The sequence below is a fragment of the Paenibacillus sp. FSL H7-0737 genome, assembly GCF_000758545.1.
In the GTDB taxonomy this organism is placed as follows: Bacteria; Bacillota; Bacilli; order Paenibacillales; family Paenibacillaceae; genus Paenibacillus_AQ.
On the sequence record NZ_CP009279.1, the window covers coordinates 5,248,106 to 5,478,791 of the forward strand.

General features: G+C 44.7%; 187 protein-coding genes, 11 tRNA genes, 3 rRNA genes and 3 other annotated features (1 of these 204 only partly in view). Of the genes, 28 read left to right on the top strand and 173 right to left on the bottom strand.

From position 1 onward, the window contains the following. The 5 genes from H70737_RS22960 to gpr all read right to left on the bottom strand — a co-directional run. Positions 1-509, bottom strand: partial view of a cache domain-containing sensor histidine kinase gene (locus H70737_RS22960; protein ID WP_231573338.1) — the beginning only. The gene continues 1,297 nt to the left of window position 1, outside the view; the window shows 509 of its 1,806 coding nt (coding positions 1-509); its start codon is at positions 507-509; the stop codon falls past the left edge of the window. A gap of 108 nt (positions 510-617) precedes the next feature. After that, complete coding sequence (lepA, locus tag H70737_RS22965) at positions 618-2,432, bottom strand: translation elongation factor 4 (protein WP_036677511.1); 1,815 nt, start codon at positions 2,430-2,432, stop codon at positions 618-620. A 134-nt stretch (positions 2,433-2,566) separates the two neighbouring features. Next, the gene (locus tag H70737_RS22970) at positions 2,567-3,052 is read right to left on the bottom strand and encodes a hypothetical protein (RefSeq protein ID WP_042191019.1); all 486 of its coding nucleotides are present in this window, start codon (positions 3,050-3,052) and stop codon (positions 2,567-2,569) included. 64 nt (positions 3,053-3,116) lie between these two features. After that, positions 3,117-4,490, bottom strand: coding sequence for a stage II sporulation protein P (locus H70737_RS22975; protein WP_042191022.1), 1,374 nt, complete (start codon positions 4,488-4,490; stop codon positions 3,117-3,119). 156 nt (positions 4,491-4,646) lie between these two features. Further along, positions 4,647-5,648: a GPR endopeptidase gene (gene gpr, locus H70737_RS22980; protein ID WP_042191024.1), complete on the bottom strand. Its 1,002-nt coding sequence runs from the start codon at positions 5,646-5,648 to the stop codon at positions 4,647-4,649. Between the two features lie 310 nt (positions 5,649-5,958). Between gpr and rpsT the strand changes: the two genes are divergently transcribed. Next, positions 5,959-6,231, top strand: a complete 273-nt coding sequence (rpsT, locus tag H70737_RS22985; RefSeq protein ID WP_042130412.1) for a 30S ribosomal protein S20 — start codon at positions 5,959-5,961, stop codon at positions 6,229-6,231. A 249-nt stretch (positions 6,232-6,480) separates the two neighbouring features. Here rpsT and holA read toward each other — a convergent pair whose 3' ends face one another. The 5 genes from holA to H70737_RS23010 all read right to left on the bottom strand — a co-directional run bounded on the left by holA (position 6,481) and on the right by H70737_RS23010 (position 11,072). Further along, a complete protein-coding gene (gene holA / locus H70737_RS22990) occupies positions 6,481-7,500 on the bottom strand; it encodes a DNA polymerase III subunit delta (protein ID WP_042191027.1) in 1,020 nt (339 codons plus the stop codon). A 278-nt stretch (positions 7,501-7,778) separates the two neighbouring features. Further along, complete coding sequence (locus H70737_RS22995; RefSeq protein WP_042191029.1) at positions 7,779-9,029, bottom strand: anti-sigma factor family protein; 1,251 nt, start codon at positions 9,027-9,029, stop codon at positions 7,779-7,781. Next, the gene (locus H70737_RS23000) at positions 9,026-9,574 is read right to left on the bottom strand and encodes an RNA polymerase sigma factor (protein WP_036677530.1); all 549 of its coding nucleotides are present in this window, start codon (positions 9,572-9,574) and stop codon (positions 9,026-9,028) included. The genes H70737_RS22995 and H70737_RS23000 overlap by 4 nt, the downstream gene beginning before the upstream one ends. A gap of 384 nt (positions 9,575-9,958) precedes the next feature. Then, complete coding sequence (locus H70737_RS23005) at positions 9,959-10,195, bottom strand: hypothetical protein (RefSeq protein ID WP_042191032.1); 237 nt, start codon at positions 10,193-10,195, stop codon at positions 9,959-9,961. Positions 10,196-10,430: 235 nt separating this feature from the next. After that, complete coding sequence (locus H70737_RS23010) at positions 10,431-11,072, bottom strand: bifunctional 2-keto-4-hydroxyglutarate aldolase/2-keto-3-deoxy-6-phosphogluconate aldolase (protein ID WP_042130419.1); 642 nt, start codon at positions 11,070-11,072, stop codon at positions 10,431-10,433. Positions 11,073-11,417: 345 nt separating this feature from the next. Here H70737_RS23010 and H70737_RS23015 point away from each other — a divergent pair, with 345 nt between their 5' ends. Continuing rightward, the gene (locus H70737_RS23015; RefSeq protein WP_042191033.1) at positions 11,418-12,371 is read left to right on the top strand and encodes a sugar kinase; all 954 of its coding nucleotides are present in this window, start codon (positions 11,418-11,420) and stop codon (positions 12,369-12,371) included. Positions 12,372-12,772: 401 nt separating this feature from the next. Here the strand turns inward: H70737_RS23015 and H70737_RS23020 are convergent, their stop codons facing one another. From H70737_RS23020 to H70737_RS29945, 6 genes are all read right to left on the bottom strand, one after another. After that, the gene (locus H70737_RS23020; RefSeq protein WP_042191036.1) at positions 12,773-13,789 is read right to left on the bottom strand and encodes a LacI family DNA-binding transcriptional regulator; all 1,017 of its coding nucleotides are present in this window, start codon (positions 13,787-13,789) and stop codon (positions 12,773-12,775) included. 73 nt (positions 13,790-13,862) lie between these two features. Beyond that, positions 13,863-14,981, bottom strand: coding sequence for a hypothetical protein (locus tag H70737_RS23025; RefSeq protein ID WP_042191037.1), 1,119 nt, complete (start codon positions 14,979-14,981; stop codon positions 13,863-13,865). Then, complete coding sequence (locus tag H70737_RS23030) at positions 14,978-15,517, bottom strand: RNA polymerase sigma factor (RefSeq protein ID WP_042191039.1); 540 nt, start codon at positions 15,515-15,517, stop codon at positions 14,978-14,980. The genes H70737_RS23025 and H70737_RS23030 overlap by 4 nt, the downstream gene beginning before the upstream one ends. A gap of 265 nt (positions 15,518-15,782) precedes the next feature. Continuing rightward, positions 15,783-18,461: a ComEC/Rec2 family competence protein gene (locus H70737_RS23035; protein ID WP_052404391.1), complete on the bottom strand. Its 2,679-nt coding sequence runs from the start codon at positions 18,459-18,461 to the stop codon at positions 15,783-15,785. Between the two features lie 118 nt (positions 18,462-18,579). Further along, a complete protein-coding gene (locus tag H70737_RS23040; protein WP_042191041.1) occupies positions 18,580-19,098 on the bottom strand; it encodes a deoxycytidylate deaminase in 519 nt (172 codons plus the stop codon). Positions 19,099-19,213: 115 nt separating this feature from the next. Next, positions 19,214-19,852 (bottom strand): ComEA family DNA-binding protein, encoded by a 639-nt coding sequence (locus tag H70737_RS29945; protein WP_052404392.1) that lies wholly within the window; start codon positions 19,850-19,852, stop codon positions 19,214-19,216. 186 nt (positions 19,853-20,038) lie between these two features. On the opposite strand from H70737_RS29945, the gene comER reads away from it, so the two are divergent. After that, positions 20,039-20,890: a late competence protein ComER gene (comER, locus tag H70737_RS23050; protein ID WP_042191043.1), complete on the top strand. Its 852-nt coding sequence runs from the start codon at positions 20,039-20,041 to the stop codon at positions 20,888-20,890. A gap of 59 nt (positions 20,891-20,949) precedes the next feature. Here comER and leuS read toward each other — a convergent pair whose 3' ends face one another. The 6 genes from leuS to H70737_RS23080 form a co-directional block, all read right to left on the bottom strand. After that, entirely contained in the window at positions 20,950-23,400 is a 2,451-nt protein-coding gene (gene leuS, locus H70737_RS23055) for a leucine--tRNA ligase (protein WP_042191046.1), read from the bottom strand. A gap of 517 nt (positions 23,401-23,917) precedes the next feature. After that, positions 23,918-24,985, bottom strand: a complete 1,068-nt coding sequence (locus tag H70737_RS23060) for an AI-2E family transporter (protein ID WP_042191048.1) — start codon at positions 24,983-24,985, stop codon at positions 23,918-23,920. Between the two features lie 233 nt (positions 24,986-25,218). Beyond that, complete coding sequence (locus tag H70737_RS23065; protein WP_036677557.1) at positions 25,219-25,428, bottom strand: hypothetical protein; 210 nt, start codon at positions 25,426-25,428, stop codon at positions 25,219-25,221. Between the two features lie 14 nt (positions 25,429-25,442). Continuing rightward, the gene (locus tag H70737_RS23070; RefSeq protein WP_042191050.1) at positions 25,443-25,964 is read right to left on the bottom strand and encodes a PRC-barrel domain-containing protein; all 522 of its coding nucleotides are present in this window, start codon (positions 25,962-25,964) and stop codon (positions 25,443-25,445) included. Between the two features lie 99 nt (positions 25,965-26,063). Next, positions 26,064-27,209: a cysteine desulfurase family protein gene (locus tag H70737_RS23075; RefSeq protein WP_042191052.1), complete on the bottom strand. Its 1,146-nt coding sequence runs from the start codon at positions 27,207-27,209 to the stop codon at positions 26,064-26,066. Between the two features lie 237 nt (positions 27,210-27,446). Then, on the bottom strand, positions 27,447-27,896 hold the full coding sequence (locus H70737_RS23080) for a 2-thiouracil desulfurase family protein (RefSeq protein ID WP_042194386.1): 450 nt from the start codon (positions 27,894-27,896) through the stop codon (positions 27,447-27,449). A gap of 125 nt (positions 27,897-28,021) precedes the next feature. On the opposite strand from H70737_RS23080, the gene H70737_RS23085 reads away from it, so the two are divergent. Next, positions 28,022-28,696 carry an SOS response-associated peptidase gene (locus H70737_RS23085; RefSeq protein WP_042191054.1) on the top strand — a complete coding sequence of 225 codons (675 nt, stop codon included), beginning with the start codon at positions 28,022-28,024 and terminating at the stop codon, positions 28,694-28,696. 74 nt (positions 28,697-28,770) lie between these two features. On the opposite strand, the gene H70737_RS23090 is transcribed toward H70737_RS23085, so the two are convergent. From H70737_RS23090 to H70737_RS23100, 3 genes are all read right to left on the bottom strand, one after another. Next, positions 28,771-29,868 carry a glycosyltransferase family 4 protein gene (locus tag H70737_RS23090; protein ID WP_042191056.1) on the bottom strand — a complete coding sequence of 366 codons (1,098 nt, stop codon included), beginning with the start codon at positions 29,866-29,868 and terminating at the stop codon, positions 28,771-28,773. Positions 29,869-29,893: 25 nt separating this feature from the next. Then, positions 29,894-31,102 (bottom strand): glycosyltransferase family 2 protein, encoded by a 1,209-nt coding sequence (locus tag H70737_RS23095; RefSeq protein ID WP_042191058.1) that lies wholly within the window; start codon positions 31,100-31,102, stop codon positions 29,894-29,896. A gap of 157 nt (positions 31,103-31,259) precedes the next feature. Continuing rightward, positions 31,260-31,634 carry a hypothetical protein gene (locus H70737_RS23100; protein ID WP_042191060.1) on the bottom strand — a complete coding sequence of 125 codons (375 nt, stop codon included), beginning with the start codon at positions 31,632-31,634 and terminating at the stop codon, positions 31,260-31,262. A gap of 199 nt (positions 31,635-31,833) precedes the next feature. On the opposite strand from H70737_RS23100, the gene H70737_RS23105 reads away from it, so the two are divergent. Both H70737_RS23105 and H70737_RS23110 read left to right on the top strand, forming a co-directional pair. After that, positions 31,834-32,199 (top strand): hypothetical protein, encoded by a 366-nt coding sequence (locus H70737_RS23105; protein ID WP_042191062.1) that lies wholly within the window; start codon positions 31,834-31,836, stop codon positions 32,197-32,199. 33 nt (positions 32,200-32,232) lie between these two features. Next, positions 32,233-33,450 (top strand): sialidase family protein, encoded by a 1,218-nt coding sequence (locus H70737_RS23110; protein WP_042191064.1) that lies wholly within the window; start codon positions 32,233-32,235, stop codon positions 33,448-33,450. Positions 33,451-33,672: 222 nt separating this feature from the next. Here the strand turns inward: H70737_RS23110 and cymR are convergent, their stop codons facing one another. Next, a complete protein-coding gene (gene cymR, locus H70737_RS23115) occupies positions 33,673-34,092 on the bottom strand; it encodes a cysteine metabolism transcriptional regulator CymR (protein ID WP_042191066.1) in 420 nt (139 codons plus the stop codon). A 292-nt stretch (positions 34,093-34,384) separates the two neighbouring features. On the opposite strand from cymR, the gene mnmA reads away from it, so the two are divergent. Continuing rightward, positions 34,385-35,506 (top strand): tRNA 2-thiouridine(34) synthase MnmA, encoded by a 1,122-nt coding sequence (gene mnmA, locus H70737_RS23120; RefSeq protein WP_042194388.1) that lies wholly within the window; start codon positions 34,385-34,387, stop codon positions 35,504-35,506. 228 nt (positions 35,507-35,734) lie between these two features. Here the strand turns inward: mnmA and H70737_RS23125 are convergent, their stop codons facing one another. From H70737_RS23125 to H70737_RS23200, 18 genes are all read right to left on the bottom strand, one after another. Next, positions 35,735-37,582: an oligopeptide ABC transporter substrate-binding protein gene (locus H70737_RS23125; protein WP_042191068.1), complete on the bottom strand. Its 1,848-nt coding sequence runs from the start codon at positions 37,580-37,582 to the stop codon at positions 35,735-35,737. Positions 37,583-37,601: 19 nt separating this feature from the next. After that, positions 37,602-38,507 carry an ABC transporter permease gene (locus tag H70737_RS23130; RefSeq protein ID WP_042191070.1) on the bottom strand — a complete coding sequence of 302 codons (906 nt, stop codon included), beginning with the start codon at positions 38,505-38,507 and terminating at the stop codon, positions 37,602-37,604. A gap of 27 nt (positions 38,508-38,534) precedes the next feature. Beyond that, on the bottom strand, positions 38,535-39,497 hold the full coding sequence (gene opp4B, locus H70737_RS23135; RefSeq protein WP_042191072.1) for an oligopeptide ABC transporter permease: 963 nt from the start codon (positions 39,495-39,497) through the stop codon (positions 38,535-38,537). A gap of 4 nt (positions 39,498-39,501) precedes the next feature. Next, positions 39,502-40,437, bottom strand: coding sequence for an ABC transporter ATP-binding protein (locus H70737_RS23140; protein WP_042191074.1), 936 nt, complete (start codon positions 40,435-40,437; stop codon positions 39,502-39,504). Beyond that, positions 40,424-41,440, bottom strand: coding sequence for an ABC transporter ATP-binding protein (locus H70737_RS23145; RefSeq protein WP_042191077.1), 1,017 nt, complete (start codon positions 41,438-41,440; stop codon positions 40,424-40,426). The genes H70737_RS23140 and H70737_RS23145 overlap by 14 nt, the downstream gene beginning before the upstream one ends. A gap of 373 nt (positions 41,441-41,813) precedes the next feature. Then, the gene (locus H70737_RS23150) at positions 41,814-43,118 is read right to left on the bottom strand and encodes a replication-associated recombination protein A (RefSeq protein ID WP_042191079.1); all 1,305 of its coding nucleotides are present in this window, start codon (positions 43,116-43,118) and stop codon (positions 41,814-41,816) included. A 245-nt stretch (positions 43,119-43,363) separates the two neighbouring features. Beyond that, positions 43,364-43,645, bottom strand: coding sequence for a CD3324 family protein (locus H70737_RS23155; protein ID WP_042191081.1), 282 nt, complete (start codon positions 43,643-43,645; stop codon positions 43,364-43,366). Between the two features lie 395 nt (positions 43,646-44,040). Continuing rightward, entirely contained in the window at positions 44,041-46,224 is a 2,184-nt protein-coding gene (locus tag H70737_RS23160) for a HelD family protein (protein ID WP_042191083.1), read from the bottom strand. Positions 46,225-46,354: 130 nt separating this feature from the next. Further along, positions 46,355-47,653 (bottom strand): NCS2 family permease, encoded by a 1,299-nt coding sequence (locus H70737_RS23165; RefSeq protein ID WP_042191085.1) that lies wholly within the window; start codon positions 47,651-47,653, stop codon positions 46,355-46,357. Between the two features lie 238 nt (positions 47,654-47,891). After that, complete coding sequence (locus tag H70737_RS23170; protein ID WP_042191088.1) at positions 47,892-48,647, bottom strand: tRNA threonylcarbamoyladenosine dehydratase; 756 nt, start codon at positions 48,645-48,647, stop codon at positions 47,892-47,894. Positions 48,648-48,713: 66 nt separating this feature from the next. Further along, positions 48,714-50,492: an aspartate--tRNA ligase gene (aspS, locus tag H70737_RS23175; protein WP_042191089.1), complete on the bottom strand. Its 1,779-nt coding sequence runs from the start codon at positions 50,490-50,492 to the stop codon at positions 48,714-48,716. 81 nt (positions 50,493-50,573) lie between these two features. Further along, positions 50,574-51,827: a histidine--tRNA ligase gene (gene hisS / locus H70737_RS23180; RefSeq protein ID WP_042191091.1), complete on the bottom strand. Its 1,254-nt coding sequence runs from the start codon at positions 51,825-51,827 to the stop codon at positions 50,574-50,576. 197 nt (positions 51,828-52,024) lie between these two features. Continuing rightward, positions 52,025-52,150: a hypothetical protein gene (locus H70737_RS31515; RefSeq protein WP_256716317.1), complete on the bottom strand. Its 126-nt coding sequence runs from the start codon at positions 52,148-52,150 to the stop codon at positions 52,025-52,027. 365 nt (positions 52,151-52,515) lie between these two features. After that, positions 52,516-52,965, bottom strand: coding sequence for a hypothetical protein (locus H70737_RS23185; protein WP_042191093.1), 450 nt, complete (start codon positions 52,963-52,965; stop codon positions 52,516-52,518). A 44-nt stretch (positions 52,966-53,009) separates the two neighbouring features. Next, entirely contained in the window at positions 53,010-53,519 is a 510-nt protein-coding gene (locus H70737_RS23190; protein WP_042191095.1) for a type 1 glutamine amidotransferase domain-containing protein, read from the bottom strand. A gap of 148 nt (positions 53,520-53,667) precedes the next feature. Then, a complete protein-coding gene (locus tag H70737_RS30870; protein WP_156113176.1) occupies positions 53,668-53,823 on the bottom strand; it encodes a hypothetical protein in 156 nt (51 codons plus the stop codon). Between the two features lie 161 nt (positions 53,824-53,984). Further along, on the bottom strand, positions 53,985-54,428 hold the full coding sequence (dtd, locus tag H70737_RS23195) for a D-aminoacyl-tRNA deacylase (protein ID WP_042191098.1): 444 nt from the start codon (positions 54,426-54,428) through the stop codon (positions 53,985-53,987). A 21-nt stretch (positions 54,429-54,449) separates the two neighbouring features. Continuing rightward, the gene (locus H70737_RS23200) at positions 54,450-56,630 is read right to left on the bottom strand and encodes a RelA/SpoT family protein (RefSeq protein ID WP_042194390.1); all 2,181 of its coding nucleotides are present in this window, start codon (positions 56,628-56,630) and stop codon (positions 54,450-54,452) included. Positions 56,631-56,936: 306 nt separating this feature from the next. Between H70737_RS23200 and uraA the strand changes: the two genes are divergently transcribed. Beyond that, entirely contained in the window at positions 56,937-58,250 is a 1,314-nt protein-coding gene (gene uraA, locus H70737_RS23205; RefSeq protein WP_042191101.1) for a uracil permease, read from the top strand. A 207-nt stretch (positions 58,251-58,457) separates the two neighbouring features. Here the strand turns inward: uraA and H70737_RS23210 are convergent, their stop codons facing one another. From H70737_RS23210 to H70737_RS23235, 6 genes are all read right to left on the bottom strand, one after another. Further along, entirely contained in the window at positions 58,458-58,976 is a 519-nt protein-coding gene (locus tag H70737_RS23210) for an adenine phosphoribosyltransferase (RefSeq protein WP_042191103.1), read from the bottom strand. A gap of 98 nt (positions 58,977-59,074) precedes the next feature. Then, positions 59,075-61,477, bottom strand: coding sequence for a single-stranded-DNA-specific exonuclease RecJ (recJ, locus tag H70737_RS23215; protein ID WP_042191106.1), 2,403 nt, complete (start codon positions 61,475-61,477; stop codon positions 59,075-59,077). Positions 61,478-61,506: 29 nt separating this feature from the next. Further along, entirely contained in the window at positions 61,507-62,457 is a 951-nt protein-coding gene (locus H70737_RS23220) for a cation diffusion facilitator family transporter (protein ID WP_042191108.1), read from the bottom strand. Positions 62,458-62,622: 165 nt separating this feature from the next. Beyond that, positions 62,623-63,522: a protein translocase subunit SecF gene (gene secF / locus H70737_RS23225; protein ID WP_042191110.1), complete on the bottom strand. Its 900-nt coding sequence runs from the start codon at positions 63,520-63,522 to the stop codon at positions 62,623-62,625. Further along, the gene (gene secD / locus H70737_RS23230; protein WP_042191112.1) at positions 63,512-64,762 is read right to left on the bottom strand and encodes a protein translocase subunit SecD; all 1,251 of its coding nucleotides are present in this window, start codon (positions 64,760-64,762) and stop codon (positions 63,512-63,514) included. Before secD ends, secF begins: the two co-directional genes overlap by 11 nt. A gap of 227 nt (positions 64,763-64,989) precedes the next feature. Further along, positions 64,990-65,241: a post-transcriptional regulator gene (locus H70737_RS23235; protein WP_042191115.1), complete on the bottom strand. Its 252-nt coding sequence runs from the start codon at positions 65,239-65,241 to the stop codon at positions 64,990-64,992. A gap of 196 nt (positions 65,242-65,437) precedes the next feature. On the opposite strand from H70737_RS23235, the gene spoVB reads away from it, so the two are divergent. Beyond that, positions 65,438-67,033 (top strand): stage V sporulation protein B, encoded by a 1,596-nt coding sequence (gene spoVB, locus H70737_RS23240; protein ID WP_042191117.1) that lies wholly within the window; start codon positions 65,438-65,440, stop codon positions 67,031-67,033. Positions 67,034-67,038: 5 nt separating this feature from the next. Here the strand turns inward: spoVB and H70737_RS23245 are convergent, their stop codons facing one another. Beyond that, positions 67,039-67,803 (bottom strand): YetF domain-containing protein, encoded by a 765-nt coding sequence (locus tag H70737_RS23245; RefSeq protein WP_042191118.1) that lies wholly within the window; start codon positions 67,801-67,803, stop codon positions 67,039-67,041. A 225-nt stretch (positions 67,804-68,028) separates the two neighbouring features. Here H70737_RS23245 and H70737_RS23250 point away from each other — a divergent pair, with 225 nt between their 5' ends. Together H70737_RS23250 and H70737_RS23255 are read left to right on the top strand one after the other, a co-directional pair. After that, entirely contained in the window at positions 68,029-68,421 is a 393-nt protein-coding gene (locus H70737_RS23250) for a TIGR04086 family membrane protein (protein WP_042191121.1), read from the top strand. 95 nt (positions 68,422-68,516) lie between these two features. Next, positions 68,517-69,356, top strand: coding sequence for a phosphatase PAP2 family protein (locus H70737_RS23255; RefSeq protein WP_231573339.1), 840 nt, complete (start codon positions 68,517-68,519; stop codon positions 69,354-69,356). 94 nt (positions 69,357-69,450) lie between these two features. Here H70737_RS23255 and yajC read toward each other — a convergent pair whose 3' ends face one another. The 11 genes from yajC to H70737_RS23310 all read right to left on the bottom strand — a co-directional run bounded on the left by yajC (position 69,451) and on the right by H70737_RS23310 (position 81,679). After that, complete coding sequence (yajC, locus tag H70737_RS23260; protein WP_042191123.1) at positions 69,451-69,759, bottom strand: preprotein translocase subunit YajC; 309 nt, start codon at positions 69,757-69,759, stop codon at positions 69,451-69,453. A gap of 49 nt (positions 69,760-69,808) precedes the next feature. Continuing rightward, positions 69,809-70,945: a tRNA guanosine(34) transglycosylase Tgt gene (gene tgt, locus H70737_RS23265; protein WP_042130504.1), complete on the bottom strand. Its 1,137-nt coding sequence runs from the start codon at positions 70,943-70,945 to the stop codon at positions 69,809-69,811. A gap of 21 nt (positions 70,946-70,966) precedes the next feature. After that, positions 70,967-71,995 (bottom strand): tRNA preQ1(34) S-adenosylmethionine ribosyltransferase-isomerase QueA, encoded by a 1,029-nt coding sequence (gene queA, locus H70737_RS23270; RefSeq protein WP_042191125.1) that lies wholly within the window; start codon positions 71,993-71,995, stop codon positions 70,967-70,969. Positions 71,996-72,004: 9 nt separating this feature from the next. Further along, the gene (locus H70737_RS23275; protein ID WP_081951184.1) at positions 72,005-74,107 is read right to left on the bottom strand and encodes a SpoIID/LytB domain-containing protein; all 2,103 of its coding nucleotides are present in this window, start codon (positions 74,105-74,107) and stop codon (positions 72,005-72,007) included. Positions 74,108-74,139: 32 nt separating this feature from the next. Next, positions 74,140-75,147, bottom strand: a complete 1,008-nt coding sequence (gene ruvB / locus H70737_RS23280; RefSeq protein WP_042191128.1) for a Holliday junction branch migration DNA helicase RuvB — start codon at positions 75,145-75,147, stop codon at positions 74,140-74,142. 36 nt (positions 75,148-75,183) lie between these two features. Beyond that, positions 75,184-75,801 (bottom strand): Holliday junction branch migration protein RuvA, encoded by a 618-nt coding sequence (ruvA, locus tag H70737_RS23285; protein ID WP_042191130.1) that lies wholly within the window; start codon positions 75,799-75,801, stop codon positions 75,184-75,186. Next, positions 75,798-76,301, bottom strand: a complete 504-nt coding sequence (gene ruvC, locus H70737_RS23290) for a crossover junction endodeoxyribonuclease RuvC (protein ID WP_036677679.1) — start codon at positions 76,299-76,301, stop codon at positions 75,798-75,800. Before ruvC ends, ruvA begins: the two co-directional genes overlap by 4 nt. Before the next feature lie 254 nt (positions 76,302-76,555). Beyond that, complete coding sequence (locus H70737_RS23295) at positions 76,556-77,275, bottom strand: BofC C-terminal domain-containing protein (protein ID WP_197071247.1); 720 nt, start codon at positions 77,273-77,275, stop codon at positions 76,556-76,558. Positions 77,276-77,391: 116 nt separating this feature from the next. Continuing rightward, positions 77,392-79,518 (bottom strand): CocE/NonD family hydrolase, encoded by a 2,127-nt coding sequence (locus H70737_RS23300; protein WP_042191132.1) that lies wholly within the window; start codon positions 79,516-79,518, stop codon positions 77,392-77,394. An 11-nt stretch (positions 79,519-79,529) separates the two neighbouring features. Beyond that, on the bottom strand, positions 79,530-80,693 hold the full coding sequence (locus H70737_RS23305; RefSeq protein ID WP_081951185.1) for a dipeptidase: 1,164 nt from the start codon (positions 80,691-80,693) through the stop codon (positions 79,530-79,532). An 11-nt stretch (positions 80,694-80,704) separates the two neighbouring features. Further along, positions 80,705-81,679, bottom strand: a complete 975-nt coding sequence (locus tag H70737_RS23310; protein WP_042191134.1) for an ornithine cyclodeaminase family protein — start codon at positions 81,677-81,679, stop codon at positions 80,705-80,707. Positions 81,680-81,863: 184 nt separating this feature from the next. Between H70737_RS23310 and H70737_RS23315 the strand changes: the two genes are divergently transcribed. The 3 genes from H70737_RS23315 to H70737_RS23325 all read left to right on the top strand — a co-directional run bounded on the left by H70737_RS23315 (position 81,864) and on the right by H70737_RS23325 (position 85,392). Beyond that, positions 81,864-82,799: an aldo/keto reductase gene (locus tag H70737_RS23315; RefSeq protein ID WP_042191136.1), complete on the top strand. Its 936-nt coding sequence runs from the start codon at positions 81,864-81,866 to the stop codon at positions 82,797-82,799. Between the two features lie 264 nt (positions 82,800-83,063). After that, a complete protein-coding gene (gene fabV, locus H70737_RS23320; RefSeq protein ID WP_042191138.1) occupies positions 83,064-84,254 on the top strand; it encodes an enoyl-ACP reductase FabV in 1,191 nt (396 codons plus the stop codon). Between the two features lie 217 nt (positions 84,255-84,471). Further along, positions 84,472-85,392, top strand: a complete 921-nt coding sequence (locus H70737_RS23325; protein WP_042191140.1) for an aldo/keto reductase — start codon at positions 84,472-84,474, stop codon at positions 85,390-85,392. A gap of 118 nt (positions 85,393-85,510) precedes the next feature. Here H70737_RS23325 and H70737_RS23330 read toward each other — a convergent pair. The 40 genes from H70737_RS23330 to H70737_RS23525 all read right to left on the bottom strand — a co-directional run bounded on the left by H70737_RS23330 (position 85,511) and on the right by H70737_RS23525 (position 118,093). Continuing rightward, positions 85,511-85,583: transfer RNA gene (locus tag H70737_RS23330), tRNA-Lys, on the bottom strand. A gap of 80 nt (positions 85,584-85,663) precedes the next feature. Next, positions 85,664-85,742: transfer RNA gene (locus H70737_RS23335), tRNA-Leu, on the bottom strand. Between the two features lie 19 nt (positions 85,743-85,761). After that, positions 85,762-85,838 (bottom strand) — tRNA-Arg (locus H70737_RS23340). A 10-nt stretch (positions 85,839-85,848) separates the two neighbouring features. Beyond that, positions 85,849-85,923: transfer RNA gene (locus tag H70737_RS23345), tRNA-Gly, on the bottom strand. 36 nt (positions 85,924-85,959) lie between these two features. Further along, a tRNA-Lys gene (locus H70737_RS23350) sits at positions 85,960-86,032 on the bottom strand. Between the two features lie 15 nt (positions 86,033-86,047). Further along, positions 86,048-86,125: transfer RNA gene (locus H70737_RS23355), tRNA-Asp, on the bottom strand. A gap of 26 nt (positions 86,126-86,151) precedes the next feature. Beyond that, positions 86,152-86,228, bottom strand: a tRNA-Met gene (locus H70737_RS23360). Between the two features lie 43 nt (positions 86,229-86,271). After that, positions 86,272-86,347, bottom strand: a tRNA-Val gene (locus tag H70737_RS23365). 88 nt (positions 86,348-86,435) lie between these two features. Next, positions 86,436-86,510 (bottom strand) — tRNA-Glu (locus tag H70737_RS23370). Positions 86,511-86,592: 82 nt separating this feature from the next. Then, the gene (locus tag H70737_RS23375) at positions 86,593-87,132 is read right to left on the bottom strand and encodes an AAA family ATPase (protein ID WP_042191143.1); all 540 of its coding nucleotides are present in this window, start codon (positions 87,130-87,132) and stop codon (positions 86,593-86,595) included. 133 nt (positions 87,133-87,265) lie between these two features. Beyond that, positions 87,266-87,382: ribosomal RNA gene (gene rrf / locus H70737_RS23380) — 5S ribosomal RNA — on the bottom strand. A 146-nt stretch (positions 87,383-87,528) separates the two neighbouring features. Continuing rightward, positions 87,529-90,457 (bottom strand): 23S ribosomal RNA (locus tag H70737_RS23385). A 234-nt stretch (positions 90,458-90,691) separates the two neighbouring features. Then, a 16S ribosomal RNA gene (locus H70737_RS23390) occupies positions 90,692-92,249 on the bottom strand. The 16S, 23S and 5S rRNA genes sit together here, the layout of an rRNA operon. A 446-nt stretch (positions 92,250-92,695) precedes the next feature. Next, positions 92,696-94,621, bottom strand: coding sequence for a LysM peptidoglycan-binding domain-containing protein (locus H70737_RS29950; protein WP_052404395.1), 1,926 nt, complete (start codon positions 94,619-94,621; stop codon positions 92,696-92,698). A 324-nt stretch (positions 94,622-94,945) separates the two neighbouring features. After that, positions 94,946-95,827, bottom strand: a complete 882-nt coding sequence (ilvE, locus tag H70737_RS23400; protein WP_042191145.1) for a branched-chain-amino-acid transaminase — start codon at positions 95,825-95,827, stop codon at positions 94,946-94,948. A gap of 4 nt (positions 95,828-95,831) precedes the next feature. Then, positions 95,832-96,719: a prephenate dehydratase gene (pheA, locus tag H70737_RS23405; protein WP_042191147.1), complete on the bottom strand. Its 888-nt coding sequence runs from the start codon at positions 96,717-96,719 to the stop codon at positions 95,832-95,834. Next, complete coding sequence (gene thrB / locus H70737_RS23410; protein WP_042191148.1) at positions 96,716-97,696, bottom strand: homoserine kinase; 981 nt, start codon at positions 97,694-97,696, stop codon at positions 96,716-96,718. The genes pheA and thrB overlap by 4 nt, the downstream gene beginning before the upstream one ends. A 59-nt stretch (positions 97,697-97,755) precedes the next feature. Beyond that, the gene (locus H70737_RS23415; RefSeq protein WP_042191151.1) at positions 97,756-99,042 is read right to left on the bottom strand and encodes a homoserine dehydrogenase; all 1,287 of its coding nucleotides are present in this window, start codon (positions 99,040-99,042) and stop codon (positions 97,756-97,758) included. A 36-nt stretch (positions 99,043-99,078) separates the two neighbouring features. Continuing rightward, a complete protein-coding gene (locus tag H70737_RS23420) occupies positions 99,079-99,516 on the bottom strand; it encodes an ACT domain-containing protein (protein WP_042130552.1) in 438 nt (145 codons plus the stop codon). A 158-nt stretch (positions 99,517-99,674) separates the two neighbouring features. Beyond that, positions 99,675-101,036 carry a zinc ribbon domain-containing protein gene (locus H70737_RS23425; protein WP_042191153.1) on the bottom strand — a complete coding sequence of 454 codons (1,362 nt, stop codon included), beginning with the start codon at positions 101,034-101,036 and terminating at the stop codon, positions 99,675-99,677. Between the two features lie 54 nt (positions 101,037-101,090). Then, positions 101,091-101,861, bottom strand: a complete 771-nt coding sequence (locus H70737_RS23430) for a helix-turn-helix domain-containing protein (RefSeq protein ID WP_042191156.1) — start codon at positions 101,859-101,861, stop codon at positions 101,091-101,093. A 14-nt stretch (positions 101,862-101,875) separates the two neighbouring features. Beyond that, on the bottom strand, positions 101,876-102,622 hold the full coding sequence (locus H70737_RS23435) for a hypothetical protein (RefSeq protein WP_042191158.1): 747 nt from the start codon (positions 102,620-102,622) through the stop codon (positions 101,876-101,878). 11 nt (positions 102,623-102,633) lie between these two features. Further along, the gene (locus H70737_RS23440; protein ID WP_042191160.1) at positions 102,634-103,953 is read right to left on the bottom strand and encodes an SPFH domain-containing protein; all 1,320 of its coding nucleotides are present in this window, start codon (positions 103,951-103,953) and stop codon (positions 102,634-102,636) included. 312 nt (positions 103,954-104,265) lie between these two features. Beyond that, positions 104,266-105,576: a GTPase ObgE gene (gene obgE / locus H70737_RS23445; protein ID WP_042191162.1), complete on the bottom strand. Its 1,311-nt coding sequence runs from the start codon at positions 105,574-105,576 to the stop codon at positions 104,266-104,268. Positions 105,577-105,591: 15 nt separating this feature from the next. After that, positions 105,592-106,332 (bottom strand): Spo0B domain-containing protein, encoded by a 741-nt coding sequence (locus H70737_RS30465; protein ID WP_042191164.1) that lies wholly within the window; start codon positions 106,330-106,332, stop codon positions 105,592-105,594. A gap of 282 nt (positions 106,333-106,614) precedes the next feature. Beyond that, positions 106,615-106,926, bottom strand: a complete 312-nt coding sequence (rpmA, locus tag H70737_RS23455) for a 50S ribosomal protein L27 (RefSeq protein WP_042130564.1) — start codon at positions 106,924-106,926, stop codon at positions 106,615-106,617. Positions 106,927-106,943: 17 nt separating this feature from the next. Next, positions 106,944-107,279, bottom strand: coding sequence for a ribosomal-processing cysteine protease Prp (locus tag H70737_RS23460; protein WP_042191166.1), 336 nt, complete (start codon positions 107,277-107,279; stop codon positions 106,944-106,946). Positions 107,280-107,291: 12 nt separating this feature from the next. After that, positions 107,292-107,603 carry a 50S ribosomal protein L21 gene (gene rplU / locus H70737_RS23465; protein ID WP_042130566.1) on the bottom strand — a complete coding sequence of 104 codons (312 nt, stop codon included), beginning with the start codon at positions 107,601-107,603 and terminating at the stop codon, positions 107,292-107,294. Positions 107,604-107,617: 14 nt separating this feature from the next. Further along, positions 107,618-107,703 (bottom strand) — a sequence feature (ribosomal protein L21 leader region). A gap of 62 nt (positions 107,704-107,765) precedes the next feature. Then, positions 107,766-109,007 carry an Rne/Rng family ribonuclease gene (locus H70737_RS23470; RefSeq protein ID WP_042194404.1) on the bottom strand — a complete coding sequence of 414 codons (1,242 nt, stop codon included), beginning with the start codon at positions 109,005-109,007 and terminating at the stop codon, positions 107,766-107,768. 58 nt (positions 109,008-109,065) lie between these two features. Further along, entirely contained in the window at positions 109,066-109,908 is an 843-nt protein-coding gene (locus H70737_RS23475) for a M50 family metallopeptidase (protein ID WP_042191168.1), read from the bottom strand. Next, positions 109,901-110,764: a M23 family metallopeptidase gene (locus tag H70737_RS23480; protein WP_042191169.1), complete on the bottom strand. Its 864-nt coding sequence runs from the start codon at positions 110,762-110,764 to the stop codon at positions 109,901-109,903. The genes H70737_RS23475 and H70737_RS23480 overlap by 8 nt, the downstream gene beginning before the upstream one ends. Before the next feature lie 177 nt (positions 110,765-110,941). Then, a complete protein-coding gene (gene minD / locus H70737_RS23485) occupies positions 110,942-111,736 on the bottom strand; it encodes a septum site-determining protein MinD (protein ID WP_042130573.1) in 795 nt (264 codons plus the stop codon). A gap of 5 nt (positions 111,737-111,741) precedes the next feature. Then, a complete protein-coding gene (minC, locus tag H70737_RS23490) occupies positions 111,742-112,401 on the bottom strand; it encodes a septum site-determining protein MinC (protein WP_042191171.1) in 660 nt (219 codons plus the stop codon). Between the two features lie 80 nt (positions 112,402-112,481). Next, positions 112,482-113,012: a rod shape-determining protein MreD gene (gene mreD / locus H70737_RS23495; RefSeq protein ID WP_081383060.1), complete on the bottom strand. Its 531-nt coding sequence runs from the start codon at positions 113,010-113,012 to the stop codon at positions 112,482-112,484. Then, the gene (mreC, locus tag H70737_RS23500; RefSeq protein ID WP_042191173.1) at positions 113,012-113,890 is read right to left on the bottom strand and encodes a rod shape-determining protein MreC; all 879 of its coding nucleotides are present in this window, start codon (positions 113,888-113,890) and stop codon (positions 113,012-113,014) included. The genes mreD and mreC overlap by 1 nt, the downstream gene beginning before the upstream one ends. 62 nt (positions 113,891-113,952) lie before the next feature. After that, the gene (locus H70737_RS23505; protein ID WP_042191174.1) at positions 113,953-114,987 is read right to left on the bottom strand and encodes a rod shape-determining protein; all 1,035 of its coding nucleotides are present in this window, start codon (positions 114,985-114,987) and stop codon (positions 113,953-113,955) included. Positions 114,988-115,026: 39 nt separating this feature from the next. Continuing rightward, entirely contained in the window at positions 115,027-115,716 is a 690-nt protein-coding gene (radC, locus tag H70737_RS23510) for a RadC family protein (protein ID WP_042191176.1), read from the bottom strand. A gap of 24 nt (positions 115,717-115,740) precedes the next feature. Then, positions 115,741-116,337 (bottom strand): Maf family protein, encoded by a 597-nt coding sequence (locus H70737_RS23515; RefSeq protein WP_042191178.1) that lies wholly within the window; start codon positions 116,335-116,337, stop codon positions 115,741-115,743. Between the two features lie 34 nt (positions 116,338-116,371). After that, positions 116,372-116,617, bottom strand: coding sequence for a DUF4321 domain-containing protein (locus tag H70737_RS23520; RefSeq protein WP_042191180.1), 246 nt, complete (start codon positions 116,615-116,617; stop codon positions 116,372-116,374). Between the two features lie 240 nt (positions 116,618-116,857). Next, the gene (locus H70737_RS23525; RefSeq protein WP_052404396.1) at positions 116,858-118,093 is read right to left on the bottom strand and encodes an SPOR domain-containing protein; all 1,236 of its coding nucleotides are present in this window, start codon (positions 118,091-118,093) and stop codon (positions 116,858-116,860) included. Between the two features lie 216 nt (positions 118,094-118,309). Between H70737_RS23525 and H70737_RS23530 the strand changes: the two genes are divergently transcribed. After that, positions 118,310-119,296, top strand: coding sequence for a diaminopimelate dehydrogenase (locus H70737_RS23530; RefSeq protein WP_042191182.1), 987 nt, complete (start codon positions 118,310-118,312; stop codon positions 119,294-119,296). A gap of 94 nt (positions 119,297-119,390) precedes the next feature. Here H70737_RS23530 and H70737_RS23535 read toward each other — a convergent pair whose 3' ends face one another. From H70737_RS23535 to hemC, 12 genes are all read right to left on the bottom strand, one after another. Then, positions 119,391-120,575, bottom strand: a complete 1,185-nt coding sequence (locus H70737_RS23535) for a glycosyltransferase (RefSeq protein ID WP_042191185.1) — start codon at positions 120,573-120,575, stop codon at positions 119,391-119,393. Between the two features lie 336 nt (positions 120,576-120,911). After that, positions 120,912-122,069: a GGDEF domain-containing protein gene (locus H70737_RS23540; protein WP_042191187.1), complete on the bottom strand. Its 1,158-nt coding sequence runs from the start codon at positions 122,067-122,069 to the stop codon at positions 120,912-120,914. Positions 122,070-122,105: 36 nt separating this feature from the next. Beyond that, positions 122,106-123,272 carry a GGDEF domain-containing protein gene (locus tag H70737_RS23545; protein WP_042191189.1) on the bottom strand — a complete coding sequence of 389 codons (1,167 nt, stop codon included), beginning with the start codon at positions 123,270-123,272 and terminating at the stop codon, positions 122,106-122,108. Positions 123,273-123,553: 281 nt separating this feature from the next. Beyond that, positions 123,554-124,933, bottom strand: coding sequence for a UDP-N-acetylmuramate--L-alanine ligase (murC, locus tag H70737_RS23550; protein WP_042191191.1), 1,380 nt, complete (start codon positions 124,931-124,933; stop codon positions 123,554-123,556). A 6-nt stretch (positions 124,934-124,939) separates the two neighbouring features. Continuing rightward, a complete protein-coding gene (locus H70737_RS23555) occupies positions 124,940-126,316 on the bottom strand; it encodes a bifunctional folylpolyglutamate synthase/dihydrofolate synthase (protein WP_042191194.1) in 1,377 nt (458 codons plus the stop codon). A 5-nt stretch (positions 126,317-126,321) separates the two neighbouring features. Then, the gene (locus tag H70737_RS23560) at positions 126,322-128,958 is read right to left on the bottom strand and encodes a valine--tRNA ligase (RefSeq protein WP_042194411.1); all 2,637 of its coding nucleotides are present in this window, start codon (positions 128,956-128,958) and stop codon (positions 126,322-126,324) included. A 155-nt stretch (positions 128,959-129,113) separates the two neighbouring features. After that, positions 129,114-129,397, bottom strand: a binding site (T-box leader). 341 nt (positions 129,398-129,738) lie between these two features. Beyond that, positions 129,739-131,109 carry a LysM peptidoglycan-binding domain-containing protein gene (locus H70737_RS23565; protein ID WP_042191196.1) on the bottom strand — a complete coding sequence of 457 codons (1,371 nt, stop codon included), beginning with the start codon at positions 131,107-131,109 and terminating at the stop codon, positions 129,739-129,741. A 362-nt stretch (positions 131,110-131,471) separates the two neighbouring features. After that, complete coding sequence (locus tag H70737_RS23570) at positions 131,472-132,407, bottom strand: RluA family pseudouridine synthase (RefSeq protein ID WP_231573340.1); 936 nt, start codon at positions 132,405-132,407, stop codon at positions 131,472-131,474. Continuing rightward, positions 132,404-133,705 carry a glutamate-1-semialdehyde 2,1-aminomutase gene (gene hemL, locus H70737_RS23575; protein ID WP_042191199.1) on the bottom strand — a complete coding sequence of 434 codons (1,302 nt, stop codon included), beginning with the start codon at positions 133,703-133,705 and terminating at the stop codon, positions 132,404-132,406. Before hemL ends, H70737_RS23570 begins: the two co-directional genes overlap by 4 nt. Before the next feature lie 78 nt (positions 133,706-133,783). Next, positions 133,784-134,782, bottom strand: coding sequence for a porphobilinogen synthase (hemB, locus tag H70737_RS23580; protein ID WP_042191201.1), 999 nt, complete (start codon positions 134,780-134,782; stop codon positions 133,784-133,786). 222 nt (positions 134,783-135,004) lie between these two features. Next, entirely contained in the window at positions 135,005-136,552 is a 1,548-nt protein-coding gene (cobA, locus tag H70737_RS23585; RefSeq protein ID WP_042191203.1) for a uroporphyrinogen-III C-methyltransferase, read from the bottom strand. A 5-nt stretch (positions 136,553-136,557) separates the two neighbouring features. Next, a complete protein-coding gene (gene hemC, locus H70737_RS23590) occupies positions 136,558-137,511 on the bottom strand; it encodes a hydroxymethylbilane synthase (RefSeq protein ID WP_042191205.1) in 954 nt (317 codons plus the stop codon). 165 nt (positions 137,512-137,676) lie between these two features. On the opposite strand from hemC, the gene H70737_RS30875 reads away from it, so the two are divergent. After that, positions 137,677-138,102 carry a hypothetical protein gene (locus H70737_RS30875; protein ID WP_156113177.1) on the top strand — a complete coding sequence of 142 codons (426 nt, stop codon included), beginning with the start codon at positions 137,677-137,679 and terminating at the stop codon, positions 138,100-138,102. Between the two features lie 66 nt (positions 138,103-138,168). Here the strand turns inward: H70737_RS30875 and H70737_RS23595 are convergent, their stop codons facing one another. From H70737_RS23595 to H70737_RS23760, 35 genes are all read right to left on the bottom strand, one after another. After that, a complete protein-coding gene (locus tag H70737_RS23595) occupies positions 138,169-138,816 on the bottom strand; it encodes a precorrin-2 dehydrogenase/sirohydrochlorin ferrochelatase family protein (RefSeq protein ID WP_042191207.1) in 648 nt (215 codons plus the stop codon). Positions 138,817-138,821: 5 nt separating this feature from the next. After that, positions 138,822-139,649, bottom strand: a complete 828-nt coding sequence (ccsA, locus tag H70737_RS23600) for a cytochrome c biogenesis protein CcsA (RefSeq protein WP_042191208.1) — start codon at positions 139,647-139,649, stop codon at positions 138,822-138,824. Between the two features lie 5 nt (positions 139,650-139,654). After that, the gene (hemA, locus tag H70737_RS23605) at positions 139,655-141,052 is read right to left on the bottom strand and encodes a glutamyl-tRNA reductase (protein WP_042191211.1); all 1,398 of its coding nucleotides are present in this window, start codon (positions 141,050-141,052) and stop codon (positions 139,655-139,657) included. A 435-nt stretch (positions 141,053-141,487) separates the two neighbouring features. Continuing rightward, positions 141,488-142,132: a YdcF family protein gene (locus H70737_RS23610; protein ID WP_042191213.1), complete on the bottom strand. Its 645-nt coding sequence runs from the start codon at positions 142,130-142,132 to the stop codon at positions 141,488-141,490. Positions 142,133-142,255: 123 nt separating this feature from the next. Further along, a complete protein-coding gene (gene wecB / locus H70737_RS23615) occupies positions 142,256-143,383 on the bottom strand; it encodes a non-hydrolyzing UDP-N-acetylglucosamine 2-epimerase (protein ID WP_042191216.1) in 1,128 nt (375 codons plus the stop codon). A gap of 1 nt (position 143,384) precedes the next feature. Continuing rightward, a complete protein-coding gene (locus H70737_RS23620) occupies positions 143,385-144,494 on the bottom strand; it encodes a capsular polysaccharide biosynthesis protein CapF (protein ID WP_042191218.1) in 1,110 nt (369 codons plus the stop codon). Then, positions 144,491-145,513, bottom strand: a complete 1,023-nt coding sequence (locus H70737_RS23625) for a polysaccharide biosynthesis protein (RefSeq protein ID WP_042191220.1) — start codon at positions 145,511-145,513, stop codon at positions 144,491-144,493. Before H70737_RS23625 ends, H70737_RS23620 begins: the two co-directional genes overlap by 4 nt. Then, positions 145,506-146,885 carry a lipopolysaccharide biosynthesis protein gene (locus H70737_RS23630; protein WP_042191223.1) on the bottom strand — a complete coding sequence of 460 codons (1,380 nt, stop codon included), beginning with the start codon at positions 146,883-146,885 and terminating at the stop codon, positions 145,506-145,508. The genes H70737_RS23625 and H70737_RS23630 overlap by 8 nt, the downstream gene beginning before the upstream one ends. Continuing rightward, the gene (locus H70737_RS23635; RefSeq protein ID WP_042191225.1) at positions 146,878-148,038 is read right to left on the bottom strand and encodes a glycosyltransferase family protein; all 1,161 of its coding nucleotides are present in this window, start codon (positions 148,036-148,038) and stop codon (positions 146,878-146,880) included. The genes H70737_RS23630 and H70737_RS23635 overlap by 8 nt, the downstream gene beginning before the upstream one ends. Further along, positions 148,016-149,281, bottom strand: a complete 1,266-nt coding sequence (locus H70737_RS23640; protein ID WP_042191227.1) for a hypothetical protein — start codon at positions 149,279-149,281, stop codon at positions 148,016-148,018. Before H70737_RS23640 ends, H70737_RS23635 begins: the two co-directional genes overlap by 23 nt. After that, positions 149,259-150,473, bottom strand: a complete 1,215-nt coding sequence (locus H70737_RS23645; protein WP_042191229.1) for a glycosyltransferase — start codon at positions 150,471-150,473, stop codon at positions 149,259-149,261. The genes H70737_RS23640 and H70737_RS23645 overlap by 23 nt, the downstream gene beginning before the upstream one ends. Next, positions 150,474-151,769 (bottom strand): glycosyltransferase family protein, encoded by a 1,296-nt coding sequence (locus H70737_RS23650; protein WP_042191231.1) that lies wholly within the window; start codon positions 151,767-151,769, stop codon positions 150,474-150,476. It abuts the gene before it with no gap. Next, complete coding sequence (locus H70737_RS23655) at positions 151,759-152,556, bottom strand: glycosyltransferase family A protein (RefSeq protein ID WP_042191233.1); 798 nt, start codon at positions 152,554-152,556, stop codon at positions 151,759-151,761. The genes H70737_RS23650 and H70737_RS23655 overlap by 11 nt, the downstream gene beginning before the upstream one ends. A gap of 33 nt (positions 152,557-152,589) precedes the next feature. Further along, complete coding sequence (locus H70737_RS23660; protein ID WP_052404397.1) at positions 152,590-153,867, bottom strand: phenylacetate--CoA ligase family protein; 1,278 nt, start codon at positions 153,865-153,867, stop codon at positions 152,590-152,592. A 61-nt stretch (positions 153,868-153,928) separates the two neighbouring features. Further along, positions 153,929-155,236: a UDP-glucose dehydrogenase family protein gene (locus tag H70737_RS23665; protein WP_042191234.1), complete on the bottom strand. Its 1,308-nt coding sequence runs from the start codon at positions 155,234-155,236 to the stop codon at positions 153,929-153,931. Positions 155,237-155,255: 19 nt separating this feature from the next. Continuing rightward, the gene (locus tag H70737_RS23670) at positions 155,256-156,032 is read right to left on the bottom strand and encodes a glycosyltransferase family 2 protein (protein ID WP_042191236.1); all 777 of its coding nucleotides are present in this window, start codon (positions 156,030-156,032) and stop codon (positions 155,256-155,258) included. After that, positions 156,032-156,892, bottom strand: coding sequence for an NAD-dependent epimerase/dehydratase family protein (locus tag H70737_RS23675; protein WP_042191238.1), 861 nt, complete (start codon positions 156,890-156,892; stop codon positions 156,032-156,034). The genes H70737_RS23670 and H70737_RS23675 overlap by 1 nt, the downstream gene beginning before the upstream one ends. 36 nt (positions 156,893-156,928) lie before the next feature. Then, positions 156,929-157,522: a sugar transferase gene (locus H70737_RS23680; protein WP_042191241.1), complete on the bottom strand. Its 594-nt coding sequence runs from the start codon at positions 157,520-157,522 to the stop codon at positions 156,929-156,931. 88 nt (positions 157,523-157,610) lie between these two features. Further along, positions 157,611-158,636, bottom strand: a complete 1,026-nt coding sequence (locus tag H70737_RS23685) for a stalk domain-containing protein (protein WP_042191243.1) — start codon at positions 158,634-158,636, stop codon at positions 157,611-157,613. A gap of 2 nt (positions 158,637-158,638) precedes the next feature. Further along, complete coding sequence (locus H70737_RS23690) at positions 158,639-159,322, bottom strand: SPOR domain-containing protein (RefSeq protein ID WP_042191244.1); 684 nt, start codon at positions 159,320-159,322, stop codon at positions 158,639-158,641. A gap of 25 nt (positions 159,323-159,347) precedes the next feature. Further along, a complete protein-coding gene (locus H70737_RS23695; protein WP_042191246.1) occupies positions 159,348-161,180 on the bottom strand; it encodes a polysaccharide biosynthesis protein in 1,833 nt (610 codons plus the stop codon). A gap of 41 nt (positions 161,181-161,221) precedes the next feature. Next, positions 161,222-161,908: a CpsD/CapB family tyrosine-protein kinase gene (locus H70737_RS23700; protein WP_042191248.1), complete on the bottom strand. Its 687-nt coding sequence runs from the start codon at positions 161,906-161,908 to the stop codon at positions 161,222-161,224. After that, positions 161,889-162,668 (bottom strand): YveK family protein, encoded by a 780-nt coding sequence (locus H70737_RS23705; RefSeq protein ID WP_042191250.1) that lies wholly within the window; start codon positions 162,666-162,668, stop codon positions 161,889-161,891. Before H70737_RS23705 ends, H70737_RS23700 begins: the two co-directional genes overlap by 20 nt. Positions 162,669-162,793: 125 nt before the next feature. Then, on the bottom strand, positions 162,794-164,797 hold the full coding sequence (locus H70737_RS23710) for an S-layer homology domain-containing protein (protein WP_042191252.1): 2,004 nt from the start codon (positions 164,795-164,797) through the stop codon (positions 162,794-162,796). Between the two features lie 136 nt (positions 164,798-164,933). After that, positions 164,934-165,716, bottom strand: coding sequence for a tyrosine-protein phosphatase (locus H70737_RS23715; RefSeq protein ID WP_042191253.1), 783 nt, complete (start codon positions 165,714-165,716; stop codon positions 164,934-164,936). Positions 165,717-165,820: 104 nt separating this feature from the next. Further along, positions 165,821-166,477 carry a ribosome biogenesis GTP-binding protein YihA/YsxC gene (gene yihA, locus H70737_RS23720; RefSeq protein WP_042191256.1) on the bottom strand — a complete coding sequence of 219 codons (657 nt, stop codon included), beginning with the start codon at positions 166,475-166,477 and terminating at the stop codon, positions 165,821-165,823. A 12-nt stretch (positions 166,478-166,489) separates the two neighbouring features. Next, on the bottom strand, positions 166,490-168,853 hold the full coding sequence (gene lon, locus H70737_RS23725; RefSeq protein ID WP_042191259.1) for an endopeptidase La: 2,364 nt from the start codon (positions 168,851-168,853) through the stop codon (positions 166,490-166,492). Positions 168,854-169,146: 293 nt separating this feature from the next. After that, the gene (gene lonB, locus H70737_RS23730) at positions 169,147-170,856 is read right to left on the bottom strand and encodes an ATP-dependent protease LonB (RefSeq protein ID WP_042191261.1); all 1,710 of its coding nucleotides are present in this window, start codon (positions 170,854-170,856) and stop codon (positions 169,147-169,149) included. A gap of 575 nt (positions 170,857-171,431) precedes the next feature. After that, complete coding sequence (locus H70737_RS31520) at positions 171,432-171,557, bottom strand: hypothetical protein (RefSeq protein WP_269321776.1); 126 nt, start codon at positions 171,555-171,557, stop codon at positions 171,432-171,434. Positions 171,558-171,652: 95 nt separating this feature from the next. Beyond that, positions 171,653-172,324 carry a type IV toxin-antitoxin system AbiEi family antitoxin domain-containing protein gene (locus tag H70737_RS23735; protein ID WP_042191264.1) on the bottom strand — a complete coding sequence of 224 codons (672 nt, stop codon included), beginning with the start codon at positions 172,322-172,324 and terminating at the stop codon, positions 171,653-171,655. 132 nt (positions 172,325-172,456) lie between these two features. Then, the gene (gene ispG / locus H70737_RS23740; protein ID WP_036685055.1) at positions 172,457-173,584 is read right to left on the bottom strand and encodes a flavodoxin-dependent (E)-4-hydroxy-3-methylbut-2-enyl-diphosphate synthase; all 1,128 of its coding nucleotides are present in this window, start codon (positions 173,582-173,584) and stop codon (positions 172,457-172,459) included. A 109-nt stretch (positions 173,585-173,693) separates the two neighbouring features. Further along, positions 173,694-174,950, bottom strand: coding sequence for an ATP-dependent protease ATP-binding subunit ClpX (clpX, locus tag H70737_RS23745; protein ID WP_042130648.1), 1,257 nt, complete (start codon positions 174,948-174,950; stop codon positions 173,694-173,696). A gap of 12 nt (positions 174,951-174,962) precedes the next feature. Next, positions 174,963-175,553 carry an ATP-dependent Clp endopeptidase proteolytic subunit ClpP gene (gene clpP, locus H70737_RS23750; RefSeq protein WP_036685049.1) on the bottom strand — a complete coding sequence of 197 codons (591 nt, stop codon included), beginning with the start codon at positions 175,551-175,553 and terminating at the stop codon, positions 174,963-174,965. 284 nt (positions 175,554-175,837) lie between these two features. Continuing rightward, positions 175,838-177,169 carry a trigger factor gene (gene tig, locus H70737_RS23755; RefSeq protein WP_042191266.1) on the bottom strand — a complete coding sequence of 444 codons (1,332 nt, stop codon included), beginning with the start codon at positions 177,167-177,169 and terminating at the stop codon, positions 175,838-175,840. A 98-nt stretch (positions 177,170-177,267) separates the two neighbouring features. Beyond that, a complete protein-coding gene (locus H70737_RS23760) occupies positions 177,268-178,113 on the bottom strand; it encodes a hypothetical protein (protein WP_042191268.1) in 846 nt (281 codons plus the stop codon). A gap of 280 nt (positions 178,114-178,393) precedes the next feature. On the opposite strand from H70737_RS23760, the gene H70737_RS23765 reads away from it, so the two are divergent. Further along, positions 178,394-178,467: transfer RNA gene (locus H70737_RS23765), tRNA-Arg, on the top strand. A gap of 869 nt (positions 178,468-179,336) precedes the next feature. Here H70737_RS23765 and pstA read toward each other — a convergent pair. The 6 genes from pstA to uxuA all read right to left on the bottom strand — a co-directional run bounded on the left by pstA (position 179,337) and on the right by uxuA (position 186,541). Further along, the gene (gene pstA / locus H70737_RS23770; RefSeq protein WP_042191270.1) at positions 179,337-180,218 is read right to left on the bottom strand and encodes a phosphate ABC transporter permease PstA; all 882 of its coding nucleotides are present in this window, start codon (positions 180,216-180,218) and stop codon (positions 179,337-179,339) included. Beyond that, a complete protein-coding gene (gene pstC, locus H70737_RS23775) occupies positions 180,215-181,162 on the bottom strand; it encodes a phosphate ABC transporter permease subunit PstC (protein ID WP_042191272.1) in 948 nt (315 codons plus the stop codon). Before pstC ends, pstA begins: the two co-directional genes overlap by 4 nt. Positions 181,163-181,244: 82 nt before the next feature. Then, entirely contained in the window at positions 181,245-182,105 is an 861-nt protein-coding gene (locus tag H70737_RS23780; RefSeq protein WP_042191274.1) for a phosphate ABC transporter substrate-binding protein, read from the bottom strand. A gap of 55 nt (positions 182,106-182,160) precedes the next feature. Then, positions 182,161-183,597, bottom strand: a complete 1,437-nt coding sequence (locus H70737_RS23785; protein WP_042191276.1) for a stalk domain-containing protein — start codon at positions 183,595-183,597, stop codon at positions 182,161-182,163. A 244-nt stretch (positions 183,598-183,841) separates the two neighbouring features. Next, positions 183,842-185,464: a mannitol dehydrogenase family protein gene (locus H70737_RS23790; RefSeq protein WP_042191278.1), complete on the bottom strand. Its 1,623-nt coding sequence runs from the start codon at positions 185,462-185,464 to the stop codon at positions 183,842-183,844. After that, a complete protein-coding gene (uxuA, locus tag H70737_RS23795) occupies positions 185,465-186,541 on the bottom strand; it encodes a mannonate dehydratase (RefSeq protein WP_042191280.1) in 1,077 nt (358 codons plus the stop codon). It lies immediately after the preceding gene. Between the two features lie 222 nt (positions 186,542-186,763). On the opposite strand from uxuA, the gene H70737_RS23800 reads away from it, so the two are divergent. Continuing rightward, positions 186,764-187,417, top strand: a complete 654-nt coding sequence (locus H70737_RS23800; RefSeq protein ID WP_042191283.1) for a GntR family transcriptional regulator — start codon at positions 186,764-186,766, stop codon at positions 187,415-187,417. A 331-nt stretch (positions 187,418-187,748) separates the two neighbouring features. On the opposite strand, the gene H70737_RS23805 is transcribed toward H70737_RS23800, so the two are convergent. From H70737_RS23805 to H70737_RS23815, 3 genes are all read right to left on the bottom strand, one after another. Further along, positions 187,749-188,804: an NAD(P)-dependent alcohol dehydrogenase gene (locus tag H70737_RS23805; protein ID WP_042191285.1), complete on the bottom strand. Its 1,056-nt coding sequence runs from the start codon at positions 188,802-188,804 to the stop codon at positions 187,749-187,751. Between the two features lie 43 nt (positions 188,805-188,847). Further along, positions 188,848-192,288, bottom strand: a complete 3,441-nt coding sequence (locus H70737_RS23810; protein ID WP_042191287.1) for a glycoside hydrolase family 2 TIM barrel-domain containing protein — start codon at positions 192,286-192,288, stop codon at positions 188,848-188,850. A gap of 96 nt (positions 192,289-192,384) precedes the next feature. Beyond that, positions 192,385-194,475: an alpha-glucuronidase family glycosyl hydrolase gene (locus H70737_RS23815; RefSeq protein ID WP_042191289.1), complete on the bottom strand. Its 2,091-nt coding sequence runs from the start codon at positions 194,473-194,475 to the stop codon at positions 192,385-192,387. 125 nt (positions 194,476-194,600) lie between these two features. On the opposite strand from H70737_RS23815, the gene H70737_RS23820 reads away from it, so the two are divergent. The 5 genes from H70737_RS23820 (at position 194,601) to H70737_RS23840 (ending at position 201,706) form a co-directional block, all read left to right on the top strand. Continuing rightward, on the top strand, positions 194,601-195,485 hold the full coding sequence (locus tag H70737_RS23820; protein ID WP_042191291.1) for a helix-turn-helix domain-containing protein: 885 nt from the start codon (positions 194,601-194,603) through the stop codon (positions 195,483-195,485). A 262-nt stretch (positions 195,486-195,747) separates the two neighbouring features. Continuing rightward, positions 195,748-196,479, top strand: a complete 732-nt coding sequence (locus tag H70737_RS23825) for an ABC transporter ATP-binding protein (protein ID WP_042191293.1) — start codon at positions 195,748-195,750, stop codon at positions 196,477-196,479. Further along, positions 196,476-197,531 (top strand): ABC transporter permease, encoded by a 1,056-nt coding sequence (locus H70737_RS23830; RefSeq protein WP_042191295.1) that lies wholly within the window; start codon positions 196,476-196,478, stop codon positions 197,529-197,531. The genes H70737_RS23825 and H70737_RS23830 overlap by 4 nt, the downstream gene beginning before the upstream one ends. 58 nt (positions 197,532-197,589) lie before the next feature. Continuing rightward, on the top strand, positions 197,590-198,279 hold the full coding sequence (locus tag H70737_RS23835; RefSeq protein WP_081951189.1) for a TetR/AcrR family transcriptional regulator: 690 nt from the start codon (positions 197,590-197,592) through the stop codon (positions 198,277-198,279). Between the two features lie 82 nt (positions 198,280-198,361). Further along, on the top strand, positions 198,362-201,706 hold the full coding sequence (locus tag H70737_RS23840; protein ID WP_042191297.1) for a DEAD/DEAH box helicase: 3,345 nt from the start codon (positions 198,362-198,364) through the stop codon (positions 201,704-201,706). A gap of 80 nt (positions 201,707-201,786) precedes the next feature. On the opposite strand, the gene H70737_RS23845 is transcribed toward H70737_RS23840, so the two are convergent. The 3 genes from H70737_RS23845 to H70737_RS23855 form a co-directional block, all read right to left on the bottom strand. Further along, the gene (locus H70737_RS23845; RefSeq protein ID WP_042191299.1) at positions 201,787-203,316 is read right to left on the bottom strand and encodes an exosporium glycoprotein BclB-related protein; all 1,530 of its coding nucleotides are present in this window, start codon (positions 203,314-203,316) and stop codon (positions 201,787-201,789) included. Between the two features lie 381 nt (positions 203,317-203,697). After that, the gene (locus tag H70737_RS23850) at positions 203,698-206,343 is read right to left on the bottom strand and encodes a beta strand repeat-containing protein (RefSeq protein ID WP_231573341.1); all 2,646 of its coding nucleotides are present in this window, start codon (positions 206,341-206,343) and stop codon (positions 203,698-203,700) included. Positions 206,344-206,357: 14 nt separating this feature from the next. Then, entirely contained in the window at positions 206,358-206,717 is a 360-nt protein-coding gene (locus H70737_RS23855) for a hypothetical protein (protein ID WP_042191301.1), read from the bottom strand. A gap of 284 nt (positions 206,718-207,001) precedes the next feature. Beyond that, positions 207,002-207,218, top strand: a binding site (T-box leader). A gap of 40 nt (positions 207,219-207,258) precedes the next feature. Between H70737_RS23855 and H70737_RS23860 the strand changes: the two genes are divergently transcribed. After that, positions 207,259-209,124: an arginine--tRNA ligase gene (locus H70737_RS23860; protein ID WP_042191303.1), complete on the top strand. Its 1,866-nt coding sequence runs from the start codon at positions 207,259-207,261 to the stop codon at positions 209,122-209,124. A 54-nt stretch (positions 209,125-209,178) separates the two neighbouring features. Here H70737_RS23860 and H70737_RS23865 read toward each other — a convergent pair whose 3' ends face one another. The 4 genes from H70737_RS23865 to H70737_RS23880 are packed head-to-tail and all read right to left on the bottom strand — an operon-like array spanning position 209,179 to position 216,608. Beyond that, on the bottom strand, positions 209,179-212,523 hold the full coding sequence (locus tag H70737_RS23865; protein ID WP_042191305.1) for a GH36-type glycosyl hydrolase domain-containing protein: 3,345 nt from the start codon (positions 212,521-212,523) through the stop codon (positions 209,179-209,181). A gap of 47 nt (positions 212,524-212,570) precedes the next feature. Further along, positions 212,571-214,739, bottom strand: coding sequence for a glycoside hydrolase family 3 N-terminal domain-containing protein (locus tag H70737_RS23870; protein WP_042191307.1), 2,169 nt, complete (start codon positions 214,737-214,739; stop codon positions 212,571-212,573). 44 nt (positions 214,740-214,783) lie between these two features. Continuing rightward, the gene (locus H70737_RS23875) at positions 214,784-215,533 is read right to left on the bottom strand and encodes an alpha/beta hydrolase (protein WP_042191309.1); all 750 of its coding nucleotides are present in this window, start codon (positions 215,531-215,533) and stop codon (positions 214,784-214,786) included. Positions 215,534-215,588: 55 nt separating this feature from the next. Then, on the bottom strand, positions 215,589-216,608 hold the full coding sequence (locus H70737_RS23880) for a LacI family DNA-binding transcriptional regulator (protein ID WP_042191311.1): 1,020 nt from the start codon (positions 216,606-216,608) through the stop codon (positions 215,589-215,591). 402 nt (positions 216,609-217,010) lie between these two features. On the opposite strand from H70737_RS23880, the gene H70737_RS23885 reads away from it, so the two are divergent. Then, complete coding sequence (locus H70737_RS23885; RefSeq protein ID WP_042191313.1) at positions 217,011-217,919, top strand: serine hydrolase domain-containing protein; 909 nt, start codon at positions 217,011-217,013, stop codon at positions 217,917-217,919. 801 nt (positions 217,920-218,720) lie between these two features. Here the strand turns inward: H70737_RS23885 and H70737_RS23890 are convergent. Together H70737_RS23890 and H70737_RS23895 are read right to left on the bottom strand one after the other, a co-directional pair. After that, positions 218,721-218,794: transfer RNA gene (locus H70737_RS23890), tRNA-Arg, on the bottom strand. A gap of 170 nt (positions 218,795-218,964) precedes the next feature. After that, complete coding sequence (locus tag H70737_RS23895) at positions 218,965-219,321, bottom strand: hypothetical protein (RefSeq protein WP_042191315.1); 357 nt, start codon at positions 219,319-219,321, stop codon at positions 218,965-218,967. 145 nt (positions 219,322-219,466) lie between these two features. On the opposite strand from H70737_RS23895, the gene asnB reads away from it, so the two are divergent. Further along, positions 219,467-221,311: an asparagine synthase (glutamine-hydrolyzing) gene (asnB, locus tag H70737_RS23900; protein ID WP_042191317.1), complete on the top strand. Its 1,845-nt coding sequence runs from the start codon at positions 219,467-219,469 to the stop codon at positions 221,309-221,311. A gap of 63 nt (positions 221,312-221,374) precedes the next feature. Here asnB and H70737_RS23905 read toward each other — a convergent pair whose 3' ends face one another. The 4 genes from H70737_RS23905 to H70737_RS23920 all read right to left on the bottom strand — a co-directional run bounded on the left by H70737_RS23905 (position 221,375) and on the right by H70737_RS23920 (position 224,289). Next, positions 221,375-222,211 (bottom strand): aldo/keto reductase, encoded by an 837-nt coding sequence (locus H70737_RS23905; protein ID WP_042191319.1) that lies wholly within the window; start codon positions 222,209-222,211, stop codon positions 221,375-221,377. Between the two features lie 157 nt (positions 222,212-222,368). After that, a complete protein-coding gene (locus tag H70737_RS23910) occupies positions 222,369-222,824 on the bottom strand; it encodes a cupin domain-containing protein (protein ID WP_042191321.1) in 456 nt (151 codons plus the stop codon). A 101-nt stretch (positions 222,825-222,925) separates the two neighbouring features. Then, on the bottom strand, positions 222,926-223,861 hold the full coding sequence (locus H70737_RS23915; RefSeq protein ID WP_042191323.1) for an SPFH domain-containing protein: 936 nt from the start codon (positions 223,859-223,861) through the stop codon (positions 222,926-222,928). Further along, positions 223,861-224,289: an NfeD family protein gene (locus tag H70737_RS23920; protein ID WP_042191325.1), complete on the bottom strand. Its 429-nt coding sequence runs from the start codon at positions 224,287-224,289 to the stop codon at positions 223,861-223,863. The genes H70737_RS23915 and H70737_RS23920 overlap by 1 nt, the downstream gene beginning before the upstream one ends. Before the next feature lie 600 nt (positions 224,290-224,889). Between H70737_RS23920 and H70737_RS23925 the strand changes: the two genes are divergently transcribed. Further along, positions 224,890-226,788 (top strand): glycosyl hydrolase family 18 protein, encoded by a 1,899-nt coding sequence (locus tag H70737_RS23925; protein ID WP_052404398.1) that lies wholly within the window; start codon positions 224,890-224,892, stop codon positions 226,786-226,788. 77 nt (positions 226,789-226,865) lie between these two features. Next, complete coding sequence (locus H70737_RS23930) at positions 226,866-229,094, top strand: glycosyl hydrolase family 18 protein (protein ID WP_052404399.1); 2,229 nt, start codon at positions 226,866-226,868, stop codon at positions 229,092-229,094. A 120-nt stretch (positions 229,095-229,214) separates the two neighbouring features. On the opposite strand, the gene H70737_RS23935 is transcribed toward H70737_RS23930, so the two are convergent. Both H70737_RS23935 and rph read right to left on the bottom strand, forming a co-directional pair. Continuing rightward, complete coding sequence (locus tag H70737_RS23935) at positions 229,215-229,856, bottom strand: XTP/dITP diphosphatase (RefSeq protein WP_042191326.1); 642 nt, start codon at positions 229,854-229,856, stop codon at positions 229,215-229,217. 1 nt (position 229,857) lies between these two features. Then, positions 229,858-230,616, bottom strand: a complete 759-nt coding sequence (rph, locus tag H70737_RS23940; protein WP_042130710.1) for a ribonuclease PH — start codon at positions 230,614-230,616, stop codon at positions 229,858-229,860. Between the last annotated feature and the right edge of the window lie 70 nt (positions 230,617-230,686).

Genomic DNA, 230,686 nt, shown 5'->3' on the forward strand with positions numbered 1-230,686 from the left:
TTGTCATTCGGATTCCATATATATCGATTCGCTCCTTCTCGCTTCAATGCTTGAACCCAATCCTCCGATTGGATTTCGTCGTAGCTCAAAGTTTCCCTCGGCATAAAGGAAGTGTATGCGTTTCCATGAAGGTCGATTAAAGTATAATACACCGTCGCTCCACTCATGAAGAATGTATTTTCAATCGCTCCAAACTTGTTTTCAACGAGCTTTTTTCTCGTGATTTCATCCGATTGCTCGGGATTCTTCATTATCGATAAAATCGTTGTATCTTGTTCAAGTAATGACCCTGTTTTCATAACGAGACTCATGAGATCAACAAAACCATTCTTAATCCCAATAAGCTGCTCTATGTTCTTCGTTTCCGCATTATCCTGAAGCATTTGTTCTGTCTCTTTGAAGTTATACAGAACGAGCATGGCAATGGGTGTTAGTACCAACAGTAAGAAAGCTAACAAAATCCGATTCTTAAAGGTACTTGGCGTAAGTTTCAAATATAATCGTTTCAAAAGAGGACTCCCCTTACAGTGTATGTGCTTACAATCCTTCCACCCTATTGTAAACTTCTCCTGCGCAAAAAAATAGAGCCGGGATATTCTCCCGGCTCTACCTAATTTCTACTCGTCGATCTTCAGTACTGCCATGAATGCTTCTTGTGGTACCTCTACGCTACCTACTTGCTTCATGCGTTTCTTACCTTCTTTTTGTTTCTCTAGCAGCTTCCGCTTACGCGAAATATCACCGCCGTAACATTTTGCAAGTACGTTTTTGCGCATCGCCTTAACGGTTTCACGCGCAACCACCTTCGTACCCACAGAGGCTTGAATCGGCACTTCAAACATTTGACGAGGGATAATCCCACGTAGTTTCTCACAAATGATACGACCGCGGTTGTATGCACGATCACGGTGAACGATAAAGGACAAGGCATCGACCTGCTCATTGTTAAGCAAGATATCCATCTTGACCAGATTCGAACGACGGTATCCGCAAATTTCATAGTCGTAGGATGCGTAACCTTTTGTACCTGATTTCAACTGATCAAAGAAATCATAAACGATCTCTGACAGCGGAATCTCGTACGTAATCGTTACACGATTAGTATCTAGATATTCCATATTTACGAACTCGCCGCGTTTGTTCTGGCACAGCTCCATTACAGTACCTACGAAGTCGTTAGGCACAATGATCGCTGCTTTAACATATGGCTCTTCAATGTAGTCAATCGTTCCGATTTCCGGATAATGTGACGGGTTGTCGATTTGAATCATTTCGCCATTGGTCAGCATAATTCGATAAATAACACTCGGTGCTGTTGTAATTAGCGGCAAATTGAACTCGCGCTCAATCCGCTCTTGAATGATCTCCATATGCAAGAGTCCAAGGAATCCGCAACGGAAACCAAATCCAAGCGCGCTCGAGCTTTCCGGTTCAAAGCTTAGTGAAGCATCATTAAGCTGGAGCTTCTCCAATGCCTCACGAAGATCGTTATAATCGGAGGTCTCAATCGGATACAAACCGCAATATACCATCGGGTTGATCTTACGGTAACCTGGAAGCGGCTCAGCAGTAGGATTCTTTGCGTCAGTGACAGTATCACCGACACGGGTATCTCCAACATGCTTGATCCCAGCTACGATAAATCCAACATCCCCGATGTTCAATTCATCGACAATGGTCATACGCGGCATAAATGCGCCAACTTCAATGACCTCGAAAGTCTTCTCAGTTGCCATCATCTTAATCTTCGATCCCGCACGGATTTTACCGTCCATTACGCGCACATAGACGATAACGCCTTTGTAAGGATCGTAATGAGAGTCAAAAATCAACGCTTTAAGCGGCTCTTCTGAATTACCGGATGGCGCAGGAACCTGCTTCACCACCTGCTCCAGAATTTCCTTGATCCCAATACCGGCTTTGGCAGATGCCATAACCGCTTCACTGGTATCCAGCCCGATAACATCCTCAATCTCCTGCTTTACCCGGTCAGGGTCAGCGTTTGGCAAATCAATTTTGTTAAGCACAGGTAGGATTTCAAGGTTATTATCCAGTGCTAAATACACATTGGCCAGTGTCTGCGCTTCAATTCCTTGAGCCGCATCCACAACCAGCAGTGCGCCTTCACATGCTGCAAGACTGCGGGAAACTTCATAGGTGAAATCGACGTGTCCCGGTGTATCAATCAAATTGAGATAATACTCTACACCATCGTCTGCACGATAGGTTAAACGCACGGCTTGCAGCTTTATTGTGATACCACGTTCGCGCTCCAGATCCATCTGATCGAGTACCTGTTCCTGCATTTCACGCGTGGTTAGTGCCCCCGTGTATTCCAAAATGCGGTCAGCTAGTGTCGATTTACCATGGTCTATATGTGCAATAATCGAGAAATTGCGAATTTGTTGTTGTCTTTTCTGAACGTCAGTCATTCCTTACCCCCACAGACAGCCTGATATTAATCCACTTATTATAACAGTACAAGCTTACTCCATCAATCCCGCCCTTACGTAAAACAGAAGAAACAGCTATTCACGTACCCGTGAAATAACTGTTTCTCCTGAAATCATTGTGATTCTTCCGCCGAATCGAACAATGAGACTACCCAGCGTATGCCCTTTTGAGAAGCCTGCTGCAGAAGGCCTGCCGTTTTATCCGCTATCACATCGACTGTCGGCTTTTGTTCCTCAGGAATCAAAATCTGCTCTGGAGTTTTCGTATTATACCCATCTACCACCTTCTGAGGAAGATCTGTAGTTGGCGCAGGATTGCTATTCTGAGGCAATGGAGAAACAGGCGTATATGCACCTGTGAGAGGGTCGATCACCATCGGAACATACACATAAGTCTGCCCACCTTGTGTAACCCCATTCTTAATCGGCTGTGATTGCATGCCCGTCACTTGACTGGTTGGCGTAGTCGATAGGTCGATCCAGCCTGGCAGTAGCTTAGAGACGGTTGCCCCTCCGCTGCCACTAAACTGCATACCTAAGAGTATGCCGACCCCTGCCCAAATACCGACCATAACCAGTTTTTTACCGAAACGAGACATGTAAGCCACTCCTTTTTAAATACTTGGTAATAAAGCTGTTTATTCTAAATTAAATGTCTGTAGCTCAAGAAGCTCCGTTCGACTTTTGAGGTGCTGTAGCATTGGTTTGTCCCTTGCTCTCTTGGGTTGTGGGATTCGTCGCCTTGCCAGCAGCGTTTACCTTCTCCGAGTCATGACTGCTCCAGTACACATCCGCAATAGCGTCTGCCAAAATATCAGCCGTACGCTTTAATTCCTCTGCTGTATTATCAATACCGCCCACCTCAATCAAGACACTGTTAGGTGAGAGGGTTTGGTTGTACTCCCCGTTGTTTCCTTTACCCGCAGCTTTTCCCCATATTCCGCGAGATATTCCTGGGTAACTCTTTTCAATCGTTTGATGAATCTTGTTCGCAAACTCTTCGTTCTTCTTCCAATCTTTATTCGCATGTCCAATAATAAAATACACCTGAGCGTAACTTTTCCCATCAATCACTGCAGTTGTTTTGCCATGACGCTGCGAGTCGCGGTGAATGTCGATAAGTTCACTCATTTCTTGATTTGAGCTCATCGCAGATTTAACCAGCATTCGAGAGTATTTGTAGGAAAAATTCCAGTTATAGTCGGCAATTTTTGTTAGAAAATCTTCTTTGGCATGAACTGTACCAATCCCGCGTTGTTCCAATCTTTTCGTAATATATGATCCTACCAGCATTACATTTTTAGTTGAAACCGCAGAGCTTGGATTTTCGTTCGCTACTCCTAGTAGAGGGTTATAGGCCTCCCGAGGATGTGAATGATAGATAAGGATCCGTTTAACTGAGGTGTCCTTGGTATTATCTGTCTCGCTTTGCGGATCACTCTTATCCGTACCTCCCGCAGCTCCTGATGGCTCAGGAGACGGAGCTATTGTCGCTTCAGGCTGCTGTGCTGGAGTATCTTCGGGCTTGTCCACTTCGTTTGGAACCGATGGATCAACCTCTTCCCCTCCACCTTCAGCCAGTTCATCCGTTCCCGGATGATAATCAACAGGAGCTCCTGTAGAGCCACCCGAGCCTTTTCGCAAAAGAAATGGATCATCCGCTGCCAAGCCTGGCACTTCACGAGAAACTAGACTCTTCGGATCACTTGGATTCACACTGGTCAGTAATTGAAATACAAAGGAAGTTACTTTTTCACCTGAAAAAGCGGAAGGCTCTTTCCCTTGCGGTAAATGGGGGACCTCCATCCCCAACAGCTCCATGAAAAATCCACTCGATAGGGAGGCCGCAAGCCCCTTCATAGATGGAATGGGTGAAGAGTTCAACTTCTGTCCGGCCAATCCACCAGCGCCAAGCAGCATGAAAAATACTAGCGAACCTCCGGCCAACAGCAGCATCGTTCTTCCCAGCGATAAAGCATCCAGCACTCTTCCACGTAAACGGCCGATGTTCCAAAGCTGAAACCATTTTTTATTCATTATATTTATGTCCTCCTCCAGCCCTCTGTAATCTCTTATACTCCAAATCTATGAGCGAAAGAGAAATAGTAGAACCCTAAATGAGAGAATAGACATAGAGTCCGGCGAGATACTGTACATCAGCATCCCGCCGGACTTGTGCTAGCTATGATTCAATTAGTGGGTATAAGCGCCGACATTCTCAGGATCGACCGCATCATGCAGGGCCGCGTTCAGACCACTGGCTACAATATTGGCGATGCCTTCAATAAATTCATCGATTTCCTTAGGTGTAACGATCAAATCATGTCCTAGTGGCTCAAGTACTTCCTTCACTAATGACAATCGTTCCTGCTCAGAAATATCGTCTAGCATCCCCATAATTTCCTTGGTGTGACCAGCTCCTTGCCCGAAATGATTCTTCATCATCTCCAGTACATTATTTACAATGGTCGAAGCATAGCAAACTGTAGGAACACCGATAGCAATACAAGGAACACCCAGAATTTCCTGCGTCAATCCGCGCCGTTTATTGCCAATCCCCGAACCGGGGTGGATACCGATGTCGGCAATTTGAATCGTCGTATTGATCCGTTCAAGCGAACGAGATGCCAGCGCATCAATGGCAATAATAAGATCCGGCTTTGTACGATCCACGATCCCCTGTACAACCTCACTCGACTCGATACCGGTCAACCCTAACACCCCGGGAGCAATAGCACTTACCTTACGGTAGCCTGGAGAGACCTGATCCGGCACGAGCTCATAAAATTGCCGAGTAATGAGCGCATTCTCCACCACCAGCGGCCCCAATGAATCTGGAGTCACATTCCAGTTCCCCAATCCAACAATTAGTACAGATGCATCCTTACCAATCCCAATCCTAGTCAGGAAGTCCTCGAATTCGCGAGCAAAGACTTCAGCTACTTTTTGCTGCAAGCCAGTATCTCCATTGCGCAATGCTGGTACCTCAAGCGTGACATAATTTCCAATCGCGCGACCTATCGCCTGTGATCCGGCAGCGTTAGCCACACCAAGCCGGGTAACTTTTATCCCATCAGACTCTTCCACTTCTTCGTTTACACCAGGGATTGGCGTCCTTTGTGGCCCTTGAGCCATTTCCTTTGCCTCTAACGCCAAGTCCGTGCGTACCGAATATAGCTGCAGATCCGGTTCCATTGTTCCAGCCTCCTAAAAGTTTTGTTAGTATCGCTCCATTGAATTACTTCGGACAAAACTCACATCGGAAGCGATACTTAGTTTTGTGAGTAGACACTTCTTTGAGTTACTTCTAACAAAAACTCAAATTGCAAGCTTCTGCCTATGCTCTTTTGTCGATAGTGTGCGAGAGAAAGCCCTTGTTTATGCAGGTTAAAATGGTTTAATTTGAAAGCTTTAAGTATTGCTTTTTACTACCGGTCATGCTAAACTATTTTAAGTTGTGAATCATTTGATAATGATTTCGAATGTCTTACAGGAGGTGAATGCAATGCCAAATATTAAATCCGCGGTTAAACGCGTAAACACGAACGAAAAACGCCGTGCACTGAACGCTTCCCAAAAATCCGCGCTTCGTACAGCTGTGAAAACTGCTGATGTAGCACTGACAGGTACGGAAGTTGAAACTGCTCAAGCTGCTTTCCAAGCTGCTTCCAAAAAGCTGGACAAGGCCGTAACTAAAGGTCTGGTTCATAAAAATGCGGCTGCCCGCAAAAAATCCCGCTTGGCGAAGAAATTGAACGCTCTTAAGGCTCAAGCCTAAGACGACATTCATAATGAGCAATTGAAGAACCTGACCGCTATGTTTCATACGGTTGGGTTTTTTTGTGCCTACTATTCTATAAATATAAGTAATAGTTTCCTTTAGACGTTAGTTGAATGAAAAAAAAACCACCTTAGAAAGGTAGTTTTCTTAAACGATCAACTTTTCTCTTTTGAATAAGTTACTTTCATTCCGATTAGGCATTTTTCATAGATGGATCATCTCCATATACTTTTTCCACTGCTTAGTTCAAGTACCTAGCCGCAACATAAACAACTCCAGACCAAGCACTTTATCTATAGCTCCTGTCTTCATCTTATAATCCAGATCAGCTAGTGCACTTAAAATTTGCCGCAGACGTTCACTTGAGAACTTGTGGGCCTGCTCCCCTGCAAGCTTTACTGCATAAGGATGAAGTCCAATCTGAGAGGCAATCTGACCTTGCGAATAACTATGTGCTGATAAATCCTTCACCTGTAAAATAATTCGGAACTGCCGCGCAACCAGCGCAGCAATCTTAATGGGTTCTTCTCGCTGCTTCAACAGCTCATACAGCGTATCAAGCGCCTTATCTAGACGCAGATTAGCGATATCCTCTACAAGTGTAAACACATTTTGTTCCGTTCCGCGATGCACCAGACTCTCTACTGCTTCTGCGTCTACGGTTCCGCCCTTACCAGCGAACAAACATAGCTTGTCCATTTCCGCGGATAAGCCCTGCAAACCTGTCCCGGCATTAGTGATAAGAATCTCTGCGGTGCCAGGTGCCATCGTACACCCCCGCTCACGAATCCCTTTCTCTACCCAGCGCAGCAGTTCTTCTGCCCCTAGCGGGTTGAAAGCTAATACCGTACCCGCCGTTTTAACAGTCTTCACAATTTTCTTACGCTCGTCCAGCTTGTCACTATTCACCATAAAGACGATCACACTGAAATCTACAGGATGCTGCAAATAATCACTTAAAATATCTATACGATGCTCAAGTTTGGCATTTTCTTTTCCCGCTGTAAATAACGATGCGTCCCGCACCAGCAATAATTTACGTTCTACCATAAAAGGTACAGTCTCAGCTTCTTCTACCACAGCCTGCACCGGCGTCTCAGAGAGATCAAAGGGAATAACCGCAAAATCGCGATCCTCTTTGGCAATCAGCTGGTCTTCCAGCAATGCCGCGAATTCATTCATTCGAAATTTTTCACTGCCGTACAAAAGGTACAGCGGTGAGATTTTCCCTTGTTTGATTTCTTTTATCGCCGTTTTGGCATCCATTCCGCCACTTCCTTTTCCATTCATCTAGCCCAATTTGCCCAGATTCCTATTGTAGCAAAAAAAACGACATAAATGCACATGCAAAAACGGAGAAACTCTGGCAGCCATGGCCAAAGCCCCTCCGTTTAAGCGGCGCATCTATATAAACGCCGGAGTGAGAAGCCCTAGAAACTTCCCATCCGACGGTCATACCGATGTTCTTCAAATCCTATACTTTCTAGTTCCTGTCCGGTTGCTATAGTATATTCTGAAACTTCGAAAAATGTTCCAGCCTCAATTTAATTTGTTGACGTTGAAGATGGAGTCTTCGATGGTGTCGCCCCAGGTGATGTAACCGGCGTTGAAGAAGCTGCTGCTTCCTGTACAGTGTACACCTTAGTGGTATTCACACCATCTTTCTCCGTCACATACGTGAACTGCGAGCTATCCGCCGACCATTCTCCAGAAATCCAATTCCCTACTAATGGATAAGAAGTCACTGCTATCCTATCGTCCACTGAACCTTCGGGTGAATTCTTATAAATAACAAGCTGTAATCCAGCAAACTCAACGGCATAATGCCCATCAGGGGAAGTCCAAGTCTGTACATTAGAATCATTAGAATCATTAGAAATGTTAAAACCCATAACGCCCATTCCGAAGTCATCAGAAGTCTTTAATGATTCCTCCGTAGGTGGCGCTGAATCAGCTGCGATCCTTTTATCTATAGAAGCAGGTTGATCCTTCTTATCCGCTTTGGGCTGATTATTACCGCCAGCACTAGTATCCGGAGTTTGAACTTTCGTTACAGTATCCGGCTTCGGCGTCATAATCTTCTCCGTAGGATTGGGCTTCACATTATTTGTTGGTTCTGGTATCGACCGTCCTCCAGATCCAGCATTAGTTTCTGTTGGAGAAGTCGGCATCGACGCAGGGTCTACCGGCCCCATCGCTCTATCTAATGCAGCGTTATCTTCATTCACATCAGGAGCAGCTGGTAGAGCCCCCGAATCCGTTCCGCTATTAGCAGGCGCAGCCTCATATGATTCAGCAGAAGTAGAGGTTTGCGATTCAATAGCCATATTATTAGCACTATCGCTGGTCGCTTTACTACTATCCTGCATCATTTGTTCTACCTCTGCCCCAGGCATTTTATCCGGCATATTAAAAATAGCGATCCCTAATATTACGGCAGCTGCGATAGCTCCAATGCCTGTCCGTGCTGCTATAGAGGTTCCCTTGGAAGGTTTACCACGGGAGCTTTCACGTGAAAATGGAACTACAACTGGTTCCTCGGTTCTCACAGCGCTTTGTTCACGGCTGCTTCGATCCAATTCTGCAAGCTGAGGTAAAATAGAGTCAACCAGACTAAACGGGGGTTTCACGTCTGGCAACTGCTCCAATTCTTTGGAGAGAAGTGTCAGCCGCTCAAAGACTTCCGCGCAGGAAGGACAATTATCGATATGACGGAACATCTCAACAATCTCATCTTGGCTCAAGTCTTGGTCTATATAGCGGTGCATCCATTCCATCACCTCCGCGCATTTCATCCCGATACACCACCTTTCTGGTACTCCTGAAGTCTATTCTGCAGCTGCTGTCTGGCCCTAAACAGATATGATTTCACTGTATTCAAAGGCAAATCCAGGCAGTCTGCAATCTCGTTGTAAGAAAAATCTTGTAAATAGCGCAGGACGATGACCGTCCGATGATGCTCGGGCAATTGATCAATCGCTTCACGTATATCCTCAGCTAAATAAGAGGATAGAACCTCACGTTCCACATTGTGTTTATCCTGAAACACCATTTCATGCTCATCAATAGAAACTGTAGGTTTAGTTCTTCTGAATTTATCAATGCAAATATTGGTAACGATTCGCTGAACCCACGTTTTGAACTGGGCCTTTTCCTCATATGAACCGATTTTGGTATAAACCCGGATCAAGGCCTCCTGAGATGCATCCAGCGCATCTTGTTCATTATGCAAAATGTAGAAGGCGGTTTTATATACATGCCCTTCAATTTCTCGCAATAGGGTGATTAGAGCGTCGCGATCGCCCGCTTGAGCGGCTCTGATGAGTCCCTGCTCCACCACGAAGGTTCCCCCTCTCTATGCAATCTTACTGACGCGCAAGACTGCGAATTTGTTGCAACCCTGTAATTAATATTTTTAGAATACCAAACTTTTCTTAGAACGTCATGTTAAGCCATCTTTTATAAAGTGCTATCGCACATTTCATAGCATTTCGCAGCCAATAATTCCTACTAAGCATACAGGGGAAACTTCAATCATTCAAATACTCTTTTGAATAACTTTATAACAAAAATGACACAAGTATAAACGCCTTCGGCATCCCAATAAGGCCGGCAAGCGTTTAGGTAAGAAATATCTCCCATTTCCAAAAGAAACGGCTTATCCTCCTGTCGGAAAAGAAGCCGTCAGTAAACAAGAAATAACCTTAGAATCGAGCACATAACTCTATTTATATAACACAATCTTGCAGAGCATGAACACTGCGTAGTTGTCCCTAGTTTCATCATCCACAACATACGCCTCTCCATTCTCAAAAATATGAGGGTTATTGTAATTCCTCTCTAATCTATAGATCTGGCCTTCCGTCACCTTACAACCATGGAATGCCGACGCAATTTCTACGTATTCCGCATCCTCTTCATCAGCTGCAAGATACAGCTTTTTATCATGATAAGCAGGCATATACTCACTCCCGGTCCGATAATAAACCATTCCAATTCGTAGACGTCAGTCAAACATCATAACTCTTCTACTTTATAGTTTATTGCCTTTGTCCTCATTCTATACTTTATGAAAACATATAATGTAAGAAAATCTGAATGTCGGAAAATATGTATATAAAAAAGGTTGTACGGCTGACATGCGTCAGCTATACAACCTTCAATAAATCTATCTATTCGAATTAAGAAAAACAGAATTAAATACCTTTTACCTCTTTAAATTTTGCCACATACTGAGCCGCAAGATCGGTAATCTGATCGTATCGACCATCCTTCGCAGGTGCAGTCAAATTACCCCCGATTCCTACTGCTATACAGCCGTTGGCAATCCATTTTTCCATATTATTCAGATCCACGCCACCTGTTGGCATAATGTTCACATGCGGCATAGGGCCTTTAACCGCTTTCACATAATCCGGACCAAACGCACTGCCAGGGAACAACTTCAGCACATCCACACCAAACTTCAATGCTTCCTTCATTTCATTTAATGTCATGCAGCCAGGCATGTACGGAATACCATAAAGATTACACATTTTAGCTGTCTCTGCTTCAAAAGAGGGACTGACCACAAATTCCGAGCCTGCAAGAATGGCTATTCTCGCCGTTAATGGATCAAGTACAGTTCCTGCTCCAATCACTGCGCGATCTCCGTACTCCGCTACCAATCGTTTAATCGCCACATCCGCATCCGGAGTAGTAAAAGTTACCTCAATATTATTCAAACCGCCTTCGATACAAGCAACGGACATTTTAAAAGCTTCCTCAGCACTATCAGCACGAATAACGGCTACAACTCCAACGGACGCCACATTCTGCAATACTTTCATTTTCTTCATCAGTAGACTCCCTTTCTCTTGGTACGATCATAGATGAATATGAAATACTAATTTAGATAAACTTTTTTATTAAATTTACTAATTAAAACGATATAATCTATAATCAGATAGTAATAACAATACGTTTAACAGTCAATACATTTTTATGGTTATAGAGATTTTAATTTATCAAAATGACCAAAAAACCATTGTTTTATAAGGATTTCCCTGTCATTTGTTTTCTTTTATCCAAAATACCTTTCGGATTAAAAATCATTCTTTTATTGTACAAAACCGATTTATGTGATAATTTCAAATTATACATCATTATACTGGGATAAATTCATTACCCTAGGAGGAACTCAAATGAGTAAACAGTTGGATGCCGTCACTTTCGGGGAGCCGATGGCGATGTTTTATGCGAATGAAACGGGTCCCCTGCATGAAGTATTTTCGTTCTCCAAAGCGTTGGCAGGTGCCGAGAGCAATGTAGCTACAGGCTTATCGCGCTTAAATCATCCTACAGGTTATGTTACGAAGCTTGGTGAAGATAACTTTGGTCATTTCATTGCTCAAGCAATGAAGAAAGAGAACATTGATACTACCAACATTACTTTTACTAAAGAAAATTCAACGGGTATGTTAATCAAATCAAAGGTTGTTACAGGCGATCCTAAAGTCGAATACTTCCGCAAAAATTCCGCGGCCTCCAAGCTTAGCCTGATTGATTTTGACGAGGCATACTTTAATGCTGCAGGACATTTACACGTAACAAGTATCTCCGCCGCCTTATCCAAGAGCTGTCATGAATTCTCTGTTCATGCTATGGAGTTTATGAAGCGACAAGGAAAGACGGTCTCCCTCGATCCAAATCTGCGCCCTAGCTTATGGCCGGATACAGAAACGATGGTGAAGACGATCAATGATCTGGCTACACGCTGTGATTGGTTCCTTCCAGGACTCGGTGAAGGCAAGATTCTTACAGGTCTTAGTACGCCAGAAGAGATTGCGGACTATTATCTGGCGCCTTCAGGTCCGAGCTTAATCGTCATCAAGCTCGGACCTGAAGGCGCTTACTATAAATCCGCTGAAGGAGAAGGTTATGTAGACGGGTTTAAGGTAGAGCAGGTCGTTGATACCGTAGGTGCAGGTGATGGTTTTGCCGTTGGTGTAATCAGTGCGATGCTGGAAAAGCTTCCGATTGCTGAGGCCGTCAAACGTGGCAATGCGATCGGTGCGTTAGCCGTTATGTCGCCTGGCGATATGGATGGACTTCCGACCCGTGAGGAGCTTGCGAAGTTTATGCAGCAGGAGGTTTAAGCACATAGATTTGAGTCAGCTTTCGCAACATAATCTCAGTAAACTTCTGTAATTCTCATAAATAGCTGAATACAACCAAATCTACACAACATAGCTGTACTCTATACAACTATATCGAGTCAAAATCGTTTTTTCTCGGCTTTAATTGCACTTTATACATTTAAAAACCAGGTGAACATCGCTGTCAGCAATTTCCCGCAGAAATAACTGCACAAAATACAATTAAACTCTCAATCCAGGAAGCACAAACTAAAATAGTTGCAGAAAGTACAATTAACCACAAGATGAAACAACAACGTTACAGCCTTATAGTCTAGCAGCTCTGGAGTTTTATTATTAAAAAATGCCGTCTCACAGTTGAACTGTGGAACGGCATTTCTTTGTATTTTTATAGCCTGTACTTATTTATAAGACCTCACAGACTGCCCTTGTTGCAAGGTCGGCGGAAAACGATAAGTGATAGGAACAGAAGCGCCCTTATCCTCGATACAAGAGAGTATAATCTTAGCAGCTTGCATGCCCATTTCGTAAGCAGGCTGACGAATTGTTGTAATGACCGGATTATAAATTTGCGCGAACTCCGCATCATCTATACCGATGACAGACAATTGTTCCGGAATAGCGATGGCATTTCGATTCGCATATTTCAAAATCTCCGCTAGCGTGATATCGTTCGTAGCCAATAACGCTGTCGGAGGTTCCGGCAACGCTAAAAGGCGCTTCAGTCCTGCAGCTAATTCTTCTTTTGGCACACTACAAATATACTCCTCACGCAGCGTTAGGTCCGCTTCTTCCATTGCTTTTTTATAACCACTGATCCGCTCTTTACGAGGGGTAATCGCATGCTCCCCTAGCGGCAGGGTGACCAGAGCAATTCGCTCATGGCCTTGCTGTGTAAGCTGTCCCACACCTATCTTGGCCGCCATTTCATTGTCGAGCAGCAAACTCTGCGTAGTGATTCCATCTACCAGACGATCCATAAACACTAACGGAAAATCCGCCTCTATTAGTCGGCTGTATGCAGATGGATTGTTCCCCGTCGGAAAAATAATCAAACCGTCCACCTGGCGGGCAACTAAGGTTTCGACGTACTTGCTTTCTTTATCCGCATTCTCATCGGCATTGCATATGATTACTTGGATTCCGTGTTGCTGCAGCTCGTTCTCGATCGCCCGGATACATTGAATAGACAGCGAATAATCGATATTAGCAACGATGATTCCGACCATATGCGTCCGATTCTGTTTCAGACTGCGCGCAAGTCCATTCGGTTGATAATTGAGCTCCTCAATCACAGCCTCGATCCGGTTTTTCGTCGCTTCACTCATATATTTAAAACGTTTGTTCAAAAATTGGGAGACCGTACTCTTCGACACTCCCGCTTTTTGAGCCACATCATCAATTGTTAACTTCTTCATCACTTCGGCTCCACTCTTCTCAAAAGAAAATTACTTTATCAAAAAGTATAGCTTTTATTGGGTGAATTATCTACTAAGGAGTATTGTTCATAAAATCCATATAAAGCTTATTTTGTTGCTCTTCCGATAAAAAAGCCCAATTCTCATCCAGCCACCCCAATCCAGCTTTCATAAGAATATCCGCTTTACGTTGTTCCCCGCCCACTTTATAATCCATGATTAGTGTTTCTCCCTTAATCTCTTTAAACCCAATTGCTATAGCAGATGTTGGAATGCTCATGGTCTCCATATCATAAAGTACGGTTTTCTCTTTGTATTTTTTATCCCCTGCATATTCTAAGTAACTAAGTACGAGCTGCTCATGCTCCTTATCAACAGCAATGATTGACTTGTAATCTAATAGTGTATCATCAAAGGATTTAAGCGTGATCGGTGCCACAGTTTCCCCTGCCGCTGCTTTTTTAACATTAAGCATTGAAAATTCACCATCCTCATACATACCTACACCAAGAGTCTTTTTGTAAGAAGTTAACAGGACATAATCTCCCGCCCCAAAAACCCCACTCAAATATTGATAAGTACTTGCCCCTCCCGCATAAAGAGGAAAAGTATATATCCTAGTAGCCGAAGAAGCCGATAGCTCCGTCTGGTCCTTCGAGCTCAAGTAAAGGGTGAACGGCTCTGTAGGATGTGTGTACTTTGGCTTCTTGTAGTCAACCATCGGGGGCGGCGGCGACCAGAGGATTCCCGCTGTTGTCTCAACGGCATATGCTTTGCTCTTATCTCTGCTCATTGGTAAAGGCATGTAATATTTCTTACCACTAATCTCAAACTCTGCTGGACTTGTCGGAGGCTCTGACGCTTTGTCATTAGTAACAGGAGTAGAAGAAGGTAGTATCGCTGCGGCTTGTGACTGCACCGATGAAGATTGGACTGGACCCTGACTCTTCCATGCGCCTATAGGCAAGTTAAGTGCACCTATCAACAAAATCATAGCCACACTGATCAGTAGCAAACTTTTGTTTATTCGATAACGTCTGTGATTTTTATTTTTAAGCGTAGCAGCCTGTTCGATCTGAATCATCAGCTCAGGTGTAAAGCCATCTTCAATAAAAGGTTTTTTGCCTGCTTGCGCATACCAATCATTCTGTCCGATCATCACCGGGTTACTGTCATCAGCTTTGCCTCTCATTCTCTCTCCTCCTTCTGGATGGCTTGCTTAACCTTCTCCCTCGCTCGCGCGAGTCGAGATTTCACAGTCCCCTGAGCTATATTCAGCAAATCAGACATTTCGGCAATCGATAGTCCATGCTGAATATCCAGTACAAGCACCTCTCTGTTCTTATCTGGTAGGTTCATAATCATTTCCCAGATTCGGTTCGCATACTGATTTCCGAGCGCTTCTCTTTCCGCAGACGGAGCATTTACAGTAACAGGTTGATCTCCAAATGGTATGAATCTGCGCCAAAAGCTATTTTTACTCCAACTAAAGGCTGTATTTCTAGTAATCGTGAGTAGCCAAGTTTTCATCGACGATTGTCCCCGGTACTTCCCCACATTTTTATATGCCTTCAAAAACACTTCTTGGCTAATATCATTCGCTTGCTCACGGCTTCTAGTTAAGAAAAAAGCATAATTCCACACATCCGATCCATACTCCTCCATCATTTCCCGCAAGGTCATTTCGGACGCATACGCTTCTGCATATGGCATATCTTCGCTTAGCATGTTTCGTCTCACCCCTTGCCTAATAAGACTTTCCAAACTTGAAAAAGTTCCCTTTAAAATAAATAATTAGGTCATATATTACATAACAGCATAATCTCTATATCTGTCTTTTAAAAAGCACCACCGATGAACGCTTAAACGTCATCAGTGGTGCTCGCATGTCGGATTGGGGAGAGCTGAATATATCTAGAGATATAGGCGTTTCCCCTCATTTTGAGTGTACAAAGTGCAACAAAATGAAGATCCAGCTATCTTGGATTGCGTTCTATTGCACAAAATGCAATGCCTCCACCAACTTATATCGCACTTCAACCCCCTCCGCCCGCACCCGCATCTGTACCTCCCCCTGCTGATCCGTCCGGAATATAGATGCTTGGTTATCTCGCAATCGCTCCAACACCTCAGCTTTCGGGTGACCATACAGATTATTGACACCCGCAGAAATCACCGCTGCTGCAGGCTGCCAGAAGTCAAGCCAAGCTTCGCCAGAGGATGTCTTGCTCCCATGATGAGCCACCTTCAGCACATCAATGAAAGGTCCAGCGCTGATCCCCTTTTGCTTGGCCTGCTCTACAATCTCCTCCTCGGCTTCCAGATCCATATCTCCGGTGAATAGAAAGTTTCTACCATTCATCTCTAAGCGAAAAGCTACCGAATCATGGTTCTGGTCTTCCAGTAGAGGAATGCCATTCTGATAAGGAGTACCCGACGCTTCTCCACCCCTTCCCTCCGGCCATAAAAAGGACAGCTCCGTCTGATCATCCGGGGAAAGGGTCATTCCTTGATGCACAGCATACAACTGAACATCCCTCTCTAGTGCAGTCCTCATCATCCCCAAATAAAACTCGCGATCAACTAACGTTCCATTAAAAAGCAACGCCGAAACCGGAATCTCTTCCAACACGGCTTGGAGTCCTCCGGCATGATCCTGATCTCCATGTGTCAAAATAATCGCATCTAAACGGTGGATACCACGTTTTTTCAGCAGAGGCACCAGCACTTTAGCGCCAACCTCGAACGGACTTCGGCGAACGCGCCACTCTTCTTTTTGACCAAAGTTTAAGGTTCCACCACCGTCCACTAGAATATGTGCTCCGCTCGGTGTAGTGATGAGGATGCTGTCGCCTTGTCCAATATCCAGATAACTAATTGTACCTCTACCAGCTTGACCATCCGACTGATAACCCCTATACAGCAACATCCCCAGTCCAACCGCCAATAGTAGAACAATCGCTCCGCTCCAGCGTCCAACCTTAGAAGCACCAACAGCAAGCTGTGCATTCCCCACTCTCCCAAACCCACCGTGACTGTTCACAGATAAACCAGCCTCCGCTAAAGGTCTCGTCTCATCCTCCATATATTGAGGTGCAGAACGAGCTTCCTTTCCTAGCTTGGCAACATACAGCAGACCATACAACAAAACATAGTACACACCGATCCACAGCAGTGAAGGCGAGCCCCAAATCAGTACTCCACCGGTAAATTTGTTGATCCATTCCACTGCGTAGAAAGTAAAGTTATTCAGCAGCTCCGTAACATGCGCCAGTACGTTTGCAGCATCTTCCCACAGTCGTCCAAGCAGTAGCGCAAACGTCCCTAGCGGCAATACTACAAAGGTAATAAAAGGTACAAAGACCAAATTGGCGACAAAGGACAGTAGCGAAAACTGATTAAAATAATAAATCGTGAGCGGGAAAGAAACTAATTGGGCCACTAACGTCACAGAGACCGCACCTTTAAGCCAGCGTGGCAGTATGCTCAAAAGAGGATTCATAAGCGGAACGTAGACCATCAAACCCAGGGTCACCAGAAAAGACAACTGGAAGCTGACACTGAGCAGCATATAAGGATTCCAGATCAACATAACCAGTGCCGATGCCGCCAAAATATTAAGTCCATCCTTCAACATTCCAACTCTTGCAGCGAGCAAGGCAATCATACTCATCAGCCCCGCACGCACAATGGACGGACCCGCACCAGACAAGAGGACGTATACCGGAACGAGTAAGAAAGTGAGCGTTAGTGCGGTCTCTTTTGTCAGGCGAAAGCGTCTGAACAGAAATAAAAGAACGCCTACATACACCGCTACATGCATACCTGAAATAGCGAGAATATGCGTCAAACCGAGCTGGGAGAACTGCTTAAAGGTATCCGGATCGAGATCATCCTGCATCCCAATGATTAAGCCCTTCATGTACCCAGAGTGGCGTCCTTGAAAAAGATGGTCCAACTCAGCACCAAGGGCCGTTCGCGCGCTGTCATTTAAGCGAAGAATCGTTAACGGACTCCATGAATCTGGCACGGTTACCCTTATATTTTCCGCTCCCTGCCCCTTTAATAGCCAATGAATCTTCTTCGTATGTAAATAGGTACGATAATCGAAGCCTCCAAAATTACGCGCTACTGCCGGCTCTTCCAGCACGCCATTAAGCAGCACCTCATCCCCTCTTCGCCACTCCGCAGCGACAGCAATTTCTTGCTCAGCCAGAAGTTTGATCTGAACTGCGATTAACTCCCCTTGCATCTTGCTATCCTGTCCATCCAATGGATCAGATGAATAATCATCTCCGTCTACAAGCAGGTTCATATGTGAGAGCTTCATTATAAAATCAACCCGATCCCCATCCCGTTCCACGACGGAAACGATCGTGCCTCTAGCTTCCACGGGACTCCCATTCAGCTCTGCAATCGTGCTACCCAGCGCTTCAGGAATTCCGCTAATATTGCGAGCTTCGTTCCACTCCCAATATCCAGCCGCTAAAGAAATGGATAAACACAACACGGCTATGTATTTCCAACTTACTGTTCCCCACACCCTCAGACTCACCAGTAAAAGTATTAATCCAGCCCATGCTAACAGCAGTCCGTTCCCTGAGCTTAAGCAAGCCGCTGCGCTTCCAGCCACCCAACATACTGTAAAGCTTAACAAGGGTCTTTCCTTCACGCGCCCATCCCCCTTTCACAATACTGGATACAAAAAAAAGAACCTCTACATACGCCATAAAAGCGCACGAGAGGTTCTTCCTCAAGTCATCTTATTAAATTAGTGTTGTACAGATCAGCTACTCTGACACTTTGATCATCGTTTCACTTGGCGGCTCATAGTTCTCCAATTGACGAAATATGATACCCTTGGCAGCCATCATCGCTTCAACCTTTTCCATATCCTTACGGTAAGGTCGGTAATACACGATTTCCACGATACCACTGTTCGCCAGCATATTGGCGCAGGTCCAGCAAGGCTCATCTGTCACATAGACGGTACTGCCTTCCCGATCGATTCGGTCTGTAAATAGCAAAAGATTCTGTTCCGCATGAATCGTGCGAATACAGCGCTGTTTCTTCACCATTGTCTCTACGCCATCCACGATTTCCATTTCATATTGCTCCGAGAGCATACAGCCTGCCTCTGAACAATCAGGTACGCCCATTGGCGCCCCGTTGTACGCTGTTCCTAGCAACTTCTTGCCTTGTACCAGCACAGCACCCACATGTCGGCGATTACAGCGTGAACGAGTTGAGACCATGCAGGCAATGTCCATGAAGTAAGTATCCCAGTCTTTACGATAAGCAGCAGTCATAATTAATCTCCATATCCTTCTAAATAGTTGTTAACTATTGTAGCACATCCCCGCAAGTATTCACTAGGACAACGGTTGTAGCACATTCAACAGTACCTTCAATACCCTTTTATCTTCAAAATATTACTAAAGGCTTTAGCTTTTCCAGCATTTTGGGCCCGATCCCCTTCACCTTCCCCAAATCTGACAGACTACGAAAAGCCCCTTCACGGTTGCGATACTCGATTATAGTCTGGGCCTTCTTCTCTCCGATGCCCGGGAGATCCATCAGCTCCTTAGCACCCGCAGTGTTCACATTTATTTTACCTTCCTGTGAAGCGACTGACGTGGTAACCTCAAGCGCCTCCAAAGCATTCTCTCCAGTAACTGTTGTCGCTTTTTCATCTACTGGAGTCGGGACAGTATGTTCTACTTGTGCAGTATCCTTCACCTTCTGAGCAGGATCAGACTTATCACTAACTTCAGCCTTTCCAGCACTATCATTTTTCCCAGAAGCATCAGTCTTCCCAGTAGCTTCGGCTCCCACTGTAACTTTCCCAGCACTTTGCTTATCTACCTTCGTCTGCTGGCCTCCCACTTTGCCCTCTGTAGCCGAAGCTTCACCTGGCTCAGCGACTCCAATCGCCTGTTCCATGCTTGCATTCAAGGTTTCCCATCCGGCAATGCCGGAATCCCCCTTGCTCCCTGCAGACCATAGCAACCCACCACCCAGTAGAGCTACAACCACTCCGAGCACTATATTCCCTTTATTCAAAATGCGCTCCCCCTCACGAAAATTCGTCCTATACTTTTTTGTGAATCTTCATACATTCCTTTAATTGGAATTCCCTTTAATAATTCATACAAAACCTGTCATTTGTCCAAGGCTATCCTGCATACATATAACGAAGAGAATTCATGTCAGTTAGTAAAAAGCAATGCTAGAAAGGAGGAACCACAGGTGAAAGTAGGATTTATCGGAACAGGCAGCATGGGCAGCCTGCTGATCGACGCCTTTCTTTCTTCCGGAGCGCTAGAACCGTGTGATGTGCTTGCCAGCAACCGCAGCCTGAATAAGCTGCTGGAGCTTGAGAAGCGTCACCCCGGCATTTCCATTTGCGGAAGCAATAGGGAGACAGCGTTAGGAAGTGATATCGTTTTTTTATGCGTAAAGCCACTTGAATTTAAAACATTAACAGATGAGATCGGCTCATGTCTCCGGAGTGAGCAAATTGTCGTATCCATTACAAGTCCAGTTCAATTGCATCATCTGGAATCCGCTTTGCCGTCCAAAATTGCCAAGATCATCCCAAGCATTACGCACTGCGTCAAGAGTGGGACTTCACTGTGCATATTTGGCAGCAGGCTTAATAAAGAAGACAGGCTTGTACTGCTACAGCTATTGTCTTTCATAGGTGTTCCCTTAGAAATCCAAGAAGCACATACCCGAATCGCTTCTGATTTCTCCAGCTGTGGACCTGCGTTCTTAAGCTATTTCATTGAGCGCTGGATAGAAGCAGCCGTTGAGGCCACTGGAATTGAAGAGACATTAATCAGCCGACTCGCTGGTGAAATGCTGCTTGGAACAGGCAAATTACTGACAGAAGGGGAGTTTACCCCGCAAGAGCTTCAAGAACGGGTCGCTGTTCGCGGTGGCATTACTGCAGAAGCGTTAAGCCACTTACGTACCAGTCTAGATGGTGTATTTGAACGCCTCATCACGACAACGCATGATAAATATGATGAGGATGTTATTAAGCTTGATGAGCTATTCGGACACGACACTATTAATCAGGGTCCTAAAGAACGTTAGAACAACAAAGCCCGCAGCACGGATTTCTCCGATGCTGCGGGCAGAATTGCGTTCTTCGCTTAACCCACTACAATATTTACAAGCTTGCCAGGAACCGCAATAATCTTGCGTACGGTTTTACCTTCTACAGCTGCACTCACATTAGGAAGTGACAGCGCATGAGCTTGCATTTCTTCCTGACCCATATCCAGCGGAATCAGGGCGCGTTGTACGATTTTACCATTAACTTGAATAACGATTTCAACCTCAGCATCGACTGTCCATGCTTCATCATAAGCTGGCCAAGCCACGTAGCTGATGCTTCCTTCATGACCAAGCAGTTGCCACAGCTCTTCAGCAATATGCGGCGCCAGTGGTGACAACATTTGCACAAAGTGTTCGGCAGCTTCATGGGACAAGGTTTCTTGCTTGTAGGCATCGTTAATGAAAATCATCAACTGGCTAATCGCCGTATTGAAACGCAGATGTTCGAAATCCTCAGTGACTTTCTTAATCGTTTTGTGCCAAGTACGTTTGAACTCTTCCGTACCGCCATCTGCTGTGATTTTGGCATTGAGCTTACCTTCCTCATTCACGAACAGGCGCCATACACGGGACAAGAACCGGTGAACCCCTTCAACACCCTTTTCATTCCAAGGCTTGGTTGCTTCCAGAGGGCCCATAAACATTTCATAGACACGCAATGTATCTGCACCGAAAGCTTCAACAATTTCATCTGGGTTGATGACATTTCCGCGTGATTTACTCATTTTTTCATTATTATTTCCAAGAATCATGCCTTGGTTAACCAGCTTATGGAACGGTTCTTTCGTTTCCACTACGCCGATATCATAAAGCACCTTGTGCCAGAAACGTGCATAGAGCAAGTGAAGTACAGCATGCTCCGCTCCGCCAATGTACAGATCCACAGGAAGCCATGCTTTTTGCTTCTCAGGGGAGCACAGCTCTTGATCGTTTTTCGGATCAATATAACGCAGGTAGTACCAGCAGCTGCCCGCCCATTGCGGCATGGTGTTGGTCTCACGGCGAGCCTTCATACCAGTCTCAGGATCGATCGTTTCCACCCACTCTGTTACATTGGCAAGTGGAGACTCCCCAGTACCCGATGGTTTGATCGCATCTACATCAGGCAGTACCAGTGGCAGCTGATCAACCGGAACAGTCTTCATTGTACCGTCTTCCAGATGCAGAATTGGAATCGGCTCTCCCCAGTAGCGTTGACGGCTGAACAGCCAATCACGCAGACGATAGGTTACTTTACCTTTACCTACGCCATTCTCTTCCAGCCAAGCAATCATCTTCGCAATCGCTTCTTCATTCTTAAGCCCATTCAAGAAATCAGAATTGACATGCGGTCCGTCTCCGGAATACGCCTCTTCTTCAACGTTGCCACCTTGTACGACTTCAACGATATTCAGGCCGAATTGTTTAGCAAATTCCCAGTCGCGAGTATCGTGACCTGGAACCGCCATGATCGCACCCGTTCCATATCCGGCAAGCACATAATCTGCAATCCAGATCGGTGCCTTGGCGCCATTCACAGGATTGATTGCATATGCACCCGTGAACACACCGCTCTTCTCTTTAGCCAAATCTGTACGTTCCAGATCGCTCTTATGAGAAGCTTTCACACGATATTCTGCAATCGCTGCACGTTGTGCTTCTGTTGTAATGGCATCAACCAGTTCATGCTCTGGTGCTAATACGCAGTAGCTAGCTCCGAACAATGTATCTGGACGTGTTGTAAACACGGTCAGGCTAGCATCGTGACCTTCAATTTCAAAGTTCACTTCTGCACCTGTAGATTTGCCGATCCAGTTGCGCTGCATATCCTTGATGCTCTCAGACCAATCCAGCTCTTCCAGATCTTCAAGCAGACGCTCAGCATATTCAGTAATTCTCAGAATCCACTGACGCATCGGTTTGCGGACAACCGGATGTCCTCCGCGCTCACTTTTACCATCAATAACTTCTTCGTTGGCAAGTACTGTACCCAGTGCCTCGCACCAGTTAACAGGTACTTCTGCTACATAAGCCAAGCCTTTGTTGTACAGCTGGATGAAAATCCACTGCGTCCATTTGTAATAATCTGGATCTGTAGTGCTGATCTCGCGATCCCAGTCGTAGGAGAAACCCAGCGATTTGATCTGACGACGGAAATTATCGATGTTCTTATCTGTAAAATCACGTGGATGCTGACCTGTATCCATTGCATACTGCTCTGCAGGAAGTCCAAAAGCATCCCAGCCCATTGGGTGCAGCACGTTAAAACCACGCATCCGTTTGTAACGGGATACGATATCCGTTGCTGTGTAGCCTTCTGGATGACCTACGTGTAGTCCTGCACCTGAAGGGTACGGGAACATATCCAGTGCATAGAAATTCGGTTTGGTTGGATCTTCACCTGTCTTAAAACTTTTGTTCTCATCCCAGAACTTTTGCCACTTGGGCTCAATAGCCTGCGCCCGGTAACCGCCGGCAGGTATACTGTTTGTTTGATTGTCGCTCATTGTCTGCTCCTCCTTGGAGTGTTACTACTTAGATTTCTTAACCAAGCATAAACTGCCATCGGCATCCTTATAAGGACGGTAAGCGTTTATGCGAGAAATATAAGACATGAAGTATTTCGTGAAACCTATACCCTCTTATATTTACAAAAAAACCTCCCATCCCTAGCGTATTATCGCTAGGGACGAGAGGTTATAATTCCCGTGGTACCACCCTAGTTAGCGGCTGAATATACTTTATTCTGCCACTCACTTTGCACCCTTTAGCGGGGGTGAGGCGACGGCGGTTCACCTAGGGCATCCATTATGTCTAGTGGATATCCTGAAACTTGCGCCGTTACTCCGAGGTGAGTTCACTCCGTTCCGTTAACCGGCTCGCACCTTAGTGCCGGCTCTCTGCAATAACGGTATAGAATTAATACTCCTCATCATCGATCAACTATATATACCGACTGTTCATCAGTAATATTCCCCAACATTATATACAAAACTGTTGACTATAGTCAATGTTTTACCCTATTTACACGGGCTTTCGTTTGATTAAATACGTCATAAAGTGTTGAATAACGACTTTTGCAGCCGCGAAGAACGGTACAGCAAGGATAAGTCCGATCATTCCCGCCAATTCTCCGCCAACCAGAAGCGCAAAAATAATGAGCAGCGGATGCAAATGCAGTTTCTTTCCCACCACCTGTGGTGAAATAATGTTACTTTCCACGATTTGGCACACTGTGTTAACCACTGCAACCAACAGCACTAAACGAAAAGAAACAGTCGAAGCCATTACAATGGCTGGTGCAGCCCCCAAAAAGGGACCCATATACGGAACAATATTGAACACTGCCACAACACTCGCAAACAGTAAAGCATACGGCATTCCGATGATGGCATAACCGATATAAGCAAGCACACCTATAATAATGCAGACCAGAAACTGTCCACGAATGTAGTTGCCGAGTGCATCATCGATATCTTTTAACAAAGTTACAATAGACTTACGGCGTGCGCGGGGCAGACAAGACACCACCGTCCGCTCAAACACATCAAAATCCTTCAGAATATAGAACACTAGAAACGGTACGATGAAAGCATTGAATAGCACATTAATCGTTGTCCCAATATTATCGAGAAAATTAGAAATCCCTTCGGCGAGACGACTTTCCAATTGGAAAAACCAGTTGTTCATCCCCATCTCGACCCCGGGCGGGATTAGTCTAGAATTCATATGTCGCATCAGCCCCTGGGCTTGCAGCGTCATCTCTGGCAAATGTTCATTCAACTCTTCAAGCTGCTCGATAAACATCGGGATAAGGTTAATTGCGATCACTGCAATCGCCGTTAGGAATACTGCATATATAAGTAGAACAGCTACACTACGCGGCATCTTCCGTCCAGCCAGCATACTAACGACGGGATTCAGCACGTAGGAAATAATCATAGCTGCCAGAAATGGAGCGAGGATTGCCTTCAAAAATACAAATATCCCCTGCAGCATCGGACGAAGCAACCAAACAAAATACAAAATGATCAGGGAGAGCAGCACTCCGATCATCCAGCGGAACCACTTACTTTGGGACCATTGCTCCATGAGTGTACCCTCCTGCGACTGTAGCCTGGACTAGCTTCGTAAATAAGTATATGTATGGCCGCAGCAAAATAACCATCAAGCACACAAAATAACCCCACAAAGTGAGGCCTGTGCTTCGATGCTTTGCGGGGAACCCAAAAAAAGCGCCAATAACCCTGCAGCTGATTTCAACTGAAAGGAGATTGACGCTTTAAGTACATAGATCATTCTTGCTTACAAAGCAAGATTCATAGTTAAGACGACGCATGAATTTGCGGGAAATCCTGAGTCATATCATCCCCGGAGAAGAGATCGTCCAGCGAGCTGAGTGTGCCATCTTCTTCAACTTGATACACCGACATTTTCTCGCCGTTTACCGTCAATTCAATGAAACAGCCCCAGCAATAGAACTGGTGGGAACCAATCTTTCCGATATCTTTGGAGTTACAGTTTGGACACTTCATATAATACATTCCACCTATCCGTTAACAATATTAATGGCTTTTTGTAGCCGTTCTTCGCTCATTGCAGGAACCATTAGAGCATTCTCACCAATGGACATCTCATCAGAACAAGGCAGCCATTTGCGGCCTTCGATCAAATCAGTCACAAGCCCGTCACTGATTTCCAGCGCTCCTATTGTGTTTCCCAACTTTTGGTCAAAATAAACATCCGATATTCGTCCAAGTATAGTTCCAGTTGTAGTCAGTACTTTCAAATCCTTAAGTTTGTTCTTTCCTAGTAGAAAAGTACAAGGTATATGATCAGCATCTGTCTTATCAATCGACTCTTTACTACGAATCATGACAGCATCCTCGCCGTAGGCCACAATATCTTTCCATGCCACAAATTTCACATGGCCACCAAAAAAAGATTTGCTTTCCAGTTCAATACCCGTAATATTCCAGTTTGAATCGAGTAGAATATCGACAATCTTGCCGATTTCATTCCCCTCTTCAACTTCAAATACAGCCAAGCCGATCAGATCTTGTAGTCTCATGGCTGCCTCGGTCCCCTCACTTTGAGTGTACTTACGAGTTCTCAGAAAGCCAAAAGCCCGAATCGCCTCGATACAGATCGAAACCTAGAGTAACTAGTCTCATTTACGTAGGCGATTCAAAATGGTTTCAACTTTTCGAGCAACGTACTCGATTTCTTCAGTAGTATTACCCAAACCGATACTAAATCGAATCGCAGACTCTAAAATATTTTGGGGAAGTCCCATTGCTTTCAGAACATGAGATATTTCCAGGGATCCTGAGGTGCAAGCCGAACCACTTGCTGCCGCAATCCCCTCCATATCCAGGTTCATCAGCATAACATCTGTCCCAGCCCCTGGGAAGCTCAAATTCAGAATACTAGGCAAAAACTCCTCGGTATTACCGTTAAGCGAGTAACGCTCCCGTCCAATCAGAGTATCCAGCTCCTCGAGTAATCTACTGCGTAGGAGCTTCATATTCTGTTGACGTTCTGACAGCCCCTTAACCGCTATTTCAACGGCTTTGGCAAACCCAGCTGCTCCGGCTAGATTCTCTGTTCCGGCACGTCTGCCGCGCTCCTGAAGGCCGCCATGAAGTCTTGGATGCAGTGGCGCTCCGCTTCGAACGTATAAACCACCGATCCCTTGAGGCCCATTGATCTTATGAGCAGTAAAGCTCATGTAATCTACTGGAAGCTCTCGGAGTGTAATAGGGAGTGCACCTAGAGCTTGTACAGCATCTACATGGAACAGAATTCCCCGTTCTCTAGCAAGCTGACCAATCTCCTGGATAGGCTGAACGGTGCCGACTTCATTATTGGCATACATTACGCTGATCAACACCGTGTCTTCCTGCAATGCAGCCTCTACGTCTGTAACAGATACCCTACCCGTCGAATCCACAGGGAGATAGGTAACTTTGAAGCCTTCCTTCTCTAGCTCTTCGCAGGTATGTAACACTGCATGATGCTCGATCTGGGTGGTGATAATATGTTTTCCTTTATGGGAAACTGCAGCTGCTGCTCCATAGAGTGCTAAATTGTCACTCTCGGTGCCGCCTCCAGTGAACACCCACTCGTCAGGTGAACAGCCCAAAAAGGCGGCGATATTATCGCGCGCCCCGTTCAATATTCTTTTAGCTGAACGCCCGAACTGATGTACACTCGATGCATTTCCGTATTGTTCTGTCATTATATTCAGCATGACCTTAGCCACCTCGGGATGAACCGGGGTTGATGCGGCGTGGTCCAAATAGATGGATTTCATATTCATTTCTCCGCTTCTAGAGTATAGGAAACTAGTTCTTCTAAAAATATAAGAAGGTATAAATTATACATTATACATTATACATTATCCTTATATTTCTCGCTTAAACGCTAACCGTCCTAAAAAGGACGCCGAAGGCGTTTATACTTGGAACTATTAAATTATACCGCGCGAGAAGTGAGTTTTCCACAAGCGAAAGAACACAATATTGTAATCATTTCCCTATGAAAGCTAGGATTATAGTAGCCAGTTCTCTTCAGAGGTTACCTCAATGCCATTTTTTCTAAGTAAAGCTGTAGTAACGCCGTTTCCGGCTATTTTCTTCCCTTTGAATTCCCCATTATAAATCATACTGCTGCCGCAAGAAGGACTGTTTTCTTTAAGCACTACCATCGTAGCTGATACCTCTTGGGCTTTTGCAAGCGTAATATAAGCACCCTCTAAATACATATCTGTAACATCTGTACCTGATCGATCCACTACTTTAGCCGTCCCTGCCAGCACATCCTCGCCATTCCCACCAATGATTTCGGCTGGTTCTCTAGGCGTTGAGAATCCTCCCAGCAATTCTGGACACACAGCAATCGCTTGATTCTCATTCAAAAGCATCTGAATTTTCTCATCCAAACAATCCGTACCATTATATCTCACCTTCATGCCAGCTAGACAAGAGCTTACCAAAATCACCAATGAGCACCTCTTTCTTCATTCATTCCGCTTCGTTTATAATAAGAAATATTCCGAGCATAACATGATGAAATTAAGCTGTAAACGGAGTGAACTTCTAATCTACTGACTGGGGAGTGTAAATAATGTGCGGACGCTATACAATAACCGTCACTATGGAAGAGCTGATGGTCAGATATTTTGCGAATGATTCAACCATTATCCACTATGCCCCTAAATATAACGCCGCGCCCATGCAGCAAATTCCAGCAGTCATTAATACAGGTTCCAGCAATAAGCTCGGGGAACTGCGTTGGGGCCTGGTTCCTACATGGGCAAAGGATGACAAAATCGGCAATAAAATGATCAATGCCCGGGCAGAATCGCTGCTGGAGAAACCTTCTTTCAAGCGCTTAGTAAGCTCACGTCGCTGCATCATCCCATCTGACGGCTTCTACGAATGGAAGGTGCAGGGCAGCAGCAAACAACCCATGCGGATCATGATGCGCGATGGAGGTATTTTCTCTATGGCCGGATTATATGATATTTGGATGGACCCTGAGGGTAATAAACTAAGTACCTGCACGATTATAACGACTACTCCGAACGAGCTTATGGCTGAAATCCATAATCGCATGCCGGTTATTTTGAAGCCTGAGGATGAGACAGAATGGCTGGATCGGGGCAATCAGGACACCACTTCTCTAATAAAGCTCCTGAAACCGTATGATCAACAACTAATGCGAGCCTATCCAGTTTCCACGGCTGTCGGAAATGTTCGGAATGATGCAAAGGAATTAATTGAAGAGGCACAGAAATAGAAGGATAATTTATAACGTAAGCATATAAATTCTTATATTAAAAAACATCTTAACCCTGCGGCATAACCGCAGAGTTAAGACCATCGACGCTCGATCTTAGACCGGCGTCTCATCAATTGATGAGACATCTGGAGAAATCTATCCGCATACAGCCCGGAGGAAAGATTGTTTCGGATATGCCATTCGCCATTCATCCTAATTCTGTCCCGCAGTGCTGGATCATGCATTAAAGATAAAGCAGCATTCACAGCTTCATCCAGCTGCCCTCTTGTGTATATTTTTCCAGTATGATTATTAATGACAAGTCTCCGAATGCCATCCGAATCCGTAGTAAGAACAGGACAACGACACAACATCGCCTCGGCTACTGCGTACCCAAACCCCTCGAGAATAGAGGTTGAACATAACAGTCCACCCGAGTCACCAATAATGCTCATATAATCTGCCATTTGCCCGTGAGGAACATTGGAATGCGAAATCAAACGTGAGGAAATCCCTGTCTCGGCTACAAATTGTTCGAAGCTCTCTTTTTGCTCCGGCTCAAACAAAGTATCGTCCTGAAAAATCCATAAATAAAGCTCGGGATGGATCGCCAGCAGCCGTTGTCCGATTTGTAGAAATTCTCTCCAGTTCTTATTCGTTTGAATTCGTCCCACCCAGCCGAGGATGGGAAAGCTTTTTGCGGGATAATTGGTATATCCAAACTGATCGCAATCGATCGGATTGTCAAAGCAATATTGACTAACAGATGGAAATCCACCTTTAAAAAGCGTCTGCAAATGAGTGGTTTCTGGATAGAGCAGTGCATCGGTTAGCTTGTGAATCCGCTCATTAAAATTACTAATAACTTGCTCCGCTTCATCTAAGGTCCCCAATCCCTGCACCTCAAAAACAAGCGGCCCCTTGTAACCAAACCCTCTAAACCTCTCCGCTAAGTAAATATCCGTACACACTACAATCAAGTCAAAAGCTTCCCGAGTGAGCAGTCCCCTGATCTCGTCATCATTATTGGTAATATAGGTTTGAATATTAGGGATATTTTGCTGCCCTTTTCCAGGGTGTGTGTACAGCAAATGACACTCTACACCGCGATCATGTAATGCTTGGCAGCGCACTCGGTTCAGGGTCTGCATGCCGCCGCTCGGGTTGAAGAAGGTGAACAAAATCTTCATTACGATCACTCATTCACATATTATTTTAGGAAAAATAGATCTTCAACAAATCATACAAGTCTGTGCTTCGAAACAGCTCATTATAGTAGTGATTTTTAGTCGATGGGACATGTCTATGCCGGAATCCAATCAAGCTATGATCATCTGTATAATAATTGGAGATCGTGTCTCCACCGGTAGTAATCAAAGCCTCCAGCATGTATTCAATATCGAGTGCTCCAATGAAAATCTTGGGACCTAAAACTATCGTGTAGGGAGTGGACAAGTGCTCTAGCGCTCCACAAATCGCGTGCGACTCCACTACTCCTGGCATGTAAACAAACTCTGTTGCAGGATGAGGGATTGAACCTATTAGAACAGATGGTTGACCCGTAAGTGATAAATCCAGCACCCGACACTCATAATTGCTATACGTCTGTTCATACAAATTCTCTATCCTCGCTATTTCCTCCGCACCAGCATTTACTACAGGATATAAAACGGTAATCATAGGACGAATCCCTCTACGGAATCGCGCCTGATGGCGGGTCAAGTGGTACGTATATCTCCATCTCCGATGATTTTCAGTGGAATGTAACTGTGCAGATACACTAAAGGTAGAGTCCACACGATAATTCACCAGCTCCACGGGGATAAAGCGAATATCACAATGTTCAGCAAGTCTCAGCCAGTAATCATAATCCTCCACCGGCTCCATTCCGTACCCCCCAACAAGCTTCGCAACCTGCGATTTGTACATGAAAGAAACACCAATAAGCGAGTAATCCAGCAATCTCTCTTTGGGCTGTGACTGGTAATTTCGCTGAGTAGCTAGCTGATGCTCGTTATGAAGTAGGTTTCCCTCGTTATCTATACTTTGAAAAGAACTGTACACGATTCCTAGCTCCTGCGGCCCCTTCACTAGTGCACCTCGAAGGATTTCGAGAAAACGGGGTTCATAAACATTATCGCTGGAGACCCAGCTCAAATACTGAATACTGGGTTCGCTAAATAAAAGATCAAAGCCCGTATTCAGCGCATGTGCAATACCCCTGTTCTGTACATAAGAGATAATAGTTACCCTTGGATCCTCGGCAATTATTGATCTCACAAGCGGTTCCATATCTGGCGCACCATCAATTACAATGATCAGTCGAAATTCGGTGAAGGTTTGGCGCAGAACAGACTCCAGAGCTTGCCGGAGGAATTCCGGCTTTTGGGTATACAAAGGCATAACTACTCCTACATCCGCCATGATTTTTACCTCTCTCTACATTGGAGTATAAAATTAGTATATTTAAATTCCACCTTTGTGCCTGTGTGAATGCCTCTAAGAGGATTTATTGCGCCTAAAAAAGAAGCAACCACCCAAATCTCATCGGTGGTTGCTTCTTGATTTCCCAAAAATACTGTTATACAGGTAAAGAAAGTGCGGTAATCTCCGTTAATTCAGATTGAAGCACTCTCTGTTCTGTAACAAGATTTCCGAACTCATCCAATCCGTACATGGAGCACACCACATTAGCCAATGGATAAGGACTACTTACCTGAACCTCGTAAGCGACATTCCCTGCAATGAAGAACTCTCTGACATCAGAACTCATTGCTGGAACATAATAACCTGTGACATACAGTGGTGTTAGTGCAAGCGTTGAATATGGAACGCCGAAAACTTCGACGATCATCATTGCACTCGCGTTACTTGTGTTGCGAACGCTGACCACTACATTACTTGCTGCAGTACCAGTAGCTCTCGTATTAGTAATAAGACCTGTTGTAAAAGCCATTTCCATCACTCCTCCCCTCATTTTCTATCAATTTATTCAGGATTAATTTGTAAGTTGCGAGGCAAGAGGAAGGGGAGATTCATGGAATAATAGCATACCTCTCATATTTCCAATTTCCGCGATTTTTCTGATTCCCTTGTCCAAACACAATGAATCTCAATTCATATATATATAGCAAACTAATAAAGAGGTGAAGCTCATGGCAACAACAACAGGCATCATTACGAACACAGGGACTACCCCAGCATCCAACGTGGTCATTAATATCGATAATGACAACCTTAGTTTTTCATCTAACGTAGTCTATCACGTTTACGTATGGAATACCTTGGTTAGTAAAGGTTTAGTCTACTCCAACTCATTAAATGTTAATGCGAACACCAGCCAGTTTCTCAGTTTTAATATCGCAGGCAATTCAGCTTATGAAGTCCAATTTCTCGTAACTGGAAACGCACCGGCAGACACGATTATCACGGTGTTCGGAACGGATTCGTCAGGAAACGTCATCCCCCATCAAAGAGTGCTGCAATCCGAACTTACTTTCATAGCTCAGCTGAACCCGTAAGTACCGAAAACTCTATGACGAAAGGAGCTTTGCATGGTTAATATTCAACTTTCGCCGAGCACAAGCACTCAATTCGAGCCCACCATCGCGGTAAATTGGCTTAATCCTTCGGTTATGGTCGCCGTAGCTGTAGATCTTCGAACAGGCCCTCCCAATATAGGTTTGTACAAATCTATTGACGCAGGTGCCACTTGGACAACAACGTTATTACCGTTACCGACAGGATTTGCAGGCATCGAAGCACCACATATTGATTATATTTTTCCGACCACGTTCGTCGTATTGGCTCACGCCTTCGATTCAGACGGTCTCAGCGGGTCGATCGTTTCCTATACCTCTGTCGACAACGCCTCTTCATTCGGACCGCCAGTCATCGTGAATCAAGGGTTTGGACAGTTTGTAAATGATGACCAGGTGGTCGTTGTCACCGACAAGGCTGGATCAAGTCCCTTTTTTGGAAATGTATATACTGGTTATACGCATGATTACAACACACAATTCATACCAGGAAATACGATCTTCTTCAATCGTTCCCTAGATAGCGGTAATACTTATTTCAGTCCTGCCCTGCTGTCTTCGGTCGAAGAATTTGAAGAATTCCCCGGTATAGCAATTACATTAAACGGGATTGTTGTCGTGGGATGGATCAATCAGCCTCCCGGTAATACTGATCTTAAAATTCGCACATCCCCAGACGGCGGGGTCACTTTCACCCCTGAAACCATGGTCGCCAGCGTTGTAGTCCCACCAGATCCATTGCCGGGATATACATTTAGATGTCTGACATACCCTTCCCTCGCAGCGGATATTTCTAATGCACCGACGACGCAAGGTAATGTCTATGCTGTATGGCAAGATTTTCGAGAAGGTTATTCCGATATTTTTCTTGCTACTTCCACCAATTTCGGTGTGGATTGGGGTACACCAATCTCCATTACGGGCAGTCCAGCGGGCTCCCAAAACTTTTTCCCAGCCATCACCGTGTCCCCTGCGGATGGCGCAATATTCGTTACCTATTACACTAATCGAGTCAATCCCCTCAACCTTGATGTTTATCTAGCTACATCTAGAGATGGGGGGATGACGTTTACAAACACCCGTATAACGACAACTTCCTTTGACGTCACCGGCATTCCCCTAATTGGGGACTACATCGGCAATGCCATTGTCCCCCAAACAGGCCGTCTAGTGAGCGTATGGACGGACACGCGGACCGGTACTGAGAACATCTGGTTTGGTGATAATCAATAAGCTATTAATAAACTTCTGATGATTAATTAAAAGGATGCCGAACGAATATAGGGCATCCTTTTTTTGCGTAACGAGAGTAACCTGGACCTTTCTCCCGGTAATCGAGATGACAAGCTTCATTGACTACTCTGAATGTGATTTTCCCATTAAAAAAGCCCCCAAAAAGGGGGCTTAAACATCGATAATGCTATAACTTTAAGTTTTTTATTCCAAATACATTAACTATATATAGAACATATAGTTGTCAGCCAAGCTCTCTTCTTTATAATTAATCAAGTCATGAAGAGTCGTGGAATCTAGTACGTCGGCGATGCTATCGCGAATACGCAGCCATAAATCGCGTTTTGCTGCATCATCTTCTTCAGTAAAATCTACTGGAGAAATTGGGCCCTCTAGCACACGAATGATGTCACCCGCTGTGATAGCACTAGCCTCACGTGATAAAATGTATCCACCGTATGCACCACGAATACTTTTTACCAGTCCTGCGTTACGCAGAGGAGCAATTAGCTGCTCCAGATAGTGTTCAGAAAGTCCATTTTTCTCAGCGATACTCTTAAGTGAGGTCGGTCCTTCACCAAATTTCAGTGCAAGCTCCATCATAATTGTTAGTCCGTAACGTCCTTTGGTTGATATTTTCAAAGGGGCACCTCTTTCGGTTTAGTGTCTAGTTATTGTATACTATTGATTCGGTAAGTCATGCGTTTGTCATATCAAGGTATTCCGATGATTACTCTTAGTTTATGTTATCATATTCGAAGTCACAAATGAAATGGCAAACGAAACATTTTGCAAGAATGTTCACCCCTGGTGGACATTTTTCTATTCTCAGCCTCTTATTTTAGGCTTTACAGTAGACAGGTATGTTATAATACATTTTGAGCCGGGTGTTCCATGAATGACCGGTATTTTGGGTACAGAAATGGTGATTACGATGACAAAAGCAAAACAAGACACCCGTGTCGTCGTCGGCATGTCCGGAGGGGTCGATTCCTCCGTCACGGCGCTTCTGCTCAAGCAGCAGGGCTATGACGTCATCGGCATCTTTATGAAAAATTGGGACGATACCGACGAATTCGGAGTATGTACAGCCGAAAGCGATGCAGAGGATGTTCGCCGCGTATGCGAGCAGATTGATATTCCTTACTATACCGTTAATTTCGAGAAGGAATACTTCGACAAAGTATTTTCGTATTTCCTCGATGAATATAAGGCCGGCCGGACGCCGAATCCAGACGTCATGTGCAACCGAGAGATCAAGTTCGGAGAGTTCCTGAACAAAGCCCTTCAGCTTGGCGCCGATTATGTAGCGACTGGACATTATGCGCGTGTTATTGAAGAAGATGGAATGTACAAGCTGCTCCGCGGTGTAGACAACAATAAAGACCAGACCTATTTCTTGAATGCGCTGGGACAGTATCAACTGTCTAAAGCAATGTTCCCGATTGGTCATCTTCCGAAACCGGAAGTCCGGAGAATTGCCGAAGAAGCCGGACTCTATACTGCCAAGAAAAAAGATAGCACAGGCGTTTGCTTCATCGGTGAGCGTAACTTCCGCGAATTTCTCAGCCAGTATCTTCCAGCACAATCGGGTGATATGGTAGATATAACAACTGGAGAAATCAAAGGCCGCCACGATGGACTTATGTACTATACATTGGGTCAACGCCAAGGCCTTGGCATTGGTGGCTCCGGTAACGGTGAACCTTGGTTTGTAGCCGAAAAAGACCTTAGCCGCAACATTCTTTATGTAGTTCAAGGAGACAAGCACCACAGCCTGTACTCCACTAGTCTGATTGCCTCCGGTGTAAACTGGATTAAAGGGCAAGAGCTAGGTCTTGAGCCTCTAAAATGCACCGCCAAATTCCGCTATCGCCAGCCTGATCAGGGCGTGACCCTTACAGCACGGGAAGACGGAACGATAAACGTAGACTTTGATGTTCCACAAAAAGCGATAACACCTGGCCAAGCCGTTGTCTTCTATCTCGGTGAGCAATGTCTCGGTGGCGGAACGATAGAATATGCCGAGAAGGTTGTTCCTTCAGCGCAAGCTTAAGTGTATTCTATAACTTACAACATTAACTCTAATATACGAAAACACAAGAAATAGCTGTAGTATGTACTGTTATATTACATTCTTAGCTCTAACATTTAGGTTTTAGTTGCATGAAATACAACTAACCGACTTTGAAGCGAATAATAACCAAATGAACGCTTCAAATAGAAATAAACAAACAGCAGTTCAGGAAGCTCTCCCTGAACTGCTGTTCTGTGTTGTTTCTATTTACTGAGCTACTGCAGCTTTATCTGCAGATACTGCGATGTCGTTATAGTAGAGCCCTGTGCCATCACCAATCGCATAATTCAGGACACGGTTGTTAACTGGGACTACTACTGCACGATAAAGTGTTGGGAATACTGGAATTTCGTTTACCATGAGCTGTTGCCACTCTTTATAGATCTCTTTACGTTTGTCTACATCAAATGCAGCCTCGGAAACCCCTTCGGCGAGCAAACGATCATTCTCTGCACTTGCATAACGAGGGAAGTTATAGATTGCATCTTTACCGTATAGACCTGTTGGGTCGACGTCAATCCCTACACCCCAAGCGCCTTGATACACATCAACGGTAGGATCATCCTCACCATTTTGACCAATACGATCATAGAAGGTATTAAACTCTACCATTTCCAAAGTTACATTCAAGCCAATTGCTTTCCAAGATTGTACATAATATTGAGCCAGCGGTTCAGCAATGTCTCCACCAGTCATCGAAATGAAATTAATCTTCAGCTCGCTGCCATCTGGATTCGTTCTAAATTCACCATTAAGCTTATAACCTGCATCATCCAAAATTTTCTTGGCGGCTTCTTGATCGTAAGCTACACCCGGATTAGTAGCATCATGGAATTCCGGATGGGAAGGTGGAATTAAAGTTGTCGCATTCCAGCGAAGACCATTATAGAATTTCTTACCCACTGTATCATTGTCTACAGCAGCCCACATGGCTTTACGCAGGTTCACATCCGCCATTTTAGCTTTAGGATCGGTAGCAACGACTTTTTTCTCTGCATCCCATTTCCCCAGCTTAAATCCAATATACGTATAAGCACGGTCTATCGCACCCAGGAATTCAACGTTTGACATCTTTGCATTATCCGGGAATTGATCAACAGGGAAGGAATCCACTAAATCAACTCCACCAGATTTCAATTCTTGTACAATCGTTGTAGGGTTGATAACCTTCAGAATTACCTTATCCAGTTTAGGAGCTCCACGCCAGTAATCGTCATTCTTAACGAATACTACAGATTCACCAGGAACAATACTTTCCACTTTGAAAGCTCCAAAGCCAATCGGCTTTTGACGTAATTCAGGAGAAGAGGAAATTTTCGCAACATCCATGCCACCAAAGATATGTTTGGCTAACGGATAAATCCAAACCCCACCTGTTAACAGAGAAGGTGTAGATTTCAGATAAGTAATTTGCAGTTTCTTATCACCCAGCACCTTAATTCCAGAAATGGTCTTGGCCTTACCGGAGTGGTAATCATCCATACCTTCAATATTTGTAAAGTCAGAACCATAACGTGGTCCATCATATTTCGGATTACCAATAACCTCATGCGCGAACAACCAATCTTCTGCTGTTACTGGCTTGCCGTCCTGCCAGTTCACATTGTCGCGAATCGTAAAGGTAAAGGTACGTCCATCCTCCGAGACTTCATACGTTGCTGCACCATCATTTGTATATACATAATCTTTATCCCATGTTAACAAACCTTCATCAAACCAATTCAACACTTGTGCATCCGGATCTCCGGAATAGAAGTTCCAGTTCAAAGTACCTTCAAATGGACTGTCGGAAACGAGACCAAAAGTAATCGAGCCTCCATCAATAGCTTCACCTTGATTTGTCTTAATGTTACTGAAATCTTTAATGTTATAAAGTCCGTCTTCTGCTTCAGGTGCTGCCGTCGCTTCTGCGGTTTCCGCAGGAGCACTGGCACTTGGTGCTGCTGTTGACTCAGCCGCTCCGTTGTTGTTCTTGGAGCCACAGGCTGCAAGGGCGAACAACATTACAAACATTAATGAAACTAGTAGTGCCTTTGAACGGATGGGTTTTCTCATTTAATCATTTCCTCCCTTATTATCCTTTTCTTTGTCTTGCGTCGGTCGCACGTTTGAGCGCTTGACCCACATTATTTATACTCAACATCAACACCAAGATCAGCAGTGATGCGGGTAACCAGATCCACCATCTGAACTCAAGTGTCTGCGGATTTCTCGCATAGCTCACTAGAGTGCCCAGACTGGGTGTACTTTCCGGAAAACCAAAACCTAGAAAGGATAGGCCTGATTCCAATCCAATATTAGCTGCCAAATTCAAAGTCATCGTGACGATAATGATTGAGCTTAAGTTTGGCAGCACTTGTGAGAACATAATTTTAAGATTGGAGGAACCTAATGTCTTTGATGCCTGAACGTAATCGAGTTCCTTCTCTTGTAGCGTTTTGGAACGTATTAACCTGGCAATCCCCATCCATAGAAAGGCAGTCATGATAAAGGAGAAGGTTAACGTATTGTATTTAGGAACTGCACTTACAAAAGCTATAACAATCATTAGAAAGGGTAGAATCATGAAGAAATCTACAACACGCATCGAAATATTATCTATCGTTCCCCCAAAGTATCCAGAGAACAAACCTACTAGAATCCCAATGATTCCCGTAAAAAAAGTAACCATAAAAGCAATCGACATGGAATTTCGTGTGCCTATAATTAATTGACCGAATACATCCCGCCCTCCATAATCGGTCCCAAGCCAATGTACAGCCGAAGGCTTCTCATACAGTGCGAACAAGTCAACCGTAACAATCTCTTTTTGATCTAAAAATAAGGAAATCCCATAAACGGCGGCAATAATCGTAAATAGGAAAATCAGTGAGACCAAAGCCAGTTTATCCCGCACGATCTCACGCCAAACAATCCTGAAGCCTGATGGACTTTTATCTGTTTCCTGCAGCAGAGCTAACTCTGCGCTTGTCTTTGCCATTTTATTCACCTCAAAGTGTTCATCTTCTTATTTAATCCGGATACGCGGATCTACGATACTTAAGATAATATCTGATAACAACGCACCGACGATGGCAGCAATCCCATATAGAAGAACGAGAGCCGTTACTACGCTGAAATCCCGAATTGTTATCGAACTGAGGAACAACATACCCATACCCGGATAACTAAAGATGCTTTCAACGAACACCGTTCCGCCGATCAGTCCAGTAATCTCATATCCGAAAAATGCAGCAATTGGCAGTAAGGAATTTCTCAATATATGTCGATTGTAGACGCGCGACTCTGAAGCACCTTTTGCTCTTGCGGTGAGGATGAAATCCTTTTGTTTCGTATCAATAATCTCATTCCGCAGGTATTGTACTGTCCCCACCGTTGCAATCAGCGCCATTGATAACGCGGGCAGTAGCAGATGATAGAATTTACTCCAGAAGTGGCTTAGCGTACCCGGAACTTCTCCAGGACTAACACTGCCGCTAGTAGGAAACCAATGAAGATGAAATCCGAAGAGCCATACCATTAAGAGAGCGAAAATAAACAATGGTGCGGCAAAGCCAATATAGGTGTATCCAGTAATGAGGCGATCCAGCCATGAATCGTTATAACGACCACTAGTAATACCAAGTGGAATAGCAATAAGGTATGTAAGGATCAGCGTGACAATCGCCAGCCAAAGTGTATTCATGAGGCGTTGACCGATAAGCTCTGATACAGGCATTTTGAAACGGAAGGATTGACCAAAATCACCTTGAATCGCTTTAGTGATCCAATCCCAGTACTGGATGTACCACGGATCATTTAAGCCTAGTTTTTCTCTCATCGCATCGATGGCCGCAGGATCAATATTTGGATCAAGCATCCCTGATAACGCATCTCCCGGCATCGCCTTCGCCATTAGAAAAACAAGAATACTTAATAGAAATATTTGAGGAATCATAATAAGAATTCTACGAACAATAATCTTCCACATATTCTCAACCTTTCTCAGGCAAGGCTACCAGATGAGTCTCGGAAATGGATTTCAATGGATAAGGCATGCCTAGTTCATCAAAATAATTCCGGTGCGCTTGTTCATATTCCAGACTTACTGATTTTCTAAACTCCGTCTGCTTCTCTCTTTGCTTAGGATCAATATCAGGAATGGCAGCAATTAGACGTTTGGTATAAATATGACGAGGATTGTCAAAAATATCTTTAGCAGTCCCTTGCTCCACATGACGTCCTTTATACATAATCCCAATGTGATCACACATATGCCTAATGATTCCGAGATCATGACTGATGAACAGAAACGTAAGATTCAGTTCTTTTTGAATATCCTGCATAAAATTGAGCACCTGTGCCTGTACGGAAACATCCAGCGCAGAGACAGGTTCATCCGCAATAATCAACTTCGGTTTGAGCGCAATAGCTCTTGCAATACCGATCCGCTGCCGTTGACCGCCTGAGAATTCATGCGGATATTTAAGAATATTTTCAGGGCTTAATCCAACCTGCAAAAGCAATTCCTGCACACGTCTTTTTTCTTCGCCCGGAGACATCTTTTCGAAATTACGTAAGGGTTCAGCAATAATATCCAGCACACGTTTCTTAGGATTCAAGGAAGAGTACGGATCCTGAAAGATCATCTGAATGTCCTTGCGGATATTTTTTTGCTTACGTACACCCTTTGAAGCCAAATCCTGTCCTTCAAAAATCACACTACCGCTAGTAATAGAATTGAGTCCAATGATTCCACGACCAGTAGTCGTCTTACCTGATCCGGATTCACCAACCAAACCGTAAGTTTTGCCTGCTTCAATAGTAAAACTAACATTATCAACTGCCTTGACTACGCCAATTTCTCTTCGAAAAACGCCGCCGTGGATTGGAAAATGAACTGCTAAATTTCTAACCTCAAGAAGTCCCATTGTAGATTGCCTCCTCGTTAGTATCCGGGAAATGAAAGTTATTATGGCAGGTGCAGCGAACAAAATGCCCTGGGGCTACTTCATGCAGCTGCGGATTTTCCTCATGCTCCCATTCCGGAATCCAAGGTGTTCGGGCCGCGAAACGGCATCCTTTACGCGGAAGATTCTGTAATGGTGGGACAATTCCCTGAATCACATGAAGTCTAGACTTCTCTTCTTTAACGGTTGGAATGGAGTTCAACAAGGATCTTGTATACGGATGCTTTGGATTAGACGTTAACGTATAAATATCTGCGATTTCTACGATTTGCCCGGCGTACATTACCGCAACCCGGTCAGCCATTTCACTGACAACCCCTAGATCATGGGTAATTAAAATAATGCCTGCTTGCATATCGTTTTTTAATTTTTTTATAAGTTCAAGAATTTGCAATTGGATGGTTACATCTAGTGCCGTAGTCGGCTCATCGGCGATCAAAAGCTTGGGGCCGTTGGCAATCGCAATAGCAATCACAACCCTCTGCCTCATTCCACCAGATAATTCGTGAGGATACTGCTGATATGTATGTTCGGGACGGGAGATTCCAACCTTGGTCAAAAGATCAATGACCTTCTCTTTTCTTTGCTTCTTCGAAAGCTTGGAATCATGTAGGATGAGTACTTCTTCAATCTGTGAACCGATAATCATGAGTGGATTTAATGCGGATAAAGGATCTTGAAAAATCATAGACATTTCTTGACCGCGCAGCTTGTTGAGTGCAGCAGGAGACATAGTAACGATATCCTGACCTTTGTATTTGATTTGTCCGTCTATTTTGGCCCTTGTGTGCAATCCCATAATTGAAAAGGCGAGCGCACTTTTTCCTGAGCCGGATTCTCCAACAATGGCAAGAATCTCATTTTTGCGAACGGACAGGGTAACATCGTCTACTGCAGCATAATAGTCATCTACGATTCTGAACGATGTGGACAAATTCTTAATTTCTAGTAATTCTTCGCTCAAATTAATCCCCCTAACGGCAAAAGTTTCAAAATTTACCCAATGAAATATTATGTAAATTTTGATATAACAGCATTCTTTTCATGAAACATATCAAACATAGACTGTTATGATTATTAACACCATTAAGAATAGTACAAGTACTTCCATCGGAATTAAAACTTGTTTCTCCGTAACTTTGTAGTTCATTTTAATTAACTTATGGTAAATTATCAATCTTTTCCTATAAAAAAAATTCGTTCATGTGATTAAAAGTAACGCAGACAACAAAAAAACGGCTCTAGGCCGCCTTTTTTTGGAATAAATATTTTTTGTGTTACATTAAATTTATTTGCTTATTAACATTAAAATGGAAGATACTACAGTCACTGGTGGATTAATGTTCTCGTCGGAGTCGTTGGTTATGACGGATTTTAATTTCATTCCCTTGCTCGGTCGCTTGATAAAAGACACGCTGAGAAATCTCCTTAGGCAGATACTCCTGCTTCACATAATGCCCCGGAAAATTGTGCGGATATTGATACCCTTCATGCCCTAGAGCAGTAGCACCTTTATAGTGTGTATCACGTAAATGTAGCGGTACCTCGGCGGATTTAATCTCATCCATACTCGCCATTGCATTTGAAATAGCAGTATAGACGGCATTAGACTTCGGACTCTCCACCGCGAAAAGAATGGCTTGCGCAATGTTCAGCTTCGCTTCTGGCCAACCGTTATTTCTATAGGCTTCAAGCGCACTCACCGCTTGGACCATAGCCTGGGGATTAGCTAAGCCGATATCCTCACTGCTCGCTGCAATTAGTCGACGAATAAAAGTCATCGGGTCCATCCCCAATTTCTCTACCGCATACAGAAACCAGAACAAGGCAGCATCACTAGAACCTCGAATGCTTTTGTGAAAAGCAGATAGAACATCATACTGCGTCGATTCATCTGCCTTCACAATGGGGCGCCGAATCGACTCTTCCGCCACCTCCAACGTGATATGCACACTCCCGTCTACCTCTGGAGCAGTAGTTAACGCTGCAAGTTCCAGAGCATTTAAAGCCCGCCTGATATCTCCATTAGCCATGGTAGCAATATGCAGTAATGCTTCTTCATCGACCTGAAGCTCCATGAATCCAAGCCCTCTATCCTTGTCTGCTAAAGCTCTGCGCATCGCGACCAGACTGTGTTCACTCGTTAGCGCCTCTAGCTGAAACAAGGTAGAACGGCTCATAAGTGCTCCGTTAACGTAATGGAACGGGTTCTCCGTAGTTGCGCCAATAAATGTAATGGTACCTTTTTCTACTGCTGGCAATAGCGCATCCTGACGTGAACTGTTAAACCGATGTACCTCGTCCAGAAAAAGAATCGTCTTAGAACCGTAAAGTGTTTTATTATTTTGAGCTCGTTCAATGACCTCCCGCACATCCTTCACAGAAGCCTCCACCGCATTCAGGCGTACGAATTCACCTTGTGTGTGATGAGAAATGATATGAGCTAATGTTGTTTTGCCACATCCAGGAGGTCCATAGAGCAAAATCGAAGAGACCTGGTCTGCCTCGATCGCTCTTCGCAACAGCTTTCCCCGGCCTATGATATGTTCTTGACCAATATATTCATCCAGATTCTCCGGTCTCATTCGGTCCGCAAGCAACCTTCCGCTCCCGTTGTCCTCTCCCATAGAAAATAAATCCATAACTCCACTTCCTTGCTATATTCTTATAAAAGCCAATGTACATCTCCCATTATCATACCATAGACTTATTTTTCACAAAAAAAATAAAAAGAGCATGATCTCGTCTTAGAAAGGCGGGAGCCATGCTCTTTTTTCAAAATATACGAAAGTATAGGTTCCACGCTATACTTTATCCTTATTATTTCTCACATAAACGCTTACCGTCCTTATAGGGACGCCAAAGGCGTTTATGCTTGAACTGTACGCTAGCAATTTATTGCCAGCCGCATTTTTGATATGATTTTTCGAATGCTCTCTTCCGACAGATGATACTTCTTCTGAAGCTCTGCTACGGAATCGCCTTTTCGATGACAACTGAAAATTTCCTCATTGCGGTTTGCTATCTCTTTCCTCGAACCGCTGTTCTCGCCCCATCTAACCCGCTCTTCCGTTTTCTTCGGGATGTAGAGCAGTTCACCTTGGATGTATCCCTGAAGCTCTTTGAGCAAGCCAGGGGGGAGCACATCCTTCCCATTTACATAACTCAACTTGCATTTCCTCCTTCAACAGGTGTGTTCCTATGCGTCCGTCAACTACTGATAAAGTAATTTCCACGTCACCTGCCTCCTTTCTTCTCCTCATATTTGGAAAAATCCGTAATTTCATTATATAAAAACCTCTTGGTAGCGTCTACATTCTAATTCACATTTCGTAATCCTAATGAATAATCGGTACATATATCTCATGTTTTGAAATAAGGAGGCCTTACGGCCTCCTCGCTTTAAGCGGGTTTCCGTCTTAGACGGAAACCACCTCGTATACTGAAATCATTTCACTCAGCCTCCTTCCAGAAGTGTTCTTGCCCGGCCGGACACTTATTATTAAGCCATACCCGTAGGGGAGTTACAAGTTCAAAAACAGTTATAACTGTTCTCCACCAGTCTTAGTTCCCCTCAGAATCGCTTTCAACCGCCGTTTGCACATAGGAAGGCATTTCCCCATTATGGAGTAACCACAGCTCGTGAAGCGCTCGTGTACAACCTACATACATCAGCTTCGCATCCCATGCTGTCGCTCCGTAATGGTCTTGATCGGCATCTGCTAAGATGACCGCATCAAATTCCAAACCTTTAGATAAATACACAGGTAGTACCGATAATCCACCCTGATATTGCGTCATACTACCGTCGATCAGATGAATATCATCAAAATGCTGCTCTAGTTCAGCGTACAGCTCTGTGGCTTCACGTAGACTACGTGTCAGCACAGCCACCGTACGATATTCCCTTCCAGACAGGGACTTCAGTGCCGATTGTATAGTGCTCAAACGAGCATTTCCTTCAGCTTCCCGTTCTCCGACTATTTCTCCGTAGGCGATCATCCGAACAGGGTCACCACTACGAAAGACAGGAACAGCCAACAACGAACTTTCTACTCCCGAGGATAGAATTCCATTAGCGAAGTCTATAATTTCCATGGTTGAACGATAGCTGCGTGTCAACGCATGGTAAGCCGTGTTCTCAGGGGCAAATAAGGTCTGCATCTCTTCCCATGCGTGTACGCCTTTATAAGCGTGTATACCCTGCGACAGATCGCCTAGAATGGTAAAGGAATGTCCACGCACGTATAAATCCAGTACGGCAATTTGGAAGGGGGAGAAATCCTGGGCTTCATCGATCACCACATGATCAAAACGAGCGCCGCCTTCGTTCCCATTCAAAAGATAATAAATATATAACAGAGGTGGTAAATCCTCTTCACGTATAATCCCTTTTTTCAGCTCTTTTGCCGTTTCCTTCAGCACAGCTGCTGGAATATTCTCAGGTGGATCCACCGGCCAATCTTCCGGGACTTTAGCCGCACGAAAGATTTGCTTGTAGATCGTCAGCGGATCATACTTAGGCCATTTTGCACTGTATGCTTTTTCTCGTGCAGCACCTTTTTTCTTGCGATCCTTCATAGCTGCAGCTGAAGGACTCTTCTTCAGCTCCATCTCAATCCAGCGATGTATCCGTGCCATTACACGTTCCTTACGCTTCGCTGGCGGATAAGGAGCGTACTCCTCATTATGCCAGCGCAAGATCATGGAGCGGCGCAGTACAGCACCTTCCCATGGGATAAAATCACCCTCAGGTACCGAGCTGCTTTCCAATAGCTTGATGCTGGACTCTATTATTCCCATCAACACCGTAGAACCCTTGAAGCGTCCAGGTGTCTCTTCTGTAATCACAGGCATGCCGCCCGGAGTTTCGAACCAACGATTCATCGTCTCCGTAGCATCTTGCTCTGGAAGCTCCAGACCTAGTACATTTGCAGCCCAATCCGGGAAGGTGCTCTGGGCAATATTTCCTACACCAAGTTCAGGCAGTACATCCGAAATATAATCCAGAAACATTCGGTTCGGTGCAAAAATAATCATTTTTTCTGCAGAGACCTGATCTTTGTATTGATACAGCAGAAAGGCTAAACGGTGTAGTGCAACTGTAGTTTTACCACTTCCCGCTACGCCCTGTATGATCAATGCTGTATTTTTGGCGGCCCGGATAATCTTGTCCTGTTCCTCCTGAATGGTCGATACGATATCGCGGAGACGATTATCTTTGTTCTCACCCAGGCGATAGACGAGAAACTCATCTGACACCACAGGTGCGTCACTCTCCCGGTTGTACGTATCTGCGACCCGCTCCAGAATCTGCTTCCGGATCACCACGTTGCGCTTGAGGTATACCAGTCCTTCTATCAGCCCCTCAGGAGCTTCATAGGAGGCAGGCTCCGTACCACCGGTAAACGAATAGAACAGGCTTGCTACCGGTGCGCGCCAGTCGATGACTAGCGGACGGTCGCTTACCTGCTCGCGGTCTACGCCGATTTTGCCTATATAGAGTGCCTTCCGCTGCTTCTCATCATTGCCCTGAAAATCAAGCCGTCCGAAATAAGGCTCCTGCCGAAGCTTGGCAAGATCTTTGCGCTTCTGATCACGGTTCGCTTCTAACACCTGTTCCGTATAATCATGTCCCGTGTACACCGGAGTCTGGTTAAGTTTCTCCAGTAAGGTGTCAATCTCAGTAAGCGCTTGATTCAGCCTGTCTTCTTCCTCTTGATAGGCACTTTGAAAGTTGTCTTCCAATTTCAGTTACCTCCTAAAAGTTTATCGAGCTTAAATTTTCATTCTCCTCATTCCCTCTTCTCACGCAAAAAGGATACCCATTGTAGCATAATCAGCACTAAAATACCAAATCTTTCAAGCAAACATATGACTACAGCACAGCTTGCAAAATAAAGTTAGCTACAAATAAGCCCGCAATCCCATACAGCGCAGGAGGTACTTCCTTGCCCTTGCCCACCGCAAGCTTCACGATCGGATAAGTAATAAATCCAAAAGCCATACCATCTACGATGCTATAGGTGAATGGAATCATGACCATGATTAGGAAAGAAGGAAAGAGCTCTGTTAAATCTCCCAAGTCCATTTCACGCACATTCTGTACCATAAGCCCACCGATTACAATCAAGATCGGAGCGATAGCACTGTCTGGAATGTAGGAGAGCAGAGGGAGGAACAGGAATGTCGCCCCGAACAGCAGCCCTGCCACGAGTGAGGTCAGTCCCGAACGTCCACCTGCAGCAATACCTGCATTAGATTCCGCAGCGGCTACTACAGGACTGCTTCCGAAGAGACCTGCAGCGATATTGGCAATAGAGAGTGCTCGTAAGCTACTCTTGAAGCGCTCAGGACGCCCTGCCATCATAGTCTGTGAGGCGACTAGCCCAATATTTTCAAATACAACAATTAAGAGCAGTAAGAAAACAGCAATCCAGAACACAAGGCTCACTATGCCGCTCCAGTCCATTCCCAGAAATAAGCTTTCATATCCCGTAAATACATGACCGGATGCCTGCTTCTCAGGCGCGTGAGCCGCTCCCAGCAAGTAGGCTAGACCTGTACCAACCAGCATACTGATAAGCAAACCACCGTTGGTCCCACGGATAAACAGTACTAAAGCGAGTAACAAGGTTACACAGGAAGTGATAACTGCTGGATCGCTAAAATGTCCTATAGCAACAAACGTGGTCTGATGCGCAATCACAATCCCGCTTTTTTGCAGTCCTATAAAGGTCAGAAAAAGCCCTATCCCGACTGTAATGGCATGCTGTAGGTTTTGAGGAATCGCCTCACTTAAAATACGATAAAGCGATGTGAAGGCCACGATAGCGAATAACACACCGGTTATTACAACTACAGTAAGTGCCTCTCTCCAACCTAAATTCATTGAATGTACAAGTGTGTATGTGAAAAATGCGTTTATCCCCATCCCTGGTACCACGATGATCGGTGTCTTCCCACCGAAGGCCATCAATAGACAGCCTGTAATGGCAGTCAATAGTGTAGCCACCATTGCTGGTCTAAGCGGCATACCCGCGTCATGAAGAATGGTCGCATTCACCATCACAATGTATACCGAAGCAAAATACGAGAGGATCCCTGCAGCCCACTCCCGTTTCCAGTCATTCTCAGGTGCAAGCCCTACACTATTTCGCCAAAAATTTGATTTCATGTACAAAAACCTCCACTGATATTAAGTTCCGCAGGCGGATTTTACCCGGATAATAAGGCTTATAATCAACGGTTCATCCCGGTTTAACTATTATGCCTATTTGTGGTCTGCATCTTGCAGACCCGCCTGTTAACCACAACAAAAGGGCGTACGCAACTGGATTTCAGCTGGTCGCCCTTTTGGTCCATTTTACTACTACTATCGCTATAATTGAAACAGCTTCAGCTCAGCGATTCACTTACACGCTGACGCCTCCAGCCTCAAGCAAATCACGCACGGCAACACTGACCATGATCAGGCCTGCTACCGGCGGAACGAAGGCGTTACTAGCTGGTGGTTGTTTCGCTTTACGTCGATCCGGCGCATTCTCCGGAACGATCTTATCCGTAACATCCTGACGTGGCTTCATTGGCGGCTCCGTAGAGAAAACCACCTTCACGCCTTTCTTAATTCCTTCCTTACGCAGCTTCTGACGAATGACACGCGCAATAGGGTCATAAGTTGTCTTGGAAATGTCCGCTACCTGGAATCTTGTAGGATCCATTTTGTTGGCAGCGCCCATGCTTGAGATCATTGGAATTCCACGGGACAGACATTCTTTGATTATGTGAACCTTATAAATAATCGTATCCGAAGCATCAAGTACATAATCAGGTTTTAATTTGAACAATTCCTCATAGGTTTCTTCCGTATAGAACATGTTGAGCGCAATCGCTTCGCATTCCGGATTGATCAGCTTCACACGGTCTACCATCAGTTCAGCCTTCTTCTGCCCAACCGTAGTTGTGAGTGCATGAATCTGGCGGTTTACATTGGTGATGTCTACAGTGTCCTTATCTATCAGAATCAGTCTGCCGATGCCGGTACGCGCCAAAGCCTCAACTGCTATACCGCCAACACCGCCGATGCCAAGCACCGCTACCGTGCTGTTCTTCATTATTTCCAGACCTTCCGGTCCGATCGCCAGTTCCGTGCGTGAGAACTGATGTAGCATGAGGTTCAGCCTCCTTCAAAAGCTTTGGCGAAGCAGAAATCTGCCTCGCCCGCTTCGATTAGTTAATTATTCTTTTTCTTTCTTCGGTTTAAGTGCCAGCTTAATGTGCAACTGCTCCAATTGTGAACCATCAACTGGCGAAGGTGCATCCATAAGTAGATCTGTTGCACTTGCCGTTTTCGGGAATGCGATGGTTTCACGCAGATTTGTACGACCGGACAGCAGCATAACTAGACGATCTAAACCGAAAGCGATACCACCGTGTGGAGGTGTACCATATTCGAACGCATCCATCAGGTAGCCGAACTTCTCATAAGCAACCTCTTTCGTAAATCCAAGGGCTTCGAACATTTTCTCCTGTACTTCGCGTTTGTAAATCCGCATGGAGCCTCCGCCTACTTCATAACCGTTCAGAACGATGTCATAAGCTTGTGCACGGATCGCACCTGGATCTGTGTCAAATAGATGCAGATCCTCTTCACGTGGACGAGTGAACGGATGGTGTTCTGCTACATAACGTTTCTGATCTTCGTCATATCCAAGGAGTGGGAAGTCTGTAACCCAAGCGAACTTGAACACGTTATCGTCAATCAGACCGAGCTGACGTCCAATTTTAACACGAAGGGCGCCTAGAACGTCTGCTACAACCTTTTTATTATCAGCGGAGAAGAGGAGAAGGTCGCCTTCTTCAGCGCCTGTACGTTCCTTCACAGCCGCAATTTCTTCTTCGGAGAAGAATTTCACAATCGGCCCTTTGAATTCGCCGTCTTTCACTTGAATCCATGCCAAGCCTTTCGCGCCATAGCGAGCAGCATAAGGTCCAAGGTCATCGATTTCTTTACGAGTCCAAGTGCCACAGCCTTTAGCATTTAGACATTTCACTTCGCCGCCTTTTTCGATTACAGAAGCGAATACCTTAACACCGCTAGTAGCAACAATATCGTTCATTTCTACAAGCTCTAATCCAAAACGCAGATCAGGTTTGTCAGAACCGTATTTGCCCATAGCATCAGCATAAGTCAACCGTTGGAACGGAAGCTCAATATCTGCTCCTACAGTTTCCTTGAACAGACGCTGCATCAGCTTCTCCATCATACCAAGCAATTCATCTTGTGACAGGAATGAAGTCTCAATGTCGACTTGAGTGAATTCAGGCTGACGGTCAGCACGCAAATCTTCATCACGGAAACAACGAGCAATTTGGTAATAGCGCTCAACGCCGCCGACCATCAACAATTGCTTGTAGATTTGTGGAGATTGCGGCAATGCGAAGAATTCGCCTTCATGCACACGGCTTGGTACCAGATAATCACGCGCGCCTTCCGGTGAGCTCTTAGTTAGGATCGGTGTTTCTACGTCGATGAACCCTTCACTGTCAAGGAAATCGCGGAAGATCTTAGAAGCTTTCGAGCGAAGCAGCAAGGTTCTTTGCATCTCTGGACGACGAAGATCCAAATAGCGATATTTGAGACGCAGTGACTCGTCTACTTCCACACCATCTTCGATGAAGAACGGAGGTGTCTTAGCTGCGTTCAGCACTTCAATGTCCGTAATTTGCACTTCAATTTCACCTGTTGGCAGGTTGCGGTTAATGGTTTCCTCATCACGTTTAACAACTTTACCTTTAACAGCCAGGACGTATTCACTACGAACCTTATCAGCAATTTGTAAGGCTTCGCCAGAGTAGTCTGGGTTAAATACAACTTGTACAATACCGCTTCTGTCACGCAGATCAATAAATAATACGCCCCCAAGGTCACGGCGAGTCTGCACCCATCCGTTCAAGGTTACCGTCTGTCCAATATGTTCTGGTGTTAATTGTCCACACTGATGACTTCTTTGCATAATTTATCATTCCCCTTCATGGTTAAAAATACATTTTTAATCTTTCTCTATACAGTCACCATAAGACGTTAGTCAGATGGTCTAAACCAGTGCCTGACCCAGCTCATCCAGCTTCACGGTGCGTTGCTCCCCTGTATTCATCGACTTCACGGTAATTACACCATTCTTCAGCTCATCTTCGCCAAGAATCGCAGTATAACGTGCCGACATACGGTCTGCGGATTTCATCTGTGCCTTCATTTTCCGGCCTAGGTAGTCACGTTCTGCTGAGAACCCTTGGCTGCGCAGAATATATAGCTGCTTAGAGATTTCGATATCAGCTTCCTCACCGAGAGCTACGAAGTACACATCCAGTGGCTTCGCCGTCTCCAGCTCTACCTTCTGATCCTCCAAAATGAGGAGAATTCGTTCAAGTCCAATCCCAAAACCAATACCCGGTTGATCCGGTCCACCAATTTCTTCAACCAAACCGTTGTAACGGCCTCCGCCGCCCACGGTATCAATCGAACCAATACCTGCTGCTTTATATTCAAACGCTGTATGCGTGTAATAATCCAGTCCTCTTACAAGTCGAGGGTTAATGGTGAATTCCACACCCATGATATCAAGGTGCATCTTCACCTTTTCAAAATGAGTCGTGCACTCTTCGTCCAGACTATCCAAAATGGAAGGCGCATCTGTAAATTTATCTTGATCTACCTTACAATCCAGCACGCGAAGCGGATTACGCTCAATACGACGCTGACAGTCACTGCAAAGGGTATCCTTCATTGGTCTTAAGAAACCCAATAATTTCTCCCGATAAGCTGCACGGCTAGGTGCGTTACCGACAGAATTGATTTCCACTCTTACATCCTTAAGGCCAAGATCCTTATAGAATTGATAGCCTAAGGAGACTACTTCCGCATCAATAGCCGGATCCACAGCTCCAAAAGCCTCAATACCAAACTGATGGAATTGACGATATCTACCTGCCTGTGGACGCTCATAACGGAACATAGGTCCGATATAATACAGCTTACTTACATCAGGTTCACCGTAAAGCTTGTTCTGAACATAAGCTCTAACGACACCAGCCGTTCCTTCTGGACGCAGCGCCAGATCACGATCGCCTTTATCCTTGAACGTGTACATCTCGCCTTCTACAATATCCGTTGTTTCGCCTACTCCACGCTCGAATAACCCCGTATACTCGAACATCGGTGTACGGATTTCACGGTAATTGAAACGACGGCATAAATCTCTAGCCTTCCCCTCAATATACTGCCATTTCTCCACAGCTCCCGGAAGCACATCCTGCGTTCCTGTAGGTTTCTCGAATCTTTCTTTAGCCACAGTCTATCCCTCCTAAAAAATACCCCTCTAAATCTGCTCTCTTCATCACTTCATCATGCTAAACAAAACAAAAAATCCCCCGCCCTGTTTATAAAAAACAGGGACGAGGGATTATCATAACCAATAATACACCCGTGGTACCACCCACATTCCGGATCAGAACCATTCTGAATCCGCTCAAAGCGGTTAACGCCCGCCTACGCATAACGGCTACTGATAGCGGCAATATACATTGCCCACTTTCGCCGTACGTTCTCGGGGAGGTCATTCATTCGCTCATCAACAGAATCCTTGCAGCCAAGCAGAAACGATAGATCATCCATTGTACTGGATATCATCTGAATCTACAGGGGATTCCTCTCTGGAGTTGTGGGTCCTCGAATTACTTGTTCCCGTCATCAAAACCATATGATAAAATCGTATATTTTTAAATTCTACTGAACTACTGCGCTAAAGTCAAGGCAGGAAATGCGAAGATGAATAAAAAATTCGACAACTTTCAACTTTTGACCTTTAACTTCAACCGTTACAAAAAAATGACCTGCAGCCAAATGCTGCAGGTCCATCATCATATATTATTAAAAAGGGGGTCATGCCTTTATTATAAACACGCTATATTAAGGAAACATGTATGTAATATTACGATTATATTACATTCATGAAAGCGGTTTATTTTAATAGATTGTTGTTAATCAAATTGCTCTACAAATGCTCCTTTGCCCCGAAGGGTCTCCACAACCTCATTATAATTCTCTTCTGCAACACTTAGGTCCATCACATAACGAAGTTCACTTAAATCCCCATCTTCGAGCTCTCCATCTGCTACATCCGCACTAACCTGGTCTTCATCCACGCTATAATGGGTCTCAGGCTCATCACGCGTTTCGGAGGCGGCAACACCTGGGGCCAACATAGCTCCAGCTGCCGGAGTGCTACCCGTTCCAAGCGTCCCTACTGTACCTGCGGCTAACGTCGTATTACTAAACGGAGCTATCGGAAACAGAATTCTACGATCTTCCCCAATAGGGTCCGTGAGTGGCCATACCTCCAAGCCATCTACCTTGTAACTAATCAATGCTATTTTAGCACCTTCTGCTTCATTTTCCGTTCTAAAATATGCTTGGATTTTTCTGGTCATTACCATTACCTCCTTTAGATTATAAGACTCAGTGTTATAAATTGCTATTGCAGGACCTTCAATATTTCACGAACGAAGGCAGGCTCATCTTTCGGGGTACGCGAAGTAATGTAATTACGATCAACTACCACTTCTTCATCTTTAAACTCCGCACCAGCGTTCACAACATCATCTTTCAACGGAGGATAACAGGTGATGGTACGTCCTTTAAGCAAGTCTGCACTGATCAGAATTTGGGGTCCGTGGCAAATAGAAGCGATAGGCTTACCAGCTTCGTTTGCTTCTTTCACAAACTTCAAAATATCTGCATTTTGCCGTAAATTTTCTGGGGAAGAACCTCCAGGAATTACTATCGCGTCATAACTACCTGCTTGAACGTCAGCTATAGCTTTATCGGTTGCGTAGGAGACTTCCTTCTTTTTGCCTAGTAAGGTCTCACCCTTCTTTAAACCAATAATGTCAGCTTGATGTCCTGCCTTTATAACTTCATCGTAAGGGACCTTCATCTCAGAATCTTCAAAATCATTAGCTAGTAAAAATGCAACATTACTCATGTGATAAGTTCTCCTCTCTGCTTGTGCAAATGAATAGGTACTTATTTATCTTTCTTGTCGTCTATTACCCTTCTCACAATGATTTCTAACCTCTAATCAGAAAATATCCCCGGTTAACCGCATCAAAAAGCCGCCTCCACCACCCATTTCAGGTACGCGGTAAGAGATTACGGCTTCTTCCTTTGATCACTTGAGATTCAATATCATCTTCCGTCTTTTTGGCTAATGCATAGGCTTCTACAGGACTCCCTGTCGCTAGTGCCGGGATACTTCTCCATACCCATGCCTTCTGTGAATGTCTCATTACTAAGCTCCTTGCATCGTGCGAGATAACTGTCTACCTTTAGTTTATCCAGCTCCAAGAGGCTCTATCCGCGCAAGTATCTTACTCACAGCTCATCCACAATAAAAAAAGATGTCGAAAGTTAGCTCCGCTAGAAGCAATTTTCGACATCTTTTTTTTCATTAACTGCGGCTATCTAAAATGAGAGTAACCGGGCCCCAATTGGTCAGCGACACATCCATCATCGCTCCAAAAATACCCGTCTCCACTTGAAGGCCTCCAGCTCTAAGCTCTTGGTTAAAGTAATCATAAAGTCGTTCGGCCTCCGCGGGAGCTGCTGCTCCCATGAAATTCGGCCGTCTCCCCTTACGACAATCCCCGTATAAAGTAAACTGGGATACTGAAAGAATTGCTCCCTCAGTCTCTGTGACACTGTAGTTCATTTTACCAGCATCATCTTCAAAAATTCGTAGTCCTGCTATTTTATCCGCCAAATATTTGGCATCCTTTTCTGTATCCTCATGCGTAACGCCAACTAGCAGCATTAAGCCTTTGCCAATTTCTCCGGTCACTGCCTTATCCACGGTTACTTTGGCGTCCTTACAACGCTGTACTACAACTCTCATCGTACTACTCCGCTCCTTGCCCTATTGCATGATCCGATTCACTGTATATACATCCTTGACTCGTTTCACTTTATCTACAACGGATTGCAGATGTTCCGTGTTACGAATGAGAATGGTCATATGAATCATTGCCATTTTATTCTTGTCAGAGCGCCCAGTGACTGCAGAAATGTTCGTTTTACTCTCGGAAACTGCCTGCAGCACTTCATTGAGCAGTCCATTACGATCATGACCTGTAATCTCAATATCCACACTGTAGTTTGCTTCCATCGTACCTTCCCATTCCACTTCAATCACCCTTGCTGCTTCTTCTCCGTCACCTTCACTCGGAATGTTAGGACAATCCTGGCGATGTACAGATACACCCCGGCCCCGTGTAACATACCCTACAATGTCGTCACCCGGTACCGGATTACAACATCGTGCAAAACGGACAAGTAAATTTTCAATTCCCTTTACACTAACACCATTGGTCGGTTGATTACGTTTTTCGCCGGAAGACTTGATCTCCTTCATCTCTGAAGTAAGCTCTAAATGATTAGCAGCTTCTTCCTGCTCTTTGCGCAGCTTTTCCGTCAGACGGGAAGCAATCTGCGAAGCGGTAATCCCACCAAATCCAACAGCAGATAGCATATCCTCAACATCGTTAAAAGCAAATTTCTTCGCTGCTTCTAAAAGCTTATCATCAGAAATCCATTCAGAAACCTCGACATTCAGACGCTTCAGCTCACGTTCAATCGCTTCGCGACCTTTTTCGACATTTTCCTCACGTTTTTCTTTTTTGAACCATTGCTTAATTTTGCTTCGCGCATGTGAGGATTGAGCAATCTTGAGCCAGTCGCGGCTTGGTCCGTACGAATGCTTCGATGTCAGTATCTCTACAATATCGCCCGTCTTCAACTTGTGATCCAACGGTACGATCCGCCCATTCACCTTAGAACCAATCGTACGATTACCCACTTCCGTATGAATACGGAATGCAAAATCAAGTGGTACAGAACCCGCAGGAAGCTCAATAACCTCGCCTTTAGGCGTAAACACGAACACAAGATCCGAGAAAAAGTCCATTTTGAGTGATTTTACGAACTCTTCGGCATCCTTGGCCTCATGCTGAAGCTCCAATATTTCGCGAAAAAAAGGCATCCGATTCTCAGGATTCACATTATTGCTGGTTCCTTCTTTGTATGCCCAGTGTGCTGCTATCCCGAATTCAGCCGTGCGATGCATTTCCCAAGTGCGAATTTGCACTTCGGTTGGCTCTCCGCCAGGACCTACCACTGTAGTATGCAAAGATTGATACATATTGGCTTTGGGCATAGCTATATAATCTTTAAATCGACCTGGCATTGGCTTCCAAAGGGTATGAATAATTCCGAGGGTTGCATAACAATCCTTGATATTATCCACAATGATACGGATGGCCAGCAGGTCATAGATCTCATTAAACTGTTTGTTTTTCGTACTCATTTTGTTATAGACACTGTAGATATGCTTCGGACGACCTGAAAGATCACCTTCAATGCCCATTTCATCCAGCTTGGCACGAATACGGCCAATTACGCTGTCGATAAATTGCTCACGTTCAGCCCGCTTCTTATGCACTAGATTAGCAATGCGATAATACTGCTGCGGATTCAAGTAACGAAGCGCAATATCCTCCATCTCCCACTTAATCGCGGAAATCCCCAAACGATCAGCTACAGGACAGAAAATCTCCAGCGTTTCATAAGAAATACGTCGCTGGCTCTCTTCAGATTGATACTTTAACGTACGCATATTATGCAGGCGATCCGCTAGTTTGATAACGATGACCCGGATATCCTGCGCCATCGCAATAAACATCTTACGGTAATTCTCGTTCTGCTGCTCTTCCTTTGAGCGAAAACGGATGCGTTCCAGCTTAGTTAAGCCATCGACAAGCATCGCGCAGGTATCGCCAAATTTCGCGCGGATTTGTTCCAATGAGACCGTCGTATCTTCCACAACATCATGCAAAAGCGCCGCAACAATAGATATAACATCCATTTGCATATTGACGACAATATCTGCCACCGCCAGCGGATGCAGAATGTATGGCTCCCCCGACTTGCGGATCTGCCCGTGATGAGCCTGATCGGCAAATTCATAAGCTTCCCGGATGCGGAGAAGATCTTTATCTTTTATATAGGCGCCAGCCTTATCAATTAATCGCTCTATGCCCATTCTCGTCGTATCCGTTTCCTTTCTATAATAAAATGAACCCGCAATCATTCTGAAATCTGCAGGTTCCAATCATTTCGCAAGCAACTTACGCTCTTGTTCAAAGTTGTCTATAATTATGACGCTTACGAGGGATTACGTCAACACTTGCCATCTCATGGTATTCAAGAAGTAAAAGTTATGAAAATCGGACAAATTAATAACACTTGTGAAAATGTTGTTGTAAAAATGTCCAGTTCTATTTAATCTAGTAAAGGCGGATTTTCGCTGGACAACATCATATCCATTAAGAAAGAGGAGTGAACTCCATTGCAACGCGAAATTCAAGTTAATGAAAAACTTCCATGGGGCCCCGGTTTTCTGTTAAGCCTACAGCATTTGTTCGCCATGTTTGGCAGTACAGTGCTAGTGCCTAACTTGTTCGGGGTTGACCCTGGCATGATTTTGCTGATGAACGGTATCGGCACACTGCTATACATTTGGATTTGCCGTGGTAAAATACCTGCCTACCTTGGCTCCAGCTTTGCATTTATCGCACCCGTATTATCAGTGCTTGCTGATCATAAAGATGATCATATGAAAGGGTACTCGCTTGCTTTGGGCGCTTTCATCATCACAGGTGTTATCTTTGTGCTCGTTGCTTTGATCATCCGTTATGCAGGAACAAAATGGATCGATGTTGTCTTCCCTCCAGCAGTAATGGGAGCTATCGTAGCAACGATCGGACTTGAACTTGTGCCTGTTGCCGCGCGAATGGCAGGACTTATTGCCCCTGAAGGTGTTGCAGTTGCAGACTGGACTCCAGATGGCAAAGCAATCACACTTTCTATGGTGACACTGGGCGTAACCGTAATTGGAGCTGTACTCTTCCGCGGTTTCCCAAAAATCATTCACATCCTCATCGGTATCGTAACTGGTTATGGTTTAGCTTATATTATGAAAATGGTGGATACCGCTGCAATATCTAATGCAAATTTTTTAGCGCACCCTACCATTGTTACTCCATCCTTCGATTGGAATGTAATCCTGACTATCATCCCAGTATCGCTAGTAGTAATCGTTGAACATATCGGACACTTACTTGTAACTAGCAATATTGTTGGCAGAGACTTGGCTAAAGATCCTGGACTTGACCGCTCCCTGATGGGGAACGGGATATCTACAATTATCTCCGGTTTTATCGGTTCTACTCCAAATACAACCTACGGTGAGAATATCGGGGTTATGGCATTAACTAAAGTTTATTCTGTATATGTGATCGGTGGCGCAGCAGTGATTGCAATTCTGCTATCGTTCTCAGGTACTTTTTCCTCCGTTATCGCTAATATCCCAACACCTGTAATGGGCGGCGTATCACTACTGTTGTTCGGTGTAATTGCCGCATCCGGTCTGCGAATCTTCGTAGAGCAAAAAGTTGATTTTTCCAAAGCCACTAACATGATTATGGCTACGTTGGTGCTTGTTGTCGGAATTAGTGGTACAACCCTTACTATGGGTAGCGTAAAACTCAGTGGTATGGCTCTAGCTACGATTGTTGGTATCGTTCTAGCCCTATTCTTCAAACTCATTGAAGTTCTTGGACTGTCTAATGAAGGTGGAGAAAGCGATAAAGCTGCTCACTAATTTATTTATGAATTAATAATTCAAAAAGACTGCTCCAGATCCATTTTATGGATTGGGCAGTCTTTTTTCGTATCTCTTTTGACCAAAAAATCGAAAAACAGCAACCCTCCGCTAGTAGTGACAGAGAATTGCTGTTGTTTGCACTTTTTCACATTATTCGATAAATAAATCCCGATTTATTTCCCGGGAAAAGACAAGTTTATCGTATTAATCTTCGTAATCAACTAATGTAATAACTTCAATTCCAGAAAGCTTATTACGTCCAGCAAGCTCAACCAATTCAATCAAAAACGCTGCGCCTACCACTTTACCACCAAGCTGCTCCACAAGGTTAACTGAAGTAGCTATAGTACCTCCTGTTGCTAACAAATCATCAGCAATCAATACATTTTGTCCAGGCTTAATGGCATCCGTGTGAACAGCAAGTGTGTCTTTACCATATTCAAGATCATATCCAACCTCGATAGTCTCATACGGCAGTTTACCACTCTTTCGAATCGGCACAAAGCCTACGCCCAATGCATAAGCAAGAGGTGCACCAACTACAAAACCACGTGCTTCCGGTCCAGCGATCACATCGATTTCTAAGTGGGATACAAGAGCTTTCAAGGCATCAATTGCCTGGCGATATGCATCACCGTCTTTTAACAAGGTGGTGATATCTTTAAAACTAATACCTTCTTTTGGGAAATCAGGAATCACGCGAATACTATCTTTAAAATCCAAATTTTTCATCTCCTAAAAGTTTTGTTAGCATATGCTACTTTGAGTCCGGTTCGACAAAACTTACTTCGTAAGCGTCTGCTTTGTTTTGTTTAGTGTCTTTATGATACGCCTAAACGGCGTGATAACATCCAATCCTGCAGTTCAGACAAGCTACCTTCCATGAAGTACTGCTCCATTTCCGCCATCTGCCCCAGTCTGACAAAATGTCTTGATGCTGTAAGGCTTTTAGCTGTAGGCTGCGTAATAAAGGTCACACTTCCGTGACTTCTTTCGATAAAATCCAGCTCCTCGAACACATCTAGCATATTACTAAGCATTCGAATACTTAATGAGGATTGTCGACTTAGCCGCAGCAGCACTTCATGTTCTGGCGTTGCAACAGCAGTGATCGAAGCCAGCAGTTTATAGAGTATTTTAAAATGATCCCGTGTCGGAATGATAAGTCGTTCTCGGCCATCCTTTATAGAATGCAATAACGCAATATTATCAGCATTAGGAAAAGCCTTCAGTAACGCGTCTAGTTGTTCAGGAGTCTCTGGCATATCCAGTAAACATAACAGTGAGACATGCCCTGATTCCTGAATCGAATCATCCTTAATAGCGGCGCTAATGCCAGCTTCTTTATCATATACCCAGAAGGACATTCCTATCAATTCAGTCTGTGAAGACATACGTCCACTCTGAAACACTGCTGCAGCACGATATGGGCCAGCACCGCTATAGGGAAGCAGCAGCTCTCTAATATGTGCAGCCTGCCGTACAGCGTCAGCAGCACCACGAAGATCAAATAATTGAGCATCCTGAACTGATAAATCCTGTAGCATCAACTGTGGTTTCCTCGAGCCATTCCATTCGTTGATCGACAGTTCAGCCAGCACATTGATCGGGGTGCCCACAGGGAGCAGCTTAGCCAAATCCCCTTTACCAAAAGCCAAGGCTTCGATCGTACTCTTACCCTGTTGCAAGACGATCTTCAAGTGTTTTCCGTCTTGCCCCATGGTGCGTGTCTCTTTCACTGTAGCCCCGCGAATGATGAACTTTGGCAATGGATTCGACATCCCGAAAGGTGCAAGCCTTTCCAATTCAAGCGCGGTCTGTAGGGACAAATCGGAAATCGACACTTCTGCATCAGCAGAAGTAACAGGAACGAAATGCTCCGGTGTTAACACAGTAGCAGCGTATTCATTTAATGCCGCAGCGAAGGCTTCTAAGCCGTCCCGATGCAGACTCATTCCCGCAGCTGCTGGATGACCACCGAAATGATCCATTAAGTTAGAACAAGAGGATAAGGCCGCATATATATCAAGTCCAGGAATAGAGCGGGCAGAACCTTTGCACATGCCGGTCTCCGGATGAATATCCAGAATAATTACAGGTCGATAGTAACGCTCCAGCAGTTTGGAAGCCACTATGCCTACCACACCCACATTCCAACCTTGTTCAGCAAGGACTATGATGTCTGGTATTTCTCCACCCTGAGTCATCTGCTCCAGTTTTGCAGTGGCCTCCACTACAATTCTTTCTACGACCAATTGGCGTTCTTTATTAAGCAGATCAAGCTCCCCAGCCAGTTGCTCTGCCTCATCAGTATGCTCGGTTGTAAGCAACGCCACTGCCCGTCCAGCATGATCCAGACGACCACTCGCATTGATACGAGGCGCCATTCCAAAAGCGATATTAACCGCGCTCACAGTACTCATGGTTACGCCGCTAACATCGAGTAAGGCACGAATACCTGGGAATCGAGAATTTCGCATACTCACCAAGCCGTTTCGAACAATCTCACGATTCTCACCCAGCAGCGGCATTAAATCCGCTACAGTACCGATAGCAGCTATCTCTGCCCATTCTTCGGGAGTTTCCTCCCCTAGCATAGCCTGGGCGAGCTTATAAGCTACACCTACACCTGCCAATCCTTTGAACGGGTAGGGGCAGTCGGGCAGCTTCGGATTAATCAACGTATAAGCCTCTGGGAGAAGCTCTGGTGGCTCATGGTGATCCGTAACAATCACATCAATCCCGAGTTCATTAGCGTAAGCAATCTGATGATAGGCGCTAATGCCAGTATCTACAGTAATGATCAAGGATACACCCTGCTGTAAAGCCCAATCCAAAGCATGATTATGCAGCCCATAGCCCTCATTAGAACGGTGCGGGATATAAATATCAAAGGAAGCGCCTAAGTAACGCAGCAAATGAATCATTAATGCTGTACTGGACACACCATCGGCGTCGTAATCACCGTAAATCAGAATATGTTCTTCTTCTTTTAAAGCCTTTCTAATTCTGGGAACCGCTTCGGCCATTCCTTTTAGAAGGAACGGATCATGCGGAGCTTCCACACCGCCATCCATGAACGATAGAGCCTCATGTGGCGTATCAATTCCTCTAGTCACTAATAGTGAGGATAAGAGCGGAGAAATAGAAAGGCTCCGGGCCATATCCCTTACGACGTCGGGATCGGCTGCCGGAGATTGCCATCTTGTTTTTGAATAAAGCAATAGCGCTCACCTTTCTCTCACCTTGCGAACTACTGAAGCAGCGTCGGAATATCATTATCCACCAATTCATAATTACTTTTGTATGGATAGCCAGGATCATAAGGAACTACGTCCATATGTACCTCACCAACATGAACAAACCTGTGCTGCAGCAACTTTCTTGCACATTCCGAAATATCCTGTGCTTCCATCACCGTAATACGCGGATTTACACTGATCTTCACTTGCAGATTCACATAATTCCCTTGCTCAAGTGCCTTCAAATGTTCTACACGAATAACACCATGAACACGTTGTACGGTTTCAATAAAATTAGCTGCCTCCTCAGAAGGTAGCTCCTGCGCATTCTTAACACTAACAGTATTAACAATGAGCAAATAACCTTTACGTAGAATTAAGCATCCTGTTAAAAGTGCAGCAATAGGGTCCATATAGAGTAGAGGATGCCAATAGGTACCCCCCATTGATAACGATATCCCAACTAATACTGTGATAGAAGTATACAAACTGAAACGATGACTATTGGCATAAGCAGCATGACTGCCATCACCTATTTTTTTAAAGTACCGATATTGATATTGAAATACAGCTTCTTTAAGTACAATAGATAGTAAGACAGTTACAAGTGCAAGTTCTCCGCGAGTGGATGACTGTCCCTCGGTTAAGTCACGGATTGCAGAGAAGGCGATTTGCAGCCCCCCCATAAGAATTAATACCGAAAAAAGTATAGCTAAAAGCGGCTCCTTATTCCCTCGTCGCTCTTCTATCCGCTGCTTGCTCTTTCTGCTTTGTTCAGAGCGCCATGGGAGAATATCCGCCAATTTAGCTGCAGCATCTGCTCCAGAATATAATGCATCGCCCATTAAAGCCTTGCTACCTGAAATATAGCCAAAACTCCCCTTAGCTACTGCCAAAGTAACATCGCTGATGATCCCTGTCCAAGCAACCGTCTTGCTTTGCGGTGATCGTTCTTTATTCATACGAGGCCCCCCTTACCACTAGCAAGTAATCTCATGATGATACAATACACATGACATACTACCCCAAAGATTTCGAAAGCCGCGTCGCATTTGACGCGGCTTTCTTAAATTATAAAGTTGATGTTTTTTTCATTCAAGTGTAGCCATGTTATTTCTCTAGAGACATTACCCTTTAGCCGGGTTCTTTACCTTTATCTTTTCACGCTTCTTAAGCAGTAGCCAGACCGGACTTGCAATAAAGATAGAGGAGTACGCTCCGAATAGCAATCCGATAACCATCGCAAGCGAGAACATCTTGATGGACTCGCCTCCAAGAATCAACAGGAAGAACGCCGCAATAAATACGGTAAATGCTGTGTAAAGAGAACGCATAAGCGTTTGAGCCACACTCTTATTCACAAGCTCTTTTAAATCCTCATAGGTTTTTTGTTTACCAAAACGCAAATTCTCACGGATACGGTCAAAGATAACGATCGTATCATTGATGGAATAACCGATAATCGTAAGCACCGCAATAATAAACGTCAAATCCACTTCCAAGCGGAAGATGGAGAAGATTGCAACGACCATAAAGGCATCATGGATCAATGAAACAATAGCTGCCAATGCAAACCGCCATTCAAAACGAATACTTACATAAATGATAATCCCTAGACAAGAAATGAGAACCGCATAGATCGCATTGCGTGCAAGTTCTTTAGACATTTCAGTATCCACGGTGTTAATCTCAAACGATGCTTTTTCGTCCAGCTTCAAGATCTCTGCTTTAAGAGCTTCATCTTGTTGCTCATCGAGCACTTGATCATAACGAACGTTAACCCGTTCACTTCCTATCGTAATGCTTGGCTCACTTGAAATCCCAGTTTTTTCAACTGCTGAATTAACCTCTTCCAATGTCAAATTCTTAGACAGAGAGATATCAACATTAGATCCCGCTTTGAAATCAACGCTGTAATTCAATCCAAAGGTTGCTAGGAAAATCAAACCTGCCACTGTAAGGGCGATAGAAAAAACATAGAAAAATTTACTCAAATGTACGAAATCAAGCTCTTTCTTAAAGCGCACGAATATCACTCTCCTTAACACCGAAACTCTTCGGTTTGTTCAGCTTACCCGCTTTAACAAGCTGGCTAAGCAACCAGTGGGAGAAATAAAGATTCGTAGCGATACTCAGAACGATTTCCACGATCAGTACCAATGCGAAACCTTTGACTGCACCTGTACCGAAGGCGAACATGACACCTGCCACAATAACAGTTGTGACATTGGAGTCCATTACTGTCCGGAAAGAGGATTTATTACCTGCTTTAACAGAGGAAAGTACACTTTTACCACTGCGCATTTCTTCTCTTATCCGTTCATTTGTAATGATATTGGCATCGACGGCCATCCCTATACCCAGAATAAATGCGGCTATACCAGGCAACGTCAATGTGAAGTCAGCTAAGACAAAGACTACAATTAGCAGCCATGTATGCAAGATCAGCGCAAAACTAGCCAAGAGACCTGGCAAGCGATACATACCGATCATGAAGATAAGAATAATCAAAGAACCCAAAAGACCGGCTTTGATCGTTTGATCAAGCGATTGTTTACCAAGTGTTGCACCCACACTTTGGGAGTATTTCTCAGTAAGTTTCAGTGGCAACGCACCAAGATTAATAGTGTCAGCCAGTTCACGTGCTTCTTTAATTGTATACTGACCGGAAATAGACGCACTACCATCGGTAAGTACTGCTTGTACCGTAGGATCAGATAGTTTGTTCTCATCCAAATAAATTGCGAGATTCTTTCCTAAGAGGCGTTTGGTAATCTCTGCGAATTTATCCTTGTCCTTTATTTTGATACTGATGATTGGCTGATTCAGGTTATCCCGTCCAACCTCTGCCGCACCTTCAACAAAATCACTACCTACCAGTTCGATCTTGCTGTAAGTACCTTCAGCGTCACCTTCAGCAGCACTACGGAAAGTCAGAACTGCAGGCTCCTTCATCTTCTTACGAACCTCGGCTTCATCAGTAACGCCTGCAATTTTCAGACGAATACGGTCAGTACCTTCAGTTGTAACCTCTGGTTCACTGGTTCCGAGCGCATTGGCCCGTTTTTCCAAACTTTCTGCTGTTTTCAACAGTGAAGCTCGGGACAACGCTGCTCCCGCTTCCATAGGCTCTGCATGGTACAAAATCTCAAATCCGCCTTTCAGGTCAAGACCAAGTCTAACCTTGTCCAGCAGTCCAGGAGTAGTAAATGCCATGACGCCTGTCAAAACGAGCACGGTAATAATAAAGCCCATTAGTCTCTTCATGCTCTAGCTAGTTCCCCTTTCATTCACTCAATATTCCTATTATAGCTACACGTGAAATGACCGTCAATTCACAGCATAGTCATAGCTATACTCACACAAAGAAACGGCCGCCCCTGCACATATCAGCAAGACATCCGTTTATATAGGAGATGTGAAGTTATTATTATTCTCTTACTTTACTGCTTTATAAGGCTTTTCGCAAAGAAAAGAAGCGAGATGTGTATTGTTCAGTTCAACCCCCGATAAGCTGCAAGAGTCAAATAAGTCATGTAACTATTGGCTTTTAAGGAATAAATATCATTTACCAGCTTATGTAAGGGAGGCATTCCGTCCTTATCATAATTACGACTGATACAATCCCAAATATCCTTGCTGGTTACATACTCATAGCCGAGGAGCCGGAATTCTTCAGCTTTGCTGCGGCACATGGCTTCGATTTCTTCACTATGTTGATCATGATTCCACTGTTCCGATTCCACGTGATGACACCTCCAAAGATCGCTCGTGTTCGTATGCTTACCATAGGTATTCGACCCAAGTTCTCTGCTTTCCTCCTTCCGTCACAAAAAGTTACAACTACTAAAACAAGGCATGCCGGGATAGGGGTATAGCATATCCATAAGAATAGACAAGTTGGCCAGCGTTTCATTTCATTTGGGGAAGAAGGCGTGACCTTTGAGGAAACAGAGCTTTATACAAGGAACTTTAATCTTGCTTGCCGCCGGCATCATTAATCGAATGCTTGGATTTATACCCCGAATTGCTTTGCCACGCATCATTGGAGCAGAAGGTGTGGGTCTATATCAGCTCGCGTACCCTTTCTTTATCGTGCTGGCTACTGTTATTACAGGCGGACTTCCCCTAGCAATTGCAAAGATGGTAGCGGAAGCAGAGGGAGAGAACCGCCCTGAGAAATCGCGGCAAATTTTACGGACTGGCCTTACTCTTAGTGTCGGACTAGGAATCTTCTTTACCATTGTTGCGCTGGTCAGTGCTTCATGGGTCTCCAATGTGATCTTAACAGACCACAGAGTTTATTATACTTTTATTGCCATGATCCCAATGATCGCAATTGTTGCTGTATCTGCAATATACCGCGGTTATTTTCAAGGTAGGCAGAACATGATTCCTTCCGCACTTTCTTCAGTTTTTGAGTCTATCGTGCGAATATTTTTTATGCTGTGGTTCTCTTGGCTGCTGTTACCTAAAGGTATCGCTTTTGCAGCTGCAGGGGCGATGCTAGGCGTAACGGTGGGAGAGATTGGCGGAATGTTAGCCATTCTGTGGCAATATTATGTCATCACGAAAAAGGATAAAAAAACACCCCCCATCCAAGAACAGCAAACGATTGAGAAGGAAGTTATACCTCCTGATCCAGATGCCGTACAATCAACTTCCCCCATACTACGGCGTTTATTAGGTGTATCAATTCCTGTTACGGCAAGCCGGCTTGTCGGTTCTTTTTCCTATCTACTGGAATCTATAATTACCGTACGTAGTCTTGCACTAGCCGGAATCGCAACAGCCGCCGCGACTGCTCAATATGGGTCTTTACAGGGAATGGTTATCCCCTTACTGTTGCTTCCAGGTGCGTTAACTTCCTCTCTCGCAGTGTCTTTGGTTCCCTCCTTATCCGAGGCTGCCGCGAGAAAGGACTTGCCTACCATTCACAAACGAATGCACCAAGCTCTTCGACTCGCTCTTGTAACAGGGGCTCCCTTTGCTGTTCTTATGTATGTACTGGCAGTCCCACTATGCAACTTGTTATACGGAAATCCGGACACCGCTCCTATGCTAAAACTAATGGCCCCTTTCGCTTTGTTCATCTATGTTCAAGCCCCCTTACAAGCTGCACTTCAAGCTATGGACAGACCGGGAAGGGCACTCATCAATACTCTTATTGGGGCAGTAGTCAAAATCATTCTGATTGTTATATTAGCTTCACAACCAGAATACGGAATCTACGGCGCAATCATCGCCATTATTGTGAACAGCGTTCTTGTTACTCTACTGCACGGGTACAGCGTAGTCAGTCTAATTTCATTATCCTTACGAATAACCGATACCATTAAGACCTTATGTGCAATGATCATTATGGGAGCAGGCGTGCGTTATGTATACATCTCCATTCCCATTGCAGAAGCACAATGGATTCAATTTTTATTTGCCTCTGCGATAGGAATGGCCCTGTACTTCGGTCTCAGTCTATTAGCTGGCCTAATTTCCCTTCGTGATTTGGATCGACTGCCTTTCATTAAGCGTTGGCTTTAGAATGGTTATCGATTATCCAAACGGTCAACATAAACTCGGCCTTTATGGTCTATGGAGCAAAGAAATACATCCCGAAAATCTGATACACCCTTTTGGCGGATCTGTGTTCTTAACCAGAACCTTGTTTTTCCTATCATCTCTAAATTATGATCCTGGACCTTTCCATCCATAATCAATGGAATAGGAAGCCCTTCATATCTGATTTTGTTCTTTGGCAGTTTAACTTTCTGACTGCTTACATCTGCATCCTCATCGGTCTTATTATTCTCAGCAACTGAACTGCTATTGCCTGTTTGATTGGAAGATGAAAGTCCTTTGTCTTTCTCGAAAACGGTAAGCTGTCCACTGGGCTCCAGAATCGCAAATTCCACATCAGCAGGACTGGCGATGTTCTGACCACGCAATTGCTGCAATAGATCATCAATATTGTACCTTTGTTTACGCATCTCTCCCCGGTGCAGCTTGCCTCCAGAAATAAGTATGCTCGGTTTACCGTCCATTAACAGCCGAATCTTTCTACTCTTAAGACTGAGCTGAGCAACCACAACTTGAATGATAACCAGTGTGGCCATCGGAACCAGACCTTCGTAAATCGGGCGATTAATATCCTCAATCACAAAAACAGCAATCTCAGCAATCATAATTGAGATCGTTAGATCAAATACAGATAGCTTACCGATTTCCCTCTTCCCCATGATACGCATGCACAGGAATATGAAGAAATACATCAGCACGGTCAAGAAAATATGGGTAGTGATATGCTGGGACATATAGCTTCGCTCCCCTCCACTCTCACCCGCAGACTTGTTTTCTCGGGCGGATTAATGTAACCCTATTCTGACCGCTCAGCACAGGGAACATTCGGAAGCTCACATATTAATTAATGGTAAAAAGGCTACAATGCCCATTCTTGTACTATTGGGGCAAGCCTTCCCATACAATGAATAATAACTTATGTAGATTATTTTTCTAAAAAAACTTTAGGAGGTTGTACCATGTATTTAATCCGGCGCCTGTTCTCATGGAGAATAGCCAATCCTGTATTGTCTGGCCTATGTCGATCATTCCTTTGGATGCTGCTTGGCGCGTTTGTCCTCTCTCTTTTATTATGGGGCAGCGGTCTGAAGGAGCAGGATCTCTCAATGTACACTTATATAGTGCACGGCATAGCCGCAGCATTCGGAGGACTAACCGCCGGTCGCAGAGCCACGAACAAAGGCTGGTATCAAGGAAGTCTTACAGGAATCTTTTACGGGATTATCGTTCTGTTAATTGGATTTCTGGCACTGGATAGCTCACCCTCTGGTGTTGACCTTCTTTGGGTTCTAGCTGCGGCAGCAATTGGTGCACTTGGCGGAATGTTTGGGGTTAATTTACAGAAAAGCTAAAATTATTATTCCATAAAATTCGAAACATTCCTTGGAAATATGTTAAACTGTGATCATCTGACTTCATAAAGAGAATCAAGGAGGCTTCGAATGCTTTGTTTTACCAATCAATGAATCATATTGTTTTGTACACAGTTGCATTAGTAGTGATATTAGTATGGATTGGCGCTCGTCGAAATCCAATCATGGCATTAGTTGAAATCGGAAAAGAGATGCTGCGATCCTACAAGTTTTTGCTACTGATGGTAGGCATGTTTGGTGTACTGGTCTTGAATAAATACGAACTACAAATTGAAGAAAAAATGCATCTTACCTCAGACTATACATCATTTATATTTGGGCTAGAGGGGCATTTTGTCCAAGCTGTTCAGGATATATTCTATAGTCCATGGCTAACGCCTATCATAGTTTTCTTCTACATTTTCATGCTTCAATCTGTACTAGCAGCTTCTCTAGGTGTCTATCTGTTAGATAAGAACCGTGTGATGCTGTACGCTACCTGCTATGCTATTATCATTAACTATGCTGTAGCAATTCCATTCTACCTATACTTCCCTGTAAATGAGGTATGGTCCTATGTACCTGCAGGCGTTAGATTTACTATGCTGGATGTATTTCCGAAGTTTGAGCAAGAGTACCGCCCTCTATCCGGTCTCAACAACTGCTTCCCGAGTCTACATACGTCCATTTCCGTTACGATGGCATTACTGGCATTCCGTTCAGGAAACCGCCGGTGGATGGTCATTACGAGTATTTCCGCAGTCGTAATCGTCTTTGGTATATTCTATCTGGGCATTCATTGGCTTACAGATATGATAGGCGGCACTCTGCTAGCAGTCCTAGCTTCAACAGTTGGTGTACAGCTTGCCAAATTAACCTTACGGGGACGTGAAGAATCGCTCACCGTTCGCAGCCGAATAACGGATATGCGTTAAACCCATAGATCACGATGAAAGATGAACATCAAAAAAGCGGTGTCATTCTCTTAATGAGAAGACACCGCTTTTTATGTACTTTTAAATAACGAAACTATACTTTCTCCTCCACGTCCGTGGCAACGGAGTGACTAATGGAACCGCGATCAAAGGTCAGTTTAGTTACATCATTGACCCGTAGAACCACGATATCATCGGAAATCTCCATGATCGTACCGTGAAGACCACCAATAGTAACGATTTTATCGCCCTTTTTCAGAGACTTCAACATTGCATTACGTGTTTTGGTCTTCTTCTGTTGCGGACGAATCAGCAAGAAGTAGAATACTACAAACATAAGTACGAATGGACCTACAAGACCCAGTATACTACCTCCGCCTGTTGCTGCTGCATATTGAAACATATTTCTCCCCCCTTTCAAAGCACATTAAAACATGGACCTCAACGAAGCTTTAGAAGCCTTTAAGATTATCATATAATCCGTATTTAGCAAAAAACTCATCGCGAAAATCAAGCAGCCGATCTTCCTTGATGGCTTCGCGCACTTTACGCATCAAATCCAACAGGAAGTGCAAGTTATGGTATGTCGTCAATCTAAGTCCGAAGGTTTCATCGGCTTTGATTAGATGGCGCAAATAAGCGCGGGAATAATTCCGGCATGTATAGCAGTTGCACTCCGGATCAAGCGGCCCAAAATCGCGGGCATACTTTGCGTTGCGTACAACGAGTCTTCCCTGACTGGTCATCGTTGTTCCATTACGAGCAATACGGGTAGGCAGAACACAGTCGAACATGTCCACTCCCCGGATTGAACCTTCCAACAGCGCATCCGGTGAACCAACGCCCATCAAATAGCGAGGTTTGCCTTGTGGCAGCAGGGGAACTGTATAATCCAGCACTTCATACATTAGCTGCTTGGACTCTCCGACGCTGAGCCCTCCAATAGCATACCCCGGGAAATCCATGGAAGTCAAATCTGCCGCGCTCTGACGGCGAAGATCCTCATACATACCTCCTTGAACGATAGCGAACAGCCCTTGATCATTCGGGCGAGCATGACTTTTCAGGCAACGTTCTGCCCAGCGTGTTGTACGCTCCAATGATTTTTTCACGTAGTCATATTCCGCTGGGAATGGAGGACACTCATCGAATGCCATCATGATATCAGAGCCAAGTGCGTTCTGAACTTCCATAGCTACTTCAGGAGACAAGAACTTCTTATCCCCATTTAGATGGGAACGGAAATGAACGCCTTCTTCGGTAATCTTGCGCATGTCACTAAGCGAGAATACTTGAAATCCGCCGCTATCCGTTAGAATGGGACGGTCCCAGTTCATGAACTTGTGCAGTCCGCCTGCTTCACGAACAATATCATGGCCAGGTCTCAGGAACAAATGGTACGTATTGCTCAAAATAATATGAGCATCCATCTCTTTCAGTTCTTCAGGACTCATTGTCTTGACTGTAGCTTGTGTGCCGACTGGCATAAATGCAGGTGTCTCAATCACACCATGTGGAGTATGGACTCTTCCAAGTCTTGCTCCGGATTGTTTGCACGTTTTGATGTGCTCATAAGTAATTGCTGCCATAAGTTAACCCATCCTCTTACCTTAGTAAATAAACATTGCATCTCCAAAGCTAAAAAACCGGTATTTCTGCTCTATCGCTTCTTCATAAGCAGCTAGAATATGTTCCCGACCTGCCAAAGCACTAACCAACATCACCAAAGTAGACTTCGGCAAATGAAAATTAGTAATTAACGCATTAACTACACTAAACTTATAGCCCGGATAGATGAAAATATCCGTCCAGCCACTACATTCCACTAGCGGACCGCCTTCGCATTGTCTTCCGACTGTTTCAAGTGTCCGACAAGAAGTTGTCCCTACCGCTATAATGCGACCACCTTGTTCCTTGGTAGCATTTATAGTATCTGCTGTTTCTTGAGACATTACAAAATACTCTGAATGCATAACATGCTCTTCAACCTTCTCAACAGACATCGGACGGAACGTTCCGAGACCTACATGAAGTGTAATATAAGCAATATTCACACCCTTGGCTTCAATCTGATCCAACAGTTCTTTGGTAAAATGAAGCCCTGCTGTAGGAGCAGCAGCTGATCCCTCATGCTTAGCATAAACGGTCTGATATCGTTCCCGATCATCGAGTGTTTCCTTAATATAAGGAGGCAGTGGCATTGTTCCCAGCCTGTCCAGAATCTCCTGAAAAATACCCTGATAAATGAACCGAAGCGTTCGTCCACCCATATCAGCCTCGTCCTCAATAACAGCACGAAGCTCATCACTAAAGATGATAACCGCTCCTGTCTTGAGTTTTTTACCTGGCTTTACAAGAGCTTCCCAACGATCGTCTCCCAGATTCTTAAGGAGAAGCACTTCAGCTTTAGCCCCCGTATCTTCTTTAGCCCCAAACAATCTGGCAGGAATGACTCTCGTATCATTCAGAACAAGCGTATCTCCCGGTTGAAAATAATTAATAATATCGGTAAAATGCCGGTGAGCCAGCTCCCCATCCTCCTTATTTACTAAGAGCAGTCTAGAAGAGCTACGGTCAGAGAGTGGTGTCTGGGCAATTAATTCTTCCGGTAAATGAAAATCATATGCGTCTACATTCATGGTCTGTCTTCATTCCTTAACTATAGTAACGTTCTGATAATAGTGTTGCAATATCTGCTTGTAATCATACCCGCTGTCAGCCATGCCTTTCACGCCCCATTGCGACATGCCTAGACCATGACCGTATCCTTGGCCAATGAACAGAAAGCCCGAACTGTTAGTAATCGCTCTGGCTGAGGAATCCCCACCCATCACTACAGTTCCACTACCGTTCACATTAACCTTACCTGATGCAGAGAGTACACCTGCGCTCTGTGAACTTCCAATCGTGCTGGTAGCACCGTCAGCGCCTAATACAGTATAACTTCCGGCTGGTACAATATCAAACAATGTACTTGGCAATCCATTGAACGCAGAACGGAACATATCAGGATATTTCACATCCAGTGCCTGACCATTTGCTTTCACCTGAATCGCTCTTCCAGAAGGGCCGCGCTGAGTGACCTGCAGATTAAGGATGCTAGAAGGAAGCGCGCTAGTTGTTTTACCCTGCAAGCTTTTTAGAAGGTCGGCAGAGGTGTATGGCCCTTTGATCCAGCTATAACTACCGGACTCATAGACTTTGTCTAGAACAACAGCATTCTCGCCTGGATTCAGCTTACCTACCGCACTTACACTACTTTCAACAGCAGGAAGCGGGCGTACATTGACATCTTTAGTGGTGGCTGTCGCTATATCCAGTCCCGCTGCAGTTTTATTTCCTGTCAATTTAATGTTATCCTCACGTGCGTATCCAGAGGTGCCATTAGCGAGCAGTAAATAATACCACTTCTTAGCGGTCGCGGTAGCTGCGACATCCTCTTTGCTGGGAACGCTGGCAAATGCATCTCCACCATTGCCCCATACCTCTGATGGATCAGAGGTTACTCCGCCACTGTTCGAGGAGAACACAGCCTCTATAACTTTACCACCGCTCATCAATACTTCACCGGCAGTAGCATCCACTGCCTTAATAATAACTGGAGCCTCTGATCCGATTCCGTTATATACCTGACTCAATGTAGAATCTACTACATTCGCTACTTCGAAACGGTTGCCTTGCGCCATTGCATAGCTTCGGGCCGCGACAGCCTGAGCCTTTAGAGCTTCATCCGGCCAGCTGGAGGAAACCTCTCCTCCAACCACTGCATACAAATATTGTTCCAGTGGCACTTCATTGATAACCGCTAGGGAACCTCTCAAATTACTTAGTTCCATATTTCCACGGTAGGTACGCTTGGATCTTTCTTCGAGCTGAATTCCAGCCTCACTGCCAACGGCCAAAAATTTAGCTTCATTTCCGGAAACCATATAATGATTAGCCTGTGTCTCGCTGCTAAGGTCCAGCCCAGCATCCAGACGCATGATTAACCCAGGTGAAGTTGCAGCAGACATAGCAAGCTGTGGCAATGCTGCAGACACTGCGGTCTGAACAGCACCCAAATCTTTGTCGTTCGCAGCTTCGCCTACCCATACCTCAAACTGAGCACTGCCATCACTTCCTGAGAGAAACACCTTCCAGGCATCAAAACCAGCAGCTGTAATACTACTCAGAGCAGTATCAGCTTCTTGTTCCGAAGAATAGCGACCCGCCGATAAATGCTTGTCCCCTTTCACCGCAGGGGTTTGATCAGCAGTAATGCCGAGTCCTGCCTTTACTACACGGGTAAGCCCATCCTTGGCAGCAGCTTCACTGGCATAGACACCTGTATACAATTGATATACATTGGTTCCATTTCTAGAAATCATATAAATTTGAGGCTTATCAGAGGTGGACTGAAGCTTTTTAGCCGCATCGGCAGCTGTTTTCCAGCTTGAAGTCTCCATTACCTTTACTCTATAACCATCCACACTAACACGAATTCTGCTCTGGGCAGGCACCGATAACAAAGGAGTGCTCCCTGGTTGGTTTGACATCAAAGTGAAGCTTTGTGTCGATAACATAGTTACTACTGGCACGGTAGATTTATATTTACTACCAATATCGGCATAAAGGGCAACTCTTATCGTACTATTAGAATCGGCATGACTGGCACCCGCAGGGATCAAGAGACTTCCCACAGCAATCGCAGCTGCTAGCAATCCTTTGCTTAGTGGAGCTATTCCTCTCCATTTCATCTTCGTATGCTTCATCCAGCATCCTCCTTTTAAATGTAGTTACTGACTCAATGCTGCTCCGGAGGGAGCGGAAGGCCTAAGTGATGATAAGCGGCCGGGGTTACAATTCTTCCACGAGGGCTCCTCTGCAAGAATCCTATCTGCAGCAGGTAGGGCTCATAAACATCCTCAATCGTCTGACTCTCCTCACCAATTGTAGCAGCAATCGTATCCAGTCCTACAGGACCGCCACGAAAGCTTGAGATCATCGCTCTTAACATCTTGTGGTCGATGCTGTCCAGCCCACGTGGATCCACTTGTAGCATCTTCAGGGCTTCCCCAGAAATCTCAGGGGTTATAATCCCATCGCCGCGCACTTGAGCAAAATCACGGACTCGCTTCAATAGTCGGTTCGCAATCCGCGGCGTTCCACGGGAACGAAGCGCTATCTCTTCCGCCGCATCTCCGACAATCTCAATCCCTAAAAGATCTGCATTTCGAGCAACAATGAAGCTTAGCTCATCTATGGTATAGAACTCCAAGCGGCTGACCACTCCGAAACGATCACGTAGTGGCGCTGACAGCAGGCCAGCACGGGTGGTAGCACCTATAAGTGTGAAAGGCGGCAAATCCAAGCGTACCGAACGGGCACTTGGCCCTTTGCCGATCATGATGTCCAGCGCGAAGTCCTCCATCGCCGGATACATAACCTCCTCCACCGTCCGGTGTAAGCGGTGAATTTCATCGATGAACAGCACGTCGCCTTCCTGCAGGTTCGTCAGCAGGGCGGCTAAATCTCCCGGCCGCTCTATAGCAGGACCGGAAGTTGTTCGTAAATTCACACCCAGCTCATTGGCGATAATGTTTGCGAGTGTTGTTTTACCGAGACCTGGAGGCCCGTAGAGCAGCACATGATCCAGCGCTTCACTTCTCATTTTGGCCGCTTCGATATATATTTTCAGGTTTTCTTTTACCTGATTCTGTCCGATATATTCTCCCAGATAACGAGGGCGTAAACTTAATTCTACGGCTTGCTCGTCCATCATCAAATTAGCGGATATAATCCGGTCATCCATTCCTATCGCTCCCTTTCTTCAAGGATGTGTTCGGCTTTACTTAGCAATATATAATAGCCCAAGTGCTTTCTTCATCAACACATCTACAGTCCCTGTCTCTGCGCCCTCTTTTTTCATAGCGAGCCACACACGGTCCAATTCACTTTCGGTATAACCTAATCCCTTAAGGGCATCCCTAGCCTCTTGCCAAGCTAACCCATCCGATGCTTCTTCCATTGGAACTGCAAATAATCCCGTTTGCATGGAAGCCATACTGAGTCCGTCCAGCTTGTCCTTCAAATCTAGGATCATCCGCTGCGCCGTCTTCTTGCCAATGCCCGGCAGTTTCGTTAAGAAGGTTATATTCTCTTGGTAAATTGCCGAGATCAACTGATCTGGAGTTCCACCTGTCAGTATTCCGAGTGCAACCTTCGGACCGATCCCAGATACCTCAATCAACTTGCGGAACAATTTTTGCTCCTCCCGAGTCGGGAACCCGAACAGAAGCGTCGCATCCTCACGTGTTTGATAATGAATATAGATCGTTACAGGTCCTTCTACTTTAGCAAATGCATAAGGGTTCGGGCAGAACACCCGATATCCTACGCCCTGCACATCCAGCACCACATATTCCGACTCTAAATGAACGACGGGTCCTCTTAAGAAATCTATCATTTTCGCAATACCTCATTTAATTTAGAATTAAGACTGCTCGAATGGGCATGACATACCGCTACCGCGAGTGCATCCGCTACATCATCCGGTTTAGGGATCGCCGATAATTTCAGTAGCAGCTTCACCATTTCCTGTACCTGCCGTTTCTCTGCCTTACCATAACCAACTACAGCCTGCTTCACCATCATAGGTGTATATTCCGAGACGGGTAAGCCACGCTGTACTGCAGCTAATATCGTCACTCCGCGGGCCTGTGCTACTGGCAATGCTGTTGTAACATTACGTGCAAAGAACAACTTCTCTATCGCTACAGCATCAGGTTTATATTTATCAATGAGCTGACCCATGCCTTCATAGACATGCAACAGACGTTCTTCCTCAGGCGTGTGAGCCTCAGTCTGGATACAACCATATTGGACCGGGGTCAACTTATGACCTTCCTTATCCACAAAGCCAAAACCGACAATCGCCAGCCCTGGATCAATTCCCAAAATGCGCAAGCACGATCTCTCCTCTATAACAGGCAGTTTATTCCACCGTTTTCATCCATTACTCCGCTACGAAGCGAACATATGTATTCCTTCAAACCATTATAGCAAAAATACCCCTTCCGGGAGAAAAAAAGTTTACCCTCTGATGCGAAATGACAACTTTAGGCCTACAATGAGAACCTCAAACTTTCTTATATTTGCAAAAAAAAGCTGCCCTATAGCCATTAATAATGACTTTAGGACAGCTGATATGCTTAAGGATGCTATTGCTTGTTCTGCATGACATGTTCGGCAGCCTCACGCGCATAGTCACTGAAGGTGGACAATACGCTGTTGTACTCTTCAATATCTTGTACACGAATGCCCTCATGAAGCTCTTTCCAAATACTTTCCGGCAGGGAGGATTTCAAGGAACCCATATCCATTTGAAAAAAGGTCTTCAGAACCTTTTCCTGTACCGGAGGGCCTTTAAACAATTTCAAATTTCCAAATGCATCGACCCCGATATAGGCTTCTTTTTTCGTTAGGGTCGATAGATCATTCACTTTTTGTTCCAGCCACAAATCTCCATCACTGCTGATGAAGCCGCTCCATGCAGGGTGTTCGTGAATTATCTTTTTAAGCTGAAGCGGGTTCTTTACACCTGGCAATGTCTGAACTTCTTCCCCAGATACATACGATATTTTTAAATGAACGGTTCTGCTGAGTCCGCTTTGAGCGATCGTCTGCAACAGTTGTTCGTTTTTTATGGTGCCCTTCTCTTTCTCCTCACCGCTGTCCACGCCTACTTTAAATACAGCTGCGGCCAACTCGCTTTCAGCACTATCCGTCCAACTAGAATCCGTCAGCAGTCCACTGATTTCCTCAGGTACCTGCATACTGCGCCATGCCAGTACAGTAAGAGCTAAACAAGCTGCCCCTACCCAAAGCGCCTTTTTCCAACGTCTCCATCGCTGCCAAAGTTGTTTTTTTATGCGCGACACGTTAATCCCTTCATTCTGGTTTTTCCCTATTGTGACCTGAGAAGGGATCATTTATGCGCTTTTCTGTGAATAATCGCTATTTTATCCTAATTGCAAGGTTGACCTTGCAGTATCGTTCAAGCGTTAGGAATAACCGGTAGCTTCACATGGCTTGGATATTCACTATTATGGTAAACCGTCTGCAGCACTGTAATCGCCTCTGAATCTTCATACGGGTTACCACCAGTATTCGTATTCGGGAAAGCAACGAATTTACTGGAAGAGGTAATCGAAAAACGAATTCGGTGTCCTACCGCAAATCTGTGAGCAATATTCGGCATGAAAATATCGTATTCCTCCACTTGCCCTGGCGTGAGCAGTTCTGGTGCATCAAACCCATGACGATATTTAGCTCTGACAATATAGTTAGATAACCGGATAGAGTCTCCATGTTCATTCACATCACTAAGCGTAACTACCCAATCCGTATCCTTACCTGTGCTAGCGGCGTAGATGACAGCAGACAATTCGCCAGCAATAGTCAATTCTTCCGTCAACACCTCACTAGTGTACACAAGAATATCATTTCGGAGCTCATATTTCCGCAAATTTTCAGGCTCCCGCTCACCGCTATCATTCATAGGATCATTTGGGTTATAGACATAAGTATCTTCTGGAGAGTGTTCCTCTGGCGCTGTGAGCAGCTTCCCGTCTCCTTGTCCTGAATTAGCACGGCCAGCACTGGAAAGATAAAACGGCGTAGTTGTAGCTTCAACTGGTGTCCAATCCTCCGACGTTCTCCACTGATTCTCACCAACGACATAATAAGAGGCTCTAGGCTCCTGATCTATTCCGTTCGGAATGCCTTTGAGGAAGCGGTCGAACCAGCGCAGTACAGAAACATCATAATCATAGACGACTGCATCATTGCCGAAGCTTACTCCCTCATAATCTCTGGCTCGGTTTGGCCCATGCTCCCATGCACCCAGACGGATTTTACGATTTGGCACATCATGTTCAGTCAGCATTCTCCAAGTCTCCGATACGCCAGGGCTGTCGCCATCATACCAGCCTGAGATCACATACATAGGGACCTGCACTTGATCCCCACGTTCCGTAAAGGTACAGTTTCTCCAGAAATCATCATACTCCGGATGCTGGCTCCACAAATCCCATGGTCCTGATGCTTTGCCTATCATTTGCTGTGGAATCTCCTTAATCGGTCTCGCATCGACGGCCGCTTCTGGGTTCACCGTAATGCCCCCAAAAATATCAAAATCCGTCCGGGTACCCACAGATTGTGCAAGCGTCCAAGACAAGAGTGGCCAAGAGCAAAGCGTCCCACCCTTACGCGCTGTATCTACAAACGGTGAGCCAACATTCACTTCATCCACAACAGCCTTCAAATTAGGGTGCCCGCTGGTCGCCGCCGAGACAACCACAAAGCCGAGATAGGACGCGCCCCACATTCCAACATTGCCATCTGACCAATCCTGCGCGATAATCCAATCGATCGTATCGTAGCCATCATCCCGTTCATTATAAAAAGGGATCAATTCCCCCTCCGAATCCGCCCGACCTCTTACGTCCTGTGACACCACTGCATAACCTTTGTTAGCCCATCTCATAAAAATCTCTTTTTTCCCGTTACGGTCATAGCAGGTTCTCACAAGAATCGTCGGCAGCTTGGTTCCCGGCTGAATGCCCTCAGGAAGAAACACATCCGTAGCCAGTCTCACGCCATCACGCATCGGAATCAGATCCGTACCCAAATCATTTACACCATACTCTGGCTTGGACAAAAGGGGATCATCATAAACAACCAGAGGCGTCAGCTTCTCATATCCTGCTTTAACAATCAGCTCGATGCCATACCGATTCGGCGTAAGAAAGGCAATAATCTCACCATCCAAGGTCACAATATCCAGTGCCGTCTCTTTTCGTAGCGCCCATACTTGTGAAGTAAGCTCACGGCCATCCAATACAGCCTGATACTGAATATGCTTTTGATAAAGATCACCATTACTTAGAACTATCTCATCATTGACCCATTCTGCTTTAGCGTAAGCGTCCATGTGTTCGTGGATTTTTTGAAATGGAAGAACGGTCTTGAACTGGGTATCCAGCGCATTGTATTGCATTTGTGTTCGTCTGCGTGGATCAACCTTAGCGAGCATAATTTGTTGTTCCGTAAAATGTATTTTCCCTGAATAAATGCCAGAACAGTAGAAGTTAAATGTAGTTGTGTTCAAGTATGTTGTCATCTATTTATCCCCTATCCCCAAATTTCTTCAAACACGCGCATCCAGTTGCCACCCATAATCTTTGCAATATCCTCATCCTTATAACCGCGAGCCACTAGACCTCTAGTAAAGTTGATAAAATAGCTATATTTTTCAAGCCCAGCAACGGTTTCAGTAGAAGGTCCGTCTCCTTTGGCAAATCCTAGCTTAGGTGCAATATGTTCTTTAAAATAAACCAATGACCAGAGCACATCGCTCATCGGCCAATCCGTTCCAATCCCGACATGATCCACGCCTACAAGCCGAATCACATATTCGATATGATCCAGCACATGATCAATGGTCGTATGGTTAGGATCTTCATGAACAAACCACGGCATAGCAAAAATACCGATGACTCCACCCGTCTTCGCTATCGCGATAATCTCTTCATCACTTTTACAGCGCATATGTGGATAGATAGCCTCTACACCCGTGTGTGAAGCAATGACCGGAGTCTTAGAATACTGACAAGCATCGAGCGTGGTCTGTTTTCCACAATGTCCCGTATCTACAATGATCCCGAGCTTGTTCAAACGCTCAATGAATCTTTTTCCATAATTCGTAATCCCAGCGTTCGACTGTTCTGCACAACCTGCACCGACCTGATTCTGATTGTTATAAGTTAATTGTAAAATTCTTAAGCCAAAATTATGTAACACATCTAATAGGTCCAGATTAGTACCTAGGCCATCCGTTTCTTGAGCTGTGATAATACCCGCCTTATGGCCATTACGCTTGGCTGCACGTATATCCTCTGCGGTTAAAGCTTTAACTAACCAATCTGCGGAGTCAAACTGAAGCTGAACTTCAGCCATGCTATTGATCATGCTTTCTAAGGACTCTAAATGAAGTTCCCGGTTACCCGCGGTAATTCCCGATTTATACCATTCACTTTTATACTCGGGGATCTCACCGCTGGCCGACAGCTTTGTGATCATTTTTGCTGGCATGCTGCTATATATCATCGGCTCATCTTTATAGGGCTCACACAGCTCTTTTATTTTTTTAGACACAGACTCTGGAATTGCGTTTGGAGATAAGGGACCTTGAAATAGCAAATCAATATTAATGTTCTGCTCATGCAAATGTACGGCCCGCTCTTCGTCTTGCTCCGTCAACTTGAAATCATACAAACCTTCATATGTGCTCATCATGTGGTCGCTCCTTAGAATGCAATTTCAATGCCTTTTTGTAATTTAACAGCTTCATTATAAATGAAGTTGGCTGCTGCTAAATCCTCTATTGCAAGTCCTAGTCCTTTAAAAAGAGTGATCTCATCAGCTGTAGCTCTGCCCTCAATATTCCCGCTGATCAGTTCACCGATTTCACCGATAATATGGCCTGAAGTAATCACGCCTTCGTTCAGCGCAATTAAATAATCCCCAGATTCATTATGCGCGGATTCCAATCGGTCTACATATAACTTAGCTAACCGTACGGTCTCCGAATCCAGCTCACGATCCGCTGCTCTACAGGCTCCAACCGCATTGATATGTACTCCAGGCTTCAGCCATTCTCCTTTGAGCACAGGCTCTGTAGATGCCGTTACGGTACAAATGATATCTGCTGGATTAACTGCCTCTTGAATAGACTCAGCCACAAGGATTTCCACACCATATTTACGGCTCATTTCTGATTGGAAATCTCTTGCCTTTGCAAGTGTTCTACTCCAAACTCTGACCTCACGAATCGATCGAACCAGTAGCATCGCTTCCAGATGACTTTTGGCTTGCTCGCCGGTACCTAGAATGGCAAGTACCTCTGCATCTTCTCTAGCCAGATTACGAGTGGCTACTGCGCTAACAGCTGCTGTGCGAATTGCGGTAATCTTCTGTCCATCTACTACAGCTTTCAGAACACCGGTAGAAGAATCGAATAACGTAACAAGCCCTTGATGGGAAGGTAAACCTGAGCCATGGTTGCTTGGAAACACACTGATGATTTTGGCACCTGCTACTTCTTCACTCTGCAAAAAGCCCGGCATTAAGCCAATCAGATTGCCTTGGTGCAGCGGGAGTACTTGTCTTAAGCTCTGTATGGCTTGTCCTGCGGACAAGTCCTTCAAAACGGATTCCATCACTGTGATGCAAGACTCCATTGCTAATAGCTCAGCCACTTCATTTTGATTAATAACTAGCATAAGACAAACCTCCTTTACTTCATTGTGGCAACAAATGTGGGAACGCAAAATTATTCTTTATATCATAACTTATACGCTTTAAATATTCATGTATAAAGCTGGAAATCAGCAATTTGTCTTACCACGGGCTATTAGCTATACTTAATATAGTTCATATTCTATTTTAAGGAGCTGACGATTGATTATGTCTAGTAAAATAACTTTAGGTAGAACAAATTTGCAGGTACTCCCTCTCGGACTGGGTGCCAATGCTGTTGGTGGGCATAATTTATTTCCCGGCTTAAATGATGAGACTGGTAAAGACATCGTTCGCAACGCTCTTGACCATGGGATCAATTTCATTGATACCGCCTTTATCTATGGTCCAGGTAGATCCGAGGAACTTATTGGAGAAGTGCTGAGAGAAAGAGGCGGCCGTGACAATGTGGTTATTGCTACTAAGGGCGCTCACAAGATTACTGGCGATAAGGTTACGATCGACAACTCTCCAGCTTTTCTAAGACAGTCTGTGGAAGACAGCTTGAAACGCCTCCGGACCGATTATATCGATCTTTACTATATTCATTTCCCTGATGAAAGCACTCCTAAGGATGAAGCTGTTGGCGAGCTTAAGAAGCTGAAGGATGAAGGAAAGATCAAAGCGATTGGGGTCTCCAACTTCTCCATTGAACAGCTGAGAGAAGCTAACAAGGACGGGCATGTGGATGTTCTCCAATCCCATTACAACCTGCTGCACCGTGATGCAGAAAAAGAACTGTTCCCTTACACGCAGGAGCTTGGCATTTCTTTCGTTCCTTACTTCCCACTCGCGTCCGGCCTTCTTGGCGGCAAGTATAAGCAAGGCGATACGTTCAGCGACAATAGAAAGAACAACCCAATGTTTCAAGGAGCGACCTTTGCCAAAAACCTGGAGAAGGTGGACAAGGTTCGCCAAATTGCCGATGCCAAAGGTGTTGAAGTCGCACATGTGGTGCTAGCCTGGTATTTGACCGTACCTTCCATCGACGCACTTATTCCCGGAGCTAAACGTCCGGAACAGATCGTATCAAATCTCCAGACTCTGAAAGTTCAGCTGACACCAGATGAGATCAAAGCGATTGATTCAATCTTTAAGGCGTAATAGCGCCTTATAATGTAAAGGGGGTTGTCCTTGAAGTCATGAAATGGCTACTGGGGCAGCCCCTTTTCTAAGGAATAGCGTCACTGGAGTCCGCAAGCCTTAATAAATGAGCAAGACTCGATAGCGCAGCTAGCCAACAAACAAAAATACAGGGCAGCGGATTCTTATCGAATATCCTAAATTCTTTGTATTAGTAAATATTGTTTGCTATACTTTCTCTGTGTATCAGTAGACTTAAATTTTTATACAAAGGGGAATTCCTTGATGATTATTCAACCTAAAACACGCGGATTTATATGCACAACAGCCCATCCAGAGGGATGCGCCAAACAAATAGAACAACAAATTGAATATGTAAAAGCACAAAAGAAAATTGAGGGACCTGCGAATGTACTTGTCATCGGTGCCTCTACCGGATACGGACTGGCTTCTAGAATTTCAGCTGCTTTTGGTGCTGGCGCCAATACCATTGGTGTGTTCTTCGATAAGGCTGCGGAAGGTCAGCGCACCGCATCTGCAGGCTGGTACAACTCCGCTGCCTTTGAACAACAAGCAGCAGAGCTTGGACTTAAATCACACAGCATAGTTGGCGATGCCTTCTCTGATGCGATTAAAGAGAAGACCATTGCACTGATTAAAGCTGAATATGGCACCATCGATTTAGTTATTTATAGTGTCGCTTCACCTCGTCGTACCCATCCGGTAACAGGAGAAACCTTCTCCTCCGTTATTAAACCGGTGGGAACAGCTTATTCGAATAAAACTTTGAACTTCCATACAGGCGAAGTAACCATGACCACCATTGAGCCTGCTAATGAAGAGGAAGTACGTCAGACCATCGCTGTAATGGGAGGCGAAGACTGGAGAATGTGGATCGATCAGCTTCAAGCAGCTGATGTCCTTGCAGATGGTGCTACTACCGTTGCTTACTCCTACATCGGGCCTGAAATCACTCACCCTATCTATCGGGACGGAACAATTGGCCAAGCCAAGCACGATCTGGAACAGACTGCGATCCAAATGAATGACCTTCTTTCATCAAAAGGCGGACGTGCCTTTGTATCCGTTAATAAGGCGCTCGTAACTCAGTCCAGCTCAGCTATTCCTGTAGTACCCCTTTATATCTCTGCACTTTATGAAGTGATGAAGGAAAAAGGCCTGCACGAGAACTGTATTGAACAAATGTATCGCTTGTTCTCTGAGCACCTATACGGTGAAGGCAAGGCTACTGCTGACGGAAGCTGCTTGATCCGCATTGACGACTGGGAAATGCGTGAGGATGTCCAGACAGAGGTTATGAAACGTTGGGACGAGCTGACAACTGATAATGCAGGTGAGCTGGCTGATCTTGAAGGCTACCGCCAAGATTTCTTCAATCTGTTTGGCTTTAGAACAGATGGCGTAGACTACGAAGCAGATATTGATCCTAATGTCGACATTCCGAATATGTATTAAAATGATTCTGAATACATCCATATGCTAATTCTGGATGTATAAACAAAGAGGTTGTCTGCAAAAGTAGTGAAGTCTACTGATGTGGCGGCCTCTTTTTTGTACTTTGCTTACAACCTACCTATACGTCGTAGGGCATATTGGCTTAGCCTCCCACTTTGTGATATGGTTTGATAGAATACTGCAAGTTCTAACTTACATTCTAAGGAGTGAATCACTCATGGTTAAGAAAATTAGTGTAGCGAATGGTGTACTTGACGTATCCCAAATTTCGCTGGGCTGTATGCGGATTGCGGATTTGTCTGCAAAAGAGGCTGATACACATGTACATAGTGCGTTGGAGCTCGGAATAGACTTCTTTGATCATGCCGACATTTATGCGGACGGCAAAGCTGAAGAAGTATTCGCAGGGGTACTTCAGAACAATCCTGGTATGCGTGATAAAATGCTGATCCAAACCAAATGCGGAATCCGCAAGGGCTATTTTGATTTTTCCAAAGAGCATATCCTACAATCCGTAGAGGGTAGCCTAAAACGCTTGAAGACCGATTATATCGATGTGCTCTTGCTTCACCGTCCTGACACGCTGTTCGAGCCGGAAGAAGTGGCTGAGGCTTTTGACATTCTGGAGAGCAAGGGATTGGTCAAGCATTTTGGTGTCAGCAACCAGAACCCGTTACAAATCGAGCTACTTAAGAAAAATGTAAAGCAACCGCTGCTGTTCAACCAGCTGCAATTGAGCATTATGTTTACGGGGATGATTGATACAGGCTTTAATGTGAATATGACCAACTCCGGTTCGGTTGTCCATGACGGCGGGATCTTAGAGTACAGCCGTCTACACGACATGACCATTCAGCCATGGTCACCTTTCCAATATGGGTTCTTTGAAGGTGTATTCTTGGACAACGACAAGTTCCCTGAATTGAACGAGGTCATTAACCGCTTAGCAGCTGAAAAAGAGGTTACCAATACCGCTATTGCCATTGCCTGGATTCTAAGACATCCGGCAAATATGCAGCCTGTTGTAGGTACAACCAATACGCAGCGATTGCGGGATATTGCCAAAGCATCCGATATTACACTCACCAGACCAGAATGGTATGAAATTTACCGCGCTGCGGGTAATATCCTTCCATAAATATCAAAAGCCACGAAGTACGCTAATATCGTACTTTGTGGCTTTTTTTGTGACTATAATTGAAACCGTATAACTCTTATAAAAAAAGAAACGGCATCTCTGCCGTTTCTTTTAAGGATGGACTCTCAGGGGCTCGAACCCTGGACAAATAGATTAAGAGTCTACTGCTCTACCAACTGAGCTAAGAGTCCACAATATAATGATTTACCTTACTATACTTGAAAAGCAAAAGCCCTTAGCTTAACGCATAAGAGCTTCGCTTGCTAATTGATACCGGCGAGAGGACTCGAACCTCCACGGTTTCCCTCTCGATTTTGAGTCGAGCGCGTCTGCCATTCCGCCACGCCGGCAAAGTATGAAGTTAAAATATGGCGCGCCCTGAGAGATTCGAACTCCCGGCCTTTTGATTCGTAGTCAAACGCTCTATCCAGCTGAGCTAAGGGCGCAAAATTTATATGGAGCGGACGACGGGAATCGAACCCGCGACCCTCGCCTTGGCAAGGCGATGCTCTACCGCTGAGCCACGTCCGCACACGGTATGTATTAGTGTCCGACTCACTTAAGAAGTGAGCCATGAAGGACTCGAACCTTCGACACCCTGATTAAAAGTCAGGTGCTCTACCAACTGAGCTAATGGCTCATGAAGCAAGAAAAATGGCGGAACCGACGAGATTCGAACTCGCGATCTCCTGCGTGACAGGCAGGCATGTTAGGCCAACTACACCACGGTTCCAAAAGATATAATTGCTTGATGAAAATTGGTTGCGGGGGCAGGATTTGAACCTGCGGCCTTCGGGTTATGAGCCCGACGAGCTACCGGGCTGCTCCACCCCGCGTCATTAAAAATATTTAGCTATTCATTACCATAAGAAAGCTTCATGGTGGAGGCTGAGGGGATCGAACCCCCGACCCTCTGCTTGTAAGGCAGATGCTCTCCCAGCTGAGCTAAGCCTCCATGTAAAGAAGCAACTCAATTATCATAACATAATCCAACCTGTAATGCAACATTTTATTTCAGAAGAACAATTACGTTTTAAAGAAATTGGTGACCCGTATGGGATTCGAACCCATGTTACCTCCGTGAAAGGGAGGTGTCTTAACCCCTTGACCAACGGGCCGTATTGAAAACAAAATGTTTTGACAACAAAAAATATTATATCATGTATTTCGAAGTATAGCAATACCTAAATTAATATATTTTCACTTTTCTTCTATAATAGGCGTTAAAGTGATATCAAGCTTACTAGCTATCATCTTTACGACTCCTAGAGTAGTCAGGTTATTTGTGTCTAAATGGTCTTTAAATACGTCCTTATTAAGCCCTGTGAGGCATCTGTCGATCTGTTGAACGGCCCATGAGTCATTCCCTTCACCTCTACCACCCAATCTCTTGAGCAGCGTCTCTCGTGAGGCACACAAAGTAAAATGATGAACCTCTAATCCCTCATTTATTAGATTTCCAGCAATGTCCATCCAATATTCTGGGTTGACTATGGTCATAGGTACGATAATCGTTCCCCTATATTCGCTAGCTATGTATTTTAACATGGAATGGTTAATTTCACGCCAAAGATAATAGTTCTGAAAGTCACTTTTTGTCATCACATCGGGAATGTTTGCTCTTATGTAATACCCTACATTCTCTGGATCGTATACAAAAGAATCAGGAAGTCTGCGATGTAATTCATATGCAGTTTCTGTCTTCCCCGCACCAAAAGCTCCATTGATCCATATAATCAAGATCTTTATCCCCCATGAATAATCTATTAGTGACTCTATTAAACCACTTTATCATAAAAACCCTTACAAGCAAATTCACTCTACAAGGCACAACAAAAAGACCACTGTCGATTACTCAACAGTGGTCTTGCGTGCTTGGCAACGTCCTACTCTCCCAGGACCCTTCGGTCCAAGTACCATCGGCGCTGGAGGGCTTAACGGTCGTGTTCGGGATGGGTACGCGTGGAACCCCTCCGCTATCGCCACCAAACGGGCATTTACAGCGTAAATGCATTATTCAGGTCTCAGCATCGCCAAATGCTGAAAACAAATTCATCATCATACAGCCACTAGGACCATATGATTTAGAACTTAATTCCTGAAAACTGAATCCGAATCGAATTTGCGTTTTAAGTGTAGGATAAGCCCTCGACCGATTAGTATTGGTCAGCTCCATGCATTACTGCACTTCCACCTCCAACCTATCTACCTCGTCGTCTTCAAGGGGTCTTACTAATTGGGAAATCTCATCTTGAGGGGGGCTTCACGCTTAGATGCTTTCAGCGCTTATCCCGTCCGTACGTAGCTACCCAGCCATGCTTCTGGCGAAACAACTGGTGCACCAGCGGTACGTCCATCCCGGTCCTCTCGTACTAAGGACAGCTCCTCTCAAATTTCCTGCGCCCACGACAGATAGGGACCGAACTGTCTCACGACGTTCTGAACCCAGCTCGCGTACCGCTTTAATGGGCGAACAGCCCAACCCTTGGGACCTACTTCAGCCCCAGGATGCGATGAGCCGACATCGAGGTGCCAAACCTCCCCGTCGATGTGGACTCTTGGGGGAGATAAGCCTGTTATCCCCAGGGTAGCTTTTATCCGTTGAGCGATGGCCCTTCCATGCGGTACCACCGGATCACTAAGTCCGACTTTCGTCCCTGCTCGACTTGTAGGTCTCGCAGTCAAGCTCCCTTATGCCTTTGCACTCTTCGAATGATTTCCAACCATTCTGAGGGAACCTTGGAACGCCTCCGTTACTCTTTAGGAGGCGACCGCCCCAGTCAAACTGCCCGCCTGACACGGTCCCCGTACCCGATTAGGGTACTAGGTTAGAACCTAGATACGATCAGGGTGGTATCCCAACGGCGCCTCCACCGAAGCTTGCGCTCCGATTTCTACGGCTCCCACCTATCCTGTACAGATCGTACCCAAATTCAATATCAAGCTGCAGTAAAGCTCCATGGGGTCTTTCCGTCTTGTCGCGGGTAACCTGCATCTTCACAGGTATTAAAATTTCACCGGATCTCTCGTTGAGACAGCGCCCAAGTCGTTACGCCATTCGTGCGGGTCAGAATTTACCTGACAAGGAATTTCGCTACCTTAGGACCGTTATAGTTACGGCCGCCGTTTACTGGGGCTTCGGTTCATAGCTTCGGGTTACCCCTAACCACTCCCCTTAACCTTCCAGCACCGGGCAGGCGTCAGCCCGTATACTTCGCCTTGCGGCTTCGCACAGACCTGTGTTTTTGCTAAACAGTCGCTTGGGCCTTTTCACTGCGGCCCCCTCGTGCTATTCACACTACCGGGGCACCCCTTCTCCCGAAGTTACGGGGTCATTTTGCCGAGTTCCTTAACGAGAGTTCTTCCGCGCGCCTTAGAATTCTCTTCTCGCCTACCTGTGTCGGTTTGCGGTACGGGCACCTTCTCCTGGCTAGAGGCTTTTCTTGGCAGTGTGAGATCATGACCTTCGCTACTATAATTTTCGCTCCCCATCACAGCCCAGCCTTAATGATGTGCGGATTTGCCTACACATCAGCCTCACTGCTTAGACGGACATATCCATCAGTCCGCGTCACTACCCTCCTGCGTCACCCCATCGCTCATAGCGGATTACGGTGGTACAGTAATTTCAAACTGTTGTCCTTCGACTACGCCTTTCGGCCTCGCCTTAGGTCCCGACTTACCCTGAGCGGACGAGCCTTCCTCAGGAAACCTTGGGCTTTCGGCGGATCAGATTCTCACTGATCTTTTCGTTACTCATACCGGCATTCTCACTTGTATGCTGTCCAGCGCTCCTTACGGTACACCTTCAACCCACATACAACGCTCCCCTACCCCAGATACATACGTATCTAGCCATAGCTTCGGTGGTGTGTTTAGCCCCGTTACATTTTCGGCGCAGAGTCACTCGACCAGTGAGCTATTACGCACTCTTTCAATGGTGGCTGCTTCTAAGCCAACATCCTGGTTGTCTGTGCAACTCCACATCCTTTCCCACTTAACACACACTTGGGGACCTTAGCTGATGGTCTGGGCTGTTTCCCTTTTGACAATGGATCTTAGCACTCACTGTCTGACTCCCGGCAATAAGTATATGGCATTCGGAGTTTGACTGAGCTTGGTAATCCTTGCGGACCCCGCACCCAATCAGTGCTCTACCTCCACTACTCTTATACCGAGGCTAGCCCTAAAGCTATTTCGGGGAGAACCAGCTATCTCCGAGTTCGATTGGAATTTCTCCGCTACCCCCACCTCATCCCCGCATTTTTCAACATGCGTGGGTTCGGGCCTCCAGTGCGTGTTACCGCACCTTCACCCTGGACAGGGGTAGATCACACGGTTTCGGGTCTACGTCCACATACTAAATCGCCCTATTCAGACTCGCTTTCGCTGCGGCTCCGTCTTCTCGACTTAACCTTGCATGTTAAACGTAACTCGCCGGTTCATTCTACAAAAGGCACGCCATCACCCATAGATAGGGCTCTGACTTTTTGTAAGCACACGGTTTCAGGTTCTATTTCACTCCCCTTCCGGGGTGCTTTTCACCTTTCCCTCACGGTACTGTTTCACTATCGGTCGCCAGGTAGTATTTAGCCTTAGCAGATGGTCCTGCTGGATTCATACGGGGTTTCACGTGCCCCGCACTACTCGGGATCCGTCTCGGAGAGAACACAGTTTAGGTTACAGGGCTTTTACCTCTATCGCGGGCCTTTCCAGACCTCTTCGCCTACCATATTCCTTTGTAACTCCATGTGAGACGTCCCACAACCCCTAAGAGCAAGCTCTTAGGTTTAGGCTGTTCCGCGTTCGCTCGCCGCTACTGACGGAATCACTATTGTTTTCTCTTCCTCAGGGTACTTAGATGTTTCAGTTCCCCTGGTCTGCCTCTACATCTCCTATGTGTTCAGAGATGAGTAACTGCGAATTACCACAGCTGGGTTTCCCCATTCGGACACCCCCGGATCAAAGCTTGCTTACAGCTCCCCGAGGCAGTTTCGTTGTTCGCCACGTCCTTCGTCGGCTCCTGGCGCCTAGGCATCCTCCGTGTGCTCTTATTAGCTTAACCTTGATTTTTCCTAAGAAAAATCTCACTAATAACATTTACTTGTTTGCACAAGTTGCTAAAAGATGTTCTAAAACGCAAATTCGTTTCGGTATCCAGTTTTCAAGGATCAAGTTTAAAGATGAGAGCTTAAACTCTCAAAACTGAGCAACGAGTGAGTAACAGGCCTAAACCTGAGATTGTGGAAGTTTAACTTCCGATTTGAATGTCTTCATTGCAGAAGACGATTCTCCATAGAAAGGAGGTGATCCAGCCGCACCTTCCGATACGGCTACCTTGTTACGACTTCACCCCAATCATCTACCCCACCTTCGGCGGCTGGCTCCCTTGCGGGTTACCCCACCGACTTCGGGTGTTGTAAACTCTCGTGGTGTGACGGGCGGTGTGTACAAGACCCGGGAACGTATTCACCGCGGCATGCTGATCCGCGATTACTAGCAATTCCGACTTCATGCAGGCGAGTTGCAGCCTGCAATCCGAACTGAGACCGGCTTTGATGGGATTGGCTTCACCTCGCGGTTTCGCTTCCCGTTGTACCGGCCATTGTAGTACGTGTGTAGCCCAGGTCATAAGGGGCATGATGATTTGACGTCATCCCCACCTTCCTCCGGTTTGTCACCGGCAGTCACTCTAGAGTGCCCAGCTTAACCTGCTGGCAACTAAAGTTAAGGGTTGCGCTCGTTGCGGGACTTAACCCAACATCTCACGACACGAGCTGACGACAACCATGCACCACCTGTCTCCTCTGTCCCGAAGGCCGCCACTATCTCTAGTGGATTCAGAGGGATGTCAAGACCTGGTAAGGTTCTTCGCGTTGCTTCGAATTAAACCACATACTCCACTGCTTGTGCGGGTCCCCGTCAATTCCTTTGAGTTTCAGTCTTGCGACCGTACTCCCCAGGCGGAGTGCTTACTGTGTTAACTTCGGCACCAAGGGTATCGAAACCCCTAACACCTAGCACTCATCGTTTACGGCGTGGACTACCAGGGTATCTAATCCTGTTTGCTCCCCACGCTTTCGCGCCTCAGCGTCAGTTACAGCCCAGAAAGTCGCCTTCGCCACTGGTGTTCCTCCACATATCTACGCATTTCACCGCTACACGTGGAATTCCACTTTCCTCTTCTGTACTCAAGTCACCCAGTTTCCAGTGCGACCTCAGGTTGAGCCCAAGGTTTAAACACCAGACTTAAATGACCGCCTGCGCGCGCTTTACGCCCAATAATTCCGGACAACGCTTGCCCCCTACGTATTACCGCGGCTGCTGGCACGTAGTTAGCCGGGGCTTTCTTCTCAGGTACCGTCACTCCGATAGCAGTTACTCTACCGGACGTTCTTCCCTGGCAACAGAGCTTTACGATCCGAAAACCTTCATCACTCACGCGGCGTTGCTCCGTCAGACTTTCGTCCATTGCGGAAGATTCCCTACTGCTGCCTCCCGTAGGAGTCTGGGCCGTGTCTCAGTCCCAGTGTGGCCGTTCACCCTCTCAGGTCGGCTACGCATCGTCGCCTTGGTGGGCCGTTACCCCACCAACTAGCTAATGCGCCGCAGGCCCATCCCTCAGTGACAGATTGCTCCGTCTTTCATTCTTCCTTCAGGAGAAAAAAGAAATTATCCGGTATTAGCTACCGTTTCCGGTAGTTATCCCAGTCTAAGGGGCAGGTTGCCTACGTGTTACTCACCCGTCCGCCGCTAAGTTACTTTGAAAGCAAGCTTTCAAAGTAACTCCGCTCGACTTGCATGTATTAGGCACGCCGCCAGCGTTCGTCCTGAGCCAGGATCAAACTCTCCAATTAGTATTGAAAAGAGCGATATGCTCATTTTGAAACATCTGACGAGAAAATTAATTCTCTAATTTTGGAATTTCACTTTCGTGATTTCCTACTCACTCGTTGTTCAGTTTTCAAAGATCAAGTTCTCGTTGGTGCCGTTTAATGTCTCAGCAGCAACTTTTATAATATATCATGTTTTCCGATGAATTGCAACACTTTTTTTTCAAAGTCTTTTGTAATTTCATCCGGATTAACATTCACCAACCGAAAGTTTATATCTCCTCTTTGCGACTGGATTTATAATGTAACATATAACCCACTCTAAAAACAACCCCTAAATTCAAAAAACATAAATAAGTACTTTCGCCTCAGTCCTAATTCTCGTTCCCATCTTCTCATAAAAAACGTGCAGATTCTAATAATCAGAACCTACACGTTAAATAGAGATTGGATGTTAGTTTAGAACTGTATTAATTAGAAATCCACGGATTTCTGCGTTTCTTTGAGCTCTCTGTACGACCACCAGCATTTGAACGTTGAGACTTCACAGCTGTTTTGTTTTTCTTACTGCTGCTTTGACTCGAGGTCTTTGCTTTTGATGCCGTTTCCTTCGTTGCAGTTCCCTTGCTCTTGAGAGAAGCACCAGAAGTAGATTCCTCACTCACTGTTCTAGCAACTTCGGGAGTGTCCTGTACAAACGTTTCAGGATCTTGGATTTCCGGAACCCGATTATGCTGTGAATAATTACCAATACCTGGATACTGCGGATTAGACGGAATACTCGACATTATCGGCCCGCCAAAAGCTCCAAGAGGAGATGCTGGAACTATTCCCTGATTAGGTGTTCCCGCTCCATAAGCAGAGAATGCATTTGGGTTTCCATATGCAGGATAGGTATTATATACGGGCATTTCATATGAATAGGGTTGAACATGCATTCCCCCACACCCACAAGTAGTTGGCCAAGGAAGGTTCGGTGACATCCCATACATCGGGTTCATCCCTGAAACATTAGCCTCCATATTGTTAGGTGCAGCATTTGGATTCCATTGTTCTGGACTCACGTTAGGCGCAGCATTCGGATTCCATTGTTCCGGACTCATATTAGGCCAAGCGTTCGGATTCCATTGTTCCGGACTCATATTAGGCCAAGCGTTCGGATTCCATTGTTCCGGACTCATATTAGGCCAAGCGTTCGGATTCCATTGTTCTGGACTCATGTTAGACGCAGCATTCGGATTCCATTGTTCTGGACTCATGTATTGTTCTGGGCTCACATTAGGCGCAGAATTCGGATTCCATTGTTCTGGACTCACATTAGGTGCAGCATTCGGATTCCATTGTTCTGGACTCACATTAGGTGCAGCATTCGGATTCCATTGTTCTGGACTCATGTTAGGTGAATACATATTTTCTGAAAAGTAGTATGGAGACATGCATTCAGGTCCATATGACGCCGGTTGAACATAACTTGGTGCCCAATTCATGTTCATATTTGGGCTATTTTGATAAGAATCATAGAGATAAGGATTTCCTCCTAGGCCTGGATATCCCATGTTGTCACAAGCATCTGCCTTTTCCTCTTTGCAAGCCACTGGCTTTATCTCAGCTTTTGCTGCCTCATGATGAGCTACAGGCTCTTGATTTGGAACTGTAATCTGAACAAATAGGCTCTGCATTTCAATTTCTTGCACAGGAGCAACTTCCATTTGCATATTCGGCGCAGCATTAGGTGCAGCATTTTGAGTATTAATAGGGGCCATGTTCATCGATGGGTGTGGTGCAGAATTGTACAAAGGCGAGATATTTGGCGATGATTTAGGTGCAGGTTTAGTTTCCGCTTTAGCTTCTGGTTTATTTTCTGCTTTTGCCTCTGGTTTATTTTCTGCTTTTGCTTCCGGTTTAGTTTCTGGTTTGACCTCTGGTTTAGTTTCCGGTTTTGGTGCAGGAACTACCTCAGCTACTGGCTGTTCTTTTGGACCCGTATATTCCTTCCCGCCAACTTGTGTTTTCTCAGAAGCATTAGAAGGCATGTAGCCTGGCTGTACGGGTGAAGCGTTTGATGTCTTTTTAGGAATGTTGACTACTTCCCCTAACATCAGTACATTCGGATTCTTCAGTTGGGGGTTTGCTTCAACCATATCTTTTAAAGGGATTCCCCACGCCTTAGATAATTTCCATAAGGTATCTCCTTGTTTGACTGTATGCTTGTAGTAAACTTCACTGTTATCCGGTACGGATACAGGAGCCGTAGGTATTTTTACTTTTTCACCAAGTGCCAGCACATTCGGATTACTGATCTGTGGATTAGCTTCAATAATTTTTTGTAACGGCACTCCGTACTTTTGCGATAATGCATACAGACTATCGCCTTGTTTGACAATGTGTATTTTCACGTAGCATTAACCTCCTAAAAGTTTTGTGGAGTATTGCTTTCTTACAGCTACACAGCAAAACTGGCTTTGAAAGCAAACACCCTTTGGATGGAACATTGCTCTCTTACAGAGTTATATGCGGTACAGCCGCCTCCTTCGTTACTACATCTTATGCAGCCCATGGGCGAATGACATCCCTGAAATAAAAAAAATCCTTTCATGAGACATGAAAAGATTTACCAGAGACCTCCGGCCATCTTCTTCATATGCATGAAAGGATATCTAATGCCTATTCAATACTCATTACACGACTAGCATGTAAAGAGAAAATTGTATGATTAACTGTTATTCCCAAACCTTGTAGCCATCTTTGTCAACAACATTGCGGAACTCTTCAAGCAATTTCAAAGTGATTGGACCCGCTTGTCCTTCACCAATGATTCGGCCGTCAATTTCACGCGCAGCAATAACTTCAGCAGCAGTACCTGTGAAGAATACCTCGTCCGCTATGTAAACATCATGCATAGTGAATGGTTCTTCTTTTAGCTTAATACCTAATTTCTCACATAACTCGATGATCGCCAGACGTGTGATTCCTTCAAGCGCTCCCAAATAGCATGGAGGAGTAAAGACCACACCATTTTTGATGATGAAAATATTATCTCCAGATCCTTCAGTAACATATCCTTGAGCATTCATCATGATTGCTTCATCGGCTTCTGCCAGATTGGACTGGATTTTCACTAGGATATTGTTGAGATAGTTAAGCGATTTAATCTTCGGATTCAGTGCATCCGGAATATTACGACGTTGGGATACAGAAACAGCACGAAGCCCATTAATGTACGCTTGCTCTGGGTAAATAGCTAATTGTTCAACGATAATGATTACACTGGCTTTAGGGCAACGGCGTGGATCAAGACCCAAGTTACCAGGACCACGGGATACGATCAGTCGAATATAACCGTTACGCATGTCGTTAAGGCGAATCGTTTCAGCCATAGCTTCCAGCATCTCGTCATAAGTGAGCGGAATGTCCAGCATGATCGACTTCGCCGAATCATATAGTCTGTCCAAATGCTCTTTACATTTAAAAATATTACCATTGTAGATACGAATACCTTCAAATATGCCGTCTCCATACAAAAAACCGTGATCAAAAACGGATACCTTTGCATTTTCCTTAGTTACGTGTTGTCCATCCAGATAGATCCATTGTTCAGCCATGAATTTACTGCACCTCCGCTTTCTCTTCCTCATAGGTGTATGTGGGATACGAGCCCAGAATCCGAACCTGACAGCCTAAAGCGCTAATCTCTTCAATCGCTCCTGGCAGCAGGACTGATTCTATCGGTTCCAGCACATCAATATAAAAATAATAAGTACCCAACTTCTTTTTCGTTGGTCGTGATTCAATACGCGATAAATTCAGCTTCCGCCAAGAAAAGGCAGCGAGGACCTGATGCAAAGCACCGGGAAAATCCTCCGGCAGCGTAACTAGGACACTCGTCTTTACACCATTGCTGCTCCGTGGAAGATCAACCTTCTGCGGACCGACAAGGACAAATCGCGTGTAGTTGTTGTTGTGATCTGTAACTTTCCGATCAACAATCTCCAGCCCATGAGTTGCTGCGCCAAGAGCAGTACCAATCGCAGCCCAGCCCTTGTCAGGATTGTTCTTAACGATTTCAACAGCTTCAGAGGTGCTTCCGACCGACTCCAGTTCAGCCCAAGGTGCATGCTTCCGAACAAATTGCATGCATTGTGCCATTGCAACAGGATGCGAAAGGATTTTTTTAATTTTAGTGAAATCCTTATTGCCGTTCGTATCTCTGAATTCCAGCGGGTGGCCGATGAGATTCTGTATCGATGGAAAGATCCATTCAGCCTGCATAGGCAGATCGACCTCATTAATGAGCCAATCAATATGTAGACTAACTGAGCCTTCAATAGTATTCTCAATCGGGATAACGCTGTAATCAGTGGTGCCACCAGCCGTAGAGAGAAAGACATCGGAAATTAGCTTGTGATGCACAATTTTTACAGGCTCGCCGTTAAACAAATGCAGCAGCGCTTCGTGAGATACCGAGCCCTGCGGCAATACCGCTATTGATTTCATAACCGTACTTCTCCTTTTATCATATCCAAAAATGATACGTTTTGCATCTCGTTTCTTTCAAGAAGCTCTGATGTAACACCTGAAGTACAAGGCATCAGCCAGCAAGTCTGAGCAGAGATACCGTGTTCTTGCATCGTATTCATCAGGAAAGCCTCAAGCTCTCGCTTACGAGTCTCATGGCGATCAACTAAACACAGTAGGGTAGGACCGGCACCGCTAAGTGCGATTCCTAAAGCACCATGGTTAGGTGCTTCCGCGAGCAGCTTCTCCATGCCTGGAATAAGCGCTGCACGATAGGGCTGATGCAGACGATCCTGCATCGCTCTACTGATCAGGTCAAGCCGACCTGATGCAAACGAGGCTGTCATTAAAGAGGTTCTGCTGATGTTGTACACAGCATCACTAACTGAGATTTCTGTTGGAAGCACTCCCCGTGCTTTTGTGGTTTCCAGCTCGAATTCTGGAATAACCACGAGAACCTCAAGGTCTTGAGGTGGATCAAGGCGAACGTAATCCGCATGATCACCATCCCACACTGCGGTAATGATGCCACCAAACAAGGAAGCTCCTACATTGTCAGGATGCTTCTCAAGCTGGGTAGCCATATCAAACAGCTTGGCATCATCGAGCGGAGAGCCGATCATCGTATTAGCTGCGACCATGCCCCCAATGATGGCCGAGGCACTGCTGCCGAGTCCACGCGTAAGCGGAATCTCAGAGTACATCGAAATAGATATTTCAGGCACCGTAACGCCAGCCTCTGCAAATACCATTTGAGCGACCTGATAGAGTAAATTACTCTTATCCCGAGCCACTCCCTTCATCTCGTCACCATATAGATGAAAAACTGTCTCCTCTGCTTCCTCCATCTCAATCCAGGCATACAGCGGCAATGCCATGCCAAGAGTATCGAAGCCCGGACCAAGATTGGCAGTACTAGCAGGTACTTTAACCCTTGCTACTCCATAAGTACTCATAACAGGTGCAATCTCCTTACTCATTGTTTAAATATAGAAAGTATAGTCCATCTACAGTGCTAACCTTCCACACGGTAGTGACTCTTGATCCGGTGGATGACTTTCAGTTCATTAAAGTGGCGCAGCACTTTATTCATACTTGCTTTGCTGGCGTTATGGGTAACAATAATAATCTCCGCATCAGGATTATTTGGATTGGCTTGCTGAACTACCGAATCAAGACTCACGTCATACTCGGCAAACACCTGAGTAATCTTGGCCAATACGCCTGCTTTATCATCAACGTGTAAAAGTAGGAAGTTTTTATAAAAGATATCCTCATCACTCTTAAGCTTCTTCTGCTTATAAGGTACTTTTTGCTTCAATCCATTAACACCCAGCTTGAGGTTCTTAATAATGGCTACCAAGTCAGCTACTACCGAAGTTGCCGTTGGCATTGCACCCGCGCCCGCACCATAGAACATCGTCTCTCCTACTGCCTCACCATACACATAAACTGCATTGAAGACACCATTTACAGATGCAAGTGGGTGACTTGCTCGAATCAAGGTCGGTTGAACACTGATACTGAATTCCTCATCCTGACGTTCAGCAATACCTAGCAGCTTGATTTCGTATCCGAGACGCTTTGCAAAGGCAATATCGGCTTTACTCACTTCTGAAATCCCGCTCACACTGACGTCATGTAGCTCCACGTTAGTACGGAAGCCTAGGGTCCCGAGAATCGCCATTTTGCGGGCAGCATCCAGACCTTCAACATCGGAAGTTGGATCAGCCTCTGCATATCCTAAATCCTGCGCTTCTTTTAACACATCATTGTAGGATGCGCCTTCTTGGCTCATTTTGGTTAGTATGTAATTAGTTGTTCCATTCACAATACCTATAATCTTCATGATCTTATCTGAAGAAAAGCCTTCGATAAGCGTCCGAATAATCGGAATACCACCTGCAACGCTAGCCTCATAAAAGACATCACATTGCTTCTCTTGCGCCTTAGCCAGAATCTCCGAACCGTGCAGCGCCATCAAGTCCTTATTCGCAGTTACGACATGTTTACCGCGGTCCAAAGCTTCAAGAATATATTCCTTTGTTCCATCGATACCACCCATCACTTCAACGATTACATCGATCTCAGGGTCACGAATAACATCCCATGGATCTGTTGTTATTTTGGCAGGGTCGACCTCAATATCACGGAGCTTATTGGAATTATTCACCGCTATGCGCTCAATGAGTATTGGAGAGCCTACTTGACTGCTCAAATCCTCCTGATTTCCTTCCACGATACGAACTACACCTGTACCAACTGTTCCCAGACCCAGCAATCCTACTTTAACCGGCTTCATCAGTATCCTCCTAAAAGTTTTACGTATATAATTTCTCTATCCCTGTCCAACGATTAGGGCGCGCTTCACTCCCGGAATATTCTTCAGACTATCAAGCATCTCTCCGAGCTCCTCATTCAAATGTGAGATTTCCACGGAAATCACCACATTCGCTCGTCCTTGTAGCGGAATACTCTGGTGAATCGTCAGCACGTTAGCCCCATGCCCCGCCACAGATCCTAGAACCTTGGAGAGCATCCCCGATTCATGTTCCAAATCCATGGAGATCGTAACAATTCGCTCACGTTCGAGCTGATGGATCAGGTGAATGCCATCCTTGTATTTATAAAAAGCGCTCCGGCTTAATCCTACCTGTTCTACACCCTCATGTACGGTCTTCGCATCCCCGGCCTCAAGCAATTGTTTGACCTGCATAGTCTTAAGTACGGCATCAGGTAATATGTCCTCACGGACCAAATAATAGCGTTCTTTCACGAACGTCCTCACCTCAAAGACTTTTGTGTTTTCTTAGTGGACATTATATCGGAAAAGACTTATAAAATGCAATAACTTTATATGTATACTCTGAGGCCAGGGAGTACGGTGCAGCAAAACCCCCGGATTCCCGGGGGCAGCAGGCAATCGTATGTACACTAACTGTATGGAATCGTCGTCCCGCAATAGTCACAGATTTTATCCTGCCCAGGAAGTACTCTACTCTTAGCACCGCAACTCGGACAAACGATGGATTTCGGCAGTTGGACAGGTGGCTTAGGCCTATTCTCCGGTAATGACTGCCGCCCGGATGATGGCTGGTTCTCTGATGCCGCGGAGGGCTGTGCCCGGTCAGGATGCACAAGATTGGGCGGTTGTTTATCTAAGAGCTTAACACGTCCTTCATAATAGACAAGATCAGAAGCAAGTAACCCCCATCTCACCAAATACCGTAGGTCTCTACGTACATCATCTTCACTTTGTTTCGTGATATCAGCTAAATTACCAATATGTCTAACATCATCCACTATGATCAGCATGAGATACTTCTTGCACAGAAAATCAAAGTTTTCTGTTGCGAAGGTAGCCCTCCCTGCAAAGCTGTCCGCCGGAATTATAAAGATCAAGTAGAGGACCACCAGAATGATCAATAAAGTGAACCACTTAAAATCCCCTTTGTAGGTCCCCACGGCGAAGAGGACGGCAAGTTCCATAAAAGCTCCCATACATACATGATAGAGCAATTTGTAGTTAAATGATTTCCGCTCATTCTTATAATGAGTGCTTACAAAACGAAGCATCGCAAGTACAAACCCAAGCGGAGCAAACAAATAGGCAATCGCCATGATGATTCGATCAAACACTGTCCGGTCTCGCTTGTTACGGTAGCGAAGGTTATTCTCAGGCGCACGCACCAGTGCTTGTGCCCGTTTGGAATAAATAAGCTTCGGCGGCAATTTTACAAATGGATTGTCTACACGTCCTTCATAATAAACAATATCTGGAGAAAGTACTCCCTGATCTTTTAAATATTCCAAAACCTCGCGGACGTTCTCTTCACTGAATCCGCGAATATCGGATAGGCTGCCGATATGCCTTATGCCGTCCACAAGAACCAATGCGATATAGTCATTGCAAAGATAGGTGAATCCCTCTCTCCATCCTACGGCCCTAACCGACAATTTGATGGCGGGAATCCTAAACAATGCGTAGATAATCACCAGCCTGATCAAGAGTGCGACATAATCGATTTGACCGAGTAGCTTGCTAATAATGTAATAGATCGCCAATTCTACAAAGGCACCCATACACGCATGATAAAACAGGTTAATATTGCTTGCTTTGCGCTGTCTCTTGGAATGTGTAGATAATAACCGAATGGCAGCCAATATAAAGCCAACCGGAGCAAATACATACGCAAACACAATAGTCGTATAATCAAACGCCGTCCGCTCATATTCGTGCTTATATATCGGTTTGCCTGTTGTTGGTGGCTGCCTTCGTATATCCAATTTACTCATCTTTTATCTCCCCTAGTTAAGTTATATCTACAATGCTCAGGGAGAACCTTGGCATTAACTGTACGATATCATCGTGCCACAGTATTCACAGCTCTTAGACTGACTAGGCTGAACCGTGTTCTGTGCTCCGCAGCCCGGACAACGGATGGACTTAGGTAGCTGAGGTGAGGACTGAGGTTGAGTATGAATCTGCTGACCCGAAGCTTGAGCTCCGAAGCCTGATGTCCTTCCAGAATGAACAAGATTAGGCGCTGCCATGGATGGATCTGGCGTCTGGCGCCCCTCGGAAAGTACGATATCAATATCCAGTAATCCTTTATTCTTGAGATACTGGACATCTCTCCGTACATCGCTTTCGCTTTGGCCTATCCGTTCAGATATACTGCCGACATATCGGATATTTTTATTTTGAATCAGCTCTATATAAGAAGTGTTAAGCTTAGAAAGTGTATATTTAGCTTTTGCTGTCACACTCGCAAGAATAAGTGCCGGAATCAAAAATATGACTGCAAGGAAAATCTGGATCGTTAATAATTCGGAAGTTCCAGTGTTTCCACTCATGGTATCCACAAACATTGCAATAGAGAGTTCAACAAATCCTCCGATAAATACATGCATGATCAGATTTAGATTGGTGGGTCTCCGATGATTTTTATAATGAGTTAGCATCAAACGTAACAATGCAAGAACGAGTCCAATGGGTGTGAATAGATAAGCTGCCGCAAGAATGACGTAATCAAACCCAGTCCGGTCTAATTTAATCAGAGGAACCGCTGCACTCCCCGCTGGGGTCGGTGACGGCTCTTGTATGTTCAATCTGTTCATGTAATTATTTCCTCCTATTTAAGTGCCGCTAATTCCCGATTTCGCCGCTCTAGTGTAGCTTTAATACTGTCGGCCATTTCGTTGATTTCAGCTTGCCAGTTCTCATGTGGCTCATTTGTCATGAGCAGAAGCTTCACATGATCATGCAACAGGGAGATCTGCTGATGCATGATATCCTCAGTAGCATATAAAGATGGATCTGATACAGGATCACTGAACTTGAATTGATCTCGTAACTTATTGAGCACTTTTACAAGCTGTTCAGTTTCAGGATTCTTCCAGCTGCTTGCCAGCGTACTGATCTCGTTTATTTCACTCTGATGCTGCCGAAAAGCTTGCAAGGACCTCTGCATTTGCTGTTCTTCTGTTCCGGCATTCCATCCATAAATCCCGATCACAGCCAGTGTGATTCCACCAATCAAAAGAATCAGCAATTGAACGGCAGCATACCACAGAGGGGATAACTCCATTAGCCAATCGAAGACAATAGCCGATGCGAATACTCCAACCGCATAAATCCCCGTGATGAATGCACCGCTGAGAAGAACCGGTGAGGTCCGCTGCACACTACCTGCAGTACGGAGCCAAAAAATACAATAGCCATACACCACACTCTCCGCCAGCAGAACAGCGACTAGCGAAATCACGAATCGAAATAGTGATTCAGAGAAGCCTAACCCTATAAAGGAGAACACCGTTAGTATTATAGCAGCCACATAAATAATGGTGATGATACGAATATAGCTTTTGCCCTTGTTCATAACGTCCTCCTTCAGCCTGCTTTTGTTCCACACTCTGCACAAAATTTCTGTCCAGGCTTCAGCTCATGCCCACAACCTCCGCATTTAATAACCAAGCTATCTCCACAGTGAGGACAGAATTTCACCCCTGGTGATACCATTTCTCCACATTTACCACAGGCTTTAGGCATTTCTTTTCCACAAGAGACACAGGAAGATGCACCCTCAGGATTATCTGCTCCACAGGTTGGACAAGCACGATAAGGATTGCCACAACCAGGACAGAACTTGGCTCCTGCTTTCAATTCATGTCCACATTCCAAACAATTGATCTTGTTTCCGGACGATGCGCTTTGCTGAATGCTCTCCAGAGCATGCCCACAGCCACTACAGAACCTTCCCTCAACAGAATTCATAACCCCACACTTCGAACAGGAGCGCTCTTGGCGCACAACTGTAGTCCCTGAATCAAAACTCATCCCTCGGGTCATACGATTCACCATATCCATAGCCGGTCCAGCGAATCCCATACCAAGTCCAAGCCCCATCCCGGTGTTCATCATGCCTACTCCAAGATTACCAGGATTACCTGCTGCTTTTTCCATCGTGTTAAAGCCACGCTCCTGCTGATAGTTGAAGCCGATAATATCCATTTCTGCTTTTTTAGCTAAAGCTTCCTTTAATCGAATCGTTGCCGGATCATCATCAGGAATATTAATGGAATCAATATAGAAATTATTCAGCTCAAGTCCATTATCCAGAAAAGTTGATGCTAGCCGCCCCTGGATATGCTTTGAGATCTCTGCAACATAGGCATTAATCTCCAGTATACTGATTTGCTTATGTACAAGGTAGGATGAGATCAGTTCATTTATATTTGACATAAGCAAGCCGCGGAAATAATTCACGAGCGTATCGTGATCAAACTGAGGAAGCGTTCCAACAAGCTGCAACAAAAATTTGCGCGGATTATCAACCTTTACACCAAACTGTCCGAAGGAACGAACAGAAATCATAATTTTGTATTTAGGATCCTGGAGTTGTAAAGGTGCGCTGGTTCCCCATTTAACATTCATCGAATTGGTCTTGTTCACATACCATACTTCTGCTGTGAACGGCGACTTCCCACCGAAAGGAAGATTGACGATATTAGATAAAATAGGAATATTGGCGGTGCTCAGGGTGTGCCGCCCTGCCGTAAAGGAATCAAGCGCTTGTCCGCCCTTGAATAGGATCGCTTCCTGAGATTCATTAACGATTAGCTGCGTCCATGTCCCTAGCTCTTGGTTAGGATATTTCCATGCGAAAATCCCCGGAGGACCGTCGTACTTCACCACTTCTATAATTGCCATCTGCTATTCCCTCTTTCATCATCTATGATATATGAATAACGTATGCGTTCCCGGATGGGAAATTGTGTATTTCGATATTAATTGTATACGATATATATCGTGATTTGGGTTCTTTTCACGAAAAAAATATACTCGATATGGAAACAAGTATAAACGACTTTGCCGTCCTTATAAGGACGGTAAGCGTTTAAGCGAGAAATATAAAACACATAGTATGGTGTGAAACTTATACTTTCTTATATTTAAAAAAAAGCGCGGCTTGTGTCTTCCTCTACAGGAGAACACAAGTCGCGCTTTGTAATCAGCTAAATATTAATAGTAGCTGCTATTCTCTACGAACTCGAATTCGAACTCACCAATACGGACAATAGTTCCCTCTACAGCTCCACGTTTACGAAGCTCTGCATCTACACCCATATGCCGCAATGTCCGGGCGAGCTTTAGAATCGCATCATGTGTGCTAAGCTGCATACGTTTCAACATTTTCTCGATACGAGGGCTGTTGACCACATATGTTTCATTATCACGTGTAATGGTGAACGAGTTATTATCTTCCGCTTCTAGCTTATAAACCTTACGTTCAGTTGTTCCTGATACTTCTTCAACTACCGGTGCCACCGGAATACTATCAAGAATATCCGTTGCACGATATAACAGTTCCTGAACACCCTGACGGGTAAGCGAGGAGATTGGCATAACCTCAAGATCCGGACGCAGCTCAGCTACGCGTTCTCGGAAAGCGATGAGATTCTCCTCTGACTCTGGCATATCCATTTTATTCGCGGCCACGATTTGAGGACGATCAATTAGAGCCGCATTATATTGCTTCAGCTCGTCATTAATGAGAACCCAATCCTCGAAGGGATCACGCCCCTCTGAACCAGACATATCCACTACGTGAATAATGATCCGTGTACGTTCAACGTGACGCAGGAATTCATGACCAAGCCCTATGCCTTCACTAGCTCCCTCAATTAATCCTGGCAGATCCGCCATTACAAAGCTTCGTCCATCCCCAACATCTACTACACCTAAGTTCGGTGTAATCGTAGTGAAATGGTATGCACCAATCTTTGGTTGAGCTGCGGATACGACCGACAGTAGCGTAGATTTGCCCACACTCGGGAAGCCTACAAGTCCCACATCAGCCATAACCTTAAGTTCCATAACAATATACCGCTCTTGACCTTCTTCGCCGTTCTCTGCTAGCTCTGGAGCCTTATTAGCTGCTGTTGCAAAACGAGCATTCCCACGACCCCCACGACCCCCACGGGCAACAACAACTTGCTGACCATGACGAGTCAAATCGGCGATGATCTCTTGAGTATCATCGTCAATTAACATGGTTCCAGGTGGAATCCGCACGATCATATGATCAGCGTTCGCCCCATGCTGACTTCTGTTACGTCCTTTAATCCCTTTGTCCGCTTTAAAATGGCGTTGATAACGGAAATCCATCAGCGTACGCAAGCCCTCATCTACGCGGAAGATAACGTCGCCACCACGGCCACCGTCACCACCTGCTGGACCACCATCCGGTACATACTTTTCCCGGCGAAACGCAACGATACCATCCCCGCCGTCTCCGCCCTTAACATAAATCTTAGCTTTATCTACGAACATTAATGTTCACCTTCCTCACATTTCAAGCGGCAAACGCAGCTCTACATAAGCCTTGCTGGGCTTAAACTGCTCCGCTTTCATGATTTTCCCTTGTACTATATTATAAATTTGCCCTTTGAGCTGCTCGGGATTGCCATGCTCTCCCTCACCTTCGAAGGAGATAAGAATGTCTCCTCCATCCTGAATAAAGCCAAGACGCAGCTTGCGCGTTTCACCCTGAGGAGCCAGTCCGTTATATTGATAAGCTCGTACGGTCTGCATGATCACTGAAGTCAGCTCATCTCCTGCTTCCCGGTTTAGCTTCTCCTCCAGTTGCAATCCTTCCTCCACTTGAACTTCCAGTTCCAGACTAGTCCGGTAAGTTCGGAAAGATTGGATATAGAAGACCAATGAAGGAATGCCCAGCTTAGCGATACGACTATCAAGCGCTATGCGTTCCTTTATTCTTTCCACACACTCCACGGATTTATCAGGCTTTCCAAGCTGAATATATCCGTAAAGAATCTGCAAATCATTCATCCAATCATGACGATGATGATTCAGTGTCCGAATCGCCGCCTGTTGCAGAGTGTTCTCTTGTATACGGAGTTCCCGTTCCCAATGACGCTGATTCCAAATCAAATTGAAAGCAACCGTTGCTGCTACCCAAATTCCAAGCAACAGACACGTCAAAAGGGAGGTATGCCAATACACGAGTCCTAAAGGAAGCATTACGGATAACATGACTGCCCAGATTGCACTTTTCCAGGATTTCATTCTTTCTCCCCGTCCCTCAGTTCGCAAAATTCATGACTTCGTTTAGATTATTACCCTCATCAATTACCATTTCCTAGTATAACACAGCAGTTCCCTGTAGTTCACCAGAGATAACCGTGAGATTTCACATATGTCTAAGGATGTTTATGTTTTCTTAAAACTCTGAAGGTATACATTTCTAAAGTGCTCAAAGAGGTATCCACAAACGCTTCTGAATATTCTACAAAAAAGCCTCCGGCACTCATGCCGGAGGCTTCTACATGCAAATATGGTTCCGTAAGCTTACGCTTCCAGTGCCGCTGCTACCGGAGCGACATCAACTGGGTATACGCTCACTTTTTTGCGATCGCGGCCCCAACGTTCGAACTTCACTACGCCATCCACCAATGCGAACAACGTATCATCTTTACCGATGCCTACGTTAGTGCCTGGATGAATTTTTGTTCCGCGTTGACGAACCAAGATGTTACCGCCGGTTACTGCTTGACCGTCAGCACGTTTCACGCCAAGACGTTTGGAATGGGAATCCCGTCCGTTTTTTGTGGAACCTACACCTTTTTTCGATGCGAACAATTGAAGATTCAATTTCAACATGTTGTCAACCTCCTTCTTTAAATATTTACTTGCTCTATTTGAAGATACTTTCCGTATGATTCTGCGATATCATTTAGCATCACGACCATGGATTCAAGCAGCAATTGCACCTTCGCGGAAGTATCGAAATCATCAATGGAACCTAATGTTCCACTTAGGAATCCGTTCTTCATGGATGTATCCATGGAGATTCCGGTCAAAGTCTCAATCGAATTGACGGTTCCAACCGTTACGGCCGAAACACCGGCACATACGATATCTTCGCCACGCTTTGCATAACCCGCGTGCCCTTTTACCTCAAAGCCAACGATAGTTCCTAGATCCGAAGATCGTGTAATCCGTACGTTAATCATTCACGCACCTTCTTACGCTTGAATCTTCTCGATAGTTACTTTCGTGTACGGTTGACGATGGCCTTGTTTCTTGTGGTAGTTCTTCTTAGGTTTGTATTTGTAAACTACAACCTTAGCGCCTTTACCATGTTTCTCGACTTTAGCTGTTACAGACGCGCCGCTTACGAGCGGAGTTCCTGCAGTCAGACCACCTTCGTTAGAAACAGCCAATACACGGTCAAAAGTTACACTTGCGCCGTCTTCAGCTTCCAACTTCTCAATGAACAAAACATCGCCCTCTTGGACTTTGTATTGTTTACCGCCAGTTTCGATAATTGCATACATTTTACTTGCACCTCCTCATGTCTCAGACTCGCCTAGTCTAGGTGGCAGATTCCCGTGGGAACTGCACTTATGTACCCGATCGGAGCGGTTACAGCATGTGCAGGACCGAATCAATCAAACACATACTTGAAGATATTATCATACTTATCGCCCATCGTCAACTCATTCCATCCATTCTCCAACTTTCCCAGTCCCTCCGCAGCACTGACAAAGGATAGGTGCGAAGCTGGCTGAATCATGTCTTGCCTTCTTCCGGGTCATCTCGAGGAGTCCAAGTCTTGTCCAACCGAGAATATGGGTTTTGGTTCGATCCTTGCAGATCACTTTCTCCAGCCGCTCGGTAACCATTTTACGGTGTATCTCTTCTTCCATATCAATAAAATCAACAATAATAATTCCGCCCGTATCTCGCAAACGGATCAGACGACCAATCTCCTCTGCTGCAAGCAAATTAGTATTCGTCACCGTCTCTTCAAGGGATGCTCCTCCAATGTATTGCGCGGTGTTCACGTCAATAACGGTGAGCGCCTCCGTCTCATCCCAGATCATTGTCGCTCCGCCCTCCAGCGTGATCTTGCGACTGAAGCTCTTGTGCAGCTGTTCCTGAACCCCATAAGCTGTAAAAATGGACTCCGGTCCATTATATAAACTCACAGGCTTGTACCCATCAGGTGCCATGTCATCCAGAAATGCCTTGGCTTCTTTAACTGCAACTGGAGAATCTATAATCAACTGATCACGCTGTGGATTAAAAGCATCTCTTATAAAGCGCTGAACAATACTAAGATCACGATGAAGTAGAGCTGGGGCTTCTGCAGTTTGTGCCCGACGTGTAATGTTATCCCATTGCGCACGTAAAAATGAAAGATCACCCTCCACTGCTTCATGCGGCTCATCCTGAGAGACGGTCCGCATAATAACCCCCTCTTCTTTCATTCGCAGACGTTCACCAATTCCTTTGAGCCGGCTACGTTCTGCATCGCGACTTATTTTTTTGGATACCCCAACATAATCGGCAAAAGGCATGTACACCATCCAACGACCGGGCAATGTATAATGGGTCGTTACACGCGCACCTTTGCCGCCACTAGGCTCTTTTCTTACTTGTACAACAATATCCTGACCCGGCTGCAAAAGCGTCTCGATAGAAGGCTTCACATCCGGCTGTCTATCCAAATGAGGGTGCAATACATCATCAACATATAAAAAAGCATTCTTCTTCTGTCCAATGTCAACAAAAGCAGCCTGCATACCTGGAAGTACGTTAATCACACGGCCTTTATAATAACTTCCGACCAGCCCTTGTTGCTGATCGCGTTCAGCCGCGTACTCCACAAGCCTTCCGTTCTCCAGAAGAGCCATTCGGGTAATGTGCTGCGTGCAGTGAACGATCATCTGTTTCATGGCTTCACCTCTGGTTTCGTTCATTCATTCATCCCTTCTCACGCTCTGCATAAATACACTACATTCCGAAGTAGGTAGATATTAAGCGCTGTTCCGGCACAACAGCAACAACATTTCCTTCGCCGTTTAATACATAGATAAAATGATATTGATTACGTTTAAATAGACGCAATATAGCATCTAAAGGTTTCGCAGATAAGGCAACAATTGGACGAGCCACACTTCCTGTCCGCAAATGATACTCATAAACCGCCTCCCTATTCATCAAAAATGCAACAAATCGGTACGGTAAATTCCGATGATCCGTGAGATTTGAATACAATAAAAAAGCACCGATCATAACCATGTTCAGCCTCAAGCCTCCACCTGCTCCAAGAGGCAATAGCGCATAAACAATCACAAAAATGCTTGCAGCAACGCTCACTCGTCCGCTCCATAGCAAAGTATAGTAATAAGGAAGAAATAAACTAACTGTAGCCTGAAGTACTTTGCCTCCGTCAAGTGGCAGAACAGGCAAAAGATTAAAGAGCGCAATGATGGCATTAGCATTTATAAAATAGACTAAAAATTCCTGATTACCATAACCTGCTTGCTGAAGCCCAAGAGCCATAACAATCATGATGCCATTTTGCAGCGGACCGGCAAGTGCAATACCAATCTCACGACTAGCGGTGAGCCGCCCATGATCCTCAATAACCGCAACTCCGCCAAACGGAAGAAGCTGAACCGATTTGACTGTAACACCAACTAAAAGGGCAGCCACCACATGTCCCATTTCATGAATGAGGACGATCGTAAATAAAGTTAGCAACTCCAGAAATTGTCCTGTGAGTACAGAGAACAACATAATGATTACGAACAATGGATGTAGTGACAGATCGATCCCTAAGATCCTAATCAAACGATACCACTTCTGTAGGATCAATATAAGTCTTGTCTTTCATCACTGCAAAGAATAGCGTTGGAGCTGAGGAGCCCTCTTTCTCCAGCATCCACCCGAGTTCATCTCCACTCTGAATCCAGTCATCAATCTCCAGCTTAGTGCCATTTAAATGTCCGTATTCTGCTGTGATTCCTCCAGAATGTTGAACTGCAATTCGAATGCCACCGTCCAATTCTTTGGAAATGGAAAGAACACGTCCCATGTCTATACTCTTCACCGTCACATTTGAGGTTGAATCGATTTGAGGCATAATTTCTACACCTTTTAGCGTGGAAGCAAAGGGCTCCACAATGCTTCCAGCTACCGGAGCACTAAGCTCATGTTGAGCTGCTGCCTTTTGAGCAGGTTCGTCTTTGTCACCAAATATCGGTATGAACGCCGGTGCACCATTAAAATTCTCCTCATACCAGACCCGCACTGCTGTGAAATCCATGTCATTACTCAAGGCATCACTAATAAAGGCTTGGACTTTATAGGACCATGGCTGGTGAACTGTAAAAACTCCCCACACCGCTCCAAACACAAGCACACTGGCTATAACCCGTCGAATAAAACCGGAAGAAAATTTAGAACCTCCTCCTCCTGGTTCCTCCCAGCCACCCCGTCTCTCTTTCCACATCACTTCCGGATCAGGCTCTATAGATGATTGCTCCTCATTTTTCTTAAACCCCGTACCCCACTCCTTGAAGCTCGTACTCTTTTCGGGCATAACGAATAACGGAGGCACCTCTGCTGTTTCTATATTCGGGATTTCCTCCAGCAAACTACGAATACGCTCCTTGCGGCGATTTTTGATATCTGATTTGAGATCCATGTTTATCCCTCCGGACGGGCTTGTTTTACTTCCATTTTATGAAGCACGGAAGTCTCTTTAGAACAAGCCCACCCAAGGTGGAGCACTTAAATACCACTAAATAAATAAATCCCACCCATAGATTTCTCTAGTGGTGGGACCGTTAATGCTTCTATAGTAAGATTGCTTGGTGCAGAATTAAGCCATACCGAAAAATTTCTTGAACTTCTTAAATGCTCCCGGTTTCCGATCAAGCTGCATTAGCGGCACAGCATCACCTAAAATTCTACGAGCAATATTGCGGTAGGCAATAGCTGCTGACGAATCGGGATTCATAACTGTAGGCTCTCCACTATTTGCGGCCTTAATGACCAGTTCATCATCCGGAACAATTCCGATAAGATCAATATTCAACACCTGTAAAATATCCTCAATATCAAGCATATCCCCAGACTTCACAAGACCTGGGCGAATACGATTTACCACCAGCTTTGGCGATTCCACATGTGACTGCTCAAGCAGTCCGATAATACGATCCGCATCCCGCACAGCAGCATGCTCTGGTGTGGTAACCACGATCGCTTTATCCGCACCGGCAATCGCATTGCGGAAGCCATGTTCAATCCCTGCTGGACAATCAATCAAAATATATTCATATTCCTTCTTCAGTTCGAGAATAATATCTTTTACTTGTTCAGGAGTGACGGACGTTTTATCCTTCGTTTGAGCTGCGGGCAACATATACAACTCATCAAAGCGTTTGTCTTTAACGAGTGCTTGATTTAGGCGACAACGACCCTCCGCTACATCCACAAGATCATAAATAATACGATTCTCAAGCCCCATTACTACATCCAGATTACGCAGTCCAATGTCGGTATCGACGAGACATACTTTTTTACCCTGCAGTGCAAGTGCGGTTCCAATATTGGCTGTTGTGGTTGTTTTGCCAACTCCGCCTTTGCCCGAGGTTACGACTATCGCTTCTCCCATGGAGGCTACACCCCTTTAAACACATTTAAATCCTGACGTACTTTGACTAAATTATGAATTTTATCGATTTGCATAGCTCCGTTCGTTAAATATGCAAACTCCATACTGCTTTCTCGGGTTTCCCACTCATCGGGAGGACGACTGATAATATCAGCAATTCGCAGTTGTGTCGGAGACATTAATGAAGCAGCGATAATCGCCTCTTCATTTCCATCTACTCCAGCATGCGCCATACCTCTAAGTGATCCTAGAATATAGATATCGCCTGAACAGGTAATAGTTCCTCCTGGGTTCACATCCCCCAGATATAAAAGATTTCCATCATGGTGCAGCACCTGACCGGAACGAAGAATCCCGCTCATAAGAAACAACGCGTCATTATCCTCACTGCCGGGCACTGGAAGCGCCTCTATGGAACGAATCAGTAGATTTCCCTGTCCCTTCAGAATCTCCAGCACAGCTTCCTTATCTTCCTCAGTTACGGGACGATTGCCCAGCTTAATATCTACATGGACAATCGGTCCAGTCAAAATATTTTGATGGCTGTGCTCCAGCTTATAGCGAAGCTCGCTCAGAAGATCTTCGAAGGGACACTTGTCGTCTAGCAGGAATATCAGGCCATCCTTGATGCCCTTAATCCTTACATGCTTGGATTTTACTGTCATATGCCTGGCCCCCTATCCTCATTCATTCGTGCCGGGCCCCTTAAATTCCTGCTTTATTAAGAAAGAAAATAGAAGCTTCTTTATGCCGCTTCTTCCGTACTCTTCTCTTTCTTGATCAGCTCAAGCTGGCGTCGTAACGGTATGTAGAGGATCAGAGCAATAGCAAAATGAAAGAGCATCGTTGGTAGCATATGATTCAAAATAGCCCAGCTATAAGGCTCCTGATTGAGATTGAATACACTATAAATACCAAATAACACACTATCCTCTAGCAAGCTTCCGAGCAGAATCACAGTCATCATAAGAGGCAGTGGAGCACGCGGAATCTGAAACAGAAGGCCGATTAAATAAGCCGACAGACCCATCGCAAAAGAATGTGCTCCTAGAATTCTGCCATAAAAAACGACATCATGTAATAGTCCGAAAGTTAGGCCCAGTATAAGCGCTGTATGACGATGATGATATACAGCCACGAACAATAGCACAACGAACACAAGATTCGGAATAATTCGCATCTGCCATACATCTGGAATCAGCCAAGGCAGAATGGTTCCCTCCAGAATGAACAAGAGGAACAGTAACAGAACAAGAACAGATCTGCGCATATTCACTATTCAGCACGCTCCTCCGTAAAAACAACAATCAGCTGCTTCCAGTCTTGAAATTCTGCTGAAGGCTTAATCACTGCTGTGGAGGTTAATCCAAATTCACCAACCTCAACGCTTTCAACTGTACCGATGGTCAATCCTCGCGGATACAATCCCCCAATACCAGAAGAAACGATAACATCCTTCGGCGCAATAGGATCACCTGGCGGGATCTTGTTCATCAATAACTTGTTTGTCTTCGGATCATAGCTTTCAATCATACCAAAGGTTTTGCCCTCTTTGTTAATAGCGGTTGCCGCAATTGGCGGCTGAGAATTAGGGTCATTCGTATCCATCATGGTCATCAGCTTCACCGTAGAGGTGAAATTGCTGACTTGACTAATAACACCAACCAAACCATCCACCGAAATCACAGACATATTTGGTCGAACGCCATCTTTAGCGCCTAAATCGATTACAATCGTACTATTGCTTGGTTCTGTTGTCTGACTAACCACCTGCGCAATATGGTATTGATATTTATACAATTCCTCCTGAGCTTTCGTGAACTTCAACTGTTCCTTTAACTGCTCATTTTCTACCTGAATGAAATTGTATTGCGCTTTATCACGTGCATATTGGGCGGCTAGAATCTTCAGCTGCTCATTTTCCTTAGAAAGATCTTTCAGATTTCCGATATCTTCAAACAAGCCCGCTACATATCCAGCGGGCTTGTAGAACATTTTTTGCACGAAACCAGTAGTATCTCTAAGAAAGTTCTCCGGCCAGGACAAGGAACTCCTTGATGCCAAGCTGAAGCCCATCACCACAATGAACAGCACCAGTGTAATCAACAGAATAAACAGACGTTTATTGCTTAAGAGTTTAAACAGTTTCAACACCCTCTAACAACAGTATTTCTCCCATAACAGGGGTTGACGTACACAAGTGGCAATACATAGGCTTATCTCTTAGAGCGAAGACTGGAACTGCTGCGACTCTTGAACAAATGGATATTATCAAGCGCCTTTCCTGTTCCAATCGCTACACAATCCAGAGGGTTCTCAGCGACAATAACTGGCATTCCAGTTTCACGCGCAAGCAGTTTATCCAAGTTACGAAGCAAGGCGCCTCCACCTGTCAAGACAATCCCGCGATCCATAATATCTGCTGCGAGCTCCGGTGGACATTTTTCCAAAGTTACTTTAACAGCTTCAATAATAGAACTCACTGTATCGGACAATGCTTCACAGATCTCATCAGAAGTAATTGTAAGCGTCTTTGGCAGGCCTGTAACGAGATCGCGTCCGCGAATTTCCATAGTCTCAGCTTTCTCAAGTGGCAAGGCAGAACCTACATCCATTTTAAGCTGTTCCGAAGTACGTTCACCAATCATCAGATTGTACTGACGTTTGATGTACTGAATGATGGACTCATCCGCTTCATCACCCGCAACACGTACGGAACGACTAGTAACAATACCGCCGAGTGAAATTACAGCAACTTCAGTAGTACCTCCGCCGATATCAACAACCATACTTCCTGTTGGCTCCCATACCGGTAGATCTGCACCAATCGCTGCAGCAAAAGGTTCCTCGATAATGTAAGCTTCGCGAGCACCAGCTTGTCTAGTAGCATCTTCTACGGCACGTTGCTCTACAGCAGTAATGCCGGATGGTACGCAGACCATTACATTAGGGTGACGTTGGAACATAGAACGTTGTTTCTGTGCTTGACGAATAAAATATTTTATCATCGTAGCCGTTGTGTCAAAATCAGCGATAACGCCATCCTTCATCGGACGGATCGCACGAATGTTTCCCGGTGTACGACCGATCATCTTTTTAGCGGATTCACCCACGGCTTCAATCGTCTTAGTGTCAGTGTTAATGGCTACAACGGAAGGCTCTCTTACAACGATCCCCTTACCGCGTACATAGACAAGCGTATTCGCTGTCCCCAAGTCAATTCCTAAATCTTTCGTAAAACTACCCAACATGCTAATTCTCCTTTTCCTAAGTAAATCTTCACATTTATATTACATGTGTCCTTTTTCTTTCAAGCTTACAAAGCTGCTATCACCGATAATTAGATGATCTAACACGTCAATCCCGACAATCTCGCCTGCCTGAAGCAGTCTTGAGGTCAAGGAGATATCCTCCGGACTAGGCGTTGGATCACCACTAGGATGATTATGTGCGCATATGATAGAGGCACTACTACATTTTATAGCTGCTCGGAATACCTCACGAGGATGAACAATCGAAGCATTAAGACTGCCCATAGACAACGTTTCTTGTCCTATCACATGATTCTTCGTATTCAGAAACAAGCAGACAAAATGCTCCTTCTGCAGATAACGCAATTGCTCAGTCAGTATCTCCGCAGCGTCCTCAGGACAACGGATAATGACCGGCATGTTAAACCTGGAGTTCGCAAGGCGCCTTCCAAGTTCGATGCCTGCTTTTAGTTGCACGGCCTTGGCAGGGCCGATACCTTTGATTTCGGTCAGTTCTTCGATGCTAAGGTCAACTAGCCCACGCAGGCCACCGATTTTCCCCAGCATCTGCTGTGCAATATGAATAGCCGATTCACGGCGTGTTCCCGTACGCAGCAGAATGGCTAACAACTCCGCTTGACTTAATGATTCCGCCCCATAATGCATCATGCGCTCTCTTGGTCGTTCTTCATGGGGGAGGTCCCGCAGCATTACTGATTGCGACTCCATCCCTATCCCTCTTTCCCAAGCTTCCTACCGGTTCAATACAGTTATACCGAACTCGGACAGCATTTCGCCAAGAAGCGACAGCGGCAATCCGACAACATTGAAATAACAGCCTTCAATTCGTTCCACCAAGGTGGAGCCAAGCCCTTGTATCGCATAAGAGCCAGCCTTATCAGCGGGCTCTCCCGTAGCTATATAAGCAATAATTTCATTCTCCGTCATTGCTCTCATCGTTACGGAAGTAACACGGTGCTCCACTATAGTCTTTCCATGCGGAAGTCCAATACAGGCTACACCCGTGTATACCTTATGATTCCGGCCCTGAAGTCTGGTAAGCATCGATTTACTGTCCAGCTCGTCCACCGGTTTGCCTAGCACAGTGTTATCTAGTACAACAATCGTATCACTACCAATAATTACTGCGTTACGCTCTCCTGCTGCAGCCACTACAGCCTCTGCTTTTCGCAGAGCCAAACTGCGCACGATTTGCTCCGGCGTAAAGTCCGGTGGTGTGCTTTCATCAGCTTCGCTGGTAATGACCTCAAAAGGCAAGCCCAGTAAAGACAAAAGCTCTCGTCGACGCGGTGAACCTGAGGCTAAAATAATGTGTTGTGAGTTGTCCACGTTGTAAACGTCCCTTCTTGATCAGTAACGAGAGTTACAGTCTTCGGTACAGCCATACAGCTGTAATAATACCGACGAGACTTAGCATGCACAATTTCAAATGAATAGTGATGTCATAGGTTATGATGTCCAAATCGGCTCGCGGAGACCACTTAAGCACAGTCGATGTTGTTAGAAAAGAAAGAGCCTTTACCGGCTGCAGTAGCTTGGCGATCCAGGCTCCAGCCAGCCAGCCTAGAATTAGAAATAACAGCAGTGTTCCTACATTTTTCTTCTTCATCTCAGTCTTCCCTCGCCATTTTTTGACACCCTAATTATTATACGGTGAAATTGTGATCAATACAAACGTAAAATCCCTTACGGTAATGTTTACCACCATTTGCACTAAAAGTTGCGGAGCGATACCATCCTCCGTATCAATTATAGTTTAAGTTATATAGGGATAATTTCCTCTTTCGCGCCAAAACAGCAAGCCCCCACATCTGGAGGCTTGCTGTCTTTAATGTCAACAATCTATCAGTTAATTCATTGCAGTTAGCAGCTGTTTCTGGCTAGTCAAAAAGCTCAGCATCGATTCTTGCACTTCCCAAAGTAGGCCCTGAGCCTTGTTCTTGTTATATTCACTCCAGGCTGATATCCCTTGGCTCATTGATTTCTCTAACGCTGCGCAAATGCTTTTGGCTTCAGGAGATACGCCTTGTTCCAGCACTTTTACAGCTTCACTCCATTGCAGATGGAGATCACTCATAGCGGGGGTATTTGCTGTCGTACTAGTTTGGCCAGCGCTAAGTAAAGAAGCAGATTGACTGCTTAGTTCACTGAGCAGTTGCCCACTCACGGAGAAATAGTTCTTCACTTCCTCTGCATTACCGGTATAGACAAGCTGTTCAGCCCCGGGAAGTGCCACCTCTCTCACATACAGCTCAATACCCTGATTCTTTAGTCCGCTGCTAAGTAGCTTGGCCTGTTCACGGTCGGATGACATTCCAGCATACACACGATTGCCGTCGGCAGGATCCATACCCGCGGCCAAACCTGCAGTTAACAGCTCCTGACGAGCCTCTTCAGCGCCTGCAGGTGTACTGAATACTCCGTACTGCAGCAGATAATAGCTTTGCGCAGCTACTTGAACTGGGATGGTGTTCTTCCCTGCATTTTCAGTACCCGTCACTGGTAATCCTGATGTACCTACACCTGCCGGATCTTTAGCTCCACTGGACTGCACTGAAGTAGCCGCAATGTCTGCTGTCCCATTTCCAGAGCTACTGTCCATATTCCCTCCGTAAAAGAAAGAAAGTGCAGCATAACCAAGCAGTACCCCTGTGCCGATGGCTCCCGTAACAGAAAGAGCTAATTTCCACCAATACGAAGGACGTCGAGTATGATAAGAGCCTCCGTAACTGCCAGAGGATACATTCTCTAATTTATCCCTGCTATCCGAAACCATATCTGACAGAAGATACGATTGCTGTGTATATCTAAAATCCTTATCCTGTTCGTCCCATTCTTCCTGGCGTGGATCTACAGTACCCGAGTAATAGTCATAGGAATCTTCCGGTGGTGCCTCATGCGTGGAACGAAAATCAGGCTCATAAAGCCATGTTTGCTGTGCTGGACCTACCTCTTGACGCAGTCCCTCAGCGTACTCTTCAGCTGTACCCAATCCGCCATTTGACCAGCGCTCCACCACTTTAGGCTTTGGTTTAGGCTCGTCCTTGTTCACGTCAAATCGGAATGTCATTCTTCCGTTATTCAACAGTTACACCTCACCTCATCTAATCTATAAGTAAATATATGATAGACAATAGAGAGATATGCTATTTTTAAGCCATAGGAATTATGAAAGATTATGCAGATTCAGTTTACATTACATGTACCTTTTATATACTATATAAAAAGAGCTAAAAGTGTACACTATACTAGGTAAGCTAGAAATGATGCTTTAGTTCACTACTGATTAGGAGGGCTTCTTCTGAAACAAAAAATTCAAGCAGCTATTGTAGGCTACGGAAATTTAGGAAAAGGTGTACGTAAGGCTATCAACCAAAGTGAAGATATCGAGCTAGTTGCGATCTTTACGCGCAGAGAACCTGGACAACTGGAAGCCGGAGAAGCCGGTGTGAAGTTCGAACATATCTCTGCCGTCGAACAATATAAGGGTAAAGTGGATGTTATGATTCTATGCGGAGGATCGGCTACCGATCTGCCAGAACAAACACCAGCCATTGCCCGGATGTTTAATACCGTGGACAGCTTTGATACTCATGCCAAAATCCCCGAGTTCTACGAGACCGTTGACGCCGCAGCTAAACAAGGTGGAACACTCAGCGTAATTTCTACTGGTTGGGATCCAGGCTTATTCTCAATGAATCGTCTGCTCGCTGAAGCTATTCTTCCACAAGGTAAAGAATACACCTTCTGGGGCAAAGGCGTTAGCCAAGGCCACTCCGATGCGATCCGCAGAGTAGATGGAGTTAAAGCTGGTGTACAATATACCGTTCCTGTACAAGAGATTATTGAGGCCATTCGCGCTGGTGAAACACCAGAGCTTACCACTCGTCAAAAACACCTTAGAGAGTGTTTTGTAGTAGCTGAAGCAGGGGCAGATCAAGAACGCATTCGTGCAGAAATCGTGAATATGCCGAACTATTTTGCAGATTATGATACTACGGTTACTTTCATCACTGAAGAAGAATTGGCAGCTCAGCATAGCGGAATTCCGCACGGCGGGTTTGTTATTCGCAGTGGTGTAACAGGGGAAGGTACGAAGCAGATTGTTGAATTCGGCCTGAAGCTGGAGAGCAATCCAGAATTTACAGCTAGTGTTCTCGTGGCCTATGCCAGAGCCGCTCAGCGTATGAGTCAAGAAGGACAGAGCGGAGCGCGTACAGTATTCGATATTCCACTTGGAATGTTGTCTCCGAAATCTCCAGAAGAATTGCGCCGTAACCTGCTGTAAAATCATACAAAAATGAAAAAAACCGCGTAGGACCTTAAAACGTCCTCACGGTTTTTTTCATATACTGCAGGCAGTGCCTTCTCCGGTGTACCTTTTACACAAGACTAAGAATCTTATTCTTTACATAATTCACTTCGTAATCCTTCAACAATGTACGATGCGCCCGATCAGCAATAATCGTTGCCATCTCAGGATTCTTTAACAACGTTATTACACTAGCAACAACATCAACTGAGGTATTAGCAAGCAAAATATTACGGTTATGCTCACAGTTCAATCGCTCGCATACTATAGAACTAGTAACCACCGGCGTTTTGAGTGCCCATGATTCCAGAATGTTTCTGGAGACTTCACAACCTTCAAGGATCGGCACAAGAACCGCTTTAGCACGACGTATATAATCAGCAGACGGTTTCAAAGGTCCAGTGATAATGACCGATACATCATCCTTTACAAGCGTCAACACATCCGTATGAACCTCATGACCCGTGATGTAACACTTGATATCAGGCACTTGCTCTTTAATCAGAGGGTAGCTTTTCTTAAAGAAGTTTTGAGCAGCCTTAATCCCTTGTCTGGTGTTCATATTCCAGTGCAGAACCATTGAATTTTCTTTTGCAACAGGCTCAGTAAAAGCGTCGTATTCATTCATTTTTATGAAATGAGGAACAACATGAACTTTACGGGCATCCGCAAAGGATAGAGATTTGAATGAAAGGGCATCCCATTCCGAGGTTGCCAAGAGTACACCCGTTTTATTCATTAGTCTCCGCTTATTCCGCCGAACCAAAGCCTCATTTAGTTTATAATAAGGATTACTGCTGCTCGGCTTCCCAATTTCTTTTCCAACGGCAAGCCCGCTCTCAAAACGATACGTATCTGTAATAACACTGGCCTCAGGAAGCAGATTACGAACCATATCAATGCAATTTCCCAACAAGCTATGCGATATAAATACATGTCTGTAATTATTCGATCTACAAAGTTCCATGATGGTACTCTTCATGTCTTTCTCCGCATGACTCCGATTAGTGAAATTCCGTAATATATGTAAGGGACGCAGCATAGATCTCCACGAGGTAATGCACCCGTTAATGTAATGAACCGTTAGTGCAGTTCCATCATTTGTAGACATATCCTTGTGCGTACTGGCATACGTCAGCAAATCAATATCAAATTTCCCTAGCAAAATCTCGAGAATACTCCCTGTTCTCATTTCTCCTTCTAGATCCTCTGCGCTTTGATTCTGTGCTGAAAGGAACAGCATTCTTTCTCGCATGACTCTGGCTCCTTGAATTTTTTATATAAATCCTCTCTACTTATCACTGCAACTTTAGATGCAGTTCAATAGTAACTCATTTCACATAAAATTTTTGTCGATTTATAGGGAAACCTTTAAAATTTTTATATATTTTCATGCTTTATTCGAAAATAATTGCGATAAACCTATATATATCGCTATTTTTTTGAAGATTCAAGCAAAAAAGCTACTTTTCCAGTAATACACGAACATGAATTTTCTATTTCAAAATTTTATACTCGTTAGGTATTCTGAACTATTCCCTATGCAAACAAAAAAGTGTCTTCCTCATCTAATGACGAAAGGAAGACACTTTTATATTTCGTAGCTTCTAACAACGCAGTTCCGACCCTTTTTCTTAGCTTGATACAATGCATTATCACAAAGTTTGTAGAGATTATTTAGTGAAAAACGTTCGCCCGATTCTATCGTAATGACTCCAATACTTAACGTGTAGTGCAGCGGTACACCATGAATCATTGAACCTATAACAGCTGTGCGCATTCCTTCAGCAATAACATCACTACTCTTCTCATCGGCTCTGTGCAGGAGCACTGCGAACTCTTCTCCCCCAAATCTTCCGATCAGATCACCATGACCAAGCTGTTGCTCTATTTTAGACGCCAAATCAGTTAGTACTTGGTCACCTGTATTATGGCCGTAATTATCATTTATGCTCTTAAAGTGATCGACATCCAGCAGTAAAAAAGAATAGGGCAGTTTCTTCATCGCTGAAGCAGCTATTAAAGGCCGAGCACGCAGAACGAACGACCTGCGATTCAAAATACCGGTCAACTCATCATAAGTTGCTACCCGCTCCATTTCTGCAAAGGAATCTTCTCTATAAAGCAGCATAATTCCCGCGGTTCCTAGAAACATATACAAATAAATCCCAAGATAAAAAAACAAATAAAGAAATTGTGCAACTTGTGTATTGATTCCTAATACGGAATACAGCGGTTCTAAGGCTCTCCCGGCCAACGACAAGATGACAAGACAATATAGCAGTCCCATTATTATTTGTAGCGAAGTCTCCATGACCTTCAGACATAGTATATAAGCAGGATAGGCTATAATCAGAACTCCAGCCAGACAAGCGACTGGAATAACGAGAGGATCCTTAGGCATCAACAAATACATAAGCACCACAACGAGAATGGATACTCCGAATAATATAGAATAATATCTCTCCACTTTGCTCCCGAATACTCTGAGAAGCATTAGAAGCGCCAAGCTTTCGAGCGTGCCTCCAGCCAGAGCAAGAAGTGCTATGATCGGTAAACTAAGTGGTGTATCTATAAAATCCTTCAGTAATAAGAGGATCAAGGCTGCTAGTTGCAAATATTTTGCTGTGATAAACAATGAAGAAGTCTGTTCCTGCGGATAACGCAAACGATACACCACGATAAGCAGCACCGTGAACGATTGCCACAAAAAGAGACACACCAGCAGTGTCTGGAGATCCAGATGCATATAAGTGAAGTTCACCTCCCCTAGTATTCCTGACTCTCAGTATACATATCGGTATCTGATGACTCTATTTCTTCCCTCTTGTTTGGCCTGATATAATGCCTTGTCGCTTAGCTTGTACAACTTATTTATCGAAATCTCCTGATCTGGCATGATCGTAATTACACCTATACTAACTGTGTACCCCTGTTGAACCTTATTAGTGGAAGTATTCATTATCGCCTCACGAAGCGCTTCAGCTTTCTGGTCGCAGCTCTGCTCATCTACCCCACAGAGTATGACTGCGAATTCCTCGCCCCCTAGTCTGCCAAACAAATCGCCATTTCCGAGATTATTTTTAATCGTCGATGCGAACTCTTCCAGCACAATGTCACCGGTATCATGACCATAAGTATCGTTGACCTGTTTAAAATAATCCAAATCCAATAGCAAAAATGAGAAGTACTCCTGCGCTCGAAATGCCTTTTCAAGCTTTATCTCCGCTTCCTGAAGAAATGCTCCACGGTTTAGGATCCCCGTCAAATCATCATAACTGGCTATTCTTTTTAGTTTGACGAAGGAATGCTCATTTGAGAGAAGAATATAACCGGCAGCCCCTACGATAAATAATAAATACATCCCCAAATAATACAAATATTGCGTGAGATTTGTTGAGAACACATTCATCTCGGGCTCCCAAATCAATGCAACAAGCGCCCGCATCAGCATAATCGCTGCAAATACATAAAATAATACACCTAATATTTTTTGAAGAGGGGTAGCCTTTTTATTCACAGTTAGATGATAAGCTGGATAAACTATAAATAGTATAGACCAAAGTGAAGTACAAGCGATGCGCAAGTTGGAATGATTAAAAAATAATGCGATGATACTAAAACTAATTATGCTCAATACCGAAAGGATGATGTAATATCGCTTTATTTTTGGCCCCAGTACTCCCATCATCAGCAGTAACGCTGTAATTTCTAGACAGCACCCTCCAAGGATCAGAGCATTGCTAAGCGGAATGGACAACGCATGAGGTAGATAATCCCACAATAAAATCGAACACCAAAAGAGTAGCTGCACTTCCTTTGATCGGATGAACAAGGTGGAGGCTGTATCTTTAACAGCGGTACTTCGATAATTGGTTATAAGCAGCAATATAAATAAATTTCCGAAAATAAACAAATAAATCAGTGTTCTAATTTCAAGCAGGGAGCTCATACGTCACCACCTATGCGAAAATATCCCCACAAAGTGCGGCTTTGCTTCGATGCGTACTCGGGTACTTTGTGGGGATCCCAAATATACGTTGAAAAATCGATCCTCTTCTGGCAGCACTATAGCACTTTATAACTATATCAGTAAATACGTTAACAATACCAAAAAAACACTTCCCTCGAAACTCCCTTCAGATAAACACAAGGATTATCTGAACGAAATTTTGGGGAAGTGCTATTGAATAGAGAATATAAATATCCTCGAATTAGCCTCAATTTGTAAACTTAATGCTTCTTCTTCAACCCGTCTGCCAGTGCGTATCCGACCTTCCAGATATCGCCTGCGCCCATCGTAATCACCAGATCACCTGGAGCAATACGAGGTGTCAGATCAGCTAGAACATCTTCTTTGGTTGGCAGATGTCTCGCGCCCGCATTACTGTTCTTAACGATTAGCTCAACCAGCTTCGCAGAAGTAACACCTTCGATCTGTTTCTCTCCAGCCGGAGAGTAAATATCGGTGATGATGACTTCGTCGGCTTCGCTAAAGGCACGGCTGAAAGCATCTAACAGGAAGAAAGTACGTGTATAGCGCTGAGGCTGGAATACCGCAATAATCCGTTTTCCTGTTGCCTTGGCAGCACTGATCGTTGCCTGAATCTCTGTAGGATGATGCGCATAATCATCAATGACCAGAATGTCATTGACTTCTCCGAGCACTTGAAAACGGCGCTTCGCACCATGGAATTTCACAATCGCTTCAGCGATTTTCTCGAAAGAAATCCCTGATTTCAAACAAGCGATTACCGCTGCCATTGAATTATAAAGATTGTACTGTCCGGGAACTGAGAGTTCAATCCGTCCAAGCACTTCTCCATTATGATTCATCGTGTACGATACTTGACGATCGCCTAGAACGATATCAGTGGCAATATAATCTGCAGTGTTCGACTTGATGCCATAAGTAATCACCTTACCTGTTACTTCAGGTAAAAGAGAGATCACATTCTCGTCATCAGCGCATACTATAGCAGTTCCATCTTCGCGCGTTTGGTTCATGAACTGCACGTATGCAGCTTTAAGACGGTTAAAGTCTCCGTCGTAATTTTCCAAGTGATCCGCTTCAACATTCGTAACGATCCCAAGCCAAGGGTGATAGTGCAGGAAAGAGCCATCACTCTCATCCGCTTCCGCTACTACAAACTCACCTTGTCCCGCCTTTGCATTCGTACCTACATTCATAATCTCTCCACCGATAATATACGTTGGATCAACGTCGCACTCTTCCATCACAAGTGCAATCATGGAGGAGGTGGTAGTTTTCCCGTGTGCTCCAGCAACGGCTACCCCTTTACGTTCATTCAATAAACGGGCTAACATTTGCGAACGATGCAGAATTGGAATCTTAAGACGCTCAGCTTCCACCCATTCCACATTATCACTAGACAAAGCCGTAGAGTATACGACTAGATCCGCACCTTTTACTTGTTCTGCTGTATGCCCGATATAAATCTTGGCACCTTTAGCAATCAATTTATCCGTTAATTCTTGGGCAGCCACATCGGAGCCCGTAACTGTATATCCCATTTCTAGCATTACCCGGGCAATCGCGCTCATTCCGTAGCCGCCGATCCCTATAAAATGCACACGTTCAGTAGTATCCAACAGTCGTCACCAGCCTTTTTCAGTATCGGGTTGCTGCAAAAGTGTACCGCGTACGTCAGAGATTAAATACAGCGTACCAGATACGACGGCAAGGTCATCCTCCGCTGTAATCGACTTCAGTAGCTGCAGCGCTTTTCCCCAATTATGTTCTACTATGATTGCCAAGTTTTCCTTGGCATATTTCTCCCGCAGACTTTCTGCGATAACTTGCAGATTCTCCGCGTCCATTTTGTTCTGGAAATCCGGTTCGGTCAGGATGAGCGTATCCACTATAGGCAGTATATGCTTAAAGTAGGATTCATGATGCTTATTTGACAGCATTCCCATAAGTAAATTTAATTTACCGTATTGATAGAGCTGAGGCAGACTTTTTGCAAGACTCTCCGCACCTTCCGGATTATGTGCTCCGTCCAGTACAATCCTTGGAGACTTGCTTACCTCTTCCAGCCTTCCAGCCCAGAATGCGTGGCGCAAACCTTCAAGCACATCTTCATCCTCAAGCATAAAGGCCATATACTGACGCAGAACCTCAAGTACCATCATGGCAGCTGCCGCATTGCTAATCTGGTGCTCGCCTTTCATTACAATCCCAAGTTCAAGCGAACGAAAGGGACCCTTAAAATGAAAAGTCTGCACATCCTCACGGATTTCATTAGCCTCATAGCTAAAATCTTCTCCGGCAAGATAAAGAGTAGAGCGGCAAGCCGCTGCTTTCTCTTTCAGAACCGCTACGACTTCCGGCTGAGTTACGCAGCTAACAACAGGTACGCCCGTCTTAATAATTCCGGCTTTCTCCATTGCAATCTTCTCTAGCGTATCTCCCAAAATATCCATGTGATCATGACCAACATTAGTAATCACAGAAACAATCGGAGTCACGATGTTCGTTACATCCAGCCTTCCCCCAAGCCCGGTCTCCCATACGACAACATCAGGACAAGAGACGCCCGCAAAAAATAGAATGGCTACAGCTGTAGTTACCTCGAACATCGTAGGTGAGCCAAACTCCGTTTCCGAAATTTCTTGGACTAGTGGACGTAATTGGTTAACCAGCTCGACAAGCGTTTCTTCAGAGATGTCCGTATTATTATATTGGAACCTGTTCGTGAACTTTGTAATATACGGAGATGTAAAGGTGCCTACTGAATAGCCGCTTTGTATAAGTGCACTAGTCAAAAAAGCACAAGTTGAACCTTTGCCGTTCGTACCCGCCACATGAATAAACTTCAGCCGACGGTGCGGATTTCCCAGCTTGTCCATCAACATCTCGATTCTATCTAAACCTGGCCGTATCCCAAAAGGGATTAGGCTCTTGATCCAATCAACCGCTTCGGTGTATGTCGCAAGAGGGGCGGTACTTCCGCCCCGATTTAGGTCATCCATGTCTCTTATCCTCTCAGCTCTGCGATGCGGGCAAGTACTTTCTCACGTTTAGCAGAATAATCTGCCTGCTTCGCCCGTTCCTCTTCGATAACTTTAGCAGGGGCTTTGGCCACGAAGCCTTGATTGCTCAGCTTTTTCTCTACGCGTTCTACTTCGCTGTTCAGCGTCTGTACTTCTTTTTCCAGACGAGCGATTTCTTGTTCAATATCAATGAGTCCCGACAATGGCAGAAGCAGTTCTGCTCCTGTTACTACAGCGGACATTACCTTATCCGGCGTTTCTGGATTCAGGCCAGCTTCGAAGGAAGACGTATTACAGAAGCGTCCAATGTAGTTGTCGTTACGGGTGATAATACTCAGCGTCTCTTCATTACCCGCTTTGATGATCAATTCAACCTTTTTGCTCATCGGTACATTCACTTCAGCCCGGATATTACGAACGGCCCGGATTACATCCATCAGCAGGTTCATTTCCGCTACGGCCTGCGGATTCTCCAGAGCAGCATCATACTCCGGCCATGCAGCCAGCGTAATCGTCTCCCCTTCATGCGGAAGGTGCTGCCAGATTTCTTCCGAAATAAACGGCATAAACGGATGAATCAAGCGCATTGTGCGGTCTAGTACATAGGCAAGTACAGACTGTGTCTTCGCTTTGGCCGCGGCGTCTGATCCGTAAAGTGACAGCTTCGCGAACTCAATATACCAGTCACATAGATCGTCCCAAATGAAGTTGTACAGCTGGCGACCGGTCTCACCGAACTCGTACGAGTCAATTAGACGCGTAATTTCACGAGAAGTTTCGTTCAGACGGTGCAAAATCCAGCGATCAGCAGTACTTAGCTCACCCGAAATGTCAATATTTTCAAAGCTTACGCCTTCCAAATTCATCAACGCGAAGCGTGATGCATTCCAGATCTTATTGGCGAAATTACGTGCCTGCTCAACCTTTTCCCAACGGAAGCGTAGATCCTGTCCAGCTGTACTTCCGGTAGAAATCATGTAACGCATTGCATCTGCGCCATACTTCTCGATTACTTCAAGGGGGTCTACGCCATTCCCGAGTGATTTGGACATTTTTTGACCTTCGGAATCCCGTACCAAACCATGCATCAATACATCTGAGAAAGGTTTTTCTCCGGTAAATTCAAGAGCTGAGAAGATCATCCGCGCTACCCAGAAATAAATAATATCGTAGCCTGTTACAAGCACATCGTTCGGATAGTAGCGTTTGAAATCTGCGCTGTTCTCATCTGGCCATCCTAGTGTGGCAAAAGGCCACAGATTAGAGCTAAACCAGGTATCCAGTACATCTTCGTCCTGTTTCAAGTCGGTTAGACCACTGATCCGGCGCGCTTCTTCCTCGTCATTTGCCACAACCAATTCACCAGTAGACTCGGAATACCATGCTGGAATACGATGTCCCCACCACAGCTGACGGGAAATACACCAATCACGTACGTTCTCGATCCAGTTCAGGTAAGTTCTCTCGAAACGGTCCGGTACAAAGTTAACCCCGTTCCCATCCTTCTGTGCATTGATGGCAGCTTCAGCCAGTGGCTGCATCTTTACAAACCATTGTGTGGACAAGTACGGCTCAACAACCGCTCCAGAGCGTTCACTGTGTCCTACTTGATGCACATGATCTTCGATATTGATCAGCACACCTTGCTCCTTCAGGTCAGCAGTGATAGCCTTACGACATACACTCCGGTCTTGACCTTGGTAAGGTCCTGCTTCTTCATTCATCGTACCGCTCTCATCCATTACGTTAATCTGCGGTAAGTTGTGACGTTGACCCATCTCGAAGTCATTCGGGTCATGAGCTGGTGTAATTTTAACCGCACCACTACCAAACTCTTTGTCTACATAATCATCAGCGATAATCGGAATCTCACGGCCAATAATCGGCAGGATCAACGTTTTGCCGATCATATCTTTGTAACGTTCGTCTTCCGGATGAACAGCAACCGCTGTATCACCCAGCATGGTCTCCGGACGTGTGGTCGCTACTGTAATAAATCCGCTACCGTCTTTGAGCGGGTAACGCAGATGATACAAGTGACCATTAACTTCTTTATATTCAACCTCGATATCCGACAATGCTGTACGAGCCGCCGGGTCCCAGTTAATAATGCGTTTGCCGCGGTAGATCAAGCCTTTATTATAGAGCTTAACGAATACCTCGCGTACAGCTTTCGACAACCCTTCATCCAGGGTAAACCGTTCGCGGGAATAGTCAAGAGAAAGCCCCATCTTAGCCCACTGCTCATGAATGGTGTTCGCATATTTATCTTTCCACTCCCACACCTGTTCCAGGAACTTCTCACGGCCGAGATCATGTCTAGAAATTCCCTGCTCACGCAGCTTTTGCTCTACCTTTGTCTGCGTTGCGATACCGGCATGGTCCGTACCTGGTAGCCACAACGTGTCGAAGCCCTGCATCCGTTTTGTACGAATCAGGATATCCTGAAGCGTAAAATCAAGCGCATGACCAATGTGCAGCATTCCCGTTACGTTTGGCGGCGGGATTACAATGCTGTATGCTTTTGCATCTGGACGCCCGCCTGCACGGAAATATCCACCCTCTGTCCAATAGGAATACCACTTGGTTTCTGCCGATTTCGGATCATACGTGGTTGGCATTTCATTCTTAGAATCATTTGCAGCGGCAGCATCTGCCGCTGTATCTTGCAAGTTCGGCAGCTCTGCCGCTGTTAGATTGTTTTGGTCAGCCATTCCCTGATACCTCCACTTGGTTACTTGTAGTTGGTTTTTAAAAAACAAAAAGACCCCTCGTCTCAAAGGACGAAAGGCCATTCTTTCGCGGTACCACCTTTGTTTCGCGCCAATGAAAAATAAACCTGCACTTCTCTCACCTTGCGGTTCAGAAGCTTAGCGCGACACTCGTACAGATAACGGCTGCTACCGGCCACATCCTAACTTATCTTTCATATCCATGAAGACAAGCTCAGAAGGGCGACTCCGGGGCGACTTCGGTGGCTGTATCCTACGGAATGTCACAGCACTTGCATTCCGCTCTCTGAAGGGCTGACCGCCTACTCTTCCCGTTCCCAGTCTTTACTTAGATATTGCTTACTCCATAATACATTTTGAGTCCCCCCTAGTCAACCTGGATAGGCTATTACAGCGGGACTTTTAGCGGAATTTCGACTTATAGCGTTCATATGTCGAATTTTCATTAGATTCATCACACTGCGTTGATTAGATCCCCCGCATTCTAACGTTCTCCGGTCACACAAGAATAAACGCCTTCGACGTCCTTTTACGGACGGTAAGCGTTTATTTGAGAAATATAAGGATAATGTATAACGTGAAACTTATATATTCTTATATTTGACAAAAATCCCGATCTACTATCAGATCGGGATTCACCTATTCATATGAGTACGCATTGTAATTCAATTACGGAATGTACAACACTTGCCCTTCTTCTACACTCTGCCCAGACAATCGATTATACATTCCCAGCTCCCGCGCACTTAGCTGATATTTCTCTGCGATTGTATCCAGCGTTTCTTCACGCTGCACGATGCAAAGGCGAACCTTACGGAATAGGTTAGCGCCATCTGCTCCAGCAATGAATCTGCTCTTCCACTCCGTATTATTTCCGGCCTCTGGAATGATCGCTGCAGCCGATGCATTTCCTTCAGATAGGAGAGCCTCTTGTTCTTTACGAGAACGACTAGAGCTGAGTAATGAAGAGAAGGTGAGATGTTCTTTGGCTGGAGCCTCTGCTTCTTTCTTACTTCCTAGCGCAATCTTAAGATCTTGTTTCTCCTCGGTATGTGGCACAGTCTCCTGAGAAACTAAGCCTTCGTTCGTATTATCACTGATCAGCTGCGCATTCTCTTCTTGTGCGTGAAGCTCATGGTTTGCCACGTTTTCAGAAGCAAATACAGCGATATCTTGGTCTGCATCAGCAATAGCTGCTGGAACAGCGGTTTCTCTTGAAGCAAAAGTATATTCAGCTTCTTGCTCTTGATCCGCTTGACTCGCCTGGCTAACTTGATCCAGCTGAGTGGCCTCAGCTTCATTCTGTGACTCAGCTTTAAACCAGTAATCCGCTATTCCTGCTTTGGAATCCTCTGTTTGCGAATCCAGACTATGCGTCCGAGCTTTCGCGCCCTTGTCCTTCTCATGAGCGGATGAGAAATTCACTATAGGGGACGAATGACCAGCTCCACTTGAGACCAGTGGAGCCTCTGATGCGTCTGCATTAGCTTCAGCATGCTCATGTTCTTCTACGGCAACCTCCGATGCATCCTCGCCAAAGGTCCACTGAGAATTTTCATAAAGTGCATCAGTTTCGTGCTCTTGGTTCTCTGCAGATGCTTCGATTACCCTGTCATCACTGAGAGGGGAATAGGCAACTGTGTACTCTTCCTGCTGCCAGGCCGGTTGTGGTTGAGGCTCCGCACCACCGATTCCCCGCAGTGATAATACGCCTGTTATATTCACTGTGCGCATCGTGAGCAGATCAATATCAAAATTCTCGATCTCCACCCCGATATCTTCAATCGAGCTGACGCGTGTAAGCGGAACTGTGATTTCAACGGGAATGGCATGCTCCAGACGTTGTGTTCGGTCATCTTCACTCCGGTAGAGTCCGGTAAGCAACAGCTGACCATATAACTCGGCACGATCCTCCCGCTGAATCACCTGGATTTCCGGAAGTAGTTCAACCTCCTCCAGCTCAGCTATTCCCGGAAGCTCTTCCGATAGGTGAATGCGTTCATAAATATCAAACCGCAAGCCGTGGGACTGATCAAACACGGGATATGTCCTCCTTCTTGGCATAATCTAACCCTGAGACAGGCCCAGAGCATAAGCCCAAAATGTTACTCCCCACATGTATATGCTTCAAACAGAAAGGCATGACAACTTTGGTGGCACTAACCGGACAGGATGCTATTAATTTCATAAATTCAGGGACTATTCGAACCTATCTGCCGGTCAATAGATGAACTACTCCGCATGAACAAAGTATTATATGCTGCTTTTGCTATTAGGACATAGATAGATGCTTCTTTCTGAAAAAACAGAAAATTATATACCCTACGAAAAAATAGATAAAAAAAAGAACCGTAATACCAGCATTTGCTGATACCACGATTCTCAGGTTTATAACGTAGCTGTCAAGGCGCTTCAGACAGCAGCTCCCGCAGCTGAAGCATATCCTCCGGCCACGGATCGCTTACTTCCAGTTGTTCACCGCTCCAAGGGTGGCGGAAAGACAGCAGCTCGCCATGGAGCGCATGTCGGCCGGCAGCGCTGGAAGCCCAGACCGGGCCGCCATATAGCGCATCCCCATACAAGGGATGACCCATATGGCTGAGATGGACGCGAATCTGATGCGTCCGTCCGGTCTCCAGCTGCACATGCACCAGGCTCCCGCCATGCAGTGCTTCGCGTCCGAGGATTCGAGTCACGGCGGACTGTCCGCCGGGTGAGACTCTTCTCCGCGCCGCATGATGACGATCGCGCCCAATCGGCGCGTCGATCACTTTAAGCGTAGGCGGCACTGTGCCTTCGACGATCGCGGCGTAGAGCCGCGAGATGCTTTTTTCACGCATATTCTCGTCTAGGACAAGCTGAGCGAATTCATTCTTCGCGTACATCACCGGACCTGTTGTATCCCTGTCCAGTCGGTGAATATGCCTTACAGCTGCACTAACACCGGTAGCGACATAATGCGCAGCTACAAGGTGATCCAGCGTTACGCCTAAGCCACTGCCATCCGGATGAACCGCCATGCCTGCCGGCTTGTGGGCAACCAAGCAAAAATCATCCTCATACAACACTTCAAGCTCTTCCCATACCGGTTCAATGCCGGCTTCACGATCCGGAAAAAGTGCCAGTCGCAGTCGATCTCCCTTCCACTGAATGCCCCCCTCGCGGCGCAGACGCAGATGAAGCTTCTCAGGCATACCTACAGTTTCCAGCAGCCACTTATCAATTGCAGCTTCAGAATCCTCGGCTCCTGTAATGATTTTGCCGGGTGTTACTTCCAGCCACTCCCCACGTCTAGTCCAAGCTCCACCACCGGTTCGTTCTCCGGCTCCAATACTCAAAGGGCCTTCAGGGCATTATAGTGGCCCTCAATGGTATCATCAATATCCTGCTCACTATGCGCAGCCGACACGAACATACCTTCAAACTGTGAAGGTGGCACGCTAATGCCTTGGCTCAGCATATGACCAAAATAACGACGGAATAGATCCGTGTTGCTAGTCTTGGCTGTTTCAAAGTTAGTTACTGGTCCTTCCGTGAAGAACGGACAGACCATCGAGCCCACGCGGTTAATTGTCAGCGGAACACCGGTCTCGATTGCATTCTTTTTCAAGCCTGCCTCTAGACGCGCCCCTAATTGCTCAAGACGATCATATACTTCCGGTGTCAGCAGCTTCAGTGTAGTGAGTCCTGCCGCCATCGCTAATGGATTACCACTAAGTGTGCCAGCCTGATAGATCGGTCCCGTAGGAGCGATTTGCTCCATAATCTCTCTTTTGCCGCCATAAGCGCCGACTGGAAGTCCTCCACCGATAACTTTGCCGAAGCAGGTAATATCCGGAGTAATGTTGAACAAGCCTTGAGCACAGCCACGATTGACACGGAAGCCTGTCATTACCTCATCAAAAATAAGCAAAGATCCATTGTCTGAAGTTAACTTGCGAAGTCCTTCTAGAAATCCCGGAAGTGGTGGTACAACACCCATGTTGCCGGCAATCGGCTCTACGATCACTGCGGCAATCTCACTGCCAAAACGTTCGAAAGCAATCTGAGTGGACTCCAAATCATTGTATGGAACTGTAATCGTATTTACTGCCACACCTTCGGGAACACCTGGGCTGTCCGGCAGACCTAATGTGGCTACACCGGAACCCGCTTTAATAAGCAGACTATCCGCGTGACCATGGTAGGATCCTTCGAACTTCAAAATTTTACTGCGTCCTGTATAACCACGTGCCAAACGAATCGCACTCATCGTAGCTTCCGTTCCGGAGTTAACCATACGTACGATATCTACAGAGGCTACACGTTCGACAACCGTTTTTGCCATTTCAGTTTCAAGTAAAGTTGGTGCACCAAAGCTTGTCCCTTTTACCGCCGTCTCCTGCAATGCCTTTACAACCTCAGGATGCGCATGACCCATAATCAGCGGTCCCCATGAGCATACATAGTCGATAAAGCTGTTGCCGTCGATATCATAAATACGCGATCCGATCCCATGATCCACATAAATCGGAGTCAAGCCTACGGATTTGAACGCCCGTACAGGGCTGTTCACCCCACCGGGAATATATTGTTTTGCTTCATCAAAAGCCTTGCGGGACGCTTCCTCTTTACGCGCCATTGGCTCATTACTCATCTATCTTCACTCCTATTCTGTTCTTGGTCACACAGGTATAAGGCAGCTGCCTATGCAGCGATATCGTTGTGAAAGAGATTAACCACGCAGCCAGCGCGCAGCATCTTTTGCGAAATAAGTAATAATAATATCCGCTCCGGCCCGTTTCATGCCAGTCAGCATTTCCAGCACAACGGCTTGCTCGTCAATCCAGCCTTGCAGCGCTGCTGCTTTTACCATGGAATATTCGCCACTCACATTGTAAGCCACGAGAGGTAAATCGAACTGGTCGCGGATCGTACGAATCACGTCCAAGTAAGCCAGAGCTGGCTTCACCATTAACATATCTGCACCTTCCAGCACATCGGATTCTGCTTCACGGAGCGCTTCGCGCAGATTGGCAGGGTCCATTTGATACGTTTTGCGATTTCCGAACTGTGGTGCTGAATCCGCAGCTTCGCGGAAAGGGCCATAAAATGCCGAAGCATATTTGACCGAATACGACATAATCGGCACATGCTCAAAGCCATTCTCATCCAGTCCCGCACGAATCGCGTGTACGAATCCATCCATCATATTCGAAGGGGCGATAATATCTGCTCCAGCTTTAGCTTGGGATACCGCCGTACGAGTCAACAGTTCTAGCGAAGCATCGTTGATGACATCACCGTGTACCACACCATTAACCGTATGCGTATGCACCATCCCGCAATGTCCGTGATCCGTAAATTCACAAAGGCAGGTATCTGCAACGACCAACAGCTCAGGGTACCACTGCTTGATCAAGCGAGTAGCCTCTTGCACAATTCCATCCTCTGCGAAACCGGAAGAACCGATAGCATCCTTCGTTTCAGGAATCCCGAATAACAGTACAGCCGGAATGCCTAGTGCGGCAATCTCGTCCACTTCTGCTTTTAAAGTATCCAGCGAAAAATGGTACACGCCCGGCATCGAGCTAATCTCATTCTTCACACCTGTTCCATAAGTCACAAATATAGGCTGTACAAAATCCAGCACATTCAGTACTGTCTCCCGCACCATACCACGAATTCCAGCAGAACCGCGTAGTCGACGGTGACGTGTAATTGGAAAGCTCATTTGTTCATCCTCCTGAAAATAAAATATATAGACACAACGGACATTTATAGTTTGCCCGTCTAACTGCCAGTTAGTTAACAATCTGATTTCATTGCAGAATGTGCAATAGAAAAGACTTAGAATTGGAATTGATTCTAAATTTAAGAGATTCTATTGTACAAACTACAACCAGTCTAAGGTTTCTTATATTAATAGGGCTATTACTCACCTATCTCTATGAAACTACTTGAGCCTAGTCTCCGCATTCCATCGACAGAGTTCCTGCACCAGACTATTAATAGTTGCTTCTTCAGGTAGCAGTCCCGGGGTAAGCCCCGCTTCCACGGCAGTCTGCTCGGTTAATGGTCCTATGCAGGCTATCTTCACGTTAGCTAGCAGCGGGAGTGGATCTTCGAGCCCCATTCTTTTCAGAATGTGGATGAAATTGCGCACCGTCGAAGAACTAGTAAAAGTCACCGCGTGAACGCGCCCCTCCTCCAGCAGCTTCAGCAGCTCGTCGTCATCCTCACCCGTCACAACCGTCTCATAGGTATCGACGTCTGTGACTTGAAGGCCAAGCTCTCTCAGCTTGTCCGGCAGCCAGTCGCGCCCCAGATCGCCGCGCGGCAACAGCACGTTCTGCCCCGGCAGCAGCTGGGGACCGAACTTCTCAATCAGGCCTTCCGCCTGAAACTTCGCCGGAAGCTCCTCAGCAATCACCCCGCGCTGCGCCAGCGCGGCTGCTGTACCCGGCCCCACCGCTGCAATCCTTGCGCGGTGAAGCCCCCGAATGTCCGCCCCCTGCTCCGCTAAGTGGCGCCAAAAAAACTCCACGCCGTTTGGGCTGGTGAGGAATACCCAGTCGTACGATTCCAGCGCGCCAAACGCCGCTGCAATCTTCTCCTTCTTCTCTGCGCCTTCCGGCATGATCGTCTCGATCACCGGGAACTCGTAGGGTTCCCCGCCGAGTTCCTCAATCATATCCACCAGCTCGCTCGCTTGGCTGCGAGCCCGTGTCACCACGATGCGTTTGCCGAACAACGGCATCGCCTCGGCCCACTTCAGCTGCTCACGCTGCAGCACCACGTCGCCAACAACGATGACGGCCGGCGGCTGAAAATCCGCCGCCTTCACCTTCGCCTCAATATCGGCGAGGGTTCCCGTCAGCGTCTCCTGATCTGCGCGGGTACCCCAGCGCACCAGCGCCACTGGTGTTTCTGGCGGACGCCCATGCTTGATCAGCTGGGCGCTGATATATCCTATTTTAGCTACGCCCATCAGGAACACTAACGTCCCCGTGGCATTCGTTACTTTATCCCAATGAATGGAATGATCCAGTTTATCTGGACTCTCATGTCCGGTGATAATCGACAGGGAAGAAGCATGATCGCGGTGCGTGACAGGTATACCCGCATAAGCAGGTACGCTGATCGCCGACGTGATACCCGGTACGATTTCGTAATAGATCCCATTTTTGCGCAGCAGCTCCGCTTCTTCACCTACGCGGCCAAAAATCGTAGGGTCCCCACCCTTCAGCCGCACCACTGTTTTCCCCTGTAAAGCCAGATCAACTAACAATTGATTAATCTCTTCCTGCTTCATCGTGTGGCGATCCGGCAGCTTACCAACATAAATCTTCTCGCCGCCGGGCTTCATGCATTTCAGCAATCTAGGACTTGCCAGCCGATCATACACCAGCACGTCGCTTTTTCGAATACACTCGAGGCCTTTTACAGTAATCAGCTTTGCGTCCCCGGGACCTGCACCTACCAAATAAACCTTCCCCGTCAATCCCCTCATCCCCTAACGTCTGACAGTATCTTCTCCGCTCCTCTTGCGATCAGCTTCTTAGCGACTTCTTCACCGAGCTGTACTGGATCTACCCCAGTGCAAGTTTCTTTCAAAATCGTTGAACCGTCAGGTGTTCCCACCATTCCGGTTAAGGAGATTATTTTGTGCTCCGCAGTAGTGGCTTCCGCGGCTGCGTCAAGCACCGCATGAGCACCAATCGGCACTTGGCAGCCGCCGTTCAGCACGCCAAGGAACGTGCGCTCCGCCGCCACCGTCAACGCTGTATCGGCGTCGTTATATAACGCCAGCAGCTTCCGCAGGTCGGCGTCATCTGCGCGGCACTCGATGCCGAGTGCGCCCTGCCCTACAGCGGGCAGGCAAACTTCCGGCGGCAGGTAGGCGCTGACGCGATCCTGCCAGCCCATGCGCGACAGCCCCGCTGCTGCAAGCAGGATCGCGTCGTATTCGCCGCTCTCCAGCTTGCCCAACCGCGAGTCAATGTTGCCGCGCACGGGCTCAATGACCAGATCAGGCCGCAGCGCAGCTAGCTGGCTGGAACGGCGTAGGCTACTTGTGCCTACGCGTGCGCCCTGAGGCAACTCGTCTAGCGAGACGCCTCCGTTCGAGATCAGCGCATCGCGCGGATCGACGCGCTTCGGCACAGCACCGTTGATCAGTCCTTCCGGCAGCTCGGAGGGCATGTCCTTCATGCTGTGCACCGCCATGTCGATTTCTTCGTCCAGCATCGCTTGCTCGATTTCCTTCACGAACAACCCTTTGCCGCCTACCTTGGACAAGGTGACATCTAGGATGCGGTCCCCTTTGGTAACAATCTTTTTCACTTCAAAAGTGAATCCAAAACCATGCTCCTCGCTCAGTCGCTCCAGATCCGCAATCACGTGCCCTGTCTGCGTCAACGCAAGCGCACTCTGTCTACTCCCCACAATAATCTTACGCATTGTCCATTCCTCCTGATTACGTCTGCCTCTTACCCTTCACCGTAGACCGTATATAGTAATCTAAACTAACCAAAAGCTACTCCGCACTATTTAAAGGGCATTTTTGCCCTTTATTTAGCTCCTTCGTCGGTTATAGCTCAATTTAGGGGTATTTCTGCCCTTCTTTTGGCTGATATGAGCGTTTTAGTGCAAATCAGGGGTATTTATACCCTTCATTTATCTCTATCGGGGACTATTACTCAATTAAGGGGTACTTTTACCGCTCATTCGACCATTCCAGCCACTTTCGCCCAATACAACGGTACTTATACCGTTCTTTCGACCATTTCAGCCACTTTCGCCCAATACAACGGTACTTATACCGCTCATTCGACCATTCTCGCCACTTCAGCCCAATTCAACGGTACTTTTACCGCTCATTCGACCATTCCAGCCACTTTCGCCCAATTCAACGGTACTTTTACCGCCCTTTCGACTATTCCAGCCACTTCAGCCCAATTTTACGGTACTTATACCGTTCTTTCGAACATTCCAGCCACTTCAACCAGCTATCCGTTCTCATACCACTATCACAACTATTTCAGCCAGTAACCCGACTTTTACTCATATCATTAATCTAACCTAATTTTGTAATCTTCACAGTGTCCACGCGCACTTTTACTTCGCCCGATGATCAGCAATCCAAACATCCATATCCTCCGGGCTCCACGCAATAAAGCTACCATTTCTCATCTCATTCAACACATCGAGCGTCCCAAGCTTCCGCAAAAGTCTGCCACGAACTTCAGCAGAAGATTCTGTTTCCTTAATCCGGGTTCGCAGGGTATGTACAAAATCCAAATATGGCTCATACGCCGCATCCAGCGCCTCTTCAAGCACACTTTTAATCTTCGCAGCCGCAAGCGGACCAGCACCCGAAGTAGATACAGCTACCGTCAAACGCCCCCTACGTACAACTCCGGGCGTGATAAAATCCCCCGCTTCCGCATGGCTAGCCACATTCACATGAATGCCAAGTCGCCTAGACTCCTGCGCAACCTCTTCATTAACCGTTCTATCGTTAGTGGCTGCATATACGAGAAAGGCCCCACGGAGATCTCCGGGAGCATAAGGGCGGTCATGCCAGGTCACGAGACCCTTTTTCACTAGAGCGGCAAGCGTATCTGTCAAAGAAGGACTAATCACCTTAACCACCGCTTCAGCTTCCAGCAGCCCACTCACCTTCCGTTCAGCCACGGCACCACCGCCAATAACCACAACCTGTTGCTTTTCACAATCCAGCATTATGGGCAAATACCGAGTCATGCTCTTCACTCCCCGCTCCAACCGTGAAAACCAGATAAAGAATTCAACAAAAAATTCAAGATAGTAAAAGCATATCCTAAAATCGCCCAGCGAGCCATACTTACTCCACTTTTCCGCCCGGATTTCTTAAATATAATATAAAATATGTAAATTCCAAGGCCAATAAGTGTCGTTAGTACTTTTAAATCCTTCAATAATAGTGTCCGTCCCTCAGAAACAATAGATAAGCTAGCCACTACCAGAGAGATTGCCAGCAAAGGAGTCCCCACCAGAATAGCGGTGTAAGAATATTTATCGGTAGTCTCTAGGTTCGGTAAACGACGAATTCGATCACTCCATTGCTTGCTTTTGAGCCTGGTGTGCAGGAATAAGTACAATATTGCAAATACCGTTCCTAGTGTCAGTGCAGCAAAACTCAAATTGGCCAAAATCACATGCATCGTCAACCAGCCATACACCGAACTCCAAGTCTCAAGCGTATGTCCCCCCGCCGTCAGCCACACCCGATTTAGGAGAAAAACACAGAATCCAGCCACACTAAGCAGCAGAATCGTAAACTCGCCTCCACGTGTGAAAGCCACCGCAAGCGAAGTCAGCACAATACTAAATGCAAACCAGAACAAGAAATCATAAGGTGTGAAAATGGGCAGTCCCTTCTCCTGAGAGAAACGAATCCCCAGTCCTGCAACTTGCAAAAGACCCACAACAACAAGAAGCCCCGTGCCTAACCGCTTCCCACTCGGGTTGCGATAAAGGCAATCCGAGAAAACAAACAGCAGGCTCAGGGCATATAGCAGCAGAGCGGCATCATATATTCCGTTCAGCAGTTGCATATCACTCACCTACCCAACAGGCCTGCCGGAGCAAGCACCGTCTTAGGCACAGAAAAATCGCCGCTACCGGCAGTACGTTCTGTGGAACTAGACTGCTTAACCGGGGCGGAATCTCCGCCATCTGAATTAGATTCGAGCTGTTCCTGTAGCGCAAAAATTTTGGAGAAATAATCAAGAGCTTCATTCCCCTGCTTGCCACCGGACATCTCTTTAATTACATTGATTGGATCATGCATCATTTGGTTCACAATGCTTTTGGTCAAACGACGGATCACCTTGCGCTGATGCTCGTCCAGCTCAGGCAGCTTATTGAACAGACTCTCCATCGTTTCCTCATGAATCGCATTCGACTTATCCTGAAGCGCCCGGATTACCGGTCTCACGCCAAGCGTCTTAAGCCACAGCTGGAACTCATCCATTTCCTCACCGATCATCACTTCAATCTTCGCAGCCTCACTCCGGCGCATTTCCAGGTTGCTCTCCACAATGCCCTCCAGATCGTCAATATCATACAAAAAAACATCTGGCACATTAGCCGCCGCAGGATCAATATCACGGGGTACAGCTATATCAATCATAAAAAGCGGCCGCGAAGGGCGACGCTTCATAGCATTCGCTACCTGATCTGCCGAAAGCACATACCCGTCAGCTCCCGTTGAGCTGATCACAATATCCACTTCATTAAGAACTTTTAAAGCATCTTCAATCGTGCTTGGCTTACCCGAGAACTTCTCTGCCAGTTCAATCGCACGCGACAGCGTACGGTTAGCGACAATCACCTCAGCCGCACCACTACTATATAGATGCTTTACAGTGAGCTCGCTCATTTTGCCGGCGCCCAGAATCAGTACTCTTTTACCAGTGAACATGCCAAAAATCCGCTTGCCCAGCTCCACTGCCGCATAACTGACAGATACTGCGCTTTCGCCGATTGACGTTTCACTATGTGCTCTTTTGCCGAGTGTCACCGCTTGTTTAAATAGCCGATTGAACCAAGTTCCAGTTACACCCTCAGCCTGAGCCGTGAGAAAAGAACTTCGCACCTGTCCCAGGATCTGCGTCTCGCCAATCACCATGGAATCCAGGCCGCAGGTCACGCGGAACAAATGCGCAATCGCCTGCTCGTCTTCATATATATACATATGCTGTGCAAATTGCTCATTTTTCACTCCAAACCACTGCTCCATAAAGCCGCGGAGGAAATAACCTCCCATATGAAGGCGGTCCATGACCACATAAATTTCCGTACGGTTGCAGGTGGCTACTACGACCCCTTCCAGCACACCCTTCGTCTTCATCAGTTGATGAAGCGCTGCCGGAAGATCACTCTCCGCAAAAGCAAACTGTTCCCTAACCTCCACGGGAGCCGTACGATAATTCAGGCCAACGACGACGATGTGCATCGATAGTTCACCATCCTAGTCTCTATTCATTACTGTGTACAGTTATATTAAAGAATATATTTACATAATATTCACTTTCACAACATCTCAAAACACTGTGTTAAGTATATCACACGAAAATACGACTTTTTACAGATTTTTTGAACGCTTTATGAAATCCAGATAATAATTATTATAAATAAAAAACCGCAGGTTCGCTACGGTTAGGATGGGTTATTTTGTGATTAATTATTAGTTGGTGGGAGTGTGGAGGGCATTCATTAGCTACTAGTTATGAATATCGTCATAATTCCTCTGAGAATAGAGCATCAGATACGTGTTTCAAAACTTCTCAGGTTTTACAACTTTTATCGATGCTACTACTCCAAATGATTTACAAGCTAAGTTTGCTTCGTTCATAACGACCACCTCGGAGAAAGTATATGCTATTCCAAACTAGCGAAACCAGTTCTTTATCTGATCAAGAATACTTTTTGCCTCCGATCCATTGTAACCGAAGGTATTACCGATCATTTTCACATACTCGTTGAACGTTGTTTCCCTACTCTTTCGGTCACTCCACCAGCGCTTAGCGTTATATCCTGAGGCAGATGCTACATACGTAAGCTCAATATCTGACTTTTTGTACACACGATCAAAAAGAAACTTAACCCGGCGCATATGAAAATCCGAGGAAACGACAATTGCAGAATGAAAATCGTGTTCCTTCATTATAGGGAGTGTGAACTCTGCATTCTGGTTAGTGCTTTCGGCTGCTTTCTCGGTATAGATAGCATCCTGCGGTATTCCAAGAGCTAGGGCGGTTTGAACCATGTCACCTGATGAACTCGCTAACTCTTTGACGTTGGAAAGAATTATATAAGGAGCGTAGCCAGCTTTATATAACTCGGCTGCTTTTTCTACCCGGCCTTGACCTCCGCTAAGAACTAGGATGACATCGGTTTCCTTCGGGACTTGGGTTAAGGAAAGGAATGTTCCAGCGGTGAAATACCCTACGAGTAATAGGATCCCACACAAACAAACAAAAAATCTTCTCTTAGTAAACCCGACTTTTTTTTTCTTGGCGGTTCTATTCTTCATAAAATATTAAATTTCCTCTTTCAATAGTTTCCATTCATCTTATCTTCTTCATAGTGTACGGTGACAACTCATCTTCGATATATCTCTATTAAATACAAGGATTATTTTACAAATCCAAGAATATTATATTTTCCTCCAAACCATTTTATTTACAACTCCAGTATAACTCTGAATGATTTTAACAACCTTAACGCTTACGTTCTCATCCGCGTAGTCAGGAGTTGTATAACCGTGGTCACCATTTGCATGCATTGAAACTGCAAGGTTAACTGCCTGTAGCACCTGCTCAGTAGTGATACTTCCAATAATAAAATTTCCTTTATCCATAGATTCTGGTCTCTCTGTACTAGTACGAACAGATACAGCAGGAAATTTGAAATAAGATGCTTCCTCCGGTATCGTTCCACTATCAGATACTACGCAGAATGCATTTATCTGTAATTTGTTATAATCTGAAAAACCAAACGGTTGTAATTTCCGAACATTAGGATGAAATTTGAATCCCCTTTGTTCTATGAACTTAGCACTCCGAGGGTGAGTACTATATATAACAGGAATATCATAATTCTCTGCCATCGCATTAACAGCATTCATTAAGGCAAGGAAATTCTCCTCAATATCAATATTTTCTTCACGATGAGCTGAAAGTAAAATGTAGTTCCCCTTCTCTAAGCCCAACTCCAAAAGAACATTACTTTTTTCAATTTTGTCAATATTAGCTGTCAATACTTCTGACATCGGAGATCCTGTTACATATGTACGCTCTTTATTAATACCTTCATTGTTCAGGTAACGACGTGCATGCTCACTATAACATAAGTTTACATCAGCTATATGATCAACAATACGTCTATTAGTCTCTTCCGGCAGGTTTTCATCAAAGCATCTATTACCAGCTTCCATATGGAAAATAGGTACTTTTAATCTCTTAGCAGAAAGGGCTGAAAGAGCAGAATTTGTATCACCTAGAATTAAAAGTGCATCTGGTTGTACTTCCGAAAGCACCTTATAGCTCTTTGAAATTATATTTCCAATGGTCTCTCCAAGATCATTACCAACTGCGTCCAAGTAATAATCAGGCTTTCTCAAACCCATTTCTTCAAAGAAAATCTGATTAAGATTATAATCATAATTCTGGCCAGTATGAACAATAGTATTGTCAAAATACTTGTCGCATTTTTTGATAACCTCTGAAAGACGTATGATTTCCGGCCTTGTCCCAAGAATGATCATAAGTTTTAACTTTTTCATTTCAAACCTCCAAGTAATAAGTATCAGGATTCTCCGGATCAAATGATTCATTTGCCCACATTATGGTTACCATATCACTTGCACCAAGATTCTCTATGTTATGAGTATAGCCCGTTGGAATATCAATAACTTCCAGGTGATCACCACTAACGTGATATTCAATAACTTTTGAAGAACCAACATTTCTAAACCGAATGACTCCAGTTCCACTCACCACTAGAAATTTTTCATTTTTTGTATGATGCCAGTGGTTTCCCTTGGTGATTCCAGGTCTTGAAATATTCACTGAAACTTGCCCTCTGTCGGGAGTCTTTAAAAACTCACTGAAAGATCCTCGATCATCCACATTCATTTTTAACGGATAACTAAATTGATTTCTAGGTAGATAGCTTAAATAAGTACTATATAATTTTTTTGTGAATTCATCAGACATATTAGGAATAGATCGCTCTTCACGGCTGTTCTTAAAAGAATATATCAAATCTACTATTTCTCCAAGACTACTGATGTGAGCTACTGGAACTTCACAAAATTTACCGGATCTATTTTCTTTACCTTTAAGAGCCTGAATAAGTTCCTTAACTACATCGTCAATATAGACTAGGTTCATAACAGAATACCGATCATTAACAGTGATCGGAAGATCATTAGAAATATTGTGGCAAAACGTCGCTACCACACTGTTATAATTCGGTCTAGACCATTTTCCAAATACATTTGGAAAGCGATAAACTAACACCTTATTCCCAGTTTCTTCAGCATAACCAAATATTAAATTTTCTCCAGCTTTTTTACTCTGCCCATATGGATTATCAAGATCTGCTTGAATTGATGATGCAAACATAATCGGACAGGTATTATGATGTACACTCAGGGCTTTCAACAAAACTGAGGTAAGCTCAAAATTACCCTCCATAAATTCTGACTGTTCCTTAGGACGATTCACCCCAGCAAGATGAAAAACAAAATCTGCTTTTTGGCAGTATTTTTCAAGAAGTGATGATTCTCCATCGGAATCAAACTCAAAAATATCGTTATAAGATTGATTTTTCAATTCGGCGATAAGATTTTTCCCAATAAACCCCTTAGCTCCTGTGACTAGAATGTTCATTGTCTATTCCAGCCTTTCAGCTCATTTTGTACATAATCAAGTGAAAGCAATTTTTCCTTTACCTGTTCGATTGTAAGTCTTTCTGTATTATGAGAGTTATATTCATCTTCAGACGAAAGTTTCTGATCTCCCTCAAAAAAATACTTATCATAGTTTAGATCTCTTTTATCAGCCGGAACTCTATAGAAACCACCCAAGTCATGAGCTACTACAGCCTCTTCTTTGGTTAATAAAGTTTCATATAACTTTTCACCATGTCTTGTACCTATTACTCTTATTTCATTGTCTGCATCGAACAATTCTTTTATTGCTAGTGCTAAATCCCCCACTGTAGAAGCAGGAGATTTTTGTACCATAATATCTCCTGCTTGAGCATTTTGAAATGCGAAAACTACAAGTTCTACAGCTTCTTCAAGACTCATTAAATATCTAGTCATATTGGGATCTGTCACTGTTATAGGGTGTCCACTTTTTATCTGCTCAATAAATAGTGGTATAACGGAACCCCTAGAAGCCATAACATTACCATATCTAGTACCGCATATTAGAGTTTTATTCCAATCTACAGTTTTAGATTTTGCTATGTACACCTTTTCCATCATAGCTTTAGAGATTCCCATCGCATTAATTGGGTACGCAGCTTTATCGGTAGAAAGACATACTACCTTTTCCACTCCATTTTCAATAGCCGCTGTAATAACGTTATCAGTTCCTAGAATATTTGTTTTAACAGCTTCTAATGGGAAAAATTCGCAAGATGGCACTTGCTTTAGGGCCGCGGCATGAAAGATATAATTCACACCATGTATAGCGTTTTTAATAGAATGTAGATCTCTTACATCACCTATGTAAAATTTCACTTTATCATTTTTATACAATTTTCGCATGTCATCTTGTTTTTTTTCATCTCTAGAAAATATACGGATTTCACCAATGTCAGTATTAAGAAGTCGATCAAGAATAGCATTACCAAATGATCCTGTTCCACCGGTTATTAATAAAGTTTTATTCTTAAACATTATCTGCAACTCCTATTTCTCTATTTTCAAAAGACTTTTTTAACCAAATTGGCTGTATAACACAATATATACTCATAGCAATGATATTTGCTATAACTACACCAATCCAAGAATTTAATGCTTCAACAAGAATCCAAGATATAGGTATTTTAATGATTGCTCCTATAGTAAAAAAAATAGCTTGTGTTTTTAATTCACCAATCCCGTTAGCAATACTAGATAATACAGCATTCCAAATAAAAATACTTCCAGAAATCGCGAAAATAAAAGCGTAAAAATAATTCACCTGAATTGCACTATCTCCAAGCCAAATATTAATAACGAACTGTAAAAATGGTATTATAATAAACTCACATAACACAGCTATTAAAGCCATTTTGTTTAAAATTTTATAAAGTTTCTTAATCCAATTATACTTTTGTTCGGCAAAAGCTTTTGTTACAGCTGACCAAATTGGAGTTATTGCCAATGTGAAAACAACACCAATCAAAGTGAAAAGTTTATTGTAAATTTGATATTCGACAACCATTTGGGGACTTGATAGACTCGTAATTAAGAACTCATTAGTAGTTGTTATGATCATATACATAATTTGAATCCAAAAGAACACCCCACCTAATTTCATAACCTCTTCCGCATACTTTCTCTCGAAATAATAAAAACTCGGCTTACTATTTTTTAATTTTTTCGAGAAAACTATGATAGTTGTCAATAATAGCGGTATATTAACAGCTAAAACATTAACAACAGCTAAAGAGATCAAGTTAGTTGATATGTCCGCTGATTTTGCAGATAAAACATATACTAATGTAATAATACTTGTTAATAAACTTAGTAAATTATTAAGAGCAGATTTTTGCATCGCATAAAGTATTGATGTTATTAACTTAAATAAAAACTGAAACATTATACCGGAAAATACAATACTTACAGAAAGATTGAGTGTTTCCTTTGAAATAATGTTAATAGGTACATTAAATACAATATTCCAATTAATAAATCTAAAAACAATTGTTGATATGAGTATTGATAATAGAACCACTACTCCAATGATAATGTAAGCAGAGGATATATATTTTTTAGCCGCTAGGTCATCTTTTTGAGCTAATACTGGCACTAAGTGATTTCTGAGACCATTTCCTATACCTAAATCAAATGTAAGAATCCATGATAAAACAGATAATATGGTGAACCAAAGACCCAAAATTTGTTGATTATCAAAATAGTTTAAATATGCTGGTAGAGTAAACATTGAAATAATAATTGCTCCACCTTTAACTAATAAGGCGCCTACGGTGTTAAATAGTATTATTTTATTGCTTTCATCTGTCTTCGAAATATTGTTACTTAGCACTCTAAATGGATTAAACATTATTATGGACCCCTAGCATTACCTTTATGTTTTCTACAAATTCTTCGTTAAGTCTATCAAGATATTTATAACTATCATAATCATCACTGAAATCGATAGATTGTAAAACTTTAGCAATCGATTCTGGCGTATCCTCCTCATAATAATATACAAGTCCCCCTATCTTTGATTTTTTGACACACTCAATGTTACTTGAAACTACTCTTAATCCCACACTCATGTATGAAAGCATTTTTGACGGAAAGCTATACTTTAAATACTCCCCAGTAGCGATTTGTGTACTTAGTCCAATATCACAATTCGATAAATAATCTATGTATTCTTGTCCCTTTTTCTCTCCATCGTATCTAACTTTGCAATCAGAAATTTCATTTAATAATTCAATCTCTTGTTTTAATTTTTTTATATTCTCTACATCTCCAAAACCAATAACACTAATTTTATAGGAAGAGTTCAAATATTCCGCTACTCTTATAGCATTAAAAGCTCCCGCCTTAACTGAGTCTATTATTCCTGCATAAACTATTGAAACCGTATTACTTTTTTTACGTTTAGTTTTTTTTTGAGTATTGTAATTCCCATGAATTACAATACTTTCCTTATTTAAATGTGAGTATGCCTCTCTCATTAAATCCGTTGATAATAGATGATAATCTGCGTAACTAATCATCTTTTTTTCAAGCCATTCAAACAAAACTGGTTGTTTAATAACAACGCAATATTCTTCTTCAATTTCCAATATAAGCTTAAATCCTTTAAGGAGCTTGGCAAAATATATTGGAAAATCTATCATAAGCGAGTGATATACAATGATTTTCTCTCCACGTTTAACATTAATTACAAGGTAGAAGAAAAGCCATATCCATGACCAAGCAATTCTGAATAGTTTCATTATCTTAATTCTTGCGCCGAAAGTAGATCCAAGTGTTAATGTTATCCCGTCCCGTAGATCAGATGTCCGTTTATCATACCATCCTTCTGTATTTGCAGTCCAAGAGGGTGAAATAATCTGAACATTATACCCTGCTTTTACTATCGATGAGGAAATATAATCCATCTTATTTACCGCTGCTAAGCTGATATATCTTTTTTCTTTAGCAAATTCGGAGTTATCATAAAATCCTATATATCTAACCTTTTCCATGAATTCCATCCACAACACCCTCCTTCACCCTATAATGGGATATTGCATAAAACATAAGAATAAAAATTATACCATTATCAATGAATCTTTCATTATTTATACTTATCATCATCGCTAATAATACTATTATTCTTGAGAATAACGGAGCGCAGATATTTAGTATGAATTTTGAAAATAAGATAAAATACAAGCTTCCATATACTAAGCCGTAAAAGGCCAAATTCGAGAATATGGTATTGGTATTATGAGCTGTATACTGAGATAAAAATTTTGCTCCTGCTTCCGTAACACCAGCCTCATAGCCCCAGCCTATAATAGGATTTTCAAGCCATGCCCAAAAGTATGCAGAAAACGATCCCGCTCGAGAATCAAGTGAGCCTCCACCAGATAATTTAACAAACAAACCATCTATAATAGATGCGAATTCTGGAATTGCAATATAACAAGTTATAGTAAGTAAACAAATAATTGATACAAGCCATCTTATCCTATCATTTTTTCCAATTGATGCTTTAGATTGTATGATAAATGCAAAAATTATTAAAACACCAACCATTATCCCAGCAGTGGAAAAAGTGGTTATTAAAGTAACAATAAGAATAGTGATACGCAATGTTTTATATTTATATTTTTTTATAAACCATAGTTCAAATATAAGAGCAATGTTAATATAGAACTGATAAACGCCAGGTTCTGAAAAAACTGAATAGTTTCTATATTGCATCCCACCGTACTGAGGAATATATACGAAACAAAGACCAGCATCTAAAAATCTCATATTCATCATTTCATGTGTAAAAGAAGGAAGTATTCCATTAAAAAAATCAACAAAAACTATTATCGTGTATGTACAAATTATAGAGTATAAGCAAAGTATAACCATAGCTTTAGTATAGTAACTAATGAATTCTTCATAAGATACTAGTTGTGTATATAAAAACATGATAAATATTATAAACGCTAAAAGTATAGAGAAAGCTAATGAATCACCAGTGAAAAGCTTATTAGAAAGAAGTATAGTTATAAACAACAAAGCTAATATAAGTTGCAGGTTATTAATTTTTTTTTTTTTATTTACGAAAAAAAGTATGCCCATAATTAATAACTCAATTATAATGACTTGAAGATGGCTAAGCTTATAAAAATTAATATAGGTTTGTGGTCCTATTACAATAAGTATCAAAATTGAAATAACATTTAACCAATATTTTCGTGCAGATATTGTTCGCTTATAATTGTCTAAAGTATACATCAAAATACCCCTTAAGCATTTTTTCTTTGGAATAGATTTCTCCCGCCATTCTGGCCAAACCGTCTGTCAATCTATCCTTCCTGGTTATCCATTCCCTTACACTTTGTTCCAAAGAATCAGTATCTCCGTATTCCACAAATTCACTATAATCAGGTAATGCAATAGTTTCAGGTGCACCCGCCTTAAAACCTACTATTGGTGTTCCACACGATAAAGATTCGGCGCATACCATCGAGAAAGTCTCGCGTTTACTCGTCAAAACTGTCAAATCTGCCATAGAATAGTATGACGCTAACTCCTTCTGGTCATTAGTTCGGCCAACATTAATAATATTTTTGGGAAGAACTAGTGATAAATCTCTCCCACCAATGATCATTATCTTAATATTCTCGTCTTTTAATCGTTCAGCAAGATCGACAATATATCTACCTCCCTTAACATCATCTTCACGCAAGCTAAAGCTTGCTGTAACGTAGAGTAATATTTTCTCATCTTTTAATCGGTGCTTTTCTTTTAAGTATTGGAATTCAGTAGGATAAAAGGTTCCTTTCGTATCAATCCCATTTCCAACAACATTAAAATTATGAGCTTGCATAATCGGAGATTTCTTAGCTCTATTCTCCAACCATTGAGATACGGAGACAATTTGTAAACTATTAAAACCTTCAAATTCACGTCTCATCTTTTCCCATGCAATATGGGTACGATCAAACAGGTAAGATTTTGTTGCGCTCCGTAGTTGTGGACAATTTCCACACCCTGTCATCCATTTATTGCATTCATGCGCATACCCGCAGCTCCCTGTATGCATAAACTCTGCATGAAGTGTCAAAATAGTTTTTATTTTATTTTTATTTAGAAACTTTAATAGGCTATATATATTTACAAAATAACCATTAATACAGTGTAAATGAACTATATCTGGTTCTTCATTTCTTATACATCTTTTCAACTTGTTAGTCGCAATTAATGATCCATTATACTGAAGTCCTGTGATACGAGCCCTCAATGCATTAAATTTCGCCAGAATCTCACTTGAAGTTTTATGTACATTCGGCTCATTCACTCTACGACCACGACCATAGCAAACAATGGATTCCATTCCATTCTCTTGTATTCCTTTGTGGATATCGTACACTATTTTTCCTGTACTACCATTATTATAAACGCAGTTTACTTGTAATATTTTCATTTACCCACTTACTTTCTTAACTATATCAATAATAATTGCCTTCGCGTATTCTCCATTATCTTTCGCACTATGTCTTTCACTTACTATTTGCTGTGCTGTATCAATATATATTTGGCGTAACTCTCCATCGCTTAATATTCTTGTAAGTGATTCCTTTAAGTCGCTCTTATCAGTAACAACTACTGCCCCATTATTCCCCTTTAAATATTCAGTACAAGCTATATTTTCTGGTGCGTAGACAAAAAAACATGTACCACTTGCCAGACAGTCTGCAATCTTAGTTGAAAATGCATGTTTTAAATCCCGCTTACTAAACTCAGAAAAGTTTTCTGCATGTACTAATAAATCACTTTTTTGCATGATCTGAATAACTTCCTGATACGACACTAACCCTTTATATCGAATTCCTGTACAATTTTCAAATGCTGATTTAACATATTCCGTCGGAATTTTCCCATACACATCAAGGTATAGATTCGGATCAATTTCTTGTAAGGTTTTAGCTATATCGATTAAAGACTCATGTCTCCCTAAGCCTAAATTCCCTAGGTAACTCACAACAAATGGATCATTATCCTTTTTATCCTGCAGTAAAGGTACCATATTAGTTGCTGTCATTAAAACAGTACTTTCATGATTAAACTGCCTATTATAAGTATCTTGTAGTTTATCGCATATATAAATAGTATGCGATGCATAACTCATCAAAGTTTCAAATTGCCATACATATTGTGAGCGATATAAATAATAAAGAGGAGAAAACGATTGTTTATTTTTAAAATAGTAATCCTCACTATTGTATAAAACTATCGGAATGTTACGTTCTTTCGCTATAGTCATGGAAATTTTAAACATAAATGAAAAATCACCGATTTGTAATAATAATATATCTGGTTTAAATTCATCTATCCAATCTATAAACTTCTGACTTTTCCATCTATTAGAATCCCAAATGAAATTTCTTGCTATATAATTAAAAGATGTTTTTCTTCGGTGCCGTTTATATACTTTACTTAGTAATAAGTCATTACCTTCGATTTTATCAATAACAACTTCATTTTTAACAGTTCTACCTACTTTGGTCCCCTTATAGAACGCTTTTAACGCTTCAGTATCTGTAACGCGAAAATAATTATCGCAAACTGGTGAATCAGGCACTTCATTATAAATGTAAAATTGTGCAAGTGATTCTTTTGGCCAATTGATAAAAAAATTCCCAAGTGTTCTACCATTAGAACCAGTTGTAGAAAAACAGTTGTGTGAAACAACAAGTACTTTCGGATAATCAATGTTCATTATGCGTTCTCCTTATCTCATCCACCCCTTGAAGCATTAATTTATATGCTTCTCTCGCCGTCTTTTCATTTTTAAACCTGGTCTGATGCCTAATTACAAATTGTAAACATAGGAGTTTTCCCCATCGTTTAGAAAGAGAAGCAAACAATACACCCTTATCAATAAAGTATTTATTGGTATATCCTTTAAACCAGGTTGATTTTTCTTGACTCACATGGCCAATTAATGTTGGATTTGTATATACTCTCAAACCCTTTCTTATACACTCTGCGATAAACAGACTGTCTTCTCCCGAGCTATACATGGCACCACCACCAAACAGCAATGAATAGTAAATATTTGCTTGTCTCAATTTTTGTGTTCTTACAGCGATTCTAACAGCTCCATATTTCAAACATTCAAACCATCTTACACGACTATGTTTTTTTATTTCAAACATTGGTCTCTCTGGGTTTGTGCTTATCACATTGAATATTATGATATCAGCTCTAGGATTATCTTCAAAAGCCTTAATTATAATCTTATTGTAATCATTAACGTACCTCACATCTTCATCCGCGAATAAACAAATGTCCGCGGAAGCACGCATAAGAGCATTGTTTCGACTAAGGCCAACCCCACGCTCAGCATATGAAATATATTTAACCTCAAATTCACGGTAAATAAACTCATCAACTTCGTTGCGATCACACTGATTAATAATGATTGAATTGGATGATATATTCATTTTTTCGAGTAGACTATGATCTACTTGATGCATGGCCGAAGCAAGTACTTGTAAATCCATAGCTAACACCCCAACATTAATAAAATTAACTCATTAAATTTTCGATATGAAATCACTAAATTTCTCATTATAATCCCTTTTTAGAGCATTTGGATAAAACGAAACCTCTATATCATCTGAGAAGTACGACTTACATTCTTTTCGTATTTCCACTTCTGTTTCTCTGCTGATATCTCTATCTAGGTAGAACTCAAGTTTTCCCTTTTCTTTTTGAATAGCTTGATAATTAACAATAGTGTTATACTGCACTGCTAGATTCTTAAAAATATAATACAAAGTAAGACTTGGGTATTTACCCTTCTTTCCAAAAATAGTCTTACCTACCCTACCTTTAACTTCGCTGATAATCTTGTGTTTCAACCCACAAGGACATACAGTTGCATTATCCAATATAATACTATCCCCTAATTTATATCTAATTATTGGAAATGAATCAGAGATCAAATTTGTAATAATCGCTTCGCCATCTTCCTCTTCGACAATTACATTTTCCATCACTATGTGCATATGACCTTCTTTGCATTCATATGCAATTATGCCAGTTTCAGCCGAACCATACTCACTAATGATTTTTTTTCCAAATGCGTTTATTGCTTCTTCTTGATATCCATCGAATATTTTTTCAGAGGTGCCCTTTATCATTCTCAAGTTAAATGGCCCTAATTCGTTCTTGTTAATAAGTTTGGCCACTTCATAAATCATGGAAGAATAACCCTCTAAATAAGTAGCATGTTTGAGCCTTTTCGCAAAATGTTTAATTCCAGCATCTTCATAAGAAAAAATACGAAATCTGTTAAGTAATACATCGTATATTTTTGTTATAACTTTTTTCTTAAAACTAAATGCATAACCCCAGAAGTACCCATTTAAGTCCCATGGCATAACATCGAACCAAGAATATCCTCGGAGTTGTGCGGCACGATGTCCAGCATCCCATTCACTATTTCTATAAAATACTAATGGTTCACCTGTACTACCTGATGTTTCCGAAAAAAAGACCTTTCTATAACCATCTCTATTTTGTATTGCAAGAGTATTTCCCAGAAGATCTGACTTTGATATACTAGGTATCTTCTTAATATCATCCAAAGACTTTATATCATCAAGTGTTAAACCTGCATTATCAAATGAATTACGATAAAATATAGATTTATTATAAGCAATTCCTATTATTCTCTTTAGTTGTTTAAACTGATAAGCTTCAAGTTCTTCTAAACTCCAATTCTCAGATTCCTTTAAAAGCATATATTTACCAGGGATTTCCGGACTTCTTAGCCTTATGCCGATTTTATAAATAAATTTATGAATCATATCAGACCTTTCCTATTGCTCTTTATCAGAACAATAATTTTAAGATAAACTATCGTACTACTTATTTACCTATACCCATGTATATAACACCATAACTTTCAGCATCGCTTAACGAGTAGCAATTTCTTCCGTCCAATAAAATAGGCCTTTTCATTAACTTACGAAATTTACTTATATCATAGTTTTTTATCTCATCCCATTCAGTAAAGATAAAACAGATATCAGTATCTTTTATTGTGTCATCTATATTATTGAAGTAACTAATTCGATCTAATCCTTCTACGTCACCATATTTCATTGTTTTCTTGAAATTTTCAATCCCCACCGGATCAAATGCCTTAATATTAGCACCGTCATCTAGAATGATTGGAATATTAATTATCGATGCTGCCTCTCTCAAATCATCAGTACCAGGCTTAAAAGTAAGTCCTAATATCGCAACTGTTAATCCTTCGAAATTATCGTAATATTTTCTAGATTTTTTTATTAATCTTAATTTTTGTTGTTCATTTACTTCAATTGCTGCCTTCACTGTCTTTAATTCATAATCATTCATATTAGCAAGCCAATGGAGTGCTTTTGTATCTTTTGGGAAACAACTCCCACCATAACCAATACCAGCATTCAAGAATTTATCACCAATCCTACTATCATAACCCATACCTTTAGCAACATCTTCGACCTTAGCTCCTACTATTTCACATAGATTTGCTATTTCATTTATGTATGATATTTTCAACGCTAGAAAATCATTTGATGCATACTTAACCATTTCAGCACTTCTGCTATCAGTCACAAGTATAGGCGCATCATATTCTTTATACACTTCACGCATAACCTTTTCAGCATCTTCATTATCTACGCCAATTACAATACGACTAGCATGAAGAGTATCTCTAACTGCAGTGCCTTGTGCTAAAAACTCAGGATTTGAGACAATATTAATTTTAATAGAAGTTTTTTTATTATCATTGAGTATTTTCAGAACCTTATCATTAGTTCCAATGGGAACTGTAGATTTCAATACTACGACACAACTATGATCAACTGATTCGGCAATTTGTTTGGCTACAGCATAAACATAAGAAAGATTAGCTGATCCATCTTTTTTTTCGGGTGTACCTACACCTATAAATATAACCTCAGCGTCTTTATACGCTGACATATAGTCAGTTGTATATCTTAACCGTTTGCTATTTTTTTTCATTAGTTCCTCTAAATCTTGTTCATAAATTGGAGAAATACCGTCTCTAAGTTTATTTATTTTATTTTCATCTATATCTACACAAGTAACTTTATGACCATATTCTGCCAAACACACCGCAGTGACTAAACCCACATATCCTGTTCCTACTACTACTATTTCCATTAATTTATCCCTCACAATATCATCTCAATTTAAATACCGTAGCAATTACCCAATAACTGATAAGGTAAAGAGATTTGATAAAAGATAGGTTCTCTATCTCTCGATATACCTTCCAATGATATCCTACTAAGCTATTTTTATTCTCAGAAAGCGCACCTGATCTAATTCTGTGGCTTCCTAATGCCTCTTCTAAACCATATATATATTCTGCCTTTTTGATAACTTGCAACCACATTACGTAGTCGTTCCTTTTTTTAATATCTGGTATTTTAAATTTCCCTAATATATCTGCGTTATATATTACCGTTGAGTTGCCTGGATTTCTCTTTAAAATCCCATCATAATTACTTTTAGCCTTCGCTTGGATAGTTCTGTTAAGGTATTTTCCTAACTCATCTATTTTGTCATAGCTCGTACAAGTAAAGTTATAGCTATTTTGCTTCATAAATTCGATTTGCTTAGATAATTTTTCAGGCACCCATACATCGTCACTATCCAAAAATGCGATAAATTTACCTTTTGCTAAATCAATGCCCATATTTCGTGCTACTGCAGCCCCAGAATTAGTATCTAGTTTATAGTATCTGATTCGATCTTCTATAGTTATGAAACTCCCAACAATTTCGGCTGTATTATCTCTCGAACAATCATCAATAACAATAGCTTCCCAGTTATAGTAAGTTTGCTTAATAATTGAGTTTAATGTTATACCTATGAAATCGCCGCAATTATATGCAGGTATAACGATTGAAACAAGGTCTTCTTTAATTCCTGTTTTCTTTATATATTCATTCATTATTCTACACCTGCTGTTGATTTTATCGACTCCGAGAAATTTATAACACAATATTCTTTTTTATAAACAGACATTTTTTTTTCATATGTCAAATCCCCAAATACTTTATTAACTATTATATTTTTTTTTCTTAGTAACCTTATTATAGGATTCACTAAATTTATGAAAACAACTTTTTCGCCATAGGCCTCTGCTGTCAACTTAACCATATCACTAGTACTCACATATTCATTGTTCTGCGGAAAATACAACCCAGAACCCCCATCATCAATTAAATGTCTTACGAATTCGCATAAATTCTCCACATATATCATGCTTCGCTGGTTCTTTATATTAGGAAAATAATTAATTTTTTTAATTGAACCTACTAATTTAGGATAGTTACCTTTGCAACCTTTTCCGTATACCATAGGTGGTCTAAGCACTGCTACTCTAAAATTTTCATTTGCCATTGGTGTAATCAATTTCTCCGCTTGTAGCTTCGACTTTCCGTAACTGCTTATTGGATTTACATGAGTACCTTGATCTATCATTCCACTCACTTTTCCATATACACTCATAGAACTCAAAAAAATAAATTGTTTAACCCCATCAAGCTTTGTCTTCTGAGCAACTTCATGTGCTAAGTCACGATTCACTTCATAATAAAGGTTAGTGTTTTCTTTTGATTCTTTCACATGGGCAATTCCCGCAACATGGAATACTACATCATATCCCTTGAAGTCTTTTTCTTTCCATAAACTATCTCTCACAGATAATGTATCAATAGAATATTTATCAGGCCACTGCTGTATCCATCTTATAAAACTAGTACCTATATAACTTTCTTTTCCAGTAATCAATATCTTTCGTTTACTCATTTATGAAGCAACTCCCTTGCTATTAGAAGCCACATTCTATGTAGTTTCTCCTTCTTGTACACCTTCAGACTTTAGAACACTTAGAATCGTCATAAAAAAGACTTTTACATCAAACTTGAAAGATAGTTTTGACACATACTCACCATCAAGCTTTGCCTTTTGTTCAATCGTTGGTTCATCTCGACCGTTTATCTGAGCCCACCCAGTCAGACCAGGTTTGATATCATTAGCCTCGAACTTATCACGCTCAGCAATCAAATCATACTGATTCCATAATGCAGGGCGAGGTCCAACAATACTCATTTCACCCTTAAGGATATTGATAATTTGCGGTAGTTCATCCAAGCTTGTTTTTCTTAGAAACCTGCCCACTTTTGTTATAAAGAAATCTGGATCCTTCAATAGATGAGTTGGCATATCATTAGGCGTATCTGTTCTCATCGTTCTAAATTTGAGAATATAGAATTCCGATTTATTTTTACCTAATCGCTTTTGTTTAAATAGGATAGGTCCTTTAGAGCTTGTCTTAATCGCGATCGCAATGATCAAGAAGACAGGCCATAACACTAACATTCCGATTAAAGCCAACAGAAAATCAATGGTTTGTTTCACGTAAACATAAGGTCTCATAAGTTCACCTGATCCTTTAAGTTACTATTTTCTATCTATGTACATCATCTCTATGTCAGAAGACATAGAGATGATCGTCTTATCTTGTTTAGTTAGCCATTCCCTCAGCCAAATCTTTACCCAACTGAAGCTGCGATTCAAATTCACTTCTATATTGACTAATGATTGCTGTGCTATATCCATTACTGTTCAGTTTTTGTTCAGTGTCTGCAACTATACTATTGAAGTTAGCAGTAAACGCTGAAAGTTGTTGTACACCTTTAGCCTTAATACTCTTTTTACTCGCTTCATCTTTTGCCCCGAGATATTCTAAAGCAATACTCATTAATGTCGATTGGCTTTGATCTTTGAGTGCAGTAAGTTTGGCTTCCGTTTCACTAGTAATGGTTTCATAAGAAACCTTTCCAGTACCCGCAGTACCAACACCAGCTGCACCAGTTGAATCCGTTGGTGCAGGTGTCACTACTGGAGATGGGTCCTTCCCATTGTTACCAGTCGAACTATTATTGCCACCTTGCTCTTGATACGCCTTAGAAGCGGCAGTAATGGTTTTCGTCTTCTGATCCCAGCTAATGTTATGACCTACAGATTCCGATAAAAAACGTAGAGGCACATATAAGGAGCCATTCAAGATAAAGCTGGATTGCCCAGTTGGTAATGCCTTGGTTGCACCGTTAAATACATAACTTGCCTTCACTTGATTGAGTACAAGATTCTTAGGTACTGCTGAGGCACTATTCCCGTTTGTTGCATTCATTAGATACTCTTTAATCACAACTAGCTCTGAACTGCTAGGCTCTGCTACAGTAACTTTAACGTTTTTAGCATCCCAAACTACACTCTTTTGCAATGCATATGACATAAAGCGTAATGGAACATAAGTTGTATTGTTGTACATGAATACATATTGACCTGGAGGGGTCCCAATACTCACTCCATCAAAAATCATATTCACGTTCATGCTCTGCACTTTAATCGTAGAATTTGCAGCCTTAGTTGTTGCACTTGGTACCGCCGCTGCTGATACGGAGATAGGAGCGGATGCCGTTAAGGGTGCTAAACCTATTGAAGCTATTAACGATAGAACTATGACTGGTAGAGTTGCTTTAGACATACTTATTCACTTCCCTTTTCTTTCGCTTTTGATTGTTCTTCTTCTTTAAGGATTTGATCACGTGTCTTTCCTTGACTGATACCATATTTCTTGGCTATCTGTGATAGCTCATTATATTGTTCTTCGGATACTTTACCTAGAATAATGCTGCGTGCTTCCCGCTTCTCATCTAGATTCAAACCACCTCTGGCCAAATCTTTTAGACGATTAATATCAGATACGCTAAGTTGACCCAGAACAATTGAGGCTACATCTGCCTTATCCTTCATTGTCACATTCTCTTGAATTTCTTTAGCTTTATCTGTTGAGACCTGTGCTGTATAACCATGTGAAGAGGTATCTTTCGAATCTGTTGATGGAGCTTTCGTAGGTTCACTAGTAGTAGAAGGTGTTGCATTTTTTTCAGTTTCCCCAGCATCATTGCTTCCCTCATCATCTGTTGATGGAGTAGTAGGTGCTACAGACGCTACAGGTTCAACATCACCATCCACCACTTTATCTTCAGGTGCAGTTCCTTGATCTTGACCACCACTAACTTGATCCTCAGACTCCAGATCAAAACCATCCACCATAGAATTCATCAGCTTATCGACCGCATAATTCGCAGCGAACAAACCACCAACACCCAGAACTACAATGACTGACAGCGTCCATAAAAGGATCTTTTTCCATCGTTTGTTGAACATTTATGTATCCCCCTTTATGAATGATTTAGCTGATAGCAACTTGGGCAACGGGCTGCATCGGTACAATCTGATTGATTATTTCGCGAATAACTTCAGGTTCTTCGGCGAGAACACGTTCCAAACGTTTGAATTCCAGTTCTAGCTGATTCAGACTTATCACATTAGGTCTACCGATAAAGATTCTCCCATGATCTGTAGAGCCTAAATTCTCTTCATCTGTTAATAGTTCTTCATATAACTTCTCGCCCTCACGAATACCGGAGAACTGAATATCAATATCCCTATAAGGTTCATAACCAGAGAGAGTAATCAAATCTTCCGCTAACGTTAGAATCTTTACAGGTTCTCCCATATCCAGAATGAACACTTCACCACCTTTGGCAAAAGAACCCGACTGGATTACAAGCTGAACGGCTTCTGGAATCGTCATAAAATAACGGACCATTTCTGGATGAGTAACAGTGACTGGACCACCAGCAGCAATCTGCTCTTTAAAGGCCGGGATTACACTGCCACGACTGCCAAGCACGTTCCCAAAACGCACGGCTGAGAACTTTGTTCTACTTGTGGTATGCAGACTTTGCACATACATTTCAGCAATCCGCTTAGTTGCACCCATCACACTCGTTGGGTTAACCGCTTTATCCGATGAGATCATTACAAATCTCTCCGCACCATATTTATCTGCACAATCCGCAACATTCCTTGTTCCGAAGACATTATTCTTAATGGCTTCAGAAGGGTTCCGCTCCATCAATGGAACGTGTTTATGTGCTGCCGCATGAAAGACAACATGTGGCTTATGGCTGCTGAATACGTCCATTATCCGACTGCGGTCCTGTACATCCGCGATTACGGTAACAATATTCAGATCCGGAAACTTCTTACGAAGCTCCATTTCAATCATATAAATGCTGTTCTCTCCGTGTCCAAGTAACATTAACTTGTCGGGACCAAATGGGGCAATCTGCCGACAGAGCTCTGAACCAATAGATCCACCAGCCCCCGTAACTAACACAGTCTTGTGGTGTACATAACCTAGAATACTGTTCAAATCTGCTATAATCGGTTCACGGCCTAGTAAATCTTCAACGCTAACATCTCGCAGTTTCTTCACTGATATTTTTCCCGCGATCAGATCGTTAAGCGCCGGTATAATCTTTAGCTTGGCCCCTGTCTTCTTCGCAAGATTAATAATTTCAGAAATTTCAGTACGTGAAACGGAAGGCATAGCGATAATAATCTCATGAATTTCCCGTTCTTTCACAATAGCGGGAATCGCGTAACGATTGCCTAAGACTGGCACACCCAGTATCGACATATGATATTTATTGATACTATCATCAATGAAACCTACTAGCTTCGTATGAGCAAAAGAAGGCCCCATCATTTCCCTAGCAATTAATATTCCACAATCGCCTGCACCTACAATTAGTGTATGGGTCTTAGTGTCTTTGTAATTGATTCGATCATTATGAAGTACTCTCCACAAAAATCGAACTCCACCTACTAATAAAAGAATAGTCTCCATCGACCGAACTTCTATGGCAAGAGGTACTCTATCCGGCAAAATTAGATACGCCAGTGCAAATGAAAATAAAGACCCTACTACAATAGCTTTAGAAACCGATATAATCTCACCGATACTGGCATATTGCCACATTCTTCGGTAAAGACCGAAGTATATCAGACTTCCACCGAATGCAAATGTTGCAATCACACCAAATTGCAGCATCTGTACAACGTATTCCTGAAGAGCATGGTTAGGGTACCGAAACAAATAAGATGTCACAATACTGAACCAAATGATCGCAAGATCAATGAAGAATAAAAGAATCACTCTAGATTTCGCTGTCATTTTCAGTGCCTCCAAAAACAACATTATTGTTAAAGAATAAATCAATTTCCATAGTAGTAGTAATAGTAACCTTCGCTGGCTTTACGTTTTACATTATTGAGAACCACGCCAAGCATTTTTGCACCTACACGATCGAGGTTAGCTTTAGCTTTTACAGCAATATCCCGCTTTACCTTGCCATAGCTGACAACCATAATGACACCATCACTCTTGGAAGCCATGATCTGCGCATCTGTAACCGCCAATAACGGTGGAGTATCAATAAGAATGACATCATAACGCTGGCGCAAGTCCTGCAAAAGAGTACTCATCCGATTAGAAGCCATCATTTCTGCTGGATTTGGAGGAATCGGTCCTGAGGTCATAATGGAAAGATTGGAAACACCAGAATCTTGGACAGTATCCTCAAGAACCGCCTGCTGCGACAGTAGTGAAGATAGCCCAAATCGGTTACTAAGCGAAAAAGTCTTATGTGCTGTCGGTTTCCGCAAATCACCGTCAATCAACAATACCTTCTTATCTGCCTGTGCGTAAGCCGCAGCTAAATTAGCAGAAACTGTTGATTTACCTTCCTCCGGTCCGGACGAAGTTACCATGATTACTTGAATAGTCTCATCTACAGAGGAAAAATCAATATTTGTGCGTAGCGCACGAAACGCTTCAGATACAGGGGAGCGAGGGTTCGTAACGGTAATTAGATGTCGTTGTTTATTTGGCAGCTGTGACATGTTCGAGTTCGCCCGCCTTTCTGGATGTTTGCGTCTGTGCCTGTGTTGCGCCTTGTTTGCTTTCTTCTGAACCCAATCTTGTAATCATCGCTATCGTTGGTAGACCAAGATATTTCTCAATATCTGCTTCAGTCTTCAGCGTATCGTCCATGTATTCCAGCAAGAAAGCAATCCCTAAACCAATCATCAAGGAAACGATGAAAGCTATAGCCATATTCATTAAGACATTCGGTTCTACGGGTCCTGGCTCGTTAAGTGGATTCACTTTGGCCTCATTTAGAATCGATACGTTCTCCACGTTAAATAGGTTAGGAATCTCATCCTTGAATACAAGTGAAATGGCATTCACGATTTCAGCGGCTCGCTGATACGAATTATCTCGAACGACAAGTGTCATCACCTGCGTATTATTGACGGAGCTCACATTAACCTTCTTCAACAGCTCTTCTGCAGTAATATTGAACTGCGGATAATCTCTCGTAACAATATCAAGGATGGCCGGAGTCTTAATAATTTCCTTATACGTATTAATCAATTGAATATTAGTATTAATCTGGTTCAAATCAAGCTGCGCTGCTGCCGATTGAGTCGGAGTCTGGTTAACAATAATCTTAGTGGATGCTTCATACACCGGATTCTTAATATACAGACTGTACACACCAGCAACACCGCACACCAAAACAACTATGCTAGCAATCAGCCATAGTCTCTTCCTGACGATCTGAAAATAATCGCGAAGATCCAATTCTTGTGATGACAAGTGTAATTACCTCCAAGCTATTTCTGAAATATTTCGTTACTATAGTACAGCACTTCCCTATTGGCAAAAAATTGCCCCCTCTCACCTACATGAGAGGAGGCTATATACTATACTTTTAAATTTACTTACTTGAAGTTAATAGTACGGTAGATAATTACTGCTGCTTCAGCACGAGTAGCCGTATTGTTCGGGTTGAACTTACCAGCATTTCCGATAACCAAGTTATGATCTGCTGCGAATGCTACGCCATCTCTCAAAGATGCACTGATCTTAGCAGCATCGGAGAATTGGCTGATTGCCGTTACATTCGTTGTTGCAGCTGGATTGATAGATTTCACTGCACGGGAGATCATTGTTGCCATCTCTGCACGTGTGATGGTTGCATTAGGATCGAACTTAGCCGCACTGCGTCCAGTAATGATTCCTTTTTCTGCTGCAACTGCTACATATGGTGCATACCAAGCAGATGAACTTACATCACTAAAGCTTTGTACGGCAGAGTTGTTCTCCAGATTAAGCGCACGAATCAACATTTTAGCGAACTCTGCACGAGTTACATTGCTCTTCGGTGCGAATTTGCCTTCGCCCACGCCTTCAATCGCGCCTTTTGCAGCTACGACTTGAATTTGTTTGCCAGCCCAAGCTTGTACACTAGCAATATCCGTAAAGTTTACTTTATTCTCAAGCACTGCATAGGATGAGAAAGTATCACGTGGTTCTACGATGAACTCTCCATCAAGCACACCACCTTGGAATTGCAGGCTACCGTATACAAGCTTCGCTACGGACAGCAATTCTTTATCAAGACCATCAGTATTCTTAAGCGGAAGTTTAATGGTAATTGGTTGTTTGAATGTGCTTGTTGCTACACCGTTCACGCTAAGTGCAAATTCATACACATCCGAAGCCAATTTCAGTTTGGTAACAGAAGTTACAACTTCTGGTTTAGCGGTAGTTACTGTCAATGCAATAGCTGTGCTGAACTGACTTACAGGAATCGTTACTGTTACACCATTGAACGTAACCGCGATATTTGCAACACCTTTAGCTTTTGCAGCTTCAATAATTGCTTGGGAAAGCGGAACTTCAACTGTAGTAGCGCTTACTGTTCCCAGATTCAGGGTCAAAGTAAGACCTGTTTTGCCAGAATTCGCTGCAACTAGCTTATCCAACTCTTTAATTACATCGGCATCTACCAATTTCAATGTTGCTTTACCGTCAACAACACTTACTAGCTTGGATACGTCGTAGATTCCTGGAGTTGGAGCAGGAGTTACAGGAGTTGTAACATTTCCATTTCCACCATTGCTACCACCATTACCGTTACCGTTGCCGTTGCCGTTGCCGTTGCCGTTGCCATTATCGCCCAATCCATACGCTTTAACGTAAGCAAGTGCAAGTGATTTCGCCGCAGGCTTCGCAGATTTAATCGTATTATTCAGGTTCTTCAATGTTTGCTTCACATCACTAGCAGTAACTCCAAGATTTTGCAACGCTTGGCTTACTGTAAGAGCTCCTGCTCCTGTAGTGTGGCTCAATACTTTCGCAATAGCCTCATCCAACAAAGTATCGTAACCAGATTCAGATTTGAGAATTTCCAACAACTCTGCAGTTGTCTTGCTGCTAACCAGTGTACGAAGTTCTGTTTCTACACTGATTAAGAATTCAGAAACACTATCTACAGTAAGACCAGACACACCCGCTTTAGTTGCAATTTTGCTCAACAGGGCAATATTTTTGTCGTCGTTACGGATAATTTGAATTCCGGAGAAATCGTTCCCATAGACATCATATACTACACTAGTAACGCTTTGGAACAATTTAAGTGATGTCTTTGTTTCTACTTCATCCAATGAAAGCTTGTTCAAGACTGGAGCAAAAATCTCTGCGAAAGTTGCCTCGTCCAGCGCAGCAACCTCATTTTTCAAATTATAGAGGTAAACTACATCTGTTGCAGAGAGTTGCTTGTAAACATTAAGAACTTTCTCCTTAACTGCTGTACTGCTGCTAACTGTAGCTGCAGATGCTGTACCCACTGCTCCAAGATTACCCAACGGAAGACCCGCTACGGATGCTGCTACCATACTTGCTGCCAATGTTGATACTACTAGTTTCTTTTTCAAAGTCACTAAATATCCACCTCTTTATATGTATTTAAATTCTTTTGTTACTATAGTCCTATACTATTTCACCTTATGTCTACACTATTACGTATTTCAACGATTCACCCAATAAAACCCATTCTACCACTATTAGGTAGATTAGTCAGCCCTTTCGGGAAAAAATGCCAAACAATTTGTGACGATTCCCCCTTTTTTGTACGTGATTACCACGAATAACCTCTCCATTTGCCACAATTTGCTGAGAGTTCTCGCGCATATAGTCGCGCACCTCAGGACCTAATTGTTTCTCTAAAACCACATAAGCAGCATGTAATCCAAAAGGACGATGAACACTGTCATGTGCATCAGAGGCCAACACATGTACTGCATTTCTACGACATAACTCAAGAGATAGCTTCTGAAGTTTATTCCCGAAGACGCCTGCAAGACTTTGTGCGGTTACCTGACCGAGTGATCCCAGCTCTATCAATCTTTCTAACTTAGAAGGATCGGCAGCTACTTCAGCATTACGCTCCGGATGGGCGATGACCGGAACGAACCCTTGAATGATCAACTCGTGACAGATTTCTTCCATGTTGCGTGGGACTCGTGAAGAAGGCATTTCTAGCAAAATATACCGCGAGTCTGCAAGACTTAGCAGTTGCCCCCGCTCCAGATCATCCAGTAAATCTCCGTACACTCTGATTTCCTGACCTGGAAGAACAAGCAGTGGATTGCCATGCTGACGAAGTTTCTCATTCATCAGATCCACTGCTTCTCTTATACTAGCGGAGTTATTCATATATTGACCGTTGGCGTGATGTGGTGTGGCAATGACGGATGTAATTCCGTCCCTATAGGCGTCTTGCGCCATGGCGAGAGCGGATTCCCAATCAGTAGCTCCGTCATCCATAAAGGGTAAGATGTGGCAATGGATATCTTTCATATGTTATCTATCGGTCCCTTCACATAGAAAATTTAGTTTTACCCACAAAAAAATACAACCATTCCCAAATGGAATGGTTGCTTGATTGTAAATGAGTTCTTGTCTTATGCTTCAGTAGGTTCCTCTTGCTGAGGTTCATTTCCATCTATTTCAGCATCTTCAGAATCTGGAGAGGAGAGAACATACCCATCGATCAATCCCCAAAGTTCTTCTTTACCAAGGCCAATCTCTGAAGAGAATGGAATGAAATTATCCCCTGGCAGTACGCCAAGCTCCTGCTTCATGATCTTGATATGCTTTTGCCAGCGAGTCTTCGGAATCTTATCCGCCTTAGTTGCTACTACACACATAGGAAGATCATAATGCTTCAACCAGTCGAACATCATCTTATCATTGCTGGTCGGCGGATGACGCAGATCCACGATGAGCAGAACAAGCTTCAACGTATCGCGCTCAGAGAGATATTTTTCCACCATCTTGCCCCATGTTGCACGTTGCGTCTTCGACACTTTAGCATATCCGTAACCTGGAAAGTCAACAAAATACATGCTGTCTTCATTGATACGGTAATAGTTCATATGCTGGGTCTTACCTGGAGTGGAGCTTGTCCGAGCCAGATTCTTGCGGTTAATCATTCGGTTAATGAGGGATGACTTCCCTACATTGGAGCGCCCTGCCAGAGCAACCTCTGGCAAAGCATCATCAGGGTATTGATCAGGGCCAACGGCACTGATTATAAATTCGGCAATATTAACTTTCATAGGACTTCCTTTCTAATGCACACTACTCGGTGGCTCACTGCTAATTTCATTATGATGCTCAACTAACGCATGATGCAAGACCTGATCCATGTTAGATACTGGTATGAACTCCACATCATTGCGTACGCTCTCTGGAATTTCTTTCAGATCACGTTCATTGTCTTTGGGAAGAAGGATCTTTTTATATCCAGCACGGTGTGCAGCTAAAGACTTCTCTTTCAGTCCACCGATCGGCAATACACGTCCACGCAAGGTGATCTCACCGGTCATGGCCACGTCCTTCGAAACATAACGCTTCGTAAGTGCGGAGATCAATGCGGTAGCAATCGTAATCCCTGCAGACGGGCCATCCTTCGGAATCGCACCTTCAGGAATGTGGATATGAATATCAATCTTCTCATAAAAATCGGGCTGGAGTCCCAGCTCCTCCGCCTTCGAACGTGTATAACTGAAAGCGGCCTGCGCCGACTCCTTCATTACATCGCCCAGTTGTCCAGTAAGTGTCAGCTTGCCCGTTCCCTGCACGACAGTCACTTCGATCAGCAGCGTATCGCCACCAACCTCAGTCCAGGCCAGTCCAGTTACTGTGCCAATCTGATCTTCAAGCTCCGCCATACCGTAACGGTATTTCGATGCACCTAAATAATCCTTGATGTCATCCGGAAGAATGACTACACTTTCTTTTTCCTTGGACACAATCTGTTTCGCGGCTTTGCGGCATAACGCTGCAATCTGCTGCTCCAAATTACGCACACCGGATTCACGAGTATATTCGCGCACGATACGCAATAAACTGTCGTCTTCGATGATCAGCTGATCTTCTGCAAGACCATGATTCTTCTTCTGCTTCGGCAAAAGATAACGGCTACCGATCTGCAATTTCTCCAGTTCCGTATAACCCGGAATGAACAGCATTTCCATCCGATCGAGTAGCGGACGCGGAATGTTATGCACTACATTCGCTGTTGTAACAAACATAACGTTTGATAAATCAAACGGCAACTCGACGAAATGGTCACTGAACGTATTGTTCTGTTCTGGGTCCAATACCTCAAGCAATGCTGAGGATGGGTCACCACGGAAATCTGCAGCCATTTTATCAATCTCATCTAGCAGGATAACCGGATTAATCGTGCCTGCCGTCTTCATCCCTTGAATGATTCGGCCTGGCATCGCACCCACATAAGTCCGGCGATGACCACGGATCTCCGCTTCATCACGCACACCGCCAAGCGAAATGCGAACGAACTTACGATTAAGTGAACGGGCAATGGAACGAGCGAGTGAGGTTTTCCCCACACCTGGAGGCCCTACAAGACATAGGATCGGACCTTTTAGCTTCTTCACCAACTGCTGAACGGCTAAATATTCCAATACCCGTTCCTTTGGTTTTTCCAAACCGTAGTGGTCCTCATCAAGTACCTGTTCTGCCTTCTTGATATCAAGGTCATCTTCTGTCTGTTCATTCCAAGGAAGACCCAGCAGCCAATCCACATAGTTGCGAATTACGCCACCTTCAGCTGAGCTCACTGGCATTTTTTCCAGACGATCGATTTCCTTCTCCATCTTCTCTTTCACGCGTTCCGGCAAATTCTTCTCTTCCATGAGATTCCGCAGTTCTTCCGCTTCTCCCACCCGACCTTCCTTCTCGCCGAGTTCTTTCTGGATCGCTTTCATTTGCTCGCGCAAATAATATTCCTTCTGCGTCTTCTCCATCTGCTTCTTCACACGTTGATTGATCTTGCGTTCAAGCTCCAGCACTTCACGCTCATTATTAAGAATATCAAGAAGCTTCTCTAGCCGTTTACTGACATCAATCGTCTCTAGAATTTCTTGCTTATCCTTGATCTTCAGCGATAGATGGCTCGTAATGACATCCGCAAGACGACCCGGCTCCTCAATATCGGATACAGCAGCCAGTGTCTCTGGTGTCACTTTTTTGGATAACGTTATATAGTGTTCGAACTGATTAAGTACTGTACGCATCAGCGCGTCACACTCTTGATCGCCATCTTCCTCTTCTGGTAGCTCGCGCGCCATAACCTCATAATACTCATCATTATCGATATAATTAATAATTTCGGCTCGTTCTACACCCTCAACCAGTACACGAATCGTACCGTTTGGCAGCTTCAGCATTTGCCGCACATTCGCGACAGTACCGACCCGAAAAATATCGTCCTGACCAGGCTCTTCAATATTCACTTCCGACTGTGAACACAGAAGAATTAAATTATCTTCAACCATAGCTTTTTCTAGTGCCCGAACTGACTTCTCACGGCCCACATCCAAGTGAAGAACCATGCTTGGGTACACAAGAAGACCTCTTAGCGGTAATAAAGGAAAACGACGACCTTTTGTTTTATTTGTCATCATCGCTTTCGCACCTCCCATGGCTCTCAATTAATCTCATATGCATTCATTCTAACAAAAGCAGCCCCAAAACACCAACAAAGTACTTGCAATTTAAGAATAAACAACCTTATTATCCTTAAAAAACGGCAACGTTTCTCCAAGAAATGTAAGGATTATGGAAAGTGTGAATCTATACTTTAAAAAAGGAAGCAGCAGACACGCCTGCGGCTCCCTTTATTTTACAGTGGCAAGTCACGATTTACTTATCGAAACCATAACACACCCTAGCTTACATTTTAGGTAATAATTTAAGCTCAGCCCTTTGCAGATTCGCCAGCGGCATCAGCCTTCAGAAGTGAAGGTGCTGCGGAGAAAAGCTCGCCAGCTACTGCAGGAAGCCTGACGTCTGCTGTATCGGCGCCAAACAGATGACGGAATACTTCTTCCACCGTTTCCATTGGAATGACGCGTAGTGGGGCGAGGTCAGCGAATAGGGACTGCCAGTTTTCTTTTGGAATAAGCACCGTAGTAGCTCCTGCCTGAAAAGCAGCCTCCACCTTCGCAATTACACCACCAACAGGCTTCACACGCCCGTGTATGCCTATCTCACCAGTGATCGCTACGGTATTATCCACGGGAAGACCACGAATGGCGGAGACGATAGCAACTGCCATCGCAACCCCCGCTGAGGGTCCGTCAATGGGTGTTCCACCTGGAAAGTTCACATGCAGATCATAACGGTCTGGTTCCAGATTCATGGTACGCAGTACGGTCAATACGTTCTCAACGGAGCCTTTAGCCATGCTCTTTCTCCGAATCGTCCGAGAACCTCCTCCAATCTCTTCCTCATCTACAACTCCGGTTACGTTCAATCTACCTTGACCGTTCTGCGCAGGCGCTGCGGATACTTCGATCTCGAGCAAGGTGCCCATTCCCGGTCCATACACTGCAAGTCCGTTAACCAATCCAATCTGCGGCGCGGAAGGAATCTTGCGCTCTGTTCGAAGTGGCAGCTGGCTACTGCCTGCTACCCATTCTACATCAGCAGCACTTAGCGTATCTCTCTGCTCCGTTAGCGCTAATCCAGCTGCGAGCTGAATCATATTGACTGCCTCCCGGCCATTTGTTGCATATTGCTGCACAACAGTGACTGCTTCAGGGCTTGGCTTCAGTCCGATCTTCTGTATCGCGTCACGCGCGATGACCGCAATCTCATCCGGCAATAGCGGACGGAAATAAATCTCCATGCAGCGTGAACGCAGCGCGGGAGAAATCTCATCCGGGGATCGCGTAGTCGCGCCTACTAACCGGAAATCAGCGGGTAAGCCATTTTGAAAAATATCATGAATATAAGCCGGAGTATTATTGTCCTCCGAATTATAATACGCGCTCTCTAGCAGAACCTTCCGGTCCTCCAGCACCTTTAGCAGCTTGTTCATCTGAATGGGGTGAAGCTCACCTATCTCATCCAGAAAAAGAATCCCGCCATGCGCCTTCGTCACCGCTCCCGGCTTGGGTTGTGGCACACCTGCTACGCCCATGGCTCCAGCACCTTGATAAATAGGATCATGCACCGATCCGATCAACGGGTCGGCAATACCACGCTCATCAAAACGAGCGGTCGTCGCATCAATTTCAGTGAATTTGGCGTCACTTTTAAAAGGGGAAAGGACATTTTTTTTCGCCTCTTCCATGACCACGCGCGCCGCTGCAGTCTTGCCGACTCCTGGCGGACCATAAATAATCACATGCTGCGGATTAGCACTACATAGTGCGGCCTTCAGGGCGCGGAGCCCATCTTTTTGCCCAACAATATCTCCAATAGAAGCCGGCCTAGTTTTCTCCGACAATGGTTTGGTTAGTGAAATCATACGCATCTTCCGTAGTTTATCCAGTTCCTTACGCGACTCTCGGTCTACCGCCGTCTTGTTTGTCTTCTGACCCCGCAGCAGATTCCAAAAGTATACGCCGATAACCAGCGCGAAAAAGAGCTGCACGATCATCACAACTATACTTAATTCCATAGGTCATCCTCCTGTTTCGTTCAGTCTACCTTTCCACCTTTGGCTACTATTAGGTAGTATAGCCGTTTCGGTAATTAGTAAACGCACAATTGAGGATTTGTTGAATTGTTGGTGTAAGACAAGCAGTGGAGTTCGACTTTCGAGGCATTGAAAGGTCTGGGAGTGCTAGAGACACCTCAGATTCTTCACCACCCCCTCTAGCGGAAGATGAGTATGAACAGCCATAGAACTTGGTGCTACATTCACGTTCGGTAGGCCCCTATTTCTGTCGACTGTGTGCTCAATGGCGTTAAGTCATCTATGGAAGAAGCTTAAGATGGTCTTCAAGCGATAATCCGGGAAAATCCACTTTATTATTCGTTGTTTATGATCTCTAAGCGGATAATTAGGGATTTCCTCCCTGATTATATGTTGTTTATGGACTCTAGGCTGATAATTAGGGAATTCCTCCCTGATTATCAGCCAAAATGGTTATAAATAAGGTGAATCGCTCATTTATTAGGGAGGTTTTCCCTAAAAAGATCGATTTGGAACGATATTAGGCTTTTTTCAGGGAGGTTTTCCCTAATTATTTATTAATGCTCCAAATTTCGCTCCATAGTGCACATCTTACGGCACTCCTCACCACATTCCTTATCACATTCCTTATCACATTCCATACTAACTACATATAACATACCAACTTCCTTACCATACTCCATACCCCACTCCTTCTAATCAAGTCATTCGCACTTCCAGCATCCCATCTGCAGGTAATTCCTTAAACATTAGCCCATCAACCATTAAACTTACTATGTTAATCCCAGTAATAAAGGACATCACGAGCCAGCCTATACCCAACATTTCTAACACCGATCCCTCTTCTCACAGGTTTCAACCAGCCCTTTTCACACAGCTTCATCAACATCAAACGTACCGTTTTGGGGTCTATAGCAAAATAATCAGCTACATCTTTGGGACGAACTGTCCCCGCTTGGCGAACCACTAATCGCATGATTTCCTTCTCAGCAAATAGTAATTTTCCATGCGGTGCATCTACAATTAAATAACGGCTTAGCACCACACGCAGCAGTGTAATACATAGCTCTGGGCGCTGTTCCACATCGTCATAGGCAAATGAAATTACTTGGTAACCCATTCCGTATAGAAACGTCTCACGATTTAGCTCATTACAATACTTCAGCCTGTCCATGTCCCTCACATGCGCTGCATACCCTTTGATCTCGAACAAGAGCTTGATAGGCCCCGGCAAAAAAGCATAATCCGCGAAATAAGATCGTCCGCGCCAATCCAGCACTTCATACTCCGGATGTAGATCATTGAAATCTCCACGAAGCGGCCACCATACATTCTGTAAAAACATTTCTTCGGCATGACGATGCCCTCTCTCCAGCCTCCCTCGTCGTTCCCCATTCCTGCTTGCTAGATGCTTCTCAATAAACGCTTCATGGGCTTGTTCATAGTTCATTCGATGTTCCCCCTGATTAATTTATTCCACGCAAAAAAACGCCCCGTTCCCACCACCGGATATACCGGGGGGGTAACAGGGCGTTCTTCGCCACATATTATGAATTGAATCATTAATTCGTAAAAGACCAAATTACTTTGATTGCACCGGAGGTGCAAGATTAGCGTGAGCACGCCCTGGAATTTCTCCTGTTGCCTCATACGCTACAACAATCGCATCGATTTCCTTCTTCAGCTCGTTCACGAGTTCCGCTTCAGGCACCTTACGAATCATCTGACCGTAACGGAACAACAAACCTTCCCCACGGGCACCAGCAATACCAATATCCGCTTCACGCGCCTCACCAGGACCATTAACGGCACATCCTAGCACTGATACTTTAATAGGCACCTTAAGCTTCGAAATGTACTCTTCCACCTCATTAGCGATGGAGAAGAGATCTATATCAAGTCGTCCGCAAGTCGGACAAGAAATGAGTGTTGCCGCGTTAGAGATCAGACCGAAGGTCTTCAGTAGCTCGCGTGCCACCTTAACTTCTTCCACTGGATCAGCGCTAAGCGAGATACGCAGGGTGCTGCCGATGCCCATAGAGAGCAGTGCACCGATACCCGCAGAGCTCTTTACTGTACCGGCAAACAAGGTGCCGGATTCTGTAATCCCGAGGTGCAGCGGATAAGGAATAACTTCCGCAGCCTGACGGTAAGCTTCGATGGCCATGGGCACATCAGATGCTTTTAAAGATACGATAATATCGTGGAAATCCAGCTCTTCCAAAATCCCAATATGGTACAGTGCACTTTCTACCATAGCTTCTGGAGTCGGATATCCGTATTTCTCCAAGAGATGATTCTCCAAAGAACCGGCGTTTACACCAATCCGAATCGGAATTCCTTTTTCTTTACACGCTTTAACTACTGCTTCTACCTTCTCCCGACGACCGATATTGCCCGGATTAATCCGTACTTTATCGATGCCGTTCTCAATAGCCATCAGCGCAAGCTTATAGTTAAAATGAATATCCGCTACGAGTGGGATATGAATCTGCTTCTTGATCTCCTTAATCGCGGCGGCTGCCTCTTCATTGTTGACAGTAACGCGTACCAGTTGGCAGCCTGCTTCCTCAAGCCGTAAAATTTCGGCTACAGTAGCCTCCACATCAGCTGTTTTGGTTGTACACATGCTTTGAATCGCAACCTCGTTGTTTCCCCCAATAATGAGCCCGCCAACATTGACAGGACGGGTTTGGTGTCTCAAGAACATGATTTTTCTCCCCCATAACGCCAAAGCTCCACCCCTTCGCAACCGCTAGTGAAGCGGGATAAGCGGAAGAAAGGTGGAGACAGTGACATGTATTGTTAAGGTAAGCGACTTACGCGCTTTCCTCTTTCTTTTTGTCTTTCTTAAGGTTCAATTCAGGCAAAGCCTTCTCTTGAACGACCTGCTCCGTGATCACACAATCCTTAATATCATCGCGTGAAGGAACTTCATACATCACATCAAGCATGATGCTCTCAATAATCGCGCGCAGTCCACGGGCTCCCGTATTGCGTTTGATCGCTTCCTTGGCAATTGCTTCGAGTGCCAACGGTTCGAACTTCAGCGCTACGTTATCCATTTCCAGCAGCTTGATGTATTGTTTCGTGAGTGCATTCTTAGGCTCGGAAAGGATACGCACCAGCGTATTCTCATCAAGCGGCTCCAAAGTCGAGATGACCGGTAGACGGCCTACAAATTCAGGGATTAATCCGAATTTGAGCAAGTCTTCAGGCAATACCATCGACAAATATTCGCCAGGCTTGAGATCCTTTTGTCCTTCAACTGCTGCGTTGAAGCCAATGACTTTTTTACCGATACGGCGTTTAATCATTTGCTCCAGACCGTCAAAGGCACCGCCTACGATGAACAAGATGTTCGTCGTATCAATTTGAATAAACTCTTGATGAGGATGCTTACGACCACCTTGTGGAGGTACGGAAGCAACCGTTCCTTCGAGAATCTTCAGAAGCGCCTGCTGTACACCTTCACCGGATACGTCACGAGTAATAGACGGGTTCTCGGATTTACGTGCCACTTTATCAATCTCATCAATATAGATAATGCCGCGTTCGGCTTTCTCCACATCATAATCTGCCGCTTGAATCAGCTTAAGCAGAATGTTCTCAACATCCTCGCCGACATAACCAGCTTCCGTTAGGGAAGTAGCATCAGCAATCGCAAATGGAACATTGATAATCTTCGCCATCGTTTGTGCGAGCAAAGTTTTACCCGAACCTGTTGGACCGAGCAAAAGAATATTACTCTTCGTCAGTTCAACATCTTCGATTTTGCTTTGGCTGTTCACACGCTTATAGTGATTGTAAACTGCAACAGACAGCGATTTCTTCGCTTGCTCTTGACCGATTACATATTGATCCAAAATATCGCGGATTTCCTTTGGTTTCGGAATATCCTTCAGATCAAGCTCTTCCTCATGACCGAGCTCTTCTTCCACGATTTCCGTGCAAAGCTCGATACATTCGTCACATATATAAACGCCCGGTCCTGCTACAAGCTTACGAACCTGCTCTTGTGATTTGCCGCAAAAAGAACATTTCAATTGCCCTTTTTCATCATTAAATTTAAACATCTAACCACCCCTTTAAGATTTCATCGGTGAAGAAAGAACCTGGTCAATAAGCCCATATTCCTTGGCTTCTTCCGCGCTCATGAAGTTATCGCGGTCTGTGTCCCGTTCGATTTTTTCAAGGGGCTGACCTGTGCGATCTACATAAATTTGATTCAACTTCTGTTTCGTCTTGAGGATCCAATCGGTATGAATCCAAATGTCGGACGCTTGACCTTGAACACCACCGAGCGGTTGATGAATCATAACTTCGCTGTTAGTCAGCGCGTATCTTTTGCCCGGAGCCCCAGCTGTTAAAAGGAGCGATCCCATGCTTGCCGCCATCCCTACACAAATGGTTGAAACATCCGGTTTGATATATTGCATCGTATCGTATATACCCATGCCGGCTGTTACTGAACCACCGGGTGAGTTGAGGTACAAGTGAATGTCCTTCTCGGGATCATCTGCTGCAAGGAACAGCAGTTGAGCAATAACCAGATTGGCGACATCATCGTCAATCGCACTGCTTAAGAAAATAATGCGATCCTTGAGCAATCTGGAATAGATATCGTATGAACGTTCCCCACGACTTGTTGATTCCACAACCATTGGTACCAGACTCATGCCACCAACCTCTTTTCTCTATACAGATTAGTCTTATCGTTTCAAAAATATTTTAACACGTTCACGGCCCGATGTCATTTTTTCACTACAGCAGACCTGTCCACCGCTTGTGATAGTGACGTCATCACGCCAATTTCCTTAATACCATACGCTCATACGGATACCTATGTAATCACATATATCTGTGCCCGAGGATAAAAATAAGGCACGTAACGAAACTTACGTGCCTTATCATATCTGTATGGAGGCCGATTGCTCGGCCGTTCTAGGTAGTTTAAAAAATCTTACTCAGCTTTAGTGTCTTCAGCAGCTGCTTCTTCTACTGCTTCAACTTCTACACTATTGCTAACAAGGAAATCAATGGTTTTGCGCAAAGAAAGTTCTTCGCTCAAGCTGCCCAGTGAACCGTTAGCTGCCAAGATGCTGCGAATTTCTTCTGGAGTACGTTTGTAAGCTTCAGCCATAGTAGCCAACTCTTCGTTAACTTCTTCTTCGGAAACTTCAATGTTCTCTTGTTTAGCGATAACTTCCAGTACCAGGTTGTTGCGAACGCGTTTTTCAGCATCGCCTTTCATTTGGTTCTGCAAGTCTTCACGAGTTTGACCCGAGAAGCTAAGGAACATATCCATGTTCATACCTTGTTGACGAAGACGAGTGTCGAAGTCACGAACCATGTTCTCAACTTCGCTGTTGATCATTGCTTCAGGGATCTCAACTTCAGCGTTTGCTGCTGCTTTATCAACAACTGCGTTCTCGCGAAGGCCTTTCAGTTCATCCTGTTTACGGGATTCGAGCTGAGCTTTCAGATCTGCTTTGTACTCTTCCAAAGTTTCGAATTCACTTACATCTTTAGCGAACTCATCATCAAGCGCAGGAAGTTGTTTGCGTTTGATTTCGTGCAGTTTTACTTTGAATACTGCTTTCTTACCCGCAAGGTTCTCTGCATGGTATTCTTCAGGGAAAGTAACTTCAACATCTTTGAAATCTCCAGTGGACATTCCCACTACTTGCTCTTCAAATCCAGGAATGAAGGAGTTGCTACCAAGTTCAAGAGAATGACGCTCAGCTTTTCCGCCTTCGAACGGTACGTCATCAACATATCCGTCAAAATCGATCACAGCGATGTCGCCGTTAGCTGCTGCTTCTTCTTCAACTACTACGAGTTCAGCATGACGCTCTTGCAGACGAGCAAGCTCAGCGCTCAGCTCTTCTTCAGTCACTTCAGCTTTTTGTACTGGAACTTCCAGACCTTTGTAATCGCCGAGCTTCACTTCAGGTTTAACCGTGATCTTCGCTTTGAAGATAAAGGATTGACCTTTAGCAAATTGCTCAATATCAACTTCAGGACGGTCTACAGGGAAGATGTCAGTTTGTTCAACTGCTTCACCGTAAGCCTCAGGAAGAAGAATGTCGATTGCATCTTGGTACAAGCTTTCTACACCAAAACGGGATTCAAAGATCGGGCGTGGCACTTTACCTTTACGGAAGCCTGGTACATTAGCTTTCTTAACGACTTTGTTAAAAGCTTTATCAAGTGCTGCTGCAACGCGTTCTGCGTCAACTTCTACTTCAAGAACTCCAAGGTTCTTCTCTATTTTTTCCCATGTTGCTTTCATATTATACTTTTCCCTCCAAAATATAGGTTCACAAGTTTACTTCAAAAAATGATACAATCCACGCACAGAATAACCATTATATTATATACAACATTACTTTATTTATCAAGTAGAGAAGTCTTTACAAAACCCTTGAGCGCACGATATGCCCCCTCAAATTGAAAGCGCATGCCGTCTGTAATGCCGTACATTCCACGAGTCTCCTCCTCTTGCCGTGTACCGTTTAAGCTCTCAGATACAAACTGGTGTAACGCCCCCGCCCAAATATCTAGTAGCGCGTCTTCCCCATCCAGTATTTTCCGATACTCTTCCGATCCATAAATCGACATGACGAACTGGCCCCAGAGCTCCTGTGCAAAATAATACAGCGTAGGCTCATGTATCTCCGCCTGCTCGGCTATCCGCTCGAGCACCTGACTCACCTGCGGCGGAAAATCCTCTGTCTGCAGCGGTACACTTTCAATCTCTACAATTGCTGTTTCGTGACCCCGAATCAGATTCACTGTTCCCTGCATCCCACGCCGCCGAAGGGTCTGCAGGGTCCGAAATTGCAGCAGTGGGTGAACATTATCCCCCTGCAGCCATGCCGTCAGCGCCTCATCGACTCCGCCGCCTTCCAGATATGAAAGCTGCTCTAGTGCTAGGATTGTCGCCTCTGACAGCGGCTCATTCATTATCCGCTGCAGCAGCTTTTGAGGATACCCCGCATCCTCAGTCATTTTTGATTTGGCCAAGAAACGGGCCATATCTTCTTCCCTTAAATCTTCGTCTTCGGGGTGAACGGCTCCTTCCGCATCTCCATTCTGAGAGGCGTAGGGGAAAGCTGTTTCGAGCCATTCCAGCAGAGACCGCCATTCCTCGTAATTTCGTTCTTCCTGTCCTTGACACTGCAACAAAAAACGCAGCAGCTCCATCGCTTCCCCGTATCGTTCACTCTCCAGCATCACCGTAAGCTGGATTTGATAATAGTCCAGTGTCTTGGGAAACAGGACGATATTCTCTTTTGTGGCGGGGGAATCTGAATCTTTAATGAGGGCACCTCCTTATAGCTAATTATGTGAATTGAATTCTAAAACGTCATAAATGTTATTAAGACCTTAAGCTTCTTCCGAAACTTAATAATTGTAGATTATAGCATACCCCGTACTCTTTTTAAAAAACAGCTTGAAAAACATCGACGTACATGATATGATAACTCCTGCTTGCTTTTCAGCCAGCAATCATGTCCCGGTAGCTCAGCTGGATAGAGCATGCGCCTTCTAAGCGCACGGTCAGGGGTTCGAATCCCTTCCGGGACGTCAGAGTAACAGCCTTCCTTCGGGGAGGCTGTTTTTGCGTTCAGGGGATGCGAACCAGTGGGAGGGCCTAGCCCTAGGGACAGAGCTAGGAGCAGAGCCTAGGGCTTAGGGTTCCATGAGGCTCAGGCTTTGATGTAGCTCACTCTTTAATGGAGTTCAGACTTCTATAGAGCTCAAGCTTCGTCAAGTCCCCTACTACGTTTTACACCCACGTAGCAGTCAGATTATTAGGCAACGTTCAATCTTAGGTTCCACCTAACTCGAACACTTTAATTGTATTTTGTGCAACTAAAAGGTTCCCTTTGACCTCAACAACTCGGTTTAACTGCATTCCGTACACTTATATTCTCTGATTTACTCCTAGAATGTCATTTTCTCCATTTTTAGTTGCACAAAGTACAATTAATCCTAAATAAATCCTACACCATGATAAATAACTGCATAAAGTGCAACTAAAGCCACCCCTAACACCATTACTCATTACTCATTACTTATTACTCATTACTCATCACTCATTACTCATTACTCATTACTCATTACTCATTACTCATTACTCACCACATTATCCTTTATCCTTTGAGGAAATCGAGGCACATTACGAAAAAGTGTTTTTACTATTCGTATGCTGGGAAGCAGGAGCACGCGGAAGTAATAGTGCAGGATGTGTTTGTGCGAATATTATCAATTTAGACTGAAAGTGAAATGTGCGATATTGTCTCAGCCCTGCCACGAGTGTTTCGCGAGGTTATTCCTTTGGCCGTATCCGGAGGGAATGCTACATTAAATAATTCATCATAAGAAAACAAAAAAAACGGCCACCCACAGATATCCATTGCCGGGTGACAGTTTTTACGTACCTATTGAACGAATTAGTGTCCTTTGCGGCGATTTCCCAGCCACAGCGGAAATCGAAATACAAAATTGATAAACAAAACTACAAATACAAGTACGGCTGCCGACTTATCAGCAATTTGACGCGCATCTTCTACAATCGCCTCGGATTGTACATACCAAAGGTGTACGGCCAGTGTTTCACCCGGCGAGAACAGATTGAAATCCCACATTTCTCCCGAGGTACTGAGACCAGCGGTAAGGATAATAACCGCAGACTCCCCGAAGGCGCGTCCAGCAACGAGACAAATCCCAGTAACAATGGCAGACATTGCAACAGGCAGGACTACCGTGCGGATCACGTGGAATTTAGTCATCCCAAGCGCATAACCAGCCTCGCGGATCTCCCCGGGGACAGCACGTACCGCTTCCTCTGTCACTCGCGCAAGCATAGGTAGATTCAGCAGTGCCAAGCTGACGCCTCCGCCAAGAATCGTCAGACCGATATCGAAATATTCCGCAAAAATCGCGAGTCCGAGCATACCGAACACAATCGACGGTACCGATGACAGAGATTCTACGCAAATACGTAGTGCGCCTGTAAATTTATTGTCTGGTGCATATTCAGCCATATAGATTCCCGCACCTAAACCAATTGGAACGGAAATAAACAGCGAGATGAACAAAATGTAAAAGGAGTTAAACAGCACCGGGCCAATCCCACCACCTGCGTCAATCTCTTCAGGCTGTTTAATCAAGAAATCGGGCCGAAGTGCCGGTAAACCTTTACTAAGAATCGTGAAGAGCAGCCAGAAGATCAGCAGCATGACTAAAGCCCCAAGCGTATAAAACCCTATGGTTGCAATTTTATTGTTTCTTTGAGCACGCGCTGTATGCTTTGTACTTGCGAATCCGTTCACGCTGCATCCCTCCTTTTTCTACCCAGCACGCGGATGATCAGAATTAATACAAATGATATTACTAGCAGGAGAAATGCCATCATATGTAGCGCATAGTTCCATGTAGAGTCAAACTCTACATTGGAGATTTGCATAACGATGTTACTAGTCAGCACCGATGCTGGCGTGAATAACGTCTTCGCCAATTGCGGTGTATTCCCGATAACCATAACTACAGCCATCGTCTCACCCACAGCACGAGTCATACCTAGAATAACCGCAGAGATAATTCCCCGGCTAGCCGCAGGCAGTACTACACGCATGATGACCTGTAAACGGGTAGATCCAAGCGCATATGCAGCATCCCGATATTTGCGCGGTACAGAGACAATGGCATCATCACTGATTCGGCAAATCGTTGGCAGCACCATTAATGCGAGCACAAGTGCAGCGGCTAACAAACCATCACCTAAGCTCTCCCCACTAATTCTGCGCAAGAAAGGAAGTAATACCGTCAAGCCTATATATCCGTAAACAATTGAAGGAATACCTACCAATAAATCTAGCACTGGACGGATAAAAGTCTTCATCCATTTTGGAGCAATCTCTGCACAAAGTACTGCCATCCCTACCGAAATAGGAACTGCGATCAGCAGCGTTAATGCAGTTAGTGAAAGTGTATTTACAATGAAGGCAGCCGCTCCAAAAGAATCCTCTTCCGGCGTCCAGTTAAAGGAAAAGAAAAAGTCCGCAGGCGAGAGATGGCCGAACAGAAGCATAGCCGTTTTGCCGATAAATAGAATTACAAGTCCAAGCACGAAGCAAAGCGCAAGAATGCTGAATAAAAAATAAAACTTAAACAATTTGTTGCTAAACAAATGTCTACCATGACGTTTGGGATTAGCGCTAACCTGCGTTACGCTCTCTTTTCCCCTAGTTGCCAAGCCTTGGACTGGTGCCCCCATACTTTCCCTCCTGTAAGCGGCCACCCCCGTATCAAGATCGGAGCTGGCCGCTGTTACCGTTCAATATGTTCTTTAGATGTTATTAGCCCTTCATTGCTGCGATCGGAATAAATTTAAGCTTTTTCAGGGAACCTTGTTGGAACTTCTTGCTTTGTACGTATTCGATGAATTCTTTTGTAGCGCCAGTAGGTTGGCCTTTAGTCATGTAGTAACCATAAGCCCAGATCTTATAAGATCCATTGATTACGTTATCTGTAGTAGCAGCTATACCGTTGTGTTTAACAGCTTTTACGTCACCACTTACATATACAAGGTCGATATAACCGATAGAGTTAGGAGTTGTTCCTACGGCAGTCTTCATGTCACCGGATGAACCAGTTTCTTTGTAGTTCTTAGCTTTTTTAACGATATCTCCGCCATCCAAAGCTTTAGCTTGATAGTTAACGCGTGTACCGGAACCGAAAGAGCGAGTGATAACCACGATGTCAGCATCTGCACCGCCTACTTCTTTCCAGTTCGTGATTTTACCTGCGAAAATACCTTTAAGCTGTTCAGTTGTAAGGTTATCTACACCAACATTTTTGTTAACGATTGTAGCAAAAGGAATAACTGCTACTTTGTTTGCTACTTGACCGTCAAAAGCTTTGAAGCCTGGTACGTCGATGCTAGCATCCCAGTCGCAAGCGCCGATATCAGCGATGCCTTTTTTAACAGCTTGAGGTCCAGTTACTGAACCTTTACCTGATGCTGCGATTTTCACTTTAGGGTGCAGCTTTTGGAATTCTTTTGCCGCTTGAAGTGTCAATGGAAGAAGTGCGGTTGAACCGTTAACTGTGATTTTACCTTTAAGTGAATCGGCTGCTGCTGCAACCCCTGCGAAAGATGCGGTTACCGCAATTACAGCCGTTAGAGCCGTTACTGTTAGCTTTTTGAAAATCTTCATTTGTATTATTTCTCCTCTCGGCTCTACGCCGTTAAAATATGATTAGGGATATTTATTATTTCGACAGTTGCAATGCTTTGCCGCCTTGAACTACCCATACACCGCCATCACTTACGATAGCAAGCTTGCTTCCATCATTCGAAACAGCTACTTCAGATACATCTTCAGTGGAACGGAACAGCTCAGTCTTAGCTCCATTGTTATCAACGGAATAGACTACTGTGCTTCCATCTGCCGCTGAACCTGCTACAACTAAGCCGTTTTTAACGCCAGTAGACCAAGTTACTTCAACATCAAGTGTAATGTTGCTGCTTGTTCCATCTGCTTTTACAACCTTCAATGTGTTAGCTGCGTTACCTTCAGCATCTGCACTCAGGTAAATGACGCTACCATCAGCAGAAATTTCAGGGTACAGCTTGTTATCCGGTGTAGTTGTCAGTGCAGCTGGTTTAGCATCTTTCGTAGCCAGGTCAAGCTTATAAAGCTGCTCTCCAGCAGAGCTGAAGTCTACAGTAAGAGAATCTTCTGTGCTGTCCGCATCGTTTTTAGCAACACCCGTCAAGTTAACGATATAAACGGCGTTCTTTTCATCAGCGGAAATGCGCAGTTCGGATTTGTTTTCTACTTTGTCTGCCAATACGGATTTAACTTCACCAGTGTCTACAGCGATTTTTGCGATTTTCTCTTGCTTGTCACCTTGGACGAAGTAAATACTTTTACCATCGTTCGACCACACCAGATCCGTTTTTACACTATTGTCAGTACCAAGTGTCTTAGTAGCTCCGCTAGACAGGTTAATCAGGTTCAACAAACCAGTCTCATCATTGAAAGCTCCCCACTGCCCATCCGGTGATACTGCAAAATCCACTGCACTGTCATTTGATGAAAATACTTCGTAGTTACCTGGCTCTGTGCTGAACTTGATAAGTTGAGCAGATTCAGCATCACTTTTGTTCGCAATCAGACTTCCAGCTGCTGTCCAGTGCAAAGTATCAAACAATCCTTCAGGACGAGCAAAGCTTAGAATCGTGCTAGCGTCAGCATCCAGTTCTCCACCTAATGCATAAACTAACTTAGAAAGCTCTACATAGGTTTTACCGTTATAAAATACTGGAGCAACTGTGAATGTCTCGGAATTACCATCTACTTGATAGCTCTTTGAGCCTGTTTTGAGCTTCACATTATGTAATCCTTTGCTGTCATTAAGTTCAAACCCGCCAGCTCCAAGTACTAACTTAGCTCCAATTTCACCAGCTACCTGATTCAGCGAGTACAGCTTGTAACCACTGCTATTAATGGTGTTAAACACAATCGGAGTACCATTTACATTCCAAGTAGCTGTACCTTCTTTAACTGCTGTTTTTGCAGCGGTTTGATTGGTAGCCACAGATTTTACATTACTGCCGATGCTAGCTGCAGATACACTCCCAACGCCTACTGTTGCAAGAAGTGCTGAAGCCAACGTTGCGCTAATCCATTTACTGTTTTTCAATTAGATTCACCCTTTTCGTATAGGTAACTGCTAATGTCATTTTCGTCTACAATTGTCAACTCTGTTGCAGAGGAATGTTATGGAAATATTAACTATAATTATTTTTTTGAAAAAGTAGGTATATTAGCGTACTAGACTGCTAAATTCAGATAAACCAAATGGACTAGACACGAAAAAGCCTCATGGGGGATAGCTCTGCGGGGTGCAGTAGCTTTTACTCCATGAGGCTTTTTGTAAATGTGATCTACCCTAACTCTTCATTTAAATGCTTTTCCAACGTTCTCCGTACAGCCCCTGGGCCTTTCAGCATCTCATAGAAGTAGCTTTCAATCTTGCTACCCAGACCGATTTCATATAACGGTACACCAAAGATCTTCTCATTATCTAGAATTCTATGCACATTAGAGGTCGAATCTCCCAAAGTCACCCCCTGCAGATGCGCTTGAAGCGACTCCATTAACGGATCGGGACTTAGCTCAAATGAATTCCCTTCATCGTCCACTCCGATCAAATAGCGGCACCAAGCAGCAATTGCTAGTGGAATCGCCGTTAATTCAGCTGGATGAAGATCTTCGCGTTGTACATAGGATTTGATCGTTTCCCCATAACGTATGCCTATCTTCTGCGACGTATCTGTCGCAATTCGCTGCGGGGTGTCCGGAATAAATGGATTCGCCAATCGCTCTTGCAGCACTTCATCCAAAAACTGCTGTGGACGTAGAATGATAGGATCTACAACTACAGGCAATCCTTCGTTATACCCAATCTGCTCGGCTAATGTACGAAGAGTCTGATCCTGCATCTCATCCGAAATCTGTGTGTAGCCTAGTAGACAGCCAGTGACCGCTAATGCAGTGTGCAAGGGGTTTAGACAGGTGGTAACTTTCATCGTTTCTACCCTGTTCACGGTCTCACGATCTGTGAATATAATGCCGGCTTCTTCTAATAAAGGTCGCCCATTCGTAAACTTATCCTCAATGACCAGATATTCACTAACTTCTGCGTTAACAAAAGGCGCGGTATGGGCGTTCCTCGAAGTAATAAGTATATCCATGCCGCCAATCCCTTGCTCCTGTAAAGCATTACGTACTACCTCGGATGGACGTGGTGTGATTTTATCGATCATCGACAAGGGGAATGTTATTCGACTCTCGTCTTCGAGGTACGCAACAAAACCTTCCTCCACAATCCCTTTCGCAGCCCATGCCTTGGCGATTGTAATCATGCTATTTTTCAGCATATCCCCATTGTGCGAACAGTTATCCATACTGACAAAAGTCATCGGATACTGCCCCTTAAGATATCGACGGTACGCTAGAGAAGCGATCACACTCATGCTGTGGGAAGGCTGCTCTGGCCCTTGCTCCATATCCTTCTTCACGATATCAAGATACATTCCATCAGGACCGGTCAAGGTATAACCTTTCTCTGTGATGGTGAAGCTGGCCATCTGAAGGCTCGGGTTTTCAAAAATTTCAACCAAACGGCAGTAATCCTGCGCTCGATTCTTGTTTGCCATAATAGCTTCGGTAATGCTGCTAATGACCTTTTTTGTAAACTCGCCACTCGCATTCATTAGTACGAGAAGTGTTAAATGATCATGCGGTTTATAAATTTTGTCAATCAGCTCGTAGTCAGAGGAGGTAGCGGCAATAATACCTGTATCTGCTTTTCCAAGCTCCAACAGCTTCTGGTGAGCATTCGCAACAAATCCCCGAAAAATATTTCCCGCTCCAAAATGAACCCATTCCGGCCTAACGCGCGTATTCTCTGCCACCTGCTCATAATCAAACTGAGGAAGCTCCACGTCAGCGTCCTTCCACGCCTCTGCACATGATTGAATACTCTCTCTTGTCAGAAGCAGCATTCACTTCACCCCCATCGTATTGTCGAGACTATCCCACACACCAAGTAAATACATGATCCCCATTGCTCTATCGTACAGCCCGTACCCTGGGCGGCAAGTCTTCTCTTCCCCCCACAAATGACGACCATGATCTGGACGCACATATCCCGTATATCCATTCTCATGATACGCTTTAACAACCTCTGCCACATCCACACTGCCATCCCGTCCACGATGAGAGACCTCAATAAAATCTCCGTTCTCAAAAACCTTAACATTTCGAATATGAGCAAAATGAATACGATTACAGAATTCCCGAATCATAGCCGGCAGATCGTTCTTCGGATTCGTACCGAGCGACCCAGTGCAGAAGGTTAATCCATTATACGGACTATCTACTGCGTCAAGTAAACGACGGATCGTATCACGGCTGCGGACAACGCGGGGCAAGCCAAAGATCGGCCAAGCAGGATCATCGGGATGAATAGCCATTTTGATATCGACTTCTTCACAGACAGGAATAATGCGCTTCAGAAAATAGACCAAGTTCTCGAACAGCTTCTCTTCCGTTACATCTGCATAAGCGGCGAATAGCTCATCGAGCTTCGCAAGACGCTCCGGCTCCCAGCCAGGCATCGTAAATTCACCTGCCCCCTCGAGAATACGATTCACCATGTCGCGCGGGTTCTCATTAATGGCCGCATTTTCATAAAAAAGAGCATTCGAGCCATCTGGCAATTCCTTGTACAGCTCCGTCCGAGTCCAGTCAAAGATCGGCATGAAATTGTAACAGATCACTTTAGTACCGACCTTGGCTAGCTTCCGTATGGTGTCTATGTAAATATCGATATATTTATCACGCGTCGGGAGTCCAATCTTGATATCATCATGGACGTTCACACTCTCTACTACGGCAGTGCTAAACCCTTTGCTCGTAATTTGATCCGCAACCTTTTGAATGTCATCCATTTCCCACACTTCGCCCGCTACCTTATGATGTAGTGACCAGACAATACCCATTACCCCCGGAATTTGCCGGATATGATCAAGCGTAATGTTGTCATTGCCTTCTCCATACCATCTCCATGTCATGTTCATCTAGATAAAACCTCCTATAATTTCTTATTTCGAGATCTTGTATACAAGATAATATACTCAAATATTAGATTTAAATAATACCTTTTGTCAATGACATAAAATCAATAATTACCGTTCTTGTATACAAGATCAAAAAATTATATAATGAAATCACTATCTTATTTCAGGATCCCGTTTCAGATATCCGCATTACAAATTCAACGGCAATGGAGACGCAACCTCATGTCCACCAAAAATGATATTTTGAACCTATTAAAGCACGAAATTCTTAATTTAACGCTAAAGCCTGGAACCATTCTAAGTGAGACCGTGTTATCCGAACGGTTTCAGATATCCAGAACACCTTTGCGCGATGTACTAAAGCAGCTATCCCTCGAGTCCTATATTGATGTGTATCCGAAGAAAGGGAATCTGGTTTCATACATTGATTTGGAATCTGTCGAGCAAATGATCTATTTAAGAAGCGTTTTGGAAAAAGACATTATCAAAGGTCTATGCGGCAGCCTTACTCTTAAAGGAATTATAGAACTTAAGAAGAACCTAGAAGAACAAAGAAATGCTATACATCAAGAACATGCCATTGAGCACTTTTTTGCTTTGGATGACGCCTATCATAAGACGTTATTCACCTTAGCAGGACATGAATTTTTGTGGGAGCAAATTAAGTTCTCCCATGTGCATTATGAAAGATATCGACGCCTGCATACGCTAAAGCAAGAAAAGCTGAAGAAAATTTTGAGCGAGCATCACATGATCCTGGATTGTATGACAAACCATGAACCAGACAAAGTGGATGAGCTAGTCCAGCATCATTTGCGTGAAGATATGAACTCCTTATACTTACTGGAGAATTTTGCAGATTATATTAAAGCGTAATACGCGAAGAGGCTGTCCTACTGTAGAAAGATTTGTCCAACTTGGCATATCTATGTGTCTTCGGACTCGTTGTTTTTGTTGAAACTTCCCCCTCTAAAACAGCGGAGAGGACGGACTGATTGTGGAAAAGCGATAGCGTTCGCCTTGGTCTCCGGATTTTTACCGCGTAGGGAAAATAAATTAAATCTGGAGACCACAGCGATTGGAACAACGGTCCGTTCGCGGAGCGTCCATATAAAAAGCAATAGTTGCTCCTACGTAAACACAAAAAGACCGCCTCAAGCAGCCATTTTCATGGCTTTTGGGACGGTCTCTTTTTATATAACACGCATTAAGGCATATTCGGATAAATCATTACCTTAATACTTGTATCCTTCTCTTTACGTGCTACTTCAAGAGCTTCTTGAGTATCTGTAAGCGCAAAGCGATGCGTAACTATTTTCTCAATATCTAATGAAGAATGCTGCAACGCTTGGATCGCAGCCGGATAGGTATTCGCGTAACGAAAAACACCATAAGCATCGATCTCACCATCGATAAATTGTCCCATGTCCATCGGAATAGCACTATCGGCTGGTAAACCGACAAATACAATTCTCCCGCCACGGCGAACCCACTTAATTGTATCCGCCATCGCTCTTGCGTTACCCGATGATTCTACGACGAGTGTAACTCCAAATCCGTTCGTTAACTCATTGAGTCGCTGTCCAACATTCTCTTTTACTGGATCTAATGCTGCAGTGAAGCCCATCTCCATTGCAAGTTGACGCCGAAAAGGTACGACATCCGTACCATAAATTTCAGAAACGCCAAATAGCTTTGCTGCTTGTCCTGCAAGCAGTCCGATCGGACCAAGACCCGTTATTAGCACTCGATCAAACGGTTGAACCTTACCACGCATCATTGCGTGAAAACCAACCGACAATGGCTCCAGCATTGCACCTTCCTCATAACTCATAGAATCCGGAAGTTTAAATAGATAATCGCTTGGCATGACAATGTATTCTGCCCAAGCCCCATTTACTGGGGGTGTTGCAAGAAAGACCACATCTGGGCACAAATTATAACGTCCTGATTTACAATAGTCGCATTGTCCACAGGTCACGCCTGGCTCAACCGCTACTCGGTCACCTACAGCTATATTTGATACCTGCTTACCAACCTCAACGACTTCACCAGCCAGCTCATGGCCTAATATGATCGGTTCCTTTACTACATAACGACCGATTCTTCCATGCTCATAGTAATGAACATCTGACCCGCAAATTCCTATACAATACACCTTAATTAGCGCTTCATTTTCCTTAGGAACAGGAATATCTATTTGCTTCACAGAAATCGATAATTGCTCATCCATTATTGCAGCATTCATCTTGCCTGTTAACATGTACACGCACCTCATTTATCGTAGTAGTTGAAAGGACAATCGATCATTCAAACCGAAACCAACCGAAATCGAACTGACTTCCAGGCAAGAAGATAAACGTTACCTTCTGCTCCCCTGTCACTTTCTCCAACTCAAATACTCGCTCTACATATCCATCTGACTGTGTAAATTCGATCAGTTGATTGTTAGATGCTTCACCCTCTTCGAAGCAAAGATGAATGGTATTCTTATCGATCGGAGATCTCCCACAAATGACAAGCTTTGAAGTACCTTCCGTCGTAAAATCCATCTGCTCGAACACGAGAGATACGTTATTCCCGATTCCTTCAACACCCTGTTCCGCGATGGTGAACGTATCACCATAAATGCGATCACAATCCACAGCCCTATTCTGCTCGAACGCTCGGTTCTTTTTCACAAACGAGAAGCCTTTAATGTGCACCTTCTTCTGTAATACAAAACAAATAGAGCTGATGCCAGTAAGTCTTTTGGATAATAGATAGGTTGCCTCCTGATAAACATTCCATTGCGATTCCTTCTGATAAATAACGTCTGCCAAAAGCTCACTGTTCTCTTCGTCCGGCATGCCTTCCCAAATCTGGAGCTCGTAGGCTTCGCTAGACAATGCGAATAGGGGAATCGTTATCAAATCCGAGCCGTAAGTTCCAAAGTCAATCTCGCGATAAGCAACCTGCGTCTCACCATCTCGACTCGTTGCTACGCCTCGTTCATTTCCGTTTCCGACTTCGCCTTTAACCTCGTCATATAGACCGCCAGATATAAATCCATACGGATCCTTGTAAGCCGTCCCCAGACCGCTCGCTGTAAATTCCAACTGTGAAATCAGCTTTGTCTTTTCCGTACCGTTCTTACTCATACAGCGAACGCGGAAACTCCCATCTCCTAACGCCGTGATCTTGGCTTCTTGTCCCAGTTGTTCGAGCCGCGCTAGATTGGACTCAATCCCTGCATCATTTACAATACTCCACTCCACTTCAGTATAGGAAGTGTCTTTAGGGTAAAGGATGGCGTGTACATTCATTTCTCTTCTATTTTCATTAAACTGTTGTCCAGAATGACTTATAATTTCTATCTTTCGTAAAGGAATTTCTTCTACATTTCCCATCACACAGGGCAACGCTAGATTTCTAGTGTTAGCTGAAATGCCTATTCCACGATCTGCCACAGGGAGCGATTGAAGCTTTAGCTTACTACCTACTACACCTTTCGAGGTAACCTCAACTGTTATCGTACCTGCTTCTAAACTCGCAGCAACAATCGCCATAAGCTTGCCGCTGAACAAGCGTCTACTCGTTCCTTTGTATGGATCATAGTCCGTGCTGTCTCCATTATCTAAACCGATCAAACGGCCTGCTCCGCCCACCTGAACCTGAACGCGATTGTTTGCATTCTCAACGGCATTCCCGCGCTCATCCTCCATCGTAATTTCGATGAATATTAAATCTGTGCCGTTCGCAAGGAGTGTACCCTTATCAGCCTTTAAGCAGATTCGACTCGCATCCCCGAACGATTTCCTGATGTCTACTGCAATGATTTGGTCAGCCTCATCATAAGCGATTGCCTTGAGCTCGCCTGCTTCATAAGGAATCTTCCACCAGCCCGCTAGCTGCGTTCCATGCACATGATCGATTTCATAGGTCCCAACAGTCTCACCATTGAACTGCAATTCTATCTTGGGAGCATTCGAGCAGACTCGAACATCGATCATTTGACCGGGATTGAAATCCCAATAGGGAAAAATATGCACCATCGGATGCTCCTTGTAATTTGTCCAAGCCGCTCGATAGATGTAATATGAATCCTTTTTAAAGGTTGCTGTATCAATCTGCCCAAAATACGAATTCTTCGTATGATACGGTGTAGGTTCACCAATATAATCAAAACCCGTCCATATAAATTGCCCTAATGAGAACGCTGCATCTCGCTCCGCGATAATACACGCTTCTGCCGACTTCGCTCCCCAGCTTGTAGAGCTATTACCTAGTGCAGAGCACTGCTCATCGTCATCAGCCAGGATGGATTGCTCGAATGGGAAATGATATATTCCCCTGCTCTGCACAATAGAGGCGGTTTCACTACCATAGATAATCCAGTCAGGATGTTCCGCGTGATGCTGATGGTAATATTTTTCCGCATAATTGTAGCCTGCCACCTTTACGATGTCCGCACATTTCTGAGCATTCTCCCATGGCATATAGTTCGATCCAATGGTCACTTTCCCGTTGCCTTTCGGATCATATTGAAGCACGGCTTCCATCAACATGCTCGTCAATTCTTGCCCTCGCTTGTCAGCATGCGTATCATAAATTTCATTGCCAATACTCCACATTAACAAGCTTGGATGATTACGATCTCGCATGACCCAGCTTCTCACATCTTTTAACGCCCAGTCCTTGAAAAATCTTGCGTAATCATATGTGGTCTTCGATCGCTCCCACATATCAAAGGCTTCTGAAACCACAAGCAGCCCCACTTCGTCCGCCAGATCCATAAGCTCTGCTGCAGGCATATTATGAGCGGTGCGTATTGCATTTACGCCCATGTCCTTTAAGATCTCAAGTCTTCTTCGCAATGCTGCTGTATGAAACGCCGAACCCAATGCTCCAAGATCATGATGCTCACAAACTCCGTTAAGCTTGATCTTTAACCCATTCAGAAGCATTCCCTCTTGCGGATCCAGTACAATCGTTCGAAAACCTATACACTGTGTTACTTCTTCTATTGTTGTCCACACATCATCAGAGCCCTGATCAGGTGCCTTATGCTGCAATTCCGTTTTTAGCTGATATAAATGCGGCTCACCGGGGCTCCATAATAAAGGATTTTCTACTGTCAGCACCTGACTTACACGTGAGGTAGCTTGTGTTAATTCTACTGCGGAGATCTTCTCAACACAGGTCTTTATCTCTCGATCCTTGTACAGAATGGTTTGGGAAAGCCGCATATCTCCTGTAATGCTCACATCGGTGTCTATCTCCACTAGCCAAACGTCTTTTTTTTGTACCGTATGAATGTAAATTCCATCTGTCACGATATGATTACAATCTCTTGTCTTGAGCCATACATTCCGGTAGATACCCGCTCCTGAATACCATCTACTATTCGGACTCTGATGCACAACCTTCACTAGAATTTCATTTTCCCCGTCTATGAGCATATCTGTAATCTCGTATTCAAAGGAAGAATAACCGTATTTCCACTCCCCAACCCATTGATGATTCACATAAATCGTGGAGTCCATATAAATACCATCAAAACACAGCAATAGCTGCTCATCGTTCTTAGTATTTATAAAATACTTTCGATACCAGCCAATACTATTCTCATATAAGTCTAACGTGTTATAAATCAACCAATCATGTGGGAGATCGACGGGATGGAAATCCAAGGACTCAGCATTCGTCACTTCTAAAGTACTCTTGGCGAATTCCCAGCCCTCATTAAATAATCTTTTCTGATTCAAGGTGTATCTTCCTTTCTTCTCATAGGACTATGAAACAAAGGGATGGAGCAATAGAAGGAGTGGCCCTGCTGGACACACTCCTCCTACTGCTAATATTTAGTATATTGTACGTTGATGCTGGTCTGGGATACCGCTTTTTCGATAGAAATACGTATTGATGATATCTCTCCACTCGCGGGCATGTAGTACCTGTTCATGCAGACGGTCTGCCACCTGCCCATACCTGCTGTCGTCCATTTTCCCCTCAAGGGATTCCCACTTCTCTTTCAGCCCTGCTGCGCGATCCACGCCATCAAAATGCGTATCATAAATATGCTGGATGACCGTTTTACCAGATTTAAGAGTATGCGTATACGGTACATGATGAAAGAACAGTAATAGCTCATCTGGACAAGTAGCTACCGATTCATAAAAATCTACATTCGCTCCTTGATACTGAGCAACATATCCCGTACCCGTCTTTATTGTCCGGTCTACGCCAATCCCTTGTAAGTCTGCAAAATGATACGTTCCCCATTTCGAATATTCATATCCATCCACATTTGGACCGTAATGATGATCAGGATTGACCATCCAGCCTACCCCAAGCGGCGAAGTATAAGATTCATAGATATTCCAGGAGGTTAACAAGATCTCACGAATCGTATCTATTAACTGCTCATCCTCTGCACTGAACGTGAGCATTGTCCATTCCTTCGCGATTTGCTCTGCACTTAATTCCGGATTCCAAGCGAGACGACCGTAACCATATAGATTGGCCTGCGCTAACAAATGCCCCGTCCAGTTATGATCATTGCCAATATTTGAAACAGCAGCGAAGCCGCTATATTTATAACCGTACATGGATCCATCGACGACCCGTTTCACCGATGACTCCGAATCCGTTGCGTACGTATTAAAATCAAGAACTTCCTTCCATTGAGGGACGAGGTAGCAGACATGACGCTGTTGGCCTGTATATTCCTGCGTAATTTGGAACTCAATCATCATATTCGTATGCTCCATGGCACCGAACAGCGGAGATACGCCTTCCCGTACTTGGAAATCCATAGGACCATTCTTCACCTGTAAAATAACATTCTCCATGAACTGGCCATCCAGCGGTTTAAAGTGATCATATGCCGCTCGTGCACGATCGGTGGAGCGATCCCGCCAATCCTGTTTGCAATTGTAAACGAAGCAGCGCCAGATGACGATTCCCCCGAAAGGCAATAAAGCTTCAGCCAGCATGTTCGAACCTTCTGCATGATCACGATCATAAGTGAATGGACCTGGACGATTCTCTGAATCAGCTTTTACGAGGAAACCGCCGAAATCTGGAATCAATTTATAAATTTCTACCGCCTTTGCCTTCCACCATTGGCGTACATCAGTATCTAACGGATCAGCTGTATTCAATCCACCGATTTCGATCGGGCTAGCATAGTTAATACTTAGGAATAGCTTCACCCCGTAGTTACGGAAGATATCGGCAATCCTCGCGATGTCAGGCAGATAGCGCTCTGTAATAAACATCGTTTCAAACCGATGTACATTGACATTGTTTATAGCAATCGCATTGATTCCAATCGAAGCGAGCATTCTCGCATAATCTTCCAATCGATCAAAGTCCTTAGTGATTTCGTTGTCTGAGTAAAATATGGACTTCCCTGCGTAACCACGTTCGATGCTTCCATCGATGTTATCCCATTGATTCATCATGCGGAGCGTATTTACCGGCTGATCCAACATATCCAACGCCTTAATCGATTGACCCGTTCCAAGCAAGCGTAGGAATGCAAATACACCGTACAGTAAACCCACGGGTGTGGAAGCACCAATTGCAATACAGTCCTTCTCCGTGTTTGTTCGAATGGCATATCCTTCTGATCCAATTGCTGTCCTTGTAGCCTCGCTAAAGGTATGCGTAATCAACGGATGATTACTATCAAACGTACCGATTGCAATACAAGCTTGTTTATCTTTATCCTGAGATTCAGCAATGGTAGCATCTATATCCAGCATTCCTTGTATGCCACGTGTTAGTTCTTGCACAGCACTTTTGATCACTGGATGATCCTGTTCGGGGATCAAAATGTTATTGCACCAAGAAGCATAGCGCTCTCTTACGGTACTCGATTGAATATAAGGATATTCGAGCCAAGCTTTATACCCTGCGTTATGTAATTCTGTCTTTTGTTCTGCCATAATTCGATGTCCTCCATTAGTGAGTAAGACTTTTTAATCTAGATGTTGCTAGCTGTGCAATGGTTCTCTTATACTTTTGTAAACGATAGGTTATCCGCATCCCTACTAATAGGAGGAACACGAATGTGACGTACCATGAGCAGCAGGACTTACAACCGTTCCATCTCTATTTTGTATATAAAAGAACAAGTACAAATACAGACGACTATCAAGGTACATTCCATGCTCATCAGGGTGTTGAAATTCTTATTGTTCATGAAGGTAAAGGGACGCTGATTATTGATCAAAATAGCTATGAAATAAAGCCAGGGATGATTTGTATTTTCCAGCCGTATCAACTGCATCATATTCAAATTGAAATTAATGAGGCGGTTCCGTTCGTGCGTTCGATCGTGCATTATGAGCCCAGCATATTTAAAGCTTATTTTGAAAAGTGGCCCATCCTACAGAGCTTTTTCAATCATATTCACAGCGGCAATTCTGCCTCACCTCGATGGTATGAACAGCAGGACCTGCAATCCCTGATAGCTCTTCTGAAGGATCTGGATAAAGCGCTTCCAACTTTGCACAAAAATGATTTCATGGAAGAGGTCTCATTGTTTCTCATCACGTTCCTACGTACTTTAAAGCCGCTTTGGGATACACAGCAGAAGCCGGCCTCCATGGAACAATTGCTTCGTAAACCACATCAGGCAGAACGTATTATGGAATGGCTGCAGTTGCATTACAAGGAACCTTTGCGGCTTGATCAAATGAGCAAGGCTCTGCATCTTTCACCCCATCATTTATCCCACTTGTTCAAGGAATGTACAGGCAGCAGTATTTCCGATTATTTAACGGTCAAAAGAATGCAGGAAGCCGTTCATCTTCTGACTTCAAGCAAATACACAGTTGCACACATCGCCGAGGAAGTGGGGATCACAAATTGCTCTCATTTTTGCAAATTGTTCAAAACCCATTTCGGAACAACGCCTAATCAATTTCGGAAGCAATGGCATTTGCATCATTGAGTTGTCGAACATCCCAGCTGGATTCCTTGTTAACATCATATCAAGTTGGTTCGTGAGCAGGTATTCGCATCTTGTGCAAAAATGCCGCTACTTTGCGATTTACACCTAATTGTAAGTTAGTTTCAAGTAGCGGAAATCTAGCACTTTACATTTACTGGATTCCGGAGCACAATAATGAGTGAGCGCTCACTCATTATTGTTGTGCAGAGCACTCAGTAACACCACTTTGTATCCCAGACTATTCAGAATCGAGGAGATGAATATGGGTTCGGAAGTTCCAGTCATTTCAGTGAGCCATGTTAGTAAAGCCTTTGGAGACAAACAGGTGCTCGAAGATATTTCACTTCAAGTGGAGCGTGCGGAAACCTTCGGCATATTAGGGCCCTCTGGCTCCGGAAAAACAACGCTAGTAAAGCTGCTTACAGGTATCGATGAGGTGACCTCAGGTGAGGTAAAGGTGCTTGGTGTCACCATGCCTAAGTTATCCATGCTGCAGCAAATTGGATACATGGCTCAATCTGATGCCCTATATACGGAACTCAGCGCAAAAGAAAATCTGGAGTTCTTCGCTGCGCTATATGGACTAAAAGGTGCGGAGCGCGGAAAACGCATCAAAGCTGTTATGGAACTAGTAGATCTTCAGGAGCATCTGCGCAAAAGAGTAGATCAATACTCTGGCGGAATGAAACGCCGCCTATCCCTGGCGATTGCGCTGCTTCATGAGCCTCCGCTACTTCTTCTTGATGAGCCAACAGTTGGTATCGATCCTGTACTCCGACTATCCATCTGGAAAGAACTAAAAGCGCTGAACGAGAAAGGTACCACGATTGTACTCACTACGCATGTCATGGATGAAGCTGAGAAATGTGATCGCCTTGGAATGATCCGTGATGGCAAGCTGCTTGCCGCCGACACACCTGCCGGACTGCTTGAAGCCACTGGCTCAGCTTCTATTGAAGAAGCCTTTCTATATTATGGAGGTGTCCGTTCATGAGAATTCGAGCGATCACCTTACGGATTTTGCGACAATTTATTCATGATAAAAGAACGATGGCCTTAATGTTCATTGCACCGCTCGTCGTTCTAAGTTTAATGAGCTTGGTATTCAACGGGGACGCCTATGAGCCAAAAATTGGAGTATCCGGTGTGCCACTAAATATCTCAGCTGCGTTAAAAGAAGAAAATACCACAATTAAAGAGTATCCCAGCGAAGAGCTAGGGAAAAGTGCTCTAGTAGAAGGAAAGATTGACGCTTTGATCACTTTGGACGGAAACGTTGGGAATTCAGGAGTCATCCCTCAAGTGTTGTTAGAGGGTAGCAACCCTACAGCCAACAAGGCGGTAATTATGACGCTTCAAAAGCTTTCTCAGAAGCTCCTTCCAAGTACAGAGAAACAGCTGCAATTACAGCCCCAGATCAGCTACTTATACGGTTCTGAGAATATGAAGACGATTGACCGCTTCGGTCCGATTATGATTGGTGTATTTGTTTTCTTTTTCGTATTCCTGATTGCCGGTGTTTCTTTCCTGCGAGAGCGGACTACAGGCACCCTTGAACGTTTACTTTCCACTCCTTTAAAAAGATGGGAGATTGTACTCGGGTATGTATGTGGTTTCGGCATTTTTACCGTATTTCAAGCGCTGTTGATCTCGTGGTTTTCCATTCAGATTCTTGGCATTATGATGACGGGAAGCTTTGGTTACGTAATGCTGATCACCTTACTCCTGTCAATGACTGCACTGACGCTGGGCACGCTATTATCTGCTTTTGCAGCCAACGAGCTACAGATGATTCAGTTCATCCCGCTTATTATCGTGCCACAAGTTTTCCTCAGCGGACTGTTCCCACTCGACACCCTACCGCTATGGCTACAGCGCATCGGCTACGCAACCCCAATTTATTATGGATCAGAAGCGCTTATGAACATCATGATCCGTGACAAAGGATGGAATTCCATCGCTCTGGATGTCTATGTGCTGATCGGGTTTTCACTATTATTCATGGTGCTGAATGTATTGGCACTACGCAAACACCGGAAAATGTAGCCTCACTAAGAACTTTCATCGGTTGAACGGAATGAACCAAGTTTGGAGGATAATTGTAATGAAAGAACATGATTCTGCGGAACGAAATATAGAAGAGCAGTGGATTGAAGAGCTGCTGGCCATAAGTGAAGAGGATAAACTGACACCGAAGCAGATTTCCATTTTGCATGCGGCGATTGAGGTGTTCTCCGAAAAAGGTTACGCTGCTGCTGCGACTAGTGAAATTGCTCAAAAGGCAGGCGTAGCAGAGGGTACGATTTTCCGATATTACAAAACCAAAAAAGATTTACTGCTCTCCATCATTGGCCCCACCATGAGTCGTATGCTCGCTCCTTTTGTACTGCGGAATTTCAACGGGGTACTCGATGTTCCCTATGACAGCTTCGAAGAATTCCTACGGTCATTTATCGTCAATCGTCTGGAGTTCGCCCGTAGAAATTTTAAAATGCTAAAGATTCTGATACAGGAGATTCCTTTCCAACCGTTGCTCAGAGAACAGTTCGCAGAAAATATTCTAAGCAAGGTGCTGGAGCGCGTCATAGAAATTGTTGAACACTTCAAGGCAAAAGGTGAAGTCATTGAATTACCCACACCCGCTATTCTACGTTTCACTATTTCATCCATTGGTGGGTATCTGCTTAATCGCCTGCTGCTACAACCGGAGAAGGACTGGAACGATGAGGAAGAGATTAACCTGACGATCCGTTTTATTATGCACGGGATTAGTGGAGTAGCAGCCCCTATTTGATGCGCACGCCCGTTCTGTTATCATAAGGACTATATAATAATCGGACTTTTCGAAGAACAAGTTACGAGGAAGGAATTATGTTATGGGCTTTAGTGTGACAGAACGGGTAATTAAGCTGCTGTGCGGCAAGTCTATTTTTGAAAAAGGATTGGCTTATTACCAGTCAGGAAGCGTCGATATAATAGATGTTGAAGAACGTAATGAATCCATCCCAGATCTTCCCCGCTCTCGTTATGAAGCGCTCGTTCAAGGGGGCATTGGCTACGAAGTCATGGTTGTCATCGATATCGACGGTGATGTCACGGCAGAATGTACTTGTCCTGCTTACACGCATGGAGGGCCTTTCTGCAAACATATCGCAGCCGTACTGATCAGCATTGATGCCCTTGAAACTGCTGGAGAACGGCCAGACCGTACCGGAACTTCCAGTCATTCTACTATTGAAGATACTGGAGTCTTAACCCCACGTAATGTTACGGATTCTACGCGAGACATGGGAGGAAGGTCCAGAGACCAGCATCTTGTGAGCAGCCTGCTAGGCATGTTCACCAACCATAAGCCGCGTCCGAGCGGTACTGGGGCTTTTATAGATAATAGAATCCCTTTAAATGTCGAGTTCATCTGCAAGCCATTCACTTACAGCTATAGCACTACCATGCTTGGAATAGAAATGAAAATCGGCTCGAAACGACTATATGTCGTTCATAGAATAAGAGGTTTTCTGGAACGTGTACATCGTGGAGAAACCTTCGAATTCTCCAAGCATTTCGTCTATGACCCTGCCATTCACAGCTTTCGGAAGGAAGATAACATCGTTCTTCAGAAGCTAATTGAAATTGTCTTAAATGAAAAAATGTATCGCGATAACATCACTAACTACTCTCCATATGGTGGCAGCCTGGGGGGAGATCGCCTGCTGGCTATCCCTCCTTTTTTCTGGGAGACGCTTCAGCCCGCACTTTCAGAGGTTCCGTCGGTATATCTGCAACAAGAAGAGGTGTTGTACGAAGGCATTCATATGCCTAATGAAGCACCGCCCCTTAGCTTTGCGTTCGAGCAAGCCGAAGGCGAAGGCTACCATCTGGATATTCAAGGACTGGAGCAGATCTCAGTTCTGGAAGATTACGGACTCGTGCTGTCTGAAGGTAAGCTGTTGAAGCTAACTGCTCAGGAATGCATGCGCCTATCTGAGATGAAGAAAATGCTGGAATCCTCTCGTCGAGATGGCATCGATATTGCCCCCGAACAAATGGAGCCTTTTATGGACAAGGTTATTCCTGGTCTGAAAAAACTGGGAAACGTGCATATCGCCGACTCTATTGCTGATCGAATTGTGCAACATAAGCTTATAGCGAGGCTCTATCTGGACCGTGTGCGAGATCGACTGCTCGCCGGGCTAGAGTTTCAGTATGGTGACATTATCATCAATCCTTTGGATGAAAAAGCCCATGTTCGCGGTACGGACTTGATTCTTATACGCGACGGTGAAGGAGAGGCCCGAATTCTGGAGCTGATGGAGCATGAATCCTTCGCCAAAACCGAAGGCGGGTATATTATGACGGATGAGGACGGTGAGTACGATTTTTTATACCACACGATTCCGTTGCTTGAACCACTATTGACGGTCTATGCGACCACCGCTGTCAAAGAAAGACTATTCACGGGAACTACGCCACCAAAAGTGAGTATTAGTTGGAATGAGAAAACCGACTGGCTTGATTTTAAATTCGACATGGGTGGTATTCCAGAATCTGAGATTGTGATGGTCTTAAAATCACTTCAGGATAAACGTAAATACTACCGATTGCCCGAAGGGGCACTGCTACCTCTGGAGAGCGAGGAGCTCCAAGAAATCATCACCTTTATGAACGAGATGGGCATTCGAGAAGGTGAGATTAAAGGTGTGCAATTTTCTTTACCAGTCGTTCGTGGGTTACACTTAACCTCTTCCGATTCTCAAAGTGACTCAGTCAAGCTAAGCAGATCCTTTAAACGATTACTTGCGAATATGCACAATCCTGAGAACCTTGATTTCCCTATACCAGATAGTCTGGCTCCTGTGCTCCGGGATTATCAGCAGTATGGATTTCAGTGGCTGAAGACGCTGGCCCATTACCGTTTCGGGGGAATTTTAGCGGATGATATGGGTCTTGGCAAAACGCTGCAGAGTATCGCTTTTCTGCTCTCTGAGCTTCCGGATATTCGTCAGAGTGGTCTGCCCGCTCTTATTGTCGCTCCTGCCTCTCTCACCTACAATTGGCATAATGAGCTTAAAAAGTTCACGCCTGAGATTAAGGCTGTTATTGCAGATGGAAGCTTAACGGAACGCGGTCGAATTTTAAAAAATGCAGCGAAGGCGGATGTAATTATCACCTCTTACCCGCTGCTTCGAAGAGATGTTCAGTTGTATGCTAAGAAATCTTTTCACACCCTGATTCTCGATGAAGCGCAAACCATAAAGAACCATACGACGCAGACCGCTCAAGCAGTTATGGCTCTTCAAGCCCGGCATCGTTTTGCACTTACTGGGACTCCTGTTGAGAATGCGCTAGAAGATCTATGGTCCATCTTCGGCACTGTGTTTCCCGGGTTATTTCCAGGTAAGAAGGCTTTTCACGATTTGCCGAGGGAAACTATCGCTAAACGGGCACGTCCTTTTTTGCTGCGGCGCTTAAAGAGTGATGTGTTAAAAGAATTGCCTGAGAAAATCGAATCACTCCAAGCCTGTGAGCTGTTCCCTGAGCAGAAGAAGTTATATGTCGCTTATCTCGCCCGTTTGAAAAAAGAGGCGCTTAAGCATCTGACCCAGGATAGCTTCGGTAATAATAATCGGATTAAAATCCTTGCTGGTCTCACCCGTCTGCGCCAGCTATGCTGTCACCCGGCTCTATTTGTGGATGGGTATGAAGGAAGCTCCGCCAAGTTCGAGCAGCTGTTTGAAATCATAGAGGAATGCCGCAGTTCAGGTAAACGAATGCTAGTATTCTCCCAGTTCACAGAAATGCTCGGTTTGATTGGACGTGAACTCGGCTATCAAGGTATTCCATATTTTTACCTAGACGGTCAAACGCCTGTGTCTCAGCGCGTAGATTTATGTAATCAATTTAATGAAGGAGAGCGGGATATTTTCCTGATCTCCTTAAAAGCTGGCGGAACCGGACTCAATTTAACAGGGGCAGACACTGTCATTCTATACGATCTATGGTGGAACCCTGCCGTCGAACAGCAAGCTGCAGATCGGGCTCACCGAATCGGACAGAAAAAAGTAGTTCAAGTCATTCGGCTCGTCACCCAAGGTACTGTGGAAGACAAAATGTATGAGCTACAACAGAAGAAAAGGAACTTGATCGATGAGGTAATTCAGCCAGGTCAGGAAGGGTTATCTACCCTTACAGAACAAGACATCCGAGAAATTCTGATGATCTAGGTGTAATGATGTTTGGAGAAAAATAGGGATATCCTTCAGCCAAATGGCTTTTGGGATATCCCTTTTTCAAATTCATCGTATTAAGTGATTGTAACTCCTGCACTAGCGTATCCAGCAATGGTTGTCGCAACGTCGACTCCGGCCGTTACTGTTGAAGTGAAGACCAACAGCAACCGCTCTCCAGTGGTTACAGGAATGCTCAAGCCTGTAGTAATACCACTGCTAATTGTGCCAAGTGAAAGGACACCTGTAAATGGAGGATTTAATGTGACTACAGCACCAGGGACTGCAGCAAAGGTATTGTTAGGTGTAGAAGAACTGAATAATTGAGCAGTGATTGTTACTGTAGAACCTAATAAACTAAGCGCTGCTGTTGTGCTGAAATAGGCCGCCAAAGAGGTAATTGTTCCGGTGCGTGGAACTGAGAATGCAAAGTTCAGCAAGGTTCCAGCCGCTCCGGTGAGATCTATCGTACCGCCAGCAGCACTAATATTCGTCGCACTACTTCCGAATCCTACGATACTTGAAGTATTCAGCAAGCCTCCTAATACAGTTGTCATAGCTACAGGAAGACCAGAAGCATAAGGAATGATTGCACCTGAACCAGCAGGTCCCGTTGCTCCGGTTGTTCCTGTCACTCCAGTCGCTCCAGTTGCGCCTCCACTTCCCGTTGCTCCAGTTACACCTGCGCTTCCTGTTGCTCCAGTTACACCTGCGCTTCCTGTCGCTCCTGTTGCACCTGCGCTTCCTGTCGCTCCTGTTGCACCTGCACTTCCTGTTGCTCCAGTCACGCCTGCACTTCCTGTTGCTCCAGTTACACCTGCGCTTCCTGTCGCTCCTGTTACACCTGCGCTTCCCGTTGCTCCTGTTGCACCTGCACTTCCCGTTGCTCCTGTTACACCTGCGCTTCCTGTTGCTCCAGTTACACCTGCGCTTCCTGTCGCTCCTGTTACACCTGCGCTTCCCGTTGCTCCGGTAACTCCTGCGCTTCCTGTCGCTCCTGTTGCACCTGCACTTCCTGTTGCTCCTGTTACACCTGCGCTTCCTGTCGCTCCTGTTGCACCTGCACTTCCCGTTGCTCCTGTTGCACCTGCGCTTCCCGTTGCTCCTGTTGCACCTGCGCTTCCCGTTGCTCCTGTTGCACCTGCGCTTCCCGTTGCTCCTGTTGCACCTGTACTTCCTGTCGCTCCGGTATCTCCGGTGGCTCCGGTGGCTCCAGTGGCTCCGGTGGCTCCAGTGGCTCCTGAATAACCTATATTTTCACCATACAATTCAGAGTAGACAAGCCGATGAGCAGTCACTAATTGACCTGTGCTGCTTTTTCCCCAAACTGAGACTTGAATTGGATCGTCTATCAAAGTTGGTGTTGTAAATGAAAATTCGAATGAATCAAAATTTGCATAATAATCATTTGTTAGTACTTCATTAGGTCCCACAGTATGAAGTTCACTAACATATAGTGTTCTTGTACCGTTCATATAATATCCTTCGACTTGAATCAACGACGCAGTGACATCACTCTGATTAACAAGTTTAATAGTAACAAGCTGAGTGGGTCTTTCACCGCTTACCAGATTGTTTTCTATAGGTCCAGTAGATAAATAACTCAAGTTATCAACTCCTTTTATTTTTAAATAGATTGCCTGCAAAAAATTCTAAATAGTAGTGTTACTATAATCATTCCTCCGATCTACTCTAAATTCGCTAACAATGAGCCTATTATATTTTTCAGTTGGAAATTTTCGGCTCTTAATAGTAATATTCTTTTCTCTTTTTAATGTGTGGACATCTATCAAAAGCTACTACTATACATATTGAGTGCTATTGGAAAAATCTATAAATCTATCAATATTCAATAGTTTGTAACTCTTAGGAGCATTATTCCCTTCTGCCCAAAACTTGTCCCGTTAACAAAATAGAGGATAGCTCAGGAAGCCATCCTTACGGCTACTGAGCATCCTCTATTTTCACAATCAAACTCAGAGATAAATTTACGTCAATTCATGAACAGACCAAACTATACCCGAAGTATTGGCACCGCCCAGATTCAAAGGAACCGTCAAGCCATTAGAAACATAGAACAAACCAATAACATCACCTGCTGTTAGTGCAAATTCTCCAACCAGCGTTACAGTCCCACTTCCCAAAATAGCTCTCAAATCTAGAATAAGCGCAACATTCACATCCAACACAGGGAATAATCCACTTACCAGATTTGTTGAAGTAGGAGAAGTTCTCTGAACTACGAAAGCTGGATTAACCCCACTACCAAGACTAATTGAGATTGAGGCAGTTGTGGAATAGTTAATGGTCGCTTCAATAGAATATCTACCCGTTGTCGGAACTGTATAATTACCCGTAACAGGGTTAAAGGAAGGATCAGAATAGAAAGGAGAAGCCACAGACCATCCAGTCAGTTGGGAAGAAGTAGAAACTGACAAAGCTGATAGGAACGCTGAGAATCCCTCAGCTTGAATATTCGGCCCTGTTGCTCCAGTCACTCCAGTTATTCCTGTTACTCCCGTTACACCAGTCGCTCCGGTTGCTCCCGTTGCTCCAGTCACACCTGCCGCTCCGGTTGCTCCAGTCACTCCAGCTGCTCCAGTTGCTCCCGTTGCTCCTGTCACTCCGTCGGCTCCCGTTGCTCCAGTCACACCTGCCGCTCCTGTTGCTCCAGTCACACCTGCCGCTCCTGTTGCTCCAGTTACACCTGCCACTCCTGTTGCTCCTGTTACACCTGCCGCTCCCGTTGCTCCAGTCACACCTGCCGCTCCTGTTGCTCCAGTTACACCTGCCACTCCTGTTGCTCCTGTTACACCTGCCGCTCCCGTTGCCCCAGTCGCTCCAACTGCCCCCGTTGCTCCAGTCACTCCGTCCGCTCCCGTTGCTCCAGTCGCTCCAGTTGCCCCTGTTGCTCCAATCACTCCGTCCGCTCCCGTTGCTCCAGTCGCTCCAGCTGCTCCCGTTGCTCCAGTCGCTCCAGCTGCTCCAGTCGCTCCAGCTGCTCCAGTCGCTCCAGCTGCTCCCGTTGCTCCAGTCACTCCGTCCGCTCCTGTTGCTCCAGTCACACCTGCCGCTCCTGTTGCTCCAGTCACCCCGTCGGCTCCCGTTGCTCCAGTCGCTCCAACTGCTCCCGTTGCTCCGGTCACTCCATCGGCTCCTGTTGCTCCGGTCACACCTGCCGCTCCTGTTGCTCCAGTCACACCTGCCGCTCCTGTTGCTCCAGTTACACCTGCCGCTCCCGTCGCTCCAGTCACCCCGTCGGCTCCTGTTGCACCAGTCGCTCCAGTCACCCCGTCGGCTCCTGTTGCACCAGTCGCTCCAACTGCTCCCGTTGCCCCTGTCACTCCAGCTGCCCCTGTTGCTCCAGTCACTCCGTCGGCTCCCGTTGCTCCAGTTACACCTGCCGCTCCAGTTGCTCCAGTCACTCCAGCTGCTCCCGTTGCCCCAGTCACTCCAGCTGCCCCTGTTGCTCCAGTCACTCCGTCGGCTCCCGTTGCTCCAGTTACACCTGCCGCTCCTGTTGCTCCAGTCACTCCAGCTGCCCCTGTTGCTCCAGTGGCTCCATCCGCTCCCGTTGCTCCAGTTACACCTGCCGCTCCTGTTGCTCCAGTCACTCCAGTTGCCCCAGTCACTCCAGTTACACCTGCCGCTCCTGTTGCTCCAGTCACTCCATCTGCTCCCGTTGCTCCAGTCACTCCGTCCGCTCCTGTTGCTCCGGTCACTCCATCCGCTCCAGTCGCTCCGTCTGCCCCTGTTGCTCCTGTCGCTCCAACTGCTCCCGTTGCTCCAGTCACTCCATCTGCTCCAGTTGCTCCTGTTGCTCCAGTCACTCCATCTGCTCCCGTTGCTCCAGTCACTCCGTCCGCTCCTGTTGCTCCAGTCACTCCATCCGCTCCCGTTGCTCCAGTCACTCCATCCGCTCCCGTTGCTCCAGTCACTCCATCCGCTCCCGTTGCTCCAGCCACTCCATCCGCTCCCGTTGCTCCGGTCACTCCGTCGGCTCCCGTTGCACCAGTCGCTCCGGTCACTCCGTCGGCTCCCGTTGCACCAGTCGCTCCGGTCACTCCGTCGGCTCCCGTTGCACCAGTCGCTCCAGCTGCTCCAGTCGCTCCGTCTGCCCCTGTTGCTCCAGTCGCTCCATCTGCTCCCGTTGCTCCAGCTGCTCCTGTTGCTCCTGTTGCCCCTGTCACTCCATCTGCTCCTGTTGCTCCAGTCACTCCGTCCGCTCCCGTTGCTCCTGTCGCTCCTCCGGCTGCCCCTGTCGCACCAGTTGCCCCTACCGTTGCTCCAAGTAATTCAGCATGGACAAGTCGGTGAGCAGTCACAATTTGACCTACACTATTTTTTCCCCAGACTGAAATTTGAATAGGATCATCTACCAGGCTTAAAGTCGTAAAAATAAATTCAAACGCATCAAAATCTGCATAATAGTCCTTTGTTATAACTTGATCAGGCATAACGTTAACAAGCTCACTAACATATAAAGTTCTTGTCCCATCCATATAATATCCTTGGACGAGAACTGTAGAAGAAACAACATCGCTTCGGTTATCGATTTTGATCGTAACATGTTGAGTAGGTCGTATACCTCCCACCATGGTATTATCTATCGGCCCGGTAGATAAATAACTCAATTTTCAACACTCCTTTAGATTATTGCTGTATGTTTTTCCCACGCTACTATACGATGAGAATCTACCATTTCTCCCGAAGCCTGTTTTCCCCAGACTGAGATCCCTATCTCTGCTTCAACTTCTTCTAATGTTACAAACTCAAATTCAAATGCGTCTAAATCAGCAAAATAGTTCCTAGTTAGAACTTGGTTAGGTGCGAGACTTACCATTTCATTCACATACATCGTTCTTGATCCATTTAGTAAGAAGCCTTGAATGACAAGATTATAAGAATTAAGAGAATCACGATTAACTACTTTTACCGTTACTATTTGCGTCTGTCTGATCCCCAGAATTGGACTATTATCTATAGGTCCAGTTGAAAATAAAACCATCTTTATTCACTCCTCCCTTCCACCAGCAGTTTGAAAGATTAAAAACTACAACACTAGTAACATGGTTCATAACTAATAGCTCTATATAGTAATATTCTGTATTTAAAATTAATGTGTGGACATTTAAGCAAAGGAATTGCCACCCGAAAAAAAAAGACAACCTTCTATTCTTTGAATTTGTAATCTACTAATCGGACAATCTAAAACTCAAGCATCTTCTAGACTTTACTGATTAACACCCTATTGCTTTTTTCGAAATATTCGTTATACTGATAAAAATTATTCAAGCATCGATGAGCGGGAGAGTAGTTAACGTGTTCTAGTCCACAGCGAGCCGGGTAAGTGCAAGCCGGTACAGATCACCTAATGAAGCGCACCCGTGAGATGGACTTCTGAACCTAAGTAGGAAGTCCCGGCTAAAGACCGTTATCCTGTAAGGTGGCTAAACATCTGTTTAGCAACGAGAGTGGTACCGCGAGCGCTAAAGCTCTCGTCTCTTTTGAGACGAGGGCTTTTTTGTGTTTTCAAAGGAGGGTATAAAATGTTAAGTCAAATCATCAAACACAGCATTGAACAAAGTGTAAAAAAAGTATTCCACACCTTAGAAGTTGCCTACCCAAACGATGTTGCAATTCTGATCGAACAGCCAGCTAATCTAGAGCATGGTGATTATTCCTGCAATATTGCTATGCAGCTAGCCAAACTCCTGCGTAAATCCCCTCTCGTCATAGCAGAATTAGTAAAAGCAGAAATTAAATTACAAGAGAGGTACACGGGTCTTTTACAAAAAGTCGAAGTAGCTGCTCCTGGATTTATTAATTTGTATATGAATTGGCAGGTGTGGGCTAAACATTCCTTTAATCTGCCTAACAGCACAAGGGAAAAGGTCATCATAGAGCACACTTCAATCAATCCAAATAAAGCTGCTCATGTAGGTCATCTGAGAAACGCTTGCATCGGTGATGCGCTGGTCAGAATCATGAAAAGAACCGGACATAACGTAGAGGTCCATAACTACGTGGATGATCTGGGCAACCAGCTGGCAGATACAGTCGTTGGTTTATTAAATGTACCTTTAGAAGGGGAACATCAACGCTTCGGTGATTATTGCTGGGATCTATATGCCAAAGTGAACAAAGAATATGCACGGAATCCAGAGATCACTCACAAGCGCACGGATATGCTGCATGCCCTTGAACAGGGTGATGGTAATGAGGCGTGGCTGGGCAACTTAGTCGCTGAACGTATTGTGAGAGAACATGTAGCGGAAATGAAGCGTTTTGGTATTCACTATGACCTGCTGGTGTGGGAGAGCAATATTTTAAAAGAGGGATTCTGGACAGCCGCATCTGAGCGATTGAAGCAAACGGCAGTTTTTGTACAGGAGACTGAGGGCAAGCTTGCGGGCTGCTGGGTGCTAAAGCAAGGGACAGAGGTTAGCAGTGGAGCGGAGTCAGAGGATCATCAGATGGATAAGGTGCTTGTGCGTTCGAATGGGATTTTGACATATACAGCCAAAGACATTGCTTATCATCTCTGGAAATTCGGTCTACTATCCAAAGATTTCACCTACAGTGAATTCTCGTCTGGTTTATGGACCACAGGTTTAACTGGAACCCATGAGCCTTATGGACATGCCGACCGTGTTATTAACGTCATCGATTATAGACAGGAATATCCGCAACAAATGGTTAAGCAGGCTTTAAGAGCACTAGGATATAACGAGCAGGCTGAGAAGCTCCATCATGTAAGTTATGGCGTTGTTTCTCTTAGTCCGGCCTCTGCTGCTGAACTGGGGATAGATACTTCAGAAGGAAAATCTTCTTATGCCATGTCCGGGCGCCAAGGAATCGGCGTTAAGGTGAGCGATTTAGTAAAGCTTATGGAACAGAACATAGAACATTCGCGCTCTGATAAAGAGGGTCTTTCCAGCCATATCATTGCAGTTGCTGCTATTCGTTATTATCTGCTGCGGTTTAACCTGGGAACGGAAATCGTGTTTGATTTCAAACAGGCTACCGAAATATCCGGTAATACCGGGGTTTATCTGATGTACACCTATGCCCGTGCCAGCAGTGTTTTGAGCAAATCTACAATCCCATTCAGCACAGATGCCTCAAAGCTTCAATTTCCACTCGAAATGGAAAAAGCAGAGCTCGCTTTGCTGAGACAGCTTAGCCTCTGGCAGGAGACATTGTATTCTGCCAGCATAGAATTGACGCCGAATATACTCTGCACATACGCGCATACCTTAGCCACACTTTTCAATAACTTCTATTCTATATGTCCGATTTTAAAAGGTGCGGAGGCTACCATCGCGTTCCGCCTCTGGCTCACTTCGAGATTTAAGGACACTTTAGGTGAAGTGCTAGAGGTGCTTGGGTTACCGACACCGAGCCGTATGTAGTACAAAAAGGGCAATCTCCACGCTTATCGCGGAGATTGCCCTTTTTTTATTATCTTACTTATAAATGTCTATCACATTTCCAGCTTCTACGCAGAGACGATCAAAGTCCTCACGTTTGATACGGATACCACCACTACGGTAGCGATTAAGCGTACCTTCGGCTTGAACTTCTGTACCGTTAACAGTAATCCGACTGTTATCAGAGCCCGTAAGGTGATAAATAAAGTCTACCTTAGTGCCTGCATATTCAAAGCTAAAGCGCATTCCGTCCAGCGACTCCGGCAGAATTGGATCGACGATTAAATCTCCGCCTTCCGTACGGATCCCCAGTGCATTAGAGATCAACTGGTTCATGTAGATCCCAGGACCGCTTGAATAGATTCTCCAGCCACCTTTAACCGCTACGTCACCATTACGCAGTTTATCGAAATTCTCCTGTGCCTCGTAACGGGTGTTAAATTTACCATCCGAGCTACTGAAATAAGAGTTAGCCTGACGTAGTTCAGCGTTTGGCACCACGTCGCGGATTCCGATCGGATTGATCGCCGCTAGGCCATTCCAGACCTGATCGGTTTTCCCTAGCTTAGCCATAGCTTCTACATAACGGATGTGTGCATGTACATATTGAAGTCCAATTTCCCGACCAAAGTTAGAAGCTTGCTCCGCACGTTTGAAATGGGTGCTTACGCCGCCAACATATTGAGCTGGACGGTTCATCAAACGAACGCCATCTGGACAGAACAGTTTATCTTGGATTACTTCATAGTGGGCTTCGGCTTGTTCTGGTGTAAGCAGCTCACTGATCATACTGCGCGTCATTGGCAGCAGACGGTATTGGATCCCTGTTTCCGTATCACTTGGATGTACCATAAGCTTCACTTGCTCTGGGTCCTCCATATACAAGAAGCCTGGAATTACCTCAGATTGAAGCATATGTGTGTTGAAATCCTCACGGATTCCCTCCACCATCGCTTTCAGCTCTTCCGAACCTGCTGGATCAACTTTATGAAGCACTTCTGAGAACTGATTCAATGTCTGATAGGTAAGCGCCACTGTCCAGCTGCTAACCATGTACTGCTTCAGCTGTGGATTAGCCGGTTGGAGTGTATCATCCCAGTCTCCATCACCGTAAGAAGACAAATGCGTGTCATGCAGGAAGTGATTCTTAATATAAGCAACTTCCTTCCGTGCATGATCCAGCAGCGTCGCTTTTTCCTCTGTAAAATCAAAGCTATGCTTACGAGTATAAGGCACAGTCGCTTGCAAAATACTGTAATCTTGCGTTACCGCCAAATAGTCTCCAAGCACTTTGAGTGGCCATACAATAATATCTCCATGGCTCTCCTCTTGCTGAATCTTCGTATATTTATCAAACATGAACCACTGTGGCCAGTTACCATCATCTTCATATTGATGAGCATACAGGGTCAGCAATATTTCACGAACCTGATCGTATTTTTGCGTAGCCATGAAGTATTCCACTGGTCCCTGACACACGTCACGGGTTCCCCAAGCAGCGCCGCCGTATTGTTCCAATCCGTGAGGGACTGAATAATGGACGAGCATATTATGTGTATACCACCAAGCTAGAGCATTTACCTTAAACAACTCACCTTCTGACCCATCACCTAACGTCAAGCGGAAGCCATTCATAACCCCGCTGTAGAACTCGCGGTATGCGGAAATCTCCTCTTCAGCTGTACGGCTGCTCGATTGAATCTCCTTACCATCCAGAAGACCTTGAATGTTCAATGTCCATTCACTGCTCTCCGACAGTTCCAGAATAGCTAGTGGCGCATCTGACTGGTCAGCATGAGAGACGAGCCTACCTTCATTTTGAAGAGTGAAATCCGCTCCCTGTACCTGGAATTTATATTGCAGATCAGGATATTCTCCTGCACTTAGTGCACTTCTATCAGCCGAGAAGGTTACGGTTCCCTCTTCTTGTTTGAATTGATATGGAAGCTCGTATTCGTTAACGTTCATAGTGATTTGATTAGTGACTAGATAGCGATAAGCTTTTCCACTTTCCGTACGCACATTCAGGAATATCTCCGGAGAATCTGCAGTAGTGTAGTTCGTAATAATGAAGCATTCGCCATCTGTTCTGTAATACCAACGGGCATAGTTGAAACCAACTTCGAACAATGAAGGCATGGTCAAGAGGCGATATTCGCCATTCCACTGTACATAGATTCTTTGTCCCGAGGCCTTTGGAATATTAAGTGCATTTCTGGCATTGGTCATGAGCTTGTTGAAATTGGTATTGCCAATAACGATTTGTGAGTTAAATATTCCGTACATATAGGAAGTCGTAGTGATTACCTTATCGTTAAGTCGGGCATTATCCCCACTCATTAGAATATGACCATGAGGACGCTCTACCTTAAGTTCCTTCTCTTTCAATACAACATGCTCATAATTTTCCGTGAAGAAAGACAGAAGCTGGTCTCCCTCTTTTTCCTCTTGATAGCGAACCGGGAACAAGGCTTCGATCTCTTCGCTCGTCAGAGAATTTGCAGCTAGTGGTGCTCCCAGCTCTTTCGTCAAGAAAGAACGCTCGAGCGGTGCTTCAGCTTCTAAAGGCAACTCTTTTACCGTTTCCCAAGCCGCAGCAACATCCTTCGTGAATTCTAACGAGGTAATCGCTTCTGGATGATCTTGCTTGAACAATCCATAAAATACAAACCGGGCTTCCCCACTCAGCTTCACCCGCTCCGATTGCAGCGCAGTATAAGCGAATTCATATTGATAGATTTCATTACTTAATTGCTCACGGCTCAGGCTTTCTGGTTGATTGGTCTCTTTATAAGACAATCCAAAGAATTGGAAACCATCTGTTGAGAAGCTTGCTGCCTTAGTGATTGCACCCTGTTGTAGGTATGGAAATTTGCCACCTTGCGGTTGATTCTGTCTGGAACATACTACATATCCCTTTGACTGATCCTCGAATACGGCGTGGTCAATATACTGTGACAGATAGGCTTCATTACTGCGAACAGCACCGATATCGGCAATACCCACATCTTGTCCGTACACGAGATCCACATCTGCATCTTGCCCTTTAAGCTTCACGTCCCAGAACCAAGCGCCTTGAGCCGTCGGAGTAAAAATAACCTGATACTCGATATTTTCCGCAGTACCTTCCCAAACCAAGCGGTTCCCAGCCTTACGTACAGTGCTTGAGGAATGAATGCCCAGCAAAGGAACAGCTTGAATGCTTCCATTACTATGAATGCGTAAATATAGGTTGGATAAGGAGCCATCCACGATATTAGGCAGCAATTGATTGATCATTGTCCGTTCATGGAGAACTTGGAACAAGTCCCCACTGTTTGTAAAAGTGAATGATAAGTCTCCAGCGTTTAAATGGATGTTAGAATTCATATTAGTAGTCATATTCTTGCACTCCTCTATTACGACAGCCTGTGTCGTATATATTCTACTTAAGCTAATGTTAAGCGAAAATCGCGTTCTTTAACCTCTTGGCTATTTGGACCCACAAACAATTTGAATTGTCCCGGATCACTGCTAAAGCTTAAGTCGCTATGATAGTAACGAAGCTGTTCTTCTGTAAGCGTAAAGCTCACTTCCTGGCTTTCTCCCGGGGAGAGGCTGATCTTGGCAAAATCTTTCAGTTCCTTCATTGGTCTGACAACTTCTCCTGAAATGTCTCGGATATAGAGCTGCACTACCTCTTCACCTTGTACATTACCCGTATTAGTCACCGTAACAGTTACTTTAATAGGCTGATCCTTCGTCATTATTTCACCGGAAAGGATCGGTTCACTGTAGCCAAATGTCGTATAGCTAAGACCAAAGCCAAATGGCAGGAACGGCTCATTAGGAATGTCCAGATATTGTGAGACATAACGCTTGTCCGCACCCGGTGCATGTAGAGGACGTCCAGTGTTGAAATGATTGTAATAGACCGGAATTTGCCCAACAGATACAGGGAAAGACATCGTTAATCTTCCTGACGGATTCTCGTCACCATACAGTAGACTGGTAATCGCCGCGCCGCCCTCGCTTCCTGGGAACCAGGCTTCCAGAATAGCATCCGCGTTCTCGATCACACCACTAAGATCCAGCGGGCGTCCGTTAAACAACACCACCACAACAGGCTTACCCAGCGTCTTCATACGTTGCAAAAGCTCACGCTGCGCTTCCGGCAAGCGGATATCTGAACGACTTCCAGCTTCTCCACTCATATCTGAATGTTCTCCAAGCGCCAGCACAATCACATCGGCTTCCAGCGCTGCCGCTTTCGCCTCCAGCCATTGCTCTTCTGTAAAGCTCTCAATCCCGGAGCCTTCTGCAACGGTAACCTTACCTGCAGCTGCACGAGCTTCAAAAGCTGGAGCAAGACGGCTAGCTTCTTCTGTTGAACCCAACCAGGACCATGGTCCAAGAATATCTCCGTTATTAGCAAACGGTCCGATTAGCGCAATCCGCTGCTCTGTCGCAAGCGGCAGAACCTGATCATTCTTCAGTAGAACGCAGGATTTAACCGCTAATTCTCTCGCTGCTGTCCGGTGAGCATCACAGAAAATTACCTCGCGCTCTTTCTCTATATCTGCCCCACGTAACGGATTCTCAAACAAGCCCAGTCTTTGCTTCAATTTCAAAATACGAAGTACGGCTTCATCAATGATACTTTCATCCACTTGCCCATCTGCTACAAGAGCTGGCAGTTGGTGCACATAACACTCTGTCATCATCTCGATATCCACGCTAGCTTTGATAGCTTTAAGTGCTGCTTCAGCCTCATCCTCGGCGACACCATGTGGGATCAGTTCCTTCACCGCGCCCCAATCCGAGATCAACACGCCGTCAAAGCCCCATTCCTCACGCAGCAGCTGACGAAGCAGCTTAACGTTTCCGCTTATTGGAATCCCGTCAATCGTGTTGAACGAAGTCATAACCATTTCTGCACCCTCATCCAGTGCTGCACGATAGGCTGGCAGATAATATTCCCGTAGCTGACGTTCTGATAAATCGACCGTATTATAATCCCGCCCGCCTTCGGATAGACCATAGGCTGCAAAGTGCTTAACGCATGCCGCCAGACGACTTACATCACCCGTCAAGTCATTTCCCTGAAACCCGCGTACAAATGCACGGGCAAACCTACCATTCAAATAAGGATCTTCGCCGGTAGACTCCATCACTCTTCCCCAACGCGGGTCCCGAACAAGGTCCGCCATAGGTGCAAAAGTAACGTGTACACCAGACACTGCCGCTTCTTTAGCAGCAATCTCAGCGCTTAGCTCCGCCCGTTCCATATCCCAAGAGCAACCAATCGCCAGTGGCACCGGAAAAATCGTCTTAAAGCCATGCACGATATCCGCCATCATCAGCAGTGGAATACCCAATCTATTTTTACGTAAATGAGCTTCTTGGACGGCAATGACTTGCTCTGCGCCCGAAAGTCCAAGTACTGAACCACTGTTCTCAATCATGTGATCCGTAATCCCCATGGATGCCATAGGGCCAGTGATTTGCCCTCCTTCTTCCGCTCCTTCATAGAAATTAGCAGCTAGCTGCTGCAATTGTGCTATTTTCTCTTCAAGCGTCATCTGGTTCAACAGGGACGTCAGTTGCTGGTCTTTCATCTCAAATCCTCCATAATATCTCTTTCTGCAATTGCTCATTGCTCTTAGTTGTACAAGAAATCAAAAGTTGTCTTCAGATGCTCCTCCCAGAATCTCCATTCATGTGTTCCCGGAGTCTCAACATATTGAAATGTATAGGGACTCGCTTGCATATGAGAAGCAAATTCCCGGTTCATCTCCACAAATGGATCTTCCGAGCCACAGCAGGTCAAAATTGAAGGCAGCTTACGTTTATCGTCGACCAATTTAGCCGCTAAAGCATACAGATCTTGATCCGGCTTAACTTGTAAGCGTTTTCCGAAAGTGCCTGCCATCTCCCTCGCCATATCCGAAGACATTTGCGGGTCTTTCAATCTTTTCTGAATATCTGTAACGCCTGATAAGGAAACTACTTTGCTGTAGCGCTCAGGATAGGTAAGTGCACATTTTAACGCCCCATATCCGCCCATCGATAGTCCGGCAACATACGTCTTTTGCGGATCATCATCCAGTCTCATCATTCGGCCACAAAGCTCAGGAAGCTCTTGCGTAACATAGTGGAAGTAATCCAGTCCATACTCCATATCTGTATAATAGCTTCTTCCTACCTGAGGCATTATGACTGTACAGCCATACTTGTTAGCATACTGCTCAATGGTGGTCAGCCTGTACCATGTGCTAGCATTGTCGCCAGCACCATGTAACAGATAGAGCGTTCCTCCGGTGGTATTGCCCGAATCAACGGGGGAGATGATACTGATGGACGTTGTCATTCTTAAGGTAGGAGAACCAGTCTCAACGGTTAGAAGTGCCATATGTCATCTCCTTACGGAAACTTTTTTAAAATATAAGAAATTATGCCGAAGGCGTTTATGCTTGTTTATTAATCTTCTTGCAAGATCCCCGCTTAACCAAAACAGACTCGAATACCACATGTTTGTTCTCCGATTGTCCCGAAATCAGGTCAAACAGAATTTCAACACTGGCTTTCGCCATATCCACCCCAGGTTGGCTAATCGTATCCAGCGATGGGTGATAGTATTCTGCCATCTCTATACCGTCAAATCCGATGATCGAAATATCATTTGGAATCGATAGACCCAAAGACAATAAAGCCTTGGCAGCTCCGATAGCGATGGTATCTGATGCGGCAAATACAGCGGTGATATCTTTTTTCTTATTAAGCAGTCTTTTCGTAGCCGTAAAACCAGAACTTGGACTGTATTCACAATCCTCTACCAAGGAAGCATCATACTCAATCCCATGATCCTCAAGGGCCTTAATATAACCCATAAGACGACGGTTTCCGGTAGTATGCTGAACCAAAGGAAATCTGGCCAAAAAGCAAATGTTCCGGTGTCCGAGTGAAATTAGATAGCTCACAGCTTTATAAGACTCTTGCATATCATCAATGATCACACTAGAGAATACGGCAGGATCAACATCCTTCGTAGTCGTGATGGTAGTCAAAACGAATGGGATCGGCAATTGTTTGAATTTTTCTTCAGAATGGTCATATGTACCACCCATAAAGATTACCCCGTATAAATTCTTTTCCTTCACAAGCTGAAGAGCAGCATTGATCTCATCCACTCCATCTTCAACATGCTGGATCAGAAGCGGGCAGCCGCGCAGATTCACTTGACGCTCTACTTCTTTGATCATGTCTGCAAAAAACGGATTTGCAATCCCCTTAACCATAAGTGCTATCGTATTAGAACGCGTTTTTTTCAGATTGCTTGCATTTCCATTTGGAATGTAATTATGTTCTCTTACAACAGCCATTACTTTAGCTCTGGTTGCATCACTTACGACACCGGAGTTATTAATTACCCTGGAGACCGTGGCGATACCAACGCCTGATAGCCTTGCAATATCCTTGATATTCATAATTCCCCCTGTTTCACCCCTATAATGAGCTCCCCTGCACCTGATGAAATCAGCTTGGTGGAAACGCATGAAATGATGGGAAACGTTTCCCATGACGTCATTTTGACTGTTTTCGGATCTAAATCGCTTAATACGTTCATTATGGACAGATATTTTTTAGAAGTCAACCTATGATTTTTGACTAAAAATGATTCGCATCTCAAATTCGTTTTAAATTTTAATTGTTTTGATGTTAAATAGTAGTCTTTCTGCTTGCATTGACTTTAAAATAAGAATAGAATAGCATCGATTTAGCTATTTAATATCTAGTCAGAGGAAACGTTTCCACATCATTTTCAATCATTTCGACTACCAAACTTCCTAATCCCAGCTTGGAATCTAAGAGAGAGAGGGCTACATTTTATGTTAAACATGACTTTCTTCGAAGCCCAGATCCGCAAACGTGGATTGAATGTGTTCAATGTTCGTGTGCTTCAAAATGGAACGTTAGTGGGAAAAGTGGATCTCGCAGAGGATATTCGGCGCTTGCAGCATTCGGTCAGCAAATCTTTTACATGCATGGCGGTGGGTCTAGCCATCGAAGAAGGAAAACTATCACTAAATACAACACTTAAGGATGTGTTTCCAGATTATGCATTTGCTCATAAAGAGGCCCTTCCTTCCATGCAACCTGGGGAGTTGACCTTGTTCGATTTACTACGTATGAGTACAGGGCATGATTCCCCACCGTTTTGGATTGAAGAAAGATTGGCCTTGAAGGATGTAAATTGGATACAACATTATCTATCGCTACCTTTAGACAGACCCCCGGGGGAACAGTTTACCTACAGCAGCGGGGATACCATTATAATCTCTGCAATGGTTCAGGCCCGTGTCGGACAAACCGTAAAGGATTACCTCATTCCCCGTCTCTTTGCCCCACTAGGCATAGAAAACGTCGATTGGGAAACGGCACCTCAAGGGATCACCCTCGGTTGTGCCGGACTTCAGATCAATACGGAAGAACTAAGCCGATTTGGACAGCTTCTTTTGCAAAAAGGAATGTGGAAGGGACAGCAGCTTATTCCCGCAGCTTGGGTTGATTTTGTTACACAAAAGCAGATCGAAAATAACGGAGCTGGTGATTGGGGCCAAGGGTACGGCTGTCAATTCTGGCTGTGCACGCACGATGCATATCGTGCCGATGGTGCTCACGGTCAATTCTGCATTATTGCACCGGATGCACAAGTGGTAATCGCTATTAACAGTATGGAAGATAATATGCAAGCTATTCTAGACACTGTCTGGGAGGAGATCTGGCCGCTTCTTTAGCGGTGGGGGCATATGCAAGACAGCCTTCTCACGGGAAGGCTCAAGGTGCCGAGAAAGTAGTGAAAGCTACTTTCTCGGCACCTTCTTTTAGTATAATTAGGCCAACCCAAATTATAGGGTTGGCCTTTTTTGAGAGTAATTAGGGAAAAGCTCCCTGTATTTAGCCGATAATTGCTTGAAATGAATGAAAAGAGGGAAATCCTCCCTAAAAATCGGGGGAATATCTATATTCGCCAACGAATTAGTTAAATTACAGGGAGGATTTCCCTAATTATTAGTCTATTGAGCAGAAAGCTCTGAATTATAGGGAGATTTTCCCTAATTATCTATCAGAGCTTCAGTTTACTTACTTTGGCGAGGATGCTCTGCACGCAAAAACAGCCCTCCGGAAGGAAGGCTGTTACTTGCCACGAGCGGGATGCAGCCCTTTCGGGCTGACTGCGAAGCTGATCCTAACGATGCTTATGGCTCCGACGAACCAGGGCTTCTCTTTCCCTGCACGCAAAAACAGCCCTCCCGAAGGAAGGCTGTTACTTGCCCCGAGCGGGATACAGCCCTTTCGGGCTGACTGCGAAGCTGATCCTATCGATGCTTATGCTCCGACGAACCACCCGGGCTTCTCTTTCCCTGCACGCAAAAACAGCCCTCCCGAAGGAAGGCTGTTACTTGCCCCGAGCGGGATGCAGCCCTTTCGGGCTGACTGCGAAGCTGATCCTATCGATGCTTATGCTCCGACGACCACCCGGGCTTCTCTTTCTCTGCACGCAAAAACAGCCCTCCCGAAGGAAGACTGTTACTTGACGTCCCGGAAGGGATTCGAACCCCTGACCGTGCGCTTAGAAGGCGCATGCTCTATCCAGCTGAGCTACCGGGACACATAAGAATTAATGATATGTATTGACGCAACGATATTTATTATACCTTATTCAGCAGAATTTTCAAGATCAAACATTTTGGAAAATAAGTAATCTTAATCCTAATTTGATAATAATGAGGGTATCCTAGCTATTTTCATAGCTTACGGATACCCTCATTTCTACTCATATTACTCCAGATTCCGAAAACGCTCCCCCAGCTGCTTTTTCAAATCACCATAAGTCATTAATTCCCGCTGAAACTTAGAACGCTCATCATCAGGTGTCATAATCATACTGCCTGTAAACGCGCTCGAAGTCACATCTTTAAAAGCATCATGCATATTGTTATCAAACCAATCGGTAGAAGTGTCTGCGTCGTTAGTGAGGATACGGACAATCTCATAGCCTTCTTCGCGCTGATCTTCTACGATATACACCAAAAGCGCAGGATCACTAACAGCACCTGGCAATACACCTACTTCTGCACAAGGCGCACCGTCATACTCCATCATTCTGCGAATTTTGGCATCTTTAATATAATACACCTGTCATCCTTCCCTCCTGGCAAATTCCTCTCTCCCCTAGTGTTCGGATAAGGACATACATTTTATGCCTTCCTTCGGCATATATCTGTATTACTTGGCAAAAAAGTAAGGACAACAATCGCACAAAAAGAGAGGATGAACCATCATGTGCGGAATAACCGGATTTATCCAGTGGCGCGGAGATCTCACGCAGCACTCGCAGTTGCTGGTCAAAATGACTGAAACTTTAGCAAACCGCGGACCCGATGCAGCTGGAACTTGGATTTCAGGTCCTTGCGCATTCGGTCACCGCAGACTTAGCGTTATCGATCCAGAGAACGGCGCGCAGCCTATGATCACCCGCCATGACGAACAGGTATACGCGATTGTGTACAACGGCGAATTATATAACGCACCCGAGCTCAAACAAGAACTTAAGCAGCGGGGTCATCAATTCCGTACCCAATGTGACACCGAGGTTCTGCTGCATGCCTATATCGAATGGGGACCGGATTGTGCAGAGAAGCTCAATGGGATCTTTGCCTTTGCAGTGTGGGACGGACTTCGGGATCAGGTCTTTTTTGCACGTGACCGCTTAGGTGTGAAGCCTCTGTTCTATAGTAAAGTGGATGACGTCTTAGTTTTCGGATCAGAGCCTAAGGCGCTGCTGCAGCACCCCAAGGTACAGCCAATAGTCGGGCCCGAAGGGTTAGCGGAAATTTTTATTATCGGTCCAGCCCGTACGCCGGGACACGGTGTTTATAAGGATATGCAGGAACTTCGTCCGGGGCATGCCATGATCTATAGTCGCGAAGGTCTGCGTAGTTACGCTTATTGGAAGCTGGAAAGCGCAAAACATACTGACAATGAAGCAGAGACAGCCGCTAAAGTACGTGAACTGCTGCAGGATACGCTCGAACGCCAACTGGTCTCAGATGTTCCTGTCTGCTCGCTCTTATCAGGAGGGCTGGACTCCAGTGCGCTGACAGCACTTGCAGTGGATTACTACAACCGAAACGGCCAGGGACGAGTGGATACGTATTCTGTCGATTATGTCGACAACGACAAGCACTTCAAGAGCCATACTTTTCAGCCCGGAGCAGATGGTCCATGGATTAAGCGAATGGTCGATGAATTAAATACGAACCATCACTATATCTCATTTGATACGCCAGAGCTTGTAGAAGCACTTGATAATGCGCTGTACACACGCGATTTACCTGGGATGACCGATGTGGACTCTTCTTTGTATTTATTTTGCCGTGAGATCAAAAAGAATGCTACTGTAGCCATTTCCGGCGAAGCTGCCGATGAGATTTTTGGCGGATATCCTTGGTTCCATCGGGAGGAGATGCTCTCCTCGGGTACTTTCCCTTGGTCAGTTGCTCCTAAAATGCGTGCAAGTCTATTATCCCCTGAAGTTAATGAATGGATTCGGCCGCTGGAATATTTGGGTGACAGATATAGTGATGCTGTAGCGGAAGTACCAACATTGGATGGGGAGACAGGTAAACAAGCACAAATGCGCGTAATGTCCTATTTAAACATCACACGCTTCATGCCTACTTTGCTCGACCGTAAGGACCGAATGAGTATGGGCGCCGGACTAGAGGTACGTGTTCCTTATTGTGATCATCGCCTCGTTCAATATGTCTTTAATATTCCTTGGGAAATCAAGAACTTGAACGGTCGTGAAAAAGGGATTTTGCGCAAAGCGCTTGAGGGAATTCTTCCAGATGATGTACTATATCGTAAAAAAAGTCCTTACCCGAAAACCCACAATCCAGCCTATTTAAACGCAGTACGAACACAAGTATTGAACATTCTAGATGACTCTACTTCGCCAATACTTCCTTTAATCGATGCCGCCAAAATCCGTGAGATCGCTGCCTCCCCAGAGTCCTCAACCAATCTGCCTTGGTTCGGTCAGCTCATGTCCGGTCCTCAGCTGTTTGCTTACCTAGCTCAAGTAGATCTCTGGCTGCGTAAATATAACGTCTCCATCCAGTAAGCAACAAGCCAAACAGCAAGTCCCCGTATCGGTGGCTTGCTGTTTGGCTTGTATTCGTAATTTTTAGAAATTAAAATTGTCCGGATCCGGACCGAAACGATGGTCTCTGTTCAAATCTTCGATGGCTTTAACATCCTCATCACTTAACGTGAAGTCAAAGAATCCCGCATTCTCCTTGATTCGATCCGCATGTACTGATTTCGGAATCGTAATGACGCCTTGCTGCAAATCCCAACGAAGTACAATTTGAGCAGGGGTCTTATCATACTTTCCAGCCAGCTCTTTAAGGAGGGGGAGATCTAAGTTCCCTTGCATTAGCGGACTCCAAGCTTCAAGCTGGACTCCTTGCTCATTGGCATACTTCAGCAACTCGCGCTGAGTCAATAGCGGATGGAATTCCACCTGGTTTACCACTGGAACTACGCTAGTGTCCTCGATGATATCCTTCAGATGATGAATCTGAAAATTGCTCACACCGATAGATTTGATGAGACCCTCTTTTTGCAGATGAATCAGAGCTTTCCAAGTCTCCCGATACTTTCCTGCCACCGGCCAATGTATAAGATACAAATCTATATAGTCCAGCCCCAGCTTGCGCCGGCTAACTTCGAACGCTTTCAGCGTTGATTCATAGCCTTGATCAGGGTTGCGCACTTTCGTCGTAATAAACAGTTCATCACGGGCCACTCCACATTCACGAATAGCCTGACCTACACCTTCTTCGTTATTGTAGCCAGCAGCTGTATCAATACTGCGATATCCAAGCTCCACTGCGGTCTTGACCGCGTGAATAACCTCTTCCCCATCTTTAGTCTGATACACGCCAAGGCCTAGCCACGGCATGGTCACTCCATCATTTAAAGTCGGACCTCCCGAGAACGGTGCATTCAATTCACTCATCGCTTAACCCTCCAAGCTTATTGTTATTTCATTAATCTTACTTAACCTAAATTCACGCTTCAGAAGCAAGCGCTACCACAAAAGTATAGCAGACTGCTTCATCATTCCCAAAATCCTCATAAAAAAACGGAGGCATATATAAAGCCCCCGCTCTTCTTTATTTCTCAATCAGTTTGAAATCATCAAAATGGAATTCAGGAGAAACGATACAGGATACCAGTACTGGTTCTGATCCTAACGGACGAGCCGCCTGCCATACGCCTGCTGGAACTACGACCTGCGGCTGTTGACCTGCAGCAATATCGAGACCCAGAATAACTTCCTGCACATCCTCAGGCTTATCTCCATTACCTCCGAGACTAAGCACTATTGGACTACCGGAATGCCAGAACCAAACTTCATCGGACAAAACAGTATGCCAATCAGATTGTTCCCCCTCGTGTAGCAAAAAATAAATCGAAGATGCCGAATGGCGCGATCCGGAATAGCTATCCCCAAGCACTTCCTGCGGAATTTCAAATTCGGAGTTCCAAAGTCTTTTGTACCAACCGCCCTCAACATGGGGTTGTAATCCGAGCAGTTCAACTAACGGTGAGATTTCTTTTTGTGTCACGGTAGCTTCTCTCCTTCAAAGTTTGCATGAGCAACAATAGCTTCGTATGCATAGGGTTGTTTTTGCTTTTACTTTAACGGAAGAAGCACGAATTGTAAAATCTATTTACTATCCTTGCTCGCTTTGAATACCTCAGCAATCGCCCCAAGACTTCCCAGCGTTTCAACAGCGCTTGTTGGCAAGAATACTTTATTTGCAGGACCTTTGGCGATTTCAGCCAGAGCCTCGAAGGAGCGATATGCGAGCACATGCTCATCCAGACCTGCTGAGCGAATCAGCTCAATGCGTGATTTTTCTGCTTCAGCCACGGCTTGAATTGCTTTCGCCTCACCATGAGCTTCCAGCTCCTGTGCTTGTCTTGAACCCTCTGCTTGGCGGATACGTGCTTCCTTGTCGCCTTCCGCTTTCAGAATCTTGCTCTGCTTATCCCCTTCAGCACGCAGGATCATATCTTGCTTGGCAGCTTCCGCTTCCAAAACAATCGCCCGTTTGCTCCGCTCTGCTTTCATCTGCTTATCCATTGCTTCTTGAATATCGAGCGGCGGCTTGATATCGATGACTTCCACACGCTCGATTCTTACGCCCCACTTCTCTGTAGCCTCATCAAGCGCCAGACGAATATCAGTTGAGATTTTTTCACGCCCAGACAGCGTTTCATCCAATTCCAGCTTACCAATAATTTGCCGCATAGTTGCCGTTGAAATGTTTCTTACCCCATATACATAATCGGAAATGCCATACGTAGCTTCCTCTGGTCCCACTACCTGATAGAAAATAATCGTGTCGATCTGCACCTGCACGTTATCCTTCGTGATCACCGTTTGCGGAGGCACATTCGCTTGTTGAATCCTTAGATCATGGTAAGTACGCACCTGATCAATCACAGGTATCAGAATGTTCAGACCCGGCGTCAGTAGACGATTGAATTTACCCAGACGTTCCACTACACCTACCCGTTGTTGTGGTACGATTTTGATCGTTAATGCCACAAATACTACGACTACCACTAGAATAATTGAAATAATTGCCCATTCCATTAGTTCATATCCCCCCATCGTTCTACTTCAATAATGGTCGTGCCTCTCTTCACTACTCTGACTACTTCGTCCTTGCCCAAAGACTGGTCAGAGCTCGCGCTCCACGTATCTCCGCCTACCTTCACTTGCCCATAGCGCCCTTGCTCAATCGGCTCAATGACGACTCCTTGCCTGCCAACGATTTCTGTGCCTGTATCCTTGAACCCACGTGAACTGCGAAATTTAGAAACCAGTGGTTTCGAGAATATAGTCAGACCAAGTGCGACCAGTGATCCGAGGATCACCTGAAACAAAATGGCTTCAGGAACAATCAACGACACCACACCTGCGGCCAACGCACCAATACTAAGCCATAGCAGATAAAAAGTAAGCGTCATCATCTCTACAACAAACAGGACACCGGCTGCGATCAACCAAAACACAACCATCGGTGAACCCACCACCTTCCTTATGATACTACTATAACGAAAAGAAACAGCGATGCGTTGCGTAATTCCGTAAAAATATTGCAGGCATGTATATAATTTATATTCATAACATCGGAGGTTATGTGTTCTGCATGAGTTTCCTTAAAAAGAGGACATACACCTTTTCTATCAAAGTTCACCTAAACAAGTATCCATGAATTAGAAAAATGTCCCCCTATATTACTGAATTTTATCCCTAGCATAATCGCTCTCTATGCTTGAAAATAAGAAATGCCTTCACCCATAAATAAGAAATTAATCCTAATTATTGAACTCCAAACCCACTCTTCTACTCACCCTACACCCCTTCAACAATGTTACATCTACAAGTTTATCAAAAAGGAATCCTTAAAACAGCAGTTTAGAAAGCGCTTACTTATTGTGTGAGCTTTATGTGGACCGCTATTTTTTTGCTGCTAAATCTATGAAATGGGTGTCAGTAGAATGAGAGATATGCAAGGGTGAAGGTACAGGTGAATTTCAAATTATGGGAGGTGAAGGTAGGGTTTCTTGCCGAAAAGAATTTCGAACTACACATTGAACCTTGGAGGTATAAAATCAATGATATTCACGAAAAAAAGTTCACGTAAGACCTTTGCGATCGCGATGATCGCCGCGCTTGTTCTTACACTTTTTTCAGCCCTGGGTAGTAGTGCCAAAACGGCCAACGCCGCACAGGATTATAAACTGGTTGGTTATTACGCTTCTTGGGCCGCTTACGGGCGGGCTTACAATGTATCAGATATCGATCCTACCAAAATGAATGTCATTAACTACGCCTTCGCAGATATTTGTTGGAATGGCATTCACGGCAACCCTGACCCTACCGGCCCTAATCCGGTAACATGGAGCTGTCAAAATGAGCAAGCACAGACCATTAACGTTCCGAACGGCACGATTGTTCTGGGTGACCCGTGGATTGACACCGGAAAGAGCTTCGGAGATGACAAATGGGATGACCCCATCAAAGGTAATCTGAAGCAGCTATGGAAGCTGAAAGAAAAGAACCCGAACCTGAAAACGTTGATCTCCGTTGGGGGCTGGACCTGGTCGAACCGTTTCTCGGATGTGGCGGCTACAGCCGTAACCCGTGAGGTTTTTGCCAACTCAGCGGTAGACTTTATTCGTAAATATAAAATGGACGGGGTCGATCTCGACTGGGAGTACCCAGTCAGCGGTGGGCTCGCAGGTAACAGTTATCGTCCCGAAGATAAGGAAAACTATGTACTTCTATTGCAAAAAATCCGTGAGAAGCTAAATGCTGCCGGTCAGACCGACGGCAAAACCTACCTGCTGACCATTGCTTCCGGTGCAGGACCGACGTACGTCAATAACAATAATCTTGCAGGTATTGCTTCCATTGTTGACTGGATCAATATTATGACCTATGACTTCAACGGGAGCTGGAATAAGACCACCGGTCACAATGCTCCTTTGTACTATGATCCAGCCGCTTCTGCATCAGGCCTGACCGAACCGCAAAATTTCAACGTCGATAAAGCGGTAACCAGCTATTTAGCCAATGGCGTACCGGCGAACAAGTTAGTGCTTGGTATGGGATTCTATGGCCGTGGTTGGGGGGGTGCTCCTGCCGCAGGAAATGGCCAATATCAATTGTCCGCTGGCATTTCGTCCACGGGTACATGGGAAAAGGGGAGTTATGACTTCTATGACCTCGAAGCTAATTACATTAACAAAAACGGCTATACCCGTTATTGGAATGACATTTCTAAAGTGCCTTATCTCTATAATCCAACGAACCAAACTTATATCAGCTATGACGACGTAGAATCTTTTGGCCATAAGATCAGTTATCTCAAATCAAAAGGCCTAGCGGGTGCCATGTTCTGGGAGACAAGTGGTGACCGGAACAAAACTCTGACCAACAAGCTGAACGCCGACCTTGGCGGAGGAGTGATACAGCCGACACCAACTCCGACACCAACCGCAACAGCAACAGCAACTCCAACACCAACGGCAACAGTAACTCCAACCGCAACTCCGACTCCTACGGTAACTCCAACGCCGACGGCTACTCCGGGACAATGCGCAGCGGCGTGGAACCAGACTGCCGTATATACTGGCGGCCAGCAAGTTTCTTACAACGGTTCAGTCTATGAAGCTAAATGGTGGACTCAAGGCGATCGTCCCGACCTTAGCGGTGCTGCTGGAGTCTGGAAATTCATCAACGTATGCGGGACAGCAACTCCGACTCCAACGGCAACAGTGGCACCAACCGCAACTCCAACACCAACGGCCACTGTAACACCGACAGCAACAGTAGCACCGACGGCAACTGTTGCACCGACCCCTGGGAGTTCTAGCTGGATTGTAGGAATCGCTTACAAAACGGGTGACATCGTTAGCTACAACGCCAAAACGTATACTTGCCTCCAGCCCCATACTTCACTTCAAGGCTGGGAACCGGCGACCACACCCGCACTCTGGAAGCTGAATTAAGACTCATTATTAACGCGAAAGGATCACCGTTCCTGTCTACTCCCACAGTCATATTATCCCTTTTGGAGGAATGTTAAATGAATATAAGTACACGTAATAGGCGAAGTAAATCCGCACGCTACATTGCGGCCTTAATGAGCGCCATCATTCTGCTTCCACTTTACACAAGTGCAGGTGGATCGTCGCAAGTAGCCTTAGCAGCAGGGACGACGCCTACTGCTCCAGCTCCGGCTGCAGATCATCCGCGTAAAATTGTAGCTTACTTCCCGGAGTGGGGAGATCAGGAGAACAAAGGATTTTATACTGTCGACAAAATACCGTGGGGCAAAATCACTCACATTAACTATGCGTTCGCCAAGGTAAACCCTCAAACGAACAAGATTGATCTGATGGACCGTACAGCAGCTATCGAAAAAGACTACCCTGACCAATTAACTAATTTGCCGTATAAAGGACATTTTAATCAACTCGTAAAGTATAAGCAGTTATATCCCGATGTCCGCACCCTGATTTCGGTTGGTGGTTGGTCGGGTTCTGGTGGTTTTTATAACATGGCCAATTCGGAAGCTGGCCGCGAGACCTTTGCCAACAGTGTTGTAGATTTTCTACGTACCTACCAATTCAACGGTGTGGACATTGATTGGGAGTACCCATCCGGTACTGGTCAATCCGGTAACCCGAATGACTTCGGTGTGGCTGAGCCGCTGCGCACAGTGAATTACAACAACTATGTTCTCCTCATGAAAAAGCTTCGTGAAAAGCTGGATCAGGCAGGCACACAGGACAATCAGAAATATGACCTAACCATTGCCGCAACCGCCTCCTCTTGGATTCTGGGCGGAATGAAGCTAGGGGAAGCCAACCAGTATTTGGACTGGGCGAACCTTATGACCTATGATTTCCACGGCGCTTGGAATGGATATGTTGGGCCGCATTCCGCCCTGTACCCGGATTCTCGTGATACTGAAACAGCTGCGCTGGGCACTCCGGTTCTGAATACCGACTGGGCCGTTCGATACTATTTGGGTACGCTTCCTCCAGAAAAAATCGTCATTGGAGTTCCTTATTACTCACGTGGCTGGAAGAATGTAAATGGAGGCATCAACAACACCGGTCTTTATGGTACAGCTCCTACAACCGGAGGGGGAGCCGACGGCGTATACGGAATCTGGAATGATCCTGCACCAGAGCAGCCGGCCGGCGCAAATCCAATCTGGCATGTGCTGAATCTGCTCAAAGATCCAGCGAACAAACGTTATTTCGATCCCGTTACCAAAACCCCATACTTGTACAACGCTGACAAGAAGGTCTTTCTTACGTATGAAGATAAGGAGTCACTCGGCTACAAACTGGATTATATCAAGCAAAAAGGCTTGGGAGGGATGATGTTCTGGGAACTGACCGGCGACTACTCTGAAAAGAGTGATGGCACTTACACGTATGGCAACTCGTTGACCGATTTTGCCTATGACCAGCTTAAGACAGCCTCTCTGCCAGGTGGAACTCCGAAGCCACAACTACCTGCACCTACGAACTTCAGTCTTAGCTTCAGTGGCGCTTACGATCATCCGAATTATACCTACTCCCTGAAAATAACGAATAACACAGGCGCGGATATCTCCGGTGGCTGGAAGCTGGAATTCGATCTACCGACAACAACAACCCTGACTTCTGCATGGGGAGCTGGAACTGTAGAGCAAATCTCGACGGCTTGGGACTTTAACCGCTATCGTATTACCGGAACGGCATCCCAAACGATTGCAAACGGAGCCACATTGGAAGTTCCGGGCATGATGAAGCTGAATTTCTCGGGAGGTCCGCAGCGAATTACGCTGAACGGAAGCTCGTCCCAGCAGGAATACGACAAACTGTATGGAGGCATCACTCCAACGCCTACACCTACTCCAACAGCGACAGCGACACCGACACCGACAGCAACACCAACGGCGACGCCAACCGCAACGCCAACACCGAAGCCCACTGTAACACCGACGCCGACTGCAACCATAGCACCTACTCCAACACCAACCGTTGCACCAACGCCGACACCAACTATAGCACCTACTCCAACGCCAACCGTTGCACCAACGCCGACACCAACTACAGTACCTACTTCAACACCAACCGTAACACCAACGCCAACTGCAACACCGAGTCCGGGAATATCTGCCTGGGCAGCAGGAGTAGCATACAAAGCGGGTGATAAGGTTAGCTACAACGGGTTAACGTATACATGTCTGCAGCCCCACACTTCACTTCTGGGCTGGGAACCGACAGCAACACCTGCACTCTGGAAGCTGAACTAATCCAATAAAATTATCAGCCTAGCCTTACAAATCAAAAGAAGCTTGCAAATCAAGGTACTCCACCTTGGATCTGCAAGCTTCTTTATTTTATCTCTCATGCGACCGCATGGAGCGCTTAGATTAGGAATTCAAGTCGTTAGCAGCAGCTACCTTCTCAGTCAGCGACCTTAGCGCAGTTCCTCGGTGGCTAATCCGCTGCTTCTCTTCGAGCGTTAGCTCGGCCATTGTCTTTTCATATTCCGCCAAGTAAAACAACGGATCGTAGCCGAAGCCTCCACCACCAGCAGGTTCGGATGTGATCCATCCCTCCACTGTGCCTTCAGCGGTTAATTCTCGTCCCGAACTTGGATCGTATAAGGACAACGTACAGACAAAACGGGCTGTACTTAGCAAAGGCTGTCCGGTATCCTCACCCTGTTTTAGCTTCTCAAGTTCGCTAAGCAGCTTCAGATTGTTCTCTTCATCTCCTGCATTTCCCCCTGCATAACGTGCAGAGTACACACCCGGTTGGCCATCCAAAGCGTCTACGCAAAGACCCGAATCATCGGCGAGTACCGGGATTCCAAGGGCGTCACCTACGGCTTTGGATTTTTTAAAGGCGTTCTCGGCAAAAGTGGCTCCGTCTTCCACCACATCTGGCAGATCCGGATAGTCGTACATACTTTTCACTGTCAGCCCTAGCGGGGCAAAAGCATGCTCGAATTCGCGTACTTTCCCCTTATTCTTCGTCGCAACAATAAGAATACCGCCGTCAGACTTCATGCTACACCTCTTGGCCCGGCTGGCCTGAAGGGATTTTCAGAGCGATCGCTCCAAGCGCTTCTTTCTGCGCAGCAATCAGTTCATAGATTCCCTTCTCACCTAGACCCAGCAAAAGATCCAACTCTTGACGAGTGAACGGTCTTTCTTCGCCAGTCCCTTGAAGTTCAACAAAGGCACCGCCGCCAGTCATAACAACATTCATATCTACTTTTGCTTTGGAATCTTCTTCATAATTCAAATCGAGCAGCGTTTTATCCCCTACAACACCGACACTGATTGCTCCCAAGAAATCTGTTATAGGAAACACAGGCAACTTGTGCTGAAGTGCAATTTTGTTAATAGCAAATGCCATAGCAACAAAAGCACCTGTAATCGAAGCGGTCCGCGTGCCACCATCCGCCTGAATTACATCACAATCCAGCGTAATACTACGCTCGCCTAACGCTTGTAAATTCACTACGGAACGAAGCGCTCGTCCGATCAGCCGTTGGATCTCCATAGTCCGTCCGGTAAGCTTACCACGTGCAGCTTCACGCTGATTACGGGATTGAGTTGCCCGAGGAAGCATCGAATATTCAGCGGTTACCCAGCCTTTTCCTTGCCCTTTAAGAAACGGAGGCACTTTTTCCTCCACAGTAGCCGTACAAATGACTTTGGTATCTCCCATTTCAATGATCACGGAGCCCTCAGCATATTTATTCGTTTGGGTTGTTATTGTCAGCGGCCGTAATTGGTCGTCGTTTCGCCCGTTTGATCTCATCTTTTCTGCCTCCTACATCGTATAGCTAAAAGTTTAGCGTGAGTCCCATTTCCCCGTCATAAATACCGAG

Bases quoted from the DNA above. Each gene is read 5' to 3' on its own strand.
- lepA (WP_036677511.1), bottom strand. From the start codon at position 2,432: ATGACTGACGTTCAGAAAAGACAACAACAAATTCGCAATTTCTCGATT.
- H70737_RS22970 (WP_042191019.1), bottom strand. From the start codon at position 3,052: ATGTCTCGTTTCGGTAAAAAACTGGTTATGGTCGGTATTTGGGCAGGG.
- H70737_RS22975 (WP_042191022.1), bottom strand. From the start codon at position 4,490: ATGAATAAAAAATGGTTTCAGCTTTGGAACATCGGCCGTTTACGTGGA.
- gpr (WP_042191024.1), bottom strand. From the start codon at position 5,648: ATGGAACCGGATCTGCAGCTATATTCGGTACGCACGGACTTGGCGTTA.
- rpsT (WP_042130412.1), top strand. From the start codon at position 5,959: ATGCCAAATATTAAATCCGCGGTTAAACGCGTAAACACGAACGAAAAA.
- holA (WP_042191027.1), bottom strand. From the start codon at position 7,500: ATGGATGCCAAAACGGCGATAAAAGAAATCAAACAAGGGAAAATCTCA.
- H70737_RS22995 (WP_042191029.1), bottom strand. From the start codon at position 9,029: ATGAAATGCGCGGAGGTGATGGAATGGATGCACCGCTATATAGACCAA.
- H70737_RS23005 (WP_042191032.1), bottom strand. From the start codon at position 10,195: ATGCCTGCTTATCATGATAAAAAGCTGTATCTTGCAGCTGATGAAGAG.
- H70737_RS23010 (WP_042130419.1), bottom strand. From the start codon at position 11,072: ATGAAGAAAATGAAAGTATTGCAGAATGTGGCGTCCGTTGGAGTTGTA.
- H70737_RS23015 (WP_042191033.1), top strand. From the start codon at position 11,418: ATGAGTAAACAGTTGGATGCCGTCACTTTCGGGGAGCCGATGGCGATG.
- H70737_RS23020 (WP_042191036.1), bottom strand. From the start codon at position 13,789: ATGAAGAAGTTAACAATTGATGATGTGGCTCAAAAAGCGGGAGTGTCG.
- H70737_RS23025 (WP_042191037.1), bottom strand. From the start codon at position 14,981: ATGAGAGGCAAAGCTGATGACAGTAACCCGGTGATGATCGGACAGAAT.
- H70737_RS23030 (WP_042191039.1), bottom strand. From the start codon at position 15,517: ATGCTAAGCGAAGATATGCCATATGCAGAAGCGTATGCGTCCGAAATG.
- H70737_RS23040 (WP_042191041.1), bottom strand. From the start codon at position 19,098: ATGACTGCTGCTTATCGTAAAGACTGGGATACTTACTTCATGGACATT.
- leuS (WP_042191046.1), bottom strand. From the start codon at position 23,400: ATGAGCGACAATCAAACAAACAGTATACCTGCCGGCGGTTACCGGGCG.
- H70737_RS23060 (WP_042191048.1), bottom strand. From the start codon at position 24,985: ATGGAGCAATGGTCCCAAAGTAAGTGGTTCCGCTGGATGATCGGAGTG.
- H70737_RS23065 (WP_036677557.1), bottom strand. From the start codon at position 25,428: ATGAAGTGTCCAAACTGTAACTCCAAAGATATCGGAAAGATTGGTTCC.
- H70737_RS23070 (WP_042191050.1), bottom strand. From the start codon at position 25,964: ATGAGACTACAAGATCTGATCGGCTTGGCTGTATTTGAAGTTGAAGAG.
- H70737_RS23075 (WP_042191052.1), bottom strand. From the start codon at position 27,209: ATGAAATCCATCTATTTGGACCACGCCGCATCAACCCCGGTTCATCCC.
- H70737_RS23085 (WP_042191054.1), top strand. From the start codon at position 28,022: ATGTGCGGACGCTATACAATAACCGTCACTATGGAAGAGCTGATGGTC.
- H70737_RS23090 (WP_042191056.1), bottom strand. From the start codon at position 29,868: ATGAAGATTTTGTTCACCTTCTTCAACCCGAGCGGCGGCATGCAGACC.
- H70737_RS23095 (WP_042191058.1), bottom strand. From the start codon at position 31,102: ATGGCGGATGTAGGAGTAGTTATGCCTTTGTATACCCAAAAGCCGGAA.
- H70737_RS23100 (WP_042191060.1), bottom strand. From the start codon at position 31,634: ATGGCTTTTACAACAGGTCTTATTACTAATACGAGAGCTACTGGTACT.
- H70737_RS23105 (WP_042191062.1), top strand. From the start codon at position 31,834: ATGGCAACAACAACAGGCATCATTACGAACACAGGGACTACCCCAGCA.
- H70737_RS23110 (WP_042191064.1), top strand. From the start codon at position 32,233: ATGGTTAATATTCAACTTTCGCCGAGCACAAGCACTCAATTCGAGCCC.
- mnmA (WP_042194388.1), top strand. From the start codon at position 34,385: ATGACAAAAGCAAAACAAGACACCCGTGTCGTCGTCGGCATGTCCGGA.
- H70737_RS23125 (WP_042191068.1), bottom strand. From the start codon at position 37,582: ATGAGAAAACCCATCCGTTCAAAGGCACTACTAGTTTCATTAATGTTT.
- H70737_RS23130 (WP_042191070.1), bottom strand. From the start codon at position 38,507: ATGGCAAAGACAAGCGCAGAGTTAGCTCTGCTGCAGGAAACAGATAAA.
- opp4B (WP_042191072.1), bottom strand. From the start codon at position 39,497: ATGTGGAAGATTATTGTTCGTAGAATTCTTATTATGATTCCTCAAATA.
- H70737_RS23140 (WP_042191074.1), bottom strand. From the start codon at position 40,437: ATGGGACTTCTTGAGGTTAGAAATTTAGCAGTTCATTTTCCAATCCAC.
- H70737_RS23150 (WP_042191079.1), bottom strand. From the start codon at position 43,118: ATGGATTTATTTTCTATGGGAGAGGACAACGGGAGCGGAAGGTTGCTT.
- H70737_RS23165 (WP_042191085.1), bottom strand. From the start codon at position 47,653: ATGAAATCAAATTTTTGGCGAAATAGTGTAGGGCTTGCACCTGAGAAT.
- H70737_RS23170 (WP_042191088.1), bottom strand. From the start codon at position 48,647: ATGCTACATCAGTTCTCACGCACGGAACTGGCGATCGGACCGGAAGGT.
- aspS (WP_042191089.1), bottom strand. From the start codon at position 50,492: ATGCAAAGAAGTCATCAGTGTGGACAATTAACACCAGAACATATTGGA.
- H70737_RS31515 (WP_256716317.1), bottom strand. From the start codon at position 52,150: ATGGATGATCTATCGTTTCTGCTTGGCTGCAAGGATTCTGTTGATGAG.
- H70737_RS23185 (WP_042191093.1), bottom strand. From the start codon at position 52,965: ATGACCAGAAAAATCCAAGCATATTTTAGAACGGAAAATGAAGCAGAA.
- H70737_RS23190 (WP_042191095.1), bottom strand. From the start codon at position 53,519: ATGAGTAATGTTGCATTTTTACTAGCTAATGATTTTGAAGATTCTGAG.
- H70737_RS30870 (WP_156113176.1), bottom strand. From the start codon at position 53,823: ATGAGACATTCACAGAAGGCATGGGTATGGAGAAGTATCCCGGCACTA.
- dtd (WP_042191098.1), bottom strand. From the start codon at position 54,428: ATGAGAGTTGTAGTACAGCGTTGTAAGGACGCCAAAGTAACCGTGGAT.
- H70737_RS23200 (WP_042194390.1), bottom strand. From the start codon at position 56,630: ATGGGCATAGAGCGATTAATTGATAAGGCTGGCGCCTATATAAAAGAT.
- H70737_RS23220 (WP_042191108.1), bottom strand. From the start codon at position 62,457: ATGAATAAAGAACGATCACCGCAAAGCAAGACGGTTGCTTGGACAGGG.
- secD (WP_042191112.1), bottom strand. From the start codon at position 64,762: ATGAAGAGACTAATGGGCTTTATTATTACCGTGCTCGTTTTGACAGGC.
- H70737_RS23245 (WP_042191118.1), bottom strand. From the start codon at position 67,803: ATGTCCCAGCATATCACTACCCATATTTTCTTGACCGTGCTGATGTAT.
- H70737_RS23250 (WP_042191121.1), top strand. From the start codon at position 68,029: ATGTATTTAATCCGGCGCCTGTTCTCATGGAGAATAGCCAATCCTGTA.
- yajC (WP_042191123.1), bottom strand. From the start codon at position 69,759: ATGTTTCAATATGCAGCAGCAACAGGCGGAGGTAGTATACTGGGTCTT.
- tgt (WP_042130504.1), bottom strand. From the start codon at position 70,945: ATGGCAGCAATTACTTATGAGCACATCAAAACGTGCAAACAATCCGGA.
- queA (WP_042191125.1), bottom strand. From the start codon at position 71,995: ATGAATGTAGACGCATATGATTTTCATTTACCGGAAGAATTAATTGCC.
- H70737_RS23275 (WP_081951184.1), bottom strand. From the start codon at position 74,107: ATGAAGCATACGAAGATGAAATGGAGAGGAATAGCTCCACTAAGCAAA.
- ruvB (WP_042191128.1), bottom strand. From the start codon at position 75,147: ATGGATGACCGGATTATATCCGCTAATTTGATGATGGACGAGCAAGCC.
- ruvA (WP_042191130.1), bottom strand. From the start codon at position 75,801: ATGATAGATTTCTTAAGAGGACCCGTCGTTCATTTAGAGTCGGAATAT.
- H70737_RS23300 (WP_042191132.1), bottom strand. From the start codon at position 79,518: ATGACAACATACTTGAACACAACTACATTTAACTTCTACTGTTCTGGC.
- H70737_RS23305 (WP_081951185.1), bottom strand. From the start codon at position 80,693: ATGATGAGCACATATGAAGGTTTGTATGATTTCAAGTTGACGGAGCAA.
- H70737_RS23310 (WP_042191134.1), bottom strand. From the start codon at position 81,679: ATGCTAGTTATTAATCAAAATGAAGTGGCTGAGCTATTAGCAATGGAG.
- H70737_RS23315 (WP_042191136.1), top strand. From the start codon at position 81,864: ATGTCTAGTAAAATAACTTTAGGTAGAACAAATTTGCAGGTACTCCCT.
- fabV (WP_042191138.1), top strand. From the start codon at position 83,064: ATGATTATTCAACCTAAAACACGCGGATTTATATGCACAACAGCCCAT.
- H70737_RS23325 (WP_042191140.1), top strand. From the start codon at position 84,472: ATGGTTAAGAAAATTAGTGTAGCGAATGGTGTACTTGACGTATCCCAA.
- ilvE (WP_042191145.1), bottom strand. From the start codon at position 95,827: ATGGCTGAACAATGGATCTATCTGGATGGACAACACGTAACTAAGGAA.
- pheA (WP_042191147.1), bottom strand. From the start codon at position 96,719: ATGAAATCAATAGCGGTATTGCCGCAGGGCTCGGTATCTCACGAAGCG.
- thrB (WP_042191148.1), bottom strand. From the start codon at position 97,696: ATGAGTACTTATGGAGTAGCAAGGGTTAAAGTACCTGCTAGTACTGCC.
- H70737_RS23415 (WP_042191151.1), bottom strand. From the start codon at position 99,042: ATGAAGCCGGTTAAAGTAGGATTGCTGGGTCTGGGAACAGTTGGTACA.
- H70737_RS23425 (WP_042191153.1), bottom strand. From the start codon at position 101,036: ATGAGTAAATTGGATATACGAAGGCAGCCACCAACAACAGGCAAACCG.
- H70737_RS23430 (WP_042191156.1), bottom strand. From the start codon at position 101,861: ATGAACAGATTGAACATACAAGAGCCGTCACCGACCCCAGCGGGGAGT.
- H70737_RS23435 (WP_042191158.1), bottom strand. From the start codon at position 102,622: ATGAACAAGGGCAAAAGCTATATTCGTATCATCACCATTATTTATGTG.
- H70737_RS23440 (WP_042191160.1), bottom strand. From the start codon at position 103,953: ATGGCAATTATAGAAGTGGTGAAGTACGACGGTCCTCCGGGGATTTTC.
- obgE (WP_042191162.1), bottom strand. From the start codon at position 105,576: ATGTTCGTAGATAAAGCTAAGATTTATGTTAAGGGCGGAGACGGCGGG.
- H70737_RS30465 (WP_042191164.1), bottom strand. From the start codon at position 106,332: ATGAAATCCTGGAAAAGTGCAATCTGGGCAGTCATGTTATCCGTAATG.
- rpmA (WP_042130564.1), bottom strand. From the start codon at position 106,926: ATGTTGAAATTGAATCTTCAATTGTTCGCATCGAAAAAAGGTGTAGGT.
- H70737_RS23460 (WP_042191166.1), bottom strand. From the start codon at position 107,279: ATGATTAACGTACGGATTACACGATCTTCGGATCTAGGAACTATCGTT.
- rplU (WP_042130566.1), bottom strand. From the start codon at position 107,603: ATGTATGCAATTATCGAAACTGGCGGTAAACAATACAAAGTCCAAGAG.
- H70737_RS23470 (WP_042194404.1), bottom strand. From the start codon at position 109,007: ATGAAACAGATGATCGTTCACTGCACGCAGCACATTACCCGAATGGCT.
- H70737_RS23480 (WP_042191169.1), bottom strand. From the start codon at position 110,764: ATGGATCTCAAATCAGATATCAAAAATCGCCGCAAGGAGCGTATTCGT.
- minD (WP_042130573.1), bottom strand. From the start codon at position 111,736: ATGGGAGAAGCGATAGTCGTAACCTCGGGCAAAGGCGGAGTTGGCAAA.
- minC (WP_042191171.1), bottom strand. From the start codon at position 112,401: ATGACAGTAAAATCCAAGCATGTAAGGATTAAGGGCATCAAGGATGGC.
- H70737_RS23505 (WP_042191174.1), bottom strand. From the start codon at position 114,987: ATGTTGGGTAGTTTTACGAAAGATTTAGGAATTGACTTGGGGACAGCG.
- radC (WP_042191176.1), bottom strand. From the start codon at position 115,716: ATGGAGTCGCAATCAGTAATGCTGCGGGACCTCCCCCATGAAGAACGA.
- H70737_RS23520 (WP_042191180.1), bottom strand. From the start codon at position 116,617: ATGAAGAAGAAAAATGTAGGAACACTGCTGTTATTTCTAATTCTAGGC.
- H70737_RS23535 (WP_042191185.1), bottom strand. From the start codon at position 120,575: ATGCGAGAAAGAATGCTGTTCCTTTCAGCACAGAATCAAAGCGCAGAG.
- H70737_RS23540 (WP_042191187.1), bottom strand. From the start codon at position 122,069: ATGCATCTGGATCTCCAGACACTGCTGGTGTGTCTCTTTTTGTGGCAA.
- H70737_RS23545 (WP_042191189.1), bottom strand. From the start codon at position 123,272: ATGAGCTCCCTGCTTGAAATTAGAACACTGATTTATTTGTTTATTTTC.
- H70737_RS23555 (WP_042191194.1), bottom strand. From the start codon at position 126,316: ATGGATGACCTAAATCGGGGCGGAAGTACCGCCCCTCTTGCGACATAC.
- H70737_RS23560 (WP_042194411.1), bottom strand. From the start codon at position 128,958: ATGCCAACCACGTATGATCCGAAATCGGCAGAAACCAAGTGGTATTCC.
- hemL (WP_042191199.1), bottom strand. From the start codon at position 133,705: ATGAGTAATGAGCCAATGGCGCGTAAAGAGGAAGCGTCCCGCAAGGCT.
- hemB (WP_042191201.1), bottom strand. From the start codon at position 134,782: ATGAGCTTTCCAATTACACGTCACCGTCGACTACGCGGTTCTGCTGGA.
- hemC (WP_042191205.1), bottom strand. From the start codon at position 137,511: ATGCGTAAGATTATTGTGGGGAGTAGACAGAGTGCGCTTGCGTTGACG.
- H70737_RS23595 (WP_042191207.1), bottom strand. From the start codon at position 138,816: ATGACTCGGTATTTGCCCATAATGCTGGATTGTGAAAAGCAACAGGTT.
- ccsA (WP_042191208.1), bottom strand. From the start codon at position 139,649: ATGCAACTGCTGAACGGAATATATGATGCCGCTCTGCTGCTATATGCC.
- hemA (WP_042191211.1), bottom strand. From the start codon at position 141,052: ATGCACATCGTCGTCGTTGGCCTGAATTATCGTACGGCTCCCGTGGAG.
- H70737_RS23610 (WP_042191213.1), bottom strand. From the start codon at position 142,132: ATGAAGAATAGAACCGCCAAGAAAAAAAAAGTCGGGTTTACTAAGAGA.
- wecB (WP_042191216.1), bottom strand. From the start codon at position 143,383: ATGAAAAAGTTAAAACTTATGATCATTCTTGGGACAAGGCCGGAAATC.
- H70737_RS23620 (WP_042191218.1), bottom strand. From the start codon at position 144,494: ATGAACATTCTAGTCACAGGAGCTAAGGGGTTTATTGGGAAAAATCTT.
- H70737_RS23625 (WP_042191220.1), bottom strand. From the start codon at position 145,513: ATGTTTAAGAATAAAACTTTATTAATAACCGGTGGAACAGGATCATTT.
- H70737_RS23630 (WP_042191223.1), bottom strand. From the start codon at position 146,885: ATGTTTAATCCATTTAGAGTGCTAAGTAACAATATTTCGAAGACAGAT.
- H70737_RS23635 (WP_042191225.1), bottom strand. From the start codon at position 148,038: ATGGAATTCATGGAAAAGGTTAGATATATAGGATTTTATGATAACTCC.
- H70737_RS23640 (WP_042191227.1), bottom strand. From the start codon at position 149,281: ATGTATACTTTAGACAATTATAAGCGAACAATATCTGCACGAAAATAT.
- H70737_RS23645 (WP_042191229.1), bottom strand. From the start codon at position 150,473: ATGAAAATATTACAAGTAAACTGCGTTTATAATAATGGTAGTACAGGA.
- H70737_RS23650 (WP_042191231.1), bottom strand. From the start codon at position 151,769: ATGAACATTGATTATCCGAAAGTACTTGTTGTTTCACACAACTGTTTT.
- H70737_RS23655 (WP_042191233.1), bottom strand. From the start codon at position 152,556: ATGGATTTACAAGTACTTGCTTCGGCCATGCATCAAGTAGATCATAGT.
- H70737_RS23660 (WP_052404397.1), bottom strand. From the start codon at position 153,867: ATGATTCATAAATTTATTTATAAAATCGGCATAAGGCTAAGAAGTCCG.
- H70737_RS23665 (WP_042191234.1), bottom strand. From the start codon at position 155,236: ATGGAAATAGTAGTAGTAGGAACAGGATATGTGGGTTTAGTCACTGCG.
- H70737_RS23670 (WP_042191236.1), bottom strand. From the start codon at position 156,032: ATGAATGAATATATAAAGAAAACAGGAATTAAAGAAGACCTTGTTTCA.
- H70737_RS23675 (WP_042191238.1), bottom strand. From the start codon at position 156,892: ATGAGTAAACGAAAGATATTGATTACTGGAAAAGAAAGTTATATAGGT.
- H70737_RS23680 (WP_042191241.1), bottom strand. From the start codon at position 157,522: ATGAGACCTTATGTTTACGTGAAACAAACCATTGATTTTCTGTTGGCT.
- H70737_RS23685 (WP_042191243.1), bottom strand. From the start codon at position 158,636: ATGTCTAAAGCAACTCTACCAGTCATAGTTCTATCGTTAATAGCTTCA.
- H70737_RS23690 (WP_042191244.1), bottom strand. From the start codon at position 159,322: ATGTTCAACAAACGATGGAAAAAGATCCTTTTATGGACGCTGTCAGTC.
- H70737_RS23695 (WP_042191246.1), bottom strand. From the start codon at position 161,180: ATGACAGCGAAATCTAGAGTGATTCTTTTATTCTTCATTGATCTTGCG.
- H70737_RS23700 (WP_042191248.1), bottom strand. From the start codon at position 161,908: ATGTCACAGCTGCCAAATAAACAACGACATCTAATTACCGTTACGAAC.
- H70737_RS23715 (WP_042191253.1), bottom strand. From the start codon at position 165,716: ATGAAAGATATCCATTGCCACATCTTACCCTTTATGGATGACGGAGCT.
- yihA (WP_042191256.1), bottom strand. From the start codon at position 166,477: ATGAAAGTTAATATTGCCGAATTTATAATCAGTGCCGTTGGCCCTGAT.
- lon (WP_042191259.1), bottom strand. From the start codon at position 168,853: ATGATGACAAATAAAACAAAAGGTCGTCGTTTTCCTTTATTACCGCTA.
- lonB (WP_042191261.1), bottom strand. From the start codon at position 170,856: ATGGAATTAAGTATAGTTGTGATGATCGTGCAGCTCTTTTTCGCGCTG.
- H70737_RS31520 (WP_269321776.1), bottom strand. From the start codon at position 171,557: ATGGAGTATGGTAAGGAAGTTGGTATGTTATATGTAGTTAGTATGGAA.
- H70737_RS23735 (WP_042191264.1), bottom strand. From the start codon at position 172,324: ATGAACTATGAACAAGCCCATGAAGCGTTTATTGAGAAGCATCTAGCA.
- ispG (WP_036685055.1), bottom strand. From the start codon at position 173,584: ATGTTCTTGAGACACCAAACCCGTCCTGTCAATGTTGGCGGGCTCATT.
- clpX (WP_042130648.1), bottom strand. From the start codon at position 174,950: ATGTTTAAATTTAATGATGAAAAAGGGCAATTGAAATGTTCTTTTTGC.
- clpP (WP_036685049.1), bottom strand. From the start codon at position 175,553: ATGAGTCTGGTACCAATGGTTGTGGAATCAACAAGTCGTGGGGAACGT.
- tig (WP_042191266.1), bottom strand. From the start codon at position 177,169: ATGAAAGCAACATGGGAAAAAATAGAGAAGAACCTTGGAGTTCTTGAA.
- H70737_RS23760 (WP_042191268.1), bottom strand. From the start codon at position 178,113: ATGCTGGAGAGTGAACGATACGGGGAAGCGATGGAGCTGCTGCGTTTT.
- pstC (WP_042191272.1), bottom strand. From the start codon at position 181,162: ATGGGGGCACCAGTCCAAGGCTTGGCAACTAGGGGAAAAGAGAGCGTA.
- H70737_RS23780 (WP_042191274.1), bottom strand. From the start codon at position 182,105: ATGAAGATTTTCAAAAAGCTAACAGTAACGGCTCTAACGGCTGTAATT.
- H70737_RS23790 (WP_042191278.1), bottom strand. From the start codon at position 185,464: ATGCTGCTTCTGACAAGAGAGAGTATTCAATCATGTGCAGAGGCGTGG.
- uxuA (WP_042191280.1), bottom strand. From the start codon at position 186,541: ATGAACATGACATGGAGATGGTATGGAGAAGGCAATGACAACATTACG.
- H70737_RS23800 (WP_042191283.1), top strand. From the start codon at position 186,764: ATGTCCACCAAAAATGATATTTTGAACCTATTAAAGCACGAAATTCTT.
- H70737_RS23805 (WP_042191285.1), bottom strand. From the start codon at position 188,804: ATGTTAACAGGCAAGATGAATGCTGCAATAATGGATGAGCAATTATCG.
- H70737_RS23815 (WP_042191289.1), bottom strand. From the start codon at position 194,475: ATGGCAGAACAAAAGACAGAATTACATAACGCAGGGTATAAAGCTTGG.
- H70737_RS23825 (WP_042191293.1), top strand. From the start codon at position 195,748: ATGGGTTCGGAAGTTCCAGTCATTTCAGTGAGCCATGTTAGTAAAGCC.
- H70737_RS23830 (WP_042191295.1), top strand. From the start codon at position 196,476: ATGAGAATTCGAGCGATCACCTTACGGATTTTGCGACAATTTATTCAT.
- H70737_RS23835 (WP_081951189.1), top strand. From the start codon at position 197,590: ATGAAAGAACATGATTCTGCGGAACGAAATATAGAAGAGCAGTGGATT.
- H70737_RS23840 (WP_042191297.1), top strand. From the start codon at position 198,362: ATGGGCTTTAGTGTGACAGAACGGGTAATTAAGCTGCTGTGCGGCAAG.
- H70737_RS23855 (WP_042191301.1), bottom strand. From the start codon at position 206,717: ATGGTTTTATTTTCAACTGGACCTATAGATAATAGTCCAATTCTGGGG.
- H70737_RS23860 (WP_042191303.1), top strand. From the start codon at position 207,259: ATGTTAAGTCAAATCATCAAACACAGCATTGAACAAAGTGTAAAAAAA.
- H70737_RS23865 (WP_042191305.1), bottom strand. From the start codon at position 212,523: ATGACTACTAATATGAATTCTAACATCCATTTAAACGCTGGAGACTTA.
- H70737_RS23870 (WP_042191307.1), bottom strand. From the start codon at position 214,739: ATGAAAGACCAGCAACTGACGTCCCTGTTGAACCAGATGACGCTTGAA.
- H70737_RS23875 (WP_042191309.1), bottom strand. From the start codon at position 215,533: ATGGCACTTCTAACCGTTGAGACTGGTTCTCCTACCTTAAGAATGACA.
- H70737_RS23880 (WP_042191311.1), bottom strand. From the start codon at position 216,608: ATGAATATCAAGGATATTGCAAGGCTATCAGGCGTTGGTATCGCCACG.
- H70737_RS23885 (WP_042191313.1), top strand. From the start codon at position 217,011: ATGTTAAACATGACTTTCTTCGAAGCCCAGATCCGCAAACGTGGATTG.
- asnB (WP_042191317.1), top strand. From the start codon at position 219,467: ATGTGCGGAATAACCGGATTTATCCAGTGGCGCGGAGATCTCACGCAG.
- H70737_RS23905 (WP_042191319.1), bottom strand. From the start codon at position 222,211: ATGAGTGAATTGAATGCACCGTTCTCGGGAGGTCCGACTTTAAATGAT.
- H70737_RS23915 (WP_042191323.1), bottom strand. From the start codon at position 223,861: ATGGAATGGGCAATTATTTCAATTATTCTAGTGGTAGTCGTAGTATTT.
- H70737_RS23920 (WP_042191325.1), bottom strand. From the start codon at position 224,289: ATGGTTGTGTTTTGGTTGATCGCAGCCGGTGTCCTGTTTGTTGTAGAG.
- H70737_RS23925 (WP_052404398.1), top strand. From the start codon at position 224,890: ATGATATTCACGAAAAAAAGTTCACGTAAGACCTTTGCGATCGCGATG.
- H70737_RS23930 (WP_052404399.1), top strand. From the start codon at position 226,866: ATGAATATAAGTACACGTAATAGGCGAAGTAAATCCGCACGCTACATT.
- H70737_RS23935 (WP_042191326.1), bottom strand. From the start codon at position 229,856: ATGAAGTCTGACGGCGGTATTCTTATTGTTGCGACGAAGAATAAGGGG.
- rph (WP_042130710.1), bottom strand. From the start codon at position 230,616: ATGAGATCAAACGGGCGAAACGACGACCAATTACGGCCGCTGACAATA.